Below are 230686 nucleotides of genomic sequence, written 5' to 3'. Positions count from 1 at the left end.
TTGTCGCGGGGTTCGCCGCCCTGCTGCTATCCGCCGTACCCAGCCTTTCCACTTCATTGCTCAATACACCTGACGCCATCTACCTGGCCCTTGTCGGCCTGCTCAACCTGCTGCTTGCTGCACAACAACCCGCCAGCCTGAATGGCACCCGCCAGCAACTGCAGGGCCTCGCATCGGCACTGCTGATTCTCGCAGCCGTCGTTCAGGGCCTGATTCTGCTCGCCCCTCTGCCCAATATCGGCGGCCAGCCTGCCATATGGCTGACCTTGCTGATCGCAGTCATCGCCATTGCCGTGCAGTTGAGCAGCCAACTGCGCCCACAAGCTGGCCACAACGACGTGCGCAGCTCGAGCTCGGCCCAGACCAGCCAGCCCAGCAGCCAGGAAGACCGCGAGACCGGTACGGTCAAGTGGTTCAACACCTCCAAGGGTTTCGGCTTCATTTCCCGCGATTCAGGCGAAGATATCTTCGTGCATTTTCGCGCCATCCGCGGGGAAGGTCACCGCGTGCTGATCGAAGGACAGCGCGTGGAGTTCTCGGTCATGCAGCGCGACAAGGGTCTGCAAGCCGAGGATGTCATCGCCGCAGCGCCCTCACGCCGCTGAATTACGCCGAAAAACGAAAGCCCGCGATCTCTCGCGGGCTTTTTGTTGCCTGCCATCCCGCAATCCTTCAGCCAATCGCTTGACCCCAGATCACTCCTGGCGCTTTGGCTTGACTCAGTAATGCGGTGGTGGTGCTTCGTCTATCGCGATACTCGCTTGCCCCTGTGCCTCTTCCTGACGTCGCGCCAGAGCCATTACCTGCAATTGCAAGCGCTCGATGCGCTTGTGCTGCTCGATCAGTTCATCGTTCAAGGCCTGAATGGTGTCATCCTGGAAAGCCAGGCGACTCTCAAGCTCCATCACACGAGCCTCGAGACTCATACCGGCTCTCCCGCGAACTGAAAGTCCTCGGTCAGCACCAGGCGCAGCTTGTCCTTGAGTTGGAGCACCTGTGCATCCGTATAAGGTTGCGCCGGATGCCGTCCCCACACGGGGGCAGGCCAGGCAGCGTCGTCACGCCGACGAACGATGACATGCATATGCAACTGACTGACAACGTTACCCAGTGTGGCCACGTTCATCTTGTCGGCAGCGAAAGTGTCCTTGAGCGTCTCGGCCAGCAGTGTGGTTTCGTGCCAGAGCTGGCGCTGATCGGCGGCATCCAGCTGAAACAACTCGCTGACCTCCTCACGGCGTGGCACGAGGATGAACCAGGGGTAATGGGAGTCGTTCATCAACAACAAACGACACAGGGGAAAATCCCCGATCAGCAGACAGTCCTGCTGCAAACGCGAATCCAGGGCGAACATGACGGTTCTCCTCACTCAATCCCAACACGCAAACGCAGCGCCTGACCGGCACAACGCGATGGGAGCGAAGCATACGTGGCTGCAGACGACAATTCACCCTGGCCACACGCACCACAGCAAGGCAGCCCGTGCATATTCGCACCGCCGGCGCGCACCATTTTGTTTCTTCCCGTAATAGCCGCATCCTGCCGTTACCGCTGGCGGCATCGCGCAAAGCGTCATCGCCGACCGTCGGGCGTGTATCGATCACACGCAGCAACACCGGGCAAACCCTTGAAAAACCCAGCCCCGGTGACACGCGAAGCACGATCGCGCACCGAAAAATCAAGGTTTTAGCGGCGACCGATGAATTTGAGCACGACTTTTGCTATCTCTCTCGACAATGCTCGGCACGCCGTGCAGTCGATCAATAACAGCGGTCCCAGGCACCTCAGAACCGCGAAGGCGTCGGCATTAACGGAACGCAAGTGCAGAACTACAGATTTGCGACATTCTTCATAAGGCCATGCGACAGAGCCATAAACGAAGCCGCAATGAATAGACTGCAACTATCGCCAATATTGGCTGCGTGCTATAAGTTACCGCCGACACAAAAAGAAAGAGCCGCCCATATAACAAAACAGTGGGCAGCGCAACTCTTCTAAACCAAAGGAGCAATCACGATGCAAGTGATGAAGTGGAGCGTAATCGCCCTGGCAGTAGCCGCGGGCACCAGCCAAATGGCAGTGGCTTCCAGCCAGTCCGAGTCGAACGGTTTTGTTGAAGACAGCAGCTTCAACATTTTCACCCGTGCCCTGTACTTCAACCGCGACTACCGTAACGGCGGCGGCAACATCGCTGACGCGAGCAAATCCAGCGGTTACAAGAGCGGTTACCGTGAAGATAGCGGCCTCGGCTTGCGCCTGCTGTACGAATCCGGTTTCACTCAAGGTACCGTCGGTGTAGGCGTAGATGCTTTTTCCCTGTCCAGCGTAAAGCTGGATGGCGGTAGAGGTCGTAATGGAAACGGCCTGTTTGGCAGCGACCGTGAAGGCCGCCCTGAAGATACCCAAAGCCAAGTAGGCGGAGCTATCAAGTTCCGTATTTCCGATACCGTCCTGAAATATGGCAACCAGTTCGTTGCCAGCCCGGTGTTCTCCACCGACGACAGCCGCATCCTGCCGGAAACTGCGACCGGTACCTACTTGGTCAGCAACGAGATCAAAGGCCTTGAGCTGAGCGCAGGTCGCTTCACTGCCCTGAGCAGCCAGACTGGCAGCAGCCGCGACGATATCAACGGCAGAGATGACAACGGCAACAAACTCCGTGGCCTGACATCAACCAATTTCGGCGGTGCCAACTACCAGTTCACCGATAATTTCAGTGCCGGATACCACTATGCCGACACCGAAGACTACTGGAAGAAGCACTACATCAACGCTAACTACACCATTCCGTTTAGCGATGACCAATCCCTGAACTTTGACTTGAATGCCTACCGCACCAAGAGCCAAGGCCAGGAACGCGGCGAAAAAGTTGACAACAAGCTGTGGAGCTTGGCTGGTGCTTACAGCTTCGGCGCTCACACTGTAACCCTGGCTTACCAACAATCCAGTGGTGAAACTCCGTATGCCTACGGTGTAGACGGTAACGGCACTGTCTGGGTCGCCAACGCCGTGACCAACGAATTCTGGAGCGAAGACGAGAAGTCTGCACAAGTTCGTTACGACATCGACATGAGCGCTTATGGTGTGCCTGGCCTGAGCTTCATGGCTCGTTACGTCAAAGGCTGGAACGTTACCTCTGACGCCGGCACTGACGGCAAGGAACACGAGCTGGGCTTCAGCGCCAAGTACGTGATCCAAGACGGCGCTGCGAAGGATCTGTCCCTGCGCCTGGCACTCAACCGTGCCCGTGCCGACCAAGTTGCAGCCAACGGCGCAGCTAACTTCGGTGGCGCTAGCGGCGACTTCAACGAAGTTCGCTTCTTCATCGATTACCCGCTGAGTGTTCTGTAACTTCAGCGCTACTCGATAGCAGCATAAAAGAAACCCGGTCTTGACCGGGTTTCTTTATTTCTCGCCTAGTGTTTTAAAGAGGCAAAGCATAAGTCCCTGTCACATGTGCAACCAACTCACTCTCATTACCCGCCGAATATAACGACACCTCACAAACTGCCTGGCGTCGGCTCAAGCGTAATATCCGCGCATCCGCCAGCAAATCCACTGGTTTGGGTTTGACCAGAAAATTGATATTGAGATTGGAGGTTACCGCCATCTCCACTCGACCCAGCCGCCCCAGCACGACGGCATACATGGCTGCATCACCCAACGCCATGATGGTCGGGCCAGATAGCGTTCCACCTGGACGCACCAATTTGGCCTGAAACGGCACCCGTGCCAGCACACCCTCATCATCGAGCCGATCGATCCGTAGATCGATATCTTCGGCCATTGGTAGCCCTGCCCGAATCAGCGTCTGAACGTCAAGAGCAGTCAATCCTGCCATCTTCCACCTCCTGCACTGCGATGATCTGGCGCTCACCCTCTGGAACCTCGGAAACATCGAACTTCATCGACTGCCCCGTCCTGTACGCCACTGTATAGGCACCGTACAATGCCGGCCTATTCCAAGCCCTAGCAACCGACAGAACGGCCAAACATGCGTACCAGTCAGTTCCTGCTCTCGACCCTGAAAGAAACCCCTTCCGATGCCGTGGTGATCAGCCACCAGCTGATGCTGCGTGCCGGCATGATCCGCAAACTGGCCTCCGGCCTGTACACCTGGCTGCCGATGGGCCTGCGCGTGCTGCGCAAGGTCGAGACCGTGGTGCGTGAAGAAATGAACGCCGCAGGCGCATTGGAAGTGCTGATGCCGGCCATCCAGCCAGCCGAGCTGTGGCAGGAATCCGGTCGCTGGGTGCAGTACGGCCCCGAGTTGCTGCGCGTGAAGGATCGTCATGATCGCGAGTTCTGCGTCGGCCCGACCCACGAAGAAGTGATCACCGACCTGGCTCGTAACGAGCTGAACAGCTACAAGCAGTTGCCGATCAACATGTACCAGATCCAGACCAAGTTCCGTGACGAGATCCGTCCGCGCTTCGGTCTGATGCGTGGCCGCGAATTCATCATGAAGGACGCCTACTCCTTCCATGCCGACCAGGCTTCCCTGCAGGAAACCTATGACCGCATGCACCAGGCCTACTGCAATGTATTCAGCCGCCTGGGCCTGAACTTCCGCCCGGTACAGGCCGATACCGGCTCCATCGGCGGCACCGGCTCGCACGAATTCCACGTACTGGCCGACTCCGGCGAAGACGATATCGCCTTCAGCAATGTCTCCGACTACGCCGCCAACATCGAGAAGGCCGAAGCTATCCCGCGTGAGAAAGCGCGCCTTGCAGCGACCGAAGCGATGCGCCTGGTCGATACCCCCGACACCAAGACCATCGACGCGCTGGTACAGGGCTTCGGTCTGGCCATCGAGAAGACCATCAAGACCCTGGTGGTGCACGCGGCCGAAGAAGGCAAGCTGATCGCCCTGATCGTGCGCGGCGACCATGAACTGAACGAAATCAAGGCCGCCAACCTGGAACAGGTCGCCAGCCCGCTGCAGATGGCCAGTGAAGCCGAGATTCGTGCCGCCATTGGCGCCGGCCCCGGCTCCCTCGGCCCGGTCAACCTGCCGATCCCCTGCATCATCGATCGCAGCGTCGCACTGATGAGCGACTTCGCCTCCGGTGCCAACATCGAAGACAAGCACTATTTCGGCGTCAACTGGGAGCGCGATCTGCCGCTGCCTGAGGTTGCCGACCTGCGCAACGTCGTCGCCGGTGACCCCAGCCCGGATGGCCAGGGCACCCTGGAAATCAAGCGCGGTATCGAAGTCGGTCACATCTTCCAACTCGGTACCAAGTACAGCGAAGCGATGAATTGCCAGGTGCTCGGCGAGAACGGCAAGCCAGTGACCCTGACCATGGGCTGCTATGGCATCGGCGTATCCCGCGTGGTGGCCGCCGCCATCGAGCAGAATTTCGACGAGCGCGGCATTCGCTGGAACGACGCCCTGGCGCCCTTCCAGATCGCCCTGGTACCGCTGCGCTATGAGACCGAACAGGTACGCGAAGCCACCGACAAGCTGTACGCCGAGCTGACTGCCGCTGGCTACGAGGTGCTGCTGGATGATCGCGACAAGAAAACCAGCCCCGGTATCAAGTTCGCCGACATGGAGCTGATCGGTATTCCGCACCGCGTGGTCGTCAGCGACCGTGGTCTGGCCGATGGCAACCTGGAGTACAAGAGCCGCGCCGAAACCGAAGCGCAGGCTGTGCCGCTGGCCGACATCCTGCCGTTCCTGCAAGCCCGTATCAGCCGCTGATCACGCCGCACCGAGACATCATGCACACGAGCAACAAACTTCGCCTGACCGGCGCCGCCTTGTGCGGCGCCCTCTTCCTCAGCGGTTGCGCCAATCAGTTGCCGCAACGCAGCGAACACGAGGAGCGCGTCGAACGCAAACTACTGGATCACCAGTTGCAGATCGACGTGGGCGAGCCAAAGGTGCTGGAGCTGCCACAGCGACGGATTCGCGTGCATGATCAGAAGAGCTACGAGGTCACGGCGTTCGAGGTCACTCGTCGCTATGACCGCTACACCCCCTATCAACCCTGGCGTGAGCTGTATGAAGTGCCGCTGGGGGCAGTTGCCGTGGTCGCAGGTGTCGGCGCCAATGTGCTCAACGTGGTATTGCTCGGCAGCCTGCCAGAGACTGTCACTCGCGACTGGATCAGCTACGGCATGGCGGGCCTCAACCCGTTCATGAACGTCGAGTCCAATGGTCGCGCCGAGCAGAACCTGGCGAGCATCGAGGAACTCCAGCGCGATCGACGCATGGAGTACATCAACCTGCCCTGGTCCGAGCGCCCGGTACTGATCAAGACAGCCGACCAGCAGTTCGAGCTGCTTACCGACAATACCGGCGTTCTGCGCCTGAATCTGCTGGATAGCCCGTTTACCGAGCAGAACATGGCCCGCCTGAACACGCTGCAACTGAGCGTAGAGGATCGCTTGGGTGAAGAGTCGGCCCAGGCGACGGCAACGCTGATGGTCAGCCACACACTACGTGGCAAGCTGCGCGAGGCCCATGACCTGATCTTCGACGACCTCGAAGGTGACGACGTGGCGCAATGGGTACACCGGGTCAAGCGCTTGTCGGATCTAGGCCTGGAAGAGGAAGCCAGCGAACTCGAGCAGAGCCTGATCGAACTGACGCGCAACGATCCGGAGCTGCAGGAAGCCTTCCTCAAGGCCTTGCTGAAAGACGCCGGGCGCCTGGCTGCCGATCCGGCCAACTGAGCTCGCACGACATGCGACAGGGCGTGCGCTCTGTCGCTTTGCAGGTTCCCGGTGCGCACGGCGCACCCTACCTTCAGACCATCTCCAGTCTCTGCTTGCCTCGCGGCGGCGCGAAGGCCGCATCCAGCACCTCCAGATCACCTCTATCCAGAATCAGTGAAGCCGCCGCAGCGTTGTCACGTAGATGTTGACGGCTCACCGCCTTGGGAATGGCGATCACACCTTCCTGCCTGAGCGTCCAGGCCAGCGCTACCTGAGCAGGTGTAACGGCATGACGCCTGGCCACTTCCAGCAGCGCCGGCTCATGTAGCAGTGCCCCTGCCTGGCTCAAAGGACAGTAGGCCATCAATGGCAGGGTCGCCTGCTGTTGCCAGGGCAGCAGGTCATATTCGATGCCGCGGGCTTCGAGGTTGTATAGCACCTGATTGGTCGCGCAGGCTGGCTGATCCAGTTCGAGCAGGTCATCCAGATCGAAGTTGGAAACGCCCCAGGCGCCGATCTTGCCCTGTTCGCGCAGGCGCTCGAAGCCCTCCACCGTTTCTGCCAGCGGATAGCGCCCGCGCCAATGCAGCAGATAGAGGTCGATAGACTCACAACCCAGGCGCCGTAGGCTACGCTCGCAAGCGGCCTGGACGCCCTGCAGGCTGGCATTGTGTGGGTACACCTTGCTGACCAGAAACACCTCGTCGCGCCGCCCAGCGATAGCGGCGCCGACGACTTCCTCGGCGCCACCCTCACCGTACATTTCAGCGGTGTCGATCAGCGTCAGCCCCAAATCGATGCCTTCTTGCAGGGCTGCGATCTCACGCGCGCGCTGGCGCTGATCCTCGCCCATGCGCCAGGTGCCCTGCCCGATTACCGGCACCGCAACGCCAGCCAATTCAATCGTACGCATCACTCCCTCCTGAACGGGTTGTGACCTGCCCGTAACCATCGCCACACCATTGCAACAGGCACAGACCATGGCCGAAGGGGTCGCTAAGCGTTACCAGGCGCCCCCATTGCTGCTCACTGATTTCGCCTTCCTGACGCGCACCTGCTGCCAGCGCGCGGGCCAGTGCAGCATCGAGATCCTCGACGATGAAATCGAGGTGTAAAGGCATCCAATGACGCTCGTAATCACGCGGCGATGGTGCCCCCGGGCAAGGAGGCGACCCGGCAGCCTTGTGCAGAAGGTAAATCGGCACCGGGGCACCGAGCATTTCGACTACGCTGCCCTCGAACAGATAGCGTCCCACACGCAGATCGAGTGCCTGCCGATAGAACGCGACAGCCGCCTGCAGGTCGGGCACGTCGAGATTGAGCAGCAATTGCATGTCAGAGCGGCTTGAGCAGCAGCAACAATGACACAGGCTGCACGCTTTCCGGGTGCAGCGGCTCCTGCAACCACTCCAGACGCCAACCGGTCTCGCCCATTAGGGACAACCAGGACTGCAAGGTGCGGAAGAACCAGGGCATAGGTGCCTGGAAACCCTCACCGAAACCGGCGAAGTCCTCCACCCGCCAGCCATCCTGATAAGGCTCACCATGGCTGGCGCGCCACGGATGCAGGGTCTGAATCAGCAGACTGCCGCCCGGCGCCAACAGCCCGTGCAGGCTGCGCATCACCGGCTCCAGCGGCTCTTCGAGCAACGCGAAGTTGCACACCAGCACTTCGAAGCGACCGAGTTGCTCGGCATGCTCCTCCAGCTCGGCATACCCACAAACACGATACTGGCTGCGGCCATCACAGGCGGCGCGGGCTGCTTCGATCAGCGGTGCGGACGCATCCACCCCGACTGGCTCGATGCCATGTTCGGCCAATCCTCGGCACAGCCACCCCTCGCCGCAACCGACGTCCAGCACGCGCTTGGGCGCCAGTGCCAGCACCGCCTGCAGAATCGCCGCGTCGGTGACCAGGCGCCGGCTCTCGATGCGCTGTTCGCGCACCGCGGCAGCCCAGGCATCGGCGTTGGCCTGCCAGCTCTGCTGAAGCTGTTCTCGGTGATCGCGCTGCATGCCGGTTACCTGCATTTTGCGTTGCCGCCGAGTCTAGCAGGCCATCGCCCAGCCTTGATATGTCCATCCGGCCTGTCGGATACGTGCATAGCGACTAAGCTTGTAAGGGACAGGCGAGACGGTCGTAGCTTGGTCAAGATTCAGCGAACGACAGTTTCGCGGCCTTTGTGAAGCAGACAGGTCAGGCCGGGGGATTATGGGCGCATTATGGCAATCCGACCCTGAGCAGCGCGATTTACGCTCAAGCGCTCTCCCCATCGCGGGTACGGCACGGGGCTCGAAGTCACGACGTTGGCGCCTGCTGCTGTATCTGCTGCTGATTGCCCTGCTGCTGGTCGCTGTTGCGCTGTTCGTATTCGAGTTGCGCAGCGCCCACTTCCAAGCACGTGAGCTGAGCCGCTACGCCGCCAGCCTGACCTATCAGGTCGAACCCGGCCCCAGCCCGAGCATCCTCTATCCCAGCGATGGCCCCTTTGATAAACGCCAGGGCTATGCCTATCTGCCATTGATGCTGGAGCGCCTGCAACAGCGCGACTTCCTGATCAGCGCACAATCGCGCTTCTCCCCGGAACTGATGGCGTACAGCAGTCATGGCCTGTTTCCCCCATTCGTCGAGAAGAGTCAGAGCGGGCTGAGCATCAGCGACTGCCGTGGCACACCGTTCTACGAATTTCACTACCCGCAGCAAGGCTATGCCGATTTCGCCAGCATCCCGCCACTGGTCGTCAGTAGCCTGCTGTTCATCGAGAACCGCTATCTGCTCGACCCCGCCCAGCCTCAGGCCAACCCGGCTGTGGACTGGCCACGCTTTGCCATGGCCGCACTGTCGCAGCTCGGCAAGGTACTCGACATGCAGGATCAATCCGCAGGGGGCAGCACCCTGGCCACACAGCTGGAGAAATACCGCCACTCCCCCGACGGCCTGACCCTGTCGGCAGGCGAGAAACTGCGGCAGATGATTTCCGCCAGCGTGCGCGCTTATCAGCAGGGGCCGCAGACCCTCGAAGCTCGGCAAAACATCGTGCGTGACTACCTCAACAGCGTGCCGCTGTCGGCTGCCCCTGGGCATGGCGAAGTTCACGGCCTGGCCGATGGTCTGCGCATCTGGTACGGCGCCGACTTCGAGCGCAGCAACGCCCTGCTCGATCCGAGTCGCTCGCCCGATGCCAGCCTGGCCGAACGCGGCCTGGCCCTGCGCCAGATGTTGTCACTGATGATCGCCCAGCGCCGCCCGTCCTATTATCTGGCGCAGGGGCGCAAGGAAATGGAGACCCTGACCGAAAGCCACATCCGCCTGCTGGCGAGTGGCGGGCTGATCGACACGCAACTGCGCGACGCAGCCTTGAGTCAGAAACTGCACTATCGCGACTGGCAGCAGGAACCCAACCTGCGCCCAGTGGAAAGCGACAAGGGCATCAGCGTCGCCCGTTCACGCTTGTCCAATCTGCTGGGTATGCCTTTATACGATCTCGACCGCCTCGACCTGGCCGCGCGCAGCACCTTGCAGCGCGACCTGCAACAGCAGACCAGCGCTTATTTGCAACACCTGGCCGACCCCGAGTTCGCCGGCAAGATTGGCCTGTTCGGTGATCGCCTGCTGTCACCGGAGAAAACCGCCGAAGTGCGCTACAGCTTCACCCTGTTCGAACGCACCGCAACGGGCAGCCTGGTTCGCGTGCAGACCGACAGCACCGACCAACCCTTCGACATCAACGAGGGCAGCAAACTGGAACTGGGCTCGACCGCCAAGCTGCGCGTGCTCGCGACCTATCTGGAAATCATCGCGGAACTGCATCAACGCCATTCAGGCAAGACACCCGCCGAGCTGCGTGCGCTGGAGATCGCCGAACAGGATCACCTCAGCCGCTGGGCCGTGGATTACCTGCGCAGCAATCCAGGCGTCGACCTCGCGAGCATGCTCGACGCCGCACTGGAGCGGCGCTACTCCGCCAACCCGCATGAGCGCTTCTTCACTGGCGGCGGCGTGCACACCTTCGGCAACTTCCGTCGCGAGGACAATGGCCGTAATCCCACACTGCGCGAGTCCCTGCGCGAGTCGATCAACCTGCCATTCGTGCGCCTGATGCGTGACCTGGTGCGTTACAGCACCTACCAGAGCAGCGCCGAGCTACTCAAGGACGACAAGGATCCTCGGCGCCAGGAGTACCTGCAGCGCTTCGCCGACCGAGAAGGTCGCACCTTCCTCCTGCGTTTCTGGCGCAAGTACCAAGGCCAGCCCGAGCAGCAACGCCTGGAGACCTTTCTCAGCGGCCTGCGGCAGACCTCGGCACGCCTGGCTGCCGTGCATCGCTACCTGATACCGAATGCCGACGAGGCGACGTTCGCCGCCTTCCTGCGCGCCCAGGTACCGCAGGAGAACCTCAGCGATGCACGCATCACCCGGCTCTACAACGACTACGGCCCCGGCGCCTACAGCCTGCCGGATCAGGGCTACATCGCCCGCGTTCACCCGTTGGAGCTGTGGCTGCTGGGCTTTCTCATCCAGCAACCACAGGCCAGCTTCAGCGATGCCGTGGCCGCCAGCGTCGACGAGCGCCAGGAGGTCTATGGCTGGCTGTTCCGCAGCCGGCACAAGAGTGCCCGCGACAGCCGCATCCGCATCATGCTGGAGGTGGAGGCGTTCTCCGACATCCACCGCCGCTGGAAGAATCTCGGCTATCCCTTCCAGCACCTCGTGCCGTCGCTGGCGACTGCTCTGGGCAGCTCTGGCGACCGCCCGGCGGCGCTGGCCGAGTTGATGGGCATCATTCAGAACGACGGCATTCGCCAGCCGGTGCAACGCATCGATGAACTGCACTTTGCAGCCCACACCCCCTACGAGACGCGAGTCGAACGTGATCCGCAGAGCGGCAAGCGGGTCATGCCATCGGAGGTCGCTGCGGCGCTGCGCGGCGCGCTTTCCCAAGTCGTCGAAGGTGGCACGGCACGTCGCCTGCAAGGCAGTTTCCGACTGGCAGACGGCCAGGCGCTGACCCTTGGCGGCAAGACCGGCACCGGTGACAACCGCATCGAAAGCGTCGGCGCTGGCGGACGGGTGTTGAGTTCACGGGCGATGAACCGCACCGCCACCTTCGTATTCTTTCTCGGTTCTCGTCACTACGGCACCCTGACGGCTTTCGTGCCTGGGCGCGAGGCCGAGCGCTTCACCTTCACGTCGGCGCTACCGGTGCAGGTACTCAAAGGCATGGCGCCGATCCTGACGCCCTACCTCGAACCCGGCAGCGCCACCCTGTGCCAGGCGCCGTTATCGGCGCAGCAGGCCAGTTGGCAGTAACACGCGGTAACCAGGCTACAGGCACAGCAACGAAACCGGGCGACGAATGACCGGTCAATGCCCCCAGCAACGCAGTACTGTCCTTGTGCTTTAACCTTCACTTTCTGGAGCCGCCATGCCCGCATCCTGGATCGCGCTGATGCGCCGTCGCCGTTTCAGCCTGATCGCCCTGCTGAGTCTGTTGATCCTGCTACCCGTGGGCTGCGCGAAGCTGGAAGAAACCGAGCGCAAGCTGGTGTTCCGAATCGAGCCAGGCACTGCCCGTTGGTTCAGCGGCATACCGAATGGCTTGCAGGAGATGGATCTGCAATCACCGGATCTGGCGCCCGGCGAAAGCCTGCATGCCTGGTGGTGGCCAGCAGCCCGCGCCGAAGCCCCTACCCTGCTCTACCTGCATGGATCACGCTGGAACCTCACCGGCCAGTTGTTTCGCATCGAGCAGTTGCACGCCATGGGCTACTCGGTGCTCGCGGTCGACTACCGCGGTTTCGGCCAGAGCCTTGGCCAGTTGCCTTCGGAGCGCACCGTCTACCAGGACGCGCATATCGCCTGGCAACATATCGAGCGCCTGCAACCCGACCCAGGCAAGCGTTTCATCTACGGCCACTCGCTCGGAGGAGCAGTAGCCGTGCACCTGGCCTACGAGCTGGCCCGCGAGCACGACTCGCCCCAGGCCGGTGGATTGATCGTCGAGTCCAGCTTCACCAACCTGGGCGATGTCGCCGCAGCCGTCACCCAGACATCGCTGCCCATACGCTGGCTGCTGTCCCAGGAGTTCGATTCGTTGAGCAAGATCGGTGACGTCGGCGTACCCGTCTTGATCGCCCACGGCCGCGATGACCGCTACGTACCTTCGCGCTTCAGCGAGGAGTTGTTCGCAGCCGCCAGCGAGCCCAAGCGCCTGTTGCTGATCGACGGTGCCAACCACAACAACAGCCTGCGCATGGCGGGCAGCGACTATCGGCAGGCCCTGCAGGATCTGAGTAAACGCCTGAACTGAACCGTTACGTTGGCTGTGCCGTGAACCACCGGCGCGCACGGCGCACCCTACATGCCCCCTTAGATGTAGCGTCGCGCAGCGACGGTTCGCAGGGCGGCCGGCATAAATGGCAGGCAATAAAAAACGGCGACTGCCATGCAGTCGCCGCTTTTTTCACATCATGAGGCAATCAGACCGCTTTGTATTCCTGATCGGCTTCATCGAAGCGCTTCTGGATCGAAGCGGAAGGCTCCTTGTCCAGCAGGCTGAAGACCACGATGCACAGACTGCAGAGGATGAAGCCCGGAATGATCTCGTACAGACCCAAGCCGATGAACTCCTTCCATACCACCACGGTGACGGCACCGACCACCATGCCAGCCAGCGCGCCGTTACGGGTCATGCGCTTCCACAGCAGGGAGAAGATCACCACCGGACCGAAGGCAGCACCGAAACCCGCCCAGGCGTAGGCCACCAGGCCCAGCACCTTGCTCTCGGGGTTGTAGGCAATGGCGATGGCAACCAGCGCGATGGCCAGCACCATGAAGCGACCGACCCATACCAGCTCGGACTGCGAGGCGTTCTTGCGCAGGAAGGCTTTGTAGAAGTCTTCGGTCAGGGCGCTGGAGCACACCAGCAGCTGGCAGCTCAGGGTACTCATCACGGCAGCCAGGATGCCCGACAGGACGATACCAGCGATCCACGGGTTGAAAAGGATCTTGGTCAGCTCGATGAACACGCGCTCACCGTTCTCGTTGACCGCGCCTGCCAGCTCCGGGTTGTTGTTGAAGTAGGCGATACCGAAGAAACCGGCAGCGACCGCACCACCCAGGCAGAGAATCATCCAGGCCATACCGATGCGGCGGGCCGCCGGAATGGTCTTGACCGAATCAGCCGCCATGAAACGCACCAGAATGTGCGGCTGGCCGAAATAACCCAGGCCCCAGCCCAGCAGGGAAACGATGGCGAGGAAGGACAGGTTGCGGAACATGTCGAAGTTGGCCGGGTTGGCCTGCTCGATGGTAGCCATGGCCGCGTCGTAGTTGCCCAGCGCCAGGATCACGAACACCGGGGTGATCAGCAGGGCGAAGAGCATCATCGCCGCCTGCACGGTGTCGGTCCAGCTCACGGCGAGGAAGCCACCGACGAACACGTAGAGGATGGTCGCCGCAGCGCCGATCCACAGCGCGGTGCCGTAGGAAATGCCAAAGGTGCTTTCGAACAGGCGCGCGCCTGCCACCACGCCCGAGGCGCAGTAGATGGTGAAGAACACCAGGATCACCAGGGCCGAGAAGATGCGCAGCAGACGGCTGCTGTCTTCGAAGCGGTTGGTGAAGTAGTCGGGCAGCGTCAGGGCGTTGTTGTTGTGCTCGGTGTGCACACGCAGACGCCCGGCAACGAACAGCCAGTTAAGGTAAGCACCGACGATCAGGCCGATGGCGATCCAGCTCTCGGAAATACCGGCAACGAAGATCGCGCCCGGCAGGCCCATCAGCAGCCAGCCGCTCATGTCGGAAGCGCCAGCCGACAGGGCGGTGACCACGCTACCGAGGCTACGACCGCCGAGGATGTAATCGGAGAAATTCTTGGTGGCTCGGTAGGCGATGAATCCAATCAGCACCATGGCCATGATGTACACCACGAAGGTGACGAGCATCGGAGTACTAGCTGTCATTGGGGGGCTCCCCTCTCATTTGTTGTTATCGGGCAGCGGGAAATAACCCGTATGCCCCGATTGTGAAACGCACTTGCTTGTGGCGAGCGCTGGGCATCGTCTACTTCCCTCTTAACGCAGGCAGCCCGGAGGTTGTCGGCAAAGGCAGGTAGACCCGAGCGGTTCTCCACCGCAGCCGTTGCGCGTCGGCGAGCGCATCACGCACGCTGCCAATCTCCTTGCGAACACCGCATCACACCGACTGCCATGTACATGCCCCTCGTATCGGTCTAGCCCAGTTACGCTGGTCTTACCAATCGAAGATCACCACAGCAGGCACTGCAAACGTGAAGAGCGGAATTTAGTGGCATCGTGACAGACGCTTCTTGCAGAAAGCTCTGAACTTTTTTCAGGAAACTCCAACGAAGGGAACTTCCGCCAGCCGGCTCGCTACATCAGACGCCCGCGCAAGACGCGGCATCACGCCCCGTCAGTCATGTCGATAAGGCAGATGCTGAGCCGCCTGCTCGGCATAGGCGAGCACATCGATGCGCTCCTGTTGCAGATAATCCGCCACCGCCTCCCGTAACCCGGGGTGACAGAGGTAGTGCCAGGATCGGGTGATCACCGGTTCGAAACCGCGAATCAGCTTGTGCTCCCCCTGGGCACCGGCGTCGAAACGAGCAAGCCCGGCCTCGATAGCCCAGGCAATGCCCTGGTAGAAGCAGGTCTCGAAATGCAGCCGGTCGAACTCGGCCAGGCAACCCCAGTAACGACCGTAGAGCGTATCGCCATCGAGCAGGCTGAAAGCCATGGCCACTGGGCGACCATGTTGATGCGCCAGCACCACGCGGATCAACTCGGGCATGCGCTCGGCCAACAGACTGAAGAAAGCCCGCGTCAGGTAGGGTGCCTGCCCGCGAACGTGGTAGGTGTTGGCGTAGCAGTGATAGACGAAGTCCCACTGCGCCTCGCTCAATTCATGGCCACCTAGCCACTCGAACTCGATGCCCTGCCCCGCCACCTGTTCCCGCTCCTTGCGCATCTGCTTGCGCTTGCGCGAGGCGAGTGCATCGAGAAAATCCTGAAAGTCGCGATAGCCGCGATTACTCCAGTGATACTGACAGCCAATCCGCTCCAGCCAGTTCTCACGACCTTGCAGCACTTCATCGCAGGCCGGTTGGGTGAAGTTGACATGCAGGCTGGAAAGCCCCTCCTCATGCAACGCAGTGGTCAAGGCTTCGATCAGGCTGGCACAGCCCTGGCGATCACCGAGCAGGCGCGCACCACCGACCGGGGAAAAGGGAATGGCCCCCAGCAGCTTGGGGTAATAGGCGATACCCGCACGGCGACAGGCATCGGCCCAGCCGTGATCGAACACGTACTCGCCATAGGAATGCTGTTTGACGTAAGCCGGCATAGCCGCCTGCAACTGCCCGTGCTCGTCGAACCAGAGCCGATGCGCAGGCTGCCAGCCCGTGCGCCCGCCGACACTGCCGCTGTCCTCCAACGCACTGAGAAATGCGTGGCGCAGAAAGGGCTGCGGGCTGGGTAAAAGGGCATCCCAGTCAGAGGGAGGTACCTGATGCAGGGTGGCGATGCATTGGAGCGGCATGACGAGTTCCAGACCTTCTCAAGCACGAATGGCGGTAGCGGTTCGACTGCAATATATCTCTAACAATGGCCACGCAATATGGGCACTCCAACACTTATAACCTCATGCTTTTGAAGGAGTTCTCATGCACAAGTCGCTCGTCGCCATCGGCGTGGCCATGATCCTGGGTAGCAGCGCCGCCATGGCGGACAAGTCCATCGTCCATCCCTTTTACGCAGAACAGGCGGAAAATGCACCGAACGATGTGCACATGGCAGTGGAGATCCCGGCGGGTAGTTTCACCAAATACGAGATCAACGAGCAGGGCTTGGTGTTCGTCGATCGCTTTCAATCGATGCCGGTCGTCTATCCGGCCAACTATGGCTCTCTTTCCCGCACCCTGGGCGGTGACAACGATCCGCTGGACGGCCTGGTACTGACGCGCGAACCTCTGCACCCCGGTGTGCTGATCAAGTTCCGCCCCATCGGCTACCTGAAGATGATCGACGGCGGTGAAGCCGACGAGAAGATCATCGGCGTGCCGAGCAGCGACATCGATCCGAGCTATGACAAGATCCAGGACATCACTGATCTGCCGGAAATCGAGCGGCAGCGCATCGAAGCCTTCTTCCGCGTTTATAAACAGTTGCCGGAAGGCCGCAAGAAGGTCGAGCTGAACGGCTATGGCAATGCCGCCGAAGCACGTCAGATGATTCAGCAGGCACTGGACAACTTCAAGAAAAACAACTGATTCCAATCTGAACAAAAAGCCCGGAGCGATAGCCGGGCTTTTTTATTTCTCGCCACAGAGCCGACTCAGCTTCTGCTGGCCAGGCTCTTCTTGTAGCTGGTAGCGTAATTCAGCTTGCGCCCGGCAACCTTGTTCAGTTCCTTGCGATCCAGCGACGAATAACCACCCAGCTCACGCGCCTTGAAACCACTGTCTCCCACGTTCTCGTCAGGAGCCAGCGCCACCATTTTCTTCGCGGCAGCTTCGACCGCATCGCGGTAATCACCGCGATCACTCAGATCATAGCCGTCCAGTGGCAGCACCGAACGCAGCCAGTTGCCCCAATAGAACTCGAGAAACTCAGGCGCCACTTCGCCGGAGCGCGGCTTGTCATAACCCACCTCGCGGGTGAAATACACCAGCGCACGATAAGGGTCGTTGGCCAGGTGCTGCAGACCGAGTTGCGCCGGTATCTGACCTGAGTCGATAGGTTGACCATTGCCGTCTTTGAGCCAGACCTTGCGCGCCTGCTGCATCCGCTGCCAGAAGCTGGCCAGGTCGGCACTGTCGCTGAAATTATCGGTCACCCGAACCCACATGCTCAGGTTCTCGCCACCGCCGGGGTGCTCCATCAAGACGGTGAAAGTGTGATGCCCGTCGGTGAGAAACAGCTTGCCGCCAGGGCCGACCACTACGGTCTTCATCTCGCTGCTGCGTGCACCGACCTTGTCCTGACAGGTGAAACTCTCAGGTTTGTGCAGATCGGCATCACCAGGCACCTTGGCACTCTCGCCCTGGCCATTGGCTTCGCAGTATTCGTCGAACAGCTTGTTGCGTTCCTGCGCGAAGCGGCCGAGCTTGTAATAGATCTGATCATAACCAACCGCTGCCTGGGTCGGATGCAGGGCCTGCAGGGGCACCTGGAGCAGCTCGCCGGGCTTGGCCGTGCTGTAATCCTCGGCCAGAACAGCCGAACTCAGGCCGAGCGCGACCAGCAACAGAGTGATGTGACGCATCGAACAATCTCCAAAGGACTTGGCGATAAAAAAGCCCCGCCAGGGGCGGGGCTCAATCAGGAGCAACGGATGAAGGTGTTGCTTAGAACACGTACTGCAGGCGCGCGATGATGGCCTTGCCGTCATCCTGAACACCCTTGCCATCGACCTGGTTGGAGGTGTTGATGTTGTCAACCTGGTAATCGACGTAGTTCAAGCTGGTACGTACGGATGGCGTGACGAAGTAGTTCACACCCACCACCATGGCCTTGGTCTCGAACTCGTCGTTGACATCATCAGCGACGATACCGGCCAGGCCCAGGTTGCCCGGAATGGCCCCTGCATCGGAGTCGATGGTGGCGCTCTCGTAACGCGCGAAGACTTCCCAGGAGCCTTTCATGTTGTCCGGCTTGTCCCACTTGCCGTCAGCGGCCTTGTATTGGCGCACGCCATTGAACATGTAGGAAACCTGAGCGTAGTAGCCGCTGAGGTCGACGTCGGATTTGGCACCGGCCAGTGTTTCACCGCTGATCTGACGCTGGAAGTACTCCGCTTGTGCGCGGAAGGCACCGAACTGAGCACCGGATTCCAACACCCACTCGACGTCCTTGTCAGCCACACGCACGTCGCCGAAGGTCAGGCGAAAATCGTTGTCGCTGCGAATGCCCATGCGGGTACGAGCGCGGGCACGGTTATCGTCGGACTCGCTGTTGTGGTAGTTGGCAGCAAGGTGAATGACGTCGGTGCCATTGAGGTAAGGCGCCCAATGGGCACGCAGGGTGTAACCGTAGAGCTCGTCGTTGTCTTCGCTCTTGTAGTTGTTGTCACCCTCGTAGGTGGCAACCTGAGCCATCAGGCCGTAGTTGTCGCCGGAGTGCTTGAAGTTCACGCCGAACTGGGTGTCTTCATCGCCGTTCAGGAAGTCGTACATGAACGGACGCTCGATGGCGGTGATCCAGGAGGAGCTGGTGGAGTTTTCCAGACCGTAGTCGACACCAAAACGGCCGACGGTAAAGGTGCCGATATCCAGACCGGTATATGCGATGAAGGCACGGTCGACGCTGGTGTCATCACCTTCGTCATAGCTCAGACGCAGACCCCAATCCCAATCGCTGTAGGCAGTGCCTTCCAGACCGAACTCACCGCGGCGGATGAAGGTGTTGAAGGTATCGTCGAACGGCTTGTTCTGGTCGGCAGCCATCAGGCCATCGAACTGAGTGGCGTCCCATTGCAGTTTGCCGCTCAGCTTGAAGCTGAAGGCCTTGTCGGTGGTGGCGACTTCCAGGCCACCTTTGGTCTTGATCACGAGGTCGGCGCCGTCAGTGGTGACGGTACCGGCGAAAGCCTGGGCGGAGACGGCCAGAGCCAGGGCGCTGGCTGCGAAACCGGCGAAGTGCTTACGGATCATCGAGGATTCCCCTGTTGGACTTTAAGTGTTGAAAACACCCGAGCGGAGCGCTCGTTCGTGTTGGGGGGAATCTTGGCGAGGGGTTATTTCAGCGCAGTTGCCGATATATAAATATTTGATGACAGCGGAACTTTTTACTCCGAACGTCTATAAGGCAAGCTACAGCCCGGCACTCAGTGACAGCAGGTAGATTTCAGCCGCGCAGCACGCCTTCACGCTCCCACGCGCAGCGCACACGCAACGCACCCTCCTGCGGGCTGTGAAATCCGCTATCGGACTCCCAGCGGAAGGTGTGAATGCCGTTGAGTTCGGTTTCCAGGTGCACCACCGCGCTGGCCCAGTACAGGCGCTTGAGCAGCGCCTCGAAGGCCTCGATCCACAGGTTCCATTCGTATTCCACAGCGCCGTAGCTGGCACCGAAATGGATCACCTGGGTCTGATACAGGCCTGCGCCAGGCAGGTCACAGAAGGAGAACATCTCGCGGCCAAGAAACGGCCAGAGATCGCCAGCCGGCAATTCGGCGAGCACGCCATGGTTGGTTTCGCGACGCTGGCGACGTTGCTCGGGGTCATCCGAGGGCCAGTCGCGGATGCAGCCATAAACGATGGATTCGGACTCCACACCGGCACTCCTGAAAAAGCAGAACGCCTTCTAACACAGCCCGCCAGGGCAAGAAAGGAACTGGCGCGAATTCTTCAGCGTTGAACCTGCCGGCGCCGCCCAAGCAGCAAGGCCAATACCGTCATCACCAGAGCCAGGCCAGTGAGAACGGCGAACGGCAGCTGATAGCTGCCCGACAGATCACGCGCCAGGCCGGTGAGGATCGGCGTCAGGCAACCCAGGCTGTAGCCGGTGAACAGCATCATCGCGGTCCAGCGGCTGACCGCCAACGGCGAGCCCGCCTCGTACAACGGCAGCACCAGCGACAAGGCGAAGGAACCGCCCAGGGAGAAGCCCATGATCACCGCCCACATCTCCGGCACCAGTCGCGGCATGAACGTCACCATCACCAGGCACAGGCAGGTGGTCGCGCCGCAGGCCAGCAGCAACGGATAGCGCGCGTTGTAGCGCTGCGCCAACCAGGGCAGCAGGAACGAACTGGGCAAGCCCATCAGCATCGCGATGCTCAGCAATGAATTGCTGCGCAGCATGCTCAGTCCGGCTTCGTGATAACGCGCCACGGCCCAGGTCGCGATGGCATAGAACAGACCGGCCTGAATGGCGAAGAAACAACTGATCAACCAGGCGCGTGGCTGACGCCAGGGCAACCCGCCGCTCTCCTGCTCGCCGGCGCTACCCGCCTGATTCGGCAACCAGATCCACAACAGCACGCCCAACACCGCAGGCGTTGCCCACACGGCCAGCCCCAGGTGCCAGGCATCGCCGAATAGCGCCGTGGCCGGGGCCGTCAGTACCGCGCCGCCCGCGCCACCGATGGCCATACCGAGTGAATACCAACCGACCACGCGGCCCATCTGGCTGGCGAAATGACGTTTGATGAATCCCGACAGCAGCGGCCCGGCAACGGCGATGGCAGCCCCCAGCGCGATAGCGCTGCCGATCAGCACCACGCTTTGATGCGCCGCCAGTCGCGCCAGCAGCGCCAGCCCGATCAAGCCCAGGCACAGGACGATGGTGCGCTCCAGCCCCCAGCGCACTGCCAGGCGCGGCGCCAGGGGCGCGAGCAAGCCCATGCACAGCACCGGCAAGGCCGTGGTCAGGCTGATGAAGCTGCGGCTCAGCGACAGCTCGGCGGCAATACGCTCGATGAGCGGTGCAAGGGACGTGATGCCGGGGCGCAAATTGATCGCCGCCAGCACCAGGGCCACCAACAACAGGGCCCGAGGGACTGGTTTCACAGGTATTCCATGGTCAGGACGGCAGGTAGGCCGGGGCGGCCACCCTACCCCCGCAGACTGCGGCAGGCAAGCCTACGGGTATAAATAGCTGACCTACCGGTCAGCTAGCAGGTTTGACCTTGCCACGCATCTTCTCGGCCATGCCGGCCATCTCGTCGTACAGTACCTGCGGGTTCTTCTGCTTGATCGCCCAGGCCATGCGCCCCATCTCGTGGGGCAGGATCATGAAGCTGCCCTTGCCCATCTCGTCATGGATGTAGTTGGCGATGTCCGCCGCACTGATCGGCGAGCTTTCCAGCAACTTGCCAACCTGCGCCTTCATCGCCGGGGTCGGGCCACGGAAGGAATCCAGCAGGTTGGTCTGGAAGAACGACGGGCAGACCACATGCACACCGACCTCCAACTGGCGCAGTTCGACCAGCAGGCTTTCCGACAGGGCCACCACACCGGCCTTGGCCACGTTGTAGTTGCTCATCCCCGGCCCTTGCATCAACGCCGCCATCGACGCGATGTTGACGATCTTGCCTTTGCTCTTTTCCAGCAACGGCAGGAAAGCCTTGCAGCCCTTGACCACGCCCATCAGGTTGATGGAAATCTGCCAGTCCCAGTCCTCCAGCGACAGTTCGCTGAAGAAGCCACCGGAAGCGACACCGGCGTTGTTGACGATGACATCGATACCGCCGAACTGCTCCTCGCAAGCCTGCGCCAGCGCCGTCAGTTGGCTGTAATCACGCACGTCGCAACGGCGGGTGAAGCCATCGCCGCCCGCTTCCCGCACCAGCTTGAGGGTTTCGGCGAGGCCAGTTTCGTTGACATCGGCCAACGCCAGGCGCCAGCCCTCGCGAGCCCAGCGCAGAGCGATTTCACGCCCCAGACCGGAACCAGCGCCAGTGATCATCATGCGGTTTTGCATAGCAGGCCTGCCTTTCGATATTCGGTTTCAATGGCTCGCAGTGTAGCCAAGGAAATAGTGCTCAAGCCCCTTAATCAGACTTATGAATGGCCAGGGCAAATCAGCGCTACGTGCGTTGCAACCAGCGCTTGAGCAGACAGGCATAGACAGTGACGTTGATCAGCACCACGACGCCGCCGAGCCAGAGCTGTATCTGCGGTGTCAGCCCTGCCGGATAGATCAGCGGAATCAGGTAGTGCTCGATGAAGCCGCCTTCGTAACCCGCATCACCGGCAGCTCGCCGCAACTGATTTTCCCAGGGGGTCAACGGGCACAGAAGATGGAAGAACTCCACCGTGGCGCCCCACACCACTGCCGGCAGATGCAGCCAGAGCAAACGCGGCCAGCGCAGCAGCAACAGGCCGCCAAACAACACGAAAAGGATGAAGCCAAGGTGGATCACCACCAGCGCATCGGCCGCCAGACGCCAGCCCATCGTGGCTCAGTCCACCACGAACAGGCGCGCACCGGACGATGTCGAGGAGCGATGAGCCTCGGCACCGTCCGCCACCTGATAGCTCATGCCGGGTTTGAGCACGAATACCCGGCCATCCTCCAGCTCGGTGCTCAGCTCCCCCTCCAGGCACAACAGCACATGCCCCTTGTGGCACCAGTGATCGGCCAGGTAACCCGGTGAATACTCGACCATGCGTACGCGCAGCGAACCGAACTGGCAGGTGCGCCAGCGCGCCACGCCACGCTCGCCCGGATGTTCGGTCGCAGGGATCGCAGCCCAGTCCGTCACACCGAAGGGAATATCACTGATCTGCATGAATCGGCTCCATAGAAATAGAGCGCCACCTTAACGCAGCCTCCCACCCGGGGAATAAATAGAAAGAAACTCTAGAAAAAGAAGAATCAATTTACACTGACTATCAACTCCATACAAAGGCCGTATTTCCCTGATTTCGGCAGGCGCACTAGCCTTGCACTCAATGCGAAATGATTCTCATCGAGGTGCATCATGCTCAAGACCCTGACCTTCACCCTCATGCACTTCTGCATCGCCTTCGGCGTGACCTACGCACTGACCGGCAGCATCGCGGCGAGTGGCCTGGTAGCGGCCATCGAGCCGCTGTGCAACTCCGTGGGTTTCTACTTTCACGAGAAGATCTGGCAGCGCTTCGAACGGCGCCAACGGCCGGCGGCAGAGCGTCCCAAGCACGCCTGGCTGCACCACCACGCCTGAGTGAAAAAACCTGCAAAGGGTTCGGCGTACGGCAACCTCATTGCCACTACTCAAGTTTCCCTGCGATAAGGCAGGATAGTCTGGCACTTTGCCCCGCTTGCTGCTGTCATAAGCCAGCTGTTCAATCCAGACGTTCTCTTATTAAAGGGACTTGCCAAATGCCCAGCCTTGCCCGACTCGCCGCCTTGCTCGGCGGCCTGGTCTTCTGTGCCTCCGCGATAGCCGCCGATGTGGATGCGGAAAGCTACGGTTATCCGCTGGCCAACCCGTTCGAAGCGACCATCGCCACCACACCGCCCGATCTGCGCCCTGCGCTACCGGCCGACGGAGACATCAAGCAGCGCGACTATTCGGTGCGCCTGCGTCCGGATCGTGAGTTCGAGTTGCTGGACAACTTCTGGCCGGTGACCAAGCTGCGTTACCGCCTGGCCGAGCAGAAAGGCCGAGCACCGCTGATCTTCATCATCTCCGGCACCGGCGCGCATTACGCCAGCGGCACCACCGAATACCTGAAGAAACTGTTCTACGGCGCCGGCTTCCACGTCGTGCAGCTGTCATCTCCGACCAGCTACGACTTCATGGCCGCCGCCTCGCGCTTCGCCACCCCTGGCTACAGCCCGGACGACGCCGACGATCTGTACCGTGCCATGCAGGCCGTGCGCGCCCAACATCCGAAGCTGGAGGTCAGCGAGTTCCTGCTCACCGGCTATAGCCTGGGGGCGCTGCATGCCGCCTTCGTCAGCCAGCTGGATGAAACCCGCCGCGCCTTCGACTTCAAGCGCGTGTTGCTGCTCAACCCGCCGGTCAACCTCTATACCTCCATCAGCAACCTGGACAAGCTGGTGCAGACCAAGGTGCAAGGTATCGACAACAGCACCAACTTCTACGACCTGGTATTGGGCAAGCTGACCCGCTACTTCAACGACAAGGGCTATCTGGATATCAACGACGCCATGCTCTATGACTTCCAGCAGTCTAAAGAGCGGCTCTCCGACGAGCAGATGGCCATGCTGATCGGCACGTCGTTCCGTTTCTCGTCCGCCGATATCGTATTCACCTCGGACTTGCTCAACCGCCGCGGACTGATCACCCCGCGCGACTACCACATCACCGAAGGCACCAGCCTCACGCCCTTCTTCCAGATGGCACTGCGCTGCGACTTTGACTGCTACATCGCCGAGCAGCTGATGCCCATGTGGCGCGCACGCTACGACGGCGGTAGCCTCAACCAGTTGATCGAGAAGAGCAGCCTCTACGCACTGGAGGATTACCTCAAAGGCAGCGACAAGATCGCCGTGATGCACAACGCCGACGACCTGATCCTCGGCCAGGGCGACATCGGCTTCCTGCGTCGCACCTTCGGCGAACGCCTGACCCTGTATCCGCGTGGCGGGCACTGCGGCAACCTCAACTATCGCGTCAACAGCGACGCCATGCTGGAGTTCTTCCGTGGTTAAGCACAGCACTCTCATCATCGCCCTGCTGCTGGCCAGCGGGCAGGCTCTGGCCGAACACCAGGTCGATTCCGACGGCTTCACCAACCCGCTGCAACACCTGCAGTTCAACCCAGGTCTGGATCAGCAGGAGTTCGAGCGCGCCTCCAACGATGCGTTGCAGGTCTATGACCCGCTGGAGTCGTGGAACCGCCGCGTCTACCACTTCAACTATCGCTTCGATCAGTGGGTGTTCCTGCCCGTGGTCGACGGCTACCGCTACATCACGCCAAATCTCGTGCAAACCGGCGTGCACAACTTCTTCAACAACCTGGGCGAGATTCCGACCCTGGCCAACAGCGTTTTGCAGCTCAAGGGCCAACGGGCAATGAACAGCACGGCACGCCTGCTGTTCAATACCATCATCGGCGTGGGCGGCCTCTGGGATCCGGCCACGCACATGGGCCTGCCGCGGTTGAGCGAGGACTTCGGCCAGACCCTGGGCTATTACGGTGTGCCTGCCGGGCCTTACCTGATGCTGCCGCTGCTCGGTCCTTCGAACCTGCGCGACACCGGTGGCCTGGTGGCGGATTACAGCCTGGAGAACGCGGTCAACTACCTCGACGTGGCCGACGCCAGCCGCAGCAACCCCGGCATCACCGTGTTGCGCGTCGTTGACACCCGCGCCAATACCGGTTTCCGTTATGGCCAGCTGAACTCACCGTTCGAGTACGAGAAGCTGCGCTTCTTCTATCACGAATCGCGCAAACTGAAGATTGCCGATTGACCCCAGGGCTACGCATCGAATTAATCGATGCGTAGCCCAGAAATTTTCCACCCAAACATCGATTCAATGCGCATAGCATGGCGCCATTCCTACCTGTCAAGGAGCCCGCCATGACCTCGCAACGCCGCGTCATCAGCATCCAGCCTGGCCAACCCGCCTCCGACGGCGCCGGTGTGCGCCTCAACCGCGTGATCGGCGGGCCTGGCCTGGAGCGCTTCGACCCGTTCCTGATGCTCGACGAGTTTTCCACCGACAACCCAGACGACTACATCGCCGGTTTCCCGCCGCACCCGCACCGTGGTTTCGAGACCATCACCTACATGCTCGAAGGGCGCATGCGCCACGAGGATCACCTGGGCAACGTCGGCCTGCTCGGCAGCGGCGGCGTGCAATGGATGACCGCTGCGCGCGGCATCATCCACAGCGAGATGCCCGAGCAGGAGTCCGGCGCCATGCGTGGCTTCCAGCTGTGGCTCAACCTGCCGGCCAAGGACAAGCTGGGCGAAGCGGGTTATCGCGACATCCCTGCCGCGGAAATCCCACGCATCACCAGCACATCCGGCGTACAGGTCGTGGTGATCGCTGGCGAATTCGATGACGGCGAAATCCGCCAGACAGGCGCCGTGCAGCGCCCGCATACCCAACCACAGCTGTTCGACCTGCATTTGCCGGCCGGCAGCCAGATCGCACCGCGCCTGGCCGATGGTCAGCGCGTCATGCTGTACGTCTACGAGGGCTTGCTCGAACTGCCCGAAGCCAGCGCACAGCCGGTCAGTGCCGGGCGCCTGGTGCGACTCTCTGACGAGGGCGAGCTGCACCTGGCCAGCGCCCATGGCGCGCGGGTACTGCTGATCGCCGGCACACCGCTGAACGAGCCCATCGTGCAATACGGGCCATTCGTGATGAACAGCCGCGAGGAAATCGAACAGGCCCTGCGCGATTTTCGTGATGGCGTGCTGGCCTGACAGAGCCGAATTGTAGGGTGCGCCATGCGCATCACAGCGCGACCCGCACCCTACCGACTATCAAACAATGCGGCTCAGGCCGGCTGCGCCACTTCGGCCAGCCCGAGAAAACGGCAGAGGTCGGCCTTGCGCTTCATCGCGTCCTGATAGCCGAGTTCGATCAGCTCGCTGCAGTAACCAGGCTCGAACAGCAGGTAACTGAGCACCCCGGCACCACCGGTCTTGGTCGCACCGGGCCCGCGCAGGAACAGGCGCAAGGCCCTGGGCAGTTCGCGCTGGTGGCGCGCGGCGATCTGATCCAGGGGCTGACTCGGGGCAATCACCAGCACATCCACCGGGTTCAAGCCCAACCCGCGTGGACGCGATTCCGGCGGCACCAATGCACTCATCTGATTGAGCCGCTCGAGCAGCTCGATATCGGTTTCCAGGTTGTCGATGAAGGTGCTGTTGAGCATGTGCCCGCCGATCTGCGCCAGGCTGGGCGGACGATTGGCCGGGCTGATCGGTGCGGGCTGATGTGGATCGCTGTGCGCGTTGCCGCTGACCCCGATCACCAGCACACGACTGGCCCCCAGGTGCAGCGCCGGGCTGATCGGTGCCGCCTGACGCACCGCACCGTCACCGAAATATTCGCGGTTTATCTTCACTGGCGGAAAGATCAGCGGGATCGACGCGCTGGCCAGCAAATGCTCGAGCTGCAGACGCGTCGGCACCCCGACGCGGCGATGGCGGAACCAGGGGTCGATCGTGGCGCGCCCCTGGTAGAAGGTCATCGCCTGGCCGCTCTCGTAGCCGAAGGCGGTCACCGCCACCGCACGCAACTGACGGTGGCGCACCGCTGCGGCGATACCGGAGAAATCCAGCTCACGCGCCAGCAACTCACGCAAGGGGGAACTGTCGAGCAGGGCCACCGGGGCATTACGCCCCAACCCGAGCAGGCTGTGCCCGACGAAACGCGTGGCCTGACGTAACACGCCGGGCCAGTCGCTGCGGTACACCATATGGGTGTGAAAGCCCTGCCAGACCGAGGTCAGACGGCGTACGGCCTCGCCGAACTGCAGCGCGCCACAGGCCAGACTGACGGCATTGATCGCCCCGGCCGACGTGCCGACGATCACAGGGAAAGGGTTGTGCGAGGCGTCCGGCAGCAGGTCGGCAATCGCCGACAGAACGCCCACCTGATAAGCCGCCCGCGCACCACCACCAGAGAGGATCAACCCAGTGACGGGCAAATGAGGGCGGGCAATAACGGTCATCGGGCAGTCCTGTTTTTCGTTTCAGTATAGAAAGGCCAACGGCCAATACCGATCACATCTGACGCGATTGACTCCCGCACGCATGCCATCCGCTGCGCACCAAGCGTCTGCAATCGACCTACTTACGCTTCCCGTACAGCTTCGCTTCGCCCGCTGGACGCGTCTTGAAGCGGCGATGCGCCCACAGGTACTGCTCGGGGCAGGCGCTGACCACCTGCTCGATCCACTGGTTGATGCGCAAGCAGTCGGCTTCCTCGCTTTCACCCGGGAAATGCTCCAGCGGCGGATGAATGACCAGGCGATAGCCGCTGCCGTCCTCCAGGCGCCGTTGCGTGAATGGCACCACACGCGCCTTGCCCAGGCGCGCGAACTTGGTGGTGGCGGTAACCGTGGCCGCCTGAATGCCGAACAGCGGGACGAAGATGCTCTGCTTGCGGCCGTAGTCCTGATCCGGCGCATACCAGATGGCCCGGCCGGCACGCAGCACCTTGAGCATGGCACGGATATCCTCACGCTCGATGGCGCTGGCGTCGAGGTTGTGGCGTTCACGGCCACGGCGCTGGATGAAGTCGAACAGCGGGTTCTTGTGCTCGCGATACATGCCGTCGATGGTATGCAGCTGACCGAGCAGCGCAGCGCCGATCTCCAGGGTGGTGAAGTGCACAGCCATGAGGATCACGCCCTGCCCTTCGGCCTGAGCCTGCTGCAGGTGCTCGATGCCTTCGACCTGTGCCAACCGCGCCAGTCGTGCCTTGGGCCACCACCAGCTCATGGCCATCTCGAAGAAGGCGATACCGGTGGAGGCGAAGTTCTCCTTGAGCAACCGCTCACGCTCGGCAGCGCTCTTGTCGGGGAAACACAGCTCCAGGTTGCGCGCGGCAATGCGCCGGCGTGAGCGCGCCGTGCGATACATCAGTCCACCCAATGCTCGCCCGAGCCTCAGTTGCAGGCCATAAGGCAACTGCACCACCAGCCACAACAGCCCGAACCCCAGCCACAGCGGCCAGAAGCGCGGGTGAAGAAAATAGGCGCGAAAGCGGGGGCGTTCCATGTGGTGTTTCCGATCACTGGCAAAGCCGCGCATTCTAGCGCAGTTTTCCAAGCCGCTCGGTGGCATCGGCGCGAGCCACAAGGGTCACGACAGCGAATCGACAGGCAAAGGCCCAGCCTCGCGCCGCCTTCCGACGGCCTTGCTGATGCAGGTGTCTTGCGGCATGCGGGCTATGTCGTTATAAGTCCGGGCATCTTTCGACTCGCCAGAAGGCCCATCGCACCACCATGAGCCAAGCCGACCTCCTTGCCCAAGACCCCGTATTCCAGCTCAAGGGCAGCATGCTCGCCATCACCGTGATGGAACTGGCACACAACGACCTAGAACGCCTCGACGCGCAACTGACGGAAAAAGTCGCCCAGGCCCCGGCCTTCTTCAGCAACACGCCGCTGGTACTGGCGCTGGACAAACTACCGGAAGGCGAAGGCGAACTGGATCTGGCCGAGCTGATGGCCGTCTGCCGCCGCCACGGCCTGCGCACCCTGGCCATCCGAGCCTCGCGGGAAAGTGACATCGCAGCCGCCGAAGCCATGGATCTGCCGGTGCTGCCGCCGTCCGGCGCACGCGAGCGCCCCATCGACCCAGCGCCCAAGAAAGTCGAAGAGAAGCCCGCCGAGCCCGAACACAAACCCAGCCGCATCGTCACCACACCGGTACGCGGCGGCCAGCAGATCTACGCCCAGGGTGGCGATCTGATCGTGCTGGCCCCGGTCAGCGCCGGGGCGGAACTTCTCGCCGATGGCAACATCCATGTTTACGCGCCCATGCGTGGCCGCGCCCTGGCAGGCATCAAGGGCAACACCAAGGCACGGATTTTCTGTCGGCAAATGGGCGCCGAAATGCTGTCGATCGCCGGCCATTACAAGGTCGCCGAAGACCTGCGCCGCGACCCACTGTGGGGCGATGCGGTACAGGTCAGTCTGTCGGGTGACGTGTTGAACATCACCCGCCTTTAACGGATACTGCGGCCACTTTTTTACGGACATAAAGGAGCCTCTAAAAACGTCGGCGAGGCAGTCAGCGCAAGGCGAAAGCTGGTGAGAAAGCGCAGTTTACGAGTGCTAAATGAGCATTTCGAACCTGCTTTCAACGCCGCGATGACAACGCAGCCAGTTTTTAGAGGCTCCGTTAAAAGGGCATCTGGAGGCCTTGGTTGGCCTCAGATTCCCGCGTTATTTTCATTTTTTGGGGTGAATCACCTTGGCCAAGATCCTCGTAGTCACTTCCGGCAAGGGTGGCGTCGGTAAAACCACCACCAGCGCTGCCATCGGTACCGGCCTCGCCCTGCGCGGGCACAAGACCGTCATCGTCGACTTCGACGTCGGCCTGCGTAACCTCGATCTGATCATGGGCTGCGAACGCCGAGTCGTGTACGACTTCGTCAACGTCGTCAACGGCGAAGCCACCCTCACCCAGGCCCTGATCAAGGACAAGCGTCTCGAGAACCTCTACGTACTGGCCGCCAGCCAGACCCGTGACAAAGACGCCCTGACCCTGGAAGGCGTGGAAAAGGTCATCGCCGAGCTGTCGCAGAACTTCGAATTCGTGGTCTGCGATTCGCCAGCCGGTATCGAGAAAGGCGCACACCTGGCGATGTACTTCGCCGACGAAGCCATCGTCGTGACCAACCCGGAAGTGTCCTCGGTACGTGACTCCGACCGCATGCTCGGCCTGCTGGCGAGCAAATCGCGCCGCGCCGAAAAAGGCGAGGAGCCGATCAAGGAACATCTGCTGCTGACCCGCTACAACCCCGAGCGCGTCACCAAGGGCGAAATGCTCGGCGTCGAAGACGTCGAGGAAATCCTCGCCATCCGTCTGCTCGGTGTGATCCCCGAGTCGCAGGCCGTACTGAAAGCCTCCAACCAGGGTATCCCGGTGATCCTCGATGACCAGAGCGATGCCGGCCAGGCCTACAGCGACGCCGTTGATCGCCTGCTGGGCAAGGAAGTGCCGCACCGCTTCCTCGACGTGAAGAAACAGGGCTTCCTGCAACGCCTATTCGGAGGTCGCGAATGAATATTTTTGACTTCTTGCGTTCGCGCAAGAAGGAAACCACCGCATCCATCGCCAAAGAGCGCCTGCAGATCATCGTTGCCCACGAACGTGGCCAGCGTACTCAGCCCGACTACCTGCCTGCCTTGCAGCAGGAGTTGGTGGAAGTGATCCGCAAGTACGTCAACATCGACTCCGACCAGGTTCAGGTCGCTCTGGAAAACCAGGGCAGTTGCTCGATCCTGGAGCTGAACATAACCCTGCCGGATCGTTAAAAATCTATCTGGACTTGCTGCGCGTCGGCCCTGCTGCGTTAAAAACAGGTTCGGAATGCTCATGTACAAAAGTACACTCCGCTTCCTCACCTTTTTTTGCCTTGCATGGCTCTAGCTCGCAGCGCCCAGGATAGATTTTCTGGCTCATATACACGAATGGCGGCCTTGCGGCCGCCATTCGTTTTTATCGCCCAGTCCAACCAGAACACACCATGCCGCTTAGCCAGATCGAAATTCTCCACCAGGACGCCGCCCTGCTGGTCATCAACAAGCCTACCCTGCTGCTGTCGGTACCGGGCCGCGCCGAAGACAATCGCGACTGCCTGGTGACTCGCCTGCAGGAAAACGGCTACCCGGAAGCGCGCATCGTCCACCGCCTGGACTGGGAAACCTCGGGTATCATCGTGCTGGCCCGCGACGCCGACAGTCACCGCGAGCTGTCGCGCCAGTTCCACGACCGCGAAACCGAGAAGGCCTACACCGCGCTGTGCTGGGGCCAGCCGCAAGCCGATAGCGGCAGCATCGACCTGCCACTGCGCTACGACCCGCCCACCAAGCCACGCCATGTGGTCGACCATGAACAGGGCAAACATGCCCTGACCCATTGGCGCATCGTCGAGCGCTGCGGCGACTGGTGCCGGGTCGAGCTCACGCCGATCACCGGTCGCTCGCACCAGTTGCGCGTGCATATGCTATCCATCGGCCACCCACTGCTGGGCGACCGCCTCTACGCCCATGAACAGGCTCTGGCCGCCCATGAACGCCTGTGCCTGCATGCCAGCATGCTCGCCCTCACCCACCCGCAAACCGGCGAACGCATGCGCTTCGAGTGCCCGGCGCCGTTCTAGGTGTTGCCCAGATGCATTGGCCTGCGGCCTGACGAGCAACCACTCATGGCGGCGACCTGCAAACGGCAGCCGTCCTGCTCAGCGTCATGCAGCTATCTAATAGAGATTCTTCAGATCGTGTCTTACCACCGCACCGACGACCACTGTGGTGGCCTTGCCTAGCAAGCCTTTGCCATTCATATGTTCGGACAGCATTTTGGCAAACGATGGTATGTCACGTTCGCTGATGTGCGTTTCCTTGCGCCAAAGGCCAGCTTCCACCAACTCCGAGCAGCTCACGAAGCGATAGCGCTCGACCTGCAGTACGGTTGCCACCACCGGCAGTTTGCCCTTGATCGCCAACGGCTGGAGTAGCGCAGGGTCGGCAGTCAGTTGGGCACGACCGACCACCGACAGGGCAATACCGCTACCGGGAATCAGAAACGACAGCGTCACGGCCTCGGTGCTGAGGATATTGCTCAGGCTGCACGCCACCTTGTTGCCCGGGCGCTCCGGAATCAGCAGGGTTTGCTCATCCCAGACACAGACGAAACCATCAGGGTCGCCTCGCGGGGATATCTCCGTAGCACCGGCACCGTTGTGAGTCAGCATCAGCAGATAGGGCGAAGCCGCGATGAAGGCCTGAGCCGCATCGCTGAGCAGGCCGATTCCTTCCTCTCCGGCATCGGGCACTGCATGCGGCGGGCGCGGCTCCCAGAAACCGGCCCGAACCTTTGCCCGCGAGCAGTGCAGAAAAAGCGCATCGGCACGAAACTCCAGGCGTGTACCCGCACCGTCCTGGCGTAGCGAGCAATGCCCGTTGGCACGCAACGCGAAACCGATGCCTGGCATGATGAAAAGCAGGCTGCAAGCCTGCGCCGTAGCGTGCTCCAGCAGCGCAGGCACATGCCTGTCGGCCGGCCATACCAGGTGAATATCACGGCCCTCGGCACGCATCACCCCGCCGTCACTCAGGTTGAAGTACTGAATGTCCAGCTCCGGGTCGAGATACCCCACGGCGCAGGCCGTGGAATGCTCGATGATCGTCAGGCAGTACTCGTCGAGGGTCGTCTGCAGGCGCTTGCTCATCATCGGTGGTGGCGCGGCAATGAGCGTGCGTAGGCGCTTCAACGACTCGATTCTATGATGGTTCATCTGCCCTCCAGGCGTGGCCACTGTCGTGCTCACGATGCTAGGCAGCAGGCAGAACGCTCACCATGGCGCTAGGGATCAAACAGCATGGCTTTGGGTTGCAAAATGAGCTCAAGCGCCACGCCGTAGCCTTGCGCAGGAGCATCGCGATAGAGTGCTCCGCCAGAGCATTCAACGAAGGGCACAGCGAGATGCAGAAGACCACCAGCGTATCGGCGCTGACAGTGCTGGATCTGCATGACGCGCTGCTGGAAATGGGTGTCGCAACTCTCGAACAGATGACTGCCGCCGGCCTGTATCGCGACCAGTTGATCGACCAGAGCAGCCATGCGCTGCCTGCCCAGGAGCAACGCCTGGACGAGTCGCTACTGCTCAAGCTGTGGCAACTGGCGGCCGCCAACAGCTCGCTGCCACACATCGGCCTGCTGATCGGCCAGCGCTTCAATCCTGCCACCCGCGGCGTACTAGCCAGTTGGCTGTTCCAGTGCACTCAGGTGTCCGAAGCGCTGGACGTGTTCCAGAAGCACATCGCCCTGATGAATCCCTCGGAAAGCTGGATTTTCAGCGAGGCGGATGACAGCCTGCTGTTGCAGCTGTCTTTCGCTGCCGACAAGCCCTACCCGCAGGCCGCCATCGAGCGCAGCCTGAGCGCCTGGCTGCGCTGGTGCGAGGAAATGACGGGCCAGACCATCCGGCCGCAACGCGCTGAATTCAGCTTTTCACGTCCCGAGTATCACCAAGCCTACGTCGAGGTCTTCGGCGACACCCTCGTCTACGACAGCCCACGCAATTGCCTGCAACTGCCACGCAGCGTGCTGGACTGGCCCATTCGCGGCGCCAGCAGCTACCTCAAGCAGATCGTCGAGCAACGCGCGCTGCAGCGTTTCGAACAACTGCAGGCCAAGCACGAACTGCTGGCTCGCGTACGCCAACTGATCCAGACCGACCTGCAGCAGGGCGTGAGCATCGAAAAGGTGTGCAGGAAACTGCATGTCAGCCGTCCCACGCTTTACCGCCGACTGAAGCAGGAGGGCACCAGCTTCACCCAACTGGTCGGAGACGTACGCAAGCAACTCGCCTTCCAGCAGATCCGGCAAGGTCTGCCGGTGGCCCAGGTCAGCGATGACCTGGGGTTCAAGGACGTGAGCACCTTTCATCGCGCCTTCAAGCGCTGGTTCAACCAGTCACCCGGGGAGTACCGCGGGCACCAACGCGGGGCGCGCAAGCCCTAAAAAGGGCAGCGCCACTGCGTAGCGCCGGCAAAACGGTTAAACTGCGCCATCGCTGTCTGGAGCCCTGCATGCGCGAAGAACTGATTCAAGGCTTGCTCGATTTTCTCAACGCCTCGCCGACCCCCTTCCATGCCACCGCCAGCCTGGCCATGCGCCTGGAAGCTGCCGGTTACCGTCACCTCGACGAACGCGCGCCCTGGCATACCGAGGCCGGTGGCCGTTACTACGTGACCCGCAACGACTCCTCGATCATCGCGTTCAAACTCGGCAAACGCCCAGCCGTCGACGGCGGCATCCGCCTGGTCGGCGCGCATACCGACAGCCCGTGCCTGCGCGTCAAACCCAACCCCGAACTGCAACGTCAGGGCTTCTTCCAGCTCGGCGTGGAAGTCTACGGCGGTGCCCTGCTCGCGCCCTGGTTCGACCGCGACCTGTCGCTGGCCGGCCGTGTGACCTACCGCCGCGACGGCAAGGTAGAAAGCCAGCTGATCGACTTCTACCAGCCCATCGCCGTGATCCCCAGCCTGGCCATCCACCTCAACCGCGAGGCCAACCAGGGTTGGGCGATCAACCCGCAGAACGAGCTGCCGCCGATCCTCGCCCAGCTCGCCAGCAGCGAAACCGCTGACTTCCGCGCCCTGCTCGCCGAGCAACTGGCGATGGAGCACGACTTCAACCCCGATGCGGTGCTGGACTACGAGCTGAGTTTCTACGATACCCAGAGTGCCGCCATCGTCGGCCTCAACCAGGATTTCATCGCCAGCGCGCGCCTGGACAACCTGCTGTCGTGCTACGCCGGCCTGCAGGCGCTGATCGACGCCAATGACGAGGAAACCTGCGTGCTGGTCTGCACCGACCACGAAGAAGTGGGTTCCTGCTCGGCCTGTGGCGCCGACGGCCCCTTCCTCGAACAGGTGCTGCGCCGCGTGCTGCCAGAAGGCGATGCCTTCGTTCGTGCCATCCAGCGCTCGCTGCTGGTATCGGCCGACAACGCCCATGGCGTGCACCCGAACTACGCCGACAAGCACGACGGCAACCACGGGCCCAAGCTCAATGCCGGCCCGGTGATCAAGATCAACAGCAACCAGCGCTATGCCACCAACAGCGAGACAGCGGGCTTCTTCCGCCATCTGTGCCTGGAAAACGAAGTGCCGGTGCAAAGCTTCGTGGTGCGCAGCGACATGGGCTGCGGCTCTACCATCGGCCCGATCACTGCCAGCCAGCTCGGCGTGCGCACGGTCGACATCGGCCTGCCTACCTTCGCCATGCACTCTGTGCGCGAGCTGGCCGGCAGCCATGACCTGGATCACCTGGTGAAGGTGCTGACTGCCTTCTACTCCAGTCCTGAACTCCCTTGAGGTTCTAAGACCTGCCATGATCGAACACATCCGCAACAGCCTGCAGGAAGCCCAGCGTGCGCTGGAGGCCTTCCTCGCCAACGAACAGACTCTGGGCAACATCCAGAAGGCCGCCGAACTGCTGGTCGAGAGCTTCGAGAACAAGGGCAAGGCTTTTTCCTGCGGCAACGGCGGTTCGATGTGCGACGCCATGCATTTCGCCGAGGAGCTGACTGGGCGCTACCGCAGGAACCGCCCCGGCATCGCTGCCGTGTCGATCAGCGACCCCAGCCACATCAGCTGCGTGGCCAACGATTTCGGCTACGACTTCATCTTCTCGCGCTACATCGAGTCGCACGGCCGTGAGGGCGATGTGCTGATCGCCATCAGCACCAGCGGCAAGAGCCCCAACGTGGTCAAGGCCGCCGAAGCGGCCAAGACGCTGGGCGTGAAGGTGATCGCTCTGACCGGCAAGCCCGGCTCGCTGCTGGAGAGCCTGGCCGACGTGTGCATCTGCGCACCAGGCGGCGACTTCGCCGACCGCGTGCAGGAACTGCACATCAAGACGCTGCATATCCTGATCGAACTGATCGAGCGCAAGCTGAGCCCGCAGAATTACGCCTGAGAATGGGTAGGATGGGCCGGGCGGCGATCCGCTTCTGCCCATCGTTGACTGCCTGGCATGTGGGCTGACTGGTGGGCTGAAGCCCACCCTACTAGACTGCAGGCGTGGTGGCGTGATCAACAGGGTGACAGGCGGCTGACCCACCCTACGTACAGAGCCCGCAGAATTGGGCCTGACCCCGTAGCCCGGATGCAATCCGGGAGCCTTGTGTCCCCGGATTGCATCCGGGCTACACAATGGTGGAACACCGAATATTCAGGCGCTACGCAGACGCTTCGGGGTCAGGCCCATATAACGGCGCATGGCCGTGGTCAGGGCACTCTGGCTGGAGAAACCACATTCCTCGGCAATGCGCACCAGCGGCAGGTTGCTTTCACGCAGCATGCGCGCGGCGCGGTCGAGGCGGGTCTTGAGCAGGTACTGGTGCGGCGTGAGGCCGACACAGTCCTTAAACTGAGCATGGAAGTGGCTGGGGCTCAGGCACATTTCATGGGCCAGCTCGGCGACGCTGATACGCCGCGCCAGATGCTCACCGATATAGTCATCCAGACGCTGCATATCCATCGCTCCCTGCGGCGGCCGGCGCTGTTCGCCAAACAGGCGTAGATGCAGAGCACGCAGCAATACGCCGCCTAGAGAACGGGCAAGGATGGAATCGCTGCCATAGCGCTCCAGCTCTGCGCCGGCATAGGTCAGCAGGTGCTGGAAATCGACATCGAGGGCAGGATAACGGGGGGTTTCGAAGAGGCGGTGGAGCAGCTCCAGGTCTTCGCTGGGAGTGTCCTGCTCGTCCAGATCGAGGATCAGCATGCGGTTGTCGCCCATGCCGGCGAACTGGTGAGCCGCATCGCCCGGCACCAGGCAGGCGCGCATGCGACAGACTTCGCCGCCACGCCCACCGACTTCGAATTCGGCGCGGCCGACCAGAGACATCACCAACTGGTGATGATCATGGGCATGTTCATGGGCCTGTTCATCCAGGCGGATCACACGGGCTTGCAGCATCGCTAAAGACTGGCGGCACGAAACAAGGGTTGCACTTTACTCCTTTCCACAGAAAAACGCCGCAACCACCTATCAGCCAAATGGTTGCACCTATAGCAACCAATGCACCGAATCGCACCTATGAAAGCATTCAGGCTCTATTAACGTGCACCCCGAAAACCCTGCTGAGCCATATTACGCAGCCCCGTAGCTGGCAGGAGAGTTGCTTCGCTCCTCTCGACCCAGAACAACAAGCGAGCCCCGATGAGCGATACCGCCCTGATACTCCTGGCCCTGCTGGTCGTACTGCTGTCGCTCGGCTACTGGTTCACTCACCGCACGGAGAATCGCCAGCGCAAAGCCAGCAAGCGGGCAGATACCGAATTGGTGCAGCGCTGCCTCGACCTGCTCCAGGCCTTGCAGCAACATCGCGGCCTGGGCGCGCAACAGGATGCGGCCAGCGTCATGCAGCGCAACGCGCTGGCACAGCAACTGGATGAACTCTGGCTGAACTGGCCCGGCGCCAGCTTGCAGTTGCCGCCGCTGCAACAGCACTGGCCGCAGTTACGCCGCAAACCCGCCGACTTCGATGCGCACTGTCGCTTGATCGAGGCACTGCTGGAAGTGATCGAACACCTGGAAGATCGCCTCTATCGCCAGGATCACCACAGGATTCGCGGCCTCGGCGAGGCCTGCCGTTCGCTCGAAGACCTCGCCCGGCTGCGCGGCCTGGCAGTGCGCGCCGCCAATTACGAACGCTGCCCGCCAGGGCTGCAGATGCAATTGCGCTTTCTCTGCAACCGCCTGCTCGATCAGGAGCAGGATCTGCCACTGCTCGCCCTGATCGAACGCCTGCAGAGCGACCTGATCGAGCCGGCGCAGATTCGCCTGGCACCCACTGACTGCTTCGCCCTGCTCACCCCGCTGATCGAGCAGCGCCTGCAAGGCATTCGTCTGAGCCTTGATTGAAACGTTGAAATAACCCCTACGTCGCCCCATGTAGCAACCAACGTGCAAGCAAAGGTGCTCCATGAACGATCAGGACATCCACTCCGAAGCTGTCGAAGAAAACGCGCAATCCACCACCGGCCTGGTGCTGCCCGCGCAAAGGCTGCCGGACAAGCTCTACATCATCCCCATTCACAACCGCCCGTTCTTCCCAGCCCAGGTACTGCCGGTGATCGTCAACGAGCATCCCTGGGGGCGCACGCTCAAGCGCGTGGACAACACCGAGCACAAGTGCCTGGCGGTGTTCTACGTCGACAACCCGCCTGACGAGAATGGTGAGTTCGACCTCGACAGCCTGCCCGAACACGGCACCCTGGTGCGCGTACACCATGTCAGCGAGGAAGGCGGCAAGCTGCAGTTCGTCGCTCAAGGCCTTACTCGTGTACGCATTCGCGGCTGGCTAAGCCGCCGCGGCCCATACCTGGCCGAAGTCGAATACCCACAGGCGCCCGCCGACCCGCGCGACGAGGTCAAGGCCTACGGCATGGCGCTGATCAACGCGATCAAGGAGTTGCTGCCACTCAACCCGCTGTACAGCGAGGAGCTGAAGAACTACCTCAACCGCTTCAGCCCCAACGAACCGTCGCCACTCACCGACTTCGCTGCTGCGCTGACTACTGCCTCGGGCCGCGAGCTGCAGGACGTACTGGACACCGTGCCCATGCTCAAGCGCATGGAAAAGGTGCTGCCGCTGCTGCGCAAGGAGGTCGAGGTCGGTCGCCTGCAGAAAGAACTGTCCGCCGAGGTGAACAAGCAGATCGGCGAGCGCCAGCGCGAGTTCTTCCTCAAGGAGCAGCTCAAGCTGATCCAGCAGGAGCTGGGCATCAGCAAGGACGACAAGAGCGCAGATCGCGAGGAATTCCTCGCCCGCCTCGAAGGCAAGACCCTGCCCGCGCCCGCCAAAAAACGCATCGACGAGGAACTGAACAAGCTGTCGATCCTCGAGGCCGGCTCGCCGGAGTACGCCGTCACCCGTAACTACCTGGACTGGGCCACTGCCCTGCCCTGGGGCATTCATGGCGAGGACAAGCTCGACCTGGGTCGCGCACGCAAGGTGCTGGACAAGCACCACGCCGGCATGGACGACATCAAGGAGCGCATCACCGAGTTCCTGGCCGTCGGCGCCTTCAAGGGCGAGATAGCCGGCTCCATCGTTTTGCTGGTCGGCCCGCCCGGCGTGGGCAAGACCAGCATCGGCAAGTCCATCGCCGAATCGCTCGGCAGGCCGTTCTACCGTTTCTCGGTCGGCGGCATGCGTGACGAAGCAGAGATCAAGGGCCATCGTCGCACCTACATCGGCGCCATGCCCGGCAAGCTGGTACAGGCGCTGAAGGAAGCCGAGGTGATGAACCCAGTGATCATGCTCGACGAGATCGACAAGATGGGCACCAGCTACCAGGGCGACCCGGCCTCGGCGCTGCTGGAGACCCTCGATCCGGAGCAGAACGTCGAATTTCTCGACCACTACCTGGATCTGCGCCTGGATCTGTCCAAGGTGCTGTTTGTCTGCACCGCCAACACCCTCGATTCGATTCCCGGACCGCTGCTCGACCGTATGGAAGTGATCCGCCTGTCCGGCTATATCACCGAGGAGAAGCTGGCCATCGCCAAGCGCCACCTGTGGCCCAAACAGTTGGAAAAAGCCGGCGTGCCGAAAGCGCGCCTTGGTATCAGCGATGCAGCGCTACGTGCGGTGATCGAAGGCTATGCCCGCGAAGCCGGTGTGCGCCAGTTGGAGAAACAGCTGGGCAAGCTGGTGCGCAAGTCGGTGGTCAAATTGCTGGAAGATCCTGACGCGAAAATCCGTATAGGCGCCAAGGATCTGGAAGAAGCCCTCGGCATGCCGGTGTTCCGCAACGAGCGCGTGCTGGCCGGCACTGGCGTGATCACCGGCCTGGCCTGGACCAGCATGGGCGGCGCCACCCTGCCCATCGAGGCGACGCGCATCCATACGCTCAACCGCGGCTTCAAGCTCACCGGCCAGCTCGGCGAGGTGATGAAGGAGTCGGCGGAGATCGCCTACAGCTACGTCAGCTCGCACCTCAAGCAGTTCGGCGGCGACCCGACCTTCTTCGACCAGGCCTTCGTCCACCTGCACGTACCGGAAGGCGCCACGCCCAAGGACGGCCCCAGCGCCGGCATCACCATGGCCAGCGCCCTGCTCTCCCTGGCGCGCAATCAGGCGCCGAAAAAAGGCGTGGCCATGACTGGCGAGTTGACCCTCACCGGCCAGGTGCTGCCCATCGGCGGCGTGCGCGAAAAGGTGATCGCGGCGCGGCGGCAGAAGATCCATGAGCTGATCCTCCCGGAGGCCAATCGCGGCAGCTACGAGGAACTGCCGGACTATCTCAAGGAAGGCATCACCGTGCACTTCGCCAAACGCTACAGCGATGTGGCCAAGGTGCTGTTCGACTGACCCAGGTGCGCGCGGCGCACCCTACGGCTCGCATGCCGCACCCCGGTGCGGCTATGCTGGGCCCAGGTTTCGTCGACTGGAGTTCGTCATGCACGCCACCTTGCGCCTGCTTACCCTGCCCGCCCTGGCCCTGCTCACCGCCTGTGCCCATCAATCCGGCACGCTGGAGCTGAAGAAGGATCGGCAGTGCCCACTGACGCTGAACAAGGGCCAGCAATTGATTCTCAGCCTGCCGAGCAACCCGACCACCGGCTTTCGCTGGGAAGTGCGTGATGCGGCGCCGAACGTGTTGCAGAGCCTTGGCCCGGAGGTGTACAGCAACCCGGAAGAGGCTGGGCTGGTGGGCGCTGGCGGTATCTCCACCTGGCGCTTTACCGCTCGCGAGCCGGGCGAAGGTCGACTGCTACTGACCTACCAGCAACCCTGGGAGCCGAACGTACCGCCGGCGGAAACCTTCGAGTGTGAATTGCGGGTGAAGTGAGCAAGCCGAACACGGTAGAGCTTCTGTGGGAGGAGCTTTAGCCGCGACGATTCGAAGCCAATCGCCGCTAAAGCGCCTCCCACGAATCCGTAGGGCGGGTGCAACCCACCACCTATTCATGGCGGGTTTCACCCGCCCTCCAGGCTGAAAACGAACAAGGGGCGCATGATGTGCCCCCTTCTTTTTCCGCGTTTCACGGCTGAAGCCGCTCCTACATAGATTGCGTACGCCTTGATTGTAGGAGTGGCTTCAGCCGCGAATGCCAGGCTCAGCTCTTGAGCCGGTAACCGGTCTTGAAGATCCAGCCCACCAGCGCGATGCACAGAGCCAGGAAGCCCAGCACCATGGCCAGGCTGACCCCGACATTGACGTCGGACACGCCGTAGAAGCTCCAGCGGAACGCGCTGATCAGGTACACCACCGGGTTGAACAGGGTCACCGTCTGCCAGGCTGGCGGCAGCATGCTGATCGAGTAGAAGGCGCCACCGAGGAAGGTCAGCGGCGTGACGATCAGCGCCGGGACGATCTGCAGTTTCTCCCAGCCATCTGCCCATACGCCGATGATGAAACCGAACAGGCTGAAGGTCAGCGCCGTCAGCACCAGGAACGCCGCCATCCACACGGGATGTTGAATCTCGAAATCGACGAACAGCCGCGCCGTGATCAGGATGATGATGCCGAGGATCACCGACTTGGTCGCCGCCGCACCGACATAGCCGATAAGGATTTCCAGGTAGGACACCGGCGCCGACAGCAACTCGTAGATACTCCCCGAATACTTGGGCATGTAGATGCCGAACGAGGCGTTGGAGATGCTCTCCGTCAGCAGCGCCAACATGATCAGGCCGGGAATGATGAAGGCGCCGTAGCTCACACCGTGCACCTGGGTCATGCTCGAACCGATGGCCGAGCCGAACACCACGAAATACAGCGAGGTGCTGATCACCGGCGTGGCGATGCTCTGCAGCAGGGTGCGCCAGGTGCGTGCCAGCTCGAACAGGTAGATGGCCTTGATGGCGTACAGGTTCATGCGCGCGACTCCTTGAGCAGGGACACGAAAATCTCCTCCAACGAACTCTGGCTCGACTGCAGATCCTTGAAGTCGATGCCGTGCTGGGCCAGGTCGCGCAGCAACTCGGCAATGCCAGTGTTCTCGTGCTGGGCATCGAAGGTGAACACCAGCGCATGGCCTTGATCGGCCAGCTCCAGGCCATAGCGCGCCAGCTCGGCCGGCACGCAGGACAACGGCTGCTGCAACTGCAGGGTCAGTTGCTTCTTGCCCAACTTGTGCATCAGCACCTGCTTGTCCTCCACTAGGATGATGCGCCCCTTGCTGATGACCCCGATGCGGTCGGCCATTTCCTCGGCCTCTTCGATGTAGTGGGTGGTGAGGATGATGGTCACGCCGCGCTCGCGCAGGCGCCTGACCATATTCCACATGTCGCGGCGCAGCTCGACATCGACACCGGCGGTGGGCTCATCGAGAAAGAGAATCTGCGGCTCGTGGGAGAGCGCCTTGGCGATCATCACCCGGCGCTTCATGCCGCCGGACAGTTCCATGATCTTGGCGCCCCGCTTGTCCCACAGCGACAGATCCTTGAGCAGTTGCTCCAGGTAGGCCGGGTCGGGCTTCTTGCCGAACAGGCCGCGGCTGAACTTGACCGTCGCCCATACCGTTTCGAACACGTCGCTGACCAGCTCCTGCGGCACCAGGCCGATCTGCGAGCGAGCCGCGCGGTAGTCGCGGACGATGTCCTTGCCGCCGACCAGCACCTTGCCCTCGCCCGGATTGACGATGCCGCAGATGATGCTGATCAGGGTGGTCTTGCCGGCGCCATTGGGGCCGAGCAAGGCGAAGATCTCGCCCTGGCGAATATCCAGGTTGATGCCCTGCAACGCCGGATGCCCGGACGCGTAGGTCTTGTTCAGTTGCGCGATGGAAATGACCGACTGCACGGTGGGTTGTCCCTTGCCTGCGGAAAACACCACAGTCTACAGGGCTCGGGCAGCGCCATCACCGCGCACCATGAAAAACGGCGCACTTGTGGTGCGCCGGGGATGCAGCAGGTGAGGTAAGGAACGATTGCACCGCTTGTGGCAGTGCAACGATAGGCCAGGCAGCACGTGCTACCCAGCATATTCGGTGGTGAACAGAACCGTAGGGCGGGTGAAACCCGCCGCCTCAGTTGGCGGGTTGCCCCCGCCCTACAATGGGGTCAGCAACTTGCCGGTGGCGATGAAGCTCTGCAGATTGTCCAGCACCAGATCGGCCATCTGCTGGCGGGTCTCGACGCTGGCACTGCCGACGTGTGGCAGCAGCACCACGTTGTCCAGTTCGCGCAATGCCGCTGGCACCTGGGGTTCGCGTTCATAAACGTCCAGGCCTGCGCCGGCAATCACACGATCTTGCAATGCCGCGATCAGCGCCGACTCATCGACCACCGAGCCGCGCGCCACGTTGATCAGAAAACCATCAGCCCCCAGCGCTGCGAGTACCTCGGCGTCGATCAGGTGATAGGTGGCCTGGCCACCTGGGCAGGTCAACACCAGAAAATCCGCCCAGCGCGCCAGTTCCAGCAGATCCGGCTCGTGCTGATAGCGGCTGCCCACGACCGGACGGCGATTGTGGTAACGCACCGGCATGGAGAAACCTGCCGCGCGCTGCGCCACCGCTTCGCCGATACGCCCCAGACCGACGATGCCCAGGCGCTTGCCACTGACCCGCCGCGCCAGGGGGAAACCCGTGGTGCTGTTCCAGGCGCCACTGCGCACGAAGCGATCCGACGCCGACAAAAGCCGCGCGCTGTCGATCATCAGGCCCATGGCCAGATCCGCCACGCAGTCGTTGAGCACATCTGGCGTGGTGCTGATGGCGATGCCGCGCTCACGCAGCAATTCCAGCGGGTATGGGTCGTAGCCGACACCGAAACTGCAGATCACCCGCAGATTGGGCAGCAGCCGCAGTTGATCAGCCGTACAACCGAAGCGCGCCGAGGACACCATGTAGATGAACTGCTCGCCCTGCTCACGCAGAAACGCCAGCGGATCGGCCTGTTGCCACAGGGCACTCACCTCATAGCGTTGCGCCAGCTCTTGGTTGAAGCGCTCGCTCAGCGGGCCGATTTGCAGCACGCGGGGTTTGTTCATGAAGACTCCTGATCAGGTCACTGGCGCCGGATTGAACAGCACCAGATCGTTATGCAGGCGCAGGCGTTCAGCGCAGGTCTGCTTACGGCCGCTGGCAACATCCAGGTACAGCTGGAAAATCGCCCAGCCCATTTGCTCCAGGGTCATGCGCCCGGAGACGATCTGCCCGGCATCGACGTCGATCAGATCCGGCCAGCGCTCGGCCAATTGCGTACGCGTGGCCACCTTGATCACCGGCACCATGGACAGGCCATAGGGGGTGCCGCGACCGGTGGTGAAGATATGCAGGTTCATGCCCGCTGCCAACTGCAAAGTGCCGCAGATGAAATCACTGGCCGGGGTGGCGCAGAACCACAGGCCCTTACCGCGAATACGCTCACCCGGCGCGACGACACCGGCAATGGTGCTGTTGCCGGATTTGGCGATCGAGCCCATGGCCTTCTCGACAATGTTGTTCAGCCCGCCCTTCTTGTTGCCCGGCGTGGTGTTGGCGCTGCGGTCGGCCATGCCGCGCTGCAGGTAGCGGTCATACCAGTCCATCTCGCGAATCAACGCATCGGCCACCGCGACGCTGGCGGCGCGCGGCGTGAGCAGGTGGATACCGTCACGCACCTCGGTATTCTCGGAAAACATCACCGTAGCGCCAGCACGCACCAGCAGGTCGGCAGCGACGCCGAGCGCCGGGTTGGCGGTGATGCCGGAAAAGGCGTCACTGCCGCCGCACTGCATACCGACCACCAGTTCGGAGGCCGGTACCGTCTCGCGGCGACGCTGGTCGAGCACCTTCAGGCGATCCTCGATCATGTCCATGATCTGCTCGACCATGCCGGTGAAACCAGTGCCGGAATCCTGCAGGCGGAACAGCCAATCTTCCTCATCCATGCCGTTGGTGAGCTGGTCGCCATCCATCAACTGGCTGGCCTGCAGCTTCTCACAGCCGAGGCTGATCACCAGCGCCTGGCCACCGAAGTTGGGGTTGCGGCTGATGTTGTACAACGTGCGGATCGGCACCACGGCATCCGGCGCGCTGATCGCCACGCCGCAGCCGTAGCTGTGCGACAACGCCACCACATCGTCGACGTTGGGATACTTGGGCAGAACTTCCTTGCGCACGCGCTCGACCACGTGATCGAGCACGCCGACCACGCATTGCACGGTGGTGGTCACACCGAGGATGTTGCGCGTACCGACGCTGCCGTCCGGATTGCGGAAGCCCTCGAAGGTGTAGCCTTCCAGCGGCTCGCCAGGCGCGGTTTGCAGGGTCGCCTTGGGCAGGTTGTCCAAGACCGGTGGCTCGGGCATGCGCAGCACCTGCTCGGTCACCCAGCTACCGGCGGCGATGGGCTTCAGTGCATAGCCGATGACTTCACCGTAGCGCACGACCTCGCCACCTTCGGCGATGTCCTGCAACGCCACCTTGTGGCTCTGCGGAATACCTTCGACGGCCTTGAGGCCATCGGCGAACTGGCCGCCGGCGGCCACGCCCTGGTCGTTGACCACCACGCCGACATTATCGGTCGGGTGCAGGCGGATATAACGGGGCGAATCCTGATGGGGAATCAACTGCATGAATGCTTCTCCTCTTGTGCGATCAGGATACCGAGCCAGAGGCCGAGCGGGGGGCGCCAGGTTCGGCCCCCGACTGCTCGTCCAGCTCGATCCTGTGAATACGGCCAACGATGAACAGGAAACTCACGACCGCCAGCAGTGCATTGGCGGCGACATAGGCCAGCGCCCAGTCGAACGAACCGGTGCGGCTGACCAGATAACCGATGACGATAGGCGTGCTGATCGCCGCCAGGTTGCCGAAGGTATTGAACAGCCCGGCGGACAGGCCGAGGATCTGCCGCGGCGAGGTATCGGCCACCAGCGTCCAGCCCATCGAGCCCAGCCCCTTGCCGAAGAATGCCAGCGCCATCAACGCCACCACCGCAGCATCGCTCTCGGCGTAGATGCACAGCACCAGGCTGCCCGACAGCAGCAGGCCGACCACGACCGGCAGCTTGCGGGCCAGGGTCAGCGAATAACCACGACGCAGCAGACCGTCGGACAACAGGCCGCCCAGCAGACCGCCGACACAACCGGCAATCGCTGGCACCGATGCGGCAAACCCGGCACCGATGATGCTCATGCCGCGCGCCTGCACCAGATAAACGGGAAACCAGGTCAGGAAGAAATAGGTAATAGCGTTGTTGCAGTACTGACCAAAATAGATGCCCAGCAAGGTGCGCTGGCCAAGCAGCAGACGCAGATGACGCCACTGCGGGCCGGCCTTGCTTGTCGCCTGGGTTTCCAGATCGATCAGGCCGCCGCCACTCTCGATGAACGTTCGTTCCGCCTCGCCCAGGCGCGGATGCTCGCGTGGGCTGTGCATCTCCCGGAGCCATACCAGCGACAGCGCGAGCCCCATGCAACCCAGCACGATGAACACCTGCTGCCAGCCGAACGCGTAGACCACCCAGCCCATCAGCGGCGCGAACAACGCCGTGGCAGCGTATTGCGCCGAGCTGGAAATGGCCGTGGCAGTCGCACGCTCCGCCGTGGGAAACCACGACGCGATGATCCGTGCATTGCCAGGGAAACAGGGCGCCGCGGCAAAGCCCACCGCCAGGCGCAATAGGAACATGGTCGTTATCGCCCAGGCCACCGGCAACAGATCGACGAAACCCTGCAACAGGGTCAGCAGCGACCAGGCGAACAAGGCCAGGATATAGACCGGCTTGGTACCGAAGCGATCGAACAGCCAGCCACCCGGAATCTGCCCGAGCACGTAGGCCCAGCCGAACGCCGAGAAAATGTAGCCGAGCGTCAGCGCATCGATGCCCAGCCCTTCCTGCAGCGCCGAACCGGCGATCGACATGCTGGAACGGTCAGCAAAGGTGATCGTCGTGGCCAGGAACAGCACCAGCAGGATGGAGTAACGCGCTCGGCCCGGTTTGGCTGCTTGCATCGAGAAGACTCGCGTGTGGAAAGACTATATCTGCGCCAAGCACTGAAAAACTGCTGCAAAGCTCCGCAGGGCCAGCCGGCGGTGTCCCGTTTCAGCCCGTAGGGTGGGCTTCAGCCCACCAACTCTAGTCAGCGTGGGCTAAATCCCACCCTACGGAAACGCGACTCCCGGATCAGCGCACCATGCAGGGCCGCTTGTTGTTGAACGTCCAGTTGGGGATCAGGTACTGCATGGCGATGGCATCGTCACGCGCGCCCAGGCCCTTAGCCAAATACAGCTCATGCGCCTGTGCCAGCGCATCCCAGTCCAGCTCGACGCCCAGGCCCGGCGCCTTCGGCACCTGCACCAGGCCACCCTCGATACGCAACGGATTGCGCGTCAGGTGCTGGCCGTCCTGCCAGATCCAGTGGGTGTCGATGGCGGTGACGCGCCCCGGCGCGGCAGCGGCAACGTGGGTGAACATGGCCAGGGAAATGTCGAAGTGGTTGTTCGAGTGCGAACCCCAGGTCAGGCCCCAGTCGTTGCACATCTGCGCCACGCGTACGGAACCGGCCATGGTCCAGAAGTGCGGGTCGGCCAGCGGGATGTCCACCGATTGCAGGGAAATGGTGTGGCCCATCTGCCGCCAGTCGGTGGCGATCATGTTGGTCGCGGTGGGCAGGCCGGTGGCGCGACGGAACTCGGCCATCACTTCGCGGCCGGAATAGCCGTTCTCGGCACCGCAAGGGTCTTCGGCATAAGCCAGCACGCCATGCAGGTCACGGCACAGGGCAATGGCCTGATCCAGCGACCAACCGCCGTTGGGGTCGAGGGTCACACGGGCCTCTGGGAAGCGCGCGGCCAGGGCGCGAATCGCCTCGACCTCGGCCTCGCCATGGAGCACACCGCCCTTGAGTTTGAAGTCGTTGAAGCCGTAGCGCGCATGTGCGGCCTCGGCCTGGCGAACGATGGCCTCGGGGGTCAGCGCGGTTTCGTTGCGCGTGCGGAACCAGGTGTCGTCGGCATCACGCTCGTCGCGGTAACCGAGGTCGGTCTTGTCCTTGTCGGCGATGAAGAACAGATAGCCGAGCATTTCCACAGCGTCACGTTGCTGACCTTCGCCAAGCAGTGCGGCAACCGGCACGCCCAGGTGCTGACCGAGCAGGTCGAGCAGCGCCGACTCCAGCGCGGTGACGGCATGAATAGTGATGCGCAGGTCGAAGGTCTGCAGGCCACGACCGCCGGAGTCGCGATCGGCGAAGGCACGGCGTACCTGGTTGAGCAGCGCATTGTAGTTGCCGACTGGCTGGCCAACGAGGATCGAGCGGGCGTCTTCGAGAGTCTTGCGAATACCCTCGCCGCCGGGGACTTCGCCTACACCGACATGGCCGGCGCTGTCCTTGAGAATGAGGATGTTACGCGTGAAATAAGGGCCGTGAGCCCCGCTCAGGTTGAGCAGCATGCTGTCCTGACCGGCGACCGGCACGACTTGCAGCTCGGTAATCAACGGGGTGCCGACGGCGGCAGTGGTCTGTGAATTCATGAACGTTACCCTGTTTGTTTTTATACGGGTTTGACTGAATTGCATGGGCGACGGGGCGGATGAGCAATCGCCATCCGCCCCGCGCGATCAACCGATGTAGGTGGTCTTCACCGTGGTGTAGAACTCCTGGGCGTAGCGACCCTGCTCGCGCGGGCCATAGGACGAACCTTTGCGGCCACCGAACGGCACGTGGTAATCCACGCCGGCAGTGGGCAGGTTGACCATGACCATGCCAGCCTGGGCATGACGCTTGAAATGGTTGGCGTACTTCAGCGAAGTGGTGCAGATGCCGGCGGAAAGACCGAACTCGGTGTCGTTGGCCATGACCAACGCCGCCTCGTAGTCGGCCACGCGAACCACGTTGGCCACCGGGCCGAAGATTTCCTCGCGGCTGATGCGCATGTCGCCCGTGCTACCAGCGAACAGCGTCGGTGCGAGGAAGTAGCCTTCGGTGTCACAGGTCACCAGCGCGCCACCGGATACCAGCTCGGCGCCTTCCTGCTTGCCGATCTCGATGTAGCGCAGATCCTGATCCAGCTGAGCCTGCGACACCACCGGACCGATATCGGTGCCAGTCTTGAGCGCATGACCGACGCGGATCGAACGCATGCGCTCGACCATGGCCGCGACGAAACGGTCATGGATGCCATCGGTGACGATCAGCCGGCTGGACGCCGTGCAACGCTGGCCGGTGGAGTAGAAGGAGCTTTGCACCGCCAGCTCCACGGCGACGTCGAGGTCGGCGTCGTCGAGGATGATCTGCGGATTCTTGCCGCCCATCTCCAACTGCACCTTGGCACCACGGGCAATGCAGTTGGCGGCGATGGTACGCCCCACGCCAACCGAACCGGTGAAGCTGATGCCATCGACGCGCTTATCGCCGACGAGGGTTTCACCGACCTCACGGCCAGTACCCATCACCAGGTTGAATACGCCGGCCGGGAAGCCAGCACGCGAGATGATCTCGGCGATGGCCCAGGCGCTGCCCGGCACCAGATCGGCCGGTTTGAACACCACGCAGTTACCGTGGGCTAGGGCCGGGGCGATCTTCCAGGAAGGGATGGCAATGGGGAAATTCCACGGCGTGATCAGGCCCACCACACCCAACGGCTCGCGGGTGATCTCGACCGACACGCCTGGGCGCACCGACGGGATGATCTCACCGCTCAGGCGCAGGCACTCGCCAGCGAAGAACTTGAAGATATTGCCAGCACGCGTCACCTCGCCGATGGCTTCGGGCAGGGTCTTACCTTCTTCACGGGCGAGCAGCTCACCGAGTTCCTGGCGACGCGCGAGAATCTCGCTGCCGACCTTGTCCAGCGCATCGCTGCGCGCCTGGATGCCGGAGGTCGACCAGGCCGGAAAAGCCGCGCGGGCCGCCTCGATGGCCAACCCTACCTGGGCCGTGTCGGCCTTGGCATATTCACCGACCACATCGCTCAGATCCGAGGGATTGATGTTGAGCGCATAGTCGTTGCCAGCAACCCACTGGCCGCCGATGTAATTGTCATAACGCCGAGTCATGGGATTCTCCCGCTGCACACGAGGTGAAAACCAACACGTTCGGCCAAGGGGCGTCGAACCCTGCTCAACGCCTGCTTGGCCGCCGCTTAGAACCTGTTCACGATCTGCTGCGCGTCGGCCCTACTGCGTTAAAAACAAGCTCGGAATGCTCATTTACAGCTCGTAAAGTCGAGCGCGACTCCGACCGTTCCTCGCCTGTTTTTGCCTTGTATGGCTCTAGCTCGCGAGATCGTGAACAGGTTCTTACACCGTTATCAGGCTGTGCTTACTGAGCGCCTTGCGCCTTGATCAGAGCAGCCAGTTGCTCGACTTCTGCCGGCAGCAGGTCGGTCAGCGGGGCACGAACCGGACCTGCGTCGTAACCGGCGATCTTGGCGCCAGCCTTGACGATGCTCACCGCGTAACCAGCCTTGCGGTTGCGGATGTCCAGGTACGGCAGGAAGAAGTCATCGATGATCTTGCCAACGGTGGCGTGATCGTCACGGGCGATCGCGCGGTAGAAGTCCATGGCGGTCTTCGGAATGAAGTTGAACACGGCCGAGGAATAGACCGGTACGCCCAGGGCCTTGTAGGCAGCGGCGTAGACTTCAGCGGTCGGCAGGCCGCCCAGGTAGGTCAGGCGCTCGCCCAGGCGGCGACGGATGGAAACCATCAGTTCGATATCGCCCAGACCGTCCTTGTAACCGATCAGGTTCGGGCAACGCTCGGCCAGTTGCTCCAGCAGCGTGGCGTTCAGGCGGCAGACGTTACGGTTGTAGACCACCACACCGATGTTCACCGATTTGCAGACCTGCTCGACGTGAGCGGCAACGCCGTCCTGGGAGGCTTCGGTCAGGTAGTGCGGCAGCAGCAGCAGGCCCTTGGCGCCCAGGCGCTCGACTTCCTGAGCGTACTGGATGGCCTGACGGGTGGAACCACCGACGCCAGCGAGAATTGGCACGCTCTTGGCGCAGGTGTCGACGGCAGTCTTGATGACCGAGGAGTACTCATCAGCGGCCAGGGAGAAGAACTCACCAGTGCCACCGGCTGCGAACAGGGCAGATGCGCCATACGGGGCCAGCCACTCGAGGCGACGAACGTAGCCTTCCGGGTTGAATTCACCATTGGCATCGAAATCGGTCAGCGGGAAAGACAGCAGACCGGAGGAGAGGATGGACTTCAGTTCTTGTGGATTCATTATGCGAACACCCTGTAAAGCGAGTTGTGAGGAATAACGTCAGCCGAAGCTGTAGAGATACGTTATCGTACAACAACAAAAAAAACACCTCTTTTCGTACCATCCGTTCGTCGAAGGTTCTTCGCCATCCACTCGACGGGCTTTCCTGCACACCGCTAAACAGCGCCCTGGAACAGTTCACCCGCCAATTCCCGGCGAGGCCGGTAGCGCAGAGCGCAAGACACCTCGAGCGTTGACAGAGAAAAACCGCGCTGGTACTAATCCACACCAAGTCATACGACAACATATAACAATATCCAAGGCCCAGGTCATGCCCTCGACCTCCCCTGCACGTTCCGGCTCATGGCTACGTCCATGCCCTCCCGCCAGCGCCAGCTTCACCGGCTCGCGCCCTGCTCGTCGTAACGAATGCCACGCCCAGCGCGTCGCGTTCCAAGCCCCAGCCACGACAGCCACCCTGATCAGCACCTTCGCCACAACGGCCATCGGCCGTATCACGCTCGGAGCCCTCTAGATGCACGCTACCTCTGCCACGCCTCTGATCACCGACATGCACGTCATCCCCGTCGCCGGTCACGACAGCATGCTGCTCAACCTCTGTGGCGCCCATGCGCCCTACTTCACCCGTAACCTGGTGCTGCTCAAGGACAGCGCCGGACGTACCGGCTGCGGCGAGGTACCGGGCGGCGAAGGCATTCGTCAGGCCCTGGAACGCTGCCGCGATCTGGTGATCGGCCAGCCCGTCGGGCGCTACAACCGCATCCTCAACAGCCTGCGCCAGGCCATTGCCGGGCCGGCCAAGGGGCCGCAGACCACCCAGCACCAGGTCACCTCCGAGTCCGAAGCGCGGGTGCTGAAACAGCCTCATGAGATCAACCTGCGCCTGGACAACGTGATCACCGCCGTCGAAGCCGCCCTGCTCGACCTGCTTGGCCAGCATCTGGACGTCCCCGTTGCCGAGTTGCTCGGCAGCGGCCAGCAACGCGACAGCGTGCCCATGCTCGCCTACCTCTTCTATATAGGAGAGCGCCAGCGCACCGACCTGCCCTACCTCGCCGGCCAGGGTTCGCCCGATGACTGGTATCACCTGCGCCATCAGGCCGCGATGACGCCTGAGGCCATCGCCCGTCTCGCCGAGGCCGCGCATGCTCGTTACGGTTTCAACGATTTCAAGCTCAAGGGCGGCGTCATGCGTGGCGAAGAGGAGATGGACGCCATCCGCGCGATCAAGGCGCGCTTCCCCGATGCCCGCGTCACCCTCGACCCCAACGGTGCCTGGTCGCTGGACGAAGCCATCGCCCTGTGCAAAGGCCAGGGCCACGTACTGGCGTATGCCGAAGACCCCTGCGGCCCAGAGAACGGCTATTCCGGCCGCGAGGTGATGGCCGAGTTCAAACGCGCCACCGGCATTCCCACCGCCACCAACATGGTCGCCACCGACTGGCGGCAGATGGGCCACTCACTGCGCCTGGAAGCCGTGGACATTCCCCTGGCCGACCCGCACTTCTGGACCATGCAGGGCGCCGTGCGCCTCGGCCAGGTGTGCGAGGAGTTCGGCCTGACCTGGGGCTCGCACTCCAACAACCACTTCGACATCTCCCTGGCCATGTTCACCCATGCCGCCGCGGCGGTGCCCGGCCGCGTCACCGCCATCGACACCCACTGGATCTGGCAGGAAGGCGAAGAGCGCCTGACCCGCGAGCCACTGCAGATCGTCGGCGGCCAGGTACAAGTGCCGGATCGCCCCGGGCTCGGCATCGAACCGGACATGCAGCGGATCATGGCCGCCCATGAGCTGTACAAGAAAGTCGCCAACGGCGCCCGCGACGACGCCATGGCCATGCAGTACCTGGTACCGGGGTGGCAGTACGATCCCAAACGGCCGAGCCTGGGACGGGAATGATGTCAGTCATGCCTATGGATAGGCCGTGACTTCCATGGTGAGCCAGGTTCGCTTGGTCACAGCAACCGGCTCAACCGACGAAGCGACACGACACTGACACATTACTGTCATCGAACTGTTATCAAATAAGGCCAAAAGCCAGCACAGGTGTGTGCAGCAGTCGGCTCGGTGAAATGGATATCCACACGGCAGCGCTCCGCCAAGGAGCGCCCCACCCTTCCCCATTTCCCGAGGCGTGCCCCTCATGCTGAAAAAATCCCTGCGTGCGCAGATTCTCTCCCTGCTCGGCGGCAGCCTGGCGCTGATCCTGGTGACCGCCCTGGCCTGCTTCAGCTTCCTCTCTGCCGGCCTGCAGTCATACCGTGGCCTGCTCGACGGCCCACTGGAATCCTCACGACTGATCGACGCAGCCAACGTCGAGTTCAAGACCCAGGTACAAGAATGGAAGAACGTGCTGCTGCGTGGTCAGGACAGTGCCAACCTGCAGCGCTACTGGGGCCAGTTCGAAGCCCAGGAACGCAAGGTGCAGGAGATTCTGGCTCAGCTGACGCAGGTCGCGACCACCGAACCGGCACTGAAATCCCAGGTCGAGCGCCTGCGTAGCGAACACCAGACCCTCGGCGCAAACTACCGCAAAGGCCGCGATGCCTTCATTGCCGCCGGCGCTGACGCCAAGGTCGGTGATGAGGCAGTCAGGGGCATTGACCGGGCCGCCAGCGAGCAAATGACCGCACTGGTCGACCAGTTGCGGCAAAACAGCCGAAGCCAGGCCGAGCAGATCAATGCCAGCGCAGCCAGTACCATCCTCAGCGGTACCCTGCTGATGCTCGCCGCCGCGTTGGTGATCACCGTATTCAGCCTGTGGCTGGTCAACCGCAACCTGATCATCCCCATTCGCCACCTGATCGGCCATGTCGATCAACTCAGCCATGGCCAGTTCGGCCAACGCGTGGAAAGCGCCCGTCAGGACGAGCTGGGTCTGCTGGCTCGTGCCGCCAACAAGCTGCGTGATTTCCTCGCCAGCACCACCGAACGCCTGCACCACAGCACCCAGAATCTCGACAGCGCCAGCAGCGAACTGAATGCCATCGCCTCACGCATGACCGAAGGCGTGAACGAGCAGTTCGAGCGCACCGATCAGGTCGCCACCGCCATGCACGAGATGTCCGCAACCGCACAGGAGGTGGCGCGACACGCCGCCGATGCCGCGCGGGCGGCCAACGATGCCGACGACTCTGCTCGTCAGGGCGGCAGCGTGATGCAATCGACCATCGCCACCATCACCGACATCCGCGGCGAGATCGCCAGTACTGCCAAGGTCATCCGTCGCCTGGAAAGCGACAGCGGACGCATCGGCAAGGTGCTGGAAGTGATCCGCGGTATCGCCGAGCAGACCAACCTGCTGGCACTCAACGCCGCTATCGAGGCTGCCCGCGCGGGGGAACAGGGCCGCGGCTTCGCCGTGGTCGCCGATGAAGTGCGGCACCTGGCCCAACGCACGGCCGAATCCACCGCCGAGATCAATCAAATCATCAACACCGTGCAAAATGGCGCACTGGATGCCGTACGCGCCATCGAGAGTGGCCAGCAACGCAGCGAACAGGGCGTCACCCAGGTCACCGAAGCCGGCGCCATGTTGCAGCGCATCACCACAGCAGTGGAGGCGATACGTGACATGAACCGACAGATTGCCACCGCCGCCGAAGAACAGACCTCGGTGGCCGAGGATATCTCGCGCAACCTCACCGAACTGACAGCCATCGCCAGCGCCAACCAGGACAACGTCGGCCGTACCCAGACCGCCAGTAGCGCACTGCATCAACTCTCCAGCGAGCTTGGCGAAGTGACCCGCCGCCTGGGCTCCTGAGGCCTTCGCAAGCTGCGCACAAGGACGTGCCGGATCACGCCACAGAGACGCTTTGACAGCCGAGGTTTCTGGCACTAAGGTGCCTCTCTTGCCTATTCCCAGGCCCTCCCTCTGCTTGCCAAGGAAACGGAATATGTTGCTCCGTCGCATGCTCATCATGCTCGGTGTGGTACTGCTCGTAGTACTCGCCCTCGCCGCCTACAAAGGTTTCTCCATCTACCAGCAGATCCAGATGTTCTCGGCGCCGCAGCCGGCCATCAGTGTGTCTGCCGCCACCGCCGTGCAGCAGCCCTGGCAGGGGCGCCTGCCGGCCATCGGCACGCTCAAGGCATACCAGGGCGTGGATCTGGCTGCGGAAGTGGACGGTATCGTGCGCGAAGTGCTGTTCGAATCCGGACAGAAGGTCACCCTCGGTCAGCCGCTGATCCAGCTCGACAGCGAAGTGGAGCGCGCCAGCCTGGCCACCGCCGAGGCCGAGCGCAGCCTGGCGCAGATCGAGTACGAGCGTGGCCGTAGCCTGGTCAGCCGTTCGAATATCTCCAAGAGCGAGTTCGACCGCCTGGCCTCGACCCTGCAGAAAGCCACCGCCAGCGTCGCCCAGCTCAAGGCGCAGCTGGACAAGAAGCGCATCAATGCGCCCTTCGCCGGCACCATCGGCATTCGCCAGGTCGACCCGGGCAACTACCTGTCGCCGGGCGCCACCATCGCCACCTTGCAGGATCTGTCGCGCCTGCACGTGGACTTCTTCCTGCCGGAACAGCAGGCCCCGCGCCTGAGCGTCGGTCAGCGCGTGCTGCTCAAGGTCGCCGCTTACCCGGACGAGAGCTTCGAAGGGCAAATCGCCGCGATCAACCCCAAGGTGGAGAACGAGACCCGCAACCTGCAGGTACGCGCCACCCTGAACAACCCTGACGAGAAGCTGCTGCCCGGCATGTTCGCCAATCTGCAGGTGCTGCTGCCCAGCGAGGAGCAGGTGATCGTGGTACCGGAAACCGCCATCACCTACACCCTGTACGGCAATTCAGTCTATGTGATCGACGAGAAGAAGGATGACAAGGGTGAGGTGGTCAAGGACGCGGACGGCAAGACGCAATTGGCCGTCGAGCGCCGTTTCGTCGAGACCGGCGAGCGTCGTGACGGTCGCGTGATGATCCTCAAGGGCCTGGAAGCCGGCCAGCAGGTGGTCACGTCCGGCCAGTTGAAGCTGGACAACGGCGCCCACGTCGCCATCGTCGACGACCCGGTGCAGCCCGACAGCGTCGAACCGAGCCCCAACTGACAAGTCCCGAGGCAGCCGCCGGATAGCGGCTGCCTCGGGCAGCAACAGCCAAGGAAATCATCATGGCTTTCACCGATCCGTTCATCCGTCGCCCCGTGCTGGCCACCGTGGTCAGCCTGCTGATCGTCCTGCTCGGTATCCAGGCGTTCAGCAAGCTGGTCATCCGCCAGTATCCGCAGATGGAAAACGCCCTGATCACGGTCACCACCGCCTATCCCGGGGCCAATGCCGAGACCATCCAGGGCTACATCACCCAGCCGCTGCAGCAGAGCCTGGCCAGCGCGGAAGGCATCGACTACATGACGTCGTCGAGCCAGCAGAACCTGTCGACCATCTCCATCTATGCGCGCATCGGCGCCAACACCGACCGCCTGTTCACCGAGCTGCTGGCCAAGGCCAACGAGGTGAAGAACCAGCTGCCACAGAACGCCGAAGACCCGGTGCTTTCCAAGGAAGCCGCCGACGCCTCGGCGCTGATGTACGTCAGCTTCTACAGCGACGAGCTGTCCAACCCGCAGATCACCGACTACCTGTCGCGCGTGATCCAGCCCAAGCTGGCCACCCTGCCCGGCATGGCCGAGGCGCAGATTCTCGGCAACCAGGTGTTCGCCATGCGCCTGTGGCTCGACCCGGTGAAGATGGCCGCCTACGGCGTCACTGCCGGCGACCTCAACGACGCGGTGCGCAAGTACAACTTCCTCTCCGCCGCTGGCGAGGTGAAGGGCCAGTACGTGGTCACCAGCATCAACGCCAGCACCGACCTGAAATCGGCCGAGGCTTTCGGCGCCATCCCGGTGAAGACGGTCGGCGACACCCGCGTGCAAGTGCGTGACATCGCCCGCGTGGAAATGGGCGCGGAGAACTACAACTCGATCAGTTCCTTCGACGGCATTCCCTCGGTGTACATCGCTATCAAGGGCACCCCAAGTGCCAACCCGCTGGACGTGATCAAGCACGTGCGCGCCGCCCTGCCGGATCTGGAAGCGCAACTGCCGCCGAACCTCAAGGTGGCCATCGCCTACGATGCCACCGAGTTCATCCAGGCTTCCATCGACGAAGTGGTCAAGACCCTGATCGAAGCGGTACTGATCGTCATCGTCGTGGTATTCCTGTTCCTCGGTGCGTTCCGCTCAGTACTGATCCCGGTGATCACCATTCCGCTGTCGATGATCGGCGTGCTGTTCTTCATGCAGCTGATGGGCTACTCGATCAACCTGCTGACGTTGCTGGCCATGGTGCTAGCCATCGGCCTGGTGGTGGACGACGCCATCGTCGTGGTGGAAAACATTCACCGCCATATCGAGGAAGGCAAGACGCCGTTCGATGCCGCCATCGAAGGCGCCCGCGAAATCGCCGTGCCGGTGATCTCGATGACCATCACCCTGGCCGCGGTGTACGCGCCCATCGGTTTCCTCGAAGGCCTGACCGGCGCGCTGTTCAAGGAGTTCGCCCTGACCCTGGCCGGCGCGGTGATCATCTCCGGCATCGTCGCCCTGACCCTGTCGCCGATGATGTGCGCCAAGCTGCTGCGCCACGAGGAGAACCCCTCGGGCCTGGCACACCGCCTGGACGTCATCTTCGACAAACTCAAGACCCGTTACCAGAAGGCCCTGCACGGCACCCTCAACACTCGCCCGGTGGTAATCGTGTTCGGCGTGATCGTGATGGCGCTGATTCCTGTACTGCTCGCCTTCACCCAGAGCGAGCTGGCGCCAGAGGAAGACCAGGGCATCGTGTTCATGATGACCCAGTCGCCGCAGCCGACCAACCTGGACTACATCAACGGCTACACCGACCAGTTCGTGGAAATCTTCAAGACCTTCCCCGAGTACTACTCGTCGTTCCAGATCAACGGTTTCAATGGCGTGCAGTCGGGTATCGGCGGCTTCCTACTGCAACCCTGGAATGAACGTAACCGCACGCAGATGGAGATCCTTCCGGAAGTGCAGGCCAAGCTCAACCAGATTCCCGGCCTGCAGATCTTCGGCTTCAACCTGCCGTCACTGCCGGGTACCGGCGAGGGCCTGCCCTTCCAGTTCGTGATCAACACGCCGAACGACTACGAGTCGCTGCTGCAGGTGGCCGAGCGGGTCAAGGCGCGTGCCCAGGAGTCGGGCAAGTTCGCCTTCCTCGACATAGACCTGGCCTTCGACAAGCCGGAAATCGTCGTCGACATCGACCGTGAGAAGGCCGCGCAGATGGGCGTGTCCATGGAAGACCTGGGCAGCACCCTGTCCAGCCTGCTCGGCGAGGGCGAGATCAACCGCTTCACCATCGACGGTCGCAGCTACAAGGTGATCGCCCAGGTGGAACGCGCCTACCGCGACAATCCGGGCTGGCTCGACAGCTACTACGTGCGCAGCGAGAGCGGCCAGATGGTGCCGCTGGGCACGCTGATCAACATCAGCGACCGTGCCCGACCGACCCGATTGAACCAGTTCCAGCAGCTCAACTCGGTGATCATCCAGGGCTTCCCGATCGCCAGCATGGGCGAGGCCATCGACACGGTGACCAAGATCACCCAGGAAGAAGCGCCGCGCGGCTACAGCTACGACTATGCCGGCGCCTCGCGCCAGTACGTGCAGGAAGGCAGCGCGCTGTTCCTCACCTTCGGTCTGGCGCTGGCGATCATCTTCCTGGTGCTGGCGGCGCAGTTCGAAAGCTTCCGCGACCCGCTGGTGATCCTCGTCACCGTACCGCTGTCGATCTGCGGCGCGCTGATTCCGATCTTCCTCGGCTTCTCGACCATGAACATCTACACCCAGGTGGGTCTGGTGACGCTGATCGGCCTGATCAGCAAGCACGGCATCCTGATCGTCGAGTTCGCCAACCAGTTGCGCCGCGAGAAAGGCCTGCCGGTACGTGAAGCCATCGAGGAAGCCGCGTCGATTCGCTTGCGTCCGGTACTGATGACCACCGCCGCCATGGTATTCGGCATGGTGCCGCTGATCCTCGCCACCGGTGCCGGTGCGGTGAGCCGCTTCGACATCGGCCTGGTGATCGCCACCGGCATGAGTGTCGGTACCGCCTTCACCCTGTTCGTCCTGCCTTGCGTCTACAGCCTGCTGGCCAAGCCGGATGCGCAGCCGCAGGAACAGGCGCAGCCCGCCCCCACCCATTGATCCCCCTGACCTCTCCCTCGCGGGAGAGGCCCCTTCCGCAAAGCACGCAAGGCGGATCGGAACGCCGACCGCTCGTAGGGCGGATCGGGCCGCCGACCGCTCGTAGCGAAGCGAACAGTCCGCCTTTCCTCGTCACCTCGCAAATCCAACGGCGTACTGCTTCGCGAACGGAGCGCCGCCCGGTACGCCCTACCACGGGTACGCCTATGTGCAACGGCAGCAGAACTTGGCCGTTGGTAACAGGCAAACGACAGAAGGTCTCAATTAATCCTTGCTATTTATGTAATAGGAATTATTCTCAGTTACGTAAAAACGGCCAAGGAGAACTGCCATGACCTACCTGATCGATGCCTGGCTGGATCGGCCACATCCTTATCTGCGCATCCTCAATCGCGAAACCGGCGAAGTCTGCGCCATGCTCGAAGAAGAAGCATTGGACGAACTGCGCGACCAGGGTGACCTGGATCTGCACGAACTGAACTCCAGCGAGCCCAGCGTGCTCAAGGAGCTGGTGCGCAGCCTGTTTCTCTACTGCTACGCGCGGGCCTTGCGGCCCTGAAATGCTCGCAGTGAGCATGGACGGATATTCGCCATTGCCCGGTGCGCATAGCGCACCCTACCTGGAGAAACGCAAACGGGGCGCCCTGTCACCAGGGCGCCCCGCTTCGTAGGGTGCGCCGTGCGCACCGATACCGCGATCTCTTACAGAATATCGAGCAGCTCGACATCGAACACCAGCACACTGTGCGGCGGAATGCTGCCGACACCCTGCGCGCCGTAGGCCAGCTCGCTCGGTACATGCAGACGCCACTTGCTGCCGGTGCCCATCAGTTGCAGTGCCTCGACCCAACCCGGGATCACACCACCCACCGGGAATTCGGCCGGCTGGCCACGCTCGTAGGAGCTGTCGAACACGGTGCCGTCGATCAGCGTGCCATGGTAGTGGGTACGCACCTGGTCTTCGGCCGACGGCTTGGCGCCCTCGCCTGCTACCAGCACTTCGTACTGCAGGCCCGACGGCAATACGGTCACGCCTTCACGCTTGGCGTTTTCGGTCAGGTAGGCACGACCTTCGCCGGCAGCCGCTTCGGCCTTGGCAGCGGCTTCAGCCTGCATCACTTCGCGGATCACCTGGAAGCTGGCCGACAGTTCAGCCTCGGAAACACGGCTGGCCTGGCCAGTGAACGCATCAGTCACACCAGCCAGGATCGCTTCCAGGCTCACGCCGGGCGGCGGGTTATCGCGCAGTTGACCGCCGAGTTGGCGACCGATGCCGTAGCTGACGCGACCCTCGTCGGAGGACAGATCGGGGCTGAAGGTGAGTTCGGACATGAAAGGCTCCGCTTGGGGCTGCAAAAAGGCCGGCCAGACTAGCACAGAACGGCCCCAGGCCAAGCGCCTGGCGATTGCGCGTAACGCAATCGACATCTCGCCCGATTCGCCAGTTGACCTGGCGCAACACCGACTACCTTTAGCTAAGGTTCACTTAATGAAAAGCCAGCCATCATAAAGCCATCACTTTCGTTCTAGCCCCTGGCCAGGAGCGTGCGTCGTGCAAAAGGGCAGCAAGGTCAGTCTTCGGACATGGATATGGCGCGCCTTCGTGCAAACGGCGCTGATTCCACTGATATTGGTGGAAACGGTACTGATCAGCATCTATCTGCTGACCAACGTGTCGATCCGCGATGCTCAGGTCAATCACCTGCGGGAAATGGCCATCGGCGATCTGCAGACCTCCGCGACCCAGGAAGCCCACCTGATACGCAGCGAGCTTGGCCATATCGCCCGGCTGACCGCGACCTACGCCACGCTCACCCAGGAAACCCTGCGCGACAGCCGGCCCGTCGCACCGGCCACCCTGGCGACCAGCCCCAATGGCGTTCGCTACAGCGACAAGGATGACGGCGGCTCGGCCTCCTTCTACTCCAGTGCCACGCCGTTGCAGCAGCAGGACATGAGCAAGGTGGCGCGCCTGGCGCACCTCGACCCCTTCATGCGCGAAACCGCCCGCCACAACCCCCTGATCGCCAGCATCTATTTCAACAGTTGGGACAACTACAACCGTATCTATCCCTGGTTCGACACGCTGCACCAGTACCCGCAGGACATGGTCATTCCCGACTACAACTTCTACTACCTCGCCAGCCCCGCCCACAACCCACAGCGCAAGGTGACCTGGACCGACGTCTACCTCGACCCAGCCGGCCAGGGCTGGATGCTGTCGTCCATCGCCCCGGTGTTTCGCGGTGACTTCCTCGAAGGCGTGGTTGGCCTGGACATCACCGTCGGCAAGCTGCTCGAACACATCCAGAAGCTGAACGTGCCCTGGGACGGCTACGCCATGATCGTCAGCCAGGACATGAACATCATGGCACTGCCGCCGGCCGGCGAGGATGACTTCGGCCTCGACGAGCTGACCACCCACTCCTACGACGAAGCGATCAGCTCGGAGCTGTTCAAGCCCGAAGACTTCAACCTGGGCAAACGTGCCGACACCGAGAAGCTCGCCAAGGCCATCGCCCAGAATGACAGCGGCGTGCTCTCCATGCCGCTCAACGGCCGTCAGCACCTGGTTGCCTGGGCCACCATTCCGGCCACCAACTGGCACCTGCTCACGGTGGTCGATGAAGCCGAAGTGTTCAGCCAGACCAACGCCCTGGCCAATCACTACCGCAACATCGGCTACCTGCTGATCGCCGGCCTGGTGCTCTTCTATCTGTTGTTCTTCGCCATCATGTGGGGGCGCACGCGCAACCTGAGCGACAAGCTCAAGGCACCGATCGCCGGGATCGCCGCGATGTTGCAGGCCATTGGCAAGGGCAACCTGCATCCCCCCAAACCGCAAAGCGACATCGCCGAACTGGAGGGCATCATCGCCGACGTGCAGGTCATGGGTGATCAGTTGCAGCGCAGTTCCAGCCAGTTGCAACGCGCCAGCCTGGAAGCCCAGGAAGCTAGCCAAGCCAAAAGCCAGTTCATCTCCAGCATGAGCCACGAACTGCGTACACCGCTCAATGCCATCCAGGGCTTCGCCCAGCTGATGCGGATGAAAAGCCCGATACAGAACAGCAACGGCGAGGCCGACTACCTGGAAGAAATCCTTCTGGCCAGTCGTCATCTCAATCAGTTGGTAGGGGATATCCTCGACTGGTCGCGGCTGCAGAGCGAGCGGCCACGCCTGGAGCTGCACCCCATCGATGCCGTTGCCCTGATGCGCGAATGCGCGGAGCTGGTCGAACCGGAGGTCAGCGCCCATGGCCTCGATCTACAGCTTCATCTGCCCAATGACCCACTGCTGGTGCTGGCCGAACCGAGGCGCCTGCGCCAGGTACTGCTCAACCTGCTATCCAACGCCATCAAGTACACGCCCAAGGGTAGCGTCACCCTGGAATGCACCGAGGTCGGCGACAACATCCGCCTCAGCGTGAGCGACACCGGCATCGGCATCCCTGAGGAACTGCAACCCTTGCTCTTCGAGCCATTTCAGCGGCTTGGCCAGGAGAATACGGCCATTCAGGGTACCGGTATCGGCTTGTCACTGTGCAAAGAGTACGCCGCACTGATGCAGGGCCAGATAGATCTGCACAGCGAAGCCGGCACCGGCAGCTGCTTCTGGATCGAATTGCCACGCCATCGGCCTGTGAACGACACAACCGACACTGAAAGCACTGCTGCGGTGGCACGGGTCTACCACGCCGATTGCGACTTGCTGAACCGCACAACGGTGCAGCAAGCCTTGACGGATGTATCGCTCGAACAATTCGAAGATGGTCAGCGCCTGCTCGACGCAATGCTCTCCAACCCGCCGGACGCACTGCTGCTCAGTGTCGAACTGGAAGGAGTCGATGGCCGAGAGGTATTGCGTGAAGTACACCGCCAACCACAGTTTGCCGGCCTTCCCATCATCCTGCTGTGCCGCCCTGATCAGGTCGAAGAGCTGATCAGCCTTGGCGCCAGCGCCCTGCTTGCGGTGCCGATAGACCCTGTCGAGCTGCACCAACTGATTCACGATCTGACCCATGACTCACAAGGAGCTTGATGATGCTATCGAAGGACTTTCACCAGTCGCGTGTGGTCATTGTCGATGACGTAGTCGCCAACAATCGCCTGCTCGAATCCAGTCTCAGAGCCTTTGGCCTGCGCAATACCATCAGCTTCTCGGATTCGGCGGCAGCGCTCGAATGGCTGCAGCACAATCCCTGGAACCTGCTGTTGCTCGACCTCGACATGCCGGCGCCGAACGGCTTCGAAATCCTGCGCAGCCTGGCCGGTCGCGATCGCAGCGCCAGCCCGGTGATCATCATCACCGCACTGAGCGACACGGCCAATCGCCGTACCGGCCTGGAACTGGGCGCCAACGACTACCTGAGCAAACCAGTGGATCTGCCCGAAGTCATCCTGCGCGTGCGCAACAACCTGCAACTGAGTCAGGCCAGCCAGAACCTGCAGGCGGCCAACCAGACTCTGGAGCAGAAAGTGCGTGAACGCACTGCCCAGCTCAAGCACAGCTACAGCGCCTTGATGCGCACCCTGAGGCGCGCAGCCGCCTACCGCGACAGCGAAACCGGCAACCACATCGCCCGCATTGGCGAATCGGCCGCCTTGATCGCCAGTGCGATGGGCATGGAGAACGACTGGGTCGAACTGATCCGTCAGGCCGCGCCCATGCACGACGTCGGCAAGATCGGCATCGCCGATCACATCCTGCTCAAGCCCGGCCCGCTGACCGACCAGGAGCGCCAGATCATGCAGGCGCACCCCAGCATCGGCTATTCGATCCTGCATGACGAACACCCATCGTCACTCACCCGCATGGCTGCCGAGATTGCCCTGGGTCACCACGAAAAGTGGGATGGCAGTGGCTATCCCGAAGGGCTGAGCGGGGAACAGATTCCGCTATCGGCGCGCATCGTGGCGCTGTGCGACGTCTACGACGCCCTGCGCATGCCGCGCCCGTACAAAGCAGCCTGGCCAGAAGAGAAAGCCCAGCAGTACATCCGCGAGCAGTCCGGCAAGCACTTCGACCCGACCCTGGTGGCCATCATCGAAGGGCTCTACGAGCAAATCGAAGCCCTCCAGCACAGGCTCAGCGATTGTCCACAAGGAGACTGACCGACTCGGAGCATGCCCTGCGTCATCCATAGCCTTGAACGTATTCCTAGCCCTTGAGTACTGCCACCATGAATTTCCGCTCCATATCCATAGCCCCCAGAGCTGCAATCGGATTTGGCCTCATCGCCCTGCTCGTCTTCGTCCTGGGCGGTTTTGCCCTGCTGCAGATGAGCAGCATGCATGACAGCTCCAGCGAGGTCGAAGAAAACTGGGTTCCCAGCCTCAATACCCTCAGCGATGTGTCTCAGGAAATCCTGCGCCTGCGAGCAACCACCCTGCGCATGCTGCTCAGCGAAAATGCCCAGCAACTGCAAGAGAACAAGAACCAGGCTCAGACCCTTCTCGACGAACTGCAGCGCATGCAGCAGCACTACGAAGGCCTGATCAGCTCCGCGGAAGAGCGCACGCACTACGATGACTTCAAGCGCTACGAAAGCACCTACCTGGCGACCCGCGCACAGCTCGTCCAGCACCTGAACGACAACGACCGGCAGGCCGCCCTGAGCCTCCTGTATACAAGCCTCAACCCGCAAGCCGATAGCATGATCAAGGCCCTCAATGAGCTGATCACGCACAACCGCGAGGGCGCTTCCAGTGCGGCCAAGGCCTCCAGCGCGGTCTACACCCAGGCCATGCGCGGTACCCTGCTGGTCATGGCCCTGTCGGCCATCGCCACGTTCGTACTCGCCACCTTGCTGACCCGCAGTATCGTCAGGCCCCTGGCCGACGCCGTGCAGGTCGCCGACTCGGTCGCCAGCGGCAACCTGACGCTGAGCATCGACACCCGGGGTAACGACGAGCCGGCCAAGCTGCTGCAGGCGCTCAAGAGCATGCAGGGCAACCTGCGCGGCACCATCGAGCAGATCGCCGACGCGTCGAACCAGCTGGCCTCGGCCGCCGAACAACTCAGCACGGTCACCGATGCCAGCGCGCGCAATCTGCACCAACAGAGCCTGGAGATCGACCAGGCCGCCACTGCCGTCACCGAGATGAGCAGCGCCGTGGACGAAGTAGCGCGCAACGCCGCCAGCGCCTCGGAAAGCTCCAGCGAGTCCGGGCGCATCGCTCGTGACGGCAGCGAGCGCATCACCCAGACGCTGTCTTCGATCAACCAACTGGCGGGTAACGTCGACAATACATCGCACAATTTCGGCCAGCTGGCCGGCAAGATTCGTGGCATCAGCCAGGTACTCGACGTGATTCGCAGCATCGCCGAGCAGACCAACCTGCTCGCACTCAACGCCGCCATCGAAGCCGCCCGCGCCGGTGAAGCCGGACGCGGATTCGCGGTGGTAGCCGATGAGGTACGCGCCCTGGCGCACAAGACCGGGCAATCCACCCGCGAGATCGAAAGCATGATCGGTGCCGTGCAGGGCGATACCGAACAGGCAGTGCGCGACATGGATTCGAGTAATGGCCTGGCCAAACAGACGCTGGAGATCGCTCAAGGCGCCGGCGCGGCGCTGCAACAGATCATCCAGTCGATCAGCGAAATTGGCGACCGCAACCTGGTGATCGCCAGCGCCACGGAGCAGCAGGCGCATGTTGCACGCGAGGTCGACCGCAACCTGATCAACATCCGCGACCTGTCGCTGCAGAACTCCGCCGGATCGGAGGAAACCAGCACTGCCAGCCGCGCGCTGTCGAATCTGGCGGCGAATCTGCAGGGCATGGTGGCGCGCTTTCAGGTCTGAGCATCACGCGATACGCGCCCGGCGCATGGAAGCGCCGGGCGTGTCACCGTCAGTGGCGTCGCCGACACCGCACGGAGCAATAGCGCACCTCCTCCCAGCAACGAGCCCACTTCTTGCGCCAGGTAAAAGGCAAACCACAGGTGACGCAGGTCTTCACCGGCAGCTCGCTTTTCTTCACAGCGTTTGCCCCGCATCCAGCCGCGCCAGCAGGTGCTCGCCCCAATCCCAGAGGGCACGCCTCTTCACGTCGTCCATCCGCGCCAGGTTGCGATAGACCATGCCCAGCCGCGGGTTGCGCTCCAGGCGCTCGCGGTGGCGCATGAGGAAGTGCCAATACAGCGCATTGAACGGACATGCCGATTCGCCCGTGCTCTCGCTGACCTTGTAGCTGCACCCCTGGCAATGATTGGACATGCGCTTGATGTACTGACCACTGGCGCAATACGGCTTGGAGCCCAGGTAACCACCATCGGCATGCATCACCATGCCCAGTGTGTTGGGCAGCTCGACCCAGTCGAAGGCATCCATGTACACGGCCAGGTACCAGTCGCAGATCGCCTTGGGCGCGATGCCGGCCAACAAGGCGAAATTGCCGGTGACCATCAGCCGCTGGATATGGTGTGCATAGGCATGCTCCAAAGTCTGGCCGATGGCCTGGCGCATGCAGTTCATGCGCGTCTGCCCCGTCCAGTAGAACTCGGGCAGCGCGCGGGTATTACCGAATACGTTGCCCTCGGCGTAGTCCGGCATGCACAGCCAGTAGATGCCGCGCACGTATTCACGCCAGCCGATCAACTGGCGAATGAAACCTTCGGCCGCATTCAGCGGCACCCGTCCTTCGCGGTAGGCGGCTTCCACGTCCTCGCATAATTGGCGCAGATCGAGCAGGCCGATGTTCAGTGCTGCACTGATGCGCGAATGAAACAGATACGGCTCACCATCGGCCATCGCATCCTGATAGTCGCCAAAGTCAGCCAGGCCGCTGGCGAGGAAGTGTTGCCAGAGCCGTTCGGCCTGTTCGGCTGTCACCGGATAGTCGAAGCCGTCCAGCTTGCCGTAATGATCGGAAAAGCGCTGGCCCACCAATGCCAGCACGTCACGGGTGATGGCATCGGGCTCGATGTACAGTGGTGCTGGTGGCCGTATCCCATTGGGCAGCGCCTTGCGGTTGTCCGCGTCAAAGTTCCAGGCGCCGCCTTCCGGACTGCCATCGGGGTTCAGCAGCAGGCCGCTGAGCTTGCGCATCTCCCGGTAGAAGAACTCCATGCGCAGTTGCTTGCGCCCCTTGGCCCACAGGGCGAAGCCATCGCGGCTGCATAGAAAGCGACTGTCGGCGTGCCAGTGGATGGCCAGCCCGCAATGTCGCAGTGACTGCTCCAGGCGCCAGTCGCCGCATTCGCAAATATGGATTTCCTGCGGGTTCAGTCGTTGCGTCCAGCGCATCAGCTCAGCGTGCAGAGAACCGCTATTGTGCGGATCATCGAGTTGCACGTACTGCACACGAATGCCCCGCCCGCGCAACTGCTCGGCGAAGTGACGCATGGCACTTAAGATCAGTGCGATCTTCTTCGGGTGATGCGGCACATGGCTGGCCTCCTCCATCACCTCAGCCAGCAGCACCTGATCACGCTCGGAGTCGAGCCCCTGTAAGGAGGCCAGTTGCAGCGAAAGCTGATCACCCAGTACCAGCACCAATCGACGCGTTAGCACCGGTGCGCCCTATGACCATGCCGAATGCAGGCTGATCGGCACCTTCAAGCCGTTGTTGGCCGACGGCATGCCGCACATTTCATCGTGCACGGAGGTGTGCAGAAGAAAGAAAGGCAACACCGGCAGATCCTGCAGGACATCACGGGCGTGCTCGACAGAGCGCAGCTTCAATGTCGCGCCTCGACTGTCGAGCACCGGATGAGCACGGCCACCCATCCAGGCCTCCAGCAGATAGATGCCACCTTCGAGGGAAACCAGATTGAGTTCAGCGATACGTCCAGCCTGAGCATGGATGGACAGGTCGGGCAGGTTCATGAGAGCACCTCCTTATTTCATACAAGAGTTATACAAATTCAATTCTTGTACAAGATAAAGAAAGCTCAAGCTCAGGAAGGAACCGCTCGTCCTGAGCGGACGAGCGGTCTTTAAGACGACTCAGTCGTGCTTGGTCAGCTTGTCCAGGTAGCCCATGGCGAACGCTGAGGCGACGAAAGTCATGTGGATGATCACGTACCACATCAGGTGATCGGTGTCGTAGTTGCGCGCATCCATGAACACTCGCAGCAGGTGGATCGAGGAAATCGCCACGATGGAGGCCGCCACTTTCATCTTCAGCGAGCTGGAATCCATCTTGCCCAGCCAGTTGAGCTTCTCCTTGCCGTCGTCGATATCCAGCTGCGAAACGAAATTTTCGTATCCAGAGATCATCACCATCACCAGCAGGCCGCCGACCAGCGCCATGTCGATCAGCGACAGCAGCACCAGAATCAGTTCGGCTTCGGCCATGGCGAAAACATTGGGCAGGATGTGGAAGACTTCCTGGAAGAATTTCAACGCCAGCGCCAGCAGCCCGAGCGACAGGCCAAAGTAGATAGGTGCCAGCAACCAGCGCGAGGCGTACATCGCGTTTTCGATAAAGCGTTCCATGGAGAACTCACTAGAGAAGAGGGGCGAAACGGCGGCGAGTATACCCAGCCGTCCCGGTCAGCAGAAGTCTCCGGAAGTACTGTGGATAACCCCAGTTCGGGCACAGACGAACGGCCCTGGAAAAACCCTCGTAGCGATACCCGCTCAGCTCTGCCCGTCAGTTTCAGGGCGCCGTTGCAGTGGCCGCCCGTGACCATGCCCTTCGCCATTGACGCGGCGCAGTTCAGCCAACAGGTGCAAACGCCAGATAGGTGGCTCGGAACATTCGACATAGCCCTGCAGGGCCAGGCTCTCGGCGATCCCTGCCAGCACGTCCTCAGCGACGAAAGGCCCGTAGAATGGGCCTTGCACCTTGATGGCTGAAGGTTGGGCATCGGACATACCGGCTGCACAGAGCAGCGTCCAGCGTCCGGTTTCTCCTGCCAGCGGCCGAATCACGCACTCGATTCGGGTGACCAGGCCCAGGCAGTGGCGGGTGAGGCAGAGGCTACGCGACATCGCGGCGACCCTCGCGGAATCCAGGCTTCAGCCTACACCCCGAGCGATCCCACTGTGAAGAGCAGAGTTACCCACAAAACCTGTGGATAACTCTGTGCATGAGAGGTGAGCAAAAAGACCTGCGCGGCTGCCACTGGCGATCAGGGACAATCGTGCAAGATCTGATCAGCCCGCTGCGCCCTCACCGTCCGCTTTCTTGCGACGCGGTGCCTTGGCCGGCTTGGCCGCTTCGCTTTCGGGCTCGGGCTTCTTCGCCACCTCGGGACTCTTGACCTCTTCCTCCAGGCCAATTTCGGCAATGTCGCGCAGGCGCTCAACCACTCGCGCATTGACGCTGCCCTTGGGAAAGCGCCCCTTCTCATCGGGGTGACCGGCCGCCTCGCCAACCAGCAGGCTCAGCGCCTCGTCGACATGACGCACGGCATAGACGTTGAACTGGCCGTCTCTCACCGCCCGCAGCACACGTTCGTCGAGCATCAGGTTGGCGACGTTGGAATGCGGGATGATCACGCCCTGCTCGCCGGTCAGGCCGCGTGCCTCACACAGGCGGAAGAAGCCTTCGATCTTCTCGTTGACCCCACCGACCGCCTGCACCTCTCCGAACTGGTTGATCGAACCGGTGATGGCGAAGCACTGCTTGAGGGGCGTGCGCGACAATGCCGAGATCAGCGTGCATACCTCGCCAAGCGAAGCGCTGTCGCCGTCGACGTAACCGTAGGATTGCTCCAGGGCGATGCTTGCGGAGATCTCCAGCGGAAACTCTTGCGCGTAGCGGCTACCCAGGAAGCCGGTGAGGATCATCACGCCCTTGGAGTGAATCGACTGCCCCAGGCTGACCTCACGCTCGATATCGACGATGCCACTACCGCCCGGATAGACGGTGGCGGAAATACGCGCCGGCACACCGAATGCCGAATCACCCACTTCCAGCACGGTCAGGCCGTTGCACTTGCCGACGGCGGCACCGCTGGTGTCGATGAGGATGATGCCGGCCAGCATGTCGTCGATGATCCGCGCAGAAACACGGCCGGTGCGGGTGGCCTTGGCCTTCAGCGCACGCTCGATATGGCCGACATCGGTGAGGCTCTCACCGGCCAGGTCGCGGATGAAGTCTGCTTCGCTGACCAGCTGGAACAGGTCACCTATGCGTGCCGACAGGCGCCCCTGGTGTTCGGCCAAGCGCGCACTGTAGGTGGCCAGACGCGCCACGGCAGCGCCGCTGAGCGGCGCCATGCCCTCCTCGGAGGTGCGCGTCTTCATCAACTGGGCGAACTGCTCCAGGCTGTCGTCGGCCAGCGGAATGTCCTCGTCGAAATCGACCAGTACGCGGAACATTTCCTGAAAGTCCGGATCGGCGTCCTGCAGGGCGTAATAGAGCTGACGCGAACCTATGATCACCACCTTGAGTTGCAGCGGAATCACTTGCGGGTTGAGCGTGACGGTAGCGATGCGACCGAGGTCGCCCAGCGGCGATTCCATCTTCAACTGGCGTGAATGCAGCGCGCGTTTCAGCGCCTCCCAGACGAAGGGCTCGCTGAGCAGCTTCTCCGCCTCGACCACCAGATAGCCGCCGTTGGCACGGTGCAGCGCACCTGGGCGCAGCTGCCGGTAACTGGTGTACAGCGCGCCCTGATCGGAGCTGTACTCGATACGACCGAACAAGTTGTCGTAGGTCGGATGCGACTCGAACACCACCGGCGCACCGCCATGGGCGTGGTGACCGACCACCAGGCTCGGGCAGTACAGCTCTTCGAGCAGCTTGCGCAGCTGCGGGTCGGCCTTGTCCACCTCCACCAATTGCTCGACTGCGGTCTTCAGCAGATTGACCTGCATGGCCTGCAGGTAGGCGCAAACGCCGGCATTCTCTGCATACTTTTCCGACAGCGGCGCCAGCAGCGGTTGCAGCGCAACGGTAATGGTTTCCTCGTTGAGCTGACGCAGCAAGTTGCTCGACTCACGCTTCCACTGCGGCAGGCTGGCCAACTCTTCGTTCAGGCGCTCTTCGAGCAACGCGATATCGGCGTGAAAACGCTCGCGTTCGGCTTCCGGCAACTGGGCGAACTCGGCTTCATCCAGCGCCTTGCCGTCGGCCATGGGGGTAAAGGCGATATTGGTGCTGTCGCGGTAAAGAGCGATGCCCTTCTCCAGCGACAGGCGTTCGATCACGTCCAGCGCCTGGTCGTAGCGCTTGTTGAAGGAGCGATCGATGGCGCTCTTCTTCTGCTGGAAGGTCGGCGTCTCGAACACTGCCGGGAAGGTCGCCAGCAGGTTGTCGATCAGTTGGTTGATGTCGGCAATGAACTCGCTCGCCGTACCGGCCGCCAGCTCCAGCGCACGTGGTTCGCGCGGCTCGTCGAAGTGGTTGACGTAGACGCGGTCGGCCGGCGTCTCCATGCGCTTGGCTTCGGCCTTGAGATAGCGCTGGACGAAAGAGAAACGCCCAGTGCCCGGCTCGCCCATGACGAACACGTTGTAACCGGGGCGCGGCATGGCCACACCGAACTGCAGCGCCTCCACAGCACGGGCCTGGCCGAGCACACCGCGGAAAGGCTCAAGATCGTCGGTACTTTTGAAGTTGAACTGCTCGGGGGAGAAAGGGCGGGTCAGTGATTCGGGGGCAAGGCGCAAAGCATCGAGGCTACGCTGGGACATTGGTGATCCTTATAGCGGGCGGACATCTCCGCAAAACATAGGCATGATTCTGGGCCTGTGGCGCAATGGCGATCAAGGCTTGATTCGTCAGGTAGTGAAAAATCCCCACCTCCCGCCCATTCATGTCCACTCCAGAGCTGCCACTACCTGGCCAACCGAAGCCTGGAACGTGACTCAAGGCGAATCACCGGTAACACCTCGCACTTGCACAAATACCGCACCAGTGCTGCCTTGACACCAGCGCCACACCCGGCCAAAGCTCGGCCATCGCCACGAACCAGAAGAACAGCGACCTTGAAACGGATCTTCGCCGTCCTCGCCCTGAGTTTCAGCCTTCCACTTCACGCTGCCTCAGCGCAGCACCTGGCCGAACTGGCCAGCGACCCATACTGGATTGCTCTGGGGCACTACGAAACCGGCAAGCTCGGCGGCTGGCGCAGCTATGTCGACGACGATGCCTTCTTCCTCGCCGCCGATGGCGACCACGATCCGGCAGCCGAATTGGCCGCTACCGTGCAGGCGCTGTATCGACCGGTGGAGCTGGGCGATCGCCACCCGCAATGCATCTACCCGGCGCGAACCCGCTGGCTGAAAGCCCAACTGCAGCTCGATGACCTCCCCAGGCCGGACTGCGCCGAATACCGAAACTGGTTTGCCGACATCAATCCGCACAGCACCGTATTGGTGTTCCCGGCCGCGTATCTGAACAGCCCATCGTCGATGTTCGGCCATACCCTGCTGCGCATCGACCAGGCCGATATCGACAGCCACAACACCGCGCTACTCAGTTACGCGCTGAACTTCGGTGCCTTCATCGAAGGCGACGACAACAGCATCCTCTACGCCTGGCGCGGGCTGATGGGCGGCTACCCCGGTCTGTTCGCTCTAGTGCCTTACCGCGACAAGCTCAGCGAATACAACAGCCTGGAAAACCGCGATCTGTGGGAATACCGACTGAACCTGACGCCGGAAGAAACCGCGCGCATGGTCGAGCATGTCTGGGAACTCAAGCAGATCCGCTTCGACTACTTCTTCTTCGACGAGAACTGCTCCTACCGCCTGCTAGAGCTGCTGGAGATCGCCCGCCCCGGTATCGAGCTGACCGAACACTTCCCGCTCACCGCCATCCCCACCGACACCGTACGTGCGGTCAAGGATGCCGGGTTGATCGAGCGCATCGACTACCGTCCCTCGCGGGAGCGCGAACTGCTGGCGCGCGCCGAACCGTTGCAGGCCGACGAACAGGCCTGGGCACTGCGCCTGAGCGAAGACCCGGCGCAGCTCAGCGATAACGACTTTCTCGCCCTGCCAGCCGAACGGCGCGCACTGATTCAGGACGCCGCCTTCCGCCTGGTGCGCTACCACGCCAACAGCGAGGAGCGCAGCAGCAACGCCCAGCGCAGCTTCCAGTTGCTCGGCGCCATCAACCGCAACCCGCCGCCACCGCTGGAAGTCGAGCGCCCGCCGCTGCCCGAAGAAGGCCACGAATCACGTACCTGGCAACTGGCCGGCGGCAGCCGTGATGATCGCGCCTTCGCCGAATACGGTCTGCGCATGGCCTACCACGACCTCAACGATAATCTCGATGGTTTCCCACTGGGCGCGCAGATCGAGATCCTTCAACTCAAGCTGCGCCAGTACGAGAACAACCACTGGCAACTGCAACGCCTGGATCTGGCCAATATCCGCTCACTGACGCCGCGCAACGCCCTGCTCCAACCTCTCTCCTGGCAGATCGGCGGCGGCCTGGAGCGCGTACCAGGCGAAGATGGCGACACACCGCTGGTTGGCCACATCAGCGGCGGCGGCGGTTACAGCTGGCAGTTGAGCGACGATTGGCTCGGTTTCGCCCTCGGTACCGCGCGTCTGGAATACAACGAAGACTTCGCGGCCGTGGTCTCGCCTGCACTGGGCTTCAACAGCGGCCTGCTCTGGCGCAACCCGCTGGGCAACCTGACCCTGGAAGCAGCCGGTGACTATTTCCACAATGGTGAAGTCCGCCGCCGCCTGTCGCTCAATCAGCAATGGGAGGTGTCACGCAACCTCGGCCTGCGCCTGAGTGCTCAACGCGAATTCAGCCAACTCGCCAGTCCGGTCAACGAAGTGAAGCTGGAGCTACGCTGGTATCACTACTGAGTAGCAGCACCCAGGCGATGGGCTTCTATACTGAAATTCCTGCTGCCTGTTTCAGGAGAGTCATCATGCGTCGCGCACTCATGTTTCTCGCTGCCACTCTGATCAGCCTGCCACTGTGGGCCATGCACTGCCCGCAGGACATGGCCAAGATCGACGCACTGCTGCAAAGCGATCCGCCTACCGATCCCGAGGTGCTGGCCAAGGTCAAGGAGCTGCGCGCCGAGGGCGAGGCGCTGCACAAGGCCGGCGATCATGCCGAGTCGGTCAAGGTGCTGAGCGAGGCGCTGGATCTGCTTTCCGCCAGCGAATAACGCACAGTCGGGCCTGCTCAGAAACCGCTGTAGAGCAGGCCCAACGCAACCTGCCGTACCTCCTGCAGATCGACCGGTTTACTCAGACAGGCCGACGCGCCACGTGCTCGGGCATCCTCGAACAACCGGGCGTCGGCCACTGCGCTGATCACCATCACCGGCACATCACGCAGACGTGGCTCGGCGCGCATGGCGTCGAGAATATCCAGCCCATTGCCGTCGGGCAGGTCGATATCCAGCAGCACCAGCGCTGGCTCACTGCCTTGCAATTCGGCCAACGCGCGCTGGCAGGAACTGACGCCGCGCACCTCGGCGAACTCACGCAACGACGCCTGCAGAATCTTCATGCAGGCCGGGTGATCCTCGACGCACAGCACCTGCACCAGACTTGGCACCGCCTGTGTCGGCGTATCGACAGCCGCGCTGCTCTGGCCACCAGGGCTGGCGGCGCTGGGTATATCGAGCCAGAAACGGCTGCCCACACCCGGTTCACTGCGCAGGCCGATTTCACCGTCCATCAGGCTGGCTAGCTCGCGACACAGCACCAGACCGATCCCCGTCCCCGGAATGTTGGAACTCTCGCGTCCAAGGCGCTGGAATGGCTGGAATAGTTGCGCTTGCTGTTCGCTGGACAGCCCAGGGCCAGTGTCGTCGACCCACAACCGCACACAGTCGGCGCGCACTTCGTACCCCATGCGAATCATCCCGCGCGGGCTGTTGTACTTGATCGCATTGGAAAGCAGGTTGAGCAAGATCTGCCTTACCCGGCGCGGATCGCCCTGCACGAACAAGGGCGGATCGGCCGGCTCCATCACCTGCAATTGCAGCTGTTTCTGCTGCACTTCGGGCTGAACCAGCTCGGCACAGCCACTGAGCAGTGCGCCGATTTCGATGGGCTGAAGCTGCAGTTGCTGCCGCCGGCTCTCGATACTCGACAGATCGAGAATATCGTCGACCAGCGAAGTGAGATGGCGACTGGCACTGACGATCTCGCGCGAATAATCACTCTCCAGTTTGGCGTCGGGTTTCTCCTGCACCTCCATTTCGATCAACTGGGCAAAGCCGTGGATGGCGTTCAGCGGCGTGCGCAGCTCATGGCTCATGCTCGACAGGAAACGACTCTTGGCCTGGCTCGCAGCCAGCGCTTCGAGGCTGGCGTGGCGCAGCTCTTCCTGCACCTGTTTGAGCCGGGTGATATCGACATGGGTGCCGGCAATACGCAACGGCCAGCCTGTCTCGTCGCGCCCCAGTACCTTGCCGCGACTGAGCAGCCAGAGATACTCACCGTGGCAATCGAGGTAGCGATATTCCGCGTCGAAGCATTCCTCGTCACTGTCGGCGAACAGCTTGCGTAGGTGACGCAGACGCTCCAGATCATCCGGGTGCACACGCTGGTTGAATTCGCTGAGCGCCAGGGTCGAAGCGCCCAGGCCAAAGCGCCGCACGAATCGCTCGCTGAGTTCAATGGTCAGCGCTTTGGCATCGATCTGCCAGAGGCTTTCGGTCGTACTCTCCAGCACCAGTTGCAGGATGTTCTGCGCCTCCTGACGCTCCTGCTCGCTGGCCTTGAGCTGCCTCCCGGCCTGCTGCACGGCATCGGCCAGGCGACTGACCTCACTGATATGGCTGTCCGGTGCGGCCGGCAGGTATTTGCCCTGCCCCAGGCTGGCGGCCATATCGGCGATGCCGGAGATAGGCTCGGCTAATTGATTGCTCAAGTTGCGCGAACGCAGCCACATCAAGGCGAAGAACAGCAGGTAGAAGGCCAGCAGACCGGCAATCAGCAGGTAACCGATCTGCATGTAGCGCTCGGCCAACTGGTTGGTGTCATGGAAGATCTGCTCCTCGTCCACCACCAGCAGCAGGCGCCACCCGGTTTGCGGAATCTCGCTCCAGGCCACCAACTGCTTGCGCCCACCGAGCACCACCTCCTGGACGTTGCCATTGCCCTCGTTCATCGCCTGCAGCAACGGCGCCATGCCGTCGTGCTTGGTCAGGTTGAAGTCCTCGGGCTTGAGCACCTCACGGCGCACGGCCTCCTCGTAGGAGTACTGGGTCAGCTCGCGCAGGCCGAAATCCAGCTCACCGGCCTTGGGCAGCGCCATGATGTTGTGGTCATGGCTGACCAGCATCGCGTAACCCTGCCAGGGCACATTGAGTTCGGCGATCTCGCCCAGCACCTGGCCAACGGTGATATCCAGACCGACCACGCCTTCGAGAAAGTCGTCGCGATACACCGGAGCGATAGCGGACATCATCCAGCCCAGCCCCGCAGGGTCGAGATACACCTCCGTCCACATCACCTTGCGATCCGGATTGTGCTTGGCGTCGGCGAGGTAATAAAAGTTGTAATCCGGAATCACCATGTCATGGGGATACTGCGCCGGCGTATCGAACCAGGGGTAGATGCGGTTGTAGCTGTCCCAGGTGTTGAAATACAGCGCGGCCACCAGCGGGTTGGCCTGCTGGATCGAGCGCATCAACGGGTCGAGTTGCGACAGGCGCATGACCTTGGCGTGATCCTGCTGCGCCAGGGGCGTGCTGTTGGCATAGAAGGAGGCCGCGCGCCCATCATCACTGCGGGTATAGAACACACCACTGTCGGTTACCGCATGGCGTTGGTGCTCGAGTTCATCCGCCTGAAAACGGGTATCCAATAGCGCTTTGTGAGCGGCATCGCGGTATACCTGCACCAGTGACTCGATGGAACGCAAGCGCCCATCGATGACTTGCCCTTCGCGCACTGCGGCGCTGGCCAGATCCTTGACCGCTGCCTCCTGCAGATGGCCGATCTGTGCATCGCGAATAGCCTGGTTGCTCAGCAAATACACCGCGATCAACACCGACTCCACCAGAATCAGCGGGATCAGCGCGCTTTGCACGAACGCCCGCCAGATCCACTGACGTAGAGGGTAGCGGCTAGAACTCGGCATTACGGCTCCTTTCCAGAGGGCACAGGCTGGCGCGAGGCGCCATCATAGCCTCCTGCGATGGAATCCGCAGTCGACGCTAAGGAACCTTTGCCGTACACTCTCGTCCTATCTGTAACCGAAAAGTTTTGGGGCCGATTAGGATTCGACGCCGGTAGCGAAGCTCGAGGTGCATGCCGACTTGGTAACAGAAGTCGTAAATCAACTGTTGCAACTTTCTATAGTTGCCAATGACGAAAACTACGAGGGCTACGCTCTCGCTGCGTAAGCGGCGCGACTAGTCCTTCTGGTAGCTTCGGCTCCAGCGATCACTAGGGGATGCCTGTAAACCTGAAGTGATTGTCATGCAGAACAGGATCGCCGCGTAGTACGTTGTGGACGAAGCGGCTAAAACTTACACAACTCGCCCAATGCACCCTGCCCGTCGGGCGGCTGAGGGTTAACTCAATAGACACGGCTAAGCATGTAGTACCGACAGTGGAGAACTGGCGGACGGGGGTTCAAATCCCCCCGGCTCCACCAAATAAACCCCTGATTTTCCTAGAGAAAGTCAGGGGTTTTTCTTTGGGGTGTCGAAAAGGTGTCGAAGCGTTAAGCCTGCTGGAGAAGATCGCTTTCGATGTCTGAAAAATTGCTGATCTTCACCGAACCATCGGGAAACCGGGCAATGACATCCAACTGACCACCCATGGCTTCGATGTGGCTACGCAACGTGGAAATGTACATGTCAGTACGCTTTTCCATCTTGGCGATGGATGGTTGCTGTACATGCAGCACCTCAGCCAGCACCTTCTGTGACAACCCACGAGCCTGGCGCAGCTCATGAAGCGGCATCTCTGCAAGCAGCTCCTGGGCTTTGGCCTCTACCCTGGCCTGAGCCTCAGGCGCCATTTTTGCGCGTAGCTCTGCAAATTTCTTAGCCATCTATCAAGCCCTCCTTTCGAAGCTGTTCCAGATGTTCGTCATACAGTCGATCAGACAGCGGAACGTTGATGTCATACCAACGATCATCACCAGTCTTGTCGCCACCGATCAGCAAAATAGCCGAGCGCCTGGGATCGAATGCATACAGGGTTCTGTAGGGTCGCCCTTCGTGCTGCGTCCTCAGCTCCCGCATGTGGCTGTGACGAGAACCATTGATTCCGCTGCTGTGTGGAAAGCCGAGTGACGGGCCTCGCTCCTCCAAAAGCTGGACTGACACCGCGACGGACTCTTGCTCCTCAGCAGACAAGCTTTCCCACCACTCACCGAATTCGTCGGTGTATTCAATATCCCAAGTCATGGAGAAAATATAACCTCAAAGGAATATTCCATCAATGGAATATCTGAATCATAGAGACGAGAGCGGGCCAAAGCGTACCGCATCCAGCAGATGATCCGGCGCCAGGTGCGCGTAACGCATGGTCATGGCCAGGCTGGAGTGACCCAGGATTTTCTGCAGGGTGAGGATGTTCCCGCCGTTCTGGATGAAGTGGCTGGCGAAGGTGTGGCGCAGGGAGTGAGCGGCCTGGCCTTTCGGTAGGCGGATGGTCGTCCTGGCCAGGGCGCGGCGGAATGAGGTGATGGCCGAGTTGGGCTGGCCGTGTTGCTTCCAATGTCTGACGATCTTGGCTTCCAGCTCTGCAGTGATCGGCACCGAACGAACCTTGCCGTTCTTGGTTCCGCTGAAGGTAATCACGCCATTACGTAGCCCGGTCGGTTTCAACTTCTCAGCCTCTGACCATCGAGCACCGGTGGCCAGACAGATCAGGGCGATTATCTCGACGTGCGGGTTGTCACAGCCGCGCCGGATCTCTTCCAGCAGCTCGGCGATCTGTTCGGTGGTCAGCCAGGACAACTCCCGTTCCTGCACCTTGAGCGGCTTCACCAGGGCAAGCGGGTTGGCGTAGTCGATCACACCCAAACCACGTAGCTCGTTGTAGACGGCACGCAGGTAGCCCAACTCGTTGTTCAGCGTCTTGGGCGAGGCGCCCTCCCCTAGCCTGATCCGGCGATCCTGAGCGTAGGTTTGCGGGTCGAGCTTGACACCTTGGGGATTACGCAGGCGCTTGGCCAGAGCATCGAGCTTGCTACGGCGGCGTTCACCATCGCGCAGGGAATGCCCGTGCAGGTCGAACCAGAGGCCAACCAGCTCGGCGAGCGTGCGACGGTCTTTTGGCCTAGGCGACCAATCGGGGTTCTCGACGACCTTGGCCCTGCAGGATGCTTCGAAGCGCTGGGCTTCGCCCTTGGTCTTGAACGTCTTGCGGAAGCGCTTGCCCTTGATGGGCTCCACGTCGACTTTCCAGCGGCCATCCGGTAGCTGATCAATCGCCATGATGTTGGCCCCGGCCGGACGCTTGAACGGCAGCGTGTTTGTCTTGTTTGTGTATTTGGCAAACAAACATCAGACGGCACGCCCCCACCGGACGTAGCGTTCTTCCAGGATGCCTTTGATGTGTTTGTAGAGTGCGTCTTCATCCATGCCTTTGGCGGCATAGTGGTCGCGGATCACCGGCCAGCACTCCCAATCCTTGAGCCGGTAAAAAGCCTTTCTAGCGCCCACTCGCCCCCGTGCCAGCAGGCTTACGAAGTTTCCCAGGAACAGTTCCACGTTCTTGCCCGAGAAGCCCCGCGCCGTCTTGTGATAGCGCTTGTACTCGGTTTCATCGAGCAGGGAATCGACGGGCAGATCGACGCGCACGTCGTCACGGATCAGCGTCCAGATCGGTTCGAAGTATCCAGGGCGGGCAATGAGCTTGAACTGGCTCAGGCCATAGCGCCACAAGCCGTCCAGATGCTGGGAGAAGGCCGCGAAGGTGCACGTCTCGATGGTCTGGCCACTCTGCAGGTCTACCGAGCCGCTGGCGAACTGCTGGACGATGGAGTGGTGATAACGCAGCTCGACGCGCCACACGTCCTGGGCCGGGTTGTAGTTATCCGGGTCGGCTTCGTCGAAGCTGTCACGTCGTCGCCAGACGCTTTCCCAATAGTCGAGCTTGTCGGTAGCCTTGGCCTGTTCGGTCTTGTTGTAGATACACAGCTGCAGGCCGTTGGCGGAGCCGAACATCGAGGTTTCACCGCGGCCATACACGCTCGACTTGGTAGCCCAATGCAGTTCGTTGATGCCGGATATATCCCGGTGCGCTCGGGCTCTGCAGTGCATCCTGGCGACCAGATCGGCGGGAGGTGTCCAGCCCTGCAGATCGAGTGCGAGGTGCACTGCGCATTGGTTGACCTCGATGTTGGTCAGCACCTGGGCGGCGTAGTGATCCAGGCGGGCCTGCAGGCGCTCGGGCGACAGGCTGTCGATGGCATGGGGCGAAACCTCGACCTTGAGGTGTGGGCCGATGTTCTCGACCTTGGCGTTGAAGTTCTTCACCAGCAGCACAAAACCCAGGTCAGCGTTCTGCAGCTTGTACTGGTAGCCCGAGTCACGGCTTACCCGACCGGCATGCCAGCGGTCACCCGCGAAATCGACGATGGCGCCGGGCTTGTCGAACAGGCTCAGGATTTCAGGGCGGAGCAGCCCTTTGTAGAGCTGCCTCACCGTATCGACGCCACAGCGCAGCAAGCGGACTTTCGACAGGTCGGTGATACGAGCCGTATTGCGATCAACGAACAGCCGCCCGGTCGGGCTTTCGTAGCCATTGTTGTCCAGCCGGATTTGATCTTTTGCCATGCTTCAAAACTCCAACAATGGCCATTACTGGCCGAAATCATTCGTCTCTATCTGACGTGTTACAGGGACGTCAGCGCGAAGGCGCGTGCCTCGCTCGCGCCTTCGTTCTGAACTGAACCACTCCGGCGCTCGCTCATCCGCGCCCCGCCGCTGTCGCGCGCACGCGCGCCTCGTGCCTCGGCGTGCGTTCGTGCGCTAGCGGCTTCGCAGGTTTGTTGATCGACCCAGTAATCGGGGTATTCGGCTTTGGCTTGTTGGTCGATCAGGCAGGACTGTTTCTGCGCGAAGGAAGGCATCTTGGGTGGTTGATAAGGCGGGAGGCTGGCGTACCAGAGGAAGGCGCTGAGCAGCGCTAGGAACACGAGGTGCAGGCAGTCAGCGAAGTGCAGCGGGCGGGGGCGGATCAACACCAAGGGCTTTGCCCTTGTCATCCCACTCTTGCCGCCGAGGGCTCGGGAGCGCGGGGTGGTGAAGCTACCCCACACTCCCGTTGTCAGGCTGATATTCATGGTGCGGGGTCAAGGGTGCGCTGCGCCCGTGCTTCCGTTCGCCGGAACGGTGGAGCTGTTCCGACGAGCCGGGAGCGCGGCCCCTGACCCGGCCGAATGGGTCAGGGTCATGCGGCCCAGTACGTTGCCGGAACCATGCCGGTCGCGGTACCGCATCGCCCTGATAGAGCAAATGTCTTCAAAGTAGATTTCGTTGGCGTGGCGTGTGCTGGAGGCGATGCCCATGCCCAGGAAGTAGGCTTCGTCCTGCACGCCCTCGACCGGCAGCACGACACCGACGATGTGCATGCACTGCCAGAAGGTTTCCTCATCCCCTTCCCACATCAGCTCCAGCAGAACAGTCTGGCCGATGTAGCTCAGGGCCTTGGCAGCATCCAGGGTGATCCCGCGCTTACTCATGGTCGTAATCCCCTTCTTTGAATTCCTTCTTGCCGCTGAGCAGATCGGCGCGGAGCTTGCCCACATCCACCATGATGAAGTCGGCGAAACGAGCGCTGGGGATGGTGCCGTTCTCCACCCACTCCACGACTTCTTCAACCGGAATGCCGCTGGCCGAGGCGAAGGTGACGATGCTGGTCAGGTTTTCGATGGCAGCACCGAGCGCAACCACGTTGCCCTGTTTCGAGTTCGGGTTAGTCATAGCGTCCATTCCTGTTCGAGAAGTTGGCTGGTCAGCAGCGCGACGTTGACGACGACGTGTTTGCCGACCTTGTGGGAGGGGATGTAGCCGTGGCGAATCCAGCCCCAAACGATGTCGTGGCTTTGGCTCATCCGTATCCAGTCGGCGAACTCGCGCCATGGCATTACGGGCGGAGCCGGCTGGACTGGCAGGTCTTTCAGCGTGAGGTTGGTTCCTTCCATCGTGATGGCCTTTGTTGCACTATGTTGGTCTTTATTGCGCTACGCCTTAGCCACCTGGCAGCGGACATAAGACGTAACCTACAGTCGTAATATACAACGACGATAGGCAGCATTTGTATATTACACCCGTAAATTACTAGAACATTATGGAATCGATAGACGACCGCGTTAGAACACTTGTCGATAAGACAGGACTAGACGAGCTGGTGAAAAAGACCGAGATCAGCGGAACGCGGTGGAGGACTGTTCGCTACGACAAGCGGACGAGGATCAGCACACAAGAGGTAGAGGCACTGACACGCCTATACCCGTCCTATGCGCTTTGGCTGGCTAGCGGAGCTATCGCACCCGAGAGCGGGCAAACCAGCCCTGAGTACGACGAAGCCAATCCCCAAGAAGATGCTTGAAAGACTCTTTAAATTGCTAGAAATGACCAGCCTCAAAGACCTTGCCGAGGTGAACAGCAAGGAATACGTGAGGTGGCAAAGCATCAAACGCGGAAAGGCAAGGATCAGCGCAGAAGAGATCGAGCAACTCGGCAAGCTATACACGAGTTACCGCTGGTGGCTAATGACAGGTGACGTGATGCCAGACAAAGGGCAGACCAGCCCTGATTACGACGAAGCCAACAGAAACTTGACCAGTCAAAACGCGGGATAGCGATCACCCAGGAAGCAGCTAGGCGCTGGTACGCCCGAAAGGACAAGTAGATAAGGGAATGATATGTCTGCAACTGACTTGGCAAATGAATCTGACAGGGGCTGTGTTTTAGTAGCAGCCGCCATGCTAGACGAATTTTTGGAAGAATCTATAAAAGAACGGATTCAAGAGAATAACGTCTCAAATAAAACCGTAAAAAGCCTTTTTGACGCCAACGGCCCAATTGCTAACTTCTCTTCCAAGATACTAATCTGCCGGTCATTTGGCATCATTGACGACGCAAGCTTTCATGATTTAATGATAGTAAGAAAGCTCAGAAACACTTTTGCGCACACAACAAATGAAGCAAGCTTCTTAGAAAAAGACGTCATACAAAAAGTAAGAAGCATGCACTTCGTACAAAAATGCATGAACACAACACACAAAGAATTCCTCCCACAAAACAATCCCACAGGATCAAGTCCAACAGAACATCCAAAGGACTGGGAACTGAGAGCAAAAGGATTGCTCCCCGTTGATAAATCAATGTTTTGCACAGCAGTAATATATATACAAATTCACATATTAGAAAAAAGAGCTATGCACTTAAAGGAAAACCAAAAAAAGCAAAATAAACCAAGCTCTGTTTATACAAGCAGCGACGTACAAAGTGTCGAAACACTGTCGAAAACACAGTCCTAGAAAGGCCGACACTATCCAGAGCGGTAGAAGTCAGTAGCCCAGCACGACCAGCTTTGACCATCGAAGGTCATCAACGGCCAGTGCTAAAACCGGGTTCAAATCCCCCCGGCTCCACCAATTCAAGCAAGTATGAACCCCTGATTTTCCTAGTGAGAATCAGGGGTTTTTCTTTGGGTGTCGAAACCTGTCAGTCAGTCGACCCGACTAATACCACCCGCCAACAGATATCCATGCAACCTTTTGGCGAGGAGCACGATCACGCACGCGATCTATGCCGGCATAGCGGTATCAGATGACAACCCATGAAAGGATGCACAACCTGGAAAGGTACAAAGACCTAAACAGCGATTCGAGGGTTGTCGCATTTGAAATTGGATAGGGCCCGATCACTGTGCAGTTCGATAGCGGGATAGAAATACCTGTACACCGTCCAGCGCGTGGGAAAAGCTGAGCATTGCAGAGATGCAGAGATGCAGAGATGCAGAGATGCAGAGATGCAGAGATGCAGAGATCAGCCTGAGCCGGACTCAAATGCTTGTTGCAACTGGGGCCCGAGCATTCAGCCTGTGACCTAGCGTCCCCACCTAATACGTTGCAAGAGCTACCAGCCGATCATTAGCAAGCCAGGCCTACCGTGTTGCTGCCGGACATCCACTGAAGCATGCGTGCCGGGTGATCGATAATAAGTGAGTGCAGCTGTGATCCCCATGCTTTCATCAGTTTGCTAGACGCTTGTGTAATAGTGCCATCCCACTGGCGAGCTGTTAGGCTTGCGCTGTTTTCTTGGATTACGAGTAGCCATGTCCCATCTAGCCGACAACAGCCGCGTCATCCGCTCGCCTGACCTCATTGCAACCGAGATGGATGGCGACATCGTCATGATGCATGTCAGCAGTGGTCAGTACTTCGGCATCAGCGGAGTAGGCCCGCGCCTATGGGCATTGCTCGAACGGCCAATGACCATTGAGCAAATGACCAACACCATCGTCAGCGAGTACAAGATCGACGAACAGACCTGCCGTGGGGATATTCTGATATTCGTGCAAGCCCTTCTGGATCAGGGCGCAGCCCAGACCATCTGAAGTCGCTCAGCATGTACGCACAACTACGCTGCCGGCTGCATAACTTCCTAAGCAAGCCGCGCGCTCAACGCTACGCTCTGCCCATCGTCTGGCCATTGCTTGGCTTGAGCCGAGCGCTGGTTCTGCTGCTGCCCTTTCGCTTATTGAGCAAACTGCTCGGTGCAGAGCACGGCCCATATCCACTCTCATGCCTGGCGACGCCGCAACAAACCAGGCGAGCGCTCGATATTGGCCGTACCGTTCGCTGGGCTGCATGCCATACGCCCTGGACTTCCAATTGTTTCGCCCAGGCCCTTGCCGCCCGGATACTGTTGGGTGCAGCAGGCGTCCCCTGCGTGACCTGCTTTGGTTTGTCTCGCGACGAGCAGAAAGAACTGATCGCACATGCCTGGGTAAGCGTCGGGCCAATTCGCGTCTGCGGTGGTGACGGCCTTGCCCGCTACAAGGTCGTAGGCTGTTTCGTCACTTCCGGCCGTGAAACGCCATGACCCTTGCGGTTGCCACCAGCGCCTTCATGCGCCTGCTCCGACGAGCCCCGACGAAAAAGGTCGTAAGCCTCTTCGCTCTGATGGTGTTGTGTGGTCTGACAGAAGGACTTGGCATTGCGATTGTCATTCCTCTGCTGCACGTTTTGCAGCCCTCACCTGATACCTCGGCCAACCTCACGAGCCCCCTCCTGTCAGCAGCCGGCGGGTTTGGCGACTGGTTGACGCCTGGGCCGTTACTGACCCTCTTCGTGCTACTGGTTGGCTTGCGTAGCCTCATTCAATACGGTCGCGAGCAACAGGCCGTACACCTGCAGCACCTCCTCATCGACAACCTGCGTCGCGAGTGTTTTTCAGCGCTTCTGCACGCTGAGTGGCGCTGGTTCATCAAGCGCCGTCGAAGTGATCTGGCCAGCCTGCTGCTCAATGACATCAATCGGATCGGCAATGGCCTCAACTTCGGACTCGCGACACTCGCCACGCTGATGACCATGGCCGTTTACCTGATCGCAGCCCTATTGCTGTCCTGGCAGATGACGTTGCTGGTGCTATTGAGTGCGGCTCTGCTATTGGCCGCGCTCAATGGCCAGCGCCACAATGCCCTGGCTCTCGGCCAAGGATTATCCGCTGCATTCAAAAAGATGCATGCCAACGTGCAGGACAGCCTGACGGGCATACGCCTGAGCAAGACTCTAGGCCGTGAAGAGATTCATCTGGAACAGTTCGAACAAGCCATGCACGACATGCGCGTGCAGCAAGAACGTTTCTCGGCCACGAGCGGCAAGACCAAAGCCCTGTTCCAATGTTCAGGGGTCGCGCTGCTGGCGTTTTATCTCTACATGGGGCTTGAGTTCTGGTCGGTCGCAACGGCGCAACTGCTGACACTGGTACTCATCTTCGCCCGCCTGATTCCGCTTTTTGCAACACTCCAGCAGCAGGTACACCAGTGGCTGCATGCCTTGCCGGCGCTGCTCGCGGGTGAAACCCTGCTCCAGCAGAGTCTGGCGGCAAGCGAGCAGGTAACCCAGGATCGCTCGACTTGGCAATTGCGCCATGCAATCCGCCTGAGTGGCATCGGTGTGAGCTATGCAGAGCGCGAGCAGGTCGCTTTGGACTCGGTGACCCTCGAGCTTCCCTACCTGAGCACAACTGCGGTCGTTGGGCCATCGGGCTCTGGGAAGAGCACGCTAGCCGATGTCATCGCCGGCCTGCTGGCTCCGGATATGGGCACGATTACCGTCGATGGCGTACCGATAGATGCGAGCAATCGCATCTCCTGGCGTCATAGCGTGGCCTACATGACCCAAGATGTGTTCCTCTTCAACGACAGCATTCGCAACAACCTGCTGTGTGGCCATGAAGAGGCAAGCGAGGATGCACTGAAAGAGGCTCTGCATCAGGCAGCAGCCGACTTCGTCTTCGACCTGCCGCAAGGACTCGACACCCAGATTGGTGATGCCGGAGTCAGCCTCTCCGGAGGCGAACGGCAGCGGCTTGCCCTGGCCCGCGCGCTTCTGCGTAAACCTCTGCTGCTGATTCTCGACGAAGCCACCAGCGCACTGGATCAGGACAATGAGCTGCGTATTTGCGACGCGATTGGCAAACTGCAAGAAACGGTGACCATTCTGATCATCAGCCACAAACCAACAACGCTGGAACATGCCACCCAAGTGGTCGAACTGGATCGAGGTCGCCTGGTTAGATGCAGCAACAATCCCCATCTCGACGCCACTCAGGAGTGCACCGCATGCCCCAGCAGCTAGCCCGGCAACAGCTACTGACACTGCTCGGGCAGCCTCCCGTTACCGTGCCTGAAATCACCGAGCAGGAATGGACGACGCTGCTGGACATGGCCAGCCAGCATCGCTTGCTGCCACTGCTGCAATGGCAGCTGAAACATGAAGATGTACGCGACTCGATACCCGTAGCAGTCCATGAACGCCTGGCCGCTGCCTGCCAGCGCTCGACGCTCAGATGCCTCAGGCAGGGCGCGGCGCTTCGACAGGTTACCCAGCTACTGGATGAGGCCGGAATTGACAGCCTGGTGCTCAAGGGCGCTTACCTGGCCTTCTATGTTTATCCTGCAGCGGGTCTGCGCCCAATGCGGGATCTGGATATCCTCGTCCCTTATGCGCAGGCCTTGCGCGCGTTCGAATGCCTGCAGCAAGCAGGTTTCGTCCAGTCCGAGCAGTCCAAGGGGCATGCCAGGGACTGGCTGGACAAACACTGGCATCTCCCCCCGCTGATCGATGGCCACGGGGTTTGCATCGAAGTGCACAGCAGCATCTTCACAACGGATATACATGACGCTTATCTGAGTCACGCCCAATTGCGTGCTCGCGCCATCGAGGCTCAAGCCCCCGGCGCTCCGACCATGCGAGTGCTTTCACCCACGGATCAGTTGCTGCACCTGATCGTGCATGCGGTTTACCAGCATCAACTCGATAACGGCCCCCTGATCTTCAGCGACATCGCCATGCTGCTGGAGAAACACAGCATCGATTGGCCGCTCTTCTGGCGCCTTGCCGAGCATGGCGGTTACAGCAAGGGATGTTACCTATTGCTGGAAATGACGCGCCAGGCTTGGCCCCAGCTGGAATTGCCGCCAATAGCCGCAGAGCATCAACCCAGCAGCGAAGTCATGCATGTCAGCAAGCAGTTGCTTCTGAACAGCCAACAGTCGCACCGGGACGCCTATTACCTCATGCTGCTGGACAAGCAACAGACGCTTGCGGGCAAGCTGCGAATATATTCCCAAGCACTGTTTCCCTCACGCGAAAAGCTACTCAGCACGCAGGGCACGCCAGATTCAGCCTTACTCGGCTACTGGATGCGTTGGCAGCGTTTCTTCACACAGCGCCTGCCGGAACATCTGAGGGCCAGACGTGACCCGCAACTGGGCGAACAGACCCGCTTACTGGCGGACTTCGAGCGTTGGCTCAATTCCTAGGTTTGCCCGTCCGCAAAAGCCTATGGCACAGTGCCCCACCTTGGCGTCCCCATACACCCTGACCACGCACGATGAGCCAAACCATGTCGATACGAGCCGATGCCCCCACTCGAACAGATGAAGCCTCGCTGGGCGACCTGTTTATCGGCATATTGAACTTCTACCTGAAGCAAGGGCGCTGGGTACTGTTGATAGCGCTGCTGTGCACTGCGCCCATCGTGTTCTGGGTGGCCAACAATCCGATTTATCAGCTCACCGCACTGCTTGATACCCCGACCCTGTCACTGGACAAATGGCGCCAGATAGAGCCCATCCTTCCAGATAAAGCCCTCATTCAGAACACCCTTGAGAAAAGCCTGGCAGGCAGCGATGAGGCCGAGCGCCAGCGACTGGCTAGCCGTTTCAGCAACCCTGAATTCTGGAAAAACAGTGTTCGCTATCGCTCGGCACTGCGCAGAGACGATATTCAGGACGCACCGAGCGCCAATCTGCAAAAAGCCAGCACCCTAGGCTTGGAATTGTCCATCAGAGCCAGCAGCGACGACCAATCCAAACGTCTTCAACAGCTCATGATCAGCCAGATTCGTGAAGCAATGGTGCTGGAGGGTGCACGCAGCCTCATAAACGATTGGCAAAACCTCATCATCGACAAGCGGCCCGAGTTGCAAGTCCAGCTTTTCGACAAACAAGTCGACATACAACTCAATCGCAGCCGTATCGAGGACATGCAACAGTTGCTGTCTCAGTACCCCGAACTTCGTCAAATAGAGCGCAATACCTTGGTTTCGGTGCAAGGTGGTGGCGGCCGCTATCTATCACCACTGGCCCAGATCGTTGCACTGGAATCAACGATTTCGGAGGACAACAGCCTGATCAAGAAAACCGAGTACGAACTGGAACGGCTTGGATTCTACGAGCAGGTCATCAGTAATATCGATGAGTCACTGCAGCCCATTCATTCGGGTCATGATCTGGCCCAACAGTTGATAACGCGCGCCAACCAGCTCCAACAAGCCAATGCTTCATCATTGGCCGCAACGGAAGTCAGCTCGGACGTGCTGAACCAGGTTCAGTCTCTACTCAGCAAGCCACAACTGCTTCAACTCAAGGCAACCACCGACCTTCCAGCAACCCCGATCACTCTCAGGCGCCCGCTCATCGTCGGCGCCGGCATATTCGCCTTGGTATTCTTCGCCAGTTCGGTATTGCTTGCCTTGTATCAGTTGATCCGTCGCCAAGCGTTACCGCTCGGTGCCAAATGATGACCTGCGCAAGGCATGTGCTTCAGGCTATAGCCAAACAAGGGATTGCAGAGCCCTACAGAGCCGTCGTCAATTCAGCATGACCCAGCGCCTACCTTCATACCCCCCGGGAGTACACGGATGCCCAGTTTCAAGGATCGAGCGCGCCTGATCTACTGGCAGCTACGCGCGCGCACGCACTTCAACCGCAACGATGTCCACGGTGCGTTGCACCGCGCCTGGGCTTACGTACATGCAACACAACTCAGTGGCGACTACTACGAATTTGGGGTTTATCGCGGGCACAGCCTGATTAGCTCATGGCTGTCTTACCGTCGCTGCAATGGACGGATTCTGAACTCCAAGGATCTTCCCTATGAGCGCAAAGGTAGCGTTGCAAACTTCATGTCTCATCAGAGCATGTTCTACGGTTTCGACAGCTTCTCGGGCATGCCGGAAAATGATGAGGGCGAAGATACCCTTGCCACTGGCACATTCATGGCAACTGAACAAAGCACGCGGGAACTCTGTGCCGCTGTTGGCCTGAAGGCGCCACGCCTGCGCTTGGTGCCCGGTTTTTTCAGCGACAACGCCCATGCCATCGGCTCAGCCCCTGCCGCCATCGTGCATCTGGATTGCGATCTTTATCTATCCACGCGTGATGCTTTGAACATGATAGGCCCCCGACTGGTACAGGGCAGCGTCCTGCTATGCGACGATCATGATCTGTTCCGCGCCAGCAATGACAAGGGCCAGCGCAGGGCATTGCGCGAGTTCCTGGAGCAAAGCCAGATCGAACTTGAGCCCTGGTTTGCCTATGGCGCGGCATCGCGTGCCTACTTGTGCCATGTGCCTAACCGAGACGGACAGACGGCCCCACAATAGATGGCACACTCCGGCCTCAGCTTTGCCAGTGGCGCAGCTATCTATGCCACTGGCCAGATCACCAACTTCGCCTTTCAGCTACTCCTTCTGCAGCAGCTTGGCCAATCGCTGTACGCCGAAGTCGGCTTGGCTCACCTGCTGATTCTCAGCACCCTGTTCATTGCCGACCTAGGCTACAGCTCTCTATTTCTGCGCGAATCGCCAGATGCGCCAGGCTGGAGCGAGCGCTGGCGCAAGGCGCTTCTGCACCGTCTAACGCTGACGCTGTTGCTCGACGCAGCGGTCTTGCTTGGCTGGCTACTGATGCGCGGCGCGCAAAGCGATGGCTTTGCCTACCTGCTCAGCGCCTTGCCGGCAACGCTACTGGGCCTGATCAATTATTCAGCACCGCTGCTCGCCGAGGGCCGACGGCATACGGGCTTTCTGCTTCAGCAAATTGCCTGGCCCACAGCCCTGATGGCCAGCCTGATCGTGCTGCTGAGCAATACGCCCCTTTCCGCCAGTGCGGCTGGCGCGCTGGTCAGCCTGGGTTTTGCCGCTCAGGCAGCGGTCAACCTGTACACGTTCGGCCGCCCCCATCTGCTATTACCCAGCCTGAAGAAGCAGGAAAGCAACATGCTCGCTTCAGCCCTGCAACTATCGATGATCGGCATTGCCGGAACCCTGCATGAGCGTCTGACACCCTTCCTGATCGCCCAACTGGCCCCCAGCTTCACCGCCACCTACCTCCTGTTGAGCCATGCGCTCAATGGTGCATCCGGAATCTTCAACCAGTTCAATCGCCTCTTGCTGGTCGAAGTCAAAGGATCGGGGTCAAGGTGGGCCGGCTATCTGGGCGCATTACTACTGGCGGGATTGGCAATCGGCCTACTGCTGATACTGGCCTTCTGGGCGCTATGGCCTGCAATGCCCCTGCTGCAGAGGCTGGATCTGCTCATCCCGATCATGTTGGGCTGGACCTTCATCACCCTGGGCGGCCTGGGCAGTGCACTGGCCATTGGCCACGGGCACGAGCGCCAACTCCTGCACATCATGTTCTTCGGGCTACTTGCTAGTGCGCTTTGGCAACTCACGGCCTTTGCGCTGGAATCCGCCGCAGGACTGTTGTGGGGACGCGCACTGGCCATGCTGGGCCTCACACTGGCAGCACTTCAATTGTGCCGCCTTGGGCTCACTTCCAGTGGCTATCTGCTTCTGACCTCCATCTTCATCAGCGCACTGATCATCGATTTCCCGACTGCCTGGCTGTTGAACGCGGCACTGCTGCCACTGATCCTGCTGTCGGTTTATCGACAGCCTCAGGCATTGCGCGAGACAGGAACGCCACATGCCGCCAAAACCCAGTCGCCGGCAGCGTTCCAGCAAGCCCTCGCCGATCACTACGGCGCGGAAGTCAGCCGCCTGCGCCATGAGCTTTTCTTCATCCGGCAGCGCACAGGCTTCAAACGCAATCTACGGTGCTTTCTGGCAGCCATGCGTGATGCTGGATACTGCCTGTCACTGCCTCGCCAATCGGCCCGCCTACCCACAATCATCGGGGTGGCGTCACTGCCCGGTAGCAGCGGTCGCGAGGCATTGGAGCCCTGCCTGCAAAGCCTGCAAGCACAGGGACTCCCCACTGCCATCGTGATCCACCCGCGCCTGCGCTCGACAGTCAGCGGATCCTGCCCGGCACGCCCATCCTTCAAGGGCTGGCTCAGTGCACTGCACGCCTGGCTCATGCCACTTCCCGCAACACACCAGGCTCCTATCGAGGCCTGGCCGGTACGCTGCACGCTGTTTCGTCATCGCCTCTGGCTGGACGCATGGCAGCGCACCCTGGCGCAACAGGCTGCGAGCGGAACGCTGCTACTGCACAACGACTTCGACCTGTTCGCCGTTGCCGCCATCGAGGCCGGCCGAGGCACATGGCGCAGCCTCTGTGTGCAGCACGGGCTGCCAACAGACGAATTCGCGCCACCAAGAGCCGATCGACAACTGGTCTGGGGAGAGAGCAGCCAGGAAGCCTACCTGACGCTGGGTTTCCCCCCCACCACTCTGCTTCGCGGCCCGAGCAAAGCGTTGCCGCCCCCTACCGAGGCACTATCTACCCCAGCGGCGATATGCATCATTTCCCAGACGCATACACCAATCTTCGGTCGCTCGCTGAAGGCCGACTTCATTCAGCTCGCGCAACACCTGCATGCCGACGATCACTATGGGCAACGCCTGCAAATCCTGCTGCACCCCGAGGAATGTCGGCAGGCGAATCCCTACCCCGCAACACTGGCCCACCTGTGTCGACGCCCCCCACATGACATCCTGCAGCCGGGGAGCGCCCCCAGCATCGTGCTGGGCTTTTGCTCGACGGCATTGCTCGATGCCGCACGCTACGGGCATCTGGTCATCGGCCTCGACTGGCAGGCACCCGGCTCGATAGCTGCCCGAAAGGTTGGACAGCCACTGATCCGCGTGGCCGATTACCAGGCGCTGAGGCAGCTCCTGGATGCGCTGGTGCAGCATGAAGAACGGCGTCAGGTATTCCTGAAACGCCAGCGCGACTGGCTGGAGGACACATTCAAAACGAATGACCAATGGCTGGAATGGGTGGACTGCACGCGATGAGACGCTATTACCTGCTGTTGCTGATCCTCTGGATTCACTGCGGCGACCTGTTCACGGCCTGGCTCTATGACGCCGGCAATTTCCCCGCAGCCTCGATGCTGCGCCCCAGCCGCGACGCCACCATCATCATCACGGCCGCCCTGTGCCTGCTGGTCTGCCGACTGCCCAGGGATATGCTTATCGCCATCGTGCTGTATGGCGCCCTGGCGCTCGTGCACATTCCGATCGGCCTCGCCTATGGGGTTTCACTGCCGATCATCATCGGTTCGTTCGGCAGCCTGATGATTCCCCCGCTGCTGTTCCTGGTCGGTTACTACTGCATTCGCAACGCCGCGGAGCTGCAACGCAGCGCGTCGTTCATCGTCGTCATCGCACTGGCCAGTACCGCCTTCGGTGCCTGGGATATCGGCCACACCGAATTCTGGACGCACACCCTGCGCTTTCCGGAGTACAGCGCACAGATCAAGGGCGTTCTACCCAGATCGACACACCCCGAAACCGCCCTGCCCTGGAACTTCTACATGGGCACCATGGAGAACCTGCAACGGCGCGCTGCCGGACTGCTCGCCGCACCACTGGCTCAAGGTAGCTTTCTGGCCATTGCAGCGCTGCTGGCACTGGCGATGAACCACAGGTATCTGCGTGATCGTGCAGGCCTCTGCCTGCGCTTGCTGCTGTGCGCCATGCTGCTCGCTGGCGTGTGGATGTCGGGAACCCGCGGCGCGATGCTGATGGCAGGGATCGCTCTGCTCGGCTACGCCCTCAGCGCACGCCAGCTATCCGGCCCGCCCTGGGTTCGACTCATGCTCGCCAGCGTCGTGCTAACGGGCTTTCTCGCGGCCTCGGCCTCCTTGATCATCAAAACCATCTTCTTCCTCGATGGCTCCAGCATCGGGCACTGGACGGCCCTGCAAAAGAACCTGCAAGACCTGCCACAGGTTTTACTGCTGGGCGGCGGGCTGGGGCGACAGGGCGCAGTAGCCGGAACACTTTTCCTGAGCAGTCTCGGCGGCGGCGAAGGGGCAATTTTCAGCATCGCGTTCCAGATCGGCGTCCCCGGCGCACTGGTGTTCCTGTATTTTTATGGGCGAGCCATGCTCCTGGCGCTGAAAGGCTACCGCCAGCATCAAGAGACGCTTGGTTTGGCAATCTTCTACCTAGCGGCCGGCATGACCATCACACTGGTAACCTCCGAACACATCCTTTCGGTTTCAGGCTCGGCGGCGCTGTGGCTGATGCTCGGCGGCGCCGTACGCGCATTCGGCGCACTCGATACAGGCAGCGCCGTTATCACTTCACAGCCCCTTAGATAAGTCTCGACATGACTCCTGCACGCATCCTGCACGTCTACAAGAACTTCCAACCTCATACTGGCGGTGGTGGCGTTTCGCGCCACATCGCCGGCCTGGCCGATCTGGCATTGCAAGAGGGGCATTCGATACGCGTGATCGCTCAGGCTATAGACCCTGACGCGGGTGCAGGCCGCTATGAAGTCCATCATGCGAGCAAGGCCAACCTGCTGGCCGACGTTCGCTGGGCGGATATCGTGCATGTCCATGGCTCACGCACACCGATCAGTCTACGTACGGCGTACATGGCCCATCGTCTGAACAAGAAAGTCGTCTACACACCACATTGTTACTACGATCACGACAGCAGCACCGGTAAACGCGCGGCCAAGTGGCTATGGGATCAACTGGCCGAACGCTGGCTCCTGAAGCGGGCTGATGCCACCGTGTTACTGGCTGAATTCTGGCTGGACTATCTACAGACCCGAAACCTGCGCGTCACCCGCCCGGTATTCATCCCCAACTGTGTGCTGCTGAAGAGCCTGCCTCAGAACGCCATGGGCACAGAACTCGAGGGCTCGCCGGCCTTGCTGTCGGTGGGACGACTCGACTGCGTCAAACGCCTCGAAGACGCCATTGCAGCGCTTAGCCAACCTGGACTCGAGCAGGCAGTGCTGCATCTGGTCGGCACCGGCCCTGACCGTGCACGCCTGGAACATCTGGCCGCCAGCCAGGGACTGAGTGAACGGGTACAGTTCCACGGCTTCGTCAGCGACAACGATGTCGCCGGGATGTCGGCTGCAGCCGATGCATTCCTGCTCCCGTCGGAAATGGAAGGCATGCCGACAGTGATCATCGAAATGCTGTTGCACCGTTGCCCGGTGGTCGCCAGCGACATTCCAGGCAACCGGGCGATCCTCGCCCAAGTCGGCCTGGAGGATGCGCTCTACCCACTCGCGGATGTCAGCCGACTCGTGCAATGCATCGTGCAGCAGTCTCGAGGCAGGATCAGCGACGAACATCATCGACGCACGATGAATACCTTCACCTGGGAAGGTATTCGTCAACGCGTAAAAGCCCTCTACGAAAACCTGTCAGCACGTTAGTCGCCCCGGCCCGGTCTCCAGCCAACGCAGCCAAAGCAGGAAACAGACCGGCCACCACAATCTGGGGTTGCCTGGCTGGCGACGTAGCTGTTCGCGTAGCTGCGCGATGTCGATGAAATCTGCTGCGGCCTGCGGAGGTGCCTCGAGCAGTTCGGTCAGGTTCATATGGCCAACCTGGTACTGCTCGGCATTGCCCAACCCGCGATTCTTGTGCCCACGCACCACGGCATCCGGCAGACGGCCAGTCATCGCCATGCGCAGCGGCAGCTTGCCACCCGCCGGCCCAACCTTGCGTGATGCGGGTAGGCGCATGGCCAGCTCGGCGATGCGGTAGTCCAGAAATGGGGATCGTGACTCGATGCCCCAGGCCATGGCATTGCGATCGCCATAGCGCAGAATCTGCGGCAGCAGCACCCGCCTCACATCATCGACGCCCTGCACATCGAGCTCCTGGCGCTGCAGAGCGATCACGCCCTGCAATGCCTCTCGCTGAGCATTCAGGAAGCCCTCACGGAGCACGCGCATATGCGGCTGCCGGCGGAACAGGCCATACAAGGCCGAGGCGGGTAGACTCCAGACCAAGCGGCGCAGTGCAATGCCGTATGACAGCTCATCACTCGCCAGAAGTGCACCCGCCTGTGCAAAATCCAATCGCCCGAGCGCTCGACGCAGTGCCAACGGCAGATAGCGCCGGGTATAGCCGGCAAACAGCTCATCACTGCCATCCCCCGTCAGTACCACCTTCGCCCCGGTTGCCGAGATAGCCCGGAACAGGCGCCACCCCGCCAGAATGCTCGGCGTCGCCACTGGCAACTCCTGCACCGCGATCAATTGTTCAAGCTCCGCCAGTTGCGGACAGGCGGCAGCCGCTACCCGGTGATACGGCAACCCAGGCGCGACATGCTCCAGGGTGCGCAAGGCTGCCGCCGTTTCGTCGTGCTCCTGGCCTATCTCGCCATCGTAGCCATAGGAAAAAAAGCCCTGGAAATGCTCCAGCGCCTGGCGTTGCTGACCGATGGCCCAGGCCACGCTACCCGAGTCCATACCACCGGAAAGCTGCGCGGCAAGCGCGACATCGGAGCGCAGACGCAAACCGACGGCATCCACGAGAAGCTCGGGCAGCGCCTTGGCGACCGTCTCGCATTGCAAGTCTGGATCGACCTCGGGCCAGTCATGAAAACGTCGTTGCTCGATGAAGCCATCCGGCGTGACACACCATAGTGCCCCGGGTGGTACCTCGATGATGTCCTGCAGGAAACTGGAAGGACGATGATCGAGCAAGCCCAGGCTCAGGTAGTCCAATGCCGCGGCGGGGTCGACCCTTAGCGGCGCCTGGCTGGCTGCCAGCACAGCCTTGAGTTCGCTGGCCACCGCCAGGCAATCCGCCGATCGCCGGCAATACAGGGGTTTGACCCCAAGGCGATCACGACTCAGATACAGCTTCCCGGAAGGCCCATCGTGTATCGCCAGCGCCCACATACCATTGAAACGCTGGAAGCACGCCGTGCCCCAATGACGCCAGGCCAGCAGAATGACCTCCGTATCGGAGCCCGTGCTGAAAACGGCGCCCAGTGCCTGCAAATCAGCGCGCAACTCACGATAGTTGTAGATCGCGCCATTGAAGACCAGCGCGGTTGCCGTCAGCGGGTCAATCATGGGCTGGGACGCCGCCGTATTGGTATCGAGAATCGCAAGACGACGATGCCCCAGCAGCAGCCGACCACCCCAGGCCGCATGCATGCCTTCAGCATCCGGCCCGCGATGCGCCAGACAATCCAACGCAGCTCGCATTGCCAGCCTGCTCGCCTGCTCTGGCCAACGCGCCAGAACCACCAGACCACACATAGACAGCCTCCATACAGTCCGAACATCACGCTGGACGAGCGACATAAGCCCCAGAAATCAACGCAGCATCCTAACAACAATCATCATCGGATTCTGCGTCTACCCACCTGTTGTTCTGCCAAAACCGCCCTACAATAGGGCACCATCAATGGCGCTGAACTCGGTGCCTGATTTGCCAGCCAGGGAGTGCGGAAGTTGTCTTCACCATTCGCAGCATCGGGGAATAAAAGGCGGTTTTTCATCACAGGCGGAGCAGGATTCATTGGTAGTCGCCTGCTGGAAGTATTACTACCAGAGGCGCACGTCGCCGTTTTCGACAATTTGTCCGTCGGCCTGCCCATGCCCGCGGCTCGCCCTGGCCTCAGCACTTTCCTTGGCGACATACGTGACCCAGAGCGCGTTGAACAGGCATTGCGCGAGTTCGAGCCGGATACGCTGATTCACCTGGCGGCGCTGCATCACATCCCCAGCTGTGAAGCGGATCCCAGGCTGGCTGTTGAGGTCAATGTCCTGGGCCTGCAGACCGTTCTCGATGCCTGTGCAAAGCAAGGCTGCAAACGCGTCCTGCTGGCCTCCAGCGGCGCGGTTTACGCCGTCGCGGATCAGCCTCTTCACGAAGACATGCAACTGCATCCCTGCGATGTCTATGCCGGCACCAAACTGAGCAACGAACACCAACTGGCATTGTGGGCCGAGCGCACTGGGGCCAGTGGCATCATTGCCCGACTGTTCAATGCCATCGGCTGGGGCGACCCCAATGGCCATCTGATCCCTGAGGTCTTGAGACGCATGGAAGGTGCACCGGCGGGCTCGCATATACGCCTGGCAATGGGCAACCTGCATACTCGTCGCGACTTCGTCGATGTCAGGGATCTCGCCACCGGTCTGGCCGCACTGGCCAACCATGCACCGTGGCCCGAGCAACGAGCCAGTGCCTACAACCTGTGCAGCGGTCGCGAAACGGCAATTACCGATATCGTCAATGGCCTGGCTCGATGCCTGGGCCTGACCGTAGAGATTCACAGCGATCCAGCCCTGCGCCGCAAGGTCGACCGTCCTAGCCAATGGGGGGCTCCGGAAAAGACCACGGAGACCACGGGCTGGCATGCAGCGACACCGCTCGATGACAGCCTTCAGGAGATCGTGACAGAGTGGCAGAAGCATAAGGCCAACGCATGAGCCTGATGCGACCGAATTATGGAGCCGCCATCTGCCGGTTCTGCGGCATGACAGAAGATCAGCACGCTATCGACCGGGAGCAATTGCTCGATAGCGGCCAGACGCTCTACTGCTGTGGCCATTGCGCCTCGGCTTACCTGTGTCCGGATCTGCCGGCCACGACTCTGGATCACTTCTACCGGGAACACTATCGCCAGCTGTTCCCCTTCATGGCCAGCAACACGCCGAACGAACGCCTGCTGTTGCAAATGCGCAGCCGAGAGCTGGCATTGCACAGAGCCAGGCGACTGGCTCAATCACTGCCCCGCCATGCCAGGGTTCTGGAGATCGGTTCCGGCCATGGCGCCTTCCTTGGCAGCCTGCATGCCTTACGCGATGACCTGCAACTGTTCGCGGTCGAGCCAGGTCATGCCGAACGCACCCTGGCGCTCGATGGTGCCCCCGTTCGTTTCATCGAACTCGAGCAGATCGACCAGGTCGGTACGCTTGATCTGATCGTGCTCTTTCATACCTTTGAACATCTGGTCGACCCTGTGGGTGTGCTCAGGCAGCTTGCCGCCGTCAGTACACCCGAAAGTCGCCTGGCCATCGAAGTCCCCGATGCATTCATCCCGGGTGCCACCTGGACGGCAGTGCATCCAGCGCACACCTGCTATTTCAGTGCAGACGGCCTGCAGCGCATCATACGCCTGGGAGGCTGGGAACCCGTTGCCCCCACGAACTGCACGGCCGGTAATCTTTATCAGGAGGCACGCCCTGCTGAGGAAGGCTCGGCCATTGCCCCCGTGACGCCTGCACAACGCGAAGCGTTTCTGCAACAGGCCCGAGACGCTCAGCGAACGCCTGTCTCGTCGACTCGGCGTATGCGCCTGAAAGCCCTTCAGTCCGTACTCGGTGCAGACAGGGTTGGAAGACTCTCCCGCTGGCGACACGAGAGGGCACTGGATCAGGCGCTCTCGACCCCGACGCAAGCCATCGTGCTCGGCGCCCCCGTCAGTCTGGTGACACAGGAACAGGTCATCCAGCGCGCACTGGACAGCATGAAGACACGCCAATCGCTGAGATTGGCGGACGTCAATACTGCCAAGCTGATCGACCTGCAAGAGGATGCCCAACTGCGCCAGGCACTGTTTCGTGCAGAGCTTTGCGTGGCAGATGGCATGGGTGTCGTATGGGCAGCCCGCGGCCTGGGTATCCCCGTTCCGCAGCGGGTAACCGGCATCGATACGATGCATGCGTTGCTGCAAGCCTGTGCCATCCAGGGCTTTCGCCCCTATTTGCTGGGGGCAAGGCCCGATGTCATCGAAGAGGCCGTGAGAAAGCTGCAACAGCGTTACCCGACGCTGCAACTGGCGGGCTGGCACCATGGCTATTTCAACGCAGAACAGGAGCCGCAGCTCTTCGAGACACTGCGCGACAGCGGAGCCGACTGCCTGATCGTCGGGCTCCCTACACCTAATCAGGATCTGTTTCTGAGCCGCGTCCAGGCCAGGCTCGATATACCCTTCCTGATGGGAGTTGGTGGCTCGTTCGATGTCCTGGCTGGGCGCCTGCGGCGTGCTCCATTGTGGATGCAGCGGGCCGGTTGCGAGTGGCTGTTTCGCCTTCTCCAGGAACCGCGGCGGCTGCTCAAACGCTATGTCACCAGCAATAGCCGCCTGATCATGCTATGGCTGCCGGCCTGGCTCGCCAAGCGCCTCTTCGGCTAACCCTGACAGCCTCAGGATTCGAGCAAAGCACCGAGAACATGGCGATAGGCAAGGCCATCGCCAAGGGCTCCGCCCCTGTGAATGCTCGCCCCTTCCAACTCGGCAGCCAGTCGGCAAAGCGTCTCTGGCGAGATATCCCGAACCAGGTAGGCGCCACCGTTTTCCAGGGTTTCCGGACGCTCGGTATTGTTACGCAGGATCAGGCAAGGCAAACCCAGCACATAGGCCTCTTCCTGCAGCCCCCCACTGTCGGTGAGTAGCAGGGATGACTGCTGCAGTAATGCCAAGGTATCCAGGTAGCCCAGTGGCTCGCAGCAGATAATCGAAGGCAAGGCCGCGAGTATCGCGTGATGTGCCGCTGACAAGCGAGGGTGGCAGGGATATATGACCACCTGCCCACGCCTCCTGGCGAGATGCTCAATACTGCTCATGAGCTGGGCGAAACGCGCCATATCATCGGTGTTGGAGGGGCGATGACAGGTCAGCAACAGATAATTGCCTGGCTGCAACCCGAAGCGTGCCAGCACCTGTGACTGCTCGATGGCTCGAGCGGCATACAGCAAGGTGGCATCCACGCCCGTATTGCCGGTCACCTGTACACCCGGCCCGGTGATACCCTCCCGTGCCAGGAGTTGAACCTGCCGCTCGGCAGGGCAGAACCAGTGACTGGCCAGGTGGTCGAGCAGCACCCGGTTGTTTTCCTCAGGCATGCTGCGGTCGAAACTGCGCAACCCCGCTTCGACGTGCGCCACGTCAAAGCCTGCCTTGCTAGCCGCCAGCCCACCGGCCAGAGCGCTGTTGGTATCGCCTTGCACCACCACATGATCGGGCTTCAGGTCGTTGAGCAACGGTTCCAGAGCCACCAGCATACGTCCGACCTGGGAGACGGGAGGACAGGCCCCCACCCCCAGGTTGAAATGGGCGGCCGGCAACGCCAGTTCCTCGAAGAAGCGCGCATCCATGGAGGACGAATAATGCTGATTGGTATGGATCAGGGTGTAGTCGATCCGTTGATCCTGGCAGGCCTTGATCAGGGAAGACAGCTTGATGATTTCGGGGCGCGTGCCCAGAACAAAGGCGATGTGCATGAAACGACTCGGGCAGGTAAATGAGGCCATACGCCAGCGAAAGCTCATCCACCGCCAGTCCTAGGCTCCTCAAGAATGCCGCATGCCCTCCCCCTACTCAAGCCCGCGAAGCGTATTAGGCATAAGTGCGTGTGGGGGGGCAGCAACTGGTAGAGGCATTTCGCTCTGCCATCTGGCAGGCGAGCAATCATCGTGCTAGAACGCTCAGGTTAGGACAACGCTCAATCAGAGTCCGCCAGCAGGCACTTTATCCAAAGCCATCACGGCATTCTGAGTGTTTGCTCAACAGACAACGCGGATACGATCAGATAACTGCAACCAACGGGATATCCGACATGCAACCAAAAGAGCCTGAAACCGTTACCAGCACAGAACAAAACGAGCAGATCGACGCCCGCGAACGGCAACCCTATCAGGCGCCCAGCCTTGTCCGACTTGAACTCAAGAACACCGAGGCTGGCCCAGCTGGTACAACTGACGCGGGTATATTTTCCTGACCCCCTGTAAGCGCTATTCCCCCAGCACTACCAGACTGACGATAATCGCTGATCAGCGTCCGCCACGAGAGCAGTAGCATGCAAGCCCAAGACCTTGAAACCGTCACCCCAGCCAAGTCGAACGAACAAACTGATATCCACGAACGCCAGCCCTACCTGGCGCCCAGCCTTGTCCAACTTGAATTAAAGAGAACCGAGGGCTCTACTCCTGGTGGAGTCAACGACGGGCTTGCAAATTATTCCTGACCCCTGTTAGCGCTATTCCCCGGCACTACCACACCGAAGATCATCGCTGATCAGCACCCGCCACGAGAGCCGAGCATGCAAACACAAGCCCCTGAAAATGTTACCACCAGCGAGCAAAACGAGCAGGTCGACACCTGTGAACGCCAGCCCTATCAGGTTCCATGCCTTGTCCGACTGGATCTTTCAGAGACACAAGGTTCCACCGGAGTTGTCAGTGATGGGATTACTCAGTCCTGAGTGCCTTTGTAGAGCCTTTGCAATTTCTGGCTAGTGTCAGCGTCGGATCTTTATCTGCGCATCCCCACAACCAGTGAGTAAACTGCTGAGCTGTATTGGCTTATGAACCTAACAGGAGATTCTTGATATGCAATTCCAAGAAACTGAAGCCGTTACCACGATCGAGCCAAACGAGCAGATCGACGTCCACGAACGCCAGCCCTACCAGGCGCCCCGCCTTGTCCGACTGGATCTTTCAGAGACACAAGGCCTTACCAGTGGAACCAATGATGGGTTCACTCTGTCCTGAGGACTTGGTAAAGCCTTTGTAATCTCTGGCCAGTGTCAGCGTCATATCCTTACCTGCGCATCCCCACCATTAGTGAGTGAAATGCTGAGCTGTATTGGCTTATCGACCTAACAGGAGATTCTTGACATGCAATTTCAGGAAACTGAAACCGTTACCACAGCCGAGCCAAACGAGCAGATCGACGTCCGTGAACGCAAGCCCTACCAGACACCATGTCTTGTTCGACTGGATCTAGACGAAACCGAGGCTGGAGGTCTTGGCGCAACTGACGCAGGTATTTTCTCCTGAGAACACATTAGCGAACTGTTGAAACGCGCGGAATTGGGACTTCCAAGGTAGATGTCAACAGCCTGCCAACCACAATCAGCGATTATCCGGCTCGGCATAGCGGATGAAGCTCCCCATTGCGACACCCCTGAGCAGTTTCAGACGATAGCGCTGAATGGTCGCCATGTTGTTCCAGCCCTCTTCGGGCCAATTTTCAAGCAGCGCCTCCAGTGCCGGCAGGTCGAGTAACTGTGCTGCCCGGCGATGTTGACGCAACTGCTGCAATTGCTCGCGCAGACGCTCACGATCAGCGCTAAGCCCCTCATACCAGTCGGCGAATTGATAACCCTTGCCGCGTCCCTCGAGTATCTCCTCGGGTAGCACGTCAGCCATAAGCCGACGCAACAGCCAGCGCGGCTGCCCGTCGCGCAGAAACTGCGAATCCGGCACGCCCAGGCAAAACTCCACCAGCCGCCTGTCACAGGTGGGGTCGCGCATTTCCAGCCCGCGCAAGTTTGCCGAGGCGAGTACTGAACCGGTATCAATGCGACCTAACACGGCCAGGCGCATGGCCCTGCCATCGTGCCAGGGTCGGTAACTAAGATCCCAGCCCTTGGCCTCGGCGCGCTGCTGCAGCCATCCAGCGCTCAACTGCTGCAGGTTTACGGCCGTATATTGATCCAGCTCCCCACCAAACTCCCCGCGTCTGATAGCAATCTGTTGCCACAACCATCCAGGCATCGATGCACCAACCGTGCGCAGAACGAGGCCACGCCTGCGCCATTGCGGATGCGTACGCTGATAGGCACACAGTTCGTGCCACCACTGCAGCCAACGCCCCTTGCGCCAGAGCGAGGCCATGTAGGGATAGCCATCGTAGGAAATGGACATATTGCCCATCTGCCCGGTAAGCATCACCTTGCAACCACGCGCTTGTGCATCTCGCTCGATGGCCCGCATCCATAGGGTATTGCAAGGATTGACCGGAGATTGATCCAGTTCGTCGATCTCCTGTTCCAGGGATTCCAGCGGCGACTGGCCCGAGGAACGCAGAATCACATGATCGATATTGTCGAAACGCCCCGCCAACTGGGCTGCCACCTTGCTTTCGTCACCATGCCGATCACGCGGTACAGGCCCTGCGAAGCCTTCTCTGGGCGCTGCCGTGTAGGCGGTCAGGCGCTCGCCCCTGTGCGCCAGTTGGCGCGCAGCGTAGGCCGTTACGGTGGAACTGTCGAAGCCGGAACTGAGGTGCGAAGCCACAGGCCCGCTGCTGCGTAAGCAAGCCGACACGGCCCGCTGGAGATGCTCATGCAGTGCCTCGACATAGTCCTCGTCACGCTTGAAGCGCACCTGCGGGCCACTGCCCAGGCGCCGATGGATGTGCGTGGAAACCTTATCGCCCTCCACCAGCATGAGCTCGCCTGGATTCACTCGATGGATATCCTTGTAGGAACAGCCCGCCATAGGCAGCAAAGCCAGCTGTTCGAGCACACTCTGCTCGTCGACACTGCGCGGGACACCCGGTACGCAGAACAGCGCCTTGGGCCAGGAGGCAAAGGCCAAGAATCCGGACTGCCGGTGCCAGAACAACGGCTGTTCTCCCATGACATCACGCGCCAGCCACAGACGCCTACGCTGCGGTTGCCAGCAGGCCAGGGCGTAACTGCCTTCGACACGTTCAAGAGCCAGTGTGTCCCAGCGCTGGCAAGCCTGTGCCATCAACTCGGAGTCGGCCATCTGTCTGCTCAGGCGCTCGTCCAGCGCCAACTGAGCGATCAGTTCGTCACGATTGTCCAGGCGCCCAGCGAAGACTACCTGGCAGTCGCCGAGCGCGACGGGCTGGCGGTCATGTTGATCTTCCGGTTTCGTGCGCAGCAAGGTGCTTACCAAGCCAGCTCCAGCGCCGTGCCAAGTGCCTTGGGCATCACGCCCGTATGGCGCAAGTATGTTGCTCATGCGCTGCAATACATTGCGATCCAACGCTTGACCGTCAAAGCGAACGATGCCAGCAATGGCACTCATGCGAACCTCTCCCCGTTCGAGCCATCAAGCAGTTGCGGCAACTGCTCGAACAATACGCTAAAGATCGCCTCAGGGCCTTGCAGCCTGAGGCTATTGCGATAGTAATGAGTGATACCCTGGCCCATGCCAATGGCCGCGAGATGGATCGGCCCACGCTCGATCATGGCGATGCTCTGGTGCAGGTGCCTGCGTAGATAGTCAGGGCCATTGACCGTGATGGTCGCTTCGTCATGCGGAGCCCCGTCGCAGAACACCAACAAAATCTTGCGCCGCTGCGGCTGTTTGAGCAAGCGCCTGGCCGCCCAGAGCAGCGCCTCACCGTCGATGTTTTCCCCCGCGAGCGGTGCCTGACGCATCAATAGCCCACGACCGGCGCGCCAGGGTTGCCGCACGCTCTTGTAGACGAGGTAGCGCGTGGCATTGAGCCGCCCGGGAGACACCGGCCGGCCTGCAGCCCGCCAGGCGTCGAATACCGGGTTGTCCTGGCCGGCATAGCGTGTACCGTAACCCAGCACCTCACACGAGACGCCGGCTGCTTCGAGTGCACGCACGGCCAGATCGACCGCCAGCAAGGTCATCTGCTGCGGCAAACCACGCATCGAACCGGACTGATCGAGCAACAGGGCAATACTGGCATCGGTCAGCGGAGCCTGTTGTGGCTGGCGAAATATGGCCGTGTTGGCGCTGGTCACCACCGATGTCAGACGGCGAGCATCGAGCATGCCTTGTGTCTGATCGAAGCGCCAGCGATGCTGCTGCAGGCTTTGCAGACGCTTGCGCAGCTGCTGGGCCAGGCGCCTGGCCTGTGCCTGGATCTCGTCACTAAGAGCGGCATGCGGCTGTTGCGCCAGCGCCCTCAGCTCGCGCACGCCCAGCACCTCGTCCCAAGCCTTGGAGAAAACCCGATAAGACGCCTCCTGTTGCTCAGCCTGGCGTTCAACTGAACGTGAAGACAGGTTCTTCCGTCCCCCGGCTGTCGCGCTGGCAACCATGGGCTGCGAGGGTAATGGCTGCGCGGAAGCAAATGCACGGGCATACGCCTCAACCAGAGGCTTGATCCCCCGAGCGAAGCCCTGGGCATCGGCCAACTGCATACGCGCCTCGGACAACCGCATGGGCAAAAGCGCACTCAGTTGCTGCAACTGACGTTGGCGGCCACGATCGAAAAGACGCCCCAACCATCGGCCAGCCGTCTGATCGGGAACCTGCCATTGCCCATCACTCGGCGCCACACCGGACAGGACGGAGCGGGCGCAGTGGTAAAGATGCGCAGCAGGCGACAAGGCGCTGGACGACGAGAGTTGAAACGCCAGGTTCTGGGCCATGCCTGGCAGGTGCTGGCTGGCCAGCGTTTCCACCCGCGCCTGTTCGATCACCCTGTACCAGGGTTGTTCAAGTACGGAGAACAGCGCCTCGGTCTGTACCTCATGCCAGCGCTGCCAGGCAGCGTCAGCATCACTATGGGTTCGATCAGAATGAGCGACGGATGCCCCTGGCGTGCCGGCATAGATAGCCGGCCAGACCTGCAATGCTCCGAACTCGGGATCGCCACTCATCGTCCGACGTCAGGCAGTTCACGCGCGAAGCAACGCTGATAAAGCTCAGCAACCAGGGGCCGTTCGGCAACGTCACAGCGGTTGAGAAACGACAGACAGAACGCATGAGCCATGTCTTCGAGCAACACCAGGTTCTCGCCCCAGGCCAACAGCGTGCGCAACGACAGCAGCGCAGACAACTCGCCCTGTTCATGCGCCTGACGGCAGAGCCATGCCAGTTCGAGCATGCCCCGAACCTGCTCCTGCTCCAGCGTTGGCAGGCGCGCGTGGATAATTCTGGCTTCCTGCTCCTTGGCCGGATATCCCAGCTCCAGCATGACGTTCCAACGGTCGAGCTGCGCCTGATTGAGCACCTGCGTACCGGCATACAGCCCTGCGCTATCACCACTGCCGGCCGTGTTGCCGGTAGCGAACAGACGAAATGCCGGATGCGGCGTGATGACTTGATTCTGATCCAGCAAGGTCAGACGCCCATCGGCCTCCAACAGGCGCTGGATGACGAACATCACCTCAGGGCGACCGGCATCGTACTCATCGAGCACCAGCGCCATGGGGCGCTGCAGTGCCCAGACCAGCAGGCCTGGCACGAACTCGGTGACCTGTCGCCCATCGCGCACGACCAGCATGTCGCGACCGATCAGATCGGCTCGGCTGACATGGCCGTCGAGATTGATGCGCAGGCAGGGCCAATTCAACCGGGCAGCGACCTGCTCGATATGCGTCGACTTGCCACTGCCATGCGGCCCGTACAGATAAACACGGCGGGCATGGGCAAAGCCCAGAAGAATGGCGCGGCAGACATGCGGGTCGAACTGGAAGGCAGGATCGGCCATCGGCACATGATCGCTGCTCTGAGCAAAAGCTGGCACCGACCAGGGTAGCTGGCAACCGAAAGTAGCCAGAGGGTCGCATAAAGTATCGGGAGACTCGCTACCGGCCTTGCTCATCAAAAGCTCCACTGTCCAAATAACCGAAACGCTCCATCATCGGCGCATGAGCTTGCAGGATGCGCTGGATCTGCTGAGGGCTCAGCATGGAACGACCATAGCCGCTCTTGCCCTTGTTGAAGAAGGGTTGGTTGGAAAGACGCTCGCGAAAACCACCACGCTTTTCCTGCTCAACCAGTACCTCGAAGTCACTGAAGCGCAATGCTTTGGCGACCGCTTGCGAATCATGGGGCAATCCCAGGAAGCGAGCGACCGACGCGAATGTCTGAAGAGGCTTATCGAGCATGTCTTCATAACGCATGACATGCACGGGCACATCCGTTTGCTCGAGCCAACTGCGCACATGCCCCGACCAGCATGACAACCACTGGCCAGTCTGCGCGAGGTAAAGCTTTGGGTTGCGACTCAGGACATACTCGCTGTCGAGCGCGATGGCCAAAGCCTGCTCGAGATTACAGCCAAAGTGATTGGCCAGCGAGGGCACGACATCCAGGGGATTGCGTACCAGGTATACGGCACCCGCCGTACCATGACGGCCAATCAGCGGTGAACCGTCGGCGCAATAGCTATAGGCATCATGGATCTTGACGTAGCGAGATACCCGCTCGCCCCATTGATAAACGGCAGGCCGTAATTGCTGCAACTCGTCATCACTGAGATCCGCACTGGAAAAACCCAACACATCATCCAGCCAAAGCCGATCGGCAGCATGATCACCCAGCAGGCTGTTGATATCCACGGGCTTATCGGCATCGCTCAACAGATTGCTGATGAAGGTACGTAGCCAGGTATTTCCGCTCTTGGGATAAGACGCCAGCCAGTAGATACCTTCACTCATGCAACCACGCCCATGTCAGCGAGAATCTTGTCGACCAGACTGTCGACATCGAAGACTGTAGCGCTGCGCATGATTTGCTTGACCTTCACCTTGCCGGCTATCGCAACGCAGAGCGAGAACCGCTGAGCCTGCAACCCCATCGCATCGATGAAACGCGGCCGGTAATTGTGCTCACAGAGCCACCCGAAACGCTGGATACCCTGTAGTGGCTCGATGGTGGAGTCAGGCAGATTGTGCTTGTCCAAAATGTATAAACCGCCCAGCGCAAGAGGCTCCAGCGCAGGCGAACGATCCAGCGGCAAGCTGAACTTCTCCAGCATAGGCCTGATTCGCTGCAGACCTGTCGTCTCGATACCCAGATGCTTGATGCTGTCGGCCCACAGTTTGGCTCGGGCAATGCCCGGCAGCACCCATCCATCTGCCGTAACGGGCACTACATCGTCGGCCAATATTTCGTATCCACGCTGAGAGAACGCCGTTGCCAGGGTGGATTTGCCGGCCCCCGAATGACCTAGACAGACCATGCAACGGTCACCAATGCGCACTGCATTGCCATGCAATACGAGCAACCCTCGCTGCATCAGCAATGCGCCAATGGCCGAACCCAGAAGGAATAAGCGGATGCTGTCCCCGTCGACACCGGCAGCCGGCTCGAAAAGAATCTGCCGCCCCTCACGCACGAGAAAGGTGACGACACCGGGTACCTGCAACCACAAGCAGGTTGTGGAAGCCCAGAGAAAAGGTCCTACCTGCCGTAACGCCCCGTAATGTTCGGGAGCCTCCAGCGTCATTTGCCGAATCTCGACGTCGACGTCCTCCGCAGCATCTGGAGACATCGATGATAACTCGGGCAATGGCAAATCGGAGTCAATGGACAAGCCATAGGCTTTATGCAGAATGCGCGACATAAATAGTGGCTAATGCCTTATCCAGAAGGGCCGAAGGGAACGGGTAAACCATGGGATTGTTCCACAGCGTGAGGAGACTAGCCAGCCAAGTGGCAACCTGTAAAAACGGAGGTATGGCACTTTCACCAACCTGGCAGGCAGTGCTCAGTCTCGGACTTTTTCTGCAGATATCAGGACTACTGCTGATTGCCGACGGCAGTACCTACTCTACTCAGGTTCATCTGTTTTTACTGCTGCCCAGCCTGGTTTTGCTGCTCACTCGCCCGGACTTACGGCTTTGGAAGCAGCCCGTGGTTCTTGCCCTGACTGGTCTACTGGCCTATGTGATACTGAATGCCCTCTGGCGAACGGAGGTCGGCGGGAAAAACCCTGCCTATTGGCTAAAAATCGCTCTATTCGTGATGATCTACACTCATGCGGTCGGGCGCCTGACACTGCACCCGCGAACGCTGATCACAGTGCTTACGTTGTGTGCGGCAGTGGCGGCTATGTTCGCCTGGATGACCTTAATTCACCAGTTCGGCATCAAGGCGATTCCACTGGACTATGCCAAGATCCGGGAAGACGCTCGCCTATATACTCTTGATTGGCAAGGCCTAGCCGATCTCAAGCATCCGGTCGTCGCCGGTCTTTACTATGGCGTTTTCATCATTCTCCTGAGCCAGCGTCTGGTCGCCGCCCCTCTCCGTACTTGGCAAGCAGGCCTGATACTGCTCGGCATCGCGGGTCTATGTGCCTATGTCCTATTGACATTTTCCCGAGGTGCCTGGGTTTCCACACTAGTGGCAGGTCTATGCCTGTTGTTGCTGTTTCCCGGTCGCACCTCCAGAGCGTTACTCATCAGTGGAGCCTTTCTGCTCCTGGGCATGCTGGTCATGTTCTGGCCAGAAGTGCGTAATGAATGGTTGGTCAGAGGCGCCAGCAGGCGTGACCTGATCTGGCTGAGTTGGCTGGCACGTCTACCAGACTTCTGGCTATGGGGTGAAGGCCCCGGGACATCGTTCGAGTTCACCTACCCTTGGGGCGGGTCGGTCAAACATGCTCATAGCCTCTACCTGCAACTCTGGTATCAGCTCGGCCTGCCCGGAATCACCCTGTTCATCCTGTTTTTAGGCTGCCTGCTAGAAAAGGGCTGGCGCCTGCGCCAGCAGCCTCTAGCCCGCCTGGGCCTGGCTCTGCTGATTCTGGCCATGGTGGCGATGCTAACGGACGTTCACTCGATACTCCTGCGCCCAAACCACTACTGGGTATTGTTCTGGCTCCCGGCAGGCATTCTGATCGGGCTGCGGCCACCAATAACCACCGATCCGCAACAAGAGAACGCCTGACAAGGTGGGATTCACCGACCCGAGAGCCCCCTGCCACAAGGCAAGGCTCGCAAATCAGAGCGCCTGCACCCTTGATAGCGCTCTCGATGCCGAACCATCGCGTAGGAGAGCCCATCAACAGCAGAACCCTTGCTAGATATGGGAGCTACCATTTGAGCAAGCGAAAATATGGGCGAAGTAAAGAAACTAAAATTGCTCCGTTTCCACCAAATCAGCGCTACGAAAAAGGCACTTGGCGATTACCGCAAGTGCCTTTTTTGCATTTGAACGGGCCAGTTGACTAAGCAGCCTCTTGCGCAGCCCCGCGCTGGCGCATGAAGACACCCACTGCGATCACCAGTGCAGCGCCCAGTGCGCCGGCCAGGTATTTCAGGCCGACGATCGCTGGCATCCACTCGGCGACGGCGACGTCACCCACGGCCATGCCGCCGGCGATCCAGCCCAGCAATGCGCCGCCGAGCAGCACCACCTGGGGTAAGCGATCCATCAGTTTCAGCACCAGTTGGCTGCCCCAGACGATGATCGGGATGCTGATCAGCACGCCGAGGCTGACCAGCAGCAGGTTGCCGCCGGCAGCACCGGCCACAGCCAGGACGTTGTCCAGGCTCATCACGGCGTCGGCGACGATGATGGTCTTGATCGCTGCGATCAATCCACTACCGGCCTTGATCTCATGGGCTTCGTCTGGCTCGGGCAGCAGCAGCTTGATGCCGATCCACAGCAGCAGCACGGCGCCGAAGAGTTTCAGGTACGGCAGCGCCAGCAGTTGCATGGCGAAGAACAGCAGGCCGATGCGTAGCGCGATCGCCCCGATCACACCACCCATGATCGCCTTGCGCCGCTGAGCTTCGGGCAGGTGCCGACAGGCCAGGGCGATGACCACGGCGTTGTCGCCGCCCAGCAGAATATCGATGGCGACGATCTGCATCAGCGCCATCCAGAACACGGGATCGATGAACAAATCCATCAACAAGAGTCTCCAGCTGTAGAAAAAAGACCGGGAACCTGTGGGTTCCCGGAGCCGCAGCTCGACCAGGCAGGCGGATGGCCGTGCCCTGCGAGTCGGATAGTCGTGGTCAGTAAACCCCGCACTTTGTGAGTGCAGGGTGTCGCGCCCGCGCGAGGCAAACGCTGTTCAGGGCCGATGAGGCCCCACATCATGCCGGGCCACACCAACGTGTGGCCCGACGGGATCAGGCAAACAGGCTGATGGCGCCGGACAGCAGCGCCAGCGCGGTGATCACCAGCGACGTGAGCACGGCCCACTTCCAGGTGAAGCGCTGGAAATCGCCGATGTCGCGGTCGACCATGCCCACCAGCAGCAGGGTCGAGGCCACCAGTGGACTCATCAGGTGCACCGGTTGCCCCAGCACCGAAGCACGGGCGATCTCCACGGGATCGATGCCGTAGGCAGACGCTGCCTGGGCCAGAATCGGCACCATGCCGAAGTAATACGCGTCATTGGACAGCACGAAGGTCAGCGGCATGCTGGTCAGTGCCACCACCAGCGGGAAGAAGCTGCCCCAGCTCGGCGGGATCATTTCCACCAGCGAGTTGGCCAGCGCATCGACCATCTTGGTGCCGGAGAAGATGCCGGCGAACACACCGGCGGCGAACACCAGCAGCACGACGGTCATGGCGTTGCCGGCGTGAGCAAGAATGCGTTCCTTCTGCTCGTCCAGGCGCGGGTAGTTGATCATCAGGGCGATGACGAAGCCGATCATGAACAGCACGGCGGCGTTCATCAGGCCGGCCACCAGGGCGACCATCACCGCCACCACCAGCAGCAGGTTGATCAGGATCAGGCGCGGGCGTTTGTGCGGGCCATCGACCAGGATCGACTTGATGTAGCAATCATCGCCACCCGTCTGCAGTTGCACGTTGCCGACACGCTTGAGCTCGCGGCGGCCGAGAATCCAGGCGGTGAACACTACCCACAGGGCGCCACCGATCATGGTCGGCAACATGGGAATGAAGTAGTGGGTGGCATCCAGGCCGAGGACTGCGATGGCGCGCGTGGCCGGGCCACCCCAGGGGCTCATGCCGCTCATGATGCTGAGCGAGAGCATGGAGATGCAGGCCAGGATCAACGGGTTCATGCCGATTCGCTTGTACAGCGGCAGCATGGCAGCCACGGTGATCATGTAGGTGGTGGTGCCATCACCATCGAGCGCCACCATCAGCGATAGCAGCGCCGTGCCGATGGCGATCTTGGTCGGGTTGCCGTTGACGGCATGCAGGATGGTGCGGATCAGCGGATCGAACAGGCCCGAGTCGATCATGATGCCGAAGAACAGGATGGCGAACAGCAGCAGGGCCGCCGAGGGCGCGACGGTCTTGAGGCCGTCGAGCATCATCTTGCCAAGGTCGGGAGCGAATCCGCCGATGACGGCGAAGACGATGGGCACCAGGGTCAGTGCCACGACGGGAGACAGGCGTTTGGTCATGATCAGGTAGGTGAACACGACCACCATGGATAAACCGAGCAGTGAGAGCATTGCATTGAACTCTTGTAATTATCGGATCAGATGAAAGCTGGATTGCTGGCGATGACGCGCCTGCCGGGTATCAGGGCAGACCGCGGCCGGTCATCTGAATCACGGAAAAACCTGGCAATGCGAAAGGAACGATGGACATGTCGGATACCCGTCTTGTGTTTATTGTCGGGCTGATGGAAGAAGGCCTGGCCTTCATCAATTCAAGGCATCAGCCACACGGTAGAACAAGTGACCGTCCATGATCTTGCGTGCCGTGCGAATCAGCGACACGCGGGCGATATCGCGGGGGTTGCCGTCACGCAATCCAACGCGGATATCGAGGTGCCCGGAGGGGTGCTCGATGCGAATGCCCTCGAGTACCTGCCCCTCCAGCAGCCGGCCAGCGTCCCGCGCAACGCGGTTGGCGACGCTCCCCGGCAGGTTCAGTGCCGCACCGAGCGCGATGGCGCCAGTGACGGCCAGCGCCTTGTGGCAGCGCTGCGGTACGAAATAACGCGCACAGAGGGTGGCGTCGCCCTCGGCAGCCGCGCTGATCAGAATCGGTTTCGGCAACACGGACTGGCTGACGTCGCCCATGCCCATGCGCAATCCGGCTTCGCGACGAATGCTTTCGAGCCTGCGCAGCATCTCGGAGTTGGCGTCGAGCGTGGCAGGGTCGGCGTGACCATCGACGCCCAGATCGCTGGCGCACAGGATCACCACCGGTGTGGCAGCGTCCACGCAGCTGACTTCGATGCCATCGATGTGGTCACAGACATTGCCGGTTGGCAGCAACTTACCGGTCTTGGCGCCGGCAACATCGAGAAAGCTCAGCTGGATGCCCGCAGCGCTACCCGGCACGCCACTGATGGCGGTATTGCCTTCGTAGGCGACACGACCGTTGGGGGTCGGCACCAGGCATTCGATGATGCGTTGGGTGTTGACGTTGAAGACGCGAACGCGGGTCTGCTCGTAGGTGGGAGACACCAGGCCAGTCTCGATCGAGAACGGGCCAACCGCAGACAGCATGTTGCCGCAGTTGGGGGTGTAGTCCACGGATCGTTCGCTTACGTCGACCTGTGCGAAAAGATAGTCGACATCCGCATCGCTGCGGCTGGACGGCCCGACCATGGCCACCTTGCTGGTCAGCGAGTTACCACCACCAATGCCATCCACCTGCAACGGATGCCCTGCGCCCATCAGATCAAGCAGGATCTGGCTGCGCGCCTCGAGCGACTCGGGCAGGTCGGACATGCGGATGAAGGGGCCACGCGAGGTGCCGCCGCGCATGATCATGCAAGGGATGCTATTCATTATCTCTGATCCAACGACCACCGGGGCGGCGGTGGATACAGCTTGTCAGCGACCCTTTTATGCATCAAATGCAAACATCAAGGAAGAGTGATAATTTATAAGCATTAATGCGTAATATATTGAAAGGTTTACCTGTTAATGCATCGAATAGAGTTCCTTGATCTGGCCGCCTTTGTGCGGGTTGCCGAGTCGCACTCCTTTCTGGAAGCGGCTCAATCTCTGCACCTGTCACAGCCGGCGCTCTCACGGCGACTGCAGAAGCTGGAGGAAACCCTGGGCGCCAAGCTGCTCGAACGCACGACGCGCCGCAGTTGGCTGACGGATGTCGGCAAGGACTACCTGCCCCGCGCGCGACGCATGCTGGAAGACTACGAATCGTCCGTCCAGGGCGTGCGTGAACTGAAGACGCATCAGAAAGGCACCGTCACCATCGCCTGCATCCCGACGGCAGCCTTCTACTTCCTGCCCAGCGTGATCCGTGTGTTCAACGAGGCCTATCCGGGCATCCGCATCCGTATTCTCGACGTCAGTGCCAATGAAGGCCTGGAACGCGTGATCAGTGGCGATGCCGATTTCGGCATCAACATGATCAGCGCCCAGCATCCGGAGATCAGTTTCACCCCCCTGCTGCGCGATCCCTTCGTACTGGCCATGCGCAGCGACCATCCGCTGGCCGCCCTACCGGTGGTGGAGTGGCAGGATTTGCAAAGCGTGCGCCTGATCACCGTCAGCCGTGACAGCGGCAACCGCATGCTGCTCGACAGCGCGCTGTCCGGCCATGGCATACGCCTGAACGGCTTCTACGAGGTGCAACACCTGTCGACCTCGCTGGGTCTGGTGGAATGCGGCCTGGGCGTGGCCATCCTGCCACGCCTGGCGATGCCGGCCAGCGAACATGACGCGATCTGCTGCCGCGAGCTGCCACCGCCGCAGATCGAACGCACCATCGGCCTGGTCCGGCGCGATGGCGCCCCGCTGTCGAGCACCGCAGAGCTGTTCATCGAGATGTTGCTCAAGCGCTGGAGGGAGTGACGTCAGCCATGGCACATGAGTAATTTCAACTTGCTTCGTTTCATTTCAAGTTGAATGAGCGGTAACGGTAACGCCGCTCTGCTTTTATGAAAAACCTATAGCAATCAAAGCATTGTGCTTTCGATTGATTGTGGCACTGGTCTTGCTCAAGAGAGGAAAACAACAAAAGCCGTAGTCCTGACGGCAATATCCTCCGGGAGAACTGCATGACCCACCGCATCAAGGTAATCATCCCCATTCCCATGGATCAGGCAGGTGCCGACAACCGCGCCTCGCAGCTGCCGGCCAGCATGATCCTGCCCGGCTTTCATCCGGAATTCGTGCCGGTCGCCAAGGGCGCCTCGCTGGGGGACAGCGCGTACGACGTGCTACTGATGGATTTCTCCGTGGTGCAGGCTGGCCTGCGCGCCCAGGAGGAAGGCTATAGCGCGGTGTGCATCGACACCGTCAGCGACTCCGGCCTCGCCGCCCTGCGCTCGCGGCTGGACATCCCGGTGATTGCGCCGGGCATGGCGGCCTTCCACACCGCCTGCATGCTGGGCAAGAAATTCAGCATCATCACCATGTGGGACGAATGGTTCCCCCTGTACGAAAAGACCCTTACCGAATACCACCTGTGGCCGCGGGTGGCCTCTCTGCGCTCGATCAAGACCCGCCCGGATCTCAAGGAACTGCTCGAAGGCAAGGAAGAGGTGGTGTTCGCCAAGCTCGAGGCCGAAGCGCGCCGGGCGATGGAGGAGGACGGCGCCGATGTGATCGTGCTCGGCTCCACCACCATGCACCAGTCCCATGCCTACCTGGCCGAGCGCCTGCCGATTCCGGTGATCAACCCCGGCCTGGTTTCCTACAAGCTGTGCGAAATGCTGCTGAGCCTCGGGCTCTCGCAGAGCCGCAAGGCCTACCCCGCCCCGCAGATTCTCAACGACGCCGCCTATCACGGCTTCGCTGGTCAATGACATCAACAAGGAGAACAAGCAATGAGTCATCTTTCCCGTGAGCAACTGATCGACCTGGCTACACAGAAGTACTTCGCCAACGTGGACAACAAGAACATGGCCGGCGTGCTGGACTGCTTCCACGAAGACGTGGCGTTCACCATCCAGACCGACAACCTCACGCACGACGGCCATACCGGTGTGCGCAAGATGTTCGACAACCTGTTCGCCAACTTCGAGGAAATCTGGCACGGCGATTTCGAACTGGCAGTCGACGTCGAGACCCAGACCATCTGCTCGCGCTTCAACGTCTACCTCAAGGACGCGCGAGGCAACGAAACCCGCCTGCGCAACTGCAACTTCTGGTACGTCGAGGACGGCAAGTTCCGCCGCGTGTTCGTATTCATGAGCGGCGAGAACGTGCTGCGCTGATCGTTCCATGCATGGCTCGGAGACATCTCCTCTGATGTGCTCCGGGTGCCCTGCCCGCCTACCACTCTGACGGTAGTGCGGACAGCGGTTGCGGCCCGCTCCACGACGACGGGCCACTCACCAGAACAAGAACAAAGGATGAGGAAAATGACCCAGCCCAAGACGCCGGGGGAGCTTCGCTATCCCTCGATTTTCTCGCCGCTGAAAATCGGCAACATCACCGTACGCAACCGCCTGATGCAAACCGCCCATGCCAAGGGCTTCGCCTCGGCCGAGGGGCTGACCAACGACCGTGACATCCACTACCAGGCCGAACGTGCCAAGGGCGGCATCGGCCTGATCGTCACCGGTGCGCGCCACACCCACCCCGCCTCCACTGGCCCCAACCGCTCGCTGGCACGCGGTAACCGCCAGGAAATGATCGAGCGCGACGCAGAGATGGTGAACGCCGTGCATGCCTTCGGCGCACGCATCATCGCCCAACTGATCCATTTCGGCCCGCAGGGCCGCAGCGGCGCGCTGGACGACTACCGCGTGCAGTGGGGCCCGTCGACCATGAAGTCGCCGGCCTACAACGAGTGGGCCAAGGAGATGACCAAGGCGGAAATGGACGAGGTGTCGGAACACTTCGCCCTGACCGCGCTGAATGCCAAAGCGGCGGGCTTCGACGGCGTCGAGCTGCACTATTCACACGGCTATCTGCACCAGCAGTTCCTGTCCTTCGTCTACAACAAGCGCACCGACGAGTACGGCGGCAGCCTCGACAACATCGTGCGCTTCCCCATCGAAACCATGCAGCGCGTACGTGACGCGGTCGGCCCGGATTTCGTGGTGGGCATTCGCGTCTCGCTGGATGAATGCACCGTCGACGGTATGCATGCCGACACGGCGATCCAGATGACCCGCAAGATGGTCGAGACCGGCCTGATCGATTACGTCAGCGCCACCGCCGGTACCTATGCCGCCCACGCCGACCAGATTCCGCCAGGCGACTACCCGGAGAACTGGCTGGTGGACGACGGCGCCCGTCTGCGTGCCTCCTTGCGTGAAGTCAGCGATATTCCGGTATTCATCGTCGGCCATATCGTCGACCCGGAGAAAGCCGAGGCCCTGGTGGCCAGCGGCGCCACCGACATGGTGGCGATGACCCGCACGCAGATCGCCGACCCCGAGTTCTGCAACAAGTTGCGCGAAGGCCGTGAGGACGAGATCAACCACTGCATCCGCTGCAACCAGGCGTGCATCGCCCGGTTGATGGCCGGCAACGCGATCTCCTGCGTGGTCAACCCGGCAGCCGGGCGCGAGCAGCGTTTCGGCCTGCACACCCTCAAGCCTGCCGAAACGCCCGGCAACTGGCTGGTGGTAGGCGGCGGCCCGGCGGGCATGAAGGCGGCACTCACCCTGCGCCAGCGTGGCCACCTGGTCACTCTGGTAGAGAAGGACGACCGCCTCGGCGGCCTGCTCAACCTCGCCGCACGCCTGCCGCGCCGGCATAAGTTCGGTTTCATCCCGCGCGACCTGGAACGGCAACTGCGCAAGGCCGGGGTGGAGATTCGCCTGAACTGCGCGATGAGCGCCGACGATGTGGTCGCGTTCGGTGCAGACGGCGTGCTTCTGGCTACCGGCTCGACACCGCTGAAAACCGCGTTCACCTCGACGCGCCCCGCCGTGGATCGCGTGCCCGGTACCGAGCAGGACAACGTGCTCAGCGTGGTCGAGGCTCTCGAAGATCCGGCGCGGGTCGGCAAGCGTGTGGTGCTGTTCGACGAGGACGGCGGCCGCTACGCCCTGGGCACCGCCGAATACCTGCTCGATCGTGGCCATCAGGTGCATCTGGTCAGCCGCTTCATCGCCCTGGCGCCCAACCTCGCCCTGACCCTGGATCTGCCGGTGAACTACCAGCACGTGTTCCGCAAGGGCCTGCAATACACCCTCAACAGCTGGGTACGCAGCATCGACGGCAAGCGTGCGCAACTGCTCAACCTGTTCACCGACGAGAACGGCGAAAGCCTGGAGGCCGACACCTTCATCATCGCCGCCGGGCACAGCCCGCACGATGCGCTCTACCGCGCCTTGCAGGGCCGGGTGCAGAACCTCCATTGCATCGGCGACGCACGCCTGCCCAGGCCGCTGCAGGACACTCTCTATGAAGGCATGTTGGCCGGTCGCGAGTTGCTCGACGACCCGAACCGGTTCATCGAACAGGGCGAGCTGGAAGGCTTCGGCGCCGACTGGCGCACGGCCATGGGCGCGCCGGTGGGCTGATCGCTTGATCGGCTAGCGGTGCGCACAGCGCACCCTACGCAAAGCCGCGCACAGTCCTTCGGCTGTGCGCGACATGACGCCATTTCCGGCCGGCCCTGTCGGCCGCGAAGGAGAACAACATGACCGTCGAACGTTATCCGCACCTGTTCCAACCGCTGCGCCTGCGCGGCATCACCCTGCGCAACCGCATCATGCAGTCAGCCCATGCCATGGCCTTCAACTCGCCGGAAGGGCTGACCAACAACCGCGACATCTACTACCACACCGCGCGCGCCAAAGGCGGCATCGGCCTGATGGTTACCGGCAACCGCCTGATCCACCCGACCTCCAACACGTTCTGCCGCGGCTATCCCTATGGCTATCGCGAGGAAATGATCGAGCGCGACACCGCGCTTACACAGGCGGTGCATGGCTTCGGTGCGCACATCTTCGCCCAGCTCAACCACTTCGGCGTAATGGGCGAAACCCATGCCATGGACGACTACCGCGTGCTCTGGTCGTCGTCCAACATCAAGTCACCGGTGTTCGGCGAGATGGCCAAGGCCATGGAGCGCTCGGACATGGACGAGGTCGTCGAGGGCTGGGTGCGCTCGGCCGAGTACGCACGCCTGGCCGGCTTCGACGGTGTCGAGATTCACCTGGCGCACAGCTACCTGCTGCACCAGTTCATCTCCCCGCTGTTCAACAAACGCACCGATGAATATGGCGGCAGCTACGAGAATCGCATGCGCCTGCCGCTCGAAGTGATCGCGGCGGTGCGCGAGAAGGTCGGCCCGGATCTGGTGATCGGCATTCGCCTATCGATGGACGAAATGGTGCCGGGCGGCATGCAGATCGACGACTGGATCAAGGTCGCGCAGACGGTCGAGGCCACCGGCCAGATCGACTACATCATGGCCACCGCCGGGGTGTACCAGTCGGCCACCTACATCATGCCTCCGTATGACGTACCCAATGGCTGGCTGGTCGACCCGGTGGCGCGCCTCAAGCGCGCGGTGAAGCTGCCGGTGTTCTGCGTCTCGGGCATCGGCAGTGCCGGCGAGGCCGAGGCCATCCTCGCGCGTGGCGACGCCGACATGGTGGCCATGACCCGCGCACAGATCGCCGACCCCGAGTTCGCGCGCAAGACTGCCGAGGGCCGCGAGGACGAGATCTACCACTGCCTGCGCTGCAACCAGGGCTGCGTTTCGCGACTGTTCCACGGCACTTCGATGACCTGCCAGGTGAACCCGGCCACCGGCCGCGAGGAAGTCTTCGGGCCACAGACGCTGGAGCTGGCGCCAGCGGCCAGACACTGGGTGGTGGTCGGCGGTGGTCCAGCCGGGATGAAGGCGGCCGAGGGCCTGGCCAAGCGCGGACACCGCGTCACCCTGCTGGAGAAGGCCGGCGAACTCGGTGGCCAGGTCAACCATATCGTGCGCCTGCCGCGTCGCGATTCCTTCGCCTGGATCACCGAAGACCTCAAGGTGCAGATGGCCAAGGCCGGTGTGCAGGTGAAGCTGAACTGCGAAGCCAGCGTCGACTCGATCCGCGCACTGCAACCGGATGGCGTGATCGTCGCCACCGGCTCGCTGCCGGATCGCAGCGGTTACTCCGACATCAACCCGCTGGTCGAGCAGGTGCCGGGGCTGGATGCCGAGCATGTGTTCACCGCGCTCGACGTGCTGGCACAGCCGCAGCGGGTCGGCAAGCGCGTGCTGGTGCTGGACGAGGAAGGCAACCGCTACTCCGCCGGCATCACCGAGCTGCTGGTGGAAAACGGCCACGAGGTGCACGTGGTCACACGCTGGAACGCGCTGTTCCATCGTCTGGGCACCACCCTGGATCAGCCGGTGGTGTACGCCAACCTGTTCAGCCGTGGCCTGACTTACACCCTCAATGCCTGGGTCAGCCGGGTACGCGGTACGGCGGTCGATCTGTTCAACCTCTACAGCTGCGAGGAACAGACCCTGGAAGGCTTCGACAGTATCGTCCTGGCGGTGCGCCACTTGCCGGTGGACGGCCTGTACCACGCCCTCAAGGCCGAGCTGCCGCACGTACACCGCGTCGGCGACGCCGTGGTACCACGCAAGACCGACCACGCGATCTTCGAGGGTTTTCTCGCCGGCCGGGAAATCTTCGACAACTGGAAACGCTACATCGAACCAGGTGCCCTGGAAGGATTCGACGGCCCCATCGAAGCACATCGATTCACCTGAGACTGCTCCTGAGCGTGAAGTTTGCCGGCACCTTGTGTGCCGGTTTTTTTTGGGGGGTGCTCTTCGCATTTGAATGACACCAGACTTGGTGCTCTTCATTAGCGCGCAGCCTGGCCTGATAGGTTTCGCCCCTAATGGGCGCTACACCTGCTTCGCTGTGCCCTTGTGGCCAATCCGCAATATCCGTGCTTTCACTCTTGAATCGCGATCTTGCAGGCGACGCCCAAGTCCCCTTCAGGAGGGTGAGTGAAATCGTTGTGTAGAGGGGCGAGCGGCATGGATGCCGCGAGAGGCTTAAAGGGGCAGGGACGGCCCTTGTAAGCCGACCCTCGGAGCAATGATGGAGCGAACGAACCCCGGCGCAGCCGGGGCCGGATGTCGGGGTGCCCTTCTCTTTGGTTACTTTCTCTTGGGCAAGCAAGAGAAAGTGACTCGCCCGTAAGGGGCGAAACCCATCAGATCAGACGGCGCGCCAATGGATAGTGCCAAGCCTGACCGAAATACGATCCCGAAGTACCAGCCCTGTATCCCCCCTCCACCATACGAACAACCTCCCAGCCGGCGAACCATCTGCCCACTCCCCGCCAGCCTCCCTTCCCAGTTCGTTCAACACCATCCATGCAGAATGAAATCGCCATTTCAGCTTGCAATGCGATTGCTCCAAGCGCTTCGCTGATTCACTCAAAAAATTAAAAAAATCCCTTTAAAAACAAACAACTAAAAGTCATTCAAAGACTTGGCAAGGGCCTTGCTATCCCTCTTGTGCGGGCAATTCCAACAAGTACAAGAGAACGATCATGAGCAAACCGCTAGAGGGGATTCGCATCCTCGATCTGACCCATATGCTGTCCGGCCCCTATGCCGGAATGATCCTTGCCGATCTCGGGGCGGAAACAATCAAGGTCGAGCCACTGACTGGCGAAGGCACGCGCGCGCTGCTAGCCAAGGATCCTCGGCATTCGTTCAAGGGCATGGGCGCCTACTTCCTCACGCTCAATCGCAACAAGCAGAGCGTATGCATCGACCTCAAGAGCGAACAGGGCCTGGCCGTGTTCCACGACCTGGTGCGAGAGGCCGACGTGGTGCTGGACAACTTCAGCGCTGGCGTACCGCAAAAGCTCAAGATCGACTACGAGCACCTCAAACAGATCAACCCTCTGATCATCACCTGCTCGGTGTCCGGCTTCGGCCAGGACGGCCCCAACTACCAACGCCCGGCCTTCGACCAGGTGGTGCAAGGCATCGGCGGCGGCATGTCGATCACCGGCGACAACGCCGAGCACCCGACCCGCGCCGGCATTCCCATCGGCGATCTGGGCGGCGGCATGTTCGCCGTCATGGGTGTGCTGGCTGCACTGCAGGCACGCCATAGCAAGGGCCACGGTCAACACGTCGACATCAGCATGCTCGACTGCCAGATCAGCATGCTCAACTACATGGCCACCATGTACTTCCTCAGCGGCGAGAACCCCGAGCCGCTGGGCAATGGTCACTTCGTCCATGTGCCGTACAACACCTACCGCACCGCCGACGGTTTCATCATCGTCGCGGTGATCTTCGACAGCTTCTGGGACAACCTGGTCGGCCTGCTCGATGTCGAGGCGCTCAAGGATCCCAAGTACAAGACCCAGCCTGCGCGCCTGGCCGACAAGAAACTGATCGACGGCATCCTCAACGAGCTGTTCGCCACCCGCGACACCGCTCACTGGGTCGAGCAGCTGTCCTCGGTACGCGTGCCCTGTGCCCCGGTCAACCGCTTCAGCGACGCGCTGGCCGACCCGCAGGTGCGCCACCGCAAGATGGTGGTGGAAATCCCTCACCCGCAAGGCGGCACGGTGGAAGCACCGGGCAACCCGATCAAGCTCTCGGCCGACGACGAAGACAGCTACAGCCCCCCGCCCCTGCTGGGCGAGCACACCGATGCGGTGCTCGAACGCGTGCTGGGTTACGACGCCGAGCGCATCGCTGCGCTGAAGAACCAGCGGATCGTGGGGTGAGGCATGAGCAATTTCGTCACCGTCAATGAAGTCGGCCCGCGCGACGGGCTGCAGAGCCAGGGCAAGACCCTGAGCATCGAAGAACGTCTGTTGATGATCGATGCGTTGCTCGATAGCGGTATTCGCAGCATCGAGGTCGGCAGTTTCGTATCGCCCAAGGCAGTACCGCAGATGGCCGGCACCGGCGAGCTGTTCAAGCTGCTGCCGATGACCGATGCAGTCGCCTACTCGGCGCTGGTGCCCAACCTGCGCGGCTACGAACTGGCGCGCGAAGCCGGTGTGCGTTCGGTTGCCGTGGTGCTGTCGGCCACCGAGACCATGAACCAGCGCAACATCAACATGAGCCTGGAACAGACCACCGCGGTCTGCGCCGAGCTGATGCAGCGCGCCCGCGAGGACGGCATCCAGGCCCGCGCCTATGTCGCCGTCGCCTTCGAATGTCCGTTCGAGGGCCTGACCCCGCCCTCGGTGGTGGAATACCTGACCCAGCGCATGTTCGAGGCTGGCGCGGACAAGGTGATCATCGCTGACACCATTGGCGCGGCCAATCCGCGTGCCGTGCGTGAGGTGCTGGAACGGCTGGCCACGCCCAGCGCAGCCGGCCAACTGTCGTGCCACTTCCACGACACCCGTGGCATGGCCCTGGCCAACGTACTGGCCGCACTGGAGTGCGGCGTGCGTGAGTTCGACAGCTCCATCGGCGGCCTCGGCGGCTGCCCCTTCTCGCCGGGCGCCACCGGCAACCTGGCCACCGAAGACCTGGTGCTGATGCTCGACGCCATGGGCCTGCGCAGCGGTATCGAACCGCTGGCGCTGGTCGATGCCGTGCAGCGTGTACAAGCGCTGACCGGTACGCCGCTGGGCGGCCATTCGTTCCGCTGGCTCGACCGCCAGGCCGGCAAGCGACAAGGAGGCAGCCATGTTTAAGTGCCTGCTTGGCTGGCTCGCGCGGCTGGCGCCCTGGATGGTGATCGGCAGCCTGGCCTATGCCGCTGTATTCATCAAACCTTCGGTCAATCCGGTACCACTGGATCAGCCGCTGCTGGAACGCCGCGACGCCTTCTTCGACGGCGCCGCACTGGGTGAGCACCTGTGGATCGTCGGGCAGAACGGTGCCCTGCTGTCGAGCCTCGATGCCGGTGCCACCTGGGCACGGGAAGAGCTGCCGGCGCGCAGCAATCTGCAATCCATAGCCGTGTCGGATAAAGGTCGCCAAGTGGTAGTGGGCAACCAGGGCCACCTGTGGACGCGTCAGGGGCAGGAACCCTGGCAAAGCCAGGAACTGGTGGTCTCCGACCTGGCCGGCAAGCTGCTCAGCGTCGCCTTCATCGACGGCCACTTCTGGGCGGTCGGCGAGATGGGCGCACTGTTTCGCGGTGATGCCGATGCCGCGCACTGGGAGGCCATGGGCACTGGTGAGGACGTCACCTTCAACAGCATCCGCGCAGGCGTCGATGGCGACTTGTGGATTACCGCCGAATTCGGCCGCCTGCTGCGCAGCCGTGATGGCGGCCTGACCTGGACGACTCAGGAGCTGGGCAGCGAAAGCCTGCGCGCGCTGGTCTTCGACGGCAGCACCGGCGTTGCCGTCGGCAACCAGGGCCAGGCCTTCATCAGCCGCGACGGCGGCGACAGCTGGCAGGCGGTGAAGCCCTTCACCCCTGAGCACCTGTTCGACATCACCGTGCATGAAGGCGAGTGGCTGACCACCGGCGACCGTGGCGCGCTGTTCCGCTCGCGCACCCCGGCCAGCGAATGGCAGGCCTGGACGCCGGACGGCCTGGACAAGAGCTACCACAGCCGCCTGCTCGATACCGCCGACGGTGTCGTGCTGATCGGCCATCAACTCGGCTTGCTGCGCCAGGACGACCTGCAGCTCTGGCCCCGGGAGCAACAACAATGAATGCCGCCATGAATTTCGCCGCGCGCCTGTCGCTGTGGTCGATCCGCCATCGCCTGCTGGTGTGCGTGGTGGTCGGGCTTATCACCCTGGGTTTCGCTGCCAGCCTGGTCAATCTGGACATCCGCACCCGCTTCAGCGACATGGTTCCCCACAACCACCCCTACGTGAAAGTGCACCAGAAGTATCAGGACAGCTTCGCCGCCAGCAATCGCGTGACCATCCTGGTCAAGGCCAAGGAAGGCGACATCTTCCGCGAGGACGTGCTCGGTGAAGTGCGCCGGATCACCTACGACCTGCAGCAGGTCGAGGGCGTCAATCCGATGCAGATCACCTCGCTGGCCTCGAAGAAGCTCAAGCGCGTCAACGCCTCCAGCGAAGGCATCGAAACCCGTCCGCTGATGTGGCCGGATCTGCCCAAGAATGCGCAGCAGATGCGCGAACTGCGCCAGGCAGTGCTGAACAACCCGCTGGTGTATGGCCTGTACGTCGACCGTGACCTGAGTTCGGCGCTGATCCAGGTAGACTTCTACGACCATCTGGTGGACTACGCGAAGATCTTCCCGCAGATCGAAGCCATCCTCGACGCTTCGCCGGTCAAGGATCAGGTCAGTCTGCATCTGGTCGGCGAGCCGATCCTCTATGGCTGGGTGGCGCATTACCTCGGCGAGACCGTGGGCATCGCCCTGCTGTCGCTGGCCGCCATGCTGATCCTGCTGTTCGTGTTCAGCCGCACCTGGCGCGGTACCCTGCTGCCACTGATCGCCGGCATCGTCTCGGCCATCTGGGCGCTCGGTGTCGGCAGCCTGCTGGGCTACAACTTCGACCCGCTGGTGATCGTGGTGGCCTTCATCATCACAGCGCGCGCCTTCTCCCACTCGGTGCAACTGATCACCCGCTTCGACGACCTGGCGGTGGGCGATTCCATCGAGCCGCGCAAAGCCGCCGAGCAGACCATGCGCGAGCTGCTGCGCCCGAGCATGCTGGGGCTTTATGCCGATGCCGGGGCGATTCTCTGCGTCATCCTCACGCCGATTCCGCTGATGCACAAAGTGGCGATCATCGGTGCCATCTGGGTGATGACCATCGCCGTCTCGGCAGTGCTGCTGACCCCGGCTCTGCTGTCCTACGTCAAGCGCCCGGAAGGTTACGTGCACCCGGTCAACCTCGATGGCCTCATGCACTTCGTCCTCAATGGTGCGAAGTGGATGGTACGCAGCCGTGCGCGCTACTGGGTCGCCCCAGTGACCCTGGTGCTGCTCTGCGGCTTCATGCTCGAGGCTACCCGGATCAACGTCGGCGACGCCAGCGACGGCTCGCCGATCCTCTGGCAGGACTCCGCCTTCAACCGCGACAGCGCCCTGATCAATCGTCTCTACCCCGGCTCCGAGCAGATGTTCGTGGTGCTCGAAGGCAAGGAACTGGACGCGATGAAGACGCCCGAGGTGCTCGACTGGATGCTGCGCTTCTCGCGCTACATGGAGCGTCAGCCGGAGATCGGCGGCTCGGTGTCGCTGGCCGACATCGTCATCGACATTCGCCGCAACCTCTACGAAGGCAACCCGCGCTACGGCGAGCTGGGCCTGAGCCGCATGGAAAACGGCGAGCTGATCAGCTTCTACATGCAGGGCGCCGACCCGGACGACCTGACCCAGTTCGCCGATGTGCAGTTCCGCAACGCCGCTGTGACCCTGTTCTTCCGCGATCACAAGGGCGACACCCTGCGCAAGGCCACTCACTACGCCAACGAGTTCATCCGCGACAACCCGCTCGAAGGCGCCGAAGTGAAGCTGGTCGGTGGCGTGCTGGGGATCATCGCGGCGGTCAACGAGATCCTTCTCGGCGACCAGATCGAGGCGACCGCGCTGGCTTTCCTGGTGGTGGTGCTGTGCTGCCTGGTGGTCTATCGCTCTTCGGTCAGCGGCATCTTCTTCATCATCCCGGTGCTGATCTCCAACGTGGTGACCTTCGCCTTCATGGCCTGGCAGGGCATCGGCATGAGCATCAGCACCCTGCCGGTGGTGGCCCTGGGCATCGGCCTGGGCGTGGATTACGCCTTCTACATCGTCGATTCGATGAAGGAATACCTGGAAAAGAACCCCGATGCCGAGCCGCTCGACGCGGTGCTGCAGTCCCTCGGCTCGGCGGGCCGTGGGGTGCTGCTGACGGCCTTCACCCTGGCCGCCGGGGTGCTGTTCTGGTCGTTCTCCTCCCTTCGTTTCCAGGCGGAGATGGGCATGCTGATCGGCCTCTGGCTGATGGTCTCGGCACTGACCTCGCTCTTCGTCATGCCTTCGCTTGCGCTGGTGTTCAAACCGAAATTCATCTTCGAGCACGGCCAGTCGAATGATGCCCCGAACTGCGGGCGTATCCACCAACCTGAACACATCAGGAACTAATAATGAGCGCACACAACAACAATACGAAGGCGTGGTCTGGCAAAACTCCGATCGCTTGCGCGGTTCTGCTGGCTGGTATGGGAGTGCAGGCTGGGGCACAGGCTGATGAGGGGTTCTTTTCCGACTGGGAGGTCAGCGGATATGCGCGCCAGCACATGTCCTGGAACCTGGAAAACCCCTATGTAATGGATACAGATGATCCCAACGGGCTGGTCGGCGCGAAGCGCAAGGGCAACTATCGCTACGACCTGTCGATGGCGCGCACCACGCTCAAGCTCAACCTGTTCAAGGACTTCGGCAACTCGCAGTTCAACATCTCCGGGCGCGTGGCCCGCGAGGTGGAAACCGATTACCTGAAAGACCTGCAGAAGAGCATGGACGGCAACGCCGCGTCCGACCTGTTCAGCAACCGCAGCAAGTCCTCGGTCAACCTGATGGACGACGTCTACAACAGCGAAGAAATCCGCGAGTTGTGGTGGCAGACCGGGGTCACCCCGACCACCACCCTCAAGCTCGGCAAGCAGCAGGTAGTCTGGGGCGAGACCGACTTCTTCCAGTCGCTGGACGTGATCCACGGTTACGACATGCGCATCCGCTCGTTCCTCGAACCGGAGAACGAAGACGTGCGCAAGCCGCTGTGGATGGTCAACCTGATGGAGCGCTTCGACAGCGTCGACGGCACCCTGCAGCTGCTCTACATCCCGGGCCGGATGAACCGTGCCAGCGACCGCGGCAACAGCTATGACCTGGAAGGCGGGCGCTGGGCGAACAACCCGAACAAGGGCATCACCTTCGAGTCCGCCACCTTCGGCGCCGACGTGCCGTACAGCTACGACCACAAGGCAGCCGACATGGACGATCCGTCCTACGGCGTGCGCTGGAAAGGCATGGCCGGCGAGTGGGAATACTCGCTGGGCTGGTTCCATGGCCCGTCGCAGAACCCGGTGATCAACTCCAACCCGAACAACCCGCTGGGCGTCGGCAACGCCGCCAGTGGCCGCACCTACGTCGGCCCGTACAAGGGCGAATACAACTCCGATCCAAACTCCACCGTCGGCGAGCTGATCTTCCCCTTCATCGACGTGTTCGGGGTAACCGCCAACCGCTACCTGGAGTCGGTCGATGCGGTGTTCTCCGCCGAGGTCTCCTACATCCCCAACGCGCCTTACAACATCGGCGTGCAAGCTGGCGAAGCAGGCGGCTGTTCGTTCTTCCCGGGTTTCTGCGGAATCATCGAGAAGGACGTGGTGAAAACCATGGTGCGCATGGACAAGCAGCTCGGCCTGCAGAACTACCTGGGCACCAGCCGCCCATCGTTCTTCTCGGTGCAGCTGTTCAACACCTGGATCACCAACTACGACCGTGACGACGAAGTGGTCAACACCGCCGGTTTCAGTGGCCGGGCCAAGGAATTCTCGACCATCGCTACCGCCATCCTGGCCGCCAACTACGACAACGACCGCATCAACCCGACCCTGGCCGTGGGCACCGACCTGACCTATGGCGGCAGCTTCCTCGTGCCCAGCGTCGAGTTCGCCTATGGCAACAACTGGCGGGTGCGCGTCGAGGCCGACCTGTTCTTCAACGACGAGCGGCAGAAGCGTGCTCTGCAAGGTTTCAACAACACCAACCTGTTCGGCTACTTCGACGGTAACGACCAACTGGCCGTCCGTGTGACCTACCAGTTCTGATCCAGGAGAGAACAACAATGACATTCCTCAAGAATCACCTTGTCGCTTCCCTGGCGCTGACCTTCTCGGTCGCGCTGGCAGCACAGGCTGCCGAGCTGACACCCGGCACCCGGATCGATGCGAGCACCCTGGCCCAACACCTGGGCGACACCTTCGAAGGTCACAGCATCGGTGACCTGCTCACCGAACGCATGCAAATCCTGATCAAGGACGAAGGCCTGGCCATCACTCTCAAGGCCTCCGAGCCGATCACCCTGGGCAAGGACTACGTGGCCGCGACCAAGGCCAACGAAGGCAAGGCCGTGTACAACCGCGATACCCGTCAGGTCGAAGGCTGGGTAGCCGGCGTGCCCTTCCCCAACGTCAGCCAGGATGACCCAGACGCCGCCGCCAAGCTGATCTGGAACCACCACTACGCCCAGCCGATCAAGAACGTGCAGGACTATCCCAAGTTCGGCTACCTGTTCCTCAACGACAAGGTGGGCCTGGAGCGTCGCCAGGAGTGGGCGTTCAAGCGCTACTACATGAAGGGCCGCCTGGGCACCGAGCAGACCGTCGAGGGTGACGGCAGCATCCTCACCAAGACCCTGCTGTACGCAACCTACCCCACCGACATCCGCGGCCTGGGCCTGTTCACCGTGCGTTACGACTCGCCCAAGCTGGAAGACTCTTGGGCCTACGTGAAGTCGGTGCGGCGCACCCGTCGCCTGTCCGGCGGCACCTGGATGGATCCGATCGGCGGCACCGACCAGCTCAGCGACGACATCGAGATCTTCAACGCCCACCCGACCTGGTACCCGGACTACAAACTGTTGGGCAAGCGCTGGATTCTCGCCGTGGCCAACTCCCAGGGTGAAACCTGGAACCAGAAGGCCAGCGGCAACGCCGAGTTCCCGGTGATCGACCTGGACAACAAGCCGTTCTGGAACCCCAAGGCCGAATGGGAACCGCGTGAAGTCTGGGTGCTGGAAGCCACCACCCCGCCGGAGCACCCGTACAGCAAGAAAGTGATGTACATGGACACCCAGTTCCCTCGCTTCTATCAGGCCGAAGCCTATGATCGCAAAGGGCAGTTCTGGAAGTGGATGAACTACCACCTCAAGACCATCAAAACCGAGGATGGCGACGTGGGGATCGTCTCTGCAGCCGGCTTCACCATCGACTACCAACGCCGTCATGGCACGGTTTTCGTCTTGGGTGGCCCGCGCCTGAACACACCGGGCATCACCGCTGACGATGTAAACCTGCGCGAACTCGAAAAAGCCGCGCGTTAACAGGTCATGTGAGAACGTCATGAGCGAAGGTTAGACAAGGCGAAAGCGGCCGAGGAAGCGCAGTTTACGCCTGTAAATGAGCATTCCGAGGCCGTTTTCAACGCCGTATAACCGAGCGCAATAGTTCTCACATGATCTGGTAAGCCGAAACAGCTGGGGGTGTTTATGCCCCCAGTCCAAGATGCACAACAAAGCCAAGAAAGTGCTTGGAGGCAACATGAGTTTTCGTTTGGGTGTTGATGTAGGCGGAACCTTTACTGACCTGCTCCTGATCAACGATGTCACGGGTGACAGCTACACCGCCAAGGTGCCTTCCACGCCGCACAATCCCTCCATCGCGGTGCTCAACGGCATCGAGAAGATCTGCCAGACCTCGGGCGTCGAGCCGTCCGAAATCCGCTCGGTGATGCACGGCACCACGGTCGCGACCAACGCCATCCTGACCCGCCGCGGCGCCAAGGTCGGCCTGGTGACCACCATGGGCTACAAGCAGGTGCTGCATATCGCCCGCTCCTTCGTGCCTGGCGGCCTCGGCGGCTGGGTGACCTTCAACAAGGGCGAACTGCTCGCCCCGCTGGAACTGACCGTCGAAGCCGACGAACGCATCGACACCCACGGCGCCGTGGTGCGCGAGCTGGATCGCGAGGCGATTCGCGCCGACCTGCTGCGTCTCAAGGAAGCCGGTATCGAAGCGCTGACCATCAGCCTGGTCAACGCCTACGCCAGTGGCGTGCACGAACAGGCGATCCACGACATCGCCCGTGAAGTGATGCCCGGCGTGCCGGTGTCGCTGTCCTCGGAAGTGGTGCCGGAAATGCAGGAGTACGAGCGCACCGAAACCACCGTGGTCAACAGCTACGTGCGCCCGGAAGTGGCGAATTATCTGGAACACCTGCAAGGCGAGCTGTGCAGCCGCCTGCGCCCGGACGTGCAGCTGTCCATCCTGCGCTCCGACGGTGGCCTGGCCACCAGCCAGTCGGCAGCCAGCACGCCGGTCAACCTGCTGCTCTCGGGCCCTGCCGGCGGCGTGGCCGGGGCGATCTGGTTCTGCTCGCGCGGCGGCTTCAGCAAGGTGCTGACCTTCGACGTCGGCGGCACCTCCACCGACGTGGCATTGATCGACAACAACCAGGCACGCATTCGCCGCGAAACCCGTGTGGGTGATGTGGCAGTACGTGCGCCCTCGGTCGACGTGCGCACCATCGGCGCCGGCGGCGGCTCCATGGCCTCGGTGCCGGAGCTGACCCGCGCCTTGCGCGTCGGCCCGGAAAGCGCCGGCGCCGTGCCAGGCCCTGCGGCCTACAACAAGGGCGGTACCGTGGCCACCGTGACCGACGCCAACGTGGTGCTGGGCTACCTGCCGGCCGAGCAGAAGCTCGGTGGCGACTTCCAGGTGCGCAAGGATCTGGCCACCGCCGCAGTACAGGCCACCGCCGATGCCATGGGCGTATCGCTGTTCGAGGCCGCCGAAGGCATCGTGCGCATCGCCAACGAACACATGTTCGGTGCCCTGCGCCTGATCAGCGTCGAGCAGGGTTACGACCCGCGCGACTTCGCCCTGTGCGGCTTCGGCGGCGCCGGCCCGCTGCACGCCAACGCCCTGGGCATCCTGATGAACGCCTGGCCAGTGATCATCCCGCCAGGCCCGGGCGTGCTCTGCGCCTACGGCGATGCCACCACCCGCGTCAAGGACGAGGCCTCGCGCTCGCTGGTACGCCGTGTCAGCGATATCAGCGTCGAGGAAGTGGCGCAGATTCTCCAGCAACTCGGCGACAGCGTGCGCAGCTCGCTGGCCGCGCAGGACATCCCGGCCGAGGTGCAGCAACTGACCTGGCAGGCCGACGTGCGCTACCAGGGCCAGGCGCTGTTGCTGACCCTGGATATCGACCCGGACGAACTGACCCGCACCGGTATGCAGGCCATCACCGCCGCCTTCGATGCCGAGCACGAGCAACTGTTCACCTTCGCCCTCAGCGAAGCCCATGAACTGGTCAACCTGCGTGCCATCGCCCGCGCACCACGCCCGGAGATCACCGAGCGTGCCTTCGAAAGCGCCGGCAGCAGCCTCGCCGAGGCGCAGGTCGGGCAGACCCCGGTGCACTACGCCGGCCAGGACTACGACGCGGCGCTCTATGCACGCGGCAAGCTGAGTCCGGGGCTAGTCGTGCCGGGGCCGGCCATCGTCATGGAGATGGACTCCACCACCCTCGTTCTTCCGGGTTACGAAGCGGCCGTAGACCGCGTCGGCAATCTGTTGATCCGCCCGCTGGGCCATCAGGAGTAAGCGTCATGGTTGCGCGCATCAAACAAGAAAACAGCAATCCGTTCCAGCGCGTCGATGTCGACGGCATCACCATCGACATCGTCGAGAACGCCCTGGGCAACGCCCGTAACGAGATGGACGCGGTGCTCTTCCGCACCGCCATGAGCCCCGGCATTCGCGAACAGGGCGACGCCTTCCCGATGATCGCCACCAGCGAAGGCAAGATGATCGTCGGCCAGTTCGGCTCGTTCATCAGCGGCTTCCTGCGCAGCTACGAGGGCGAGATCGAGGAAGGCGACGTGTTCCTCACCAACGACCCGTACCTGTGCAGCGGCGCGGTCAGCCACCTGCCGGACTGGCTGGTGCTGATGCCGATCTTCAAGAACGGCCGGGTGATCAACTACGCAGCCATGTTCGGCCATATGTCCGACGTCGGCGGCAAGGTGCCGGGCAGCCTGCCGACCAACGCCAGTTCGATCTGGGAAGAAGGCATTCGCATCCCGCCGGTGAAGCTGTATCGCCGTGGCGAGATGAACAGCGACATGCTCGACGTCATCCTGCACAACGTGCGCATGCCGCGCTGGAACCGCTCCGACCTCAACGCCATCGTCGCCGCCTGCCGCACCGCCGGCAAACGCTGCGTCGAACTGGCCGAGCGCTTCGGGGACGACGTGTTCTACAGCGCCCAGCAGGAAATGCTCGAACGCACCCATCGGGCGATGAGGGAAGTGATCGGCCGCGTGGTACCCGAACACCGCCAGGTATTCGAGGACTACATCTGCGACGACGGCGCCGGCCTCGGCCCCTATACCCTGCGCTGCGCACTGTGGCGCGAGGGCGACAAGGCGATCTTCGACTTCGAGGGCACCGACCCGCAGGCGCCCTCCTCGGTCAACTTCTACCTCAACGAGGAGATGTTCAAGATCTTCTTCGGCGCGCTGACCATCAGCCTGTTCGACCCGGCGATCCTGCTCAACGACGGTTTCTACGACCTGGTCGAGGTGCGCATTCCGCAGGGCTCGATCCTCAAGCCGAACTTCCCGGCCGCCCTGTCCTGCCGTACCCACCTGCTGGGACGCATCTTCGACATGATGGGCGGGCTGCTCGGCCAGGGTACGCCGCAGGCGATGAACGCCGCCGGCTTCTCCGACTCGCCGCACTTCATGTACTCGGGCTACGACCAGCAGGGCGAATGGTTCCAGCTGTTCCAGATCGGCTTCGGCGGCATTCCGGGCCGGCCGGTGGGGGACGGCCCGGACGGTCACTCGTTGTGGCCGGGCTTCACCAACGTGCCCAACGAGTTCGTCGAAGCGTACTTCCCGCTGCGCATCGAAACCTACGAAACCCTGGCCGACTCCGGCGGTGCCGGCCTGCACCGTGGCGGCAATGGCCTGCGCGTGGCCTACCGGCTACTGGTCGACGGCGAAGTGTCGATCCACGACGACCGCTGGCTGACCTACCCCTGGGGCGTCAACGGCGGCGCACCGGGCAAGCGCAGCCGCAAGGAACTGATCCGCGCCGATGGCACCCGGCAGATGCTGCCGGCCAAGTGCGATAACATCCAGGTCAAGGCTGGCGATCTGGTGCTGTTCGACACCTGGGGCGGTGGCGGCTGGGGCGACCCGCTGCAACGTGACCCGGCCCAGGTGCTCAGTGATGTGCGCAAGGGCCTGGTCAGCGTCGACGGTGCAAGCCGCTATGGCGTGGTCATCACTCTGGACGCCGTGGACGAGAACGCCACCCGCGCCCTGCGCGAGGTCATGGCAGCCGAGCGCGGCGAGATCGAACTGTTCGATCGCGGCGGCACCCTGGACGAACTCAAGGCACGCTGCCTGGCCGAAACCGGCCTGCCGGCACCGACCACGCCGTCCTGGAGCTGAGGAATCGCCATGGCTCTGGATTCACGTTCCCTGTCCCCGGCCCAGCGCTATGCGCTGGTGCTGGTGGATCTCTCGGTCGGCTTCACCGATCCGACGAAAAGCCCGCTGGCCAGCGAATGCCCGGCGGTCATCGAAGCCAACAGCAAGTTACTGGAAGCCTTTCGCCAGCGAGGCTGGCCGGTGATCTTCACCACCGTGGCCTATGACGACCCGAGCCAGGCGCGGGTCTTCCGCGAAAAGATTCCGGCGCTGAACGTGCTGGCGGCCGGCTCAGAACTGGTGCGCATCGACCCACGCCTGGCGCCGCAGGAAGGCGAGCCGGTGCTGGTGAAATTCTGGGCCAGCGCCTTCTTCGGTACCGACCTGGCGCTGCGCCTGCACGATGCCGGGGTCGATGGCGTGATGGTCACCGGCCTGACTACCAGCGGCTGCGTGCGGGCGACCGCGCTGGACGCGCTGCAGCACGAGTTCCGCGTGCTACTGCCGGAACAGGCCGTGGGTGATCGTGACGCGCAGGCGCACCAGGCCAACCTGCGTGATCTGCAGATCAAGTACGCGGATGTGCGCGATCTGGAGGACTGCCTTGCGCTGCTGGGTTAGCGCCCTGGCGCTGGTAGCCGTCGCCGGCTGTTCGGCGACGGCACCACAGCAGGCTGCGCAGCGGGCAGGCGAGGCGAACGGTGCCCTGTGCACGGCGTTCGTCGATGCCTGGGTCGGCCACTTCCAGGCCAACGTCGCGCGGCTCGATGGCCAGCGCGTCGCCTCGCTCGACCAGGGCCTGGCGCAAGCGCGCCAGGCCTTGCAGGCAGCCGGCCAGGACGAGGACGCCTGTGAGAAGCCCTATTGCATCATCCAGCCCAAGGCCGGCGGGCGCCTGGACAGCTACTGCGGCTACCGGGTCGCCGATCAGAGCGGCAACGAACTGTACCGCTGGGTGCCCTGGACACCTTCACGGCGCTGAGCGAACGACAACAACCTTACAAGAACCTGTTCGAAGAACCGCCCTTTTCTACTGCCGAGGTAATCACCGTGGGAGCACAAACGCTCTACGACAAACTCTGGGATCGTCATCGCGTGGAGGATCTGCCCGATGGCTCGACCCTGCTCTATATCGATCGGCACCTGCTGCACGAAGTGACGTCGCCGCAGGCCTTCTCCAACCTGCGCCTGGCCGGACGAAAGCCCTGGCGCGTGGACACCAGCCTGGCCACCCCCGATCACAACGTCCCGACCCTGGGCCGCGAGCAGGGCCTGGGCGGCGTCAGCGACCGCATCGCCCGCCAGCAGATCGCTGTGCTGGAAAGCAACAGTCGCGAGTTCGGCATCCCGCTGTTCGCCCTCGACGACATGCGCCAGGGCATCGTCCATGTGGTCGGCCCCGAGCAGGGCCTGACCCTGCCGGGCATGACCCTGGTCTGCGGCGACTCGCACACAGCCACCCACGGCGCCTTCGCCGCGCTGGCCCACGGCATCGGCAGCAGTGAGGTGGAGCATGTGCTGGCCACGCAGACCCTGCGCAGCCGAAAGCTGAAGAATTACCGCATCCGCGTCGAGGGCACCCTGACCACCGGCGTCACGGCCAAGGATCTGGCGCTGTACATCATCGGCCAGATCGGCAGCGCCGGCGGCAGCGGGCATGCCATCGAGTTCTGCGGCTCGGTCATCGAGGCGCTGTCGATGGAGGCGCGCATGACCCTGTGCAACATGAGCATCGAGGCCGGCGCACGTGTCGGGCTGATCGCCTATGACCAGATTACCGAGCGCTACGTGCGTGGCCGCCCACTGGCGCCTACGCCAGAGCACTGGGATGCGGCCATCACCTACTGGCGCGAGACGCTGCATTCCGATGCCGACGCACGCTTCGATCAGGAGCTGACGATCCAGGCCGAGAAGGTTCGCCCGCAGGTCACCTGGGGTACATCGCCGGAAATGGTCATGCCGATCAACGGCCATGTGCCGACCCTGGATATGGCCCGTGACGCCCTGCAACGTCAGGACTGGGAGCGCGCCCTGGCCTATATGGATCTGCGACCGGGTCAGGCACTGGCCGGCGTGCCGCTGGATCGCATCTTCATCGGCTCCTGCACCAACGCGCGCATCGAAGACCTGCGCGCCGCCGCCGAAGCGCTGCGTGGCCGCCGTGTGCACGAACGCATTCGTCAGGCACTGGTGGTGCCAGGCTCTGGACTGGTGCGCCTGCAGGCCGAGCGCGAAGGCCTGGATCGCATCTTCAAGGCGGCCGGCTTCGAGTGGCGAGCCCCCGGCTGCTCCATGTGTCTGGGCATGAACGCGGATCGGCTGAGCCCCGGCGAGCGCTGCGCGGCCACCTCCAACCGCAATTTCGAGGGCCGCCAGGGCAAGGGTGGCCGCACCCATCTGCTGTCGCCGACCATGGCGGCCGCCGCAGCCGTGGCCGGTGAACTGATCGACTTCAGGAACCTATGAGCATGCAGCCACTGATCACCCACCAGGGCATCATCATCCCGCTCAACCGGGCCAACATCGACACCGACATGCTGCTGCCCAAGCAGTACCTCAAGAGCCTCGAAGCCTCAGGTTTCGGCGCCTTCCTGTTCGACGACGAGCGCTACCTCGATCCGGGCGAGATCGACACGCCTCTGGACAAGCGCCGCGAGAACCCGGCCTGCATCCTCAACCAGGCGCCCTACCGTCAGGGCAGCGTGGCGCTGGCGCAGGCCAACTTCGGCTGCGGCTCCAGTCGTGAGCACGCGGTCTGGGCTCTGCGCGATTTTGGGGTGCGGGTGGTCATCGCCCCGAGCTTCGGCGATATCTTCCGCAACAACTGCTTCAACAACGGTGTATTGCCTCTGCAGCTGGAGCAGCCGGCGGTCGACGAGCTGTTCGCCCTGGCCCAGGCACAGCCGGGCCTGCAGGCCGAGGTAGACGTGGAACGTCGCTTGCTTTCGGTTGCCGGCGGGGTATGGTGTTTCGAGCTCGACGAAGGACGTCGCCAGCGCCTGCTCAAGGGCCTCGACGAGGTAGGTGAAAGCCTCTGCTACGCAGAACGCATCAGCGCCTACGAAGCACGTCGCCGGCTCAGTGAGCCCTGGCTTTTCCGTTGTTGAGCGACAACGGCCACGCGCCGAAACCAAGCCCCTGCACGCCATAACGACAAGAGGGTTAAAACCGTGGAATTCGCCAACGCGGAACTCGACCGGGTTCGCATCTGCCTGATCGGCAACTCGAAGCTCAGCCAGGTGGTGCATAGCCTGATCCCGGAGTTCGAGGCTCTGGCCAGCATCACCATCATCGACAACATCTTCAACGATGCAGTCAAGGCAGCACGCGACCTGATCGAACGGCAACAGGTGGACATCTTCATCAGTGCGGGGGCCAACGCCTTCTACCTGCAGGACACCCTGCCCATCCCGGTGCTGGCGCTGAAGGTGGAGCAGGCCGACCTGATCCAGGCCGTGCTCACCGCAAGGCGCATTTCCCCGAAAATCCTGCTGCTGACCTACGAGCGGCAGGAAACCAACGTCGAGCTGCTCAGCCTGTTCGACGGTGTCGAACTCACCCACCACACCTACAGCACCGCCGAACACGCCAAGGAGATCTTCCACAGCGTGCGCAACGAAGGCTTCGGCGTGGTCATCGGCTCCAGCTATGCCTGCGACCTGGCCGAGTACGCCGGGCTGCAGTCGGTGCTGCTGTACTCGCGCGAGTCGTGCCGCAACCTGCTGCGCAAAGCGATTCGCCAGGCTGGCCAGCACAAGCGCGAGCAACAGCACGCCGCCATTGGCCAGTTCCTGCTGGAACAGAACCAGCAGCCGCAGATCCTGACCAACCGCAGTGGCGCGGTGGTGGCCTGGAACAGCGCCGCCAATAGCCTGATCCCCACCCTCGGCCGGCGCCGGCGCCTGGAAGGCGTACTCGACGGCAAGATGCTCGACGCCCAGAGCCTGCGTGCAGAAGGCCTGCTGCTGGGCGACCGCCTGTGCAGCCTGAACAAGCAGCCGTTCGAACTCGACGGCGAAGTGGTGGGTTTTCTCTACAGTTTTCAGCTCAGCCCACTGGCCATCCCGCAGGACGACGGGCGCCGCCTGGTGTTCCAGTCCAGCCGCATGGCCGAGGTGCAGAACCAGCTCAACGTCTACGGCGCCACGCCGGGCACAGTGCTGATCCGCGGTGAAACCGGTACCGGCAAGGAGCTGGCGGCGCGCCAGGTGCATGTCTCCAGCGCCAATGCCAAGGGCCCGTTCGTGGCGATCAACTGCGCGGCGATCCCGGCCGAGCTGTTCGAGTCGGAGCTGTTCGGCTACGCCGAGGGCGCCTTCACCAGCGCCAAGAGCGGCGGCAAATCCGGCCTGCTGGAAAGCGCCAACAACGGCACCTTCTTCATGGACGAGATCAACTCGCTGCCCATGCCGCAGCAGGCCAAGCTGCTGCGCGTGCTGCAGGAGCGCGAGGTGAGCCCGGTCGGCTCGCGGCGGCCGATCTCGCTGAACATCAAGTTCGTCGCCGCATGCAACGTCGACCTGATGGACGAGGTGCGCGCCGGGCGCTTCCGCGAAGACCTCTACTACCGCATCAGCACCTTCGCCGTGCATATCCCGCCGCTGCGCGAACGGGTCGAGGACATCCCCGTGCTGACCAGCTACCTGATGCGCCGCGAAGGCCTGCGCTACGCCCTGGAGGTGGAGCCGGATGCCCTGATAAAGGGCGTGGCCGCGGTGTTTCGCCGCTATCACTGGCCGGGCAACGTGCGCCAACTGGAGAACGTGGTGGAACGGCTGATCGTCTCGCAGCGCATGTACGGCAGTTGCGAAGCGCTACTCGAAGCCCTGCCACGGGTGGTACCGGAACTCTACGCACCGCTCGGCGAGGGCGAACAGGGCGGGCACCTGCATCACGTCGAGCAGGAGGAAATCGTCAAGGCGCTGCAACTCTTCGGTGGTAACAAGAGCATGGCCGCCGAATACCTGGGCATCAGCCAGACCACCCTGTGGCGGCGCCTGAAACGTCTGCAACCTGGAGAGCACCACGCATGAAAGCCTGGCAGGCCACCCCGCCCTTCGGCCTCAGCGCCCTGCGCCTGATCGATCTACCGCGCCCCACACCCGGCCCGCAACAGATGCTGATCAAGGTACACGCGGCGGCGCTCAACTATCGTGATCTGGAAATGGCCAGCGGCACTTACCAGGGCCAGCCGCAGCATGCCTTCACCCTGCTCTCCGACGGGGCTGGCGAAGTGGTCGAGGTCGGCGCAGCGGTCACCCGCGTCAAACCCGGCGAGCGGGTGATCGGCTGCTTCTGGCAGGGGTGGGAAGGCGGGCGCCTGGGCGATAACGCCGGTGCCCTGCCGCTGGGCGGCCCGCTCGACGGCATGCTCAGCGAATACGTGCTGCTCGATGAACGTGGCGTGGTGCCCTGCCCCGCACACCTGTCCTGGGAAGAGGCCGCCACCCTGCCCTGCGCCGCACTGACGGCCTGGCAGGCACTGGTTACCGAAGGGCAGATCAAAGCCGGCGACTGGGTGCTGCTGCAAGGCACCGGCGGCGTGTCGCTGTTCGCCCTGCAATTCGCATTGCTGCACGGCGCCAGGGTGATCGTCAGTTCCAGCCAGGATGACAAGCTGCAACGCCTGCAAGCGCTCGGTGCCACGGGGCTGATCAACTACCGCAGCACGCCTGACTGGCATGAACAGGTCATGGCCATCACCGACGGCCACGGCGTCGACCACGTGCTGGAAGTCGGCGGCCCGCGCAGCTTCGTGCAGTCACTGCTGTCCTTGCGCCCCAGCGGTCAGATCAATGTGATCGGTTACCTGGGCGGCCAACAGGGCGAGATCAATCCACTGCTGATCCTGCAGCGCAATGCCCGCGTGCGCGGTATCGCCGTTGGCCCGCGGCAGTCGTTCGAATCGATGAACCGCGCCATCGAGGCCAACGGCCTGCGCCCGCTGCTCGACAGCGTGCACGACTGGCTCGATCTGCCTGCCGCCCTGGCGCATCTGCAGTCGGGCCGGCATTTCGGCAAGGTGGTGCTGCGCATCACCGCCGATTAGGTGCCGCGCCAGCTCACCTCAACAAACAGAAATCGCCCGCACGATGCCGTTCGGGCGCCCTTTTCCACGCCTTTTCCTTGCGAGTGATTGGTCATGCCTGAATTCAACGCCCCGCTGCGCGACATGCGCTTCGTCCTCCATGAAGTCTTCCAGGCTCCCGCGCTGTGGGCGCGCCTACCGGCCCTGGCGGAAACCGTCGATGCCGACACCGCCGACGCCATCCTCGAAGAAGCCGCCAAGGTCACTGGCGGCCTGATCGCCCCGCTCAACCGCAGCGGTGACGAGGAAGGCGCGCAGTGGGTCGACGGCGATGTGCGCACCCCAGCCGGTTTCCGCGAGGCCTACGCCACCTACACCGAAGGCGGTTGGGTAGGCCTTTCCGGTAACCCGCAGTACGGCGGCATGGGCATGCCCAAGATGCTCGCCGTGGCCTTCGAGGAAATGCTCTATGCAGCCGGTTCCAGCTTCGCCTTGTATTCGGCGCTGAGTTCCGGGGCCTGCCTGGCCATCGACGCCCACGCCAGCGAAGACCTGAAAACCACCTACCTGCCGCCGATGTACGAAGGTCGCTGGGCCGGTTCCATGTGCCTGACCGAGGCCCACGCGGGCACCGACTTGGGCATCATCAGAACCCGCGCCGAGCCGCAGGCCAACGGCAGCTATAAGGTCACCGGCAGCAAGATCTTTATCACTGGCGGCGAGCAGGATCTGACCGAGAACATCATCCACCTGGTGCTGGCCAAATTGCCGGATGCCCCAGCCGGGCCGAAAGGCATCTCGCTGTTTCTGGTGCCCAAGGTGATGGTGAACCCCGATGGCGGCCTGGGCGCACGCAATGCGGTGAGCTGCGGCTCCATCGAGCACAAGATGGGCATCAAGGCATCAGCCACCTGCGTGATGAACTTCGACGGCGCCACCGGCTATCTGATCGGCGAGGTCAACAAGGGCCTGGCGGCGATGTTCACCATGATGAACTACGAGCGCCTATCCATCGGCATTCAGGGTATCGGCTGCGCCGAGGCGTCCTACCAGTCAGCGGTGGCCTACGCCCGCGAACGTATCCAGAGCCGCGCCGCCACCGGCCCGGTCAATCAGGACAAGGTCGCCGACCCGATCATCGTGCACGCCGACGTGCGCCGCATGCTGCTGACCATGAAGGCACTGAACGAGGGCGGTCGCGCCTTCGCCTGCTACGTCGGCCAGCAACTTGACTTGGCCAAGTACGCCGAGGACACCAGCGAGCGGCAGAACGCCGAAGCCCTGGTCGCCCTGCTCACCCCCATCGCCAAGGCCTTCTTCACCGATAACGGCCTGGAGGCCTGCGTGCACGGCCAACAAGTCTTCGGCGGCCACGGCTATATCCGCGAGTGGGGCCAGGAACAACTGGTACGCGACGTGCGCATCGCACAGATCTACGAAGGCACCAACGGCATCCAGGCACTCGACCTGCTGGGGCGCAAAGTGGTGGCCAATGGCGGCGCCGCGTTACGTCTGTTCGCCGGCGAAGTTCGCGACTTCGCCCACGCAAACGAGTCGCCCTACGGTGATCGCCTGGTGGAAGCGCTGGAACGTCTGGAAGCGGTCAGCGGTTGGCTGCTGGAACAGGCTAAGGCCGATCCCAACTCGGTCGGCGCCGCTTCGGTGGAGTACCTGCACCTGTTCGGCTATGTCGCCTACGCCTACATGTGGGCGCGCATGGCGGCCGTGGCGCAGGGCAAGCACAGCGAGGACGAAGCCTTCTACAGCGGCAAATTGGCTACTGCCGAGTTCTTCTTCACCCGCCTGCTGCCGCGCACCCTGAGCCTGGAAGCGAGCATCCGCGCCGGCAGCCAGCCGTTGTACGGCCTGGCTGCCGAGCAGTTCTAAACGTAGGGCGGGTGCAACCCGCCACCGCCAAGCCGGCGGGTTGCACACGTCCTACCCGGACTCATGAACAGCCTCAGCCTTGCGGTACCCGCTGAGCATGAAGAACACCACCACCGCGAGCACGCCGACCATCGTCGCCGAGGTCAGCAGCAAGGTCGAGTGAGTGTCCGAGAAGGCTGCCTTGGCCGCCTCGATCAGCGCGCTGGCCTGCGGTTCGGCCAGCCCCTTGGCGACCAAGTAGCTGTCGCCAATGGAACGCGCGGCACGTTCGGCTAATGGTGCTGCCAATTCGGCGTCGAGCACGATGCTGTGACGGAACACGCTGCTCATGAACACGCCGAAGAAGGTGATGCCCAGGCCCGTGCCCAGTTCGTAGGCGGTGGCTTCCAGCGAGCCGGCTGCGCCGCCCTTGCTGGCCTCCACCGAGCCCATGATGGCGATGGACGAAGCCGTCAGGCCGATGCTCAGGGTCAGGCCCAGTAGCGCCAGCATCGCCGGCACGCCGAAACCGGGCTGGTGGAAATCGGCCAGGGCCAGAAAGGCCAGGGCCACGGCGGACAAGCCCAGCGACGCACTGGACACCAGGCGCAGGCCGCAGAGGTTGGACAGGTAGCCGGCCACCGGGCCACCGACGGCGGCCGCGGCCATGATCGGGATCATGAAGATACCGGCCTCAAGAGGCGTCTTGCCCAGCACGTACTGCAGCTCCTGCGCCAGGGTCAGCTCGACCCCGGCCAATGCGCCGATGGCCACCACCGCCATGATGATCCCGGCCAGGATCGCCGGACGCGAGAACAGCGACAGGTCGAGCATGGGCGTCGCCGAGCGCAGTTGCAGGCGCACGAAAACGCTCAGCAGCGCGAACCCCAGCAGCGCCATCAGCAGTGCCACGCCCAGCGGCTGCGTAGCGCCGACGGCAGCCTTGATGCCATACACCAGCGCCAGCATGCCGGCGATCAGCAGCAGCGCCTGGCCCAAAGCCCAGGTGCCGGGCGTGGTTTCTTCGCTACGCGGCAACAGCAGGAACACCAGCGGCGCGACCACCAGCATGATCGGCACGTTGATCAAGAACGCCGAGCCCCACCAGAAGTGCTCCAGCAGCGCCCCGCCGATCAGTGGCCCGAGCGCCGCGCCGGCCGCACCGACCATCCCCCACAGCCCGAGGGCCATGGCGCGCTCGTCTTCATCCTCGAAGGTACGGCGGATGATGCCCAGCACGCACGGCATGATCATCGAACCGCCGAGGGCCAGCAGCACCCGTGCAGCGATGAGCAGCGCCGGATTCGGCGCGAAGGCCGCCAGCAACGAAGCGATGCCGAACACCACCAGGCCGGTGAGCAACACGCGGCGGTTGCCGATGCGGTCGGCCAGGGTGCCCATGGGCACCAGCAGCCCCGCCATCAGCAGTGGATAGATATCGATGATCCACAGCACCTCGGTGGCCGATGCGCCGAGCGCCAGGGTCAGCGAAGGCACGGCGATGTGCAGGATGGTCATGTCGATGACCACCGGCAGGAAGGCCAGCATGACGGCCAGCAGGATCAGCCAGCGACGGGGAATGACAGCGAACATGAACGGACTCGTGGGCAAAATCGAATGGACTCTACTGAGCCGCCGTGACAGCGGCAATCTTGGTGATGTCGCGCTCGCCCAGGCCGCCACCCAGTGACTTGAACAACGCCACCCGGTTGGCGATTTCCGCACGACGCAGCTCCAGCAGCGCCTGCCGCGCGGCCTGCAACTGGCGTTGGGCATCGAGCAGTTCCAGGCGACCGTCGACACCCGCGCGGTAGCGCAGGTCGGATAGTTCCAGGCGCCGTTCGGCAGCGGTCACCGCGCGCAGTTGCGCCTCGATCTGGAGGTCGAAGGTGGCCGTGCCGGCCAGCGCATCGGCCACCTCGCGGAAGGCCGTCTGGATGGCCCGCTCGTACTGGGCCACCGCCTCGGATTTGCGCACCTTGGCCAGGCGAAGTTCGGCACGCAGCCGCCCGGCCTGAAACAACGGTTGCGAGATCTGCGGCGTGAAGCGCCAGACCTGGCGGCTCGGGTCGAACAGGCCACCGAGCGAGGTGCTGGCGTAACCGAACGACGCGGTCAGGGAGATCTGCGGGAAGAACGCCGCCCGTGCCGCGCCGATATCGGCATTGGCGGCCACCAGCATCTGCTCGGCCTGGCGCAGATCCGGCCGGTTCAGCAGCAGGTCAGCCGGCAACCCGGCCGGTAATTGCGCGATCACCGACTGACGCTCCAACGGCAAGCCAGCGGACAGGTCGCCCGGCAACTCGCTACCCACCAGCAATTGCAGGGCGTTGTCCGCCTGCGCCAGGGCGCGACGGCGCGCCTCCAGGTCGGCTTCGGCCAGGGCCACCTGCCCTTCAGCCTGGGCCACGTCCAGACTGCTGTTCTGCTCAGACTGTTTTAGCAGGCGCGCCAGCTCCAGCGACTGTTGCCAATCGGCCAGCGTGCGTTCGGCCAGTTGCAGTTGTTCGTCAGCCAGGCGCTGGGCGAAGTAGGCCTCGGCCACCGCGCCGACCAGAGTGATCTGCGCTGCATCGCGGCCCTGCTCGCTGGCCAGGTAACGGGCCAGCGCGGCATCGGAAAGCGAGCGTACACGGCCGAACAGATCCAGCTCGAAAGCGCTGGTGCCGACGTTCACGGCGACCTGGCGATTCACCTCGCGGCGCGACTCGCCGCTATTGCCCTGCGCCAGGGCGCGCTCGCGCGTGTGGCTGGCGTCGAGCGACACCGACGGCAGCCGCGTGGACTCCTGGATATTGAACATCGAGCGCGCTGCTTCCACATTCAGCGCGGCCAGGCGCAAGTCGCGGTTATGCACCAGGGCCAGTTCGATCAGCCGCTGCAACTGCGGGTCGGCGAACATCGTGCGCCAGCCCATTGCGCTGGCGGGCACGATGCCACCTTGTGTCATGGCGGCATGGCCCACATCGGGGAAGCTGGCCGGCACCGGTGGCGCCGGGCGCTCCAGCTTCGGCGTCAACGAGCAGGCCGACAGAAGGCCGACCAGAACGATTACCACGAACGAACGCATGATCATTTCTCCTCACCGAGCTGCGGTAAGCCAGGGATACGGCGCGAGCGCCAGAGCTGGAAGCGTTCCTGCAGCCCCATCACGAACACGAAGAAGGCCGGCACGAAGAACACCGCCAGCAGGGTGCCGCTGAGCATGCCGCCGAACACCCCGGTGCCGATGGCATGCTGGGTTTCGGCACTGGCGCCGGAAGCGAGCATCAGCGGCACCACACCGAGGGTGAAGGCCAGCGACGTCATCAGGATCGGCCGCAGGCGCAGGCGCGCAGCGGTCACCGCGGCGTCCACTAGCGAGCGCCCCTCGGCATGCAACTGGCGGGCGAACTCGACGATGAGGATGGCGTTCTTCGCCGACAGGCCGATGATGGTGATCATCCCCACCTTGAAGAACACGTCGTTGGGCATGCCGCGCAGCATCACCGCGGCCACCGCACCGAGCAGGCCCAGCGGCACCACCAGCATCACCGACAGCGGGATCGACCAGCTCTCGTACAGCGCCGCCAGCACCAGGAACACCACCAGTGCCGAGAGCAGCATCAGCAGTGGCGCCTGCGCTGCCGACTGGCGCTCCTGCAACGACTGCCCCGTCCAGGCCACGGCGAAGCCTTGCGGCAACTGCGCCACCAGGCGCTCCATCTCGGCCATCGCCGCACCGCTGGACACACCGGCAGCGGCGCCGCCAGCGATACGTACGGCGGGAAAGCCCTGGAAGCGCATCATCTGCTGCGGCGACTCGCTCCACACCGGCGTCACCACCTCGTGCAGCGCCACCATGCCGCCGCTGGTGTTGCGCACGCGCAGGCCGAGCACGTCGTCCAGCTGCATACGCGCCGGGGCGTCGGCCTGCAGGATGACCTGCTGCATGCGCCCGGCATTGGGAAAATCGTTGACGTACAGCGAACCCATGGCCGCCGACAGAGTACTGCTCACGGACGCGAAGGACAGGCCCATGGCCTCGGCCTTCTGCCGGTCGATCTCCAGGCGGATTCTCTCGCCGGGCGGCAGGCCATCGGGGTAGACGTCGCTGACCACCTCGCTCTGCGCCGCCAGCTCCAGCAATCGAGCCTGCGCCGCCAACAACTCGGCCTCGCCACGATTGGCGCGATCCTGCAGGAACAGGGTGAAACCCGAGGAGGTACCCAGCTCGTCGATGGCCGGCGGCATCAGGCTCATCACCGTGCCTTCGACGTTATCCGCCATGGCCTGCTGCGCCAGTGCGGCTTCTTCGGCGGCCGTGGCGCCCTCGCGCTGATCCCAGTCCTTGAGCATGGTGAAGGCCATGGCCGCGTTGGGGCCGGAGCCGGCGAAACTGAAGCCCAACACCACCAGGTTGGCGTCCAGCCCCGGACGCGAGGCCACGTGGGCCTCGTAGGCCTTGACCACCGCCATCGTGCGTTCGCTGGTAGCGCCGGTGGGCAACTGGATGGAGGTCATGAAGTAGCCCTGATCTTCCTCGGGCAAAAAAGCCGACGGCAACTGCGCGGCAGCAACGGCCAGCACAGCGCAGAGCACGGCGAAGGCCGCCATCATTCGCCCGCTGCGCCCGACCAGGCGCGCCACCCGCGCCCCATAGCTCGCCGTGAGGCGCTCGAAGCCCCGGTTGAAGGCACCGAAGAAGCCGCGTGTTGCATGATGATCCGTGCTCACCGGGCGCAGCAGCGTGGCGCACAGCGCCGGCGTCAGGGTCAGCGCAAGGAAGGCCGAGAACAGGATCGACACCGCCATCGACAGGGTGAACTGCTGGTAGATCACCCCCACCGAACCGCTGCCGAAGGCCATGGGAATGAACACGGCAGTGAGCACCAGGGTGATACCGATGATCGCCCCGGTGATCTCCCGCATCGCCTGCACAGTCGCTTGTTTCGGCGAAAGCCCCTGGGCGGCCATCAGCCGCTCGACGTTCTCCACTACCACGATGGCGTCGTCGACGATGATGCCGATGGCCAGCACCATGCCGAACATGGTCAGCGAGTTGATCGAGAACCCGGCCAGCAACATCACCGCGAAGGTGCCGAGCAGCGCGATGGGCGCGACGATGGCCGGGATCAGCGTGTAGCGCAGGTTCTGCAGGAACAGGAACATCACCAGGAACACCAGCGCCATGGCCTCGAACAGGGTGTAGATCACCTTTTCGATGGACACCTTGACGAAGGGCGCGGTGTCGAACGGCACCGAGTAGGCCATGCCGGCCGGCATGCTCGGCGCCAGCTCGGCCAGGCGCTCACGCACGGCCGAGGCGGTGCGCACGGCATTGGCACCGGGCGACAGCTGGATGGCGGCACTGGTCGCCGCCACGCCGTTCTCGCGGTTGGAAAAAGCGTAGGACTGTGCGCCCAGTTCGACCCGCGCCACGTCGCCGAGCACCACCCTGGCGCCATCGGCGCCGGCGCGCAGCACCACGGCAGCGAACTGCTCCGGCGTGCTCAATTGCCCCTGCACGGTCAGCGGCACGGTCAGGCGCTGGCCCAGCAACGCCGGCTCGTCGCCGACCCGACCGGGGGCGATCTGCGCGTTCTGCTGCTCGATGGCCTGGGCCAGCTCGTTCATCGTCAGGCCATAGGCGGTGAGCTTGTTCGGGTCGACCCAGACGCGCATGGCCTGCTCGGCGCCGAACAGTTGCACGCGCCCCACGCCGTCGATGCGGCGCAGCTCCTGAACGATATTGCGCGCCAGGTAGTCGTTCAACGCCACTTCGTCGTACTGGCCGTTGGGTGAGGTCATGCCAACCATCATCAGAAAGCCCGAGGCGGCGGATTCCACCTGCACACCGTTCTGCCGCACGGCCTGGGGCAGGCGCGGCTCGACCGCCTTGATGCGGTTCTGCACGTCCACCTGGGCCAGCTCGGCGTCGGTGCCCGGCTTGAAGGTGGCGGTGATCTGCGCGGTACCCGAGGTGTCCACCGAGGACTCGAAGTACAGCAGGTTCTTCACCCCCGACAGCTCGCGCTCGACCAGGCTCACTACCGAGTCGTTGAGCGTCTGCGGGGTGGCACCCGGGTAGGTGGCGTAGAGGGTTACCGAGGGCGGCGCCACCGACGGGTAGCGGGCGATGGGCAATTGCGGGATGGCGATGACGCCGACCAGCACGATGAACAGGGCGATCACCCAGGCGAACACCGGGCGGTTGATGAAGAACTGCGGCATGCGGTTATCTCCGAACTCAGCGCACGGCGGCGCTGAGGCGTTCGCCGTTGGCGGCGGGCTGCCAGGGGCGCGTGGCGACCTGGGCGTCAGGGCTCAGGCGTTCGATGCCCTCGACCACCACCTGCTGCCCGGCACTGAGCCCGGACACCACGCGGTAATGGCGCTCGACCAGCTCACCGAGTTCGATGGGCACCGGCTGAACCTGGCCCTGGGCATCGACCACCCACACGCTGGCCTGGCCTGCCGTACGGGTCACAGCCTGCTGCGGCACGCTGAGGGCCGCGGGGTAATGCGCACGGGGAATCCGCGCCTGCACGTAGAGGCCGGGCAGCAGACGGCGTTGCGGGTTATCCACCAGTACGCGCAGCAGTACGTCGCCGGTGCCGGCATCCACCTCGATGCCGGAGAACAGGATGCGCCCGCGCATGCCCAGCGGCTTGCCGTCACTGCCGAGGATGTCGACGTTCAGCTCCGGTGCCGCCGAACCGGCCTGCTGGCGCAGCGCCTCCAGCCTTGAGGCGGACTGGCGCACGTCGACGTACACCTGGTCGATCTGCTGGATACGCGCCAGGGGTGTGGCATCGGTGGGCGATACCAGCGCACCCTCGCTGACCAGCGCCTGGTCGATGCGCCCGGCAATCGGCGCCTCGACGCTCGCGAACTGCAAATCCAGCTTGCGCCGCGCCAGCGTCGCACGAGCCTGGGCGACATCAGCGGCGGCCTGCTCGCGCTGCGCCACAGCGTCGTCATACACCTGGCGACTGACCGCCTCGGCCTGCACCAGCGGGCTCAGGCGCTCGGCCTGCACACGCGCACGCGCCAGGGTCGCCTCGGCACGCTGCAAGGCAGCGGCAGCGCTGTCGACTTCAGCCTTGAACGGCGCCGGGTTGATCTGGAACAGCACGGCACCGGCCTCGATCTCGGCGCCCTGCTCAAACAGGCGGCGTTGCACGATGCCACCGATCTGCGCGCGAATCTCGGCGCTGCGCACAGCGGCCACACGCGCCGGCAGATCCTCACTGACCGCCAGTTCCTGCGCCTCAAGTGTCAACACCGACACTTGTAGCGGTGCGCCTGCTTGCGCTTGCTCTGGCGCCGAGTCGCACCCTGCCAGTCCGAGTACGGCAAGCCCTGCGAGCACGATGTCCAGATGCCGTTGTTTGCTGCCCATGACCCACTCCTCGTTACCCACTGCGCTCCGCTGGCCTGATGGCGACCGGGAGCTGATCGAGGCTGCAGTCTGGAACAGCGCTGTTGCGAATGATTCGAGGCTTTGTGGAGAAAGCATGGAGGCCGCGATAACATTCAGCGCCACCGTCTGCGAGCCAGTCCATGTCCGATTCCCACGCACGCACCAGCCCCGCCTCCTCCGCGCCGGCACTGGTGCTGATCGCCGAGGACGAAGCCGAGATCGCCGACATCCTCATCGCCTACCTGCAACGCAGCGGCCTGCGCACCCAGCACGCCAGCGATGGCCAGCAGGCCCTGGCCCTGCACCAGACGCTCAAGCCCGACTTGCTGCTGCTCGACGTGCAGATGCCCGTCGTCGATGGCTGGAAGGTACTCAGCGAAATCCGCTCCCGCGGCGATACCCCGGTGATCATGCTCACCGCCCTAGACCAGGACATCGACAAGCTGATGGGGCTGCGCCTGGGCGCTGACGACTACGTGGTCAAACCCTTCAACCCGGCCGAGGTGGTGGCGCGGGTGCAGGCAGTGCTGCGACGTACACGGGCCAGTGTCCCCACCGCCTCGCAGATGCTGCGCGTCGGCATGTTCCAGATCGATCTGGACAACCATGAGGCCAGCGTCTTTCGTGATGGCCAGGCGCAGACGCTGGAACTGACCCTGACCGAGTTCAAGCTGCTGGCCTGCCTGATGCGCGCGCCGAAACGGGCGTTCAGCCGCGCCGAACTGCTGGAAAGCTGCCTGCCCGAGGGCGACACCCAGGAGCGCACCGTGGACAGCCACGTCAGCAAGCTGCGCAAGAAGCTCGAAGCCCTCGACATCCAGGGCGTGCCGACCAGCGTCTGGGGCGTGGGCTATCGCTTCGGCGCCGAACCATGAAACCGACACCGGGGCTGCGCCGGCAGATCATCCTGTCCCTGGCGGTAATGGCACTGGGGATCATCTTCATCGCGGTGTTCGGTTCCTACGTGTTCTACGCCATCGCCGTGGCCTACATGCCGGGCAGCATCTCCGAAACCTGGATGCCCTCACGGGTGGAGATGATCTGGATCGGTTGCACCATCATCGTAGCCCTGGGCATGGCGGTCTTCGTCGCCGTACGCCTGTCGCGACGGCTGATTTCTCCGCTGAACGCAGTGGCGCACAGCCTGCGCGAAGTGGCTCAAGGCAAGCTCGATGCACGCGCCCCACTGGACGAACAGGCCATGGGCGAAACGGCGCAACTGGTGCGCGACTTCAACGCCATGGCCGAGCGCCTGCAAAGCATGACCCGCGAGCGCGAATTCTGGAACGCCGCCATCGCCCACGAACTGCGCACCCCGGTGACCATCCTGCGTGGTCGCCTGCAAGGCCTGGCCGAAGGCGTGTTCAGCCCCAGCGCCGAGCTGTTCGAAGGCCTGCTGCGCCAGGTCGAAGGCCTCAACCACCTGATCGAAGACCTGCGCGTGCTGAGCCTCAACGACAGCGGCCACCTGGAAGTGCAACGGGTCAGCGTGCGCCTGGCCGATGAGCTGGCCAGCGTGCTACAGGCGTTCGCCACACCGCTGGCGGACAAAGGCTTTCACCTGCAGCGGGAACTGGACGCCGGGCTGCAGGTGGAATGCGATGCCGTGCGCATCCGCCAGGCGCTGATGGCGCTGCTGGAAAACGCCCTGCGCCATGCCGATCCGGGCAACCTGCGAGTGCGTCTGGAGCAGGTCGGCGACGATTGCCAACTGAGCGTGGAGGACGACGGCCCCGGCATCGACAGCGCCCTGGCCGCCGATATCTTCGAAGCCTTTCGCCGTGGCGACCCGTCGCGCTCGCGCAAGAGCGGCGGCAGCGGCCTCGGCCTGGCCGTGGTCAAAGCCATCGCCGAGGCGCATGGCGGGCAGGCGTACTGTCAGGCGTCAGGGAACGGAGGCAGCCGCTTCGTGTTGAGCTGGCCGTTGCAAAGGCCCGAGTAGAAATTGCCGCTCGCGCTCACCACCTCACACGAAAACCGACCGTGGCGCCATAGCCGTAGGAGTCGCTGTTGGCCAGGCTGCGGGTGAAGTTGCCTTCACCGTAGAGCGAGTACTTGCCGCCATCCCAGTCATGCGAACCACCGAAGCCGATGCCGGCCCGCACGCGGTCGTCGCGACTGCGGAACACCTGTTCGTCGACACGCACCGAGGTACCGTCGAGAAACTCGTTGTACAGATTGGCGACGGTGTAGAGACGTGTAGCGTCGAATTGACGCTCCAGGCTGACGCCCACACGCCCTTGCAGGCTGTCATCACGACCGGGGCGAACCGAGGCGCCGAATACATCGCTGAAGCTGTCGAAGCGCACCTTCGAATAGGTCACCTGGGCCTGTGGGGTAATGACCCAGCCGCGCTCCAGGGTGATGCGCTTGCCGCTTTCCAGCGAGAACGCGTAGCCGAAGGCATCGTTGTCGCTGACCAGGCCACGCACCGGACGCGCTGACAGGTCGCTGTCGTACCAGGTCGCCTGCACGGTGCCATCGACATAGAAGCCGTCGTTGCCATACCACGTCAGCGTGGCGCCAAGCCCATAGCCATCGGTGGATATGTCGCCAGAGCCATAGTCACCCGCGCCATAGCGCCACCGGGTGTCAGCGCTGCCGTTGACGTAATGCAAGGAAACGCCGCCAACGAGGTGGCCGCCAGCGTTCTGCAGCAGCAGCGCATCGACACCGATCTGCGTTCTGGTCATGTCGTAGCGATACTCGCTGCCGGAGGTCGAACGCTGCGGATCGACACGGTTGTGCCCGCCTTCCACCCGTATCCAGACGCCACTCGGGGTGGTGAAACGACCACCGGCCTCCTCGGCCGACGACACTGCACTGCCCTCCTCCCACAGGCGATTGCCCACGCGTTGATACAGCGTCGACACGCCATTGAGGCCGAGCAGAATCTGCGGATAGGCCTCGTAGCTGGGCACGCCCGGCTGGTAGAGCGGCGTGCCGGGCGGTGCGGAGGTGTTCTGAATGACCGAGCGCAGGTACCAGTCGCCATCCAGGGGCGTGGATACACCGCCCTGATACAGGCGATAGGCGTAGGCCCCGGCCACCACCGCCGGGTCGCCTTCGTAGGTCGTGCTGCTCGCCAGGGTGAATACGCCGTTGGATGCGCCACCGACCTCGATGATCCTGATCCCTTCGGTGGTCTGTGCACCGGTACCACCAACGTTGATGACGGTGATGGGTGTGCTGCCGGAGGTGGAGCCGGTGATCACCAGACGGTCGGTCGGCGAACTGTCGTCGCCCAGCTGGGTGCGGATTTCGATGCTGCCACCGGCTGGCGTGTAATCCCCGGCAATCGTCAGCGTCCCCAGGCTGCCTGGTTGCCCCGGAGCGATCACCCCGCGGTTGGTGGTGATGCCGACCTGGCCAATACCGGTAAGACGCGCCCCTGCCAGCACATCCATGGTGCCGCCAAGAGTGCCATCGACCTGCAGGGTGCCTGCCTGGGCCAACACATCACCGGTAAAGGTGGCGCTGTTGCCAGTGAGAGTCAGCGTGCCCGTGCCCAGCTTGTTGAAAGTCGAGGTGCCGGAAAAGGCCGTGTCGATGCCAATGTCATAGCTGTTGCTATCGATCCAGGCGCCTTCCGCGCCGACGGCCAATACCGCCGTGAAGTTTCTCAGAAAGTCGCTCTCGTTGCGGTTGGCGCGCAAAATCCCGCCATCGAGATCGAGGTCGACCGTGCCCAGCCCGGCGATCACTGCTCCGGTTTCAAGAACACCACGCCCGGCGGCGCTGCCGTTGAGCTGCAGCGTGCCACTGCTGGTGGCGGTATCGGCGATATGCACGTTGTCGGCGATCTGCACCAGGCCGCCGCTGTCGATCGAAATAGAGCCACTGCCCTCGACGCCCACCCGCAGGTCGTCGGTCGCGCTCAGCGTCGAGACATCGCCCGTGGTGCTCGATACGCTCACCGTGCCGTCACTGCCAGCGTAATAGCCAATATAAATGGTCGCAGCGCCACCGCCGGCCTGCTCGGTACTGACCGCGGCACCGTCCTCGACCTGCAGCAGACCCGTGCCCTCGAAACCGACATAGATGTTGTCGAGCGGCGCCCAACTCGACCCAAGACCGTTGACGGTGACACGGCCATCGCCACCAGCAATGACACCGATCACCCCCTGCTGGCTGCGCACCACGCCGCCATCGTTGATATCCAGCGTGCCAACGCCACCGACACCGATCTGAAAACTGGGGCTGGGATTCGCAGCCGACCTGGCGTCCCACAAGGAGCCGGCCCCCGAGACCGTGACGTTGCCGGTACTGCCAACCTCTCGACCGACCGAAACGCCGCCATCGCTACTCACCACGCCACCATCGAGGATATCCAGCCGGCCAGTGCTGCCCGTCTCGACGCCGATATAGGTCTCACCGTCTATCGTCCAGGTGGAAGCATTGCCTGCACCGTCCGCCCCCTGGACGGTCACCGTGCCGCTGTCGAAGTTGCCGATATAGGCATCTACGGTACCGCTGACGGTTCCACCGGCATCGATAAGCAAGGTTCCAGCAGCACCATCACCCACGACAAGATCGCCGCCAACGACCCAGTCAGTGCCAGGCGGCGGCGTGGGGTTCACGTCACCCGTGAAGGTCACTTGCGCACTCGCCAGCCGGGCACTGTCTGCGCCCCAGATACAGGCGGCAATCGCGGCGGAGAGAATCAGGGAGTGGCGAAGCGGGAACGCTGCAGCGCTGTACTTCATGGCGCAATTTCCTTATGTCGTTATAAGTCGTCCACCCGGTTCGCCTGGCAGCATCTGGGCTCACTGTGTAACGCGGCTGAATCAGCTGTAGGTTTTATAGAACATCATTCCTTGTATCGCGAACTGGCTGATGCCAATCGGTCATAGTTCCCTCAGCGATTGCGGCATATTCATCCGACCCAGCACACCCTGGCGAAAACCCGGATAATGGCGGCCATTTTGTTTCGCTCGCTGGTACTGCCCAATGGAAATCAAGGTCAACTTTCTCGACAACCTGCGCCTTGAGGCCAAGTTCGACGACTTCACGGTGATCGCCGATCAGCCGATCCGCTACAAGGGCGACGGCTCGGCGCCGGGGCCGTTCGACTATTTCCTGGCCTCCTCGGCGCTGTGCGCGGCGTACTTCGTCAAGCTGTACTGCCAGACGCGGGACATCCCCACCGAGAACATCCGCCTGTCACAGAACAACATCGTCGATCCGGAAAACCGCTACGCACAGATCTTCAAGATCCAGGTCGAGCTGCCGGCGGACATTTCCGAGAAGGATCGCCTGGGGATTCTGCGCTCCATCGACCGCTGCACCGTGAAAAAGGTGGTGCAGCAGGGCCCCGAGTTCATCATCGAGGAAGTGGAAAACCTCGACGCCGATGCCCAGGCGCTGCTGATGCCGGTGTCCGATACCACCACCTACATCCCGGGCAAGGACCTGCCGCTGGAGCAGACCATCGCCAGCATGTCGGGCATCCTCGCGGATCTCGGGATGAAGATCGAAATCGCCTCCTGGCGCAACATCGTGCCCAACGTCTGGTCGCTGCATATCCGCGACGCGCAGTCGAACCTGTGCTTCACCAACGGCAAGGGATCGACCAAGGAGAGCGCCCTGGCCTCGGCCCTGGGCGAGTTCATCGAGCGGCTGAACTGCAACTTCTTCTACAACGACCAGTTCTGGGGCGAGGACATCGCCGCTGCCGAGTTCGTCCATTACCCCAACGAGCGCTGGTTCAAGCCGGGCCCGAAGGACGCGCTGCCCGAGGAAATCCTCGACGCGCACTGCCTGGCCATCTACAACCCGGATGGCGAGCTGCGCGGCTCGCACCTGTACGACACCAACTCGGGCAACACCCTGCGCGGTATCTGTTCGCTGCCCTTCGTGCGCCAGGGCGATGGCGAGACGGTGTATTTCCCGTCCAACCTGATCGAGAACCTGTACCTGTCCAACGGCATGAGCGCCGGCAACACCCTGGCCGAAGCCCAGGTGCAGTGCCTGTCGGAGATCTTCGAGCGCGCGGTGAAACGCGAAATCCTCGAAGGCGAGCTGTGCCTGCCGGACGTGCCGCAAGAGGTGCTGGCCAAGTACCCGGGCATCGTCGCCGGTATCCAGGGTCTGGAGGAGCAAGGCTTCCCGGTGCTGGTCAAGGATGCCTCCCTCGGCGGTGAATTCCCGGTGATGTGCGTGACCCTGATGAACCCGCGCACCGGCGGCGTGTTCGCCTCCTTCGGCGCCCATCCGAGCCTGGAAGTGGCGCTGGAACGCAGCCTCACCGAGCTGCTGCAGGGCCGCAGCTTCGAGGGCCTCAACGACCTGCCGCAGCCGACCTTCGACAGCCTGGCGCTGACCGAGCCGAACAACTTCGTCGAGCACTTCATCGACTCCAGCGGCGTGGTGTCGTGGCGCTTCTTCGGCGCCACGCCGGACTTCGAATTCGTCGAGTGGGATTTCTCCGGCGAAGGCAGCGACTCCAACGAGCAGGAAGCCGCGACCCTGTTCGCCATCCTCGAGGACATGGGCAAGGAGGTCTACGTGGCCACCTACGACGACCTCGGCGCCAACGCCTGCCGCATCCTCGTGCCCGGCTACTCGGAGATCTATCCGGTCGAAGACTTGGTCTGGGACAACACCAACAAGGCGCTGCTGTTTCGCAAGGACATCCTCAACCTGCACGCCCTCAGCGACCGCGAACTCAAGTCGCTGCTGCGCAACCTCAACAACACCGAGGTCGACGACTACACCGACATCACCACGCTGATCGGCGTCGAGTTCGACGACAACACGGTGTGGGGCCAGCTGACCATCCTCGAACTGAAACTGCTGATCAACCTGGCGCTGAAGAAATACGACGACGCCAAGGAGCTGGTCGAGGCCTTCCTGCAGTACAACGACAACACCGTCGAGCGTGGCCTGTTCTACCAGGCAGTGAATGCCGTGCTGGAAGTACAGCTGGACGACGAGCTGGAGCTGGCCAACTTCGAGCACAACTTCCGCCGCATGTTCGGCAGCGAGCGCTTCGATGCCGCAATCGGCTCGGTGGACGGTAGCGTGCGCTTCTTTGGCCTGACGCCGACCAGCATGAAGCTGGAAGGGCTGGACAAACACCTGCGCCTGATCGACAGCTACAAGAAGCTGCACGCCGCACGCGCCAGGGCGGCGGGGTTGGCCGGCTGAACATGGCCAGCGAGCGCCCAGTCCAGAGGGTCGCAGCGCTGATGCTGGCGGCCGGCTACAGCCGCCGCTTCGGCGCCGACAAACGCCGGCTGGAGCTCGCCGACGGTCGCTCGTTGCTCGCCGCCAGCCTGGCCCTGCCCTGCTCGATGCTGGAAGAAATCTGGCTGGTGCTGCGCCCGGACGAAGCAGGTGGGGAGCTGGGTCTGCCGCCGGCTGTCAGCCTGATCCAGCATCCGGCAACGGTCCTAGGTATGGGCCACAGCCTGGCCGCCGGCGCCGAGCGGTTGCTGGCCGAATCGCGCGCTGATGCCGTGGCGATCTTTCTCGCCGATATGCCGCTGATTCGCCGGAACAGCCTGGAAACGCTGCTCACGCATGCCCGTGCAAACAACATCGTGCTGCCCAGCTACCAGGACAAGCGCGGCCATCCGGTACTGTTCGGCCGCGATTTCTGGCCGCAGCTCGCAACACTGAGCGGCGATGCCGGCGCCAAGCCGGTGCTTCAGCAGAACCCCGAGGCCGTGCGTATCGTCGAGCTGGACGATCCCGGCATCCTGCAGGACATCGATACCCGGGAAGACTGGCAACGTCTCGCCACGCACTGAGCCCTCAATGCGGCTCCTTGCGGTACTCGCTGCCCAACTCGCGGGCCAGGGCGATGAAGTTGGCCACCTGCGGTGACTGGTGCAACTCGCGGCAAACCAGGGTGATCGGCGCAACCAGACGCGGCTTGGCATCACGAATCGAACGGTAGGCCACGCTGTGCTCATGGAAGCCGCGCATCGACGCAGGCACCACGGATACCCCGGCGCCGGCGGCCACCAGGCTGACGTTGGTCAGCATGCGCTCCACCTCGAACGCCACATGCGGCTCGAACCCGGCATTGCGGCAGGCCTGCAGGAAATTGGCGTACATGCCCGGCGCACCGGGGCGGCGCACCAGGATCAACGGCTCGTCCGCCAGATCCTTCAGTGAAACGGCGCCATTGCCCTGCAACAGCCGATGTCCGACCGGCAGCGTGAGCACCAATTCTTCATTGAGCAGGCGGTGATAGGCGACGCCCTGCGGGTTGCCCACAGGCGCGCGCAGGATGCCGACATCCACATCGCCGCCGCTGACATCATCGGTCAGCTCCTGCGCATTGCCCTCGTTGAGGCCGATGTCCACTCCCGGATACAGATCCCGATAGCGCCGGATGATCCGTGGAATCAGCGGATGCGAGGCCGCCGAACTGGTGAAGCCGACACTCAGCCGCCCCTCGATGCCTTTGGCCGTACGCGCCGCCTTCAATGCGCCCTGCGAGACCCGCTGGAGAATGTCTCGCGCCTCGCGCAGGAACACTTCGCCGCCGACGGTCAGATCGACGCCCTTGGCATGGCGGATGAACAGATCGAAGCCGAGTTCCTGTTCCAGTGCCCGGATCTGCTGGCTCAACGGCGGCTGCTGCATGTTCAGGCGGGCCGCAGCGCGGGTGAAGTGCTTTTCTTCGGCAACCATGACGAAGTAGCGCAGATGACGAAGTTCCATGCAGCCCCTTGGGGAGGTTTAGAAGGCTGGCACACGATACCGAATCCACGTGCCGATGCGGTAGGATGAACGCTTACGTGCGGCCCCGACGCCGCGACGACGAACAAGAATAAAACAGGCTCCGATGATCTTCAGGCATTCTCGAACAGGCATTGTCCTGCTTCTGCTGGCGCTCGTTCTCGGCGCTCTGCTGGGTGTCTGGTGGCCCGACCTGGCGGTGGAGATGAAGCCGCTCAGCGACCTGTTCATCTCCGCCATCGGTCTGTGCGCGCCGGTGGTGATGTTCGTCCTGGTGTGCTCCAGCGTCGCTGCGCTCAGCGACTACCGCGCCACCGCGCGCCTGGGTCTCAAGGCCGTCGGCTACTGGCAACTGATGTCGCTGCTGTCGCTGCTGACCGGCTTGCTGGTCGCCCTGCTGCTGCACCCTGGCGGCGGTCTGCAGCACATGGGCAGCGACTGGAACACCCTGCAGTCGGCAAACGATGGCCCACTCTTCTCGCGTATTCCAGGCTTGCTGCTCGACTCGCTGGAGCAAAGCTTCGTCCTCAAGGTTCTGCTCGCCGCGGTCATCTGCGGCCTGCTGCTCGGCCGCAGTGGTGCGCTCGGCCAACGCCTGACGCAGCATCTCGACCAGGCGGTGAAAGGCGTCTTTCGCGCCATGCAGGTAATCGTCAGCTTCGCACCGCTGGCGGCTTTCGGTGCCATTGCCTTCATCATCGGCAAATACGGCCTGGAAGCCGCGGTGCCACTGGCCAAATTCGTCGTGGCGGCCTATGCAGCCTGCCTCGTCTATCTGCTGCTGGTGCCGGCCATCGCCCTGCGTCTGGCGGGTTGTCGGCTTTGGCGCCTGGTCGGCTACGTCAAGGAGGAACTGCTGCTGATAGCCGCCACTGGCTCGTCGGTCGCTGCCCTGCCCCGTCTGATCGATAAACTGGAAGCGGCCGGTTGCGACAGCCAGACCGTACGCCTGACGCTTACCGCTGGCTACAGCTTCAACCTCAATGGCTCGAACCTGTACCTGGCCGTGGCCATCGTGTTTCTCGCCCAACTGGCTCACGTCGAACTGGATGCCCTGCAACTGGGCACCATCCTGCTGGTCAGTCTGCTGACCTCGCTCGGCTCGACAAGCGTGGCCGGCTCAGCCTTCGTCACGCTCACCGCAACGCTCAGCGTGCTGAATATCCTGCCGCTGGAGAGCATCGGCATCCTGATCGGGGTGGAACGTCTGATGAAATGCCGCTCGGTGACCAACGTGCTCGGCAATTGTGTGGCCTGTGTGGTCATCGCCCAGTGGGATGGCAAGGTGGACAAGCAGAAGCTGCGAGAAATGCTGGGCTGACGTCAGCGGCGAGCCAGCTGCGCCCTCACATGCCGAATACGAAAAGAAGTGGCTACCTGTGGGCGCAAGCCATGCCGCTCCACCAGATCGGCCGTCGTGCCACGACCGACGAAAACCACCTCCTGCAATTGCGGAAAATGGCTGGTGCGCCCCAGGTAGCCCAGTAAAGCGTCTAGAACCGTGAATGCCGACAGCCCGCGCCGCCCTTCGCTGGACGCCTCACCGTCGACCCAGGCCTGCTCGCTGTGCCAAGCGGGCAGATCCGTAGGCTGATTGCGGCCATCGACGACGCTGAACTGCGGCACGAGCACCAGTGTGCCGTCATGCGTATCGAGTAACGCCTCGCTGGAGTTCGAGTCGTCTTCAATGCGCACGACCACACGCCGGATGTCTCGCGGCAGGTTGTACAGGTCGGCGTTGGCTGCAAGCGGAAGGGCGAAATTGCCGGCGGCATCATTGAGTCGCAGCAACTGCACCCTGCCATCGACAGGTGTGGCGGATTCCGCTCGGCGCGCCGCCGTCTCGCTGAAGACCATGTTGGCCAGGACGACCGAACAGAGCAGCAGGACGTAGCGGCGCGGATGTTCCATGGTTCACGCTCCTGACGAAAATGAGCGACGAGGCTGGGAAAACCTCGCCACCCGAAATCAGCGGGAAGCTGGCAGGAGCTTGGCGAAGGCCTTGTCCAACGCTTCGTCCGCTTGGATCAGATGCTGACGACGCTCGTTCATCCAGCGCTCGTCCGCCTGCAGGCGCTTGCCCGCCTCGGCCAGCATGCGCTTGACCTCGGCAGGCTGCGGGCCGCCGGTGCCCTGGCGCGTCTCGACCATGGTGCGCGGCGACAGGGTGGCGCGGAAGGCGCTCTCGCTCAGTGGCAGGCGCTGATCCTTCCAGTTGTATTTCTGCGCAGCCTTGGTGAAGAGCTTCTGCGCGTCGGCGTAAGGGAACTCCTTGGGCAGCAAGCCTTGGTCACGCGCCTGCCCGACGATCAGCGAAGCGAAGCTGTGGCCGATGCGGAACGGCACCTTGTGCTCGCGCTCCAGCGTATCGGCCAGCTCCATCGAGGTCGTCCAGTCGGCGTCGAGTTCCTCCATGGCCCGCTCGGGGTTGATCACCAGCGCATCGAGCACCAGGTTCAGGCGCTCGAACATGTCGGCAGCCGAGCCGAACAGGCCAAGGTCGTCGAACGCCGCCTTGTAGTCGGTCATGCCGGTGGTGACGTTATGCGCGCGAATGGTGGTGGCACCAGCCAGGCCCACCACATCGGACGCCGACTCACGGGTGCGCATCAGCAGGCCGGGATTGCGTTTCTGCGGCATGGCGCTGCTGGTGTAGGTCGAACCTTCCTCGAGCAGCAGCCAGGGACGGGTCTGGTGGTACTGGGTGTGGATATCGCCGATCAACGCACCGACGCGGATGGCCGATGACGAAGCGATGCCCGCCGCCTCCAGCGGAATGTCGAAGGTCGATACCTGGCTGGAATCCAGCGAGTTCTCACGCACGCCATCGAAGCCCAGCAGCGTGGCCAGCCGTTCGCGATTCAGCGGCCAGCCGGAGTTGGCCAGCACCGCGGTTCCCATCGGGCTGAGGTTCAGGCGCGCATAGAGTTCATGAATGCGCTGCGCATCGCGCTCGAAGGCAGCTTCGAATGCCAGCAGGTAGTGCGCATAGCTGATCGGCATGGCCTGCACACCGTTGGTGTAAGCCGGGATCAGGGTGTCGACGTTGTCGCCGGCGATCTTCAGCAGGCGCGCGCGCGACGAATTGAGCGCATCGCTGTAATCCAGCACCTGGGCACGCAACACGGCCAGGCGATAGGTGGCGTACATGTCCTGGCGGCTGCGCCCGGAGTGAATCAGCGAGGCTTCAGGGCCGATCTTGTCGATCATGATCTGTTCGACCTGCAGCACGTCGCTGGGACGTTTGCCGCCCGCCTGGGCGGCCTGATCGACCACGTGTTGCACACCGCCGGCGATACGTCGCCCCTGCGGCGAGGAGACGATGCCCTCCTCGGTCAGCATGACGATCGAGGCCTTGTTGATGCGGTTCAACCAGGAGAACTGGCTTTCGTAGGCGCCTCCCTTGAGCGCCGACTTGTCCACAGTCGCGCCGATCTTGCGCGCCTGCTCGGCGCATTCTGCCGTGGTACGGCAAGGCAGTTCGGCCGTATTGGCCGCCATGGCACCGGAAGAGGCAAACAGCGCATAGACGACAGCCAGGTGAAGCAGGGTCTTTCTTGTTCTCATGGTTTCAGTTCCGCTCGGTATCAGTGAGGGCTCGGCTGCCGTGCAGTGGAGCAGCCCTGCCGATGCTAGCGGCATGCATGAGAGATATGAAATATATTAAAAATATCCAGTCAATATCTAAAAAGTACCAACAAGATCTTATCGGGTGCCACCTCCCGTAGGGTGCGCCGTGCGCACCGAACGAACCGCAAGCATCGAGATTGCCCCCAACGATTGGTGCGCATGGCGCACCCTGCTTGTGCTACGCCCAGCCTATGCAGCATCCACCAATCAATATCAAAAAAGTATTGAATGGCTATTTTCAAGATATTTTATCTAGCAAAAAACCGCTGTTAGCATCGTCGCCATAACTCCAATCAACCAGGTCGACCTGCGCTGCCAACCAGCGGGTACGACTTAGCGACATGCCAGCGTCTTGTGTGGTGTGCCGCGCGCTCTGCCGAGGTGGAATATGCCGTACGACGTTCTCTGGCCCCTGGGTTCTCTGCTCAAGCAAGGCCCGAACCTCCGCAGACAGGCCGTCCTGGCCATCGCCCTGCTGACCAGCGCCTTGTACTGCGGCCTCGCCAACGCCAACCCGCAACTGCTGCGCCTGGGCCAGAACGAGCCCTACAACTTCCTCGCCTTCGCCAATACCGACCTGAATAGCGCCAGCCCGACCTCGCGTGCCGTGGTGGTGGTTCACGGTGTGCGTCGTAACGCCGACGACTACTACCAATACGGCCAGAGCCTGCTGAAGAAAGCCGGATTCGACGCCAACGACACCCTGCTGCTGTCATTGAATTTCCTCACCGCCGAGGACAGCCGCGCCGGTAGCGACATGCCGCTATGGGCACGTGACAAATGGATGCACGGCACAGCATCGAGTAAAGGTCGCCGCGGTATCGACGCCTTCGCCGTACTGGATGATCTGCTGCTGTATCTGGCAGACCGGCAGCGTTTTCCCGCCATGCAGGAGATCGTGCTGATCGGCCACTCCGCCGGTGGCCAGCTGATGCAGCGCTACAGCATCCTCGGCGATGGTGACGAGCGCCTCGCCACTACCGGAATCAAGGTTCGCTACGTCATTTCCGCTCCGTCTTCCTATGTCTACATCGAAGACAGCCGCCTGCAGGATGGTTCGTTCAAGCCTGTGCGCACAGTCATGTGCCCGAGCTTCAGCCGCTATCGCTATGGCCTGGATCGCGCGCCCTTCTATCTGACCCGGCAGAACCTCGGCGCCGAGCAGCTGTTTCGCCGTTACGCCGCTCGCGACGTGACCTTCATGGTCGGTGAGCGCGACAACGACCCGTGGCACCGCGTACTGGATCGCACCTGCGGCGCCAACATGCAGGGCGCACATCGGGTCGAGCGCCAGCTCAATTACCTGCGCTACGAGGCCTTCCTTTCCAGCAAGTGGGGGGTGCCGATCCATCACCCACAGATCACGGTCGCCGGTATCGGCCACAACGCGGCCCGTTTGCTGGCCACGGAAATCGTCGCCGACACGCTGTTCCCGAAACGCTGATACCTCGTCTGCCCGACTCACAAAAACAACAACGAGCTTGCCATGACTTCGACCTTCACCTCCGCCCAGGTACGCCGGGTGCTGCACCCGCGCAATCTGACCCTGCTGGCCGCGGCGATCCTCGCTGCCCAGGCTCAAGCCGAACCCCTGCCCTCCGCCGGCACGCTGTTCGACAACAACCGCGACATTCTGCGCCCGGCCGAACGCGCCCAGGATGCGCCGCGTGGCAATGTGCGCATCGAAGCTCAGGATGACCGCAGCCAGGCTGCAAACCCGGCCGAGCAGGCCTCTGCCGCCTTTCGCGTGAATGCGTTCAAGCTCACCGGTAACCGTGAGATCAGTGAGTCGCGCCTGCTGCAGGAGCTTGCCCCCTATGCCGGTCGAGAGCTGAATCTCGCCGGCCTGCGTGAGGCGGCTGGGCGCGTCACCGAGCTGTATCGCAGCCGTGGCTATCTGGTCGCCCGCGCCTATCTGCCCGCCCAGGAAATCAGCGAGGGCGTGGTTACCATCGGCGTGCAGGAAGGTCGCGTCGGCACCGTGCGCGCCGAACCCGAGCCCAACGTGCGCCTGCGTCCAGGCATGCAACAGAGCTTTGTCGACGCCATTCCCAGCGGCAGCGTGATCCGCGAGGCCGATCTGGAGCGCGTGCTGCTGCGCCTGTCCGATATCGCCGGGGTTTCGGTGCGCGCCGTGCTGCAACCGTCGCGCGAGCCGGGCGCATCCGACATCGTCCTCAAGCTCAGCGAGATGACTGCCTGGACGGGCCGCGTCAGCTTCGACAACCACGGCAACTACTACACCGGCTCCAACCGGGTCACCAGCAACGTCAGCCTCAACGACGCCTTCGGCTTCGGCGAAAGCCTGTTCTTCAATGGCCAGAACAGTTTCGAAGGCCTGGAGATTCGCGGCCTCGGTTATCGCCAGCCGCTGGGCGCCAGTGGTGTCACCCTGGGCGCCAACTACGCGGAGATGGAATACGCCATCGGCAAGAGCCTGAAGACCGCTGACGCCAGCGGTACCGCCATCGTTTCTTCGGTGTTTCTCGACAGCTCGCTGCTGCGTAGCCGCGATGCCAACATCTCGTTCAACCTGGCCGAAGAGCATCGTCATTTCGAGGACGAAGCCGGCGCCTTCGCGGTGAAGAAATCCGCCGTGTTCCGCAGTGCCACGCTTTATGGCGACTGGCGTGACGACTGGGCCGGCAGCAACCGCTGGAGCCTGGCCTATGGCATCGGCAAGCTGAACAAGGACACCCCGCTCGATGAAGCCCTCGACCAACTGACCGCCAATGCCGCCGGCCGTTATCGCAAGGCCAACCTGGCATTCAGCCGCTTGCAGGAGCTGGGCGGTGGCTACTCACTGTTCGCCTCTCTCAGCGGCCAGTGGGCGGACAAGAACCTCGATGCCTCGGAGAAATTCAGCCTCGGCGGCCCCAATGGCGTGCGCGCCTATCCGGTCGGCGAAGCCGCAGGCGATGAAGGCCTGCTCGGTCGCCTGGAGCTGCGCAAATACCTCGGCCGCTATTATGGTGCCATTGCCGAAGCCACCCTGTTCGCCGATGGCGGCCGGGTGCGGGTGAACAAGAACCCCTGGGACGACAGCGAGAATCACCTGACCCGCTACGGCTACGGTGTGGGCCTGAACGTCTATCACCGCGACCTGGTGATGAATGCCAGCCTGGCCTTCTCGCCAGGCGACGACCCGATCAGCGACGAGCGCGACAACAAGCGCTTCTGGCTATCGGTCACCGGCACACCACAGGCCTTCGCCGGCCTGGCCAAGGACGTCGGCAGCCGCGAGGACTTCCGTAGCAAGACCACCGAGCTGGTGCTATACGGATCGCTCGGCCTGGTGCCGGAATACATCGACCGCCGTGACTCCTCCCGTGCCTCCCCGGCTGACCAGAGCAAGCTGGCCACGGCCAATGGCCGCAACATGTCCAGCTACTGGCGTGCTCGCGACAACGTCTCCTACATCGGTGCCCACGCTGGCATCCCGATCAACGACGACACGCGTTTTCTGTGGCAGCTGGAATACGGCATCTCGGTGAACTACACCCTGAGCGGCGACGACAGCGCTCCGCTGTCGATCTCGCCCAACACGCGCCTACGCAACTCCGGCGTAGCGCTCGATGACGATCGCTTCGGCACCCTGCTCTACGGCGTCTGGGACATGCCGCTGAAGGAGAGCACCACCAGCCTCGACCCGTTCTTCGGCAAGACCAGCGCGGCCTACTACAACATCATCGGCTCGCCCGGTTTCAACAGCAGCCTGGCCAGCAACGTGTCCGGCCCGCTCAGCCAGGCCGACGAAAGCGTCAACTCCGATGCCGCCTTCAACCGTCGCCAGTCCGGCGTGGTCGCCTGGTGGTCACCGGAGTGGCACGGCCTGCAGGTCAAACTGGCTTACTCCAACAACGGCATGCGAGCAGCAGAAGACGTCGACCGGGGCTACATCTACGGTGGCAGCGTCACCTACAAGAACGGCGGCTTCACCGCGGTCGCCGCCGCCGAACGCCACGTCAACTACTTCGGTATCGCCAACCTGGGGCGTAACGCCCGCGGCGTGGGCAGCAACACCCACGTCACCGAGGGCACGTCGTCGAACGACTACAGTTTCCGCTTCGGCCTGGGTTACCGCTTCGGCAACACCCAGCTGTCGCTGGTGGCTGACGAGCTCTACTACTCCGAAGACGACGTGATCAACAACAGCGTCAGCTTCAGCGACCTCTCCGAATACCGCCGCCGCGCCTACATGCTCGGCGTCAGCCACCGCATCGGCGCCTGGCGCCTGCGCGCCAGCTATGCCCGCGCACTGTCTGGCGAGTGTTCGATGATCTCCGCCAGCGGGATCGAGTGCGACACCAGTGGCATGGGTGCGCGCCAGTACGCCCTGGGCGTCGGCTATCGTTTCACCCGCAACACCGAGGTGTTCGCCCACTACGTGCTACTGAAGAACACCTCGCTTTCGAACTACAACTTCGCCGTGGCCGGCGCTTACGCTGCCAGCGGCTACTCGCCAGGAGTAGGCACCACCATCAACGCCATCGGCACCGGCTTCAACTATTCGTTCTGAGGAGATGACCGTGAACAATAAAAACGCCCGTCGCGGCCGTCGTCCGCAACTGCCTTCTCTCAAGCCGCTGAGCTACGCCGTGCTGTGCGTGATGCACGGCCTGATGCCGCTGCACGCCATGGCGCTGGACAACAACGCCCTGCCCAGCAACGGCCAGATCACCGCTGGTAGCGGCAGCATCAGCCAGTCCGGAAATGTGCTGGATGTGAACCAGAACAGCCAGAAGCTGATCGCCACCTGGGACACCTTCAATGTCGGCCGTGATGCCACGGTGAATTTTCACCAGCCGGGCGCCTCGTCGGTGGCGCTCAACCGCGTGCTGTCCAGCGACGCCTCGCAGATCATGGGTCAGATCAATGCCAACGGTCAGGTCTATCTGATCAACCCTACTGGTGTGCTGTTCGGCAGCAGCGCCGCGGTCAACGTCGGCGGACTGGTGGCCAGTGCCCTGGACATCGCCGATAACGATTTCATGGCCGGGCGCCTGCAGTTCGATGGCAAGGGCGCAGGCGGTGCGGTGATCAACCAAGGCACCATCCGTGCGGCAGATGGAGGCAGCGTCGCCCTGCTCGGCGCCCAGGTACGCAACGAAGGTACCGTGGTCGCGAAGATGGGCTCGGTGGTGCTCGGCGGCGGCGAGAAAATCACCCTCGACTACCACGGCGACGGCCTGATCAACATGCAGGTCGACGAGGCCGTCATCGATGCCAGCGTGGTCAACCAGGGCCTGCTGCAAGCCAACGGCGGCACCGTGATCATGAGCGCCCGCGCCAGCGACGCCATGCTCAGCAAGGTGGTCAACAACGAAGGCGTGATCGAGGCCAGCAGCCTGCAGCAACGCAATGGCCGTATCGTCCTCGACGGCGGCGACAGCGGCGTGGTGGCCAGCAGCGGCGTGCTCGACGTCTCCGGCCGCAATGCCGGCGAACGCGGCGGCGAAGTGACCATGACCGGCGAATACGTCGGCCTGTTCGACGATGCGCGTATCGACGCAAGCGGCGATGCCGGCGGCGGCACCGTGCTGCTCGGCGGCGACTACCAGGGCACTGGCCCGTTGCAGCACGCCAGTGCCACCCATATGGGCAAGGACGCGCGCATCGAGGCCGACGCGCTCAACAGTGGCGATGGCGGCAAGGTCATTCTCTGGGCCACCGACAGCACTCAGTTCCACGGCAATATCAGCGTCATCGGCGGTGGCGAAGGCGGTAATGGCGGGTTCGTGGAAACCTCAGCTCATGCCCTGGATGCCACCGGCCGCGTCAACCTCAGCGCCGCTTCCGGCAAGGGCGGCACCTGGCTGCTCGACCCGTACAACATCAATATCACCAGCGGCGCCAGCTCCGGCACCTCCAGCGAAAGCCCGTTTACCCCCAACGCCGGCGGCAGCTCGACGCTCAGCTCGGCCACGCTCAATGCGTCCCTGAGCGAGGGTGCCAACATCATCGTGCAGACCTCGTCCGGCCCAGGCACTTCCGGCGACATCAACGTGTTGGACAACGTCCAGGCGCAGGGCAACGCCAGCCTGACGCTGATCGCCCACCGTAACGTCAACATGACCGGCACCAGCATCACCCACGCCGATGGCGCGACGCTGAACGTGTCGCTGCTGTCGAACTTCAATAACAGCGGCAACGGCTCGGTGGCGCTGAACAACGCGACCATCCGCACCAACGGTGGCGACCTGACCATCAGCGGCGCGGTCGACCCGAGCGGCTCGTTCGCCAGCACCAACGTCAGCAGCGGCACCGGGGTGTTGATCCGCTCCAGCCTGATCGACACCAACGGCGGCGACGTCACCATTCGCGGCGCCACCTCTGCCAGCCTCGCTGCCGGCTCCAGCGCTACCGCGATGAACATCTCCGCCAGCACCATCGATGCAGGCGGCGGCGATATCAACATCACCGCCGTGCAGGCCAGCAGCAGCGGCACCGGTGATGCGTTCATCCTGCATGGCGGCAGCAACCTGCTGACCGAGGGCGCTGGCTCCATCGACATCAGCGCCGACAACCTGGGTTCGGGCAACGGCACGCGTCTGTTCAGCACCAGCAACACCATCGCTGCCAGCGGCTCGGGCAACGTCACCCTCAGTGGCAATGCCGTCTCCGGCTTCGGCGTGCTGATCTGCTCCACCGGCAGCAGCTCGACGCAGAACATCGGTGTCGGCAGCGGCACCCTGACGGTCAAAGCCAACAGCCAGAGTGGCCGCGCGCTGTACCTGGCGGCCGCAGGCGATGGTGCGATCAACCTGACCGCCAGTGCCTCCGGCAGGATCGTGCTGGCCGGCGACAGTGGCGGCAGCTATGGCACGGTACTCAACGTCACCGGTGCCGGGGCCTCGATCAACCTGCTCAGCGACGGCGACATCACCGTCGAAGGCAACAGCTCCGGCGGCACCACGCCTTCGCTGGGCCTGATCACCGCCGGCAGTGGCAGCAACATCAACATCGCCAGTACTGCCGGCAATGTGCGCCTGGCCGCCGACAACAGCGTGATCAACACCGGCAGCGGCTCGTTCCGCGCATTGTTCCTGGATGCCAGCGGCAGCAACTCCGCGATTCGCGTCGGCACCCAGAGCGGCAACCTGACGCTGGAAGGCAACAGCATCTCCGGTCGTGGCGTCGACCTCGCGCCCTCCGGCAGCGGCGCCGCCATCGAGCTGTCGACCACCACTGGCGACATCCAGATCAACGGCAACAGCACCAGCAGCTTCGGTGGCTACGGCATCTTCCTCAACTCCAGCGGCAGCTCGCAGGGCGTCAGCATCACCACCCAGACCGGCGACATCACCCTGCGTGGTGACAGCGTGGGCACCTCCGACGCCATCGCCCTCGGCGGCAGCGGCCAGGCCTCGACCAACCGCATCGCCTCGCAGGGCGGCAACATCCTGCTCGACGGCCACTTCCACTCGCCTGACACCAGCGAGCTGGATCACGGCATCGCCCTGCTCAGCGTGACCAACATCATCCAGACCACCGGTAATGGCAACGTCACCCTGATCGGCCGCTCGACCGGCTCGGGCGATGGCGTGGACTTCTACAGCAACGGCAACAACCTGCTCAGCGTGGAGAACGGCAAACTCAGCATCACTGGCCAGGCCGACAATGCCAACGGCCTCAGCGTGCTCACCGGGCAAACCGAATTGCGTGCCACCGGCAGCGGCTCGATCAGCCTCGACGGCTATTCGCGAACGGGCAACGGCATCCATTTCTACCCGTCCAGCAATGGCAGCTCGGTGACCATCGCCAGCAACAGCGGTGACATCAGCCTCAACGGTCGCACTGACGGCGGCAGCGAGGCCAGCGGGGTGTTCATACGCAGCGGCTCGAACAGCATCTCGCTGAGTTCGGCCAGTGGTGATATCAAGGTCAGTGGTCGTGGTGAAAATGGCGCCAGTGGCATCACCTTCAACGGCACCAGCAGCGGCAGCAACAGCCTGCTGACCGGCGCTGGCGGCAACCTGACCCTGGAAGCCTTCAGCCGCGGCGGCACGGCGCTGAACTTCGTCAGCGGCAACAACCGCCTTGGCGTCCAGAACGGCATCCTGCTGATCGATGCGCAGGCACCTGGCGGCACCTACATTGCCAACGACAGCGACAACACCAGCATCGGTGCCAGCGGCAGTGGCGCGGTGGTCTATCGCCTCGGCGGACTGATCAATGCCAGCATCCTCGGCAGCGATGGCGAGGCGACGCGTAGACATCTGCAACAGCAGATCGCCGGCAGCGCCTGGAGCCAGGTTCTGTATCCTGACTACCGGCAGACACCGCTGGCACCGCGTATCGACCTGATCGATCTGGATCTGTCGCAGTTGCAGGCAGCGGCACCCAGCGAAAACTGAACAGGCGCGGCGCGACGCCATCCACGTCGCGCCCGCCCATACGCAACAAGGCCAGGCCATGACCGACGAGAAGTTTTCCCTCGAACACTTCGAGCAGCTCTGCTACTCGCGCCAGCATGAGGCGGCCGCACGCGAGCTGATCCGCCTGCTGCTGATCATCGACCGCCACTACGGCAAGCTTTCCGGCCAGTTCGTGCTCTCGGTATCGCCGGCGATTTCCGCGGCGGATCTCGAAGCCCATGTACTGACGCGCATCACCAGCGCGATCACCACGCTGTTTTCCGACCCCGGCTTCCAGATCAGCCCCACCGGTTTCGATCAACTGATCAACTTCCAGCGCTGGCTGTCCTCGCTGTTCGCCGCCAGCGCCTTCGTCAACGCCGACCATATCCTGCGCGCGCTCAACCTGTATGGCGGTGAAGACGGCCGGTTCGAAGTGGCGCCGACAGAGCTGGTGAAGTTCTGCGTGCTCTATTCGTCCGAGTCGCAGCTGCCGCTGGACGTGGAACTGCTCTGGCAACAGAACCGCACCCTGACCGTGGCGCTGTGCATGGCGCTGCTATCACCGCGCTTTCTCGGTACACCCGCCGCGCATTCCAAGCGTGAGGCACTGCTGGCCTGGCTGCCGGAACGACTGGACAGCCTCGATAGCCTGGATCAGTTGCCGGTGGCGATCATTCATGACGTCTACATGCACTGCAGTTACGCCGACCTGCCACAGCGCCATCGCATCAAGCGCTCCATCTGCCGCCTGGTCGAACGCAAACTGGCGCACAACGGCATCGACTCGCTGCCGGTGACCGCACCTCGCACTGCCTCCGGCAAGCGCAAGATGCTGGTGGTGCTGGAGTGGTTCTCCGGTGGCCATTCGATCTACCGCACCCACTCCAGAACGCTCGAAGCCGCTCGGCAGCACTTCGACCTGCATGCCGTGGGCTATGCCAGCAACGTCGACGATCTGGGACGCACGGTGTTCGACGCGTTCACCGAGCTGAGCGCACCGAACGATCTGCTGGCCTGCGTACGCCAGGTGCGTGAGCTGACCGCCGAGCTGCAACCGCAGGTGCTGTACATGCCCAGCGTGGGCATGTTCCCGCTCACCCTGTTTCTCGCCAACCTACGTTTGGCACCGTTGCAAGTCGCTGCACTGGGGCACCCGGCGACTACCGGCTCGCGGCATATCGACTACATCAGCGTCGAAGAGGATTTCGTCGGTGATCCGGCCTGTTTCGACGAGAAGCTGCTTCTGCTGCCCAGCGACGGCCAACCCTACCGCCCCTCGGCCATCCCCGTGGAGCTTTCACTGCCCGAGCGTTACGACGGTGACGAGGTGGCCATCGCCATCGCCGCCACCACCATGAAGCTCAACCCGCGCTTTCTGCAGGCCTGCCAGCAGATCGTCCAGCTTACTCAAGGTCAGTACGGCAAGCGGGTGCGCTTTCATTTTCTCATCGGCCAGGCGCAAGGCCTGCTCTACCCGCAACTACAGCGTCTGATACGGCGCTACCTGCCCGATGCACGAATCTACCCGCACCAGCCCTACCAGGACTATCTAGGCGCCTTCAGTCGTTGCGACCTGTTCCTCAGCCCGTTTCCGTTCGGCAATACCAACGGCATCATCGATGCGCTGACTGTCGGCCTGCCGGGTGTGTGCAAGACCGGTGCGGAGGTGTTCGAACATATCGATGAAGGGCTGCTGCGCCGCGCCGGCCTGCCCGACTGGCTGATCGCCGATAGCGTCGAGGACTACATCACGGCCGCCGCACGCCTGGCCGGAGACTTCACCGAGCGCCAGCCACTTTACCGCTACCTGGCGGATGGACAGCCGTTACAGCACCTGTTCGAAGGCCGGCCCGAGGTGTTCGGTGAACGGTTGCTGGAGTTGCTGGACGACTGACGTCACTGCCCCTGACGCAACAGGGTTTCGCTCAACGCCTGCGCCGCGCTGGACAGCTGATGTCCAGCCTGATGCAACAGACCGACGCGGCGCGACACCTGCGGCTCGCTCAGCGGCAGGCAGCGCGCGCCCAGTTCCTCCATCTGCTGCCGGCACAGCTGCGGCACGGCGCTGACGCCGAGGCCTTCGGCGACCATGCGCCCGACAGTCACCAACTGATGGCTTTCGAACGCCACCGGTAGCTTGCCGTGGCGGGCGATCACGCTGTCTTCCAGCAGCAGGCGCACCGCCGAAGGCCGTTGCAGGGTGATGAAGGGTTGCTCCAGCAACTGTGCCCAGGTCAGCACGGACTGTTCGGCCAACTCGCTGGCAGCCGGCACCACGGCGACGAAACGATCCTCGTACAGCGGGGTGAACTGCAATCCATCGAGGGTCGCCGGTTCGAAGGCGATGCCCAGCTCGACGCGGCCATCGCGCACCATGTCCATCACCTGCTCGTTGATCACGTCATGCACCGTCACGTTGACCCGTGGGTAAGCATCGCGAAATGCACGCAGCGCTGCCGGCAGGCGGTTGCCGGCGAACGATGGCATGGCCGCCACCGCCACCTTGCCCATCTGCAGGGTGAAGTGCTGGTGCAACAGATCCTCGGCGTTGTCCCAGTCCGCCAGCAGGCGCACGGCAATCGGCAACAGCGTCTCACCCTCGGGCGTCAGCGCCACGCTGCGGGTGGTGCGCACCAGCAACTGGCCGCCGAGCGATTGCTCCAGGTTCTTGATCGCCAGGCTCAGCGCCGGCTGCGACAGGTGCAGGCGCTCGCAGGCCTGGGCGAAGCTCAGACTCTGCGCCACGGCGAGAAAAGCGCGCAGCTGCTTGACGGTCATTGATTTATTTACCTGATCAATCAAGATGAAAAACAAATTTAACAAATAAGCCCGCAACACTGAAGCTTGGCCACAACCTGGCAGTGCACCTGCCCCACAACAACAAGAGGCAGCCTCGAATGAGCGGACTCGACAAACGCGTCGGCAGCTACGCAGAAGCCCTGGACGGCCTGCAGGATGGCATGACCGTGCTGGCCGGTGGTTTCGGCCTGTGCGGCATCCCCGAGAACCTGATCGCTGAAATCCGCCGTCGCGGCGTGCGCGATCTGACCGTGGTGTCCAACAACTGCGGCGTCGACGGTTTCGGTCTCGGCGTGCTGCTGGAGGACCGGCAGATCCGCAAGATGATCGCCTCCTATGTCGGCGAGAACGCCCTGTTCGAACAGCAACTGCTCTCCGGCGAACTGGAAGTCGAACTCACCCCGCAAGGCACCCTGGCCGAGAAGCTGCGCGCAGGGGGCGCAGGCATCCCCGCGTTCTTCACCGCCACCGGTTACGGCACCCCGGTCGCCGAAGGCAAGGAGGCGCGCGAGATCAATGGCCGCCACTACATCCTCGAGCCGGCCATCACCGGCGACTTCGCCATCGTCAAAGGCTGGAAGGCCGACCACTTCGGCAACGTGGTCTACCGCCACACCGCGCAGAACTTCAACCCGGTGGTGGCCACCGCTGGGCGCATCACCGTGGTCGAGGTCGAGGAGATCGTCGAGCCCGGTGAGCTCGACCCCACGCAGATTCACACCCCCGGCATCTACGTCGACCGGCTGATCTGCGGCAGCTTCGAGAAACGCATCGAAAAACGCACGCTGCGCGCCTGAGGAGAAAGACCATGGCTCTTACCCGCGAACAAATGGCCCAGCGCGTGGCCCGCGAGCTGCAGGACGGCTTCTACGTCAACCTCGGCATCGGCATCCCGACCCTGGTGGCCAACTACGTGCCCGAGGGCATGCAGGTGATGCTGCAGTCGGAGAACGGCCTGCTCGGCATGGGCGCCTTTCCCACTGAAGACGAAGTGGACGCCGACATGATCAACGCCGGCAAGCAGACCGTCACCGCGATCAAGGGCGCGGCGATCTTCGACTCGGCGCAATCCTTCGCCATGATCCGTGGCGGCCATGTCGACCTGACCGTGCTCGGCGCCTTCGAAGTGGACGTGCGTGGCAACATCGCCTCGTGGATGATCCCCGGCAAGCTGGTCAAGGGCATGGGCGGCGCGATGGATCTGGTGGCCGGTGCCGACAACATCATCGTCACCATGACCCACGCCTCGAAGGACGGCGAATCCAAGCTGCTGGAACATTGCAGCCTGCCGCTGACCGGCTGCGGCTGCATCCGCAAGGTGCTGACCGACCTGGCTTATCTGGAGATCGAGAACAACGCCTTCATCCTGCGCGAACGCGCACCGGGCGTGAGCGTCGAGGAAATCGTCGCCAAGACCGCCGGCAAGCTGATCGTGCCTGAGCATGTGCCGGAAATGCAGTTCTAGGTTGTCTACCGCCCCGGAGCACGCCACCACGTATGGCGTATCTCCGGGGTGTTTTTATTTGCCCCTGTAGGCGCGGCTTTATCCGCGAAGCGCTTTCTGGCCCTACCACGCCAAGAGGATCAATCCCATGCAAGACGTCGTCATCGTTGCCGCCACCCGCACCGCCATCGGCAGCTTCCAGGGCAGCCTGGCCGAGATTCCCGCGCCGGAACTCGGCGCCATCGTCATCAAGCGCCTGCTGGAGCAGACCGGCCTCGACGGCGCCCAGGTCGATGAAGTGATCCTCGGCCAGGTACTCACCGCAGGTTCCGGGCAGAACCCCGCACGCCAGGCCGTGATCCGCGCCGGCCTGCCCCACGTAGTCCCCGCAATGACCCTGAACAAGGTCTGCGGCTCGGGCCTCAAGGCCCTGCACCTGGCTGCCCAGGCCATTCGCTGCGGCGATGCCGAGGTGATCATCGCCGGCGGTATGGAAAACATGAGCCTGTCGCCCTACGTGCTGCCGAAAGCCCGCACTGGCCTGCGCATGGGCCATGCACAGATGCTCGACAGCATGATCGTCGACGGCCTGTGGGATGCCTTCAACGACTATCACATGGGCATCACCGCCGAGAATCTGGTGGACAAATACGGCATCAGCCGTGAAGCCCAGGACGCCTTCGCCGCCGCTTCGCAGCAGAAGGCCGTGGCCGCCATCGAGGCAGGTCGTTTCGATGCCGAGATCACCCCGGTGCTGATCCCGCAGCGCAAGGGCGATCCCATCGCCTTCGCCCGCGATGAGCAGCCGCGTGCTGGCACCACGGCTGAGTCCTTAGCCAAGCTCAAACCAGCCTTCAAGAAGGACGGCAGCGTCACCGCCGGCAACGCTTCCAGCCTCAACGACGGCGCCGCTGCCGTGCTGCTGATGAGCGCGGCCAAAGCCGAAGCACTGGGCCTGCCGGTGCTGGCGAAGATCGCTGGTTACGCCAATGCCGGCGTCGACCCGGCGATCATGGGCATCGGCCCGGTCTCGGCCACCCGCCGCTGCCTGGACAAAGCCGGCTGGAGCCTGGCCGATCTGGATCTGATCGAAGCCAACGAAGCCTTCGCCGCCCAGGCGCTGTCGGTCGGCCAGGAGCTGGGCTGGGACGCCGACAAGGTCAACGTCAATGGCGGCGCCATCGCCCTCGGCCACCCCATCGGCGCCTCGGGCTGCCGCGTGCTGGTCAGCCTGCTGCACGAGATGATCCGCCGCGATGCCAAGAAGGGCCTGGCCACCCTGTGCATCGGCGGCGGCCAGGGCGTGGCGCTGGCCATCGAGCGCGAGTAAAGAGCGAGAAATCGTAGGGCGGGTGAAACCCGCCATCTACCAGTGTGGCGGGTTGCACCCGCCCTACGGATCCACCTAACCACCAGCTCGGCCTCGGCCGGGCTTTGTCATATCACCTGCAACTCCCAGGCATCACCAACCTCGAATGCCTGAGCAAAGCCCTTACACAAGCATAAGAAAGAGGCGTCATCCATGTTCAATACCCTCACCCGCATGAGCGTGAGCCTGGTACAGAAGTACCTGCCCTCGCCCTTCGTGTTCTCAGCACTCCTGACCTTGGGAGTTCTCCTGGCCGGTATCTTCTCCACCGGTCAATCGCTACCTGCCATGGTGCAACACTGGAGCAGCGGCTTCTGGACGCTGCTCGGTTTCGCCATGCAGATGTCGCTGATCTTCGTCACCGGCCACGCCCTGGCCAGTGCGCCGATCATCAACCGTCAACTCGACCGCCTGGCCGGCCTGGCCCGCACGCCGGGTCAGGCGATCATCATGGTTACCCTGGTGGCATTGGTCGGTTGCTGGGTCAACTGGGGCTTCGGCCTGGTCATCGGCGCCGTATTCGCCCGCGCCCTGGCGCGCCAGGTCGAAGGTGTGGACTACCCCCTGCTGGTCGCCTCGGCTTACTCCGGTTTTCTGGTCTGGCATGGCGGCCTGGCGGGTTCTATTCCACTGTCGATGGCAACTGGCGGCCCGGATCTGGCGCGCATGACCGCCGGCGTGCTGAGCGACCCGGTGGGCATCAGTGAAACCCTGTTCAGCACCCTGAACCTGACCATCGTCGCGCTACTGGTGATCGGCCTGCCCTTGCTCAACCGCGCCATGCACCCACGCCAGGGCGCCAAGGTCGCCGACCCGGCCAAGCTGGTAGAAGCACGCGCCGAGCTGCCTGCCCGTGAAACCCCGGCACAACGCCTGGACGACAGTCGCATCCTCGGCCTGGCCCTGGTGGCCATGGCTGGCATCTATCTGTTCAACCACTTCGCCAGCAAGGGCTTCGTGCTTGGCCTGGACGTGGTCATCGCCATCTTCCTGTTCAGCGGCCTGCTGATGCACGGCACCCCGGAGCGCTACATGCGCGCGGTGGACGAGAGCGTGCGCGGCATCGGCGGCATCGTTCTGCTGTTCCCCTTCTACGCCGGGATCATGGGCATGATGATGGGCGCCAATGCCGACGGCATCTCCCTCGGCCGGCAGATCACCGAAGCGTTCATTTCCTGGTCGTCGGCCGACACCTTCCCGCTGCTGGCCTTCCTCAGCGCAGGCGTGGTCAACGTGTTCGTACCGTCCGGTGGCGGCCAGTGGGCCGTGCAGGGGCCGATCATGCTGCCGGCTGCCGAAGCGCTGGGTGTCTCGACGACCGTTACCGCCATGGCGATTGCCTGGGGCGACGCCTGGACGAACATGATCCAGCCGTTCTGGGCACTGCCGCTGCTGGGCATCGTCGGCCTCGGCGCGCGCGACATCATGGGCTACTGCCTGATCATGCTGCTGTACTCGGGCATCGTCATCAGCGGCGCGTTCTACTTCCTCGGCTGACCGCACAACGAAGTCAAGAAAGGCCTGGCCATCCTGTGCATCGGTGACGGCCAGGCCATCGAACGCGAGTAAGACGCAAGAAAACGTAGGACGGGTGCAACCCGCCACCACAGGCACCGGCGGGTTGCACCCTCCCTACGGTTCCCCAGCCGTTACCCGCTCGCGATCAACACGTTGCTAGAGCGATGCAAGGCAGAGCAGAAGCAGCACCGACGCGTAGCAGGCGGTGCCGAACTCAATCCCCCATCAACCCCTGCGCCTTGGCCATGGCCACCGCTTGAGTGCGCCTCTGCACACCGAGCTTGACGTTGATGCGCCGCGCATGGGTCTTGACCGTGTGCAGCGAGATGAACAGTCGGTCGGCGATTTCCTGGTTGGAATAGCCCTGTGCGATCAGTTGCAGCACCGCCAGTTCGCGCGAGCTGAGCAACGCGGTACCGGCACTGGCCGGCTCCCCCAGCGCAGGCGCCGGCTCGAACAGACGCTGATGCAGGCTCTGCCCAGCCTCGCTCGGCAACAACCGCTCCAGCCACTGCGCCTGACGCTGTTGCAGCTCCTGTAATGGCCGCAGCAGGCGCAACTGCCGCGCCTCGCCGAGCGCCTGCTGCAACAGGCTGTCGGCCTGCTCTTGCTGCCCCTGCACGAGCAGCGCCTCGGCCAGGCTGACCCGGCATTCGCAGGCCAGGCTACGGTGCCCGGCAAGCTGGCACTCATCCAGCAACAGACGCAATGCATGCTCGGCAGCAGCGTGGTGGCCGAGCAACAGATCGCTGATCGCCAGATAGCGACGCAAGCGCGGCAGCAGATCGTAGAACTCCGACGGCGCCAGTTGCTGGCGTTGCTGCAGTTGCTGCAGCGTCTGGGCGAACAGTTCCCGCGCGCGCCCGGTCTGGCCCTGACGTAGCAACAGCCGCCCTGCCTGCAACTGCAGCACACCGCGATAACGCACCTCCGGCACGTGCGACCACTGCATCACCCGCTCAGCCTGCTGCAACCACTGATGCGCCTCGTCGAGATCACCACGGCTCTCGGCCAGTTCCAGCAGACCAAGGTAGCCGGAGATGATGTAGGCATCCTCGCAATGCTCGGCTTCCTGCAGCCCCAGGCGATACGCCTGCTGCGCCGCTTCATCCAGGCCCTGGCGCGCCAGCAGGCTGGCCCGCACCAGCAGCAGGCGGGCGACCACCGGGCTGTGGCTGAAGCGCTCGCGCAGCAGTGCCAGGGACTGCTCGGCCAACTCGGCCGCACGCCCGGCCTCGCCACGCATCTGCAGCAGCAGGCAGTGGTCGGTATTGAGCAGCGCTTCGAAGATCAGGCTGCCATGCAGCCGTGCCAGGCGCAGGCCCTGATCCAGCGCCTGCTTGGCCTGCTCCAGAGCATGTTCGGCCATATGCTGCTGGGCCAGCGCCTGATAGCAGAGCACGCGCTGCGACCAACTGCCCTCGTCCAGCATCTGCAGGGCTTCCTCGCAGTGCATCCGCGCATCGCGCCGGCCGCATTGCCGGGCCAGTACACCCATCAACGCCTGCCAGTGGGCGACCAGTTTGCGCTGGCGGCGCTCATCGGGTTGCGGCATGAAATGCGTCAGGCCTTTGATGCAGGCTCTGGCTTCGTCAAAGCGCGCGCAGATGATCAACGCCCAGGCCTGCAACACGATCAGTCGTGGTGAACTGGCGAACAACCAATCCGGCAGCTCTTCGCGCCATTGCAGCAGTTGCGCCACCGAATGCCCCTGCAGCAACTGCTCCTGGCTGAAACGCTGCAGATAGTTGACCGCGACCTCAACCTGCCCGGCCTGCAAGGCATGCTCGACGGCTTCGCGAATATCGCCGTGCTGGGCGAACCACTGGCAGGCGCGTACATGAATCGAGGCCGGCAGCGGAGCGCCTGGCAAGCGCCGCAGCACTTCGGCCAGCGGCCGCCACAGGCGGAACCAGGTGCCGCTGCTGTCGAGGCTGCGCACGAACAGCTGGCGTCGCTGCAGTTCGGCCAGCAGCTCACTGCCGCGGCCTTCGAGCAGGTGCTCGCAGAGCGACAGGGAAAAACGCGGCAGCAAGGCCAAGGCATGCAGGTCGCCGCGCAGCTCCTCGTCCAGATCGAGCAGCACCTCGCGCTGTACGTAATCGCGCAGCACCGGGCAGCCATCCTGCAGACGCTGGCGCAGCGCATCCTCGTCGGCATCGAGCAGCAAAAGGCGGATCGCCGCCAGCCAGCCTTCGCTGCGTTGCAGCAGCGTCTGCCGACAGTCCTCGGCAAGGCTCACTTGCAGCGCCACCAGCAGCTCGCTCAGCGCCGCGTCATCCAGCGCCAGCTCTTCGCCCTTGAGTTCCAGCAGATCGCCCTGCAGCAACAACCGTGGCAGGTTCCAGGCCGGTGTGCGACGGCTGCCGACCCACCAGGTGACCTGCTGCGGCGCCGCGGCGAACAGCCGGTCGAGGCAAGCATCGAGCACATCGTCAGCCTGACGCGGGTAATCGTCGATGAACACCCACAAGCGTCCCGAGCGCGCGTGCAACAGATCGAGCAACGCGGCTTCGCCGGCGTCCTCCATCGGCACCTGCAGGGCGGCGGCCAGTCGCTTGCACAACTGTGCCGGCGTCAGGCTACGGCCACCGAGGTCGAGCCATACCCGTTCGACGGCCGTCGGCGTGTGGCGGGCGCACTGGCCGAGCAGCACGCTCTTGCCGGTACCGGCAGGCGCGCACAGCAGGCGCAGACGCGCCTCACTGGCGAGCAGGCGCTGCAGCAGCGCAGGACGGGAAACCACACACGGCGGCAGCCGTGGCAAATCGGCAGGTTGTAGCGGCACCGCGCCTGGGCGGGCGATGGCGAGGGTCGGCATGGCAGCGGTTCTCTCTGCTTGTCATTGTTGAACCACCCGGTGATGGTACCCCGCTCACCTCTCACGACCACCCCTTGTCGCTTATGGCGAGAGATTCACACGAGACCGGCACACAGCAAAAAGCCGGTGCCGCACAGGGCGGCACCGGCTTCGTTCGAACGCGCCGGGTTCAGCGCACGCCGGCGTTACGCAGGGCTGCCGGCGTGAAGTCCTTGGCCGAGGCCTGAGTGCCGTACTGGATCGACATCTTCTCCTCGTTGGCCATGCCAACCGCGACGTAGCGACCGGCGATGACGTCATACAGCGCCTCCAGGGCATAGACCGGGATCTTCTGCGCGTAGTGCTGCAGCAGCATCGCCTCACCGATACGCCAGAGCTGACCACGACCGTCATAGTGCTCGGACAGGGCGATCTGCCAGGAGTCCTCGTCGACGTAGAAGCGGCGCTTGGCGTAGATGTTGCGTTCGCCGGACTTCAGTGTCGCTTCCACTTCCCACACGCGATGCAGCTCATAGCGGGTCAGATCCTGGTTGATATGCCCAGCCTTGAGGATGTCGGCGTACTTCACGCTCGGCAGCGCCAGGCGGTAGTTGTTGTAGGGAATGTACAGCTCGCGCTTGCCCACCAGCTTCCACTCGTAGCGATCCGGCGCGCCGTTGAACATGTCGAAGTTGTCCGAGGTGCGCAGGCCATCCGACGCGGTGCCAGGGCCGTCATAGGCCACCTGTGGCGCGCGACGCACACGACGCTGACCGGCGTTGTACAGCCAGGCCATACGCGGCTCGGCCACCTGATCGAGCGAGTCGTGCACCAGCAGCACGTTACCGGCCAGGCGTGAGGGCGCAGTGACCCGCTGCTTGAAGAACAGCAGCGCGTTCTCCGCCTTGCCCGGATCGATGTCGGGAATGTTCTCCGGGAACGCCACTTCGTCCTCGAAGTTCACCAGGGTGTAGGCGCCGTTGGTCTGCGGCGAGGCCTGCACGATGGTGCGCTTGAGGTTACCGCCGCGGTAACGGGTGATGTGGTTCCACACCACCTCCAGGCCGTTCTGCGGGATCGGGAAGGCGTAGTAGCGACTGTCGGTGAAGCCGGTCAGGCCGTTGCCGCCATCGCGCAGCCCGGTTTTCAACGCGCTGGTCTTGGCAGCTGCGTTGATCGAATCCGGCACCGCCGTGCTGCGGTGCGTCGGGAACACCGGCATGCGGTAGGTTTCCGGGTAGCGTGCGAACATCGCCAGTTGCCCGGCCGACAGTTGCTCGCGGTACTGCTCCAGGTTCTGTGCGGTGATGGTGAACAGCGGTTGTTCGCCGGCAAAGGGGTCACTGAGAAAACCACGGGCATCGACCTGGCCCGCATCGGTGGCCAGACCGCCCGTCCAGGCGGGGATGGTGCCGGCCGCGTTGCCGGCCATCTCGCCACCCAGCGGGGTCAGGCTGGTACCGAGCTTGGCTGCCTCCTGCTCGCTGACCGCGGCCAGCACGCCGCTGGCCAGCAGGCTCAGGGACAGTGCGCCGAGCATCTTCAGGGTTGTATTCATCTGCATTCCTCAACTGATCCTGATGGCCTAGAAGCTCACGCCGAAGCTGAGCGCCAGGAAGTCGCGGTCGACCGCGACGTTGTAATCGCCGCCGAAGAAGTCGGTGTACGACAGGCTGGCGGTGTAGGTATTGCGGTAGTCGGCGTCGATGCCGAAGCTCACGGCCTTGGCACCCTCGTTGAACAGACCATTGGGGCCGTAGCCGTCGACGTCGTGCGACCAGGAGATGTTCGGCTTGAGGTTCACCCCGGCGAACACGTTGCTGTATTCCCAGATGCCGCGTACGCGGTAGCCCCAGGAGGTGCTGGTGACGAAGCCATCGGTGTCGCCGCGGAAGCCATAGGCTCCGAACAGCGAATCGCGGCCATACCGCAGGTCTTCACGGCTCTCCAGCCCACCGACATGGGCCACGCCGATCTCGCCCACCAGGGTGAAGCGCCCGGCCCCCATCACCTGATCGAAGAAATGGGTGAAGGTGGTCTGCACCTGGGTGACTTCCTTGCGCCGATAACCGATGTTGTCCTGGCCAGGGCCAGCCACGACCGGTGCAGCAGCGCCATTCGTGATGGGGTTGAGCAGGCTCAGGGTCATGTCGGTGGTGTTGATCTGCAGGGGCAGGTTCGGCCGGTAGCTGAGTTCCCCTGCCCAGGCGGTGCCGGTGGGCAAGGTGGTGGAGAAGCTCAGGCCGTACAGCCGGATGTCTTCGGGGTATTCGAGGTAGTAGCGGCCGTTACCGAGCATCACGCTCTGTGCCAGACCAGCCCCGCTGCCCGGTACGATGCCGTTGGCGGTGCCGATGATTCCCGGCAGCGCATTCAGGGTCGCCTGCCCGGCATTCTGCGTGCTGACGATGGGCGTACGGCTGTGATAGTTCATGAAGTACAGGCCGTACTCGGTCTCGTCACCCAGCCAGCGCAGGGCCAGGCCCCACTGGCCGCTGTCGCGTGCATCACGGTCACCGGCGCGCGGCAGGATCACCCCTTCGCTGTCGACCTGGAAACCCTGGCCGAATGCGGCGGCAATCGGTTGTAACGGCGCGATGGCCGGCGAACCGATGTGATAGCCGCTGTCGCAGCCGTCGGCAGCCACATCGGCGGTGGAGAAGAAGGTGCCGCAGTTGTCGAGGATGGTCTGATCCCACTCCAACTGATAGAAGGCCTCCATGCTCAGGCGGTCGCTGAGGCTCTGCGACAGGTAGAGCATGTTCACCGGAATCAGCCCTTCCTTGATCTCCGCGCCGGGGCGGCGGAAGGCGGCCACGTCGATGGGGTTGATCGAGTTGATGCTGTTGCCGATGAAGGTGCTCTCCCCCCAGCTCACCACCTGCTTGCCAACCCGCACGGTGCCGGGCAGATCGCCGATGGCGTAGTTGTGATAGAGGAAGGCATCGAGGATTTCCGCCCCGGAGGCCTTGGCGCCCTCCTTGCGGTTGTGGTCGTCGATGTCCTTGAACAGGCGACTCTCGTCCTTGAGTTCGAAGTCGTACCAGTACTTGCCGCGAACGAAGGCGCCGGTGTCGCGATAACGCAGTTCGAGATCGTGGATGCCCTTGAAGATCTTCGAGAAGGTCTCGCCCTTCTTGAAATTCAGACGGCCATCGTCACCGGTCTGCGCCTGGCCCTGGCCACCGTTGTTGGGGCCGATCAGATCGCGATCCGGACTGCGCATCGACCAACTGGCACCGACCGACAGCGAGCTGTCGAACTGTCCTTCGATCTCACCGATGTTGAAATTGACGGCCTGCGCCGGAGCGGCGAAACCGACGGCGACGGCCAAAGCCAAGGTGTGCGGCTGGAATAGTCCGGGCCCTGTTGTTCTTGTCATGCGGGTCTCCTGAGATGGGGGTGCAACTGCAGGGAACCCTACGCAGCGACCACAGCCCGGATAAGCGCACCAAGGAGGGATTTCATCTGTCGCCCGAAAGGATGAACGCCGCCCTGGCGCGGGCGCGCACAGGCCGACCTTGGCTTGCTGAATGATGGGCCATCAGGCAGGTGGGGAACTATTTATGTCAGGCCAGGCGTGGATCACGACTGTCGATCCACGCCTGAGCAACAAGAACTTCAGGGAACCGCCGTCTCCGGCGCGTCGGTAAAGACGTTGAGCTCACCGACCAGAGTGGTCGGCAGGTATTGCGGCAGATAAAACGCCAGCAGGAATGACGCAGCGAATGCCCCCAGTACCAGCAAGCCAAGCAGTACTTTGGCAAGACGGCTCATAGGCGGATTTGGGGAACCGAAATGGTTGCTGCGCTCCCGCCCAGGCAACACGACCAACAGCAGAAGAACCAGGGTTCCCAGCACCGGCAGCAGAGCGGCAATCACTCCCCATATCGGGCTCCAACCCAGATCCCGTGCACGACGCATCAGCAGCGAGCAGAACAACAGGCACGAGACCAGCAGCACCACAGCCAGGGCGATACCCATCACCACCAGTTGATGCTGAAGCCCCAACACGAGAAAAACGATCAACGCTGTCGGTATGACGAAAACAAAGGGCACATGGAACAGCCAGTAGCGCGACAGAGAAAGGCGTCCAGAAAAGTCGAAGAGTCTCGGCAAAGGCGAGTAAGCCGGCATGTCATAGTTCAATGCTGCCTCACTGACCCGGTAATAATCCGGTTCCTCATCGACACTAGTGGCCGATTCCAGTACGGGTTCGAATCTCTCTCTCACAACAAATCCTTATATTGAGGGTTTCCAAACTGGCAGGCACAGGATGTCAGCCCACCTCTTCCGTGACAGCCGATCCGCTCAGGTGATCGGCGAGATCCCGCCTCAATACAAAGGGAATAACGGCCCACCCGAGCCCGGCAATAAAACAGGAGATCAGCACGGAAAAAACGACGTAGCTGTGGCTGATACAGCCTTTTCTACAAGCACTGACCAGGCAGAACAGGGAAATTGGGATGGTGAAAATCAGCGTCAGAAGGGCAGCGACCAAGGCCAGGGGAACATGGCTGGGACTGATGAAAAGGGCCAAGGTGACACCACCCACGAACAGCAGCGCCGCCAGGTAGAGCAGGACAATCGTCAGTTGATTCAGAAGGATCAGTGGACGCATTCGACCCTCCGGCAGCTCCGCTCGCCATAAAATCCGGAACAAAGCATCGGTAACGGTCGATGAGACGGAAAACGCCTCTCAGCGGGAACTCGCTCAGTGCACATATCACAATCCTTATGGTGCAGGTCTCGGCCAAAGCCACCAGAAACCATCATGCAGGCCTGGCACCTTAAGCATTCCTCGACGTTGCGGCAAGTGCATGCAGCCTAGCGCCAGCGGTCGAGCAGGTTCACCGCCAGGCGATCCAGCCAACCCCACAAGCGTTGTTGCGCACGCCGCCACCAGGGCCGCTGGCGCCAATCCTCGAGGGTGATCTCGCGGCTGGCGCCGAAGTCTTCGATGAAGCTGGCCGCTACTGCGCGGGTGAAGGCCGGGTCGAGCGCCTCGACATTGGCGTCGAGGTTGAAGCGCAGGTTCCAGTGATCGAAGTTGCACGAGCCGACGCTGACCCAGTCGTCCACCAGCACCATTTTCAGGTGCAGAAAGCGCGGCTGGTATTCGAAGATACGCACACCGGCCTTGAGCAATTTGGGGTAGTAGCGCTGCCCGGCAAACCGCACCGGCGGATGATCGGTGTTGCGCCCGGCCAGCAACAGGCGCACCTCGACACCCCGCGCCGCCGCACGGCGCAGTGCGCGGCGGATCTTCCAGGTCGGCAGGAAATACGGCGTGGCCAGCCAGACCCGCTGCTTGGCACCCCGCAGTGCACGCAGCAGCGACAGCAGGATGTCGCGATGCTGCGCCGCATCGGCATAGGCCACACGCCCCAGGCCAATGCCTACCGGCGGGCATTCGGGCAGCGTCAACGGGGCCGGTTGATGGCTAGGGCGCCAGGAAAAACGCGCGCGCCATTGATGTTCGAACAACTGCTGCCAGTCGCCGACCAATGGCCCTTCGATCTCCACCATGGCTTCGTGCCAGGGGCTGAGCGGAGCATCCGGCAGCCAGAACTCATCGGTGGAACCCGTGCCGCCGACATAAGCCAGGCGACTGTCGACCACCAGCAGCTTGCGGTGGTCGCGGTGAAAGTTGCGAATGCCACGGCGCCAGCGTACCGGGTTGTACCAGCGCAGTTGCACGCCAGCAGCCTGCAAGCGCGCACGCAGGGACGCACCGAGGCCGGCGGCGCCATAGGCGTCGAACAGCCCACGCACGACCACGCCACGAGCGCAAGCCCGGCACAGGGCATCGGTCAGGCGTTCACTGCACTGCCCGTCCTCGACCAGGTACAGCTCGATCTCGACCTGGCGCTCGGCTGCCTCGATGGCGGCAAGCATGCGCGGGAAGAACACCTGGCCGTCGAGCAACAACTCGAAGCGGTTACCCCCGCGCCAGGGAAAGATACTGCCGCGCATCAGGTGCTCAGCGCGCCGTGAAAATCAGCACGGCGCCAACCGGCACCGACAGGCTGATGGCAGGCAGATCCGCGATCTTGCGCAAGGCGTCGATGCCGCTGGCCAGGCCATAGTCCTCGGCATGCAGCACCAGCGGCGCCAGGGTCACCACCTGGAAACGGCGTTCGTCGAGGCGGGTCACCAGCAGCTCCGACTCCAGCTCGCGCGTACGTTCGTTGAGGGTCAATTGCAGCGGCAGGCGCAGTTCCAGCTGCGCGCCAGGCGCCAGATCGGTGAGCAAGGGCAGGTTGACCTGGGCGCTGATGCGCGCCTCGGGCAGGCGCGCAGTGTCGAACAGCATCGCACGCAGACGCTCATCACGCAGGGCGACGCCAGTACTCAGCGAGTCGAGATCGATGCGCAGACGAACGCGACCATCACCGCCGATCTGCCCATGCAGGGTGAGGAAACGATGCACTTCCGACTGACTGCCGGAATGGGTGGAGATGAACGACAGCCGCGAGGACTCGTTGTCCAGGTACCAGTCGGCGTGAACGGGCAAGGCGACGGCAAGCAGCAGGGCGAATAGCGAACGGCGCATGAGGGCTCGAATAACGGCATGACCAGGCCGCAACGATAGTCGCCATGGCCTGCCTTGCAAAGTCCGGTGCAAGAATGGCCAGGCCAGGCGGCTTCAGCCGCGAATCAGTGAACCGTAGGGCGGGTGCAACCCGCCACCGCGATCTGGCGGGTTTCACCCGCCCTACGCAGCCCCGTGACCCGGATGCCATCCGGGCTACGGTTCATTCATTCGGCAACAGCTGACAGCCCTGCCGCTCACCCAGCCAGGCGGCGCTGTGGGTACGGCCGAGGCCGCTGGCAGTCACGCGCTTTGCGCTCTCGTCGTCGAGCAGGCCGCTGATCGGTACGTACTGCGCGACATAGCCTTCGCAATAGGCCGCCGGATTGCCGCTGACATAACGACAGGAGCAGTACTCCTTGGCCGTGTAGGCGCCGATGATGTCGGGGAATGCGGCCAGGTGCGCACGGTTCGGCCAGGCCCAGGCCAGCAGCACGATCAGCAACAGCGCCAGCACGCTGAGAATCGGATGACGGCGAATCATGGCTGCACCTCCGCGGCAAAGGCCGCACGTACGCGCTTGAGCAATTCGTTGTGCTGGAAGCTACCGTCGCGGTCATCGGCATAACGCACCACCAGCAGATCCTCTTTCGGCATCACGTACAAACCCTGCCCCCAATGTCCGAGCGCCGCGATGGTGTCGGCCGGCGCATCCGGCCATGGGCGCTTGCTCCCCGGCAGTTCGGCGTTGAGCCACCAGTGCCCGCCAGGCACCGCATCGCCTGGTGCGAAGCCCTGCGGCTGGTAGGCGGCGAACGGCGTGGAGGCGAAATCGATCCAGGCCGCCGGCAGCAACTGACGCTCACCCCAACGGCCACCGCGCTGCATCAGCAGGCCGACACGGGCCAGGTCACGGGCGGTCATGTAGGCGTAGGACGAGGCCACGAAAGTGCCGCTTGCATCACGCTCCCACACTGCGCTGGTAATGCCCAGCGGTTCGAACAGCGCCGTCCAGGGATAATCGGCATAGGCATCCTGGCCGACCATTCCGCGCAGCGCGGCGGCCAGCACGTTGCTGTCGCCACTGGAATAACGAAAGCGCGTACCCGGTGCGGCATCAGCCTTGTGCGCGGCGGTGAACGCGGCCATGTCATCACGGCCACGGGTGTAGAGCATGGCCACCACCGAGGATTTCAGCGGCGCGTACTCATAGTCCTCTTCCCAGGCCAGCCCCGAGGCCCAGTTGAGCAGGTGACCGATCTTGATCTGCGGATGCTCGGCCATCGCCGGGTAGTACTGCGCAGCTGGTGCATCGAGCTTGAAGCGTCCCTCGCCGTAGGCCACGCCGAGGGTGGTGGCGAGCAGACTCTTGGCCATCGACCAGGAGAGATGCGCAGTCTGCGCCGTGGTCGGTTCGGCATAGCGCTCGTAGACGATCTGCCCGTCGCGGATCACCAGCAAGGCGTCGGTGCGAATGCCCTTGCGCTCGGCGTCATCGCGCGCGGGAAAGGCGTAGCGCTCGAGTTCGGCCAGTGCGGCGCTCTCGGCGCGAGGCAGGGTCTGCCAATCGGGTTGCGGCCAGTTTTCCGCATGAGCGGCAGTGGCGAACAGGCTGAAACCGAGCACCAGGCTCAGTCGGCGAAGGAAAGAAGTGGGCATGGGCGGCCTCGATCAGGAATCGAGGCGCACCCTAGCACGCCCATGATGACCGCTTGAAGCGACGAAAACGCCATCGCCAGCCTTCATTTGGGCAGTTGGTAATCCTCCGGCCCCATCAGGTCGAGGCCGCATTCGAGGTTCTCGATCCAGTAGAGGAAGGCGCTGATCATCTCCGCGCCCACGAACGGCCGGCCGTGCTGCGGCACGATCATCGCCACGTCCATTTCACGCACCATCGCCGCCCACAGGCGACAGGCCTTGTTGCCGGCCATGTAGCGGCGATGGAAGGCCTCCATGTTCGGCACGTGGTTGACGAAGTCGCGCACCGGCGAAGCGTCGTCCACCATCGAGGCGCCCATGTCGCCGGAAAAGAGAATCTTGCTGATCGGGTCGTACACCTGGAAGTTGCCCACCGAGTGCAGGAAGTGCGCCGGCACGGCCTTGAGGTTGCACTTACCCAGCGGAATGCTCTGGCCGCGATCCGGCAGCGCGATGATGCGGTCGTAGGTGTTGATGCCACGGCTCAGCACCAGGTAGTTGGCGGTGAGGTGCGGCAGGAAACGCGCCCACAGTTTGGAGCAGATCACCCGCGCGCGGGTGTGCAGCAGCCACTTGTCCAGCGAAGCGATGATGTCCGGATCCTGGTGCGAGGCGAAGATGTAGGTCAGATCCTGCACCGGGATGTGCTTGGACAACTCCAGCGACAGCGGCGTATAGGTCAGGTCACCGCCCGGGTCGAGCAGCAGGTACTGCTCGTGGTCGGTGATCAGGAACTGGTTGGACTGCACGCCCTCGCCGCTGACCAGGTCATCGAACATCAGGCATTGGTGGTGGCCGTTATCGAACAGCACGATGGGCTCGCGGCGCATGGAAACCTCGTAGAAGAAACGCGAGGCAACCTTATGCGCACACCCTCGGCACGGTACTGATATGGATCAAGAGCCGGCGACAATCTGCCGCGCTTTGTCCAGGCGCTTGCTACGCGCCGCCTCAGCGATACGTAGCAAACCCTTGTCGCGTTGCCACAGGTCGGCCCAGTGAGCCGGGCCGGCAGCGAAGGCCGCTTCCAGCTCGTCGGCCAATGCCTGCTGCTGGGCGAACAGCCCGGCCAGCAGCAGGTGCGTGGTCGGCGCATTGGGCGCCTGCCGCACCACCTCGGCGCAACCGGCCAGCAGTGCCTGCAAACGCAGCAGCAGGGATTCGGGCCAGGCGCTTTCGCGGCCTACTCCGAACAGCCAGGCCGCCACTGCCGCAAGAACGTGCGCGTCTTCCAGCGTACGGAAGGGTTTGACGTAGTCGTCCCAGCCATCGCCGGCCAGGCGCTCGCCCTGCGCCTGATCCAGATGCAAACGGGCATGGCCGATATCCGGCATCAGCGGCAAGGCCGGCAGCGGCTCGATGCGCACGCCGGGCGCGCCCTGGCGCACCACACCGAGGGCCAGCCGTGGCGGCTCCTCGGCGCCCTCCTCGCGCGCAGCCACCAGCAACCAGTCGGCACATTCGGCGGCGGTGACGAAGTCCTTGCGACCGCTGATGTACAGACCGTAGATGCGCGTACTCATGTCCGCCGGACGGGTGCTGCGGTTCTCCGTCACGCACAAGGCACCAGCCGTCCACGGCGCCGCCGGCCACAGCACGCGTAGCGCAGCCTGGTAACCGGCGAGAAAGGCCAGCCCCGGCGTGGCCGCCTGCAACCCGCCCACCAGCGCCAGCTCGAAGGGCTGTGGCGTGCCGCACAGACGCATCAGCAGGCGGGCGTACCAATCCTCCAGTCCCGCCTCGGCAGTCAGGCGCTCGATGGGCTGAAACAGGCTCGACCAGGGCATCGCAGAGCTCCTCGCAGCCGCAGCCCGGCCGCCGTCACATAAGCATCAAAAAAGCTTCACGGTGATGACACCGCAGCTACCTAGCCTGAGCTTGCCCAACAAGATCGACCGGCTGCAAGCACCCAGCCGGCACACGGAGGATCTGGCATGACTCAAACCGCTCGCCGCCTACAGGCCGAACGCCTGCAAGGCCCCGCCGCCCTGCGTGAAGCTCAGGCCTTGCGCTACCGCGTGTTCAGCGCGGAATTCGACGCCAAGCTCAACGGCGCCGAACTGGGTCTGGACATGGACGACTACGACATCCACTGCCGCCATATCGGCGTACGTGACCTGGAAAGCGGCGAACTGGTGGCCACTACCCGCCTGCTCGACCACCAGGCCGCCGCCGGTCTCGGTCGCTACTACAGCGAAGAGGAATTCGCCCTGCATGGTCTGGCCAAGCTGGAAGGCCCGGTGCTGGAAATCGGCCGCACCTGCGTCGCCCATGCCTACCGCAACGGAGGCACCATCGCCGTGCTCTGGGGCGAGCTGGCCGAAGTACTCAACGAAGGCGGCTACCGCTACCTGATGGGCTGCGCGAGCATCTCCATGCAGGACGGCGGCATCCAGGCGCAAGCCATCATGCAGCGCCTGCGTGAGCGTTACCTGTGCACCGAGCACCTGCGCGCCGAGCCGAAGCACCCGCTGCCGCAGCTGGATCTGCCGGGCAACGTCATCGCCGAGATGCCGCCGCTGCTCAAGGCCTACATGCGCCTGGGGGCGAAGATCTGCGGCGAGCCCTGCTGGGATCGCGACTTCCAGGTGGCCGACGTGTTCATCCTGCTCAAGCGCGACGAGTTGTGCCCGCGTTACGCCCGGCACTTCAAGGCTGCGGTCTGACGCCGACAGGCGGAGGATACTTGCATCACCTGCGCCGGCCCTGTAGACAGAGGCCGGCTTTTTTCATCTGGAGTTCACGATGACCCGACTGCGCCTTTCCCTGCGCCTGCTGCACCTGGCCCTGGTGATCGCCTTCGGCACCCTGCTGGCCGCAGTCGTCAGCCTCTGCGAACGCGTGGTGCGGCATGACCTGATGTCCCTGCGCCAACGCCTGACACGCTGGTTCCTCGCACGCCTGGGTGGTGCCCTGCCGTTTCGCGTACGCATCGAGGGCGAGCTGCCGACCCAGCCGATGCTGTGGGTCGCCAACCATGTGTCGTGGACGGACATTCCGCTGCTGGGCGCCCTGCAACCGATGTCCTTTCTGTCCAAGGCAGAAGTGCGTGCCTGGCCGTTGGCCGGTTGGCTGGCGCACAAGGGCGGTACGCTGTTCATCCGCCGCGGCGCAGGCGACAGCGGCCAGATCGGCCAACAGCTCACCCAGCACCTGCAGCGCGGACGTCATCTGTTGATCTTCCCCGAAGGCACCACCACCGACGGCCTGGCCCTGCGCACCTTCCACGGCCGCCTGCTGAGCAGCGCCATCGACAGCGGCGTGGCCATCCAGCCGGTAGCCATTCGTTACCTGCGGGACGGCCAACCCTGCTCGGTGGCGCCCTTCATCGGCGATGACGACATGATTTCGCACCTGCTGCGCCTGCTGTCCAGTTCGGCCAGCGAAGTGGAAATCCGTCTGCTACAGCCGATCCCCAGCGATACCCGCAGCCGCAACGAACTGGCCCGTCACAGCCAGGCCTCGATTGCTGCGGCATTGCAGCCGGAATCGTCCCAGGAACAGGCCGCGGCCTGATACCGATCAGATAAGACCTAGTGTTTGGCACGGATAGCCTTTGTCGGGGGCGTGGAGCCGCCCAGGCCGTGCGCACCGAAATGCCGGCGCCACTCCCATTGGTGCGCACGGCGCACCCTACGTAACTGAAGCCGCGCAGGTTTGGTCGACTCCCCTCTCCCGCAGGCGGGAGAGGGAAGGTCAACGACGTGTCAAACCGTCATCAACGAGCCGGCGGGACGATCAGTGCGTCGACGTCCTGAGTGGCCAGCAGGCGACTGGCAACACTGCCCAGCACCAGACGCGACACCCCTTCGCGGGCATGAGTACCCAGCACCAGCAGATCGGCAGAGGAACGCTTCAGCGCTTCGTCGATCACCGACTCTGGCGAGCCGACGTGAATCTGCAGCCGCTCGGACGTGAGGTTCAAGCCATCCTGGCCCAGGCGTTCGAGGATCTGTTTGCGCAGATCCTCACGCTGGGTTTCCAGCACCTGGGCGCTCAGGCTCGCTTCCAGCATTACTCCGGGCGATACCGGCTCGAGCGCACTGGCCGCATCGAAGTTCTGCGGATCGAGCAGCCCCAGGTCACGGGCACGGCTGGCGGCCTGCAGCGAGATACGCGACAGATCCAGCGCCAGCAGCGCGTGCTTGTACTCATGGGTAACCGGGCCATTGACACGCAGCACCGGCAGATGACTGGCGCGCACCACACGCTCGAGCGTGGTGCCGACGAAGAAGTCGCGCAGCGACGATTTACGATGCGCGCCCACCACCAGCAGCTCGGCACCGCTGCCCTGAGCGCTCTCGACCAGCACCTCGGCGACATCGCCACTGGCGACGATCACGCGCGGTTTGCTGCCAGCCTGCTCGGCCAGCCGCTCGGCCTGGGCCTGCAGCAGGGTTTCGGCCTGCTGCACCTGGCTCGCCACGTGCTCGGCCGGCGCATCGTCGTCGATCACATGAACCAGCGTCCATTCACCGCCACCCTGGCGACGGATCAATTGCACGGCGCGCTGCAGCGCATGGGCTGAACGCTCGGATAGATCGGTTGCCACCATGATCTTGATCATCTTCTTTCCTCCATTCGTGTCATGACCGGATACATTGAGCCTCGATAGGTCTCGCCGATCCTTGATGCAGATCAGGCTCCGGGGTCGAAAGCCGACTAGGGTTCAAAGGGCTCGGTTTCCCTTCGCACGAAGCGGAACCAGATCCTGGCGCCCGAAGGAGACTAATCCCCATGGAAAATCGGCTTCCTGGACATACTGACCACGCCTGGCACCAACTGACTCCGCAACAGGCACTGGAGGCTCAGCAGAGCACCTCATCAGGGCTCGGCGAACACGAGGCAGGCGAGCGCCTGCAACGCCATGGCCACAACCGCCTGCCACCGCCAAAACGCCGTGGCCCGCTGCTGCGCCTGCTGTACCAGTTTCACAACGTGCTGCTGTACATGATGCTCGGCGCCGCACTGATCACCGCCCTGCTCGGCCACTGGGTCGATACCTCGGTGATCCTCGCCGCGGTGCTGATCAACGTGATCATCGGCTTCATCCAGGAAGGCAAGGCGGAGAACGCGCTCGACGCCATCCGCAACATGCTCTCGCCCCACGCCATGGTGCTGCGCGACGGCGAACGTCACGAAATCGATGCCGAACGGCTGGTGCCCGGCGACGTGGTGTTGCTGGTATCCGGTGACAAGGTGCCGGCCGACCTGCGCCTGCTCAGCGTGAAGAACCTGCTGGTGGAAGAAGCGGCGCTGACCGGCGAATCGGTGCCGGTGGAAAAATCCGTGGCCCACTGCCAGGCCGACGCCGCGCTCGGCGACCGCCGCTGCATGGCCTACTCCGGCACCCTGGTCAGCAGTGGCCAGGCCACCGGCCTGGTGGTGGCCACCGGCGCGGACACCGAACTGGGCCGCATCGGCGCCATGCTGCAACAGGTGCAGGCGCTGTCCACACCGCTGCTGCGGCAGATCGAACAGTTCAGCCGCTGGCTGGCGGTGATCATCCTGATCCTGGCGCTGGCCACCTTCATCCTCGGTATCCTCTGGCATGGGCAGAACCCCGGCGAGATGTTCATGATGGTGGTGGCGCTGACCGCCTCGGCCATTCCCGAAGGCCTGCCGGCGATCATGACCGTGATCCTGGCCCTGGGCGTGCAACGCATGGCCGGGCACAACGCCATCGTGCGCCGCCTGCCAGCAGTGGAAACCCTCGGCTCGGTGACGGTGATCTGCTCGGACAAGACCGGCACCCTGACCCGCAACGAAATGACCGTGCAACGCGTGGTCAGCGCCAGCCGCATCCTCGATATCAGCGGCGTCGGCTATGCCCCGGAAGGCGCCTTCCACCAGGACGGCAAGCTGCTCGAACCCGATAACGCCTTGCTGGAAATCGCCCGCGCGGCACAGCTGTGCAACGACGGTCGCCTGCAACAGGACGCCGCCGGCCACTGGCTGCTGCACGGCGATCCGACCGAGGGTGCGCTGCTCACCCTGGCACTGAAAAGCGGCCTCGATATCGCCACTCTGCAGGCGCAATTGCCGCGCAGCGACACGATTCCGTTCGAGTCGGAACACCGCTTCATGGCCACCCTGCATCACGATCACGCCGGCCACGGCCTGATCCTGCTCAAGGGCGCGCCCGAGCGCGTGCTGGAAATGTGCGCCAGCCAGCGCGACGCCGATGGCGGCGACGCGTCGCTGGATGCCGACTACTGGCGCCGCCAGGCCACCGACCTGGCCGCCCGTGGCCTGCGCCTGCTGGCCCTGGCCAGCAAACCGGCCGCTGCCGAGCAGCGCACGCTCAGGTTCGACGACGTGGAGAGTGGCCTGACCCTGCTGGCGCTGGTCGGCATCATCGACCCACCACGCGAGGAGGCCATCGCCGCCGTTGCCGAATGCCAGCGTGCCGGCATCCGGGTGAAGATGATCACCGGCGATCATGCCGAAACCGCCCGCGCCATTGGTGCACAACTGGGTATCGGCGTCGGTCTGCCAGCGATGACTGGCGCGGAGCTGGAGTTGCTCGACGACCGCCGCCTGCGTGAGGTGCTGCCCAATATCGAGGTGTTCGCCCGTGCCAGCCCGGAGCACAAGTTGCGCCTGGTGCAAAGCATGCAGGACAGCGGCCAGGTGGTGGCGATGACCGGCGACGGAGTCAACGATGCCCCAGCCCTCAAACGCGCCGACGTTGGCGTGGCCATGGGCCTGAAGGGCACCGAGGCGGCCAAGGAAGCCGCCGAGGTGGTGCTGGCCGACGATAACTTCGCCACCATCGCCGGCGCCGTGCGCGAGGGCCGGGCGATCTACGACAACCTGAAGAAATTCATCCTCTTCGCCCTGCCCACCAACGGCGGCCAGTCGCTGATCGTGATTTTCGCCATTCTGTTCCAGGTGGTACTGCCACTGACCCCGGCGCAGGTGTTGTGGATCAACATGGTCACCTCCAGCACCCTGGGCCTGGCGCTGGCCTTCGAACCCACCGAACGCGGCCTGATGAACCGCGCGCCGCGCGCGCCGAACGAGCCCCTGCTGTCCGGCTTCTTCATCTGGCGCGTGGTGATGGTCTCGGTGCTGATTGCCGGGGCGGGCATCGGCCTGTTCCTCTGGGAGCTGGAGCTGGGCAAAAGCCTGGAAAGCGCCCGCACCACAGCGGTCAATGCCGTGGTGATGTGCGAGATGTTCTACCTGCTCAACAGCCGCAGCATCTTCGGTTCGGTACTCAGCCGCGAAGCCCTGCTGGGCAATCGCGCCGTGCTGGTGACCATCGCCATCTGCCTGGTGCTGCAGTTGCTGTTCACCTACGCCCCACCGCTACAGGGCGTGTTCGGCTCGGTGGGGCTGAGCCTGGATGAATGGCTGCGGGTTTTACTGGCGGGCCTGGCGCTGTTCAGCGTGGCGGAATTGGAGAAATGGGTGGTGCGGCGCTTTGGCCTGCATGCCCAGGCAACCTGAGCCGTTGTGGGAGAGATTTCAGTGGTGATTGTCGCGTCTAAAGCCTTGCCACAGCGCCCGACGCGAGACCTTGTGGGAGGCGCTTTAGCGGCGACCGTCGCAGTGGCGAAATCGCTGGTGCGCACGGCGCACCCTACGGATGCAGGGAAACGCCCGTAGGGCGCGCCGTGCGCACCGCCACTCAGGCGCTCCCGGCTTGCCTCGAACCTACAAGCTCGGCCTCGGCGAAGGCCATCAACTCGGGGTAGAAGGCGCGAAAGTCCTCGCTGAGCGGTTCGTACAGGCGCTCCAGTTCCGCCAGGCTGCCATCGAGCAACTGCGGTTTGGACAAGCGTCGCTGCATACCGGCGATCACCTGTTCCAGCACGGCGAATTCGCGGTAGCTGCCGAGCCAGTCCTGCGCCGCCATACGCGGCGCCATCAACGCCAGGCGCCCTGGTAGCTCGGGCTCGGCGGCAAGCACCTGGTAGACCCGATCGGTGAAATGTTCCAGCGGCTGCGCCGCGTACGCCGACCAATCCCGGGCCAGACAATGATCGAAGAACAGATCCAGCAGCATGCCGGCCGTTCTCCGCCGCTGCTCCGGAAAACGTGCACGAGCCCGGGCCTGCAACGGGTGGCTGTCGGTGAAGGCATCGATGCGTCGATGCAGGCGAATGGCGGCCTCGATTTGCGCCGGCCAACGCCCGACCAGCGGGCCTTTGACGAAATCGCCATAGAGGCTGCCGAGCAGTTGCGGCGCTGCGTTACCGCCGAGGTGCAGATGAGCCAGGTAGTTCATCCCGTGAGCCTAACCCCGCCGACAGGACAATCGAAGTGGCTGATGGAGACTATTGGAACAATCGATCTGTATATCGCTCAGAGACGATATAAGGTTCGCCACATGACGATACGCAACGACAACGCCATGGACATCGACCTCGACGCCATCATCAAGGCCCTCGCCCACCCGGTTCGCCGCGACATCCTCGACTGGTTGAAGGAGCCCGAGCAGCACTTCGCCGAACAGGATCACCCGCTGGAGATCGGCGTGTGCGCCGGCAAGATCTTTCTGCGTACCGGGCTTTCGCAATCCACCGTTTCCGCCCATCTGACCACCTTGCAGCGCGCCGGTCTGGTGACCAGCCGCAAGGTCGGCCAGTGGCATTTCTTCAAGCGCAACGACGAGCTGATCCAGGCCTTCGTCGAGCGCCTTGGCCAGCAACTCTGAATCGCCCCCTTACCTCGGAGAACCACCATGCCCACACTGTTCGACCCCATCCTGATCGGTGATCTGCACCTGAACAACCGCATCATCATGGCCCCGCTGACCCGTTGCCGCGCCGACGAAGGTCGCGTACCCAACGCGCTGATGGCCGAGTATTACGTACAGCGTGCCTCGGCTGGCCTGATCATCAGCGAAGCCACCGCCGTCACGCCGATGGGCGTCGGCTACCCGGACACCCCCGGCATCTGGTCGGATGAGCAGATTCGTGGCTGGAGCAACGTCACCCAGGCAGTCCATGCCAACGGCGGCAAGATCGTCCTGCAGCTGTGGCACGTCGGCCGGATCTCCGACCCGATCTACCTGAATGGCGAACTGCCGGTGGCACCGAGTGCCATCCAACCGGCCGGCCACGTCAGCCTGGTGCGCCCGATCAAGGAGTTCGTCACCCCGCGTGCCCTGGCAACCGAAGAGATCGCCGATATCGTCGAGGCTTATCGCCAAGGCGCCGAGAACGCCATGGCCGCCGGTTTCGATGGTGTGGAAATCCACGGTGCCAACGGCTACCTGCTCGACCAGTTCCTGCAGAGCAGCACCAACCAACGCACCGACCGCTACGGTGGCAGCGTTGAGAATCGTGCACGTCTGCTGCTGGAAGTGACCGATGCGGCCATCTCGGTGTGGGGCGCCGGCCGTGTCGGCGTGCACCTGGCGCCGCGTGCGGATTCCCACGACATGGGCGACGCCAACCGCGCCGAAACCTTCGGCTACGTGGCTCGCGAACTGGGCAAACGTGGCATCGCCTTCATCTGCGCTCGCGAGAAGGCGGGCGACGACAGCCTGACGCCGCAACTGAAGAAGGAATTCGGCGGCGTGTTCATCGCCAACGAACGCTTCACCAAGGATCAGGCCAACGCCTGGCTGGCCGAGGGCAAGGCCGATGCAGTGGCCTTCGGCATCCCCTTCATCGCCAACCCGGATCTGCCCGAGCGCCTGGCGCAGGATGCACCGCTGAACGAGCCGCAACCGCAGACCTTCTACGGCGCCGGCCCGGTCGGTTACATCGACTACCCGCGCCTGTAACGCACTTCATGTAGGGTGCGCTGCGCGCACCAACCGGGCAGCGCACAACCTAGGCGGCCCCGCGACACCCTACGGCCGGAAAGAAACGAACAAGCCCCGCATTGCGGGGCTTGTTCGTTTAGCGAAGTGCCTCAAAACCTGTTCACGATCTTGCGAGCTAGAGCCATACAACACCGATGGCGGCCCCGCAAAAACAGGCGAGGAGCGGTCGGAGTCGCGCTCGACTTTACAAGCTGTAAATGAGCAGTCCGACCGGGCTGGCGCTCCAGCCTGTTTTTAACGCAGTAGGGCCGACGCGCAGCAGATCGTGAACAGGTTCTCAGCGCTGATTGAGCTGCTGCTGCAGATTCACCACCTGGCTTTGCAGGGTGCTGATATTGCGCGTCATCTGCGCACGGAAGGCATCGAACTCGGCGGTATTCGGGCCCTCACTGGCCGCGGCGGCCGGACGATTGTCCAGCTCGCTGCGCAGCACCAGCAGATCCTGCTCCAGGCTACGGATGGCCTGGCTCGGGTTGCCCTGCTTCTTCAGCGCATCGATATCAGTGCTCAGCGTCTTGATCCGGGTATCGAGCTTGGCCAGTTCGGCCTGGGTCGCCTTGGCATCGCCTTGCGCCGCCTTCAGCGCCGTCTGCTCGCTGGTCAGCGCCTGCAGACGCTTGTCGAAATCGGCACTGGCACCGATGCCATTCTTGAGCTCCGTGCCCAGCTGATCGATGCGCTTGTCCAGCGCGGCTTGCGCCGTGGCGCTCTGTTGCTGCTGCTTGCTCAGTTCGGCCAGGCGGTTCTCCAGTTGCCGAACCTGCAGCTTGAGCGCCTCGCTGCCGCTGGTGACGTTGGACTCGGTCGCCACCACCTTGCCGGAAATATCCTGAATACGCCCGGCGGCTTCCTCGCTGATGCGCGCGAAACTTTCCTGGGTCGCCACCAGACGCTGCTCCATCAGACCGATCTGCTGCAGGCTCCACCAACCAAGGCCGGCCAGGGCGATGCTCAGCGCCCCCACCAACGCCCACAGCGGTCCGGTGCTCGGGCCTTTGCTGACCGCTGCGCGGTTGCTGGGCGCACGGCTGCTGCGCGGGGCCGGTTCGTCGCGTGGCTCGACGAAATCCTCGCGGCGCTCCGTGGTCAGGCTGGGCAGATTGTCGAGCTCGTCATTGGCATCGTTGCGCATGGTCAGACCTATGTTGGAACGGATAAACGGAAATGCCGCGCAGTATACCGATTCGCCATCACACCATCAGCGCCGCGCCAAGGAGGTGCGCAAGCGCACCGACGAAGGGCGCGACAGGGCCATCGACCCGTGTACAGCCCAGCAGTTCCGCAAAACTTGAACTGGTACGCACTTTGCTTTTTCCCTTGTCGTGAACACGCCTACCGCGCGTCGCTCACAAGCCAGCAGGCGGCCTAAAAGTTCTGCAAAGCGATACAGCACGAATGCGTGTTACAGCCGGTGGGAAGAGGCTGTTCAGGTCACGGAAGGTGAGGAATGCCGAAGCCCGTGGCCCTTCAACCAAACGGGGGAAGTAGCAATGGAACTGAACAAAGAAGTACTGGACTGCATGAAAGCGCTGCGCCGCCGTCTACGCGAAGAGCTGGAGGTGGATATCCGCCTGAGCCAGCCCAATGCAATCGGCGCCATGCTCGATGGCAGCCTGAAGTCCATCGACGAAGAAACTCGCCGCCTCGGTCAACGCCTGGCCGAACTCTCCGATCAACCGCAGCGCCCGACCAGCACGCCCATCGCAGCGGTGGAGCTACCGAGCGCCAATCCGTCCGGCGCCGTGCGGATCTATCGCGGTCAGCGCGTCTACGCCTGATGGCCCATCTGCACCTGCCACCAGGTGCAGAACTCATCCAGCGCCTCCCACAAACCGGCCTTGGGGTCGTAGTCGAGATATTCGCGGGCACGCTCGATGTTCAGGGAGAAATCCCTGGCCATCACCGCTACCCCCAGGCGAAACAGGCTCGGCTCCGGCCGCCCAGGCAGCAGCCGACAAACACCTTCATTGAGCGTTGCCGCAGCGTAGGCCAGCGGGAATGGCATATGTCGGGTCACCGGCGGCAGCTCCAGTCGGCGCAGCACGTAATTGACCACGTCCCACAGCGGTACCGGCGTGCCGTTACTGATGTTGTACACCTGACCAAGCGCCGGGCCGCCGACCTGCAGTGAGCTGAGCAGGGCAGCATTGAGGTTATGCACGTTGGTGAAATCGACCTTGTTCAGGCCATTGCCGATGATCGCCAGGCGCCCCTTGCGCTGCATGCCGATCAGCCGCGGGAAGATGCTGGTATCGCCCGCACCGGTGACGAAGCGCGGACGCAGGGCAATCACCTCCAGGCCGAACTCCTGCGCGGCGAACACCTGCTGCTCGGCCAGGTACTTGGTCTTGCCATAGTGATCGGAGAAGCGCTTGGGCACCTGCTCCTCACGAATATCGACATGCGAGCGCCCATCGAAGTAGATCGATGGCGAGGACAGATGCACCAGGCGCCGCACCTTCTGTTTCAGGCAGGCGTCGACGACATTCTCGGTGACCGTCACGTTGGCCTGATGGAAATGCGCATAGTCGCCCCACACCCCCACCGCACCGGCGCAATGCACCACGGCCTCGACATCCTGGCACAACGCCTGGGCCAGTTCGGGATCGCCCAGATCGCCCTGGACGAATTCGGCACCGCGCTTGATCAGGTGCTGCACGCCTTCGGCACGCCGGCCGTTGACCCGCACCGTCAAGCCCTGCTCGAGTGCGAAACGCGCGAAGCGCCCACCGATGAAACCGCTCGCGCCGGTGACCAGAATCCTCATCGCATCCCCCTGTCGTTCTTGTATTGGCCGCACTCTAGCAGTGCCCAGCCCTGCCTGCCCTGTCGGTGACGGCCAGAACTACGACCCTGCAGGCCGCTCATTGGTGCAATGGCACCAGCACCGAAGCGGAGTAGCGACGCAGCTGCTCGGTCAAGTCGCCAAACAACTCGCCGCCATTGCGCCAGTGATGCCAGTACAGCGGCACATCGATGAAGCGCTCGGGCACCAGATCCACCAGCCTGCCACTGGCCAGCGCGTCCCGCACCTGCAATTGCGGCACCAGGCCCCAGCCCAGGCCACCTTCGGTCAGGCGCACGAAGCCTTCGGACGAAGGACACAGGTGGTAGGCGAAAGCGCCTGTCACGCCCAACCCTGCCAGGTAGCGATGCTGCAACTGATCATCCGGGCCATAGACGATGGCCGGCGCACGGGCCAGCGCCTCGGCGGTGACACCAGCGGCGAAATGCCGGGCGATGAAGGCCGGGCTGGCCAGCGCGCGATAACGCATGGCCCCCAACGCCAGGCTGCGCGCGCCCGCCACCGGCCGTTCGGCAGCACATACGCAGCCGGCCACTTCGCCTGCGCGCATGCGCTTGAGGCCGACCTCCTGATCCTCCACCACCAGTTCCATCAGCACCTGCTGGGCGGCGCAAAAGTCGGCGGTCGCCGCCGCCCACCAGGTCGCCAGGCTGTCGGCGTTGATGGCGATGCGCAAACGCTCGGGCAAGGCCTGCTCATCCAGGCCCGGCACCTGACCTTGCAAATCGCGCTCGAGCAGACGCACCTGCTGCACATGGTTGAGCAGACGCCGCCCGATTTCGGTAGGTGCTGGCGGTGTCGCGCGTACCAGCACCGGTTGACCGACCCGCGCTTCGAGCAACTTGATGCGCTGCGAAACCGCCGACTGCGACAGCCCCAGTACCTGCGCCGCCCGCTCGAAACCGGCCTGTTCCACCACTGCCGCCAGCGCGGCCAGAAGTTTGTAATCGAACAATCGATTTTCCTAATGAGTGATCAGCAATATTGGTTTCTCTTATACATCCGGACGCCGCAGACTCGCCAGCATTCAGCCCAATCAGGAGCCCGACATGTCAGGCGAAACCGATCTAGCCCGCCTGCTGCAAAGCATGACGCCGCAACTCAACCCAGGTGAATACGTGTTCTGCTGCGTACCTGCCGAGCATGACTGCAGCGCCCTGCAGCCAATCGCCAGCATGCGTGAGCGCGAAGGCCTGAGCCTGGTGCTGACACGCGAAGTCGCCGATGCCCATGGCCTGCGCTACGACTACGTCGCGGCCTGGATCACCCTTGAAGTGCATTCCTCGCTGGCCGCTGTCGGGCTGACCGCCTCCTTCTCCGCCGCGCTGGCGCAAGCCGGCATCAGCTGCAACGTGGTCGCCGGCTTTCATCACGACCATCTCTTCGTGCCCAGCGAGCGCGCCGAGCGGACGCTGTCCACCCTGCGCGCCCTGTCGGCGGCGTCCATGCCGGAGCCCGTGTGATGTGGCAGAGCTATAGCAACGGCCTGCTGGTGGCCATCGGTCTGATCATGGCCATTGGTGCGCAGAACGCCTTCGTTCTGGCGCAAAGCCTGCGTCGTGAACACCACGTCCCGGTTGCCCTGCTGTGCATCATCTGCGATGCCGTGCTGGTCGCTGCCGGCGTCTTCGGCCTGGCCACCCTGCTGGCGCAGAGCCCGGCGCTGCTGGCCATCGCCCGCTGGGGCGGCGCCGCCTTCCTGATCTGGTACGGCAGCCAGGCGCTGCTGCGCGCCGCCCGTCCGCAAGCGTTGCAAGCGGCAGGCAGTGAACCGCGCTCGCTGCGTGCAGTGATGCTGGCAGCCCTTGCAGTCACGCTGCTCAACCCGCACGTTTATCTGGATACCGTGCTGCTGATCGGTTCACTCGGTGCCCAGCAACCCGAGCCCGGCGCCTACGCGGCCGGCGCGGCCAGCGCCTCCTTTCTCTGGTTCAGCGCCCTGGCGCTTGGCGCTGCCTGGCTCGCCCCATGGCTGGCCAGGCCACTGACCTGGCGGCTGATCGATCTGGGCGTGGCGGCGATGATGTTCGCCGTGGCGGCGCAGTTGATCCTGGGCGCGCTGTAGCGGCAGGACTCGCGCATAATGCGCCTGGCCCTCTTACGCCAGGAGCAACAATGGACACCTTGCACGGCATGCGCGTATTCGTTCAGGTGGTCGAGCGCGGCAGCTTCACCGCTGCGGCCCAGGCGCTCGACCTGTCCACCGCGCAGGTGTCGCGACTGATCGCCGATCTCGAACAACACCTCGAGGCACGCCTGCTGCAGCGCACCACACGACGCCTGGCATTGACCGAAACCGGCGAGCGCTACCTGGAGCGCTGCCGGCAGATACTCGGCCAGATCGACGAGGCCGACGCCGAGGCGCGTGGCGCACATCGTACGCCCAGCGGCCGCCTGCGCGTGCACACCATGACCGGTCTCGGCCTGCAGCACATCACCCCATTGATCGCCCGCTATGCCGAACGACACCCTCAGGTCGTGGTGGAACTGACCCTGGCTCAGCGCACCCCGGATCTGCTCGAAGATGGCCATGACGTGACCATCGCCTTCGCCCGCGACCTGCCTGACTCACAATTGGTTGCGCAGCGCCTGGGCGCGATCCACAGCGTTATCTGCGCCGCCCCCAGCTACCTGGCTCAATACGGGATTCCCGAGCACCCGGCTGACCTGCAGCGGCATCGTCACCTGCGCCTGACCGACCCGCTGTACCGCGGCCAATGGGATTTCGGTGACGAGCAGTTGGAGGCGCTACCGGCCGAATGCTTCCAGGTCAACGTCGCCGAAGCGCTGGTCAAGGCAGCCCAGGCCGGCATGGGTTTCTGCCTGCTGCCCTCGTTCGTCGCCAGCCAGCCGCTGCGCGAGGGACGCCTGCTGCGCATCCTGCCGCAGCACCGGCTGCGCGCGCTGAACATCTACGCGATGTATCCGTCACGGCGCTTCCTCGATGCCAAGACGCGCACCTGGGTGGAGTTTCTCAAGGCCGAGCTGCCGCCGCTGCTATTGGGCGATGAGGCGGTATTAGAAGATGCGCAGTACTGGGCAAGTGCGGAGAGACTGTTGCGCCAAAGGTAATGGTCATTCACCCGGAGCGCGCTTTTTCCGAACTCGACGCCTCACTAGGATGACTTCGAACCCACGAAGAATCCGCACGAGGATCGCCCCATGAAAAATCTTCTGACTGCCACTGCCCTTTCCCTCGGCGCTCTGCTCGCCAGCCAGGCCAGCTTCGCCGAAGAGTCCCCGGCCTTCATCGCCCACGTCCAGGCTCACCAGCAGGCGCACAAGGCACAACGCGCCGAGCAACAGGCGCAAGCGGACAGCGCGCACAAGGCCGACCAGCAAGGCTGATCGGCGTTTGCCTGACGCAGGTCTCCCACTCCTGACCTGCGTCCCTAGGGCCGCTCCCCCGGCCCCTTTTCAGTCACCGGAGGTCATCATGAAACGTATCGCCTGCCTGCTCGCCCTCGCCTGCGCCAGCACCCTGGCACAGGCAGAATCGCCCGAGACCTATCACTACGGCATGCACCTGGATGTCGCCAAGGTCATCAGCCAGACCCTGCCGCAGGGCTGCCAGGTGGGTGAAGCCCGCATGGTCTATCTGGACTCCAAGGGCGAACGCCACACCCTGATCTACCAGCGCATTGGCGAAGACTGCCGCTACTGACGCTTTCGGCCGTCAGTCGCCACCAATCCGTCACCACGCAGCATCCGCCCTCCCCGATCTGACGCCTGGCACACAGACGAACTCAGGTTGCATCGCTGCATTCGCCAACGGTTGCCCTGCGGCAAACGCTATCGCTGGGAATTCGAGCGCGGCACGGAACAACTCGTTCTCGATGCTCCAGGCAGCCTGAGTCTGGACGACAACGACCTGCTGGTCGAAACGGCTGGCTCCTGATTGGGTATCGCCTACGTCCTTCTCCAGGCCTATGCCTGTATTACTCCAGCTATCGCCATGTGCCGACCCAGTGGCAGGCGTTCATCGCCATCATCCGTGAGGTGAACGAGGCACTGGCTGCCGACGACCGGGCGCCCAGCCCAGCAACACGCGGCAGCTGGCAGGTCTATCCTGAATAGGTACTACCGAGTCGCAATGCCGTTCAGCATTGTGCGAAGCGCCATTCGCGGGCCTCCCGAAACAGGTAGCACCAGGGTTGCACCGTAATGGCGCAGCGATCCATGCAGCGCCGTAACCGGCCGTTCTACTGAGACTGCAAGAGTCCTTGCGCAGAAGGCTCGGCACGCTGCAAGCCCCAGCAGATCCGGCTTCATAGCGAACGAGAAAGAGGCAAGCGTACGTTTGTCGGCTCACGCGAGATATTGGTTGCACCTGGTTGCACCTGACGTTGCGCAGGTTTAATCTCGCGCAGCTTCCGGTACCCGTCATCCACAGACGGCAACCCTTCGGGCCGTCGCAGGCGACGTCGAAATTGCCCCAGGCAATTTTTTACCGTGCATTACCTGAATAATAGGATTCCCCCATGGCCACCACGACTCTTGGCGTAAAACTCGACGATGCCACCCGCGACCGCCTGAAACAGGCTGCGCAATCGATCGACCGCACCCCTCACTGGCTGATAAAGCAGGCGATCTTCAACTATCTGGAGCAGATCGAAGGTGGCCTCACCCCCGCCGAACGTTCCGGCCTGGCCGCCGCTGCCGGTGAAGAAGCGCTGGAGTCGCTGACCGAGCAAGGCCTGCAGGTATTCCTCGATTTCGCCGAGAGCATCCTCCCGCAGTCGGTACTGCGCGCCGCCATCACCTCGGCCTATCGCCGCCCGGAAACCGAGGCTGTACCGATGCTGCTGGAGCAGGCCCGCCTGCCCAAGGATCTCTCCGATGCCACCCAGAAACTGGCTCTGAGCATTGCCGAGAAGCTGCGCAACCAGAAGAGCGCCGGTGGCCGTCAGGGCCTGGTGCAGGGCCTGCTGCAGGAGTTCTCGCTGTCGTCGCAGGAAGGCGTGGCGCTGATGTGCCTGGCCGAAGCCCTGCTGCGTATCCCGGACAAGGCCACCCGTGACGCCCTGATCCGCGACAAGATCGCCAACGGCAACTGGAGCCAGCACCTCGGCCAGAGCCCGTCGATGTTCGTCAACGCCGCCAGCTGGGGCCTGCTGATCACCGGCAAACTGGTGTCGACGCACAACGAGGCCGGCCTCTCCAATTCGCTCAACCGCCTGATCGGCAAGAGCGGCGAGCCGGTGATCCGCAAGGGCGTGGACATGGCCATGCGCCTGATGGGCGAGCAGTTCGTCACCGGCGAAACCATCGGCGAAGCCCTGGCCAACGCCACCTCCCTGGAGAGCAAAGGTTTCCGCTACTCCTATGACATGCTCGGCGAAGCCGCGCTGACCGAGGAAGACGCCAAGCGCTACCTGGCCTCCTACGAGCAGGCCATCCATGCCATCGGCAAGGCCTCCCACGGCCGCGGCATCTACGAAGGCCCAGGCATCTCGATCAAGCTCTCCGCCCTGCACCCGCGCTACAGCCGCGCGCAGTACGACCGGGTGATGGAAGAGCTGTACCCGATCCTGCTGAGCCTGACCCAACTGGCCAAGCAGTACGACATCGGCATCAACATCGATGCCGAGGAAGCCGACCGCCTGGAGCTGTCGCTGGATCTGCTCGAGCGCATGTGCTTCGAGCCGTCGCTGGCCGGCTGGAACGGCATCGGCTTCGTCATCCAGGCCTACCAGAAGCGCTGCCCGTACGCGATCGACTACGTCATCGACCTGGCCAAGCGCAGCCGTCACCGCCTGATGATCCGCCTGGTGAAGGGCGCCTACTGGGACAGCGAAATCAAGATGGCCCAGGTCAACGGTCTGGAAGGCTACCCGGTGTACACCCGCAAGCCGTACACCGACGTGTCCTACATCGCCTGCGCCCGCAAGCTGCTGGCCGCGCCGGAAGCCATCTACCCGCAGTTCGCCACCCACAACGCCCACTCGCTGTCGGCCATCTACCACCTCGCCGGGCAGAACTACTACCCGGGCCAGTACGAGTTCCAGTGCCTGCACGGCATGGGCGAGCCGCTGTACGAGCAAGTGGTGGGTAAGGTTGCCGACGGCAAACTGAACCGTCCGTGCCGCATCTACGCCCCGGTGGGCAGCCACGAAACCCTGCTGGCCTACCTGGTACGCCGCCTGCTGGAGAACGGTGCCAACACCAGCTTCGTCAACCGCATCGCCGACAACAGCATCTCGCTCAAGGAGCTGGTACTCGACCCGGTTCAGCAGATCGAGCAGATGGCCGCGCAGGAAGGCACCGTCGGCCTGCCGCATCCGCGCATCCCGTTGCCGCGTGACCTGTACGGCAAGGCCCGCACCAACTCCGCCGGCCTCGACCTGGCCAACGAACACCGCCTCGGCTCGCTGTCCTCGGCCCTGCTGTCGACTGCCAACCAGAACTACCTGGCCGAGCCGATGCTCGGTTGTGACAGCAGCAACGCCGGCGAAGTCGAGCCGCTACGCAACCCTGCCGACCATCGCGACCTGGTCGGCCATGTGCGCGAAGCGAGCATCCAGGACGTCGACAACGCCCTGCGCTGCGCGCTGTCCAGCGGGCCGATCTGGCAATCCACCTTGCCGGGCGAACGTGCCGCCGTGCTGGAGCGCGCCGCCGACCTGATGGAAGCCGAGCTGCAACAACTGATGGGCCTGCTGGTACGTGAATCCGGCAAGACCTTCGCCAATGCCATCGCCGAAGTCCGCGAAGCCGTCGATTTCCTGCGCTACTACGCCGCCCAGGCGCGCAGCTTCGGCAATGACAGCCATCGCCCACTGGGCCCGGTGGTGTGCATCAGCCCGTGGAACTTTCCCCTGGCAATCTTCAGCGGTCAGGTCGCCGCCGCCCTGGCTGCGGGTAACACCGTGCTGGCCAAGCCGGCCGAACAGACGCCGCTGATCGCTGCACAAGCCGTACGTATCCTGCTCGAAGCCGGTGTACCGGCCGGCGCCGTACAACTGCTGCCGGGCCGTGGCGAAACCGTCGGCGCGCGCCTGGTCGGCGACGAGCGCGTGCGCGGGGTGATGTTCACCGGCTCCACCGAAGTGGCCGGCATCCTCCAGCGCAACATTGCGGGTCGCCTGGATGCCCAGGGCCGCAGCGTTCCGCTGATCGCCGAGACTGGCGGCCTCAACGCCATGATCGTCGACTCCTCGGCACTGACCGAACAGGTGGTGATGGACGTAGTCGCCTCGGCCTTCGACAGCGCCGGTCAACGCTGCTCGGCACTGCGCGTGCTGTGCGTGCAGGACGACGTGGCCGACCGCGTACTGACCATGCTCAAGGGCGCCATGGCCGAATACACCGTGGGCAATCCCGAGCGTCTGAACACCGACATCGGCCCGGTGATCGACGCCGAAGCCAAGGGCAATATCGAGACGCACATCCAGAAGATGCGCGACAAGGGTCGCAAGGTGTTCCAACTGGCGCGCGCCGACGGCGAAAGCATTAAACGCGGCACCTTCGTCCTGCCGACGCTGATCGAGCTGGACAGCTTCGATGAAATGAAACGCGAGATTTTCGGCCCGGTGCTGCACGTGGTGCGCTACGCCCGTGCCGACCTGGGCAGCTTGCTGCAGCAGATCAACGACAGTGGTTACGGCCTCACGCTCGGCGTGCACACGCGCATCGACGAGACCATCGCCCAGGTGGTCGGCACCGCCAAGGTCGGCAACCTGTACGTCAACCGCAACATCGTCGGCGCCGTGGTCGGCGTGCAACCGTTCGGCGGTGAAGGCCTGTCCGGCACCGGCCCGAAAGCCGGTGGCCCGCTGTACCTGTACCGCCTGCTGTCGACTCGTCCGCACGACGCCGTGGCCCAGTACCTGCAACACGACGACGTGCAGACCCTGCCGGTTCCGGCCGAGCTGGACAAGGCACGCAGCGCCTTCAGCGACTGGGCAAGCAGGCAGGAGCCCGCCATTGCCGCCCTGTTCGAGCAGTACCGCAGCCTGTCGCAGAGCTACAGCAGCCACACCCTCACCGGCCCGACCGGCGAGCGCAACAGCTACACCCTGCTGCCACGCGAGCACGTGCTGAACCTGGCCGACGAACGTGGCGACCTGCTCAGCCAGCTGGCCGCCACCCTCGCAGTCGGTAGCCAGGCCGTCTGGCTGGAAAGCCAGCGCGCGCTGTACAGCGAGCTGCCGAAGGAAGTGCAGAAGCGCATCCAGCTGGTCGCGGACTGGAGCAGCGATGAGGTCGCGCTGGACGCCATCCTCCATCACGGCGACTCCGATCAGTTGCGTGCAGTGGGCGAGCAGGCGGCTCAGCGCAAAGGCGCCATCGTCGCGGTACACGGCCTGAACAAGGGCGAAACCGACATCGCACTGGAACGTCTGCTGATCGAACACGCCCTGTCCGTGAACACTGCAGCGGCCGGCGGTAACGCCAGCCTGATGACCATCGGCTGAGCGTAGCCATCTTGCGGTAATGCCGTGGAAAGCTGGCTGAAAGCTTTCCACGGCATGCTGTACCCACACGGCGCGACTGCCCGCAGGGGCTACCCGCCCGGCGCCGTGTTCTCTCCTCCTGACCTTCGGGTCTGCGTCAGCCTACCCGGCAGGCGCTTCGAGCGGGGCCAACCGCCCCGCCCATTTCCTCCCGTCTCGCTGATAACGCATCTCAACTGGCCACCATTGCGCTACCGAAATACCGGACTATGGTGTCAGGACTGGCGTTTCCCCACGCCAGCCAGAGCTGCAGTCCTGAAGCTCTCAGGTGCTCGACAACGCTTACTACATGGATGTGCGTTGACGAATCCTGACTTTTGACTCAAGTCAGGATGCAGTGCTCGCCAAACGCGCTCAATACCTATGTCTCCCTGTGATACGGAGGTAATTGAGATGTCTGATTCGACACAGAAACTCCGCCTCGCCGCATTGATCGCACTGGTGGTCGGTTCAATGGTCGGTGGCGGAATCTTCTCCCTTCCGCAAAACATCGCAGCCAGTGCCAGTGCGGGCGCTACCCTGATCGGCTGGTTGATCACCGGGGTCGGCATGCTGACCCTGGCGTTCGTGTTCCAGACCCTGGCCAACCGCAAGCCCGAACTCGACGGCGGGGTGTATGCCTACGCCAAGGCCGGTTTCGGCGACTACATGGGCTTCTCTTCGGCCTGGGGCTACTGGATCAGCGCCTGGATCGGCAACGTCAGCTACATGGTGCTGCTGTTCTCCACCCTGGGTTACTTCTTCCCGGTATTCGGCGAAGGCAACACCCTGCCGGCGGTGATCTGCGCCTCGGTGCTGCTCTGGCTGCTGCACTTCCTGGTGCTGCGCGGGATCAAGGAGGCGGCGTTCATCAACACCGTCACCACGATCGCCAAGATGCTACCGCTGGCGCTGTTCATCATCATCGCCGCCATCGCCTTCAAGTTCGACGTCTACACCGCGGACTTCTGGGGCCATGGCAACAGCGAGCTGGGCAGCGTGATGGATCAGGTGCGCAACATGATGCTGGTCACCGTCTGGGTGTTCATCGGCATCGAGGGTGCAAGCATCTTCTCGGCCCGTGCCGAGAAACGCAGCGACGTCGGCAAGGCCACGGTGATCGGCTTCGTTGGCGTGCTTCTGCTGCTGGTGCTGGTCAACGTGCTCAGCCAGGGCATTCTCGCCCAGGCCGAACTGGCCGGGTTGAAGAACCCGTCCATGGCCGGCGTGCTGGAACACGTGGTCGGCCCCTGGGGCGCACAGCTGATCTCCATCGGCCTGATCGTCTCCCTGGCCGGGGCACTGCTGTCGTGGACACTGCTGTGCGCGGAGATTCTCTTCGCCAGCGCCCGCGACCACACCATGCCGGAGTTCCTGCGCAAGGAGAACGCCAACCACGTTCCGGCCAATGCGCTGTGGCTGTCCAACGGGCTGATCCAGCTGTTCCTGATCATCACCCTGTTCAACGCCTCCACCTACCTGAGCCTGCTGTACCTGGCCACCTCGATGATCCTTGTACCGTACTTCTGGTCCAGCGCCTATGCGGTGCTGCTGGCTGCGCGCGGCGAGACCTACGAGCACGCCGCAGGTGAGCGCAACAAGGATCTGCTGATCGCACTGATCTCCACCCTCTATGCGGTCTGGCTGGTCTATGCCGCCGGCATCCAGTACCTGCTGCTCTCCGCCCTGCTCTACGCCCCCGGCGCGATCCTCTTCGCCAAGGCCAAGCGCGAGCTGGGTCAACCCGTCTTCACCGGCCTTGAAAAGCTGATTTTCGCGGCCGTGCTGATCGGTGCCGTCATTGCGGCCTATGGCCTGTACGACGGTTTCCTGAGTCTGTAACGAGAAGGAGTTCGACATGAGTAAGAAAGCTCTCGGCGTTCATTCCGAAGCCGGCAAATTGCACAAGGTAATGGTCTGCTCTCCGGGCCTGGCCCACCTGCGCCTGACCCCAGCCAACTGTGACGAGTTGCTGTTCGACGACGTGATCTGGGTATCGCAGGCCAAGCGCGACCATTTCGATTTCATGACCAAGATGCGCGAACGCGGCATCGAAGTGGTGGAAATGCACAATCTGCTCGAGGAAACGGTGCGCAACCCGGAAGCGCTGAAGTGGATTCTCGACCGCAAGATCACCCCCGACAGCGTCGGCTTCGGCCTGCTCGGCGAGGTGCGCGATTTCATCGAAGGGCTGGAGGCCCGTCGCATCGCCGAATACCTGATCGGCGGCGTGTCCGGCGCGGATCTGGCCCGGCACAAGGATTCCGAAGCCGCGAAGATGTTCAACTCTTACCTGGGTGAAGCCAGCTTCATCTTCCCACCGCTGCCCAACACCCAGTTCACTCGCGACACCACCTGCTGGATCTACGGCGGCGTCACCCTCAACCCCATGTACTGGCCGGCGCGGCGCCAGGAAACCCTACTGACCAGCGCCATCTACAAGTTCCACCCGGACTTCGCCGGTGAACAGTTCGAGATCTGGTTCGGCGACCCGGACAAGGATCATGGCTCGGCCACGCTCGAAGGGGGCGACGTGATGCCCATCGGCAACGGCACCGTACTGATCGGCATGGGCGAGCGCACCTCGCACCAGGCCATCGGCCAGGTGGCGCGCGCCCTGTTCGCCAAGGGCGCAGCCGAGCGGGTGATAGTCGCCGGCCTGGGCCGTTCACGCGCGGCCATGCACCTGGACACCGTGTTCAGCTTCTGCGACCGCGACCTGGTGACCATCTTCCCGGAAGTCGCCAACTCCATCGTGCCCTTCACCCTGCGCCCGGATGAAAGCCGCTCCGGCGGTATCGACGTGCGCCGTGAGGACAGGCCGTTCGTCGACGTGGTCGCCGAATCCCTCGGCCTGAAAAAGCTGCGCGTGGTGGAAACCGGCGGTGATGCCTACGAGGCCGAGCGCGAGCAGTGGGACGACGGCAACAACGTGGTCTGCCTCGAGCCAGGGGTGGTGATCGGCTACGACCGCAACACCTATACCAACACCCTGCTGCGCAAGGCCGGTGTCGAGGTCATCACCATCAGCGCCAGCGAGCTGGGACGCGGTCGCGGCGGCGGTCACTGCATGACCTGCCCGATCATCCGCGATCCCATCGACTACTGATCCAGCCTGCCCCGGTGGCCACCCGCCGCCGGGGTGTTTCGACGCCCCAAAAGGAGAGAGAACCATGGCTTTCAACATGCACAACCGCAACCTGCTCAGCCTGATGCACCACAGCACCCGCGAGCTGCGCTACCTGCTCGACCTGTCGCGCGACCTCAAACGCGCCAAGTACACCGGCACCGAGCAGCAGCACCTCAAGCGCAAGAACATCGCGCTGATCTTCGAGAAGACCTCGACCCGCACCCGCTGCGCCTTCGAAGTGGCGGCCCATGATCAGGGCGCCAACGTCACCTACATCGACCCCAACTCGTCGCAGATCGGCCACAAGGAAAGCATGAAGGACACCGCCCGCGTGCTCGGGCGCATGTACGACGCCATCGAGTACCGCGGCTTCAAGCAGGAGATCGTCGAAGAGCTGGCCACCTACGCCGGCGTGCCGGTGTTCAACGGCCTGACCGACGAGTACCACCCAACGCAGATGCTCGCCGACGTGCTAACCATGCGTGAACACAGCGACAAGCCGCTGCACGACATCGCCTACGCCTACCTCGGTGACGCACGCAACAACATGGGTAATTCGCTGCTACTGATCGGCGCCAAGCTCGGCATGGACGTGCGTATCGCCGCGCCCAAGGCGCTCTGGCCACACGATGAGCATGTCGCCGCCTGCAAGAAATTCGCCGAGGAAAGCGGCGCACGCATCCTGCTGACCGAAGACCCGAAGGAAGCGGTCAAGGGCGTCGACTTCGTCCACACCGACGTCTGGGTATCGATGGGTGAACCAGTGGAAGCCTGGGGCGAGCGCATCAAGGAACTGCTGCCCTATCAGGTCAACAGCGAAATCATGAAGGCCGCCGGCAACCCGCGGGTGAAATTCATGCACTGCCTGCCCGCCTTCCACAACAGCGAGACCAAGGTCGGCAAGCAGATCGCCGAGCAGTACCCGAACCTGAAGAACGGCATCGAGGTCACCGAAGACGTCTTCGAGTCGCCCTGGAACATCGCCTTCGAGCAGGCGGAAAACCGCATGCACACGATCAAGGCGATCCTGGTTTCGACCCTGGCGGATATTTAGGTTCACGTAGCCCGGATGCAATCCGGGGATGGGCTTATCCCCCCTCTCCCATTGATGGGAGAGGGTCTGGCCGGCGACGCCGAGCCCAGACCACGCCCCGGATTCAACCCGAAAGACAAGGAGGACACCATGCGACTCGTAATCGCCCTGGGCGGCAACGCCCTGCTTCGTCGCGGCGAAGCCATGACCGCGGACAACCAGCGTGACAACGTGCGCGTCGCCTGTCAGCAGATCGCCAAGGTGGCACCCGGCAACGAGCTGGTGATCGCCCATGGCAACGGCCCGCAGGTCGGTCTGCTGGCCCTGCAAGGCAACGCCTACGACGCCGCCAACCCCTACCCGCTGGACGTACTCGGCGCCGAAACCGAAGGCATGATCGGCTACATGATCGAACAGGAACTGGGCAACCTGCTGCCCTTCGAAGTGCCCTTCGCCACCCTGCTGACCCAGGTGGAAGTGGACAGCGCCGACCCAGCGTTCAAGAAACCGAGCAAGCCCATCGGCCCCGTCTACACCAAGGCAGAGGCCGAGCGCCTGGCCGCCGAGAAAGGCTGGAACATCGCCCCGGACGGCGACAAGTTCCGCCGCGTGGTGGCCAGCCCACGACCGCAGCGCATCTTCGAAATCCGCCCGATCAAATGGCTGCTGGAAAAGGGCAGCGTGGTGATCTGCGCCGGTGGCGGCGGCATCCCGACGATGTACGACGGCAACCAGCTGCGCGGCGTCGAAGCGGTGATCGACAAGGATCTGTGCTCGGCGCTATTGGCCGAACAGCTCAATGCGGATCTGCTGGTGATCGCCACCGATGTCGACGCCGCCTATCTCGACTGGGGCAAGCCGACGCAGAAATCCATCGCCAAGGCCCATCCCGATGAAATCGAGAAACTTGGCTTCGCTGCAGGTTCCATGGGACCCAAGGTGCAGGCTGCCTGCGAGTTCGCGCGTAATACCGGCAACAGTGCAGTGATCGGCTCGCTGGAAAACATCGAGGCCATCGTTCAAGGCACCTCCGGGACACGCGTCACGGTGGACTGCAACGGCGTCGTCTATCGCTGAGGGCTTCGATGATGTTCACCCCAGGCCATATGCACCGCGACAACCTCGACCGCCCCGAACACCTGCGCCAGGTGCCACCGTTCTCGGTCGATTTCTACTACGAGGTACGCCAGGATCCACAACAGGGGCCGATGCTGCATATGCGCCTGGCCGGTGAAGTGCGCGGGCAACACTTCGACGAAGAGTTCGAACTGCACCGCGACGTCGCCTTCAACTTCGCCAGCGTTGCCACCCGTGTGGCCGCGCGCCATGGCCTGCCGCTCAATGCCAGCCCGGTGATGCGCGGACACGACGAGTACGACAAGGTATTCGCCGACATCCGCGCCAAGCTGCACGCCAAACCCGGAGAGCCGGTGAACCTCGATCACGTGCTCTGACGCCGCGCATAGCCCGGATTAAATCCGGGCTATGCCTCTCCCGTAGGGTGCGCCGCACGCACCGACGAGCATCCCCAAAATACCGAACACACCTGCCAACATCGCCTTCAGAAGCAACAAACCTCTCAAGACTTTCCCCAAACTGCCGACCTGCTGATTGAGCGAACATGGCATCGCGTGACAGTTAACGCCTGCGCGCGGAGGACAGCAAAAGCCAAGGGATGTGGATATGACCAGCTTCAACGTGGAAGGCCTGTTGGCAAACCGCTCAGTCACAGCGGGCGCTGCGATAAAAGTCATTCAACGTGATGCCGACAACAGCACTTCATCGTCCAACAGACAGGTTCTCGGCAACGACTCAGGTGTCACGGTAACCCTCTCTCCCGCTGCTACGAAAATATCCCTGCTACTCAAGAGCGAGTCCACCGGCAGCGCCAGCGCCGCGGTGGATTTCGATGCATTTCTGGACAGTAACCACCAGCAGATCGAGGCGTACGGCAAGAGCGCTGACTTTCTCCAGGAGTTGCCCGAAGATCTCAACCAGGAGCGACAGATACTGGCCCAGCAAGCCGCCAACTACCTCCTCGCCCATCACTACGGTGAGGAGAAGCTCTACAACAATCGCACGGCAGAAAATCCCTTCGCGTCGCTGGATCGAGTGGCGCTTTCAAAGATCTCCTTCAACGACTCCGGGCTGTTTACCGCAGCAGAACGCCAGGTGGCCTTTCTGGAAATGACCAATCGCGACATGGTGCATCGCAATGAAACCTATGACCTGAGCGAGAAGCTGACAAGAGCGGATGGCTCCGCACCGTGGCACCTGGTCACCAGTTTTCTGAGAGACGCACAATTGATCGGCACCATGAGCGAGGGAGAGAAGGCCTGGAGACACTGGCCACCCGCGACAGAACTCGAGGCCTTTGCAGCCTCAATGCTGCGCAACGACCCTACAAAACAACCGACACTGCCCGAGTATCAGAACCTGAATAACCAGGACAAACCCATCCTGGCCTTCATGGTTGGCAAAGATGGTTCAGGCTCGTGGAAAAATATCTCCATTGAAGAACTGGCCTCGGACACCCTGCCCCTCAGGCTCATCCACTCGCTGATCGAAAAGAACAAAGCCACCCAACCCGAACACCCTTGGCTATCGCTCTATCTCAGTATCGACAGCCTGGGGAAATAAGGGGGGCGCGCAGCTACATAGCCCGAATGCAATCGAGCTTGTTCGAGGCCAACCGCTGTGATGCCCCCAGCCAGATCATCCGTAGGGTGCGCCGCGCGCACCAATACAACCGCACCATCTGGCTAACGCCCGGTGCGCAAGGCCTGGACGGCCCCGCACCTCGTTCTCAAGCCTGCATCGTCCAGCCATGCACACCCATCGCCGCCTGGCGCCCGGCTTCCGAGCGGGTCGGGTGTGGGTGGCAGGTCAGCGCGATGTCCTCGGCCGAGGCGGAGAACTCCATGGCCACGCAGTACTCACCGATCAACTCGCCCACGCTCGGGCCGATCATGTGCACGCCGAGAATCTGGTCGGTGTTGGCATCGGCGAGAATCTTCACGAAACCTTCTGTCTCGTGGTTGATCTTCGCCCGGCTGTTGGCGGTGAAGGGAAACTTGCCGACCTTGTAGGCGCGGCCTTCGGCCTTCAGTTCCTCCTCGCCCTTGCCGACGCTAGCGACCTCCGGACGGGTGTAGATCACGCCGGGAATCACCCCGTAGTTGACCTCCGCCGCATGCCCGGCGATGCGTTCGATGCAGGCCACGGCCTCGTCCTCAGCCTTGTGCGCGAGCATCGGCCCGGAGGTGACATCGCCGATCACCCACACCCCAGGCACGCCGCTCTGGTGCTTGTCATTGCCGAGCATGCCGCGCTTGTCGGTACTCAGGCCGACGCTCTCCAGACCGAGGTCTTTGGTGTAGGGCCGCCTGCCAATGGCCACCAGCACGTAATCGGCTTCCAGGGTTTGCGCCGCGCCACCGGCTGCCGCCTCCAGGCTCAGGCTGACGCCTGACTTGCCGACCTTGGCACCGGTGACCTTGGTGCCGAGCTTGAAGCTCATGCCCTGCTTGCTCAGGGTGCGCTGCAAGGTCTTGGCTGTCTCGCCATCCAGGCCTGGGCAGATGCGGTCGAGGTATTCCACCACGGTGACCTGGCTGCCCAGACGGCGCCATACCGAGCCCAGCTCAAGGCCGATCACCCCAGCGCCGATCACCACCAGGTGCTTGGGCACCTCCGGCAGCGACAGTGCGCCGGTGGAGTCGAGGAGGCGCGCGTTGTCGATGTTCACCCCAGGCAGCGGCGTCGGTTCGGAGCCGGTAGCGATGACGATGTTCTTCGTCTCCAGCACGCGCTCGCCACCCTCGCTCAGCTTGACCTGCACCCGCCCTGGGCCATCGATGCGTCCCCAGCCCTTGACCCACTCCACCTTGTTCTTGCGAAACAGGAACTCCACACCCTTGGTCAGCGCTTCGACGCTGTCGGCCTTCTGCTTCATCATCTGCACCAGGTTGAGCGTCGGGGTGACCTCAACGCCCAGTGCACTCAGTTCACCATCGGCCGCCGCTTCGTAGAGTTCCGAGGCATGCAACAAGGCCTTGGATGGCATGCAACCCACGTTCAGGCAGGTGCCGCCCAGCGTTTCGCGCCCTTCCACGCAGGCCACCTTGAGACCCAATTGGCCGGCACGAATTGCGGCGTTGTAACCGCCAGGGCCGGCACCGATGATGACCACGTCATAGCTGCTCATTGCTTTGTCCTCGAATCAGGGAAGTTTGCCGGCCACCGCAGCCGTGACGACCGGGCGGGTGCGCAGAAGGTGGAAGAACAAAAACGCCAGCACGGCGAACAGCGCGTTCAAGGCAACCATAGGCCAGGCCGAGCCATCCTGCAGAGCGCCCAGCAACAGACCAGCCAGGGTGGCGCCCGCCATTTGCGAGAAACCCATCAGCCCCGCCGCCAACCCGGCACGCTGCGGATTGGGAATCACCGCACCGGCCACGGCGGCCGGCAGCAACATGCCACCGCCCAGCGTCACCAGCACCTGCGGCAGCGATAGCCCGAGCAGCGACAGGCCAAACAGCAGGTAGATCGCCAGGGTCAGCAACGACCCGAGCAGCACCAGCGCGACACCGACGCCCACCACCCGCTGCGGCCCCAGGCGCTGCACATTGCGCAGGGTGAACAACGCGCCACCGAGCAGGCCGGAAACGATCAAGGCGAAGGTCAGCCCGTATTGCGCGGCGCTCAGCCCCAGCAGGCCGATATACACCGACGACGAACCGGCCACCACGACGAACATCGAGCCGTACGTGCAGGCGATGGTCAGCGCCAGGGCACGGCAACTGGGCCACACCTGCCGGTAACTGGCCCACAGGCCGTTGAGTCGGCCGGCCTGGGGATCGCGCTGCAGATGGCTTTCGCGGTAGCGGGTGAACACGGAGAGCAACGCCAGACTACCGAGCACCACGGTCACCAGCAGTGGCGCGCGCCAACCGCCGTACTGTGTCAGCAGACCACCGACCACCGGCGACAGCACGATGGCTGCGAACATGCCCAGCACGGTCAGCGCCAGCACCGGCCCCGCCTGCTCCTGCCACACATCCCGCACGATGGCCCGTGCCAGCACCAGTGCCGCGCAGGCCCCCAGCCCTTGCAGCACACGCATGCCGATCAGCACCTCGATGTTCGGCGCCAGCAGCATGCCCAGGGTCGCCAGCAGATACAGGCTCAAACCGGTGAGCAGCACCGGGCGCCGCCCCAGCCGATCCGATAGCGGCCCCAGCAACAACTGGCCAAGGCCAAAGGCACCGACGAACAGCGAAAGTGCCAGCAGGCTGCTGCCAGGCTTGGCATTCAGTCCGCGCTCCAACTCGCCCAGCGCGGGAATCAGTAGCTGCGTGGAGGTTTCGCCCAACGCCGTGAGCAGCATCAGGATGATCAACAGAACACGGGAAGGCTGCATGGTGGAACTCCGATCGACAACGACTGGCGGCTATTTATATTTCGACCATAATATGAAACATTGAATGTCGTCCATCATATTTACCCGGAGCCCGCATGACCGCCTTATCCCGAGATGCCCGCCTCGCCACCTGGATTGCCGAAGAACAGGCGGTGCGCAACCAGCTCGCCGCCCCCGGCACCCTCAGCCTTGCGGAAGTAGCCGCCATGACGCCGATGGATTTCTTCGACGGCATCGGCCGTGGCGACCTGCCCTCACCACCGATCAACGCCGTGCTCGACTTCACCCCGGTGCAGTGGGCCAGTGGCCTGTTCGTGTTCCAGGGCGCCCCCGACCAGCGCCACTACAACCCGCTGGGCAGTGTGCATGGCGGCTATATCGCCACCCTGCTCGACTCCTGCATGGGCTGCGCCGTGCATACCTTGCTCAAGCCAGGCCAGGGTTACACCACCGCCGACCTGCGGGTGAGCTATATCCGCGCGCTGCGCAGCGAGGCCGGCCCGGTACGCGCCGAGGGCCGCATCATTCACGTTGGTCGCTCCACCGCCCTTGCCGAGGGCCGCCTGTACGACGTCGACGAACGCCTCTACGCCGTCGCCTCCACCACCTGCCTGATTCTCGACATGAGCCACTGAAGGAGTTCGCCATGACCCTCGCCGTGATCGCCGGGTTCGCCCGCTCGCCCTTCCACTTCGCCCGCAAGGGTGCCCTCATCGACCTGCGCCCAGACGACCTGGCGGCCCAGGTGCTGCGCGGCCTGGTCGACCGCCTCGGACTCGATCCCGCACGACTCGAGGACGTAATCATGGGCTGCGCCTATCCCGAAGCCGAACAGGGCATGAACATCGCCCGCATCGCCAGCTTCCGCGCCGGCTTCCCGGAAACCCTCGGCGGCGCCACGCTGAACCGCTTCTGCGGCTCGTCGATGAGCGCCGTGCACTATGCAGTCGGGCAGATCGCCATCGGCGCCGGCGAGGCCTTTCTCTGCGCCGGGGTGGAATCCATGACCCGCGTGCCCATGGGCGGTTTCAACCTGTCGCCCAATCCAACCCTGATGGCCGATTACCCGCAGGTGTACATGGCCATGGGGCATACCGCCGAGGAAGTCGCACGGCGCTATGCCATCAGCCGCACCGATCAGGAGGCCATGGCCGTGGAGTCCCATGCCAAGGCAGTGCGCGCCCGCGAGTTGGGCCTGTTCGCCGATGAGCTGCTGACCATCGACACGCCACAGGGCCGCGTCGACGAAGACGGCTGCCTGCGGCCGGGCACCAACCTGGAGGCACTGGCGCAACTCAAACCGGCCTTCGGTGGCAGCGTCACCGCCGCCACCTCGTCGCCACTGACCGACGGCGCCGCCGCCGTGCTGGTGTGCAGCGAGGCCTTCGCCCGCGAGCATGGTCTGAGCGTGCTGGCCCGCATCAAGGCGGTGGCCGTGGCCGGATGCGCGCCGGAGATCATGGGCATGGGGCCGGTGGCAGCGACGCGCAAATTGCTGCAACGCGCCGGCCTGTCGATCGGCGACATCGATCTGGTGGAGATCAACGAGGCGTTCGCCAGCCAGTCGCTGGCCTGCGTGCAGGAGCTGGGGCTGGACATGGCCCGGGTCAACCTCGACGGCGGCGCCATGGCCCTCGGCCATCCACTCGGCGCCACTGGCGCACGCATCACCGGCAAGGCTGCCAGCCTGCTGCGCCGCAGCGGCGGGCGCTACGCCATCGCCACCCAGTGCATCGCGGGCGGTCAGGGTGTAGCGACTCTGCTCGAAGCCTCCGACGCATGAATGACTCCCGGCCGTGCCGCAGGTGCGTCGGGGGTGTAACATGACAAGCAACATTTCATAGACGGGGATCGCCATGCGCTATTCGGAAGACCACAAGGCCAAGACCCATCAACGCATCATCGAGGAAGCCGCCCTGCGCTTTCGCCGCGACGGCGTTGGCGCCACCGGCCTGCAACCGCTGATGAAGGCCCTGGGCCTCACGCATGGCGGCTTCTATGCCCACTTCAAGTCCAAGGACGACCTGGTGGAGACCGCCCTGCAGCACGCTGTGCAAGCGCTGGAAAGCAACACCGCCGAAGCGCTGGAAGGCGCCGAATCACCGTTGCCACTGTTCATCCAGCGCTACCTGTCCAGCCAGCATCGCGCCAACCCCGGTGCTGGCTGCCCGCTGCCAACCATGTCTGCGGAGCTGGGCCAACGTGGCGAACCCAGTGCCACTACCGATGCGATAGTGCGCAACCGCCTGGCGCTGATCGAGAAAAACCTGGAAGGCGAGGACGCGGAAGAAGAAAGCGTGCTGATGCTTTCGGCCATGGTCGGCGCCCTGCTGCTGTCGCGCAGCGTCAAGGATCCGGAGCTGTCCGACCGCCTGCTGAAAACGACCCGCCGCCTGCTGATCGAACAGGCGCAGAAGCCGTAACGACTGACGCCTGACGCCTGACGCCTGACGCCTGACGCTTGCGTAGGGTACGCTGTGCGCACCAGCGCTGCTCGGCATAAGCGAGGCTCCGCTACGGCAGAGCCCCGAGAATGAGCGTACCCTACAGCCGCATGCCGCCTTGCGTCACTTGTAACGCGCAGCTGCCTGGTTACGCGACAGATTCGGCCCGAGCGCACCGCGTGCCTTGACGAAGGCATCCCAGTCGGCGGCATCGGGCAGAGACGGAATGGTCACCAGTTCCTGCTGATCGAAGCCGGCCAGCGCCGCATCGACCATCTCGCCCACCTCCATGATCATCGACGGCGGCAGCGCCGAAGCATCGGTGCCGCTGCGCTCCCAGATCTCGGTACGGGTCACGCCCGGCATCACCGCCTGCAACTGCACGCCGCTGCCACGCAATTCGCCAGCCAGAGTCTGGGTCAGGCTCAACACGTAAGCCTTGGTGGCGCTGTACACGGCGTTGAACATTTCCGGCGCCAGCGCCACCACCGAACCCAGGTTGATAATGCCGCCACGTCCGGCAGCAGAGAAATTAGCCGCGGCAGCCGCCGCCAGGCGAGTCAGTGCGACCACGTTGAGCTGGATCATGGTCTCGGCCTGATCCAGGTCGGCAGCGGCCAGCGGGCCGTTCATGGCGACACCGGCGTTGTTGACCAGCAGCGCGATGGCCGCGTCCTCACGCAAGCGCTGCTCCACCTGGAGTACATCCGCCTTGCGCGTCAGGTCGGCCGGCATCACCTCGACCGCAATACCGTATTCGCCGCGCAGACGCTCAGCCAGTGCATTGAGGCGCTGGGCATCGCGCGCCACCAGCAGCAGGTCGTAACCGCGCCGGGCCAGGCGTTCGGCATAGGTGGCGCCGATGCCGGTCGAGGCACCAGTGATCAGAGCGGTTCCGAGGGTGGCGTGGGCATTCATGGTGAATCTCCTAGGGGGGGTGTGATGAGTGAGAGGGCATCCTCCCACCAATTAAATTATAGTCATAATTTAAATATCATATTACGACCATAATTAAACTAATCAAGCACACCGCTGAAAAAGCATCGCCGCATCCGCCAGACGGCTGCGCACCAAGTTATGGCTGTTTTTGTCCTTTCGGTCAGAAAATAGTGCAGCAAAGGGGCAGGTAATGGCCCTCGGCCTCCGTGCATCCGATTGATTTGCCACGGATATGAGCAATCACCAAAATTGGCGCCGTTTTTGCTCTAGCAGCACCAGCCTGACCAGGCGGACAGGTTTAAAAATCATAACGACACGTCTTAACCACCAGGAGCTTCCATGAATCGCACTCTCTCTTCGCTGGTGCTCGCCAGCGGCCTGCTGGCGGGCGGCCAGGCCATCGCCGGTGACCTGCTGCACTGGCAGAACAACAGCCTGACTTATCTCTACGGGCAGGATTTCAAGATCGACCCTGAGATTCAGCAGACCGTCACCTTCGAGCACGCCAGCGGCTGGAGCTTCGGCGACCTGTTCTTCTTCACCGATTTCATCAAGTACAACACCGATGCCAAGAACGGTGACGGCGACGGCCACACCTACTACGGTGAATTCAGCCCGCGTCTGTCGTTCGGCAAGATCAGCGGTGCCGACCTGTCCTTCGGCCCGATCAAGGATGTGCTGCTGGCCTTCACCTACGAATTCGGCGAGAAGGATGTCGATGCCTACCTGCTCGGCCCGGCGTTCGACCTGGACATCCCCGGTTTCGACTACTTCCAGCTCAACACCTACCTGCGCAAGCCGGACGGCAGCCGCCCAGGCAAGAACGTCTGGCAGATCACCCCGGTGTGGAGCTACACCATTCCGGTGGGCGAATCGGACATCCTCATCGATGGCTTCATGGACTGGGTGGTGGACAACGACAGCAACAGCCGTGGCGACTACCACGCCAACCTGCACTTCAACCCGCAGATCAAGTACGACCTGGGCAAGGCGCTGAAGTGGGGCGAGAAGCAGCTCTATGTCGGCATCGAGTACGACTACTGGAAGAACAAGTACGGCATCAAGGACGGTGGCTACGTCAGCGAGAACTTCGTGGGCTCGACCGACCAGAACACCGCCAGCCTGCTGGTCAAAGTGCACTTCTGATCGAGGCTTCCCCGCCTGAGTGGCCAAGGTCGCAGGGACTTGCGACCTTCTGCCAATGCCCTCGGCCAGCCTGACGTGGTTAGCTGCCCGGCATCACCAGACCTTCACCCAAGGATGGCCGATGCCACCGCGTATCCTGCTACTCACCTGCCTCGCCATGCTGGCGTTCGCCGGCAACTCACTGCTGTGCCGCCTGGCCCTGCGAGAAACCGACATCGATGCCGCCAGCTTCACGGCGATCCGCCTGCTCAGCGGCGCGTTGACGCTCTGGCTGCTGCTCATGCTGAGGCAGGCCAGGCAGCCCATCGCCGGCAACTGGTTCGGCGCACTGGCGCTGTTCACCTATGCGGCAGCCTTCTCCTTCGCTTACCTGCAACTGGACACCGGTACCGGTGCCCTGCTGCTATTCGGCGCCGTGCAACTGAGCATGCTGCTCTGGGGCTTGCTGCGCGGTGAACGGCTGGCGCCGCTCGCCATTCTCGGCACGGGCGTGGCCAGTGTCGGGCTGCTCGTCCTGCTGCTGCCCGGTGCCAGCGCACCACCTTTATCGGCAGCACTGCTGATGCTGCTGGCAGGCATCGCCTGGGGCGCCTATTCGCTGCTCGGCCATGGCCAGGGCGACCCACTGGCAATGACTGCCGGTAACTTTCTGCGCGCGTCACCGCTAGGCGTACTGCTGGCGTTGGTGCTGCTGCCACACCTGCAATGGGATACGCCCGGCTTGTGTTATGCGCTGCTGTCGGGCGCAGTCACCTCGGGTATCGGCTACGCCATCTGGTACAGCGCCCTGCCCGGCCTGCGCGCCAGCCAGGCGGCCACGGTACAACTGAGCGTGCCGATTCTCGCTGCTCTGGGCGGCAGCCTGCTTCTGAGCGAAGCGCTCAGCCTGCGCCTGCTGATCAGCTCGGTTGCCGTGCTGGGTGGAATCGCGCTGGTGCTGGGCAGCCGGCAACGTGCCGGGAGCTAATGGCGCACACAGCGGTCTTCTATTCTGAGCCCACAACGTCCAGGGAAGATCGCCATGCATCACCTGCTTCGTCTTTGTCTCATCGTCCTGATCGCAGCCGGCCTGAGTGCCTGTGCCAGCCTGGGCAACCGTGATCCGCTGCGGGTCGATCTGGTCGGCCTGGAACCCCTGCCCGGCCAGGGGCTGGAAGTGCGTTTTGCGGTCAAAATGCGGGTGCAGAACCCCAACGACAGCGCCGTGACGTTCAACGGCATGGCACTGGATCTGGACGTGAACGGGCAGCCACTGGCCAGTGGCGTGAGTGACCAGAGCGGCAGCGTGCCGCGCTTTGGCGAAACGGTAATCAGCGTACCGGTGAGCATTTCGGCGTTTTCAGTGATGCGTCAGGCATGGGGCGTCGCCGGTTATCAACCCGGCCAGGAGGTGCCCTACATGCTGCGCGGCAAGCTCGCCGACGGATTGTTCGGCACACGCCGCTTCAGTGACAGCGGCGTCCTGAACTGGCCACAGCCGCCAAGCCCCTACTGACGCAGGAGCCGGCGACGAGAAATGACTCAGGCGGCCTGACGGCCATTGCGCGAGGCGACTCGGCGATGGCAGGCGTCACCGAAGGCCTGGAAGATCTTCACCGAATCCGGGTTCTTTGCCGCCTGCCATTCCGGATGCCATTGCACGGCGAACAGGAAGGACGACAGGCTCGGCGCATGGATTGCCTCGATCAGACCATCCTCGGCGGTAGCCAGCACCTCCAGTCCCTTGCCCAGCTTGCGAATGGCCTGTCCGTGCAGAGAGTTGACGCGAATTTCCTGCTTGCCCATCAACTCGGCGAACCAGCTGCCAGGCACCGGACGCACGCTGTGGCTGGCGGCGTACTGCACCTCGACCGGATCATCCGGATTTTCGCGATGGTTATTGAAACCCGGCTCGGCGTAGACCTTCTGGTAGATGTCGCCGCCCAGCGCCACGTTGATTTCCTGCATGCCACGGCAGATACCGAAGATCGGTAATCCGCGGGCGATGGCCGCACGGATCAGGGGCAGGTCGAACAGGTCACGATCGCGATCCTGGCCCTTGTCTGGCGTCTCGTTCTCCTGACCGTAGAGCGCCGGGTCGATATTGCTGCCGGCGCCGGTCAGGTACACGCCGTCGGCCATCTCCAGATACTGCTCGAGGTCATTGATGCCGCAGCAGGTCGGCACCAGCAGCGGCACGCAACCGGAGAACTCGACCAGAGGCTGAATGTATTTGTGGGTCATTACCTGGTAGTCGTGGCCCTTGCGCTCTTGAGCGCCCATGGACATCAACACGACGGGTTTGCGGGGGGTGTTGCGGATTTTGTTGTCGGACATACGTCACCTTGGGACAGGCCGGGCCTATCGTTGCTGTGCAGGCCGGCGGCCAGCAGAACACTCTGCTGTAGCACGTGTGGCCTGTTTGGCTAACCCCGTGCACCGAGACTCATCCTGAGCCTGAGTGCCGCCTTCCGACGGCGGCTCGAACCGGGTCTTCTCCATCCGGAGAGGGGATCAGCGCAGCTGTCCAGAACCCGATTCGGCAACGGAATCTGCTTCCAGTCTGCCCGAGCCGTAAAATATGTCAAACAATTCAACAGAAAACACTTGAACACCACCTGCGCCACAATCTTGATAAACGCCCATTAAAAGCCATCTATACGGCATAACGGGCAAATGGATCGCAGGCGAAAAGTCCAATATTTTTAACACCGTCTTTCAGGCACTTCACGCCCTAGAGCGGCGCGCGCGAACAAAACCCTATATAATCTGCGGTTTATTCATGCTCACCGAGGACAAGCCTTGACCGCTCTGCCGCCCTGCCCCAAATGCAACTCCGAATACACCTACGAAGACGGCGCGCAGCTGGTCTGCCCCGAATGCGCCCACGAGTGGAAAGCCGGCGAGAGCGCCGAGAGCAGCGATGACGCACGCGTGATCAAGGACTCGGTCGGCAACCTGCTACAGGATGGTGACACCATCACCGTGATCAAGGATCTCAAGGTCAAGGGTTCGTCGCTGGTGGTCAAGGTCGGCACCAAGGTGAAGAACATCCGCCTGGTCGACGGCGATCACGACATCGACTGCAAGATCGACGGCATCGGCGCGATGAAGCTCAAGTCGGAGTTCGTCCGCAAGGTCTGATCCCTCTTGCCTCAGCCGTTTACCTCGCAGAAATTGACTAGCCTGAACACAGGCCTGTCATGAGGTAACCCGCCATGCGCTATCTGCTGCTTGCTCTGCTGATAACGAGCACCTCCCTGGCCGCAGACCCCTGGCGGGTGGTGGGCGACGAACAGTTCGCCCCCTACAGCTTCGTCACCGCCGAAGACGACACGCCGCGCGGGCTCGATGTCGAGCTGGTGGACGCGGTACTGCGCGAAGCCAAGGTCAACTACGACATTCGCCTGTACCCCTGGGAACGGGTCAAGCGCATGCTCGACCGCGGTGAAGTGCAGATGGCCTTTCAGTTCGCCGGCACCCCGCTGCGCCAACAGCAATACGAACTGGTCGGCCCACTGCGCAGCGGTTCGACCGTGTTCATGACCACCGCCAAGACCGCTCTCAGCGACTGGAAAAGCCTGGATGACCTGTCTCCGTACGTGATCGGCCAGGTTCGCGGCTATGCCTACGAGGGAAATTTCGACCGTGCCGATCTGGCGCGCGACACCACGGCGCAGAACCCACGACAACTGGTCTCGATGCTACTGGCCGGACGCATCGACATCATCGTCGGCGACCGCGTGCAGCTGCAGTATTTCGTGCGTGAACAACGAGCCCAGGAACAGGTGCGCATCCTGCCCCGCCCGCTGATCCAGATGCCGCGCTTCGTCGCCTTCGCCAAGGGCGATAGCGAACGTGCCCGGCAATTCTCCGAAGCACTGGTGCGCCTGCGCAAGAACGCTACGCTGGGCAAGATCGAACAACGCTGGACACACTGAAGGTCTCTCCAGAAACCACTCCGGCGCGTCGTTCTACCGCCCGCATCCAGGCAGTCGTGCGCTGCCATCGCCTAGGTTTTTAGAGGTGCCCTGGAAAGCGCTATTGCACCGGCAGGAAATTCAGCAACAGCAGGCTTTGCGCATAGTTTGCGCCCATGCGCCGGTAACGCTCCTCCAGCACATGGGTGATCAGATCCAGGCGCGCCACCATCTTGCCGAACTCCACCGCATAGCTGAGGTTGTTGCCCTGCTCGGAGAACTCGTTGGACAACAGCAGCGGGCGCCCTGTCGCATCACGACGCTGCCCCAGCATCCAGGCAGCCTTCTCCAGATTACGCGCGGCATTGTGGATGAACTGCGCGTTGAAGCTGTCGGTCAGGTAGAACTCCGTGCGTCCGCCATGAGCCGTCACCAGCATACTGCCGATGGCGTAGGTGAAGGCCGCTACGCGATCGCCCTGGAATGCCGGACTCAATGAATAATCCAGCGCCGCGACATCGCGCCGGCCACCCAGCGTCGGCCAGTCCTGGTTATGTTCGATGGCGTACTGGATCGCCTGCTCGGCCGCCGCGGCGTCAGGCAGCGCATTCTTGCGCCACTCCCGCGGATTACGCTGATACAGCTTGTTCATCAACCGGTACAGGCTGTTGAGGTTGTTGCGCATGGCCAGCGTCGCCATGCGGTCTACATCGGTCTGCAACAACTCGACCGGTTTCACCGGATTGCGCGTATTGACGATGGAGTCGTTGTCCAGACGACCACTGCAGCCGCCGATCAGCAGCAACAGAAAGGCGAGCCCCGGTAGCAATAACCGTTGCCAAAATACCGAGCTGTCGATTGGCCTGCCATACGCGGCAGACACTGGCCTCACTCCCATGCGGAGGTTCCCTGGCTGGCACGCGCCGAAATGGCGCGCGCAACACTCAGAGCCTCAGTAAAGCGCAAAAATTCCACGCTGCCTGTGCCCTGGCGCATAAACCGTGCCGATCAATGCCCGGCACGGCAGAAAAATGCACCGGTTCAGGCCGGATTGGCGGCCCATTGCTCCAGCCGCGTCACGCTCTCGCGGTAAGGCTTGAGACTCTTGGCCAGCAGGATGATCGACATCAGCACCGCCAGGGTGGTGACGATCAGCAGCGAATAGCGCAGCGCCGCGTCATCGGCGAAGACGAAGTCGGTCACCAGTGCCACTGCCGTCGGGCCTACCCCAAGGCCGATCAGGGTGATGACGAACAGATAGATGGCCGAAGCCTGGCCGCGCATCGAGTTGGGCATGATTTCCTGGATCGCTGCCGGCGCCACGCCGAACGGCATGCTCAGGCAGAACACAGTGGGCGCCATCAGCACGCTGGCCCAGAACGCGGTGTCCATCAGCGGGAACAGCACCACCATCGGCAAGGCACCCAGCGCGGCGTAGAGGCCGACACGCATGTTGGCATCGCTGCGCCCGCGCTTGGCCATCCAGTCCGCCAGGCGGCCACCGAAAACGATACCCAGGCAGCCGAACACCGCCACGATGCTGCCGTAGACGATGCCGACCTGGCCGGCGTCCCAGCCATAGGTGCGGATATAGAAGGTCGGCACCCAGGCCGCACTGCCATAGCCGGCGAAGGCCAGGCCGGCGAAGCCGAAGTTGTGCAGCAGCACGGTGCGACGGTTGGCGCGAATGTAGCGCCCCACCTCACTGAGCGGCACCGCTACACCGGCCCCCACACCACGCCGGGCAGGTTCCTTGACCGCCAGCATCAGCAGGGTGAACAGCACACCGGCAACCCCGAGAATGAGGAAGATCAACTGCCACGGGCGGACTTCGCCCAGCACCGGCAGCGTCACGTCGCCCTGTGCCGAGGCGAACTGGATGACCAGGCCACCGACCAGAAAGGCCAGCCCCGACCCCAGGTATACACCCATGGAATAGACGCTGATGGCCGTGGCCCGGCGCTCGGCGGGGAAGCTGTCGGCAATCAGCGAGTAAGCGGCTGGCGACAGCGCCGCCTCGCCCACACCGACACCGATGCGGCAGAGCAGAAACTGCCAGTACATCTTGGCCATGCCACACGCGGCGGTGGCAGCGCTCCAGAACAGCACACCGATAGCGATCAGCCCACGCCGGCTGCGGGTGTCGGCCACACGCCCGAGGGGAATGCCACAAACGGTATAGAACAGGGCGAAGGACAAGCCCATCAGCAGGCTCATCTGCGTATCGTTGATCGCCAGGTCGCGGCGAATGGGCTCGACCAACAGGTTGAGAATCTGCCGATCGACGAAAGACAGGACGTAAGCCACCATCAGGATGGCGACAGTGACCCAGGCTCGGGTACTGGAGGGATAGCCGTTATTGTTGTTATGCACGGACGCTCTCCTCGGCACCGCTTGGGGTGCTTCTAAAAACGTAGGCGAGGCAGTCAGCGCAAGGCAAAAACAGGCGAAAAAGCGCAGTTTACGAGCTGTAAATGAGCATTTTGAGCGTGTTTTTAACGCAGCGATGACAACGCAGGTAGTTTTTAGAAGTGCCCTTGACGCGATGCGCGGTGGTTGAAAGAGCCGCCAGCTTAGGACGATATAAACGGCAGTGAGTATCGCTCGAAGGTGTTATCAGAACGGCGAATGCTTCATACCCGCCAAGGCGAATGCCTCGCCTTGACGGTCAGCGATGTAACCTAAAGGGACACTGGTGCTCGCTCGCAAAGCACCTTCAATGCCGCTGCCCAATCGGGGTGATCATTCAGGCAGGGCACCAGTTGCAGGCTCTCCCCCCCAGCCTCGACGAACTGTTCACTGCCACGATCGCCGATCTCCTCAAGGGTCTCGATGCAGTCGGCAACGAACGCCGGGCACATCACCAGCAG

Annotated in this window: 195 protein-coding genes, 1 other RNA gene and 1 pseudogene (2 of these 197 running past the window's edge); 112 read left to right on the top strand and 85 right to left on the bottom strand. The window is 62.8% G+C overall.

Annotated elements, in window-relative coordinates:
• A pseudogene (locus HS968_RS26555) lies at nt 1–245 on the top strand (cold shock domain-containing protein membrane protein); its annotated part reaches 19 nt to the left of the window's first position; the annotation flags it as partial.
• A 93-nt stretch (nt 246–338) separates the two neighbouring features.
• Nucleotides 339–605: a cold-shock protein gene (locus HS968_RS26345; protein ID WP_179625229.1), complete on the top strand. Its 267-nt coding sequence runs from the start codon at nt 339–341 to the stop codon at nt 603–605.
• 114 nt (nt 606–719) lie between these two features.
• Here the strand turns inward: HS968_RS26345 and HS968_RS07355 are convergent, their stop codons facing one another.
• Together HS968_RS07355 and HS968_RS07350 are read right to left on the bottom strand one after the other, a co-directional pair.
• Nucleotides 720–926 (bottom strand): SlyX family protein, encoded by a 207-nt coding sequence (locus HS968_RS07355; RefSeq protein ID WP_119693532.1) that lies wholly within the window; start codon nt 924–926, stop codon nt 720–722.
• Nucleotides 923–1354 carry an HIT family protein gene (locus tag HS968_RS07350; protein ID WP_182370757.1) on the bottom strand — a complete coding sequence of 144 codons (432 nt, stop codon included), beginning with the start codon at nt 1352–1354 and terminating at the stop codon, nt 923–925. The genes HS968_RS07355 and HS968_RS07350 overlap by 4 nt, the downstream gene beginning before the upstream one ends.
• A gap of 128 nt (nt 1355–1482) precedes the next feature.
• Here HS968_RS07350 and HS968_RS07345 point away from each other — a divergent pair, with 128 nt between their 5' ends.
• Both HS968_RS07345 and HS968_RS07340 read left to right on the top strand, forming a co-directional pair.
• The gene (locus HS968_RS07345; RefSeq protein ID WP_182370756.1) at nt 1483–1767 is read left to right on the top strand and encodes a hypothetical protein; all 285 of its coding nucleotides are present in this window, start codon (nt 1483–1485) and stop codon (nt 1765–1767) included.
• Between the two features lie 249 nt (nt 1768–2016).
• Entirely contained in the window at nt 2017–3351 is a 1335-nt protein-coding gene (locus tag HS968_RS07340) for an OprD family porin (protein ID WP_182370755.1), read from the top strand.
• A 73-nt stretch (nt 3352–3424) separates the two neighbouring features.
• Here HS968_RS07340 and HS968_RS07335 read toward each other — a convergent pair whose 3' ends face one another.
• Entirely contained in the window at nt 3425–3832 is a 408-nt protein-coding gene (locus HS968_RS07335; RefSeq protein ID WP_106743020.1) for a PaaI family thioesterase, read from the bottom strand.
• A 162-nt stretch (nt 3833–3994) separates the two neighbouring features.
• Between HS968_RS07335 and HS968_RS07330 the strand changes: the two genes are divergently transcribed.
• The gene (locus tag HS968_RS07330; protein WP_182370754.1) at nt 3995–5710 is read left to right on the top strand and encodes a proline--tRNA ligase; all 1716 of its coding nucleotides are present in this window, start codon (nt 3995–3997) and stop codon (nt 5708–5710) included.
• Nucleotides 5711–5730: 20 nt separating this feature from the next.
• Nucleotides 5731–6687: a hypothetical protein gene (locus HS968_RS07325; RefSeq protein WP_182370753.1), complete on the top strand. Its 957-nt coding sequence runs from the start codon at nt 5731–5733 to the stop codon at nt 6685–6687.
• Nucleotides 6688–6760: 73 nt separating this feature from the next.
• Here the strand turns inward: HS968_RS07325 and HS968_RS07320 are convergent, their stop codons facing one another.
• From HS968_RS07320 to HS968_RS07310, 3 genes are read right to left on the bottom strand one after another with little or no spacing between them, the layout of a single operon-like run.
• A complete protein-coding gene (locus tag HS968_RS07320) occupies nt 6761–7582 on the bottom strand; it encodes an aldo/keto reductase (RefSeq protein ID WP_106739321.1) in 822 nt (273 codons plus the stop codon).
• On the bottom strand, nt 7569–8003 hold the full coding sequence (locus HS968_RS07315) for a VOC family protein (protein WP_119693527.1): 435 nt from the start codon (nt 8001–8003) through the stop codon (nt 7569–7571). The genes HS968_RS07320 and HS968_RS07315 overlap by 14 nt, the downstream gene beginning before the upstream one ends.
• A gap of 1 nt (nt 8004) precedes the next feature.
• A complete protein-coding gene (locus HS968_RS07310; protein ID WP_106739319.1) occupies nt 8005–8685 on the bottom strand; it encodes a class I SAM-dependent methyltransferase in 681 nt (226 codons plus the stop codon).
• Nucleotides 8686–8881: 196 nt separating this feature from the next.
• On the opposite strand from HS968_RS07310, the gene HS968_RS07305 reads away from it, so the two are divergent.
• Together HS968_RS07305 and HS968_RS07300 are read left to right on the top strand one after the other, a co-directional pair.
• Nucleotides 8882–11980: a transglycosylase domain-containing protein gene (locus HS968_RS07305; RefSeq protein ID WP_182370752.1), complete on the top strand. Its 3099-nt coding sequence runs from the start codon at nt 8882–8884 to the stop codon at nt 11978–11980.
• Nucleotides 11981–12095: 115 nt separating this feature from the next.
• Entirely contained in the window at nt 12096–12980 is an 885-nt protein-coding gene (locus tag HS968_RS07300; RefSeq protein WP_106739317.1) for an alpha/beta hydrolase, read from the top strand.
• 169 nt (nt 12981–13149) lie between these two features.
• On the opposite strand, the gene putP is transcribed toward HS968_RS07300, so the two are convergent.
• Both putP and HS968_RS07290 read right to left on the bottom strand, forming a co-directional pair.
• Nucleotides 13150–14634 carry a sodium/proline symporter PutP gene (gene putP, locus HS968_RS07295; protein WP_106739316.1) on the bottom strand — a complete coding sequence of 495 codons (1485 nt, stop codon included), beginning with the start codon at nt 14632–14634 and terminating at the stop codon, nt 13150–13152.
• Nucleotides 14635–15103: 469 nt separating this feature from the next.
• Nucleotides 15104–16228, bottom strand: a complete 1125-nt coding sequence (locus HS968_RS07290; protein WP_182370751.1) for a GNAT family N-acetyltransferase — start codon at nt 16226–16228, stop codon at nt 15104–15106.
• A 124-nt stretch (nt 16229–16352) separates the two neighbouring features.
• Between HS968_RS07290 and HS968_RS07285 the strand changes: the two genes are divergently transcribed.
• Nucleotides 16353–16958, top strand: a complete 606-nt coding sequence (locus HS968_RS07285) for an inorganic diphosphatase (RefSeq protein WP_106739314.1) — start codon at nt 16353–16355, stop codon at nt 16956–16958.
• Nucleotides 16959–17023: 65 nt separating this feature from the next.
• Here the strand turns inward: HS968_RS07285 and HS968_RS07280 are convergent, their stop codons facing one another.
• The 7 genes from HS968_RS07280 to HS968_RS07250 all read right to left on the bottom strand — a co-directional run bounded on the left by HS968_RS07280 (nt 17024) and on the right by HS968_RS07250 (nt 22924).
• Nucleotides 17024–17953 (bottom strand): ParB/Srx family N-terminal domain-containing protein, encoded by a 930-nt coding sequence (locus tag HS968_RS07280; protein WP_182370750.1) that lies wholly within the window; start codon nt 17951–17953, stop codon nt 17024–17026.
• Nucleotides 17954–18035: 82 nt separating this feature from the next.
• Nucleotides 18036–19340, bottom strand: a complete 1305-nt coding sequence (locus HS968_RS07275) for an OprO/OprP family phosphate-selective porin (RefSeq protein WP_106739312.1) — start codon at nt 19338–19340, stop codon at nt 18036–18038.
• A gap of 193 nt (nt 19341–19533) precedes the next feature.
• On the bottom strand, nt 19534–19962 hold the full coding sequence (locus HS968_RS07270; protein WP_106739311.1) for a hypothetical protein: 429 nt from the start codon (nt 19960–19962) through the stop codon (nt 19534–19536).
• Between the two features lie 74 nt (nt 19963–20036).
• Complete coding sequence (locus HS968_RS07265) at nt 20037–21200, bottom strand: MFS transporter (protein WP_182370749.1); 1164 nt, start codon at nt 21198–21200, stop codon at nt 20037–20039.
• Between the two features lie 100 nt (nt 21201–21300).
• A complete protein-coding gene (locus HS968_RS07260) occupies nt 21301–22113 on the bottom strand; it encodes an SDR family oxidoreductase (RefSeq protein ID WP_179624201.1) in 813 nt (270 codons plus the stop codon).
• A 106-nt stretch (nt 22114–22219) separates the two neighbouring features.
• Complete coding sequence (locus tag HS968_RS07255; RefSeq protein WP_119693522.1) at nt 22220–22588, bottom strand: DUF2784 domain-containing protein; 369 nt, start codon at nt 22586–22588, stop codon at nt 22220–22222.
• 6 nt (nt 22589–22594) lie between these two features.
• On the bottom strand, nt 22595–22924 hold the full coding sequence (locus HS968_RS07250; RefSeq protein ID WP_106739307.1) for a DHCW motif cupin fold protein: 330 nt from the start codon (nt 22922–22924) through the stop codon (nt 22595–22597).
• A gap of 192 nt (nt 22925–23116) precedes the next feature.
• On the opposite strand from HS968_RS07250, the gene HS968_RS07245 reads away from it, so the two are divergent.
• From HS968_RS07245 to HS968_RS07230, 4 genes are all read left to right on the top strand, one after another.
• Entirely contained in the window at nt 23117–23341 is a 225-nt protein-coding gene (locus tag HS968_RS07245; protein ID WP_119693520.1) for a DUF2061 domain-containing protein, read from the top strand.
• Nucleotides 23342–23499: 158 nt separating this feature from the next.
• Nucleotides 23500–24798, top strand: coding sequence for a serine/threonine protein kinase (locus HS968_RS07240; protein WP_179624200.1), 1299 nt, complete (start codon nt 23500–23502; stop codon nt 24796–24798).
• Nucleotides 24791–25561, top strand: a complete 771-nt coding sequence (locus HS968_RS07235) for an MlaA family lipoprotein (protein WP_182370748.1) — start codon at nt 24791–24793, stop codon at nt 25559–25561. Before HS968_RS07240 ends, HS968_RS07235 begins: the two co-directional genes overlap by 8 nt.
• Nucleotides 25562–25671: 110 nt before the next feature.
• A complete protein-coding gene (locus HS968_RS07230; RefSeq protein ID WP_182370747.1) occupies nt 25672–26526 on the top strand; it encodes a pirin family protein in 855 nt (284 codons plus the stop codon).
• Between the two features lie 74 nt (nt 26527–26600).
• Here the strand turns inward: HS968_RS07230 and HS968_RS07225 are convergent, their stop codons facing one another.
• Nucleotides 26601–27782: a patatin-like phospholipase family protein gene (locus tag HS968_RS07225; RefSeq protein ID WP_119693516.1), complete on the bottom strand. Its 1182-nt coding sequence runs from the start codon at nt 27780–27782 to the stop codon at nt 26601–26603.
• A gap of 118 nt (nt 27783–27900) precedes the next feature.
• On the bottom strand, nt 27901–28833 hold the full coding sequence (locus tag HS968_RS07220; RefSeq protein WP_182370746.1) for a lipid A biosynthesis lauroyl acyltransferase: 933 nt from the start codon (nt 28831–28833) through the stop codon (nt 27901–27903).
• A 227-nt stretch (nt 28834–29060) separates the two neighbouring features.
• Between HS968_RS07220 and minC the strand changes: the two genes are divergently transcribed.
• From minC to HS968_RS07200, 4 genes are all read left to right on the top strand, one after another.
• Nucleotides 29061–29789: a septum site-determining protein MinC gene (gene minC / locus HS968_RS07215; protein ID WP_119693514.1), complete on the top strand. Its 729-nt coding sequence runs from the start codon at nt 29061–29063 to the stop codon at nt 29787–29789.
• 244 nt (nt 29790–30033) lie between these two features.
• Complete coding sequence (minD, locus tag HS968_RS07210) at nt 30034–30849, top strand: septum site-determining protein MinD (protein ID WP_119693513.1); 816 nt, start codon at nt 30034–30036, stop codon at nt 30847–30849.
• Entirely contained in the window at nt 30846–31100 is a 255-nt protein-coding gene (minE, locus tag HS968_RS07205; protein ID WP_004423407.1) for a cell division topological specificity factor MinE, read from the top strand. Before minD ends, minE begins: the two co-directional genes overlap by 4 nt.
• A 212-nt stretch (nt 31101–31312) precedes the next feature.
• Complete coding sequence (locus HS968_RS07200) at nt 31313–31948, top strand: RluA family pseudouridine synthase (RefSeq protein ID WP_119693512.1); 636 nt, start codon at nt 31313–31315, stop codon at nt 31946–31948.
• A 96-nt stretch (nt 31949–32044) separates the two neighbouring features.
• Here HS968_RS07200 and HS968_RS07195 read toward each other — a convergent pair whose 3' ends face one another.
• On the bottom strand, nt 32045–33082 hold the full coding sequence (locus HS968_RS07195; RefSeq protein WP_182370745.1) for a pyridoxamine 5'-phosphate oxidase family protein: 1038 nt from the start codon (nt 33080–33082) through the stop codon (nt 32045–32047).
• 188 nt (nt 33083–33270) lie between these two features.
• On the opposite strand from HS968_RS07195, the gene HS968_RS07190 reads away from it, so the two are divergent.
• The 3 genes from HS968_RS07190 to lpcA all read left to right on the top strand — a co-directional run bounded on the left by HS968_RS07190 (nt 33271) and on the right by lpcA (nt 36273).
• Nucleotides 33271–34311 (top strand): AraC family transcriptional regulator, encoded by a 1041-nt coding sequence (locus tag HS968_RS07190; RefSeq protein WP_182370744.1) that lies wholly within the window; start codon nt 33271–33273, stop codon nt 34309–34311.
• Between the two features lie 68 nt (nt 34312–34379).
• Nucleotides 34380–35669: a M18 family aminopeptidase gene (locus HS968_RS07185; RefSeq protein WP_119693509.1), complete on the top strand. Its 1290-nt coding sequence runs from the start codon at nt 34380–34382 to the stop codon at nt 35667–35669.
• 16 nt (nt 35670–35685) lie between these two features.
• Nucleotides 35686–36273 carry a D-sedoheptulose 7-phosphate isomerase gene (lpcA, locus tag HS968_RS07180; RefSeq protein ID WP_119693508.1) on the top strand — a complete coding sequence of 196 codons (588 nt, stop codon included), beginning with the start codon at nt 35686–35688 and terminating at the stop codon, nt 36271–36273.
• A gap of 255 nt (nt 36274–36528) precedes the next feature.
• Here lpcA and HS968_RS07175 read toward each other — a convergent pair whose 3' ends face one another.
• Complete coding sequence (locus HS968_RS07175) at nt 36529–37278, bottom strand: helix-turn-helix transcriptional regulator (protein WP_106739295.1); 750 nt, start codon at nt 37276–37278, stop codon at nt 36529–36531.
• Between the two features lie 243 nt (nt 37279–37521).
• Here HS968_RS07175 and HS968_RS07170 point away from each other — a divergent pair, with 243 nt between their 5' ends.
• The 3 genes from HS968_RS07170 to HS968_RS07160 all read left to right on the top strand — a co-directional run bounded on the left by HS968_RS07170 (nt 37522) and on the right by HS968_RS07160 (nt 41162).
• A complete protein-coding gene (locus HS968_RS07170) occupies nt 37522–38226 on the top strand; it encodes a hypothetical protein (protein WP_179624192.1) in 705 nt (234 codons plus the stop codon).
• Between the two features lie 61 nt (nt 38227–38287).
• Entirely contained in the window at nt 38288–40681 is a 2394-nt protein-coding gene (gene lon / locus HS968_RS07165; RefSeq protein WP_119693506.1) for an endopeptidase La, read from the top strand.
• An 88-nt stretch (nt 40682–40769) separates the two neighbouring features.
• On the top strand, nt 40770–41162 hold the full coding sequence (locus HS968_RS07160; protein WP_179624190.1) for a protease inhibitor I42 family protein: 393 nt from the start codon (nt 40770–40772) through the stop codon (nt 41160–41162).
• Between the two features lie 268 nt (nt 41163–41430).
• On the opposite strand, the gene HS968_RS07155 is transcribed toward HS968_RS07160, so the two are convergent.
• The 8 genes from HS968_RS07155 to kdgD form a co-directional block, all read right to left on the bottom strand.
• A complete protein-coding gene (locus tag HS968_RS07155) occupies nt 41431–42192 on the bottom strand; it encodes an ABC transporter permease (protein WP_182370743.1) in 762 nt (253 codons plus the stop codon).
• Nucleotides 42189–43118: an ABC transporter ATP-binding protein gene (locus HS968_RS07150; protein WP_182370742.1), complete on the bottom strand. Its 930-nt coding sequence runs from the start codon at nt 43116–43118 to the stop codon at nt 42189–42191. Before HS968_RS07150 ends, HS968_RS07155 begins: the two co-directional genes overlap by 4 nt.
• Before the next feature lie 249 nt (nt 43119–43367).
• The gene (locus tag HS968_RS07145; RefSeq protein WP_182370741.1) at nt 43368–44309 is read right to left on the bottom strand and encodes a 2-hydroxyacid dehydrogenase; all 942 of its coding nucleotides are present in this window, start codon (nt 44307–44309) and stop codon (nt 43368–43370) included.
• 12 nt (nt 44310–44321) lie between these two features.
• Nucleotides 44322–45878, bottom strand: a complete 1557-nt coding sequence (gene garD / locus HS968_RS07140) for a galactarate dehydratase (protein ID WP_182370740.1) — start codon at nt 45876–45878, stop codon at nt 44322–44324.
• Between the two features lie 22 nt (nt 45879–45900).
• A complete protein-coding gene (locus tag HS968_RS07135; protein WP_182370739.1) occupies nt 45901–47259 on the bottom strand; it encodes an MFS transporter in 1359 nt (452 codons plus the stop codon).
• A gap of 172 nt (nt 47260–47431) precedes the next feature.
• On the bottom strand, nt 47432–48781 hold the full coding sequence (gene gudD, locus HS968_RS07130; RefSeq protein ID WP_179624184.1) for a glucarate dehydratase: 1350 nt from the start codon (nt 48779–48781) through the stop codon (nt 47432–47434).
• Nucleotides 48782–48868: 87 nt separating this feature from the next.
• On the bottom strand, nt 48869–50305 hold the full coding sequence (locus HS968_RS07125) for an aldehyde dehydrogenase family protein (protein WP_182370738.1): 1437 nt from the start codon (nt 50303–50305) through the stop codon (nt 48869–48871).
• A gap of 265 nt (nt 50306–50570) precedes the next feature.
• Nucleotides 50571–51482 (bottom strand): 5-dehydro-4-deoxyglucarate dehydratase, encoded by a 912-nt coding sequence (kdgD, locus tag HS968_RS07120; RefSeq protein WP_182370737.1) that lies wholly within the window; start codon nt 51480–51482, stop codon nt 50571–50573.
• Between the two features lie 514 nt (nt 51483–51996).
• On the opposite strand from kdgD, the gene HS968_RS07115 reads away from it, so the two are divergent.
• From HS968_RS07115 to HS968_RS07095, 5 genes are all read left to right on the top strand, one after another.
• Nucleotides 51997–53385, top strand: a complete 1389-nt coding sequence (locus HS968_RS07115) for an enolase C-terminal domain-like protein (protein ID WP_182370736.1) — start codon at nt 51997–51999, stop codon at nt 53383–53385.
• Between the two features lie 244 nt (nt 53386–53629).
• Complete coding sequence (locus HS968_RS07110) at nt 53630–55252, top strand: methyl-accepting chemotaxis protein (protein ID WP_182370735.1); 1623 nt, start codon at nt 53630–53632, stop codon at nt 55250–55252.
• A gap of 133 nt (nt 55253–55385) precedes the next feature.
• On the top strand, nt 55386–56531 hold the full coding sequence (locus HS968_RS07105) for an efflux RND transporter periplasmic adaptor subunit (protein WP_182370734.1): 1146 nt from the start codon (nt 55386–55388) through the stop codon (nt 56529–56531).
• 62 nt (nt 56532–56593) lie between these two features.
• On the top strand, nt 56594–59653 hold the full coding sequence (locus HS968_RS07100; protein ID WP_182370733.1) for a multidrug efflux RND transporter permease subunit: 3060 nt from the start codon (nt 56594–56596) through the stop codon (nt 59651–59653).
• Between the two features lie 331 nt (nt 59654–59984).
• Entirely contained in the window at nt 59985–60212 is a 228-nt protein-coding gene (locus HS968_RS07095; RefSeq protein WP_106739280.1) for a PA4570 family protein, read from the top strand.
• Between the two features lie 143 nt (nt 60213–60355).
• On the opposite strand, the gene HS968_RS07090 is transcribed toward HS968_RS07095, so the two are convergent.
• Nucleotides 60356–60985, bottom strand: coding sequence for an FKBP-type peptidyl-prolyl cis-trans isomerase (locus HS968_RS07090; protein ID WP_119693493.1), 630 nt, complete (start codon nt 60983–60985; stop codon nt 60356–60358).
• Between the two features lie 220 nt (nt 60986–61205).
• Between HS968_RS07090 and HS968_RS07085 the strand changes: the two genes are divergently transcribed.
• The 3 genes from HS968_RS07085 to HS968_RS07075 all read left to right on the top strand — a co-directional run bounded on the left by HS968_RS07085 (nt 61206) and on the right by HS968_RS07075 (nt 66459).
• Nucleotides 61206–63692 (top strand): ATP-binding protein, encoded by a 2487-nt coding sequence (locus HS968_RS07085; protein WP_182370732.1) that lies wholly within the window; start codon nt 61206–61208, stop codon nt 63690–63692.
• A gap of 2 nt (nt 63693–63694) precedes the next feature.
• Nucleotides 63695–64765, top strand: a complete 1071-nt coding sequence (locus HS968_RS07080; RefSeq protein ID WP_182370731.1) for an HD domain-containing phosphohydrolase — start codon at nt 63695–63697, stop codon at nt 64763–64765.
• A 68-nt stretch (nt 64766–64833) separates the two neighbouring features.
• A complete protein-coding gene (locus HS968_RS07075) occupies nt 64834–66459 on the top strand; it encodes a methyl-accepting chemotaxis protein (RefSeq protein ID WP_182370730.1) in 1626 nt (541 codons plus the stop codon).
• A gap of 49 nt (nt 66460–66508) precedes the next feature.
• On the opposite strand, the gene HS968_RS07070 is transcribed toward HS968_RS07075, so the two are convergent.
• From HS968_RS07070 to HS968_RS07045, 6 genes are all read right to left on the bottom strand, one after another.
• A complete protein-coding gene (locus HS968_RS07070; RefSeq protein WP_119693489.1) occupies nt 66509–66637 on the bottom strand; it encodes a DUF2256 domain-containing protein in 129 nt (42 codons plus the stop codon).
• Nucleotides 66634–68169 carry a cryptochrome/photolyase family protein gene (locus tag HS968_RS07065; RefSeq protein WP_182370729.1) on the bottom strand — a complete coding sequence of 512 codons (1536 nt, stop codon included), beginning with the start codon at nt 68167–68169 and terminating at the stop codon, nt 66634–66636. The genes HS968_RS07070 and HS968_RS07065 overlap by 4 nt, the downstream gene beginning before the upstream one ends.
• A gap of 9 nt (nt 68170–68178) precedes the next feature.
• The gene (locus HS968_RS07060) at nt 68179–68484 is read right to left on the bottom strand and encodes a DUF6482 family protein (RefSeq protein ID WP_182370728.1); all 306 of its coding nucleotides are present in this window, start codon (nt 68482–68484) and stop codon (nt 68179–68181) included.
• Nucleotides 68485–68604: 120 nt separating this feature from the next.
• Entirely contained in the window at nt 68605–69096 is a 492-nt protein-coding gene (locus HS968_RS07055) for a TIGR00645 family protein (RefSeq protein ID WP_106739272.1), read from the bottom strand.
• Between the two features lie 144 nt (nt 69097–69240).
• Nucleotides 69241–69594, bottom strand: coding sequence for a PA4575 family protein (locus HS968_RS07050; protein WP_119693487.1), 354 nt, complete (start codon nt 69592–69594; stop codon nt 69241–69243).
• Nucleotides 69595–69759: 165 nt separating this feature from the next.
• Nucleotides 69760–72246, bottom strand: a complete 2487-nt coding sequence (locus HS968_RS07045; RefSeq protein WP_182370727.1) for a Lon protease family protein — start codon at nt 72244–72246, stop codon at nt 69760–69762.
• A gap of 294 nt (nt 72247–72540) precedes the next feature.
• Between HS968_RS07045 and HS968_RS07040 the strand changes: the two genes are divergently transcribed.
• Both HS968_RS07040 and HS968_RS07035 read left to right on the top strand, forming a co-directional pair.
• Nucleotides 72541–74382, top strand: a complete 1842-nt coding sequence (locus HS968_RS07040; protein WP_182370726.1) for an Lnb N-terminal periplasmic domain-containing protein — start codon at nt 72541–72543, stop codon at nt 74380–74382.
• Between the two features lie 65 nt (nt 74383–74447).
• Complete coding sequence (locus tag HS968_RS07035; protein WP_182370725.1) at nt 74448–74693, top strand: hypothetical protein; 246 nt, start codon at nt 74448–74450, stop codon at nt 74691–74693.
• Nucleotides 74694–74710: 17 nt separating this feature from the next.
• On the opposite strand, the gene HS968_RS07030 is transcribed toward HS968_RS07035, so the two are convergent.
• Nucleotides 74711–77626, bottom strand: a complete 2916-nt coding sequence (locus HS968_RS07030) for a hybrid sensor histidine kinase/response regulator (protein ID WP_182370724.1) — start codon at nt 77624–77626, stop codon at nt 74711–74713.
• A 127-nt stretch (nt 77627–77753) separates the two neighbouring features.
• Between HS968_RS07030 and ssrA the strand changes: the two genes are divergently transcribed.
• Nucleotides 77754–78145, top strand: a transfer-messenger RNA (tmRNA) gene (gene ssrA, locus HS968_RS07025).
• Nucleotides 78146–78214: 69 nt separating this feature from the next.
• On the opposite strand, the gene HS968_RS07020 is transcribed toward ssrA, so the two are convergent.
• The 8 genes from HS968_RS07020 to HS968_RS06985 all read right to left on the bottom strand — a co-directional run bounded on the left by HS968_RS07020 (nt 78215) and on the right by HS968_RS06985 (nt 82654).
• Nucleotides 78215–78547 (bottom strand): XRE family transcriptional regulator, encoded by a 333-nt coding sequence (locus HS968_RS07020; protein ID WP_061241943.1) that lies wholly within the window; start codon nt 78545–78547, stop codon nt 78215–78217.
• On the bottom strand, nt 78540–78905 hold the full coding sequence (locus HS968_RS07015; RefSeq protein WP_061241945.1) for a type II toxin-antitoxin system RelE/ParE family toxin: 366 nt from the start codon (nt 78903–78905) through the stop codon (nt 78540–78542). The genes HS968_RS07020 and HS968_RS07015 overlap by 8 nt, the downstream gene beginning before the upstream one ends.
• Nucleotides 78906–78953: 48 nt before the next feature.
• A complete protein-coding gene (locus tag HS968_RS07010; protein WP_182370723.1) occupies nt 78954–79940 on the bottom strand; it encodes a phage integrase in 987 nt (328 codons plus the stop codon).
• Nucleotides 79941–80009: 69 nt separating this feature from the next.
• The gene (locus HS968_RS07005; RefSeq protein ID WP_182370722.1) at nt 80010–81284 is read right to left on the bottom strand and encodes a hypothetical protein; all 1275 of its coding nucleotides are present in this window, start codon (nt 81282–81284) and stop codon (nt 80010–80012) included.
• Between the two features lie 59 nt (nt 81285–81343).
• Nucleotides 81344–81793: a hypothetical protein gene (locus HS968_RS07000; RefSeq protein ID WP_182370721.1), complete on the bottom strand. Its 450-nt coding sequence runs from the start codon at nt 81791–81793 to the stop codon at nt 81344–81346.
• Between the two features lie 9 nt (nt 81794–81802).
• On the bottom strand, nt 81803–82192 hold the full coding sequence (locus HS968_RS06995) for a hypothetical protein (protein WP_182370720.1): 390 nt from the start codon (nt 82190–82192) through the stop codon (nt 81803–81805).
• Complete coding sequence (locus tag HS968_RS06990) at nt 82185–82433, bottom strand: hypothetical protein (protein WP_182370719.1); 249 nt, start codon at nt 82431–82433, stop codon at nt 82185–82187. Before HS968_RS06990 ends, HS968_RS06995 begins: the two co-directional genes overlap by 8 nt.
• Nucleotides 82430–82654 carry a hypothetical protein gene (locus HS968_RS06985; RefSeq protein ID WP_045734302.1) on the bottom strand — a complete coding sequence of 75 codons (225 nt, stop codon included), beginning with the start codon at nt 82652–82654 and terminating at the stop codon, nt 82430–82432. Before HS968_RS06985 ends, HS968_RS06990 begins: the two co-directional genes overlap by 4 nt.
• A gap of 146 nt (nt 82655–82800) precedes the next feature.
• Between HS968_RS06985 and HS968_RS26340 the strand changes: the two genes are divergently transcribed.
• From HS968_RS26340 to HS968_RS06930, 12 genes are all read left to right on the top strand, one after another.
• Nucleotides 82801–83061 carry a hypothetical protein gene (locus tag HS968_RS26340; RefSeq protein WP_238338918.1) on the top strand — a complete coding sequence of 87 codons (261 nt, stop codon included), beginning with the start codon at nt 82801–82803 and terminating at the stop codon, nt 83059–83061.
• A 22-nt stretch (nt 83062–83083) separates the two neighbouring features.
• Nucleotides 83084–83314, top strand: a complete 231-nt coding sequence (locus HS968_RS06980) for a DNA-binding protein (RefSeq protein WP_182370718.1) — start codon at nt 83084–83086, stop codon at nt 83312–83314.
• A 63-nt stretch (nt 83315–83377) separates the two neighbouring features.
• Entirely contained in the window at nt 83378–83995 is a 618-nt protein-coding gene (locus tag HS968_RS06975) for an MltR family transcriptional regulator (RefSeq protein WP_182370717.1), read from the top strand.
• Between the two features lie 800 nt (nt 83996–84795).
• Nucleotides 84796–85077, top strand: coding sequence for a PqqD family peptide modification chaperone (locus tag HS968_RS06970; protein WP_182370716.1), 282 nt, complete (start codon nt 84796–84798; stop codon nt 85075–85077).
• Between the two features lie 11 nt (nt 85078–85088).
• Nucleotides 85089–85565, top strand: coding sequence for a lasso peptide biosynthesis B2 protein (locus HS968_RS06965; RefSeq protein ID WP_182370715.1), 477 nt, complete (start codon nt 85089–85091; stop codon nt 85563–85565).
• Entirely contained in the window at nt 85562–87325 is a 1764-nt protein-coding gene (locus HS968_RS06960; protein WP_182370714.1) for an ABC transporter ATP-binding protein, read from the top strand. Before HS968_RS06965 ends, HS968_RS06960 begins: the two co-directional genes overlap by 4 nt.
• Nucleotides 87326–87369: 44 nt before the next feature.
• Nucleotides 87370–88512, top strand: a complete 1143-nt coding sequence (locus HS968_RS06955; RefSeq protein ID WP_170965205.1) for a nucleotidyltransferase domain-containing protein — start codon at nt 87370–87372, stop codon at nt 88510–88512.
• 83 nt (nt 88513–88595) lie between these two features.
• Nucleotides 88596–89774 (top strand): hypothetical protein, encoded by a 1179-nt coding sequence (locus HS968_RS06950; protein ID WP_182370713.1) that lies wholly within the window; start codon nt 88596–88598, stop codon nt 89772–89774.
• Nucleotides 89775–89894: 120 nt separating this feature from the next.
• Nucleotides 89895–90638, top strand: a complete 744-nt coding sequence (locus HS968_RS06945) for a TylF/MycF/NovP-related O-methyltransferase (RefSeq protein WP_182370712.1) — start codon at nt 89895–89897, stop codon at nt 90636–90638.
• Complete coding sequence (locus HS968_RS06940) at nt 90639–93242, top strand: hypothetical protein (RefSeq protein WP_182370711.1); 2604 nt, start codon at nt 90639–90641, stop codon at nt 93240–93242.
• A 17-nt stretch (nt 93243–93259) separates the two neighbouring features.
• The gene (locus tag HS968_RS06935; RefSeq protein ID WP_238338917.1) at nt 93260–94555 is read left to right on the top strand and encodes a hypothetical protein; all 1296 of its coding nucleotides are present in this window, start codon (nt 93260–93262) and stop codon (nt 94553–94555) included.
• Nucleotides 94556–94563: 8 nt separating this feature from the next.
• Nucleotides 94564–95637, top strand: coding sequence for a glycosyltransferase family 4 protein (locus HS968_RS06930; protein ID WP_182370709.1), 1074 nt, complete (start codon nt 94564–94566; stop codon nt 95635–95637).
• Here HS968_RS06930 and asnB read toward each other — a convergent pair.
• Nucleotides 95626–97428 carry an asparagine synthase (glutamine-hydrolyzing) gene (gene asnB / locus HS968_RS06925; RefSeq protein ID WP_238338916.1) on the bottom strand — a complete coding sequence of 601 codons (1803 nt, stop codon included), beginning with the start codon at nt 97426–97428 and terminating at the stop codon, nt 95626–95628. The genes HS968_RS06930 and asnB overlap by 12 nt on opposite strands.
• Nucleotides 97429–97668: 240 nt before the next feature.
• Between asnB and HS968_RS06920 the strand changes: the two genes are divergently transcribed.
• Together HS968_RS06920 and HS968_RS06915 are read left to right on the top strand one after the other, a co-directional pair.
• Nucleotides 97669–98661, top strand: coding sequence for an NAD-dependent epimerase/dehydratase family protein (locus HS968_RS06920; protein WP_238338915.1), 993 nt, complete (start codon nt 97669–97671; stop codon nt 98659–98661).
• A gap of 47 nt (nt 98662–98708) precedes the next feature.
• A complete protein-coding gene (locus HS968_RS06915) occupies nt 98709–100370 on the top strand; it encodes a WecB/TagA/CpsF family glycosyltransferase (RefSeq protein WP_182370706.1) in 1662 nt (553 codons plus the stop codon).
• A gap of 11 nt (nt 100371–100381) precedes the next feature.
• Here the strand turns inward: HS968_RS06915 and wecB are convergent, their stop codons facing one another.
• Nucleotides 100382–101458, bottom strand: a complete 1077-nt coding sequence (gene wecB, locus HS968_RS06910) for a non-hydrolyzing UDP-N-acetylglucosamine 2-epimerase (protein WP_182370705.1) — start codon at nt 101456–101458, stop codon at nt 100382–100384.
• Nucleotides 101459–102033: 575 nt separating this feature from the next.
• Between wecB and HS968_RS06905 the strand changes: the two genes are divergently transcribed.
• The 3 genes from HS968_RS06905 to HS968_RS06895 all read left to right on the top strand — a co-directional run bounded on the left by HS968_RS06905 (nt 102034) and on the right by HS968_RS06895 (nt 103015).
• The gene (locus HS968_RS06905; protein WP_182370704.1) at nt 102034–102201 is read left to right on the top strand and encodes a hypothetical protein; all 168 of its coding nucleotides are present in this window, start codon (nt 102034–102036) and stop codon (nt 102199–102201) included.
• A 364-nt stretch (nt 102202–102565) separates the two neighbouring features.
• The gene (locus tag HS968_RS06900; protein WP_182370703.1) at nt 102566–102727 is read left to right on the top strand and encodes a hypothetical protein; all 162 of its coding nucleotides are present in this window, start codon (nt 102566–102568) and stop codon (nt 102725–102727) included.
• A 126-nt stretch (nt 102728–102853) separates the two neighbouring features.
• Complete coding sequence (locus HS968_RS06895) at nt 102854–103015, top strand: hypothetical protein (RefSeq protein ID WP_182370702.1); 162 nt, start codon at nt 102854–102856, stop codon at nt 103013–103015.
• A 75-nt stretch (nt 103016–103090) separates the two neighbouring features.
• Here the strand turns inward: HS968_RS06895 and HS968_RS06890 are convergent, their stop codons facing one another.
• From HS968_RS06890 to HS968_RS06870, 5 genes are read right to left on the bottom strand one after another with little or no spacing between them, the layout of a single operon-like run.
• On the bottom strand, nt 103091–105019 hold the full coding sequence (locus HS968_RS06890; protein WP_182370701.1) for an asparagine synthetase B family protein: 1929 nt from the start codon (nt 105017–105019) through the stop codon (nt 103091–103093).
• The gene (locus HS968_RS06885; protein WP_182370700.1) at nt 105016–106575 is read right to left on the bottom strand and encodes a cobaltochelatase CobT-related protein; all 1560 of its coding nucleotides are present in this window, start codon (nt 106573–106575) and stop codon (nt 105016–105018) included. Before HS968_RS06885 ends, HS968_RS06890 begins: the two co-directional genes overlap by 4 nt.
• Nucleotides 106572–107522, bottom strand: coding sequence for an AAA family ATPase (locus tag HS968_RS06880; protein ID WP_182370699.1), 951 nt, complete (start codon nt 107520–107522; stop codon nt 106572–106574). The genes HS968_RS06885 and HS968_RS06880 overlap by 4 nt, the downstream gene beginning before the upstream one ends.
• The gene (locus HS968_RS06875; protein ID WP_182370698.1) at nt 107506–108360 is read right to left on the bottom strand and encodes a sulfotransferase domain-containing protein; all 855 of its coding nucleotides are present in this window, start codon (nt 108358–108360) and stop codon (nt 107506–107508) included. Before HS968_RS06875 ends, HS968_RS06880 begins: the two co-directional genes overlap by 17 nt.
• Nucleotides 108357–109268, bottom strand: coding sequence for a phosphoenolpyruvate carboxykinase (ATP) (locus HS968_RS06870; RefSeq protein WP_182370697.1), 912 nt, complete (start codon nt 109266–109268; stop codon nt 108357–108359). Before HS968_RS06870 ends, HS968_RS06875 begins: the two co-directional genes overlap by 4 nt.
• A 50-nt stretch (nt 109269–109318) precedes the next feature.
• On the opposite strand from HS968_RS06870, the gene HS968_RS06865 reads away from it, so the two are divergent.
• Nucleotides 109319–110596, top strand: a complete 1278-nt coding sequence (locus HS968_RS06865) for an O-antigen ligase family protein (RefSeq protein ID WP_182370696.1) — start codon at nt 109319–109321, stop codon at nt 110594–110596.
• A 280-nt stretch (nt 110597–110876) separates the two neighbouring features.
• On the opposite strand, the gene HS968_RS06860 is transcribed toward HS968_RS06865, so the two are convergent.
• The 3 genes from HS968_RS06860 to HS968_RS06850 all read right to left on the bottom strand — a co-directional run bounded on the left by HS968_RS06860 (nt 110877) and on the right by HS968_RS06850 (nt 114387).
• Entirely contained in the window at nt 110877–111566 is a 690-nt protein-coding gene (locus HS968_RS06860) for a TerC family protein (protein WP_407681645.1), read from the bottom strand.
• A gap of 223 nt (nt 111567–111789) precedes the next feature.
• The gene (locus HS968_RS06855; RefSeq protein ID WP_106739246.1) at nt 111790–113094 is read right to left on the bottom strand and encodes a CitMHS family transporter; all 1305 of its coding nucleotides are present in this window, start codon (nt 113092–113094) and stop codon (nt 111790–111792) included.
• A 195-nt stretch (nt 113095–113289) separates the two neighbouring features.
• Nucleotides 113290–114387, bottom strand: a complete 1098-nt coding sequence (locus tag HS968_RS06850) for a 4-oxalomesaconate tautomerase (protein ID WP_182370694.1) — start codon at nt 114385–114387, stop codon at nt 113290–113292.
• 138 nt (nt 114388–114525) lie between these two features.
• Here HS968_RS06850 and HS968_RS06845 point away from each other — a divergent pair, with 138 nt between their 5' ends.
• From HS968_RS06845 to HS968_RS06750, 20 genes are all read left to right on the top strand, one after another.
• On the top strand, nt 114526–115419 hold the full coding sequence (locus HS968_RS06845) for a LysR family transcriptional regulator (RefSeq protein WP_119693438.1): 894 nt from the start codon (nt 114526–114528) through the stop codon (nt 115417–115419).
• A 206-nt stretch (nt 115420–115625) separates the two neighbouring features.
• Complete coding sequence (locus HS968_RS06840) at nt 115626–116375, top strand: aspartate/glutamate racemase family protein (protein WP_119693437.1); 750 nt, start codon at nt 115626–115628, stop codon at nt 116373–116375.
• A 21-nt stretch (nt 116376–116396) separates the two neighbouring features.
• The gene (locus HS968_RS06835; RefSeq protein ID WP_182370693.1) at nt 116397–116786 is read left to right on the top strand and encodes a nuclear transport factor 2 family protein; all 390 of its coding nucleotides are present in this window, start codon (nt 116397–116399) and stop codon (nt 116784–116786) included.
• A 147-nt stretch (nt 116787–116933) separates the two neighbouring features.
• A complete protein-coding gene (locus HS968_RS06830; protein ID WP_182370692.1) occupies nt 116934–119051 on the top strand; it encodes an oxidoreductase in 2118 nt (705 codons plus the stop codon).
• 119 nt (nt 119052–119170) lie between these two features.
• Nucleotides 119171–121249: an oxidoreductase gene (locus tag HS968_RS06825; RefSeq protein ID WP_182370691.1), complete on the top strand. Its 2079-nt coding sequence runs from the start codon at nt 119171–119173 to the stop codon at nt 121247–121249.
• 797 nt (nt 121250–122046) lie between these two features.
• Nucleotides 122047–123246, top strand: a complete 1200-nt coding sequence (locus tag HS968_RS06820) for a CaiB/BaiF CoA transferase family protein (protein ID WP_119693433.1) — start codon at nt 122047–122049, stop codon at nt 123244–123246.
• Between the two features lie 3 nt (nt 123247–123249).
• Nucleotides 123250–124173, top strand: a complete 924-nt coding sequence (locus HS968_RS06815; RefSeq protein ID WP_119693432.1) for a hydroxymethylglutaryl-CoA lyase — start codon at nt 123250–123252, stop codon at nt 124171–124173.
• Nucleotides 124166–125149: a WD40/YVTN/BNR-like repeat-containing protein gene (locus tag HS968_RS06810; RefSeq protein WP_182370690.1), complete on the top strand. Its 984-nt coding sequence runs from the start codon at nt 124166–124168 to the stop codon at nt 125147–125149. The genes HS968_RS06815 and HS968_RS06810 overlap by 8 nt, the downstream gene beginning before the upstream one ends.
• Nucleotides 125146–127545, top strand: a complete 2400-nt coding sequence (locus HS968_RS06805; RefSeq protein WP_238338914.1) for an efflux RND transporter permease subunit — start codon at nt 125146–125148, stop codon at nt 127543–127545. The genes HS968_RS06810 and HS968_RS06805 overlap by 4 nt, the downstream gene beginning before the upstream one ends.
• A 2-nt stretch (nt 127546–127547) precedes the next feature.
• Nucleotides 127548–129236 carry a DUF1302 family protein gene (locus HS968_RS06800; protein WP_182370689.1) on the top strand — a complete coding sequence of 563 codons (1689 nt, stop codon included), beginning with the start codon at nt 127548–127550 and terminating at the stop codon, nt 129234–129236.
• Nucleotides 129237–129253: 17 nt separating this feature from the next.
• The gene (locus HS968_RS06795) at nt 129254–130510 is read left to right on the top strand and encodes a DUF1329 domain-containing protein (RefSeq protein WP_119693428.1); all 1257 of its coding nucleotides are present in this window, start codon (nt 129254–129256) and stop codon (nt 130508–130510) included.
• Nucleotides 130511–130727: 217 nt separating this feature from the next.
• A complete protein-coding gene (locus HS968_RS06790) occupies nt 130728–132794 on the top strand; it encodes a hydantoinase/oxoprolinase family protein (RefSeq protein WP_182370688.1) in 2067 nt (688 codons plus the stop codon).
• Nucleotides 132795–132799: 5 nt separating this feature from the next.
• Nucleotides 132800–134653 carry a hydantoinase B/oxoprolinase family protein gene (locus HS968_RS06785; protein ID WP_182370687.1) on the top strand — a complete coding sequence of 618 codons (1854 nt, stop codon included), beginning with the start codon at nt 132800–132802 and terminating at the stop codon, nt 134651–134653.
• A gap of 9 nt (nt 134654–134662) precedes the next feature.
• Nucleotides 134663–135253, top strand: coding sequence for an isochorismatase family protein (locus HS968_RS06780; protein ID WP_182370686.1), 591 nt, complete (start codon nt 134663–134665; stop codon nt 135251–135253).
• Nucleotides 135237–135614 carry a hypothetical protein gene (locus HS968_RS06775; protein WP_182370685.1) on the top strand — a complete coding sequence of 126 codons (378 nt, stop codon included), beginning with the start codon at nt 135237–135239 and terminating at the stop codon, nt 135612–135614. The genes HS968_RS06780 and HS968_RS06775 overlap by 17 nt, the downstream gene beginning before the upstream one ends.
• 68 nt (nt 135615–135682) lie before the next feature.
• A complete protein-coding gene (leuC, locus tag HS968_RS06770; RefSeq protein ID WP_182370684.1) occupies nt 135683–137098 on the top strand; it encodes a 3-isopropylmalate dehydratase large subunit in 1416 nt (471 codons plus the stop codon).
• 2 nt (nt 137099–137100) lie between these two features.
• Nucleotides 137101–137739, top strand: a complete 639-nt coding sequence (gene leuD / locus HS968_RS06765) for a 3-isopropylmalate dehydratase small subunit (protein ID WP_182370683.1) — start codon at nt 137101–137103, stop codon at nt 137737–137739.
• A gap of 63 nt (nt 137740–137802) precedes the next feature.
• Entirely contained in the window at nt 137803–139665 is a 1863-nt protein-coding gene (locus HS968_RS06760; RefSeq protein ID WP_182370682.1) for a sigma 54-interacting transcriptional regulator, read from the top strand.
• On the top strand, nt 139662–140681 hold the full coding sequence (locus HS968_RS06755) for a zinc-dependent alcohol dehydrogenase family protein (RefSeq protein WP_182370681.1): 1020 nt from the start codon (nt 139662–139664) through the stop codon (nt 140679–140681). Before HS968_RS06760 ends, HS968_RS06755 begins: the two co-directional genes overlap by 4 nt.
• Nucleotides 140682–140774: 93 nt before the next feature.
• Nucleotides 140775–142547: an acyl-CoA dehydrogenase C-terminal domain-containing protein gene (locus HS968_RS06750; RefSeq protein WP_182370680.1), complete on the top strand. Its 1773-nt coding sequence runs from the start codon at nt 140775–140777 to the stop codon at nt 142545–142547.
• Nucleotides 142548–142598: 51 nt separating this feature from the next.
• Here HS968_RS06750 and HS968_RS06745 read toward each other — a convergent pair whose 3' ends face one another.
• Genes HS968_RS06745 through HS968_RS06730 form a run of 4 tightly spaced genes read right to left on the bottom strand, consistent with a single transcriptional unit; the run spans nt 142599 to nt 149910 of the window.
• Nucleotides 142599–144119, bottom strand: a complete 1521-nt coding sequence (locus HS968_RS06745) for an MFS transporter (RefSeq protein ID WP_182370679.1) — start codon at nt 144117–144119, stop codon at nt 142599–142601.
• A 31-nt stretch (nt 144120–144150) separates the two neighbouring features.
• Complete coding sequence (locus tag HS968_RS06740) at nt 144151–145596, bottom strand: efflux transporter outer membrane subunit (RefSeq protein ID WP_182370678.1); 1446 nt, start codon at nt 145594–145596, stop codon at nt 144151–144153.
• Nucleotides 145597–145598: 2 nt separating this feature from the next.
• The gene (locus HS968_RS06735; RefSeq protein ID WP_182370677.1) at nt 145599–148739 is read right to left on the bottom strand and encodes a multidrug efflux RND transporter permease subunit; all 3141 of its coding nucleotides are present in this window, start codon (nt 148737–148739) and stop codon (nt 145599–145601) included.
• A 16-nt stretch (nt 148740–148755) separates the two neighbouring features.
• Nucleotides 148756–149910: an efflux RND transporter periplasmic adaptor subunit gene (locus tag HS968_RS06730; protein WP_182370676.1), complete on the bottom strand. Its 1155-nt coding sequence runs from the start codon at nt 149908–149910 to the stop codon at nt 148756–148758.
• A 161-nt stretch (nt 149911–150071) separates the two neighbouring features.
• On the opposite strand from HS968_RS06730, the gene HS968_RS06725 reads away from it, so the two are divergent.
• Together HS968_RS06725 and HS968_RS06720 are read left to right on the top strand one after the other, a co-directional pair.
• The gene (locus tag HS968_RS06725; RefSeq protein ID WP_182370675.1) at nt 150072–150806 is read left to right on the top strand and encodes a response regulator; all 735 of its coding nucleotides are present in this window, start codon (nt 150072–150074) and stop codon (nt 150804–150806) included.
• Nucleotides 150803–151873: an ATP-binding protein gene (locus HS968_RS06720; RefSeq protein ID WP_182370674.1), complete on the top strand. Its 1071-nt coding sequence runs from the start codon at nt 150803–150805 to the stop codon at nt 151871–151873. The genes HS968_RS06725 and HS968_RS06720 overlap by 4 nt, the downstream gene beginning before the upstream one ends.
• 16 nt (nt 151874–151889) lie before the next feature.
• Here the strand turns inward: HS968_RS06720 and HS968_RS06715 are convergent, their stop codons facing one another.
• Complete coding sequence (locus tag HS968_RS06715) at nt 151890–154637, bottom strand: autotransporter family protein (RefSeq protein ID WP_182370673.1); 2748 nt, start codon at nt 154635–154637, stop codon at nt 151890–151892.
• 244 nt (nt 154638–154881) lie between these two features.
• Between HS968_RS06715 and HS968_RS06710 the strand changes: the two genes are divergently transcribed.
• Entirely contained in the window at nt 154882–157080 is a 2199-nt protein-coding gene (locus HS968_RS06710; protein WP_182370672.1) for an OsmC domain/YcaO domain-containing protein, read from the top strand.
• Between the two features lie 2 nt (nt 157081–157082).
• Entirely contained in the window at nt 157083–157685 is a 603-nt protein-coding gene (locus HS968_RS06705; protein ID WP_182370671.1) for a nucleotidyltransferase family protein, read from the top strand.
• A gap of 4 nt (nt 157686–157689) precedes the next feature.
• Here HS968_RS06705 and HS968_RS06700 read toward each other — a convergent pair whose 3' ends face one another.
• Complete coding sequence (locus HS968_RS06700) at nt 157690–158607, bottom strand: LysR family transcriptional regulator (RefSeq protein ID WP_182370670.1); 918 nt, start codon at nt 158605–158607, stop codon at nt 157690–157692.
• A 124-nt stretch (nt 158608–158731) separates the two neighbouring features.
• Between HS968_RS06700 and HS968_RS06695 the strand changes: the two genes are divergently transcribed.
• On the top strand, nt 158732–159946 hold the full coding sequence (locus HS968_RS06695; protein ID WP_182370669.1) for a cation:dicarboxylate symporter family transporter: 1215 nt from the start codon (nt 158732–158734) through the stop codon (nt 159944–159946).
• Nucleotides 159947–159948: 2 nt separating this feature from the next.
• On the opposite strand, the gene HS968_RS06690 is transcribed toward HS968_RS06695, so the two are convergent.
• Together HS968_RS06690 and HS968_RS06685 are read right to left on the bottom strand one after the other, a co-directional pair.
• Nucleotides 159949–160536 (bottom strand): hypothetical protein, encoded by a 588-nt coding sequence (locus tag HS968_RS06690; protein WP_182370668.1) that lies wholly within the window; start codon nt 160534–160536, stop codon nt 159949–159951.
• Between the two features lie 57 nt (nt 160537–160593).
• Nucleotides 160594–162192 (bottom strand): argininosuccinate lyase, encoded by a 1599-nt coding sequence (locus HS968_RS06685; protein WP_182370667.1) that lies wholly within the window; start codon nt 162190–162192, stop codon nt 160594–160596.
• Between the two features lie 451 nt (nt 162193–162643).
• Here HS968_RS06685 and HS968_RS06680 point away from each other — a divergent pair, with 451 nt between their 5' ends.
• The 4 genes from HS968_RS06680 to HS968_RS06665 are packed head-to-tail and all read left to right on the top strand — an operon-like array spanning nt 162644 to nt 172509.
• On the top strand, nt 162644–163699 hold the full coding sequence (locus HS968_RS06680) for a hypothetical protein (protein ID WP_182370666.1): 1056 nt from the start codon (nt 162644–162646) through the stop codon (nt 163697–163699).
• A gap of 42 nt (nt 163700–163741) precedes the next feature.
• Nucleotides 163742–166774, top strand: coding sequence for a ShlB/FhaC/HecB family hemolysin secretion/activation protein (locus HS968_RS06675; protein WP_182370665.1), 3033 nt, complete (start codon nt 163742–163744; stop codon nt 166772–166774).
• A gap of 10 nt (nt 166775–166784) precedes the next feature.
• Nucleotides 166785–170612, top strand: a complete 3828-nt coding sequence (locus tag HS968_RS06670; protein WP_238338913.1) for a beta strand repeat-containing protein — start codon at nt 166785–166787, stop codon at nt 170610–170612.
• 58 nt (nt 170613–170670) lie between these two features.
• Nucleotides 170671–172509, top strand: a complete 1839-nt coding sequence (locus HS968_RS06665) for a peptide transporter (RefSeq protein WP_182370663.1) — start codon at nt 170671–170673, stop codon at nt 172507–172509.
• Between the two features lie 2 nt (nt 172510–172511).
• On the opposite strand, the gene HS968_RS06660 is transcribed toward HS968_RS06665, so the two are convergent.
• A complete protein-coding gene (locus HS968_RS06660) occupies nt 172512–173393 on the bottom strand; it encodes a LysR family transcriptional regulator (protein ID WP_182370662.1) in 882 nt (293 codons plus the stop codon).
• A gap of 119 nt (nt 173394–173512) precedes the next feature.
• Between HS968_RS06660 and HS968_RS06655 the strand changes: the two genes are divergently transcribed.
• The 4 genes from HS968_RS06655 to HS968_RS06640 all read left to right on the top strand — a co-directional run bounded on the left by HS968_RS06655 (nt 173513) and on the right by HS968_RS06640 (nt 177724).
• A complete protein-coding gene (locus HS968_RS06655; protein ID WP_074859308.1) occupies nt 173513–174211 on the top strand; it encodes a CoA transferase subunit A in 699 nt (232 codons plus the stop codon).
• Nucleotides 174212–174222: 11 nt separating this feature from the next.
• Entirely contained in the window at nt 174223–174879 is a 657-nt protein-coding gene (locus HS968_RS06650) for a CoA transferase subunit B (protein WP_182370661.1), read from the top strand.
• 127 nt (nt 174880–175006) lie between these two features.
• Nucleotides 175007–176188 carry an acetyl-CoA C-acetyltransferase gene (locus HS968_RS06645; RefSeq protein ID WP_182370660.1) on the top strand — a complete coding sequence of 394 codons (1182 nt, stop codon included), beginning with the start codon at nt 175007–175009 and terminating at the stop codon, nt 176186–176188.
• 192 nt (nt 176189–176380) lie between these two features.
• Complete coding sequence (locus HS968_RS06640; RefSeq protein ID WP_179624135.1) at nt 176381–177724, top strand: short-chain fatty acid transporter; 1344 nt, start codon at nt 176381–176383, stop codon at nt 177722–177724.
• A gap of 235 nt (nt 177725–177959) precedes the next feature.
• Here HS968_RS06640 and HS968_RS06635 read toward each other — a convergent pair whose 3' ends face one another.
• From HS968_RS06635 to HS968_RS06585, 11 genes are all read right to left on the bottom strand, one after another.
• The gene (locus tag HS968_RS06635) at nt 177960–180566 is read right to left on the bottom strand and encodes a LuxR C-terminal-related transcriptional regulator (protein WP_182370659.1); all 2607 of its coding nucleotides are present in this window, start codon (nt 180564–180566) and stop codon (nt 177960–177962) included.
• 169 nt (nt 180567–180735) lie between these two features.
• Nucleotides 180736–182103: a DUF1329 domain-containing protein gene (locus HS968_RS06630; RefSeq protein ID WP_238338912.1), complete on the bottom strand. Its 1368-nt coding sequence runs from the start codon at nt 182101–182103 to the stop codon at nt 180736–180738.
• Nucleotides 182104–182130: 27 nt separating this feature from the next.
• Nucleotides 182131–183927 (bottom strand): DUF1302 domain-containing protein, encoded by a 1797-nt coding sequence (locus HS968_RS06625; RefSeq protein WP_182370658.1) that lies wholly within the window; start codon nt 183925–183927, stop codon nt 182131–182133.
• Between the two features lie 239 nt (nt 183928–184166).
• Nucleotides 184167–184778, bottom strand: a complete 612-nt coding sequence (locus HS968_RS06620) for a DUF805 domain-containing protein (RefSeq protein WP_182370657.1) — start codon at nt 184776–184778, stop codon at nt 184167–184169.
• Between the two features lie 46 nt (nt 184779–184824).
• Nucleotides 184825–185166: a hypothetical protein gene (locus HS968_RS06615; protein WP_182370656.1), complete on the bottom strand. Its 342-nt coding sequence runs from the start codon at nt 185164–185166 to the stop codon at nt 184825–184827.
• A gap of 206 nt (nt 185167–185372) precedes the next feature.
• Nucleotides 185373–186521 carry a phospholipase D-like domain-containing protein gene (locus tag HS968_RS06610; protein ID WP_182370655.1) on the bottom strand — a complete coding sequence of 383 codons (1149 nt, stop codon included), beginning with the start codon at nt 186519–186521 and terminating at the stop codon, nt 185373–185375.
• Nucleotides 186522–186528: 7 nt separating this feature from the next.
• Nucleotides 186529–187101 (bottom strand): YceI family protein, encoded by a 573-nt coding sequence (locus HS968_RS06605; protein WP_119695167.1) that lies wholly within the window; start codon nt 187099–187101, stop codon nt 186529–186531.
• Between the two features lie 202 nt (nt 187102–187303).
• The gene (locus HS968_RS06600; protein ID WP_182370654.1) at nt 187304–187624 is read right to left on the bottom strand and encodes an amidase; all 321 of its coding nucleotides are present in this window, start codon (nt 187622–187624) and stop codon (nt 187304–187306) included.
• Nucleotides 187621–188739 (bottom strand): serine hydrolase domain-containing protein, encoded by a 1119-nt coding sequence (locus HS968_RS06595; protein WP_182370653.1) that lies wholly within the window; start codon nt 188737–188739, stop codon nt 187621–187623. The genes HS968_RS06600 and HS968_RS06595 overlap by 4 nt, the downstream gene beginning before the upstream one ends.
• Nucleotides 188740–188822: 83 nt before the next feature.
• A complete protein-coding gene (locus HS968_RS06590; RefSeq protein WP_179624126.1) occupies nt 188823–189608 on the bottom strand; it encodes an oxygen-binding di-iron domain-containing protein in 786 nt (261 codons plus the stop codon).
• A 66-nt stretch (nt 189609–189674) separates the two neighbouring features.
• Nucleotides 189675–190565 carry an acyl-CoA dehydrogenase middle domain-containing protein gene (locus HS968_RS06585; RefSeq protein ID WP_182370652.1) on the bottom strand — a complete coding sequence of 297 codons (891 nt, stop codon included), beginning with the start codon at nt 190563–190565 and terminating at the stop codon, nt 189675–189677.
• A gap of 147 nt (nt 190566–190712) precedes the next feature.
• Between HS968_RS06585 and olsB the strand changes: the two genes are divergently transcribed.
• Both olsB and HS968_RS06575 read left to right on the top strand, forming a co-directional pair.
• Nucleotides 190713–191444 (top strand): L-ornithine N(alpha)-acyltransferase, encoded by a 732-nt coding sequence (gene olsB / locus HS968_RS06580; RefSeq protein WP_119695172.1) that lies wholly within the window; start codon nt 190713–190715, stop codon nt 191442–191444.
• 79 nt (nt 191445–191523) lie between these two features.
• Nucleotides 191524–192294, top strand: coding sequence for a lysophospholipid acyltransferase family protein (locus tag HS968_RS06575; RefSeq protein ID WP_182370651.1), 771 nt, complete (start codon nt 191524–191526; stop codon nt 192292–192294).
• A gap of 202 nt (nt 192295–192496) precedes the next feature.
• Here HS968_RS06575 and HS968_RS06570 read toward each other — a convergent pair whose 3' ends face one another.
• Nucleotides 192497–193345: a universal stress protein gene (locus HS968_RS06570; protein ID WP_182370650.1), complete on the bottom strand. Its 849-nt coding sequence runs from the start codon at nt 193343–193345 to the stop codon at nt 192497–192499.
• A 170-nt stretch (nt 193346–193515) separates the two neighbouring features.
• Between HS968_RS06570 and HS968_RS06565 the strand changes: the two genes are divergently transcribed.
• Nucleotides 193516–196233 carry a cation-transporting P-type ATPase gene (locus tag HS968_RS06565; protein WP_119695175.1) on the top strand — a complete coding sequence of 906 codons (2718 nt, stop codon included), beginning with the start codon at nt 193516–193518 and terminating at the stop codon, nt 196231–196233.
• A gap of 181 nt (nt 196234–196414) precedes the next feature.
• Here HS968_RS06565 and HS968_RS06560 read toward each other — a convergent pair whose 3' ends face one another.
• Nucleotides 196415–197014: an acyl carrier protein phosphodiesterase gene (locus tag HS968_RS06560; RefSeq protein WP_182370649.1), complete on the bottom strand. Its 600-nt coding sequence runs from the start codon at nt 197012–197014 to the stop codon at nt 196415–196417.
• Between the two features lie 126 nt (nt 197015–197140).
• On the opposite strand from HS968_RS06560, the gene HS968_RS06555 reads away from it, so the two are divergent.
• Nucleotides 197141–197443 (top strand): ArsR/SmtB family transcription factor, encoded by a 303-nt coding sequence (locus HS968_RS06555; RefSeq protein ID WP_106742993.1) that lies wholly within the window; start codon nt 197141–197143, stop codon nt 197441–197443.
• 27 nt (nt 197444–197470) lie between these two features.
• Nucleotides 197471–198520 carry an alkene reductase gene (locus HS968_RS06550; RefSeq protein WP_182370648.1) on the top strand — a complete coding sequence of 350 codons (1050 nt, stop codon included), beginning with the start codon at nt 197471–197473 and terminating at the stop codon, nt 198518–198520.
• A 319-nt stretch (nt 198521–198839) separates the two neighbouring features.
• Here the strand turns inward: HS968_RS06550 and HS968_RS06545 are convergent, their stop codons facing one another.
• Entirely contained in the window at nt 198840–199694 is an 855-nt protein-coding gene (locus tag HS968_RS06545; protein ID WP_182370647.1) for an ATPase, read from the bottom strand.
• A 358-nt stretch (nt 199695–200052) separates the two neighbouring features.
• On the opposite strand from HS968_RS06545, the gene HS968_RS06540 reads away from it, so the two are divergent.
• The gene (locus HS968_RS06540; protein WP_182370646.1) at nt 200053–200340 is read left to right on the top strand and encodes a hypothetical protein; all 288 of its coding nucleotides are present in this window, start codon (nt 200053–200055) and stop codon (nt 200338–200340) included.
• Here HS968_RS06540 and HS968_RS06535 read toward each other — a convergent pair.
• Nucleotides 200331–201329, bottom strand: a complete 999-nt coding sequence (locus tag HS968_RS06535) for an NAD-dependent epimerase/dehydratase family protein (protein WP_182370645.1) — start codon at nt 201327–201329, stop codon at nt 200331–200333. The genes HS968_RS06540 and HS968_RS06535 overlap by 10 nt on opposite strands.
• Nucleotides 201330–201426: 97 nt before the next feature.
• Entirely contained in the window at nt 201427–202323 is an 897-nt protein-coding gene (locus tag HS968_RS06530; protein ID WP_182370644.1) for a LysR family transcriptional regulator ArgP, read from the bottom strand.
• Between the two features lie 94 nt (nt 202324–202417).
• Here HS968_RS06530 and HS968_RS06525 point away from each other — a divergent pair, with 94 nt between their 5' ends.
• From HS968_RS06525 to HS968_RS06465, 13 genes are all read left to right on the top strand, one after another.
• Nucleotides 202418–202831, top strand: a complete 414-nt coding sequence (locus HS968_RS06525) for an ACT domain-containing protein (RefSeq protein WP_182370643.1) — start codon at nt 202418–202420, stop codon at nt 202829–202831.
• Nucleotides 202831–203433, top strand: a complete 603-nt coding sequence (locus HS968_RS06520; protein WP_182370642.1) for a LysE/ArgO family amino acid transporter — start codon at nt 202831–202833, stop codon at nt 203431–203433. The genes HS968_RS06525 and HS968_RS06520 overlap by 1 nt, the downstream gene beginning before the upstream one ends.
• A gap of 50 nt (nt 203434–203483) precedes the next feature.
• Nucleotides 203484–204440, top strand: coding sequence for a LysR family transcriptional regulator (locus HS968_RS06515; RefSeq protein WP_182370641.1), 957 nt, complete (start codon nt 203484–203486; stop codon nt 204438–204440).
• 90 nt (nt 204441–204530) lie between these two features.
• A complete protein-coding gene (locus tag HS968_RS06510) occupies nt 204531–204716 on the top strand; it encodes a hypothetical protein (RefSeq protein WP_182370640.1) in 186 nt (61 codons plus the stop codon).
• 88 nt (nt 204717–204804) lie between these two features.
• Complete coding sequence (locus tag HS968_RS06505) at nt 204805–205032, top strand: DUF2790 domain-containing protein (protein WP_119695186.1); 228 nt, start codon at nt 204805–204807, stop codon at nt 205030–205032.
• 87 nt (nt 205033–205119) lie between these two features.
• Entirely contained in the window at nt 205120–205266 is a 147-nt protein-coding gene (locus HS968_RS06500) for a type 2 periplasmic-binding domain-containing protein (RefSeq protein WP_182370639.1), read from the top strand.
• Between the two features lie 583 nt (nt 205267–205849).
• A complete protein-coding gene (putA, locus tag HS968_RS06495) occupies nt 205850–209785 on the top strand; it encodes a trifunctional transcriptional regulator/proline dehydrogenase/L-glutamate gamma-semialdehyde dehydrogenase (protein ID WP_182370638.1) in 3936 nt (1311 codons plus the stop codon).
• Between the two features lie 432 nt (nt 209786–210217).
• Nucleotides 210218–211645 carry an arginine-ornithine antiporter gene (arcD, locus tag HS968_RS06490; RefSeq protein WP_119695188.1) on the top strand — a complete coding sequence of 476 codons (1428 nt, stop codon included), beginning with the start codon at nt 210218–210220 and terminating at the stop codon, nt 211643–211645.
• A gap of 16 nt (nt 211646–211661) precedes the next feature.
• A complete protein-coding gene (arcA, locus tag HS968_RS06485) occupies nt 211662–212912 on the top strand; it encodes an arginine deiminase (protein ID WP_182370637.1) in 1251 nt (416 codons plus the stop codon).
• 64 nt (nt 212913–212976) lie between these two features.
• Nucleotides 212977–213987: an ornithine carbamoyltransferase gene (locus HS968_RS06480; protein ID WP_179624108.1), complete on the top strand. Its 1011-nt coding sequence runs from the start codon at nt 212977–212979 to the stop codon at nt 213985–213987.
• A gap of 129 nt (nt 213988–214116) precedes the next feature.
• Nucleotides 214117–215043, top strand: a complete 927-nt coding sequence (gene arcC, locus HS968_RS06475) for a carbamate kinase (protein WP_182370636.1) — start codon at nt 214117–214119, stop codon at nt 215041–215043.
• An 11-nt stretch (nt 215044–215054) separates the two neighbouring features.
• Nucleotides 215055–215420, top strand: coding sequence for a DUF5064 family protein (locus tag HS968_RS06470; protein ID WP_119695238.1), 366 nt, complete (start codon nt 215055–215057; stop codon nt 215418–215420).
• Nucleotides 215421–215649: 229 nt separating this feature from the next.
• Nucleotides 215650–216606, top strand: a complete 957-nt coding sequence (locus tag HS968_RS06465) for a hypothetical protein (RefSeq protein ID WP_182370635.1) — start codon at nt 215650–215652, stop codon at nt 216604–216606.
• Nucleotides 216607–216772: 166 nt separating this feature from the next.
• Here the strand turns inward: HS968_RS06465 and lpdA are convergent, their stop codons facing one another.
• Together lpdA and HS968_RS06455 are read right to left on the bottom strand one after the other, a co-directional pair.
• The gene (gene lpdA, locus HS968_RS06460) at nt 216773–218173 is read right to left on the bottom strand and encodes a dihydrolipoyl dehydrogenase (protein ID WP_182370634.1); all 1401 of its coding nucleotides are present in this window, start codon (nt 218171–218173) and stop codon (nt 216773–216775) included.
• 15 nt (nt 218174–218188) lie between these two features.
• A complete protein-coding gene (locus HS968_RS06455) occupies nt 218189–219388 on the bottom strand; it encodes a Bcr/CflA family efflux MFS transporter (protein WP_182370633.1) in 1200 nt (399 codons plus the stop codon).
• A 95-nt stretch (nt 219389–219483) separates the two neighbouring features.
• Between HS968_RS06455 and HS968_RS06450 the strand changes: the two genes are divergently transcribed.
• From HS968_RS06450 to HS968_RS06440, 3 genes are all read left to right on the top strand, one after another.
• A complete protein-coding gene (locus HS968_RS06450; protein WP_179624104.1) occupies nt 219484–220023 on the top strand; it encodes a PaaI family thioesterase in 540 nt (179 codons plus the stop codon).
• An 11-nt stretch (nt 220024–220034) separates the two neighbouring features.
• Nucleotides 220035–221171: a thiolase family protein gene (locus HS968_RS06445; RefSeq protein ID WP_182370632.1), complete on the top strand. Its 1137-nt coding sequence runs from the start codon at nt 220035–220037 to the stop codon at nt 221169–221171.
• Between the two features lie 73 nt (nt 221172–221244).
• A complete protein-coding gene (locus HS968_RS06440; protein ID WP_179624102.1) occupies nt 221245–221811 on the top strand; it encodes a TetR/AcrR family transcriptional regulator in 567 nt (188 codons plus the stop codon).
• Between the two features lie 144 nt (nt 221812–221955).
• Here HS968_RS06440 and HS968_RS06435 read toward each other — a convergent pair whose 3' ends face one another.
• A complete protein-coding gene (locus HS968_RS06435) occupies nt 221956–222750 on the bottom strand; it encodes an SDR family NAD(P)-dependent oxidoreductase (protein ID WP_182370631.1) in 795 nt (264 codons plus the stop codon).
• Nucleotides 222751–223110: 360 nt separating this feature from the next.
• On the opposite strand from HS968_RS06435, the gene HS968_RS06430 reads away from it, so the two are divergent.
• The 3 genes from HS968_RS06430 to HS968_RS06420 all read left to right on the top strand — a co-directional run bounded on the left by HS968_RS06430 (nt 223111) and on the right by HS968_RS06420 (nt 225412).
• The gene (locus HS968_RS06430) at nt 223111–223917 is read left to right on the top strand and encodes an outer membrane protein OmpK (protein WP_119695196.1); all 807 of its coding nucleotides are present in this window, start codon (nt 223111–223113) and stop codon (nt 223915–223917) included.
• Nucleotides 223918–224038: 121 nt separating this feature from the next.
• Complete coding sequence (locus HS968_RS06425) at nt 224039–224884, top strand: EamA family transporter (protein WP_182370630.1); 846 nt, start codon at nt 224039–224041, stop codon at nt 224882–224884.
• A 54-nt stretch (nt 224885–224938) separates the two neighbouring features.
• A complete protein-coding gene (locus tag HS968_RS06420) occupies nt 224939–225412 on the top strand; it encodes an LEA type 2 family protein (protein ID WP_182370629.1) in 474 nt (157 codons plus the stop codon).
• 26 nt (nt 225413–225438) lie between these two features.
• Here HS968_RS06420 and HS968_RS06415 read toward each other — a convergent pair whose 3' ends face one another.
• Entirely contained in the window at nt 225439–226233 is a 795-nt protein-coding gene (locus HS968_RS06415; RefSeq protein WP_182370628.1) for a gamma-glutamyl-gamma-aminobutyrate hydrolase family protein, read from the bottom strand.
• A gap of 465 nt (nt 226234–226698) precedes the next feature.
• On the opposite strand from HS968_RS06415, the gene HS968_RS06410 reads away from it, so the two are divergent.
• Together HS968_RS06410 and HS968_RS06405 are read left to right on the top strand one after the other, a co-directional pair.
• A complete protein-coding gene (locus HS968_RS06410; protein WP_119695200.1) occupies nt 226699–227040 on the top strand; it encodes a zinc ribbon domain-containing protein YjdM in 342 nt (113 codons plus the stop codon).
• Between the two features lie 74 nt (nt 227041–227114).
• Nucleotides 227115–227837 (top strand): substrate-binding periplasmic protein, encoded by a 723-nt coding sequence (locus HS968_RS06405; RefSeq protein WP_182370627.1) that lies wholly within the window; start codon nt 227115–227117, stop codon nt 227835–227837.
• A gap of 100 nt (nt 227838–227937) precedes the next feature.
• Here HS968_RS06405 and HS968_RS06400 read toward each other — a convergent pair whose 3' ends face one another.
• The 3 genes from HS968_RS06400 to hemH all read right to left on the bottom strand — a co-directional run.
• Complete coding sequence (locus tag HS968_RS06400; protein ID WP_238338911.1) at nt 227938–228714, bottom strand: hypothetical protein; 777 nt, start codon at nt 228712–228714, stop codon at nt 227938–227940.
• 143 nt (nt 228715–228857) lie between these two features.
• The gene (locus HS968_RS06395; protein ID WP_119695203.1) at nt 228858–230189 is read right to left on the bottom strand and encodes a spinster family MFS transporter; all 1332 of its coding nucleotides are present in this window, start codon (nt 230187–230189) and stop codon (nt 228858–228860) included.
• A gap of 308 nt (nt 230190–230497) precedes the next feature.
• On the bottom strand, nt 230498–230686 hold the end of the coding sequence (hemH, locus tag HS968_RS06390; protein ID WP_182370626.1) for a ferrochelatase. The gene runs 834 nt beyond the window's last position; only the last 189 of its 1023 coding nucleotides appear in the window; the start codon falls outside the window, past its right edge — the gene reads right to left on this strand; its stop codon occupies nt 230498–230500.

Origin of the sequence: Pseudomonas berkeleyensis, assembly GCF_014109765.1 — a bacterium.
Lineage (GTDB): Bacteria > Pseudomonadota > Gammaproteobacteria > Pseudomonadales > Pseudomonadaceae > Aquipseudomonas > Aquipseudomonas berkeleyensis.
Note: the sequence above shows the minus strand (reverse complement) of the source record. Positions and strands in the feature narration are given on the sequence as shown.

Coding starts and splice junctions, on each gene's coding strand:
- HS968_RS07355 (WP_119693532.1), bottom strand. CDS start 926: ATGAGTCTCGAGGCTCGTGTGATGGAGCTTGAGAGTCGCCTGGCTTTC.
- HS968_RS07350 (WP_182370757.1), bottom strand. CDS start 1,354: ATGTTCGCCCTGGATTCGCGTTTGCAGCAGGACTGTCTGCTGATCGGG.
- HS968_RS07340 (WP_182370755.1), top strand. CDS start 2,017: ATGCAAGTGATGAAGTGGAGCGTAATCGCCCTGGCAGTAGCCGCGGGC.
- HS968_RS07330 (WP_182370754.1), top strand. CDS start 3,995: ATGCGTACCAGTCAGTTCCTGCTCTCGACCCTGAAAGAAACCCCTTCC.
- HS968_RS07325 (WP_182370753.1), top strand. CDS start 5,731: ATGCACACGAGCAACAAACTTCGCCTGACCGGCGCCGCCTTGTGCGGC.
- HS968_RS07320 (WP_106739321.1), bottom strand. CDS start 7,582: ATGCGTACGATTGAATTGGCTGGCGTTGCGGTGCCGGTAATCGGGCAG.
- HS968_RS07315 (WP_119693527.1), bottom strand. CDS start 8,003: ATGCAATTGCTGCTCAATCTCGACGTGCCCGACCTGCAGGCGGCTGTC.
- HS968_RS07310 (WP_106739319.1), bottom strand. CDS start 8,685: ATGCAGCGCGATCACCGAGAACAGCTTCAGCAGAGCTGGCAGGCCAAC.
- HS968_RS07305 (WP_182370752.1), top strand. CDS start 8,882: ATGGGCGCATTATGGCAATCCGACCCTGAGCAGCGCGATTTACGCTCA.
- HS968_RS07300 (WP_106739317.1), top strand. CDS start 12,096: ATGCCCGCATCCTGGATCGCGCTGATGCGCCGTCGCCGTTTCAGCCTG.
- putP (WP_106739316.1), bottom strand. CDS start 14,634: ATGACAGCTAGTACTCCGATGCTCGTCACCTTCGTGGTGTACATCATG.
- HS968_RS07290 (WP_182370751.1), bottom strand. CDS start 16,228: ATGCCGCTCCAATGCATCGCCACCCTGCATCAGGTACCTCCCTCTGAC.
- HS968_RS07285 (WP_106739314.1), top strand. CDS start 16,353: ATGCACAAGTCGCTCGTCGCCATCGGCGTGGCCATGATCCTGGGTAGC.
- HS968_RS07280 (WP_182370750.1), bottom strand. CDS start 17,953: ATGCGTCACATCACTCTGTTGCTGGTCGCGCTCGGCCTGAGTTCGGCT.
- HS968_RS07275 (WP_106739312.1), bottom strand. CDS start 19,340: ATGATCCGTAAGCACTTCGCCGGTTTCGCAGCCAGCGCCCTGGCTCTG.
- HS968_RS07260 (WP_179624201.1), bottom strand. CDS start 22,113: ATGCAAAACCGCATGATGATCACTGGCGCTGGTTCCGGTCTGGGGCGT.
- HS968_RS07255 (WP_119693522.1), bottom strand. CDS start 22,588: ATGGGCTGGCGTCTGGCGGCCGATGCGCTGGTGGTGATCCACCTTGGC.
- HS968_RS07250 (WP_106739307.1), bottom strand. CDS start 22,924: ATGCAGATCAGTGATATTCCCTTCGGTGTGACGGACTGGGCTGCGATC.
- HS968_RS07245 (WP_119693520.1), top strand. CDS start 23,117: ATGCTCAAGACCCTGACCTTCACCCTCATGCACTTCTGCATCGCCTTC.
- HS968_RS07240 (WP_179624200.1), top strand. CDS start 23,500: ATGCCCAGCCTTGCCCGACTCGCCGCCTTGCTCGGCGGCCTGGTCTTC.
- HS968_RS07230 (WP_182370747.1), top strand. CDS start 25,672: ATGACCTCGCAACGCCGCGTCATCAGCATCCAGCCTGGCCAACCCGCC.
- HS968_RS07225 (WP_119693516.1), bottom strand. CDS start 27,782: ATGACCGTTATTGCCCGCCCTCATTTGCCCGTCACTGGGTTGATCCTC.
- HS968_RS07220 (WP_182370746.1), bottom strand. CDS start 28,833: ATGGAACGCCCCCGCTTTCGCGCCTATTTTCTTCACCCGCGCTTCTGG.
- minC (WP_119693514.1), top strand. CDS start 29,061: ATGAGCCAAGCCGACCTCCTTGCCCAAGACCCCGTATTCCAGCTCAAG.
- minE (WP_004423407.1), top strand. CDS start 30,846: ATGAATATTTTTGACTTCTTGCGTTCGCGCAAGAAGGAAACCACCGCA.
- HS968_RS07200 (WP_119693512.1), top strand. CDS start 31,313: ATGCCGCTTAGCCAGATCGAAATTCTCCACCAGGACGCCGCCCTGCTG.
- HS968_RS07195 (WP_182370745.1), bottom strand. CDS start 33,082: ATGAACCATCATAGAATCGAGTCGTTGAAGCGCCTACGCACGCTCATT.
- HS968_RS07190 (WP_182370744.1), top strand. CDS start 33,271: ATGCAGAAGACCACCAGCGTATCGGCGCTGACAGTGCTGGATCTGCAT.
- HS968_RS07185 (WP_119693509.1), top strand. CDS start 34,380: ATGCGCGAAGAACTGATTCAAGGCTTGCTCGATTTTCTCAACGCCTCG.
- lpcA (WP_119693508.1), top strand. CDS start 35,686: ATGATCGAACACATCCGCAACAGCCTGCAGGAAGCCCAGCGTGCGCTG.
- HS968_RS07175 (WP_106739295.1), bottom strand. CDS start 37,278: ATGCTGCAAGCCCGTGTGATCCGCCTGGATGAACAGGCCCATGAACAT.
- HS968_RS07170 (WP_179624192.1), top strand. CDS start 37,522: ATGAGCGATACCGCCCTGATACTCCTGGCCCTGCTGGTCGTACTGCTG.
- lon (WP_119693506.1), top strand. CDS start 38,288: ATGAACGATCAGGACATCCACTCCGAAGCTGTCGAAGAAAACGCGCAA.
- HS968_RS07160 (WP_179624190.1), top strand. CDS start 40,770: ATGCACGCCACCTTGCGCCTGCTTACCCTGCCCGCCCTGGCCCTGCTC.
- HS968_RS07155 (WP_182370743.1), bottom strand. CDS start 42,192: ATGAACCTGTACGCCATCAAGGCCATCTACCTGTTCGAGCTGGCACGC.
- HS968_RS07145 (WP_182370741.1), bottom strand. CDS start 44,309: ATGAACAAACCCCGCGTGCTGCAAATCGGCCCGCTGAGCGAGCGCTTC.
- garD (WP_182370740.1), bottom strand. CDS start 45,878: ATGCAGTTGATTCCCCATCAGGATTCGCCCCGTTATATCCGCCTGCAC.
- HS968_RS07135 (WP_182370739.1), bottom strand. CDS start 47,259: ATGCAAGCAGCCAAACCGGGCCGAGCGCGTTACTCCATCCTGCTGGTG.
- gudD (WP_179624184.1), bottom strand. CDS start 48,781: ATGAATTCACAGACCACTGCCGCCGTCGGCACCCCGTTGATTACCGAG.
- HS968_RS07125 (WP_182370738.1), bottom strand. CDS start 50,305: ATGACTCGGCGTTATGACAATTACATCGGCGGCCAGTGGGTTGCTGGC.
- kdgD (WP_182370737.1), bottom strand. CDS start 51,482: ATGAATCCACAAGAACTGAAGTCCATCCTCTCCTCCGGTCTGCTGTCT.
- HS968_RS07115 (WP_182370736.1), top strand. CDS start 51,997: ATGCACGCTACCTCTGCCACGCCTCTGATCACCGACATGCACGTCATC.
- HS968_RS07110 (WP_182370735.1), top strand. CDS start 53,630: ATGCTGAAAAAATCCCTGCGTGCGCAGATTCTCTCCCTGCTCGGCGGC.
- HS968_RS07105 (WP_182370734.1), top strand. CDS start 55,386: ATGTTGCTCCGTCGCATGCTCATCATGCTCGGTGTGGTACTGCTCGTA.
- HS968_RS07100 (WP_182370733.1), top strand. CDS start 56,594: ATGGCTTTCACCGATCCGTTCATCCGTCGCCCCGTGCTGGCCACCGTG.
- HS968_RS07095 (WP_106739280.1), top strand. CDS start 59,985: ATGACCTACCTGATCGATGCCTGGCTGGATCGGCCACATCCTTATCTG.
- HS968_RS07090 (WP_119693493.1), bottom strand. CDS start 60,985: ATGTCCGAACTCACCTTCAGCCCCGATCTGTCCTCCGACGAGGGTCGC.
- HS968_RS07080 (WP_182370731.1), top strand. CDS start 63,695: ATGCTATCGAAGGACTTTCACCAGTCGCGTGTGGTCATTGTCGATGAC.
- HS968_RS07075 (WP_182370730.1), top strand. CDS start 64,834: ATGAATTTCCGCTCCATATCCATAGCCCCCAGAGCTGCAATCGGATTT.
- HS968_RS07060 (WP_182370728.1), bottom strand. CDS start 68,484: ATGAACCTGCCCGACCTGTCCATCCATGCTCAGGCTGGACGTATCGCT.
- HS968_RS07055 (WP_106739272.1), bottom strand. CDS start 69,096: ATGGAACGCTTTATCGAAAACGCGATGTACGCCTCGCGCTGGTTGCTG.
- HS968_RS07050 (WP_119693487.1), bottom strand. CDS start 69,594: ATGTCGCGTAGCCTCTGCCTCACCCGCCACTGCCTGGGCCTGGTCACC.
- HS968_RS07045 (WP_182370727.1), bottom strand. CDS start 72,246: ATGTCCCAGCGTAGCCTCGATGCTTTGCGCCTTGCCCCCGAATCACTG.
- HS968_RS07035 (WP_182370725.1), top strand. CDS start 74,448: ATGCGTCGCGCACTCATGTTTCTCGCTGCCACTCTGATCAGCCTGCCA.
- HS968_RS07030 (WP_182370724.1), bottom strand. CDS start 77,626: ATGCCGAGTTCTAGCCGCTACCCTCTACGTCAGTGGATCTGGCGGGCG.
- HS968_RS07020 (WP_061241943.1), bottom strand. CDS start 78,547: ATGGCTAAGAAATTTGCAGAGCTACGCGCAAAAATGGCGCCTGAGGCT.
- HS968_RS07015 (WP_061241945.1), bottom strand. CDS start 78,905: ATGACTTGGGATATTGAATACACCGACGAATTCGGTGAGTGGTGGGAA.
- HS968_RS07010 (WP_182370723.1), bottom strand. CDS start 79,940: ATGGCGATTGATCAGCTACCGGATGGCCGCTGGAAAGTCGACGTGGAG.
- HS968_RS07005 (WP_182370722.1), bottom strand. CDS start 81,284: ATGGCAAAAGATCAAATCCGGCTGGACAACAATGGCTACGAAAGCCCG.
- HS968_RS07000 (WP_182370721.1), bottom strand. CDS start 81,793: ATGAATATCAGCCTGACAACGGGAGTGTGGGGTAGCTTCACCACCCCG.
- HS968_RS06995 (WP_182370720.1), bottom strand. CDS start 82,192: ATGAGTAAGCGCGGGATCACCCTGGATGCTGCCAAGGCCCTGAGCTAC.
- HS968_RS06990 (WP_182370719.1), bottom strand. CDS start 82,433: ATGACTAACCCGAACTCGAAACAGGGCAACGTGGTTGCGCTCGGTGCT.
- HS968_RS06985 (WP_045734302.1), bottom strand. CDS start 82,654: ATGGAAGGAACCAACCTCACGCTGAAAGACCTGCCAGTCCAGCCGGCT.
- HS968_RS26340 (WP_238338918.1), top strand. CDS start 82,801: ATGGAATCGATAGACGACCGCGTTAGAACACTTGTCGATAAGACAGGA.
- HS968_RS06980 (WP_182370718.1), top strand. CDS start 83,084: ATGACCAGCCTCAAAGACCTTGCCGAGGTGAACAGCAAGGAATACGTG.
- HS968_RS06975 (WP_182370717.1), top strand. CDS start 83,378: ATGTCTGCAACTGACTTGGCAAATGAATCTGACAGGGGCTGTGTTTTA.
- HS968_RS06970 (WP_182370716.1), top strand. CDS start 84,796: ATGTCCCATCTAGCCGACAACAGCCGCGTCATCCGCTCGCCTGACCTC.
- HS968_RS06965 (WP_182370715.1), top strand. CDS start 85,089: ATGTACGCACAACTACGCTGCCGGCTGCATAACTTCCTAAGCAAGCCG.
- HS968_RS06960 (WP_182370714.1), top strand. CDS start 85,562: ATGACCCTTGCGGTTGCCACCAGCGCCTTCATGCGCCTGCTCCGACGA.
- HS968_RS06950 (WP_182370713.1), top strand. CDS start 88,596: ATGTCGATACGAGCCGATGCCCCCACTCGAACAGATGAAGCCTCGCTG.
- HS968_RS06945 (WP_182370712.1), top strand. CDS start 89,895: ATGCCCAGTTTCAAGGATCGAGCGCGCCTGATCTACTGGCAGCTACGC.
- HS968_RS06940 (WP_182370711.1), top strand. CDS start 90,639: ATGGCACACTCCGGCCTCAGCTTTGCCAGTGGCGCAGCTATCTATGCC.
- HS968_RS06930 (WP_182370709.1), top strand. CDS start 94,564: ATGACTCCTGCACGCATCCTGCACGTCTACAAGAACTTCCAACCTCAT.
- asnB (WP_238338916.1), bottom strand. CDS start 97,428: ATGCGAGCTGCGTTGGATTGTCTGGCGCATCGCGGGCCGGATGCTGAA.
- HS968_RS06915 (WP_182370706.1), top strand. CDS start 98,709: ATGACAGAAGATCAGCACGCTATCGACCGGGAGCAATTGCTCGATAGC.
- wecB (WP_182370705.1), bottom strand. CDS start 101,458: ATGCACATCGCCTTTGTTCTGGGCACGCGCCCCGAAATCATCAAGCTG.
- HS968_RS06905 (WP_182370704.1), top strand. CDS start 102,034: ATGCAAGCCCAAGACCTTGAAACCGTCACCCCAGCCAAGTCGAACGAA.
- HS968_RS06900 (WP_182370703.1), top strand. CDS start 102,566: ATGCAATTCCAAGAAACTGAAGCCGTTACCACGATCGAGCCAAACGAG.
- HS968_RS06895 (WP_182370702.1), top strand. CDS start 102,854: ATGCAATTTCAGGAAACTGAAACCGTTACCACAGCCGAGCCAAACGAG.
- HS968_RS06890 (WP_182370701.1), bottom strand. CDS start 105,019: ATGAGTGCCATTGCTGGCATCGTTCGCTTTGACGGTCAAGCGTTGGAT.
- HS968_RS06885 (WP_182370700.1), bottom strand. CDS start 106,575: ATGAGTGGCGATCCCGAGTTCGGAGCATTGCAGGTCTGGCCGGCTATC.
- HS968_RS06880 (WP_182370699.1), bottom strand. CDS start 107,522: ATGAGCAAGGCCGGTAGCGAGTCTCCCGATACTTTATGCGACCCTCTG.
- HS968_RS06875 (WP_182370698.1), bottom strand. CDS start 108,360: ATGAGTGAAGGTATCTACTGGCTGGCGTCTTATCCCAAGAGCGGAAAT.
- HS968_RS06870 (WP_182370697.1), bottom strand. CDS start 109,268: ATGTCGCGCATTCTGCATAAAGCCTATGGCTTGTCCATTGACTCCGAT.
- HS968_RS06865 (WP_182370696.1), top strand. CDS start 109,319: ATGGGATTGTTCCACAGCGTGAGGAGACTAGCCAGCCAAGTGGCAACC.
- HS968_RS06855 (WP_106739246.1), bottom strand. CDS start 113,094: ATGCTCTCACTGCTCGGTTTATCCATGGTGGTCGTGTTCACCTACCTG.
- HS968_RS06850 (WP_182370694.1), bottom strand. CDS start 114,387: ATGAATAGCATCCCTTGCATGATCATGCGCGGCGGCACCTCGCGTGGC.
- HS968_RS06845 (WP_119693438.1), top strand. CDS start 114,526: ATGCATCGAATAGAGTTCCTTGATCTGGCCGCCTTTGTGCGGGTTGCC.
- HS968_RS06840 (WP_119693437.1), top strand. CDS start 115,626: ATGACCCACCGCATCAAGGTAATCATCCCCATTCCCATGGATCAGGCA.
- HS968_RS06835 (WP_182370693.1), top strand. CDS start 116,397: ATGAGTCATCTTTCCCGTGAGCAACTGATCGACCTGGCTACACAGAAG.
- HS968_RS06830 (WP_182370692.1), top strand. CDS start 116,934: ATGACCCAGCCCAAGACGCCGGGGGAGCTTCGCTATCCCTCGATTTTC.
- HS968_RS06825 (WP_182370691.1), top strand. CDS start 119,171: ATGACCGTCGAACGTTATCCGCACCTGTTCCAACCGCTGCGCCTGCGC.
- HS968_RS06820 (WP_119693433.1), top strand. CDS start 122,047: ATGAGCAAACCGCTAGAGGGGATTCGCATCCTCGATCTGACCCATATG.
- HS968_RS06815 (WP_119693432.1), top strand. CDS start 123,250: ATGAGCAATTTCGTCACCGTCAATGAAGTCGGCCCGCGCGACGGGCTG.
- HS968_RS06810 (WP_182370690.1), top strand. CDS start 124,166: ATGTTTAAGTGCCTGCTTGGCTGGCTCGCGCGGCTGGCGCCCTGGATG.
- HS968_RS06805 (WP_238338914.1), top strand. CDS start 125,146: ATGAATGCCGCCATGAATTTCGCCGCGCGCCTGTCGCTGTGGTCGATC.
- HS968_RS06800 (WP_182370689.1), top strand. CDS start 127,548: ATGAGCGCACACAACAACAATACGAAGGCGTGGTCTGGCAAAACTCCG.
- HS968_RS06795 (WP_119693428.1), top strand. CDS start 129,254: ATGACATTCCTCAAGAATCACCTTGTCGCTTCCCTGGCGCTGACCTTC.
- HS968_RS06790 (WP_182370688.1), top strand. CDS start 130,728: ATGAGTTTTCGTTTGGGTGTTGATGTAGGCGGAACCTTTACTGACCTG.
- HS968_RS06785 (WP_182370687.1), top strand. CDS start 132,800: ATGGTTGCGCGCATCAAACAAGAAAACAGCAATCCGTTCCAGCGCGTC.
- HS968_RS06780 (WP_182370686.1), top strand. CDS start 134,663: ATGGCTCTGGATTCACGTTCCCTGTCCCCGGCCCAGCGCTATGCGCTG.
- leuD (WP_182370683.1), top strand. CDS start 137,101: ATGCAGCCACTGATCACCCACCAGGGCATCATCATCCCGCTCAACCGG.
- HS968_RS06755 (WP_182370681.1), top strand. CDS start 139,662: ATGAAAGCCTGGCAGGCCACCCCGCCCTTCGGCCTCAGCGCCCTGCGC.
- HS968_RS06750 (WP_182370680.1), top strand. CDS start 140,775: ATGCCTGAATTCAACGCCCCGCTGCGCGACATGCGCTTCGTCCTCCAT.
- HS968_RS06745 (WP_182370679.1), bottom strand. CDS start 144,119: ATGTTCGCTGTCATTCCCCGTCGCTGGCTGATCCTGCTGGCCGTCATG.
- HS968_RS06740 (WP_182370678.1), bottom strand. CDS start 145,596: ATGCGTTCGTTCGTGGTAATCGTTCTGGTCGGCCTTCTGTCGGCCTGC.
- HS968_RS06735 (WP_182370677.1), bottom strand. CDS start 148,739: ATGCCGCAGTTCTTCATCAACCGCCCGGTGTTCGCCTGGGTGATCGCC.
- HS968_RS06730 (WP_182370676.1), bottom strand. CDS start 149,910: ATGGGCAGCAAACAACGGCATCTGGACATCGTGCTCGCAGGGCTTGCC.
- HS968_RS06725 (WP_182370675.1), top strand. CDS start 150,072: ATGTCCGATTCCCACGCACGCACCAGCCCCGCCTCCTCCGCGCCGGCA.
- HS968_RS06720 (WP_182370674.1), top strand. CDS start 150,803: ATGAAACCGACACCGGGGCTGCGCCGGCAGATCATCCTGTCCCTGGCG.
- HS968_RS06715 (WP_182370673.1), bottom strand. CDS start 154,637: ATGAAGTACAGCGCTGCAGCGTTCCCGCTTCGCCACTCCCTGATTCTC.
- HS968_RS06710 (WP_182370672.1), top strand. CDS start 154,882: ATGGAAATCAAGGTCAACTTTCTCGACAACCTGCGCCTTGAGGCCAAG.
- HS968_RS06705 (WP_182370671.1), top strand. CDS start 157,083: ATGGCCAGCGAGCGCCCAGTCCAGAGGGTCGCAGCGCTGATGCTGGCG.
- HS968_RS06700 (WP_182370670.1), bottom strand. CDS start 158,607: ATGGAACTTCGTCATCTGCGCTACTTCGTCATGGTTGCCGAAGAAAAG.
- HS968_RS06695 (WP_182370669.1), top strand. CDS start 158,732: ATGATCTTCAGGCATTCTCGAACAGGCATTGTCCTGCTTCTGCTGGCG.
- HS968_RS06690 (WP_182370668.1), bottom strand. CDS start 160,536: ATGGAACATCCGCGCCGCTACGTCCTGCTGCTCTGTTCGGTCGTCCTG.
- HS968_RS06685 (WP_182370667.1), bottom strand. CDS start 162,192: ATGAGAACAAGAAAGACCCTGCTTCACCTGGCTGTCGTCTATGCGCTG.
- HS968_RS06680 (WP_182370666.1), top strand. CDS start 162,644: ATGCCGTACGACGTTCTCTGGCCCCTGGGTTCTCTGCTCAAGCAAGGC.
- HS968_RS06675 (WP_182370665.1), top strand. CDS start 163,742: ATGACTTCGACCTTCACCTCCGCCCAGGTACGCCGGGTGCTGCACCCG.
- HS968_RS06665 (WP_182370663.1), top strand. CDS start 170,671: ATGACCGACGAGAAGTTTTCCCTCGAACACTTCGAGCAGCTCTGCTAC.
- HS968_RS06660 (WP_182370662.1), bottom strand. CDS start 173,393: ATGACCGTCAAGCAGCTGCGCGCTTTTCTCGCCGTGGCGCAGAGTCTG.
- HS968_RS06655 (WP_074859308.1), top strand. CDS start 173,513: ATGAGCGGACTCGACAAACGCGTCGGCAGCTACGCAGAAGCCCTGGAC.
- HS968_RS06650 (WP_182370661.1), top strand. CDS start 174,223: ATGGCTCTTACCCGCGAACAAATGGCCCAGCGCGTGGCCCGCGAGCTG.
- HS968_RS06645 (WP_182370660.1), top strand. CDS start 175,007: ATGCAAGACGTCGTCATCGTTGCCGCCACCCGCACCGCCATCGGCAGC.
- HS968_RS06640 (WP_179624135.1), top strand. CDS start 176,381: ATGTTCAATACCCTCACCCGCATGAGCGTGAGCCTGGTACAGAAGTAC.
- HS968_RS06635 (WP_182370659.1), bottom strand. CDS start 180,566: ATGCCGACCCTCGCCATCGCCCGCCCAGGCGCGGTGCCGCTACAACCT.
- HS968_RS06630 (WP_238338912.1), bottom strand. CDS start 182,103: ATGAATACAACCCTGAAGATGCTCGGCGCACTGTCCCTGAGCCTGCTG.
- HS968_RS06625 (WP_182370658.1), bottom strand. CDS start 183,927: ATGACAAGAACAACAGGGCCCGGACTATTCCAGCCGCACACCTTGGCT.
- HS968_RS06615 (WP_182370656.1), bottom strand. CDS start 185,166: ATGCGTCCACTGATCCTTCTGAATCAACTGACGATTGTCCTGCTCTAC.
- HS968_RS06610 (WP_182370655.1), bottom strand. CDS start 186,521: ATGCGCGGCAGTATCTTTCCCTGGCGCGGGGGTAACCGCTTCGAGTTG.
- HS968_RS06605 (WP_119695167.1), bottom strand. CDS start 187,101: ATGCGCCGTTCGCTATTCGCCCTGCTGCTTGCCGTCGCCTTGCCCGTT.
- HS968_RS06600 (WP_182370654.1), bottom strand. CDS start 187,624: ATGATTCGCCGTCATCCGATTCTCAGCGTGCTGGCGCTGTTGCTGATC.
- HS968_RS06595 (WP_182370653.1), bottom strand. CDS start 188,739: ATGCCCACTTCTTTCCTTCGCCGACTGAGCCTGGTGCTCGGTTTCAGC.
- HS968_RS06590 (WP_179624126.1), bottom strand. CDS start 189,608: ATGCGCCGCGAGCCCATCGTGCTGTTCGATAACGGCCACCACCAATGC.
- HS968_RS06585 (WP_182370652.1), bottom strand. CDS start 190,565: ATGCCCTGGTCGAGCCTGTTTCAGCCCATCGAGCGCCTGACTGCCGAG.
- olsB (WP_119695172.1), top strand. CDS start 190,713: ATGACTCAAACCGCTCGCCGCCTACAGGCCGAACGCCTGCAAGGCCCC.
- HS968_RS06575 (WP_182370651.1), top strand. CDS start 191,524: ATGACCCGACTGCGCCTTTCCCTGCGCCTGCTGCACCTGGCCCTGGTG.
- HS968_RS06570 (WP_182370650.1), bottom strand. CDS start 193,345: ATGATCAAGATCATGGTGGCAACCGATCTATCCGAGCGTTCAGCCCAT.
- HS968_RS06565 (WP_119695175.1), top strand. CDS start 193,516: ATGGAAAATCGGCTTCCTGGACATACTGACCACGCCTGGCACCAACTG.
- HS968_RS06560 (WP_182370649.1), bottom strand. CDS start 197,014: ATGAACTACCTGGCTCATCTGCACCTCGGCGGTAACGCAGCGCCGCAA.
- HS968_RS06555 (WP_106742993.1), top strand. CDS start 197,141: ATGGACATCGACCTCGACGCCATCATCAAGGCCCTCGCCCACCCGGTT.
- HS968_RS06550 (WP_182370648.1), top strand. CDS start 197,471: ATGCCCACACTGTTCGACCCCATCCTGATCGGTGATCTGCACCTGAAC.
- HS968_RS06545 (WP_182370647.1), bottom strand. CDS start 199,694: ATGCGCAACGATGCCAATGACGAGCTCGACAATCTGCCCAGCCTGACC.
- HS968_RS06540 (WP_182370646.1), top strand. CDS start 200,053: ATGGAACTGAACAAAGAAGTACTGGACTGCATGAAAGCGCTGCGCCGC.
- HS968_RS06535 (WP_182370645.1), bottom strand. CDS start 201,329: ATGAGGATTCTGGTCACCGGCGCGAGCGGTTTCATCGGTGGGCGCTTC.
- HS968_RS06525 (WP_182370643.1), top strand. CDS start 202,418: ATGTCAGGCGAAACCGATCTAGCCCGCCTGCTGCAAAGCATGACGCCG.
- HS968_RS06520 (WP_182370642.1), top strand. CDS start 202,831: ATGTGGCAGAGCTATAGCAACGGCCTGCTGGTGGCCATCGGTCTGATC.
- HS968_RS06515 (WP_182370641.1), top strand. CDS start 203,484: ATGGACACCTTGCACGGCATGCGCGTATTCGTTCAGGTGGTCGAGCGC.
- HS968_RS06510 (WP_182370640.1), top strand. CDS start 204,531: ATGAAAAATCTTCTGACTGCCACTGCCCTTTCCCTCGGCGCTCTGCTC.
- HS968_RS06505 (WP_119695186.1), top strand. CDS start 204,805: ATGAAACGTATCGCCTGCCTGCTCGCCCTCGCCTGCGCCAGCACCCTG.
- putA (WP_182370638.1), top strand. CDS start 205,850: ATGGCCACCACGACTCTTGGCGTAAAACTCGACGATGCCACCCGCGAC.
- arcD (WP_119695188.1), top strand. CDS start 210,218: ATGTCTGATTCGACACAGAAACTCCGCCTCGCCGCATTGATCGCACTG.
- arcA (WP_182370637.1), top strand. CDS start 211,662: ATGAGTAAGAAAGCTCTCGGCGTTCATTCCGAAGCCGGCAAATTGCAC.
- HS968_RS06480 (WP_179624108.1), top strand. CDS start 212,977: ATGGCTTTCAACATGCACAACCGCAACCTGCTCAGCCTGATGCACCAC.
- arcC (WP_182370636.1), top strand. CDS start 214,117: ATGCGACTCGTAATCGCCCTGGGCGGCAACGCCCTGCTTCGTCGCGGC.
- HS968_RS06470 (WP_119695238.1), top strand. CDS start 215,055: ATGTTCACCCCAGGCCATATGCACCGCGACAACCTCGACCGCCCCGAA.
- HS968_RS06465 (WP_182370635.1), top strand. CDS start 215,650: ATGACCAGCTTCAACGTGGAAGGCCTGTTGGCAAACCGCTCAGTCACA.
- lpdA (WP_182370634.1), bottom strand. CDS start 218,173: ATGAGCAGCTATGACGTGGTCATCATCGGTGCCGGCCCTGGCGGTTAC.
- HS968_RS06455 (WP_182370633.1), bottom strand. CDS start 219,388: ATGCAGCCTTCCCGTGTTCTGTTGATCATCCTGATGCTGCTCACGGCG.
- HS968_RS06450 (WP_179624104.1), top strand. CDS start 219,484: ATGACCGCCTTATCCCGAGATGCCCGCCTCGCCACCTGGATTGCCGAA.
- HS968_RS06445 (WP_182370632.1), top strand. CDS start 220,035: ATGACCCTCGCCGTGATCGCCGGGTTCGCCCGCTCGCCCTTCCACTTC.
- HS968_RS06440 (WP_179624102.1), top strand. CDS start 221,245: ATGCGCTATTCGGAAGACCACAAGGCCAAGACCCATCAACGCATCATC.
- HS968_RS06435 (WP_182370631.1), bottom strand. CDS start 222,750: ATGAATGCCCACGCCACCCTCGGAACCGCTCTGATCACTGGTGCCTCG.
- HS968_RS06430 (WP_119695196.1), top strand. CDS start 223,111: ATGAATCGCACTCTCTCTTCGCTGGTGCTCGCCAGCGGCCTGCTGGCG.
- HS968_RS06425 (WP_182370630.1), top strand. CDS start 224,039: ATGCCACCGCGTATCCTGCTACTCACCTGCCTCGCCATGCTGGCGTTC.
- HS968_RS06420 (WP_182370629.1), top strand. CDS start 224,939: ATGCATCACCTGCTTCGTCTTTGTCTCATCGTCCTGATCGCAGCCGGC.
- HS968_RS06415 (WP_182370628.1), bottom strand. CDS start 226,233: ATGTCCGACAACAAAATCCGCAACACCCCCCGCAAACCCGTCGTGTTG.
- HS968_RS06405 (WP_182370627.1), top strand. CDS start 227,115: ATGCGCTATCTGCTGCTTGCTCTGCTGATAACGAGCACCTCCCTGGCC.
- HS968_RS06400 (WP_238338911.1), bottom strand. CDS start 228,714: ATGGGAGTGAGGCCAGTGTCTGCCGCGTATGGCAGGCCAATCGACAGC.